This is a genomic window from Sorangium sp. So ce693 (genome assembly GCF_051521375.1).
Classification (GTDB): Bacteria; Myxococcota_A; Polyangia; order Polyangiales; family Polyangiaceae; genus Sorangium; species Sorangium atrum.
In genome coordinates this window covers 12,461,585-12,692,270 of sequence record NZ_CP150347.1, presented here as the reverse complement: position 1 = coordinate 12,692,270, position 230,686 = coordinate 12,461,585, and the positions used below count along the sequence as shown (strand labels likewise).

Here is a 230,686-nt window from a genome sequence, read left to right as displayed (position 1 = left end):
GACGAGCGCGTCCCTCCCGGCGATCATCGCGGCGCGGAGCTCCTCGGGCTCCCCGGCGAGCAGCGCGGAGAGCGTCCTCTGGCCGATGCGCTCGCCCGCGGCGAAGAGGGCGCGCGCGGCGCCGTTGCCGTACACGATCCGGCCCGCCTCGTCGTGGAGCACCATCGCGACGGGCGTGGCGTCGAGCGCCGTCTCGAGCAGGAGCTCCTTCTGGTAGAGGTCGTCGCGCTGCGCCCGCAGGGCGTCTCCGAGGCGGTTGTGGCGCTCGACGAGATCCCCGAGCTCGTCCCGGCGGTGGTGCCGGACGCGCTGCGTGTAGTCGCCTTCGGCGAAGCTCGCGAGGCCGTCCATCACCGCGCGGAGCACGCCGAGCGCGCGCCCGAGCAAGAGGCGGGAGGCGAGCGCGCCGGCGACCAGCGCGAGCCCGAGCCCCGCGAGGGCGCACCCGGGCAACGACACCTGCGCCTGCGCAGCGACCAGGCTCCCGGCGCAGGCGGCGGCGGAGCTCAGGAACACCACCGCGGCGTGGCGTACCCGGAGCGGCGCGCGGATCGGCCTCATGATCGCGACGCCTCGGCGGGGGAGACGGCGCTCGCGCGGAGCGCGGGCAGGAGCGCCGCCGCCATGCCGGCGAGCCACACGGCCACGGCGACCAGGGCGGCCGCGCGTGGATCCAGCGGCAGATCGAGCTCGGGGGCGACCGCGCGCGCCGCGGCCCGGAGCCCGGCGAGGGCGGCGGCGCCCACGGCGAGGCCGGCGGTCGTGAGCAGCGCGTTCTCAACGAGGATGAGGCGCGCCACGTCGGCGCGGGTCGCGCCCAGGGCGCGGCGGATGCCGAGGGCCTGACGGCGCTCTGCCACGAGCAGCGACGCCATCCCGATGCGCCCCAGGAAGACGACGACGAGCATCATCCCGATCAGCGTGAGGGCGAGGGCGCCGGCGCCGCGGTTCGTGTGGGTGTCGAGCTCGGCGCCCTCGTCGAGCGCGCGCACGAGCACGACGCGCCGCGGATCGGCGCGCTCGAGCGCCTCGCGCACCCGTGCGCCGGCGTGGTCGTCGCCGTCGTCACCGTCGTCGCCGTCCGGTTCGATCCGGATCAGGTAGGAGAGCGTGCGGCCGAGCGGCGGCCCCTCGGCCGCGAAGAGCACGCTGTCGGCGTCGGGCCCCAGGGCGGCGCGGAACGGCGGCACGACGCCGACGATGGCGAGCGGCTTCTGCCGGGCGCTCCGGCGCACGATCTGCCCGATGGCGCGGCCGTCCGGGAAGAGGCGCGCCGCGAGCGCCTGCGTGACCACCGCGGGCGTCGACGCCGCGTCCGCGGCGTCCCCGGGGGTGAGCAGGCGCCCTTCGAGCGGGGCCAGGCCGAGGACGGCCGCGACGCCGCCGCGGTCGTCCAGCATCCACGCGAGCGCGCTCGGACCGCCCGGGGAGGTCGCCTCGACGAGCTCCCGGTGGGTGATGTTGAACGGCGCCGAGCTCGCCTCCGCGGCGCCGCGGACGCCGAGGACGCGCGCGAGGGCCTCGGTGTCGCGGCGGACCGCGGCCTCGCGCTCGCCTCGGGACGCGAAGCTCGGGCCGTCGCGCTCCGTCATGGCGAGGAGCAGCGACCGCGTGTCGATGCCGCGCGGCGCGGCGGCCGCGCGGGCGTAGTGGAGGGCGAGCCCCGAGGCGTGGACGGCGACGGCGAAGCCGAAGGCGGTCTCGAGCACCATCAGGAGCGCGGGGATCTTCTGGCGGGCGAGCGCCCTGACGATGGGGCCGATCACGAGCGCCGGAGCCCTTTGGCCGGGGGTTGCCTCGCCGCGCGCCACGCCGGGTACCCGCCGGCGAGGAGGCCGAGGACGAGCGCGGCAGCGACCGTCGCGGCCGAGCTCCGCGCGTCCAGGTGGTAGTCGATCGGCCGGAGGTGGATGACGCGGTTGACGAGGGCGAGCGCGGCCACGGCGACGCCGAGGGCGAGCGCGGCGCTGCCGGCGGCCACGAGCATCGCCTCGAGCAGGAGCTCGAGGAAGACGGCGCGGGAGCTCGCCCCGAACGCGCGGTAGATGGCGATCTCGGCGCGCTTCGCGCGGAATTTCCCCTCGAGGAGCCGCGCGGCGTTGAGGGTGCAGGCCCCGAGGAGCACGTCGGCGAGCAGGGCGAAGAGCGTCGTGCCCGGGTCGTCCACGCGGAGCGCGTGCACGCGCTCGCGCGGCACGAGCTCGGCCCCGAGGACGCGCCTGCCCCGCGCGCGCTCGCGGGCCACGTGGGCGTCGAGCTCGGCCTGGAACGCGGCCCGACGGGCCTCGTCGGGGAGCTCGACCAGGAGCTCCAGCCAGCCGTTGTCGGAGGCCGCGAGCGCGTCGAAGCTGCCGCTCGGGTCCTCGCGCTCGTGGATCAGCGGCGGCCGGACGCCGAGCGCGATGCCCACGGCGCTCGGCGCGAACACGATCGGATGGAGCGAGGCGCGCGTGCCGGGAGGGGCCGGGATGGCGACGACGCCGGCGACCCGGAAAGACGCTCCGAACAGCCGCAGCGTGCGCCCGAGGCCGCTCGCTCCGCCGAACAGCGTGCGCTCGGCCGCCTCGGTGAGCACGACCGGGCGATCCTCCCCGGCGCCCTCCGCCGGCGACCAGAGCGCCCCGCTCCGGACCGGAATCCCGAACATCCCGAACAGATCGTGGGCACAGAAGGCCACCACGACCGGAACGAGCGGACCGCCGTCGGCGCTGCCGGCGGCCATGGCGGCGAAGAGGTCGGTCTTGCGCGAGGGATGGGGGCTCCCGAGGAGGACGCGATCGCGCAGGCTCGGGGGATGGATCGCGCCCGGCGCCACGGGCGCGCCGCCCTCGTGCGGGACGGAGACGAGGTAGACCCCGCGCGCGGACGCCAGCGGGTCGGACGTGCTCTCGTGGAGGACCGCGCGCGCCGCCGTCCACACCGCGAGGCCGAGCGTGAACGCCAGCAGCACGATCGCTGTATGGCCCGGCTGCCGACCGAGGCTCCTCCGGGCCAGCCAGAGCGCGTGGCCGAACATCATCCGCGGCTCGCCGCCGTCGCCGGCGCCTCCGCGCGCGCGCCGGGGTCCGAGGGCGCCCACGGATCGATGAGCTTGCCGTCGAGCACGTGGACCCTGCGGCGCGCCCGCGCCGCGAGCTCGGGGTCGTGCGTGGTCATGACGATCGTCGTGCCGCCGGCGTGGATGCGCTCGAGCAGATCGAGGATCTGCCGCGCCGAGCGGGAGTCGAGGTTGCCGGTGGGCTCGTCGGCCAGGAGGAGCGAGGGCTCGCCGACCAGCGCGCGCGCGATCGCGACGCGCTGCTGCTGGCCGCCCGAGAGCTCGCTCGGCCGGTGGTGGAGCCGCGCGCTCAGGCCGACGTCCTCGAGCGCGCGCAAGGCGCGCTCGCGCCGCGCACGCGCGCCCATGCCGCGGACCCGCAGCGGCACGTCGACGTTGTCGAGCACGTCGAGGTCGGCGATGAGCTGGAAGCTCTGGAACACGAAGCCGATCTTCCGGTTCCGGATCGCGCTCGCGGGCGCGTCCGAGAGCCCCTGCATCGGCTCGCCGTCGAGCAGGTACTCGCCCCCGTCGAACGGATCGAGGAGCCCTGCGACGTTGAGGAACGTCGTCTTTCCGGAGCCGGAGGGGCCCATCACGGCGAGGAACTCGCCGCGCGCGACGTGCAGCGTGAGCCCGGCGAGCGCGTGGGTCTCGAACAGGCCGCGCCGGTAGACCTTGGTGACGTTCGTCATCCGTATCATGTCGGCCTCTTTGGCAGGAAATGCAGGTACTTTATCTTCACGGCCATGGGCCAGATAGCTACCGTCGTCGCGTGAAGCGGCTCCCTGCATCGAAATCCGCTCCCTGGGCCACCCCGCGCGCGCATCGCCATGGACCGACGCGCAGGATCGTGGCCGTGGCCTACGACGGCGCGAGCGCCATCGACGTGGTGGGGCCCACCGACGTATTCGCCTTGGCCTCGGACATCGCCAGCAGGAAGGTGCCCGGCGCTCCACCCGCCTATGCGGTCGAGATCGCCGCCGTGAACGGCGGCGTGATCCGGACGGTGTCGGGGGCGCAGATCGTCGCCCACAAGGCGCTCGCGGATCTGGCGCCCGGCATCGATACGGTGCTGGTCGCCGGGGGTGAGACCCGTGAAGCGACGCGGGATGCCCGGCTGCTCGCCTGGCTCCGCGCGACGACGCCCGAGGTGCGGCGCATGGGCTCCGTCTGCACGGGCGCCTTCCTCCTCGCCGCCGCGGGGCTGCTCACGGGGCGCCGCGCGGCCACCCACTGGCATTCAGCGGCCGCGCTCGCGCGCGAGTTTCCCGGCGTCGAGGTCGACTCCGACGCGATCTTCGTGCGGTCCGGGAAGATCTACACGTCGGCGGGCATGACAGCGGGCATCGACCTCGCGCTCTCGATGGTGGAAGAGGATCTCGGATACGACATGGCGCTCCAGGTGGCGCGGGGGCTCGTGGTGTTCCTCAAGCGCCCGGGTGGACAGTCCCAGTTCAGCCGCCCGCTCCTCGCGCAGACGGTCGCCACGGGCCCGCTGCAGGGCGTGATCGACTGGATCCTCCGGCACCTCGACGCCGATCTGCGCGTCGAGGTGCTGGCGGAGAGGGCCGGGATGAGCCCGCGCAACTTCGCGCGGACGTTCACCCAGGCCATGCGGATGACCCCCGCGAAGTTCGTCGAGGCGGCGCGCCTGGAGCAGGCGCGCTCCTGCCTCGAGGGGGGTCGAGCGTCGATGAAGCAGCTCGCGCGCGACTGCGGCTTCGGCACGGACGAGCGGATGCGGCGCGCGTTCCAGCGCACCCTGCAGGTCACGCCGGAGGACTACCGGAGGCGCTTCGGTCGAACGTGAGCGGACGCCCGGCGCTCGGCCGGGCGCCGTCGACGCTCGCCGGATGGTTCGGACGCGGCCGCGCGCGACGAGGCGCGCCGGGGCCCCGCGCCTGCGTGTCCTGAAAGCAGGGGACGATGTCCTTTCGGCCCCCGCCGGCGTGGCGCACAGTCGGGTCCACGAAGCGCGTTCCGCCGCGCTCGTGAGAGCCAGGCGCGAGGCCGCGTCGAGGCGGAGCTCCGCCATCGAGGCGATCATCGGCAGATGAAGCGATGAAAGGGTTCAGGGACGAAAGATGACGGACGCATACGATATCAAGCTGCCAGATCCTCAGCCGCCGCTCCAGGTCGGCATGGTGCTTTATCCAGGGCTCACGGCGCTGGATCTGATCGGTCCTCAAAGCGTGCTGACCGCTCACGCGACGACCCATCTGCTCTGGAAGACGCGCGACCTCGTCATGTCTGACTCGGGGGTTCCCATCCAGCCGACGGCGACCTTCAGCGACTGTCCGGACGATCTGGACATCCTGTTCGTGCCAGGCGGCATGGGCACGCCCGACGCCATGGTGGATCAGGAGATCCTTCGGTTCTTGAGGGATCGAGGCGCGCGATCCAGGTACGTGACCTCCGTGTGCACGGGATCGCTCGTCCTTGCCGCGGCGGGTTTGATGCAAGGATACAAGGCCACGACGCACTGGTCCACGCGCCACATCCTGGAGGCGTTCGGCGTGGAGTGTGTCCGGGCGCGCGTCGTGGTCGATCGCAACCGGATCTCGGGCGGCGGGGTGACAGCAGGCATCGATTTCGGGCTGACGCTGCTGGCGCTGCTCCGCGGAGACGATGCCGCGAAGCTGACGCAGCTCATGCTGGAATACGACCCCGCCCCGCCCTTCAACGCGGGGGTGCCCGAAGCTGCGGGCCCCGAGCTGACGGAGCGCATCTTGAGCGTCCTCGATCCGTACGATCAGCAGATGCGGAGGATCGTTGCGGAGAGGAGCAGCAGAGCGAGCTGAAGCCGACTGCGCGCGCAGCCGCGACGCCGTGTCGATGCCCCTCAGAGAGCGCATGAATCTGGACAGGCCAGGACTCTCTGAAATTGAGAGGCTGTTGCATTCGGGTTGCCCCGACGCGCTCGCCTGCTCGCGAAGCGGCTCGTCCGCCTCGAGGTCGCGCCGCGCCGACGGCGCCGATCGCTCCGGTGCGCTATAGGGTGTCGTCGCGGATGAAGCAGCAGCAGGAGCAGCTGTGGCTCGACGACTTCATCGGAGGGCTCCCCCTCCCCGTCCTCGTGCTGAGCCCGGCTGGGGTCGCGACCCACGAGAACCCGGCGTATCGAGCGAGGTTCGGCCCGAGCGCCGACGAGCGCAGCGAGATCGCGTCCGCGCTGCGGGGCGGGCACTCCTCGGCGCTTCGCGCGGCGCTCGACGGCGTCTCGCGCGCCGTGCCGCTCGGCTCGATCAGCGGCGCGCCGTTCACCGGGCACTATTTCCCGATCCGCGACGCTTCAGGCGCCGTGGCGTTCGTCGGGATCCTGTTCGTCGAGGAGCGCGCCGCTCCGGTGCCGGCCGCTCCAGCGCTGACCTCCGAGGCCCACGACATCCCGGAGGTCGAGCGGAGCCTTCGCCGCATCCTCGACATGATGCCGCAGCTCGTCTGGTCCACGCGGCCTGACGGCTATCACGACTTCTACAACCGCCGCTGGTACGACTATACCGGCGAGACGCCCGACGCCACGCACGGCGCCGGCTGGAACGACCAGCTGCACCCGGACGATCAGCAGCGCGCCTGGGAGCGGTGGAAGCGCTCCGTCGAGACGGGGGAAGACTACCAGATCGAGTACCGCTTCCGGCGCGCCGACGGCGCATACCGCTGGTTCCTGGGCCGCGCGCTGCCGACGCGCGACGAGGCAGGGCGCATCCTCCGCTGGTTCGGCACCTGCACCGACGTCGACGATCAGAAGCGCCTCGAGCAGCAGCGCGCCGAGGTCCTGGCGCAGGCCGAGGAGACCAGCCGGCTGAAGGACGAGTTCCTCGCGATCGTCTCGCACGAGCTCCGCACGCCCCTGACCGCCATCCTCGGGTGGGCGCGCATGCAGCGCTCGCGGCCGGAGCTCGCGCCCAAGGCGATGGAGGTCATCGAGCGCAACGCCGAGGCGCAGGCCAGGCTCATCGAGGAGATCCTCGAGAGCTCACGCATCGTGACCGGGAAGATCCGCCTCTACCCCAGGAACGCGAGCGTGAACGAGCTCGTCCGCACCGCGGTCGACGCCATCCGGCCGGCCGCCGACGCGAAGGCCATCGGGCTCCAGGTCCGGCTCGATCCCGGTGTCGGGGACATCGTCTGCGATCCCGATCGGCTCCAGCAGGTGGTCACGAATCTGCTGGTCAACGCCGTGAAGTTCACGCCGGGCGGCGGGCACGTCGGACTCCAGACGGCGCTCCGCCCAGGCGCCGTCGAGGTGACGGTGACGGATACCGGAAAAGGCATTTCGGCCACCTTTCTTCCGTACGTGTTCGAGCGGTTCCGTCAGGCAGAGGCGGCCACCACGCGGCAGCACGGCGGACTCGGTCTCGGGCTGGCGATCGTCAAATACCTCGTCGAGATCCACGGCGGCACCGTCCGCGCGCGGAGCGACGGCGAGGGGAAAGGGGCGTCCTTCTGCGTGAGTTTGCCGGTGCGGGCCGTGGCCCTGGCGGCGAGAGAGCGCTCCGAGATCCCGTCCGGGATCGAGCGTCCCTCGGTCGGGACGATCACCCGGCTCGACGGGCTGCGTGTGCTCGTCGTCGACGACGAGCCGGACGCGCGGGAGCTCGTCACCATGGTGCTGCGCGAGGCAGGCGCCCAGGCGGACGAGACGGGCTCGGCCTCGGCCGCGCTGGAGATGATGAGTCGCGCTCGGCCCGACGTGCTCGTCAGCGACATCGCCATGCCGAAGCAGGATGGCTACGCCCTCCTTCGCGAGCTCCGATCCCGCGCTCCGGACCTCGGCGGCTGCGTGCCGGCGCTGGCGCTCACCGCGTTCGCCCGGCCCGAGGACATCGTTCAGGCCCGCGACGCCGGGTTCCAGCTCCACCTCGCCAAGCCGGTCCAGCCGGGTGAGCTCGTGGCGGCTGTCCATCGGCTCGCGCGCAAAGGCGCCTGATACGAACCAGGCGTGAAGGACGAGATACCCGGCTCGTCCCCCGCAAGAAACCGGCGCCGGACCGCGAGCGCACGACACCTGTCCGCCTCCGCCGCGGACACCTGTCCGGACGCGGACACGCGCCCTCGCGCGCCGACCGCCGATTGCGGCCAATCCCTTTCGGGCACGCCCGCTGCTTGGGCGCCCCGCATGCGTCTTCTCATCCACTTCGTTTTGCCCTCCGCCGCGGCGCTCCTCCTCGGCTGTTCCCCCGAGGCGTCGCCGGGCGCGAGCACCCCGACATTCCACAGGGACATCGAGCCGCTGCTCCAGAAGAGCTGCCTCGGCTGCCACGCGCAGGGCGGGACCGCGCCGGTGAGCCTGGCCTCGTACGAGAGCGCGAAGGCGCTCGCGCCGATCATCGCCGACGAGACCGAAGCGCGGCGGATGCCGCCGTGGGGCGCGCTGCCGACCGACGAGTGCGCGCCCCCTCGCCCGTTCCGGGGGGACCTGCACCTCTCCCTCGACGAGATCGCCCTGCTCCGCGCCTGGAGCGACGCCGGCGCGCCCGAGGGGGATCCCGCGGACGCTCCGGCCCCCACCACCCCCGTCGCGGCGGGCCTGTCGCGAACGGACCTCGAGCTCTCGCCCAAAGCCCCCTTCGCCGCTGCGGAGGGCTCCGACAGCTTCCGCTGCTTCGTCCTCGATCCGGGGCTCACGGAGCAGGCGTGGGTCCAGGGCTACGACGTGCTGCCGGGGAACCGCGCCGTCGTGCACCACGCGCTGCTCTTCATCGACGTGAACCGCGAGAGCGAGGCGCTCGGCGGCGAGAGCGGCAGCTACGAGTGCTTCGGCGACGCGCGCCTCTCCGAGCCGTCGCTGCTCGGCGCCTGGGCGCCGGGCACGCAGGCGTTCGAGCTGCCGCCGGACATCGGCATCTCGGTGCCGGCGAACGCGCTGCTCGTGATGCAGGTGCACTACCACCCGAAGCCCGGCGAGAAGCCCTCGCCCGACGCGACCCGGGTCGCGCTCCGCCTCATGGACGAGAAGCCGAGCCGCGCGCTCTCGCACCTGATGCTCGGCAACGCCGAGGCGCCGTTCCGGGACGGCACCGGGCTCCTGCCCGGGCCGGGCGACCGCGGGAGCGTCGAGTTCCGGATCCCGGCCGGCGCCCGGGGGCACGTGGAGCGGATGCGGTACACCATCGACTTCCCGATCCCCGAGATCTCGATCTACGGCGCCGGCGTCCACATGCACCGGGCCGGCGTCGATCTCAAGGTCGACCAGATCCGCGCCGATCCGCGGGGCGAGGAGGCCGACCGCGAGTGCCTCGTCCAGACGCCCGCGTGGGACTACAACTGGCAGCGGCTCTACAGCTACGACGCGCCGATCGACGAGCTGCCCACGCTGCGGTCGGGCGACACGATCGAGCTCCGCTGCACGTACGACAACTCCACGGAGAACCCGGCGCTCGCGGCGCAGCTCATCGAGGAGCGCCTGCCCGCGCCGCAGGACATCGTCCTCGGCGAGTCGACGCTCGACGAGATGTGCGTGGCGTTCCTGCCTGTCGTCCACCCGAACCTCTGAGGAGACGCCGATGCCTTCGAACCATTGTCACGCACTGTTCGGTCTCGGCGCGCTCCTGCTCGCCGCGTGCTCTTCACCGCCGAGCGCCGCCCCGCCCGGGCGCACGGAGCCGCACGAGGACCTCTGCCCGGAAGGCTTCGCCGATTGCGACGGCGACAGCGACAACGGCTGCGAGGTCGCCCTGCTCACGAGCGTCGAGAGCTGCGGCGCGTGCGGCGCGCGCTGCGCGGGCGGCGACGGCGCGACGGCGCTCTGCTCCGCGGGCGCCTGCACCCTCGCGTGCGACGCCGGGCGAGCCGACTGCGACGGCGACGGCAGCAACGGCTGCGAGGTCCTCGTCACGGAGGATCCGCGCCATTGCGGGGCCTGCGGCGTGACCTGCGCCGACGCTTGCTGGAACGGCACCTGCGACGCCGCCGTGCTCGCCGGTGAGCTCCGGCTGCCCACGTTCCTCAGGATGGACGCGACCGGGCTCTACTGGACGAACCAGGGCTCGGGCGACCCGCCGGACGGCAGCGTCATGCGGCTCGATCCGGGCGGCGGGACGCCGGCGGCGCTGGCGGCCGAGCAGGAGCTCCCGGGCCCGCTCGCGCTCGGCGAGGCCACTGTGTACTTCGCGCACGCGCGCGGCCTCGCGGCCGTCCCGAAGGCCGGCGGCGAGGTGACCGAGCTCGCGCCCGACGCCCGCGGCGTCACGGCGCTCGCGGTCGACCAGGGCGCGCTCTACTGGGTCGAGGCGGGGACGCCGCCGGCGTTCGAGGACGGCGGGCTGTTCATGCTGCCGCTCGGCCCCGAGCCAGGCGCGGCGAAGGTGATGCTCGCGGCCATCCCGGGCGTCGCGAGCGGGGTGGCGCTCGACGCCGGCCACGTGTACGTGACCGCGCAGCGCGCCGACGCGGCCGGCGGCGCGATCTTCCGGGTGGCGCGCGACGCGGCGCCGCCGAGCGCGCCGGAGCGGCTGCACGAGGCGCTGGTCGCCCCGCGCGGGCTCGAGGCGCGCGGCGGCGCCCTCTGGCTCATCGAGGGGCGCGGCATCGCCACGTTCTCGCCCGGGGGCCCGCTGCGCACGGTCGTCCAGGATCTGCCGCAGATCCCCGCGCAGCTCGCGTTCGACGACGCGCGCGTCTTCTGGACGACCGCGCGGGAGGCCGACGGCCAGGTGCAGAGCGCGCGGCTCGACGGGAGCGATCTCGCGACGCACGCGCGCAACCTGAGCTACCCGTGGGGCATCGCCGTCGACGGGACGAACGTCTACTTCAGCCTCGCGTGGAACGGCGGGCCCGCGACGGGGGCGCTGGTGCGCAGGCCGAAGGGCCCGTGACCGCGCTCTCCGCCGGGGGAGCCCGGCCTCAACGCCGGCCGACCTTCGCGCTCGCCGCGGCGTGACCGCGCTGGATCGCGCGGGCCCAGAGATCGGAGCGCTCCGGCCCGTGGTCGCCGGCGCGGGCGATCTCGGCGCAGATCGCGGCCGTGAACGCGTCGCCCGCGCCCGCCGCGCGGGCCTGGGCCACGACGGGCGGGGCGAGCGCGATCTCGCCGAAGGGACCGGCGGCGCGGGCTGCGCCTGCGCCCTGGGTGAGCACCAGGGTCGCGCTCGGCCGCATGGCGGCGCGCACCTGGGCGTCGTCGAGCCCCAGCCCGGCGAGGTCCGCCGCGCTGCACCGCACCACGTCGGCCTCGCGCAGCAGGGCGTGGAGCACGCGCGGGTCGCGCCCGGCCCAGAGGCGCCATCGCGCGTTGAGGTCGACGACGACGACGGTACCCGTGCGGCGCGCGGCCCGCGCGGCCCGGCAGAGCGCGGCGATGGGCGCGAGCGCCGGAGAGATCCCCGAGAGCAGCAGCACCGGCGCCGCCCACCCCTCGGGCACCGAGAGGGGCAGATCGTCCTCTGCGCGGTGGGCGACGATGTGCCGCGCCCCGCCGGTGTCCTCCAGCACGATGAGCCCCTGGCGGGCCGGGATCAGCGCCACACCCGCGACGTCAACGCCGACCGCCGCGACCCGCGCCAGGAGCGCCCGGCCCGGGGCGTTGTCGCCGAGCGCCGCCGCGAGCCCGACGCGGAGCCCGCTCCGCGCGAGCGCGACCGCGGCGTTCACCGCCCCGCCGCTTGGCCGGAACCGCAGCGAGGCCCCGCCCGGAGGCGCGAGGTCCCAGAGGGCCTCACCGGCGCAGATGACGTCCAGGGTCACCACCCGCGACGGCGCGACCCGCGCCGCCGTGGACCGCCCAGCGCTCGCAAGATTGGATGCCATGGGGTTCCCCATCTTACACCACGTGGACCGCGGCAGCGCGCGGGCTGCGCCGCTGTCCGTCGGCCCCCTCATGGGAGGGAGGGGCGCCTCGCCTTGCGACTCCTTCCGCACCGTCGATGTGTCGAGCTGCAGGGCTTTCGCCCTCCGGTCCTCCGGACTTCACGGTTCTTCACGCACCGGCGCGGTCGCCCTGACTACGCTGACCCGCATGGCATCCGGAAAAGGTCGCTTGCTCGGGCTCCTCGGCGGGCTGGTGCTGACCGAGGCGAAGGTGCAGGCCGTGGACGCACCCCACCCGCTCTACCGGCACGTGGTGCTCGAGGGCGAGGGGCTGCGCACGGGCAGCTGGCAGCCCGGCGACAAGATCCAGGTGCTCCTCCCCTCGAACGACGTGCGGACCTACACCCCGATCGACTGGTCGGACGGTCGGACCACGCTGCTCCTCCACGCGCACGGGAGCGCGCCGGGCGCGCGGTGGACGGAGGCCGTCCGCCCGGGCGACGTCGTGCGGTTCGTCGGCCCGCAACGCTCCCTCCGTCTGGGAGGCGTGGGCCTCCTGACCGGCGACGAGACCTCGCTCGGGGTGGCGGCCTCGGCGCGCCGCCTCGGCGCCCACGCCGTGCTCCGGGTGGCGAACGTCCCCGCGGCGGAGGCGGCGGCGCGATCGCTCGACGTCTCCGTGGACCTTGCGGGGTCCGACGAGGAGGCCGCCGCATTGCTCCGCGAGCGCGCGGCGGGCGTCGCCACGGCGGTGGCCTGCGGCGGCGGCGCGTGGGTCCAGCGGGCCCGGGAGGTGCTCCGGGCGGCCGGGGTGCGGGAGGTGCGCGCCAAGGCCTACTGGATCGCGGGGAAGACCGGGATCGACTGACCCCATCTGGACGACCCCGAGCGCCGCTTTTGGCGGGAAGCCCGCGGAGACTCCTCACGGATCGGATCGATCGCGCCCCCTCGCGCCCGAGGGCGGCGAGGAGGACAGCGCGTCGACCTCGCCGCGCGTCACGCGCTTGTCGCCATCGCGATCGAGCGCCTTCATCATCTCGCCGACGACCACCTCGGACGGCGTCTCGGAGGTCGTCCTCGAGACGGCGGCCCTCAGCTCCTCGGCCGAGACGCGGCCGTCCCCGTCGGCGTCGATCGTCTCGAAGGCCCCGAGCTGGCGGACGAGGTCCGCGGCGAACGACTCGACGAGGACGAGCTTCGGCTCGCGCCCGCTGTCCGCCGGCGGCACCTTCTCCGGGTGTTCCTGGGCGAAGCGGACCAGCGGCGCGATGTCATCCATGCCGCCGAGGAGCCCCCGCGGGAGGGCGATCCGGTACGCGCGATCGTCGACCAGCGGGAGGCCGTCGATCGCGCTCAGGACGCCGCGGGCGTCCGTCGCCATCCGGTCGTCGATCTGGAGGTAACCGGCGTGCTGGGCGGGGGCGCGCGATCGCGACGCGGCGACGGCCTCGCGGACGACGCGGCCAGGCAGGAGGGTCACCACCACCTCGTTGCTGAAGGGCACCTCGGCCTTGAGATCCCCGTAGGTGAAGCGCTCCCGGTACACGCGACCGCCGCGGATGCCCCCGCCGTTGAAGAGGCACCCCTCCGCCCCGAGGGCGTCCCGGATCCGCGCGCAGAGCAGCGCTCCGAGCGAGGTCTGCTGCACCCGCGTCCCGACGGACGAGAGCTCGCTCCCCGGCGGGAGCCGGAGGAGCGTGGCCGCGTCGAGATCGCGAACGATCTGCATGTGGCGGTCGACGCGCGCGCGCATCGCCGGATCCTCGGGGTAGGCGCCGACCTCCTCGATCCGGACGGTGACCACGGGCAGATCGGGCACCCCGGCAGGCGGCGCCATGGCCGGCCACACGAGGTCGATGATCGCAGCGCTCTCCGCGTCGGTGCCGGCCTTCACGACCCAGCAGCCGTCCACGTCGTCGAGCATCACCTCGTGCTCGTGCCCGCCGAGGATCACGGGAAAGCGCGGATCGCGCTGCGCCCGCGCGAGCGCGAGGTCCTGGTCGCGGCTCTGGTGCGTGATCGGGATCACGCACGCGCACCCCTCGTCGCGGAGGAGCCGACGGGTCCAGCGGAGGGCCGCCTCGTTCGCCGGCTCGATGGTGATCCCCCCGAACGCATCCCGCTGGTAAAGGCCCTGCACGTGCACGAGCAGGCCGAGGAGGCCGATCCGGACAGCGCGCCCGCCGGGGCTCGAGATGTCGAGGATCTCGTGCGTCGGCAGCGCCGGAGAGAACGAGGGCATGTTGGTGTTGAGCCACGTGCCCCGGAACTCCTGCACCCGCGCCCTGAGCTCCGGCAGCTCGACGTCGGCCTCGTGGTTGCCGAAGATGGTGTGGGTGATCGGCAGCGCGTTCATGCAGTCGACCATGCCCCTGCCGTGATCGAGGCTCGACAGCAGGCTCGGCGCGAGGAAATCGCCGGCCATCACGGTGATGAAGCGATCCACGGGCGCGGCGGCGTGGCGCCGCACGAGGGTCGCGAGGCGCGGGAGGTTGTCGAGCAAGTACACGTCGTTCACGCAGACGATCCGCAGAGCGGGGCCTCTGGGCAGGGCGTGTGCGGCGGCGGTCATCGCCATCGAAGATAGCCCAGCCGACGGCCGTGCGACGCCGTCAGCGCCGAGCGCCCCTCGCCTTCGGCGGGCGCCACGCGCGCAGGCTCTCCGCGAGCGGCTCGAGCACCGCGCGCACCCGCGGAATGGCGCGGGCGCTGCGCGGGCAGAGCAGGACGAGCGGGCGTCGCGCGGGCGGCAGGACCACCCGCGCCGCATACTGCTCCGACGAAGGCGCGCAGCTCGCGCCCCTTCCCCACAGGCGCTCATCCGTCGAAGGTGAGCTCCTTCTGGAGGTGCCGCTCTATCCGCTCCAGCACCTGGCGCGCCACGCGCCGGAGCCGCCGGGGGTAGACGACGACGAGGGGCGGGCTCGGCAGCGCGAGCCTGGGCAAGAGGCGGATCAAGCGCCCTTCCTGGACCCGACGCGCGACCAGCCAGCGCGGGAGCACGCTCACGCCGAGCCCTGCTTCCACGGCCCTGAGGTTCGTCTCGATGTCGTCGGTCGTGAGCCTGACGGAGAGCCCCAGCTTCTCGAGATCGCGCACCCCGCCGCTCGCCACGACCCGCACCGCGGCGAGCTCCGACATGGATGTCGGCGCCGGCTTGCCGGCGAACAGGCCGGCGCTCCCGACGAGCCACTGGGGCGAGGTCCCCAGCGTTCGCTCGATGAACGACGGCTCGCTGCGGACACCGACGCGAAGCGCGAAATCGAACGCGCCTGCCACGAGATCGACCCGCTGATCGGTGAGCGCGGCGTCCACGACGAGCCCCGGCGACTCGTGCATGATCCGCACGAGCTCCGGCAAGAGGAGGCGGCGGCCGAGCGCCCCAGGCGCCGAGAGCTTCACGCGGCCCGCGAGGTCCCCGAAGCCGGAGGCGGCGCGGAGCTCCGCGTCCTCCAGCGCGCGCACGTGCTCCTCGATCTGCTCGTAGTACGCGCGCCCCTCCAGGGTGAGCGCGACGCGCCGGGTGGTGCGCTCGAACAGCCGCAGCCCCAGCCGCGACTCGAGATCGGCGATCCCGCGGCTCGCGGCCGATTGCGTCATGGAGAGCTCGCGCGCCGCCCGCGAGAAGCTGCCGCTGTCCGCCACCTTGCAGAACACGCGCAGCGCGAGGAATCGATCCATGGCTCAATTTATTCTGAATTGAAATAACTGTAAGCCGCATTCTATCGCTACCGGCATGAGCGGGCGCTGACCATCCTGCGTGCATGCTCGTACGCCACACGTTCGATGGGCCGAGGCGGGGCCGTCTGCTCCGCCTCCTCGCGTTCTTGAGCGCGCTGCTGCCACCCTTGGGCCTCCACGCGGCCGAGGCCACGGGGGCATCCCCGCCGCAGCAGGTTGCGCCCCGAGGCGCCGATTCCGCAGATCCAGAGTCCGCGGAGGCTCGCCTCGTCCTTGGATCACGCCTCGTGGGGAAGGACACGGGCGGCGGCCTGGAGCTCGACGGCCGCGTGCGCCTCGCGGGTGGGGCGCAGCTCGGCGCCGCTGCCTCCTTCTGGGCCCTCGAGCGAGCGTACATGGGGGGGCAAACGGTGAAAGGCGCGAGCGGCGCCTCGGGCGCTGCAGTCTTCCTGATGCCGCTCGTGACGCACGGCCCGCTCGAGCTCGATCTGCGCCTCAGGACGGGGTTCCTGGCGCTCCGGGATATCGGAGGGCGCGACGGGGGAGGCGGCGACGCGCCCGCGTCGGCGCTCCGGCACATCGACGAGCTGTCGATGATGGCTCACGTCGCGCTCGGCGAGGCGTGGCTGCTCCGCGCCGGGGCCACCGTCGGCTTCGAGCTGGAGCTCGATCCGACGACGGAGCTGGCCGACCTGGCGCAGGTCCTGACGGCGGGCGCCGGCTACGCCGTGTCCGAGCACGTTCTCCTCACCCTCGACGCCGGCGCGGGAGGCAGCTTTGGATTCAACGGCGACAACGGCAAGTTCATGCTCGAGGGCTCCTTCGGAGCGCGCTTCGCTTTCGGACAAGGAGGCTCGCGTGTCGCTCACTGACCGCCGTGGCCACGGCCTTCACCTCATGACGCTCGCGTCGAGCTCGTTCCTCGCGCTCCTGCTCGGGGCCACGCGGGCCGACGCGCAGGCTCCGGACGCCGGGTCCGGGGACGTCGAGCGCGCCTTCGATGCCGGGCCGCCCGGGGCCGCGGACGCGCGCAGCGCGCGCCGGCCCGCGCTGGACGTCCCGGTAGGCGGCTTCGTCGACCTCGAATGGCGCGTGATGGGCCTGGGAGGACACGTGTCGCACGGGCCGGCGTTCGCCGCCGGCGTGACCTTCGCCGACGGCCTGGTGCGCCTCGGCCTGGGTGGGCTCGCGCGGCCGGGGCCCATGAATCCGGCCACCTTCGAGGTCGCTCTGCCCGGAGGGCAGACCTACAAGGGGCAACGCACGCTAGAGCTCAAGTCCGACGGATCCATGCTGGGCGCGCACGTCGGGCTCTCGTTCCGGCTGCCGTTCGCGGAAGCGCTGGCGGTCCAGATCCCGATCACGGTCGGCTACGGCGGGTTCGGCTTCTACTTGCAAGGGGACGATCGCAAGACGCCCGACGGACGCCGCGTGAGCGCGTGGGAGGACGAGCTCTTCGCGGGCAAGGACTCCTTCCTCGGCGTGGTCGTCGATACGGGGCTGCGCGTCGGGTACCAGCCGGCCGACGCGCCGTGGTTCAGGCCCTACGTGGGCGCGAGCTTCACGGCGGTCCCCGGCTTCGACACGGTGGTGCGGGACGACTACCTCGGGTTCAGCGGAGTCCTCGGCGTGGAGCTCGGCCACGGCATCTGAGCGGGCGCCCTCGCCGGTGTCGTCGGCCGGTCCACGCGGCCCCTACGCGCGAGCGCGCTCGTTCAACGCGCTTCTCGGATGTTCCGTTGGAACCGCCCCGACTCCCATCTTCTGTGCGACAGTCCGGCTCGCCATGCTCCCTCGGGAGCTCAGGAGCTCCGTACCGGCTCCGCGAGCCAGCGAATCAGCGCCTCGCTCTCGAGATCGAGCAAGGCATCCTCGACCTCGCCCGGACCGATCGCGCGGGCTCGCTCGAGGATCGAGCGCTCTTCTTCCACCGTCGGCCGTCGGCCGATCCGACGCGCGAAGAGGCGACCGAGCAGCTCGGCGATCGCCTTCTCCTCCCCACGCTGCTCACCCCTTAGCTCGCCTCGCTGCTCTCCTCGCTGCTCCCCGCGTTGCTCCCCTCGCCGCTCGGCCTCGAGGATCAGCTCCCCGATGATCGGTGTGCGCCGGAGCAGCCCCTCTTCCTTGTCCTCCACCATGTCGACGAGCTCCTTCATCAGATTATGCCCCCAGGGATCGATGGCCGCCATCACCAGCAGCGCCGTATACAGCTCGGCCCGCTCCGCGGCCGTCGCCGCCCCCGCGTGGATCTCCGCGACGACGTCCCACAGCGCCGCCGCGGTCGCGTCCCGCGCCAGCGGGGCGAACACCAGCCAGAGCACGCTGCCACGCGCACGGAGCTCGCCGATCGTGTGCTGGTAGACGGCATCGATCCTGAAGTGCGCGCCGCTGAACGGCCGCCCCGGCCAGGCGGTAGAGCGCTGGCCCGTCGCACGCAAGCGCCGCTTCCTGCCCGAGAGGACCACGACGACGCTCTCGATCGGCGGCACAGGCTCACCGGGGGCTTCGAGGCGGAGCGCGGTGAAGAGGAAGCCGAGGTATTCGAAGACGCGATCCGGCACGTCCTCACGGAGCGCGTAGCAGAACTCGATGTGCAGCACCCGCGGCTCGCCGTCGACCCGCAGGCGCAGCGCCTTGTCGACGCGGCGCTCGATGTTCGTGACCTGGCTGTCCACCCAGCCGACGACCTCGGTGCGATGGCCCTCGGGGACGAAGGCGCGCACCAGGTCCCCGGGGCGCCTCCGGGCGAGGTGGCGCAAGGCGATATCGGCGTCTCCCATGCGTGGCGTCCCCGGCAGATCGCATGCCAGGGAGGAGGAGGCCGAAATCACGGGCTCCCAGCATGAGGTATGCGCGCCGGGCGGGTGGCGGCGCCATGGCGGGCTGCGCTCAGGGGTCGAACCTGTAGGTGGTCTCGCCGGCGGACGCCCGCGCCGCGAACTCTCGACAGAAGCCGTTCAGCGCGGGATAGGGATCGGTCGGCAGGACGCGCCGGAACTCCAGATGAGTGACGAGGCAGAAGAGCGCGACCTCCAGGTAGCTCAGATCCCGGTCCGACGGGAGCGCGGCGAGCGCGTGGCTCGCGTTGTCCTCCAGCCATGACATGGTGTTGATCAGGCTATTTCGCTGCTTCGCATGGTGCGCGCTGGCATCACCGGACCCAGCGGCGCCGGCCATGATCAGCGCGACCTCCGTCGCCATCGCATGAACGACGAGCTCCTGGGCGTTCGCGAGAAGGGGCTGGTCGAGGTCCTCCGGCCATACCGTGCGCACCGCGCGCTTCGACTGCCGCGACAGCTCGCGGCAGATATTGAGCGCGCCGAACCACACGCCGCGGGATGTCCGGAGAGCCGGCATCTTGAGCGCGGGGTTGCCCCCGTAGTCCGCCGCGTTGGACGACATGAGGTCCCGCACGACCTCGAGCGAACAGTCGACCCCCATCTCCGAGGCGAAGATCCGCGTCACACGCGTGAAGTGCGAGCTGGAGCGGCCGACGATGACGGGCTTGACGAGCTCTCCTAGAGCATCTGACATGCTTGCTTCTCCGATCCGGGAACCGTTCCGTGTCGATGCGGGTCCGGCGCGTGGAGCGCCTTGAGCTCCAACCCAGCCCCGTCGCGCCGCTCCAACGCATCGTGGACAGGTAGCGTACCCGACGGCGAACCCGCGCTGTCAAGCGTCCGGGCAGCATCCCAGTCGGTCACCCGGGTCCCCGGATCCACGCGCTGCGCGCGCTCACCTGCTCTATCGAACGCGCTTCCTCGCAGCGACCTCGTCGGCCTCCGGCCCATCCGCGCGAGCGGGCCGGCTCCCCCGCTGCCCGTCCGGCGCTCCAACCCAGCCCGACCAGGCCGGGCGAGCGGCGATCCGCGGCGACGCCCCTGTCACACTCTCGCCCGCTGGACCGATGGTCCACGCATGAGAGCCGCCGCTCCGACCGCCCTCGCCCTCCTCGTCCTCGCCTGCACCCCCGCCCCGCGCGACCCTGCGCCGCCGCCAAGCCCCCCTGTCGCGGCCAAGGCGCCGCCGCCGCCCACCTGCGCCCGGCGCGCGGCGGGCCCGGCGCCCGCGCCCCTCGACGCGACCCACGCCGGCTCCGGCGTCGCCCTCGCGGACCTCGGCGGGCGCACCCTCGCCTTCGTCGCCGACGAGGACGACGCCGCCCTCCACACCGTCGACATCGACGCCCGCGCCGCCCTCGCGCGCACCCCGCTCGCTGGTCGGCCCGCCCAGGTGATCGTGCTGGGCGACGGCCGCGTCGTGGCCTCGCTGCGCGACCGCGCCCTGCTCGAGGTGCTGGAGCCGGTGGGCCCTGCCGCCCCGCTCGAGCGAAGGTGCCTGGTGCCCGTGGCGAGCGAGCCGGTGGGCCTCGCGATGACGCCGGACCGCGCCACGCTGCTCGTCGCGAGCCGGTGGGGCCACGCGCTGACCAGCCTCGCGACCGCCGACCTCCGGCGCACCGGCGAGCTCCCGCTCGCCCGGGATCCCAGCGCGGTCGTCGCGTCGAGCGACGGCCGGCGCGCGTTCGTCTCCCACGCGGTCGGCGGCCGCATCAGCGTCGTGACGCTCGACGAAGGCGGCGCGCCGACCGGCGCGCGGGAGCTGTCGACCGACGGGGTGGAGCAGCGCGCCCGGATATCGATGTCGAAGCCCGCGGCGCCGTTCCCCCGCAGCTCGAGCGGGCCCTCGCGGAAAGTGCCCTTCCAGACGCGCCGCCCGACGGTGAACGTGGATCGCCGTGGCTCCCAGGGCTTCGCGCTGGCGCGCGCGGCGAGCGGCGCGGTCTTCGCGCCCATCGCGCTCGTCGATCCGGGGCCCACGACGGGCGCCGGAGGTTATGGCAGCGCACTCGTCCAGACCGCGATCGAGCACATCGCGGTCGTCGACGCGATGGGCGACCACGCGGACGTCCCGCCGATCTCGGCCCACCTCGGGCTCCGCGGCTGCCGGCTTCCGCGCGCGGCAGCGTTCGAGCCCGGGGATGAGGTCCTGCTCGTCACCTGCCTCGGCCACGATCAGGTGATCGCCTACGACGCGCGCGCCGAGATCCCCGGCAAGCCGCCGCGGACCGGATCGGTGCGGGATCGCGAGCTCTTCCGCGCCCGCGTGGGCGCCGGGCCCACCGCCGTCGCCGTCGACGGCGCGCGCCGGCGCGCCGTGGTCTTCTCCCGGTTCGACGGCGCGCTGACGATCCTGCCCGCCGCGCGCGCTCCGGGGCCGACCGCGATCAGCGCCATCGGCAAGGAGCTCACCGGCGAGCTGCCGGTCATCGCCCTGCCCCGCGCGTCGCGCCTCGACGAGCAGCGCGCGGAGGGCCAGCGGCTCTTCCACGCGGCCGGCGGCCGTCGCATCGCGTTCGACGGCCGCGCCTGCGCCAGCTGCCACCCCGACGGCCGCGACGACGCGCTCACCTGGTCGACGCCGGAGGGCCCGCGCCAGACGCCGATGCTCATGGGGCGGCTCGATGGCACAGCGCCGTACGGCTGGGAAGGCGGCAAGAAGGACCTGGAGAGCCACTTCGCCCGGACCATGTCCCGGCTCGCCGGCGCCGGCCTGACCGCGAAGGAGCGCGACGCCATCTTCGCGTACCTCCGCGGCATGGAGCCGCCCGCCGAGGCGGCGGTCCTCACGGCCGAGGAGCGCGCCGCGCTCGTGGCGGCGCCGGCCGGCGCCGCAGAAGCGGCGACCGCAGAGACGGCAACCGCGGCGGCCGGCGCCCGCGTGGCCCTCGCCGCGCGCGGCGAGGAGCTCTTCCACGCCCGCGAGGCCGGCTGCTCGAGCTGCCATGTCGGCGACGAGCTGACCACCGACGGCGCGCGGCACGACGTGCGGAGCGCGACGCGCTTCGAGACGGAGCGCTCCTTCGAGACGCCCTCGCTGCGCTTCGTCGGCCGATCTGCGCCGTACTACCACGACGGCCGCTACCCGACGCTGCTCGCGCTGGTCGAGGGGGTGGACGGATCGATGGGCCACACAGCCCACCTGTCGGCGGGGGATCGGCGCGCCCTGGCCGCTTACCTGGAGTCGCTCTGAGGGCGGCGCGGCCGGCCTGAACCGCGTCGCCCCGAGCTGGGCGCCGCTCGGCGGCCACGCGCCCGGTCTCCGCGCCTCTCGCGGGAGCTCACGAGCGGCGAATCGGCTCCGCGAGCCAGCGGACCAGCGCCTCGCCCTCGAGATCGAGCAAGGCATCCGTGACCTCCCCCGGGCCGTTCGCGCGGGCTCGCTCCAGAATCGAACGCGCTTCGTCAGCCGTCGGCTGTCGCCCGATCCGCCGCGCGAAGAGGCGGCCGAGCAGCTCTGCGATCGCCTCCTGTGCTCGTTCTTCGCCTCGTCGCTCGGCCTCGATGATCATCTCTCCGATGATCGGCGTGCGCCGGAGCAGCCCCTCTTCCTTGTCCTCCACCATGTCGATGAGCTCCTTCCGCAGATCATGCCCCCAGGGATCGATGGCGGCCATCACCAGCAGCGCCGTGTACAGCTCGGCCCGCTCCGCCGCGGCCTTTGCCCCCGCGTGGATCTCTGCGACGACCTCCCGCAGCGCCGCCGCGGTCGCGTCCCGCGCCAGCGGGGCGAACACCAGCCAGAGCACGCTGCCGCGCGCCCGGAGCTCCGCCACCGTGCGCTGGTAGACGGCGTCCACGCGGAAGTGCGTCCCGCTGAACGGCCGACCCGGCCATGCGGTGCAGCGCTGGCCCGTCGCGCGCAAGCGCCGCTTTCTGCCCGAGAGGACCACGACGACGCTCTCGATCGGCGGCACAGGCTCACCGGGGGCTTCGAGGCGGAGCGCGGCGAAGAGGAAGCCGAGGTATTCGAGGACGCGATCCGGCACGTCCTCACGGAGCGCGAAGCAGAACTCGACATGCAGCACCCGCGGCTCGCCGTCGACCTGCAGGCGCAGCGCCTTGTCGAGGCGGCGCTCGATGTTCGTGACCTGGCTGTCCACCCAGCCGACGACCTCGGTGCGATGGCCCTCCGGGACGAAGGCGCGCGCCAGGTCCCCGGGCCGCCTCCGGGCGAGGTGGCGCAAGGTGATGTCCGCGTCTCCCATGCATGGCACTCACGGCAGATCGCGTGCCAGCGAGGAGAAGGCCGATATTACGGGATACCCGCGTGAGTCATGCACATCGAGCGGGTGGCGGCGCCATGGCGGGCCGCGCGGCCTCCCCTCAGGCCGTGAACCCGCCGTCGATGGTGATCGTCGCTCCGGTGATGAAGCGCCCGCCTTCGCCGGCAAGGTGAGCGACCGTGGCGGCGATGTCGTCGGTGCTGCCGTAGTGACCGAGCGCGAGCATGCTCCGCTGCATATCCGCCCCAGCGCCGTTGGCCGGGTTCATGTCCGTGTCGATCGGGCCGGGCTGGATGAGGTTGGCGGTGATGCCGCGCGGCCCGAGATCGCGGGCGAGGCCCTTCGTGAGGCCGATCAGCGCGGACTTGCTCATGGAGTACAGCGCGATTCCCGGCCCCGGCACCCGGTCGGCGAGGCAGCTGCCCATGCTGATGATGCGCCCGCCGGCGCCCATGTGCCGCGCCGCGGCCTGCGAGGCGAGGAAGACGCCCCGAACATGGATTCCCAGCGTCTTGTCCAGGTCCGCGAGCGTCACGGCCTCGATCGGCGCCATGATGGCGACGCCGGCGTTGTTGACGAGGATGTCCAGCCTGCCGAACTCGGCCACCGTCCGCTCGACCGCGCCGACGATCGCCGCCGGATCCGCGGTATCCGCCGCGATCGCCATCCCCCGCCGACCGGCCGCCTCGACGTCGGCGATCACCGAGCGCCCCTTGTCCGCGGCGCTCACGTACGTCAGCGCCACATCCGCCCCGCCCCGCGCCAGCCGCTTGACGATCGCCGCGCCAATCCCGCGGCTGCCCCCGGTCACCAGCGCCACCTTGCCTGCAAATTCCGCCATGTCAGCCTCTTTTCTGTACAGATCGATACAGAATGTATAGTCTGTCCCGTGACCGGTGGTCAATCCTTTTTTTATCGATTGTCACAGAACTACAGAAAGGTCTCGATGATGGTCGGACGAGGTCGCCCTCGCAGCTTCGATCGGAGCGCCGCCTTGCGGCGGGCGATGGAGGTGTTCTGGGAGCGGGGCTACGAGGGCACCTCGCTCAGCGATCTCACGGCCGCGATGGGCATCAACTCGCCGAGCCTCTACGCCGCGTTCGGCTGCAAGGAGGCGCTGTTTCGCGAGGCCGTTGAGCTCTACACCGAGGTCGAGGGCGCGACGACGAACCGGGCCCTGCGCGACGAGCCGACGGCGCGCAGGGCGGTCGAGGCGATGCTGCGCGGCAACGTCGAGGGGTACGTGACGCCGGGCAAGCCGAGCGGCTGCATGGTCGTGCTCGCCGCGACGCTCGGCACGCCGGAGAACGAGCGCGTGCGCGCCTACCTGGCCGCGTGCCGGCGGGCGGCGCTCGACGTGCTCCGGCGCCGGCTGGATCGCGGCGTCGTCGAGGGCGACGTGCCGGTGGGCACCGACACGGCGGCGCTCGCCGCCTTCTACACCGCCGTGCTCCAGGGCCTCTCCCTCCAGGCCCGCGACGGCGCCTCGCGCGAGGCGCTCCAGGCGATCGTCGACTGCGCGATGGCAGCATGGGAGACGCTGGCGAGGCCGCGCGCCGCGGTCTGAGCGCGCCCGGCGGCGCGCGGGGTGAGCCCACGCTCTACGTGGCTTCGTTCATCGGCCGCATGACGATCTGCACGATGCGCGAGCGGTCCCGCGGCAGCGCGGCGAGCACCACGGCCTCGGCCACGTCCTCCGGCGTGGAGAAGCCCTGCATGCGCTCCGAGCCGGCGGTGCGCCCGTCGCCGAGGGCGAAGTGGGTCTCGACGCCGCCCGGACAGACGGCGCTCACCTTGATGTTCTCCTGCCAGAACTCGCGATCGAGCGCCTGGGTCAGGCCCATCTGCGCGAACTTGGAGGCGCAGTAGATGGCCTCGCTCGGATAGCCCTGAAGGCCGGCGACGCTCGCGACGTTGATGATGTGGCCGCCGCCCTGGCGGCGCATGTGGGGGATGACCTCGCGGCAGAACAGCCATGTCCCCTTCACGTTCGTCGCCATGATGCGGTCGTAGTCGTCCTCCGACCAGTCGAGGAAGGGCCGGTATCCGCCGATGCCCGCGTTGTTGACGAGGATGTCGACCCTCCCGAGCTGGCCGACGACCCTCTCCACGCACGCGGCGACGGAGGCGGCGCGGGTGACGTCGGCCTCGATCATCAGCCCGCGGCCGCCCGCCGCGCGGATCTCCCCCTCGAGCGCCGACAGATCGGCCGCGGTGCGCGCCACGCCGACCGCGACGGCCCCCTCCCGGCTCAGCGCGAGCGCGCTGGCCTTCCCGATTCCCCTGCTCGCCCCGGTGATGAGCGCGATCTTGTCCTTCAGCCGCACGGTGTCCCCCTCTCTCTCCGCCGCGCGCAGAGGAACGGAGCGCCGCCCCCCCGCGCCGGCGGGAGGCACGCTATCACGGGCGCGGCGCGCGCGCGCGGAGCCGGTAGCCGGCCTCAGGCGGGGCGCCGGCCTCGAGCCAGGCTGGTCTCGGCGGCGGCGGTCGCGGCCCTCGCGCTCCGCGGCGCGCTGCCGGGAAGCACGGCCGGGCTGGAGGGGTGATATAGGACCTGCCATGACCACGCCTGCGCTCGCATCGAAGCTGCCGTCGACCGGCGTCAGCATCTTCACGGTGATGACGCGGCTCGCGAACGAGCACGGCGCCATCAACCTGTCGCAGGGCTTCCCGGATTTCGACTGCGCGCCGGAGCTGGTGGAGGCCGTCGCCCGCCACATGCGCGCCGGCCACAACCAGTATGCCCCCATGCAGGGCGTGCTGGCCCTGCGCGAGGCGCTGGCGATGAAGATCGAGCGGCTCTATGGCCGCCGCTACGATCCGGCGACCGAGATCACGATCACCTCGGGCGCGACCGAGGGCATCTTCAGCACGATCACCGCGTTCGTCCGGCCCGGGGACGAGGTCATCCTGTTCCAGCCCTGCTATGACTCGTACGCGCCGGCCGTGCAGCTGAACGGCGGAACGCCCGTGTTCGTCACGCTCCGCTTTCCGGACTACCGCGTCGACTGGGACGAGGTGCGGCGCGCGCTCACGCCGCGCACGCGGCTCCTGCTCATCAACTCTCCGCACAACCCGACCGGAACGATGCTGTCGGCCGACGACATGCGCGAGCTCGCCCGCGTCGTGGACGGGCGGGACGTCCTCGTCGTCGGCGACGAGGTCTACGAGCACATCCTCTTCGACGGGCGCCGGCACGAGAGCCTCGCGCGGTATCCGGAGCTCTCGGATCGCTCCGTCGTCATCAGCTCCTTCGGCAAGACGTACCACACGACCGGCTGGAAGGTGGGCTATTGCGCGGCGCCGCAGGCGCTCTCTGCCGAGATCCAGCGGGTCCACCAGTTCGTGACGTTCGCGGTGAACGGCGCCATCCAGCACGCGTATGCCGAGCTCGTGATGCGCGACCCGCTCGCCGCCGATCTCGCGCTCTTCTACCAGGCGAAGCGGGATCTCTTCCTGAGGCTCATCGAGGGCTCGCGGTTCCGCCCGCTGCCGTGCGAGGGCACGTATTTCCAGCTGCTCGACACCTCCGCGATCACGGCCGAGCGAGACGCCGACTTCGCGCGGAGCCTCCTCCGCGAGCATGGCGTCGCCTCGATCCCGATCTCCCCGTTCCTCTCCGGCGTGGAGCCCGGGCCCGTCCTGCGGTTCTGCTTCGCCAAGCGGGACGAGACGCTGGAGCGCGCGGCGGAGAGGCTGCGCCGGGTCTGAGGGTCCGCGGGGGAAAACACCTCCGGGGCGCCACCTCCTGTAACATCCGCGTTCGCCGACGACCAGGCGAGCTCAATGCCTCGCAGCCACAGAGGAACGACCTCATGAATGCAGAGAAGAACGACGCAAGTCAGGCCGACGAGCTCCTCGCCGAGGCCGAACGGATCTCGGCGCTCCTCGCCGAGCACGCGGCCCGGCACGACCGGGATGCCACCTTCCCGATCGAGGGGCTGACCGCCATGATCCGCTCACCGATCAACACAGCGCTGCTCGGCGGGGCCGCCGGCGACGGCGCCGCCCGCGCGCCCTGCTCGTGGCTCACCTTCGGCCGCATCGTGGCCATCCTCGCGCGGGGCGACGCGTCGTTCGCCACGGCGTGGCTCATGCACCAGGGCGCCCTGTCGGTCTACCGCGCCCTTGTCGACCCCGGCGAGCGGTCCCGCTTCGAGCAGGCGATCCGCCGCGGCGCGTGGGTCGGCAACGCGCTCTCCGAGCCCACCAGCGGCAACATGTTCCTCGTGCCACGCCAGGTGGCCCAGAAGGCCGAGGGTGGCTATCGCCTGACCGGCGAGAAGCGCTTCGTCACCGGGTGCGAGCGCGCGGACTGGTTCCTCACGGCCGCTGTCTGCGACGGCCAGCCGGCGTTCTTCCTCATCGAGAGGGACGACTCGATCGCCATCGAGCCCGTCTGGGACACCCTCGGAATGCGAGGCACGCGCAGCCAGATCGTCCGCTTCCAGGGCACGCCCCTGCCCGAGTCGCGGCGGCTCGCGCTCGATCCCCTGGCGCCGAACCCCATTCCCAACGGCCTCGGCTGGCTCTCCGTGGGCATCGCCGAGGCCGCCATGGCCGCGGCCGTGGCCTACGCCAAGGAGCGGGTCCTGCCGCCGGGCGACCGGCCCATCGCCGAGCTGCAATGGGTGCAGTTCGCCGTGGCCGACATGAGCCTGCGCCTCGAGGCCGCGCGCGCCCTCGCCATGCGCACCGCCGTCGCCCTGGACGCGGGCGACCCGAGCTACGGCCTCCTGCAGCTGCAATCCAAGGTGGTGGCCAACGAGGCCGCGGTGGCCATCGCCACCTCGGCCCTGGAGATCGCCGGCGGCGCCGGGTACATGCGCACCCGCCCCATCGAGCGCCACCTGCGCGACGCGATGAGCGGCCCCATCATGGCCCTGTCCGGCCCCGCGATCCGCGACATCGTGGGCAAGGCCCTGCTCGGCATCGCCTGACGCCGCGCGCGCGGCCACCTCGCGCCGCGCGGGCCCGCGCGGCGCCGGCGCGCGCGCCGTCGGAGCGCGTCAGCCGAGCAGCTGCCGGATCCGATCGAGCAGCTCCGGAAAGCCGATCCCCTTCGCGAGCACCGCGTCCGGCGGGGGCGCGTCGCCGAGGCCCTCGTCGCCGCTGCCGCTGATCAGCACCGCCTTCGCGCGCGGCAGGCGCGCCCGCAGCGCCGCCACGAGATCGGTGCCATGACCGTCGCCGAGGTTCTGATCGAGCAGCGCGAGGTCGTACCGCGCGCCCTCCGCCGCGATCTTCTGCCCGGCCTCGGCGAACGAGCCGGCTTCCTCCACCTGGAAGCCCTCGTCCTCCAGGAGCGTCGCGAGCACGAACCGGGACGACGCGTCGTCGTCGACGAGGAGCACGGTCACGCTCACGCCGCCCTCCTCCGCCCCTGCGGCCGGCGCGGTCGCGGCCGGGCATGGAGCAGCGCACGCCGCCGCCCGGCGCCATGTCCAGCGACCCTCAGCACGTCCCCGGGTCGCTCCGGGCGCGCGCGATCGTGTGCATGAGCTCGCGCACCTCGAACGGTTTGTGGAGGCAGGCGTACCCGCCCTGGCTCGTGAACGCGTGGATCATCTCCGGCGTCGCGTGGCCGGTCATCGCGATCACCGTGATCCCGCGGCTCAGCCGCCGGATCTGCTCGTGGGTCCTCACGCCGTCCAGGGAGGGCATCCGGAGGTCGAGCACGCAGACGTCGACCGCCGCGTCCCGCGCGCGCTGGATGGCCGTGTGCCCGTCGTACGCGGCCTCCGCGCGCAGCCCGGCCGCCTTGAGCCCCGCCACGATCGACTCCGCGACCGCGGGGAGGTCGTCCACCACGAGCACGCCGCGCGACGAGAGGGCCCGCGCGATGATCCGCATGAGGTGCTCCATCGAGAAGGGCTTGTAGATGACCGCATAGACCCCCTCGCCGATGCCCTGCTCGATGAGCTGCTCGCGCGCGAAGCCCGTCATCAGCACCACCGTGAGCTCCGGCTGGAGCCGCTTGATCTCCCGGAACGTCGCGACGCCGTCGAGGCCGGGCATCCTCACGTCGGTCAGCACGAGCGCGAAGCGCCGCTGCCTCACGAGCTCGAGGGCGTGCGCCCCGTCGCGCGCCTCGACGACCTCGTACCCCTCGAGCTCGAGGTTCGCGGCGAGCGTGGCGCGCATCCCCTCCTCGTCGTCCACCACGAGCACCGGTCCGGTCCCTTGCATCGACGGACGTCTCCCTCCGCTGTCACGCGACTTGAACGGAGTGTACCTCCGGCGCCGCGGCGCGCGGTAACCGGATGGTGAACGTCGTCCCCGCGCCGGGCGCGCTCTCCACCGCGATCGTGCCGCCGTGCAGGCGGACGATCCCCGCGGTGATGGCGAGCCCGAGGCCCGTCCCCTTCAGCTTCGTGCTGAAGAGCGGCTCGAAGATCTTCGCGAGGTGCTCTTCCTCGATCCCATCCCCGTTGTCGGCCACCTCGAGGCTCACGGCCTCGTCACACACACGCCCAACCACACGCACCCACCCTTCGCGTTCGACAGGGATCGCCTCGGCCGCGTTCTGGATCAGGTTCACGAGCACCTGCCGGAACTGGTCCTTGTCGAGGCTCGGCACCGGCAGCGCCGCCGGCACGAGGTTCTCGAGGCGCACGTGCGCGGGCGGCTCGACGACCGACATCGCGTCGTCCACCAGGGGCGCGAGCGGGCAGGCGGTGCGGCGGAGCCTGCGCTCACGCGCGAAGTCCAGGAGATCGCCGATGATCCGGTTGCACGAGAGGAGCTCCTTCTCCATCAGGGCGAGGAACTGGGCGACGCGCGGCTCCGCGCCGACCTCGGTCCCGGCGAGGCGCTTCTTGAGGTAGTGCGTCGCGTTCCGGATGGCGCCGAGCGGGTTGCGGAGCTCGTGCCCGACGCTCGCCGCGAGCTGCCCTATCGCCGCGAGCCGCTCGACGCGCACGCTCGACGCCTGGGCCTCGCGCAGGCTCTCGGCCATGTGGCGGAGCGCCGCGCCGATGCGCCCGAACTCGTGCCTTCCCAGGTCCGGCACGCGGTGTTCGAGATCGCCTCCGGCGATGCGCCGCGAGCACTCCGCGAGCGCGCCGAACCCGCGCGCCATCGAGCGCAGGAGGCCACCGAGGAGGACGACGAGGATCACGAGCGCCGCCGTCATCAGGGCGATGCTCGCGATCCTGATCCTGGCGCCCGCGCGGCCCGCCTCCTCCGCGTTCCGCGCGACGTCGCGCCGCGCGTCGGCGATGGCCGCGTCGATCTGGGGCACGAACCCCTCCTCGTACTCGGCCTCGGGGCGCTCCACGAACCTCCGGTAGGCCGCCAGATCCCCGGCGCTCGCCATGCGGGACACGTGGTCGACGCCCCCGGCGATCGCCGCGAAGCTCACGCGCATCCGGCGCAGCCGCTCGTCGCCTTCCTGCGCCTCGCGCAGCGCCTCGGGGGCGCGCTCGCCCTCGATCAGCGTCCGCTCGAGCGGCTCCCACGCCCGCTCGAGCGGCTCCCACGCCCGCTCGAGCGGCTCCCGCGCCCGCTCGATCGCCTCCGCCGCGGCCAGGTCCCGCGCGACGAGCCCGGCCAGGTAGTGGAGCTCCTCGGAGTCGCCGCCGCCGAGGGAGATCTCCGCGGCTTCCCGCATGTAGCGGCCGGCGTGGTTGGCGAGCGTGACGTGGCGGGTGAGGTCCTCGTACGACAGCTCGGCGCGCCGCTGGAGCCGCGTCATGCTGGCTGAGGTGACGTAGAGCGCGCCGGTCGCGAGCAGCACGACGGCCGCGGCCACGGCGAAGATCAGCGACAGGGCGGCCCGGATGCTCATCGCGGCGCCTCGGCCGCGCGCGCCGTCACGGCCCCTCCTCGGCGCCCGCGCCGGGCGGCTCGGGCGCTGCTGCGAGGGGCAGCTCGATGCACGCCAGCGTGCCGGAGGGCGCGCCGTGGCCGAGGGTGAGCGTCCCGAAATAGCGGCGCGCCACGCGCCCGGCGATGTTGAGCCCGAGGCCGAGGCGGCCCGGCTTGGTTGTGTAGAACGGGCGCGTGATCGCCTCCCGCTCTGCCTCGGGCACGCCCGTCCCCGTGTCGCCGACCTCGATGCGGTAGCGGGCGCCGACCACGCTCCCGCGGAGCGTGACCACCCCGCCCCCGGGCATCGCCTCCGCCGCGTTCTCCACGAGGCACCGGACCGCCAGGGCGAGCTCCGCCGGATCGAGCTCGACCACGCCCTCCGCCGCGTCGACGTCGACGCGGATCCCGGGCTCGGCGATGCGCGCGCAGGCCGCCGCCGTGAGGGCGCACTCGCGGGCGCTCGCGCTCACCGGACGCCGCCTGAGGCTCGCGTTCGCGTCGATGACGCCGTCGACGAGCGCGCTCGCCGCGATCGCCTCCTCGTCGATGACGTCGAGGAACTGCCCCACCCGCGGGTCGTCCCGAAAGGCCTGCTCCCGGGCGACCTTGCGCCGGATGAAGAACGCCGCATTGCGGATCGTCCCGAAGCAATTGCGCAGATCGTGGCGCAGCGTCGCCACGATCTCCTCGGCCGTCGCGGTCTGCTCCACCGCGCCGAGCGGATCTCGGCTCGTCATCGTCGGGGATCGCCTCCTCGGGTGCCGCGCTCGCCGCTGCGGGCGATCACTTGAGGGTCCGGGCCGGGAGCCCAGCGTCTCCGACCCGCACCGTGTCCAGGTAGCTCGACGCCGCGCGGGAGGACGGGGGCGGGTACGAGCTCACCCGCTCGCGCTGCGAGGACACCGGCGCGTCCTGGCTCTCCCGCGGCCTGAGCGACGGCGCGGCCCTCCTCGTCTTCGAGGCGGGCGCGGCGGCCTCGCCGCGCGCCGAGGAGGCGTCCGCGGACCGCCTCGCGTGGGCGAGGCGCGCGAGCTCCAGGACGATCCGGGTGACCCGGGCGGGCTCGAACGGCTTGAGGATGACGTAGTGGCGGCCCGCCTCGCCGGAGCGGATGTACTCCTCGTCGCCGGTGATCAGCAGGCAGCTCGTGTAGAACGGCAGGCCGGCGACCCGCTTGAGGAGCTCGTCTCCGTTCATCCCGGGCATCTTGTAGTCGGAGCAGACCACATGGAACTGGCCTGTCTGCAGCAGATCGAGCGCCCGGTGGGCGGACGTGCAGGTCTCGACGTCGATGTCGTCGTCGAGGATGGCCGCGATGCTGTCCAGCATCCTCCGCTCGTCGTCGACGACGAGCACGCGCAGCCGCTCCTGGGCATACAGGCTCACGATTCTCCTCTTGTGTGCTCGTGCAGTGTTCTGGACGCAGTCCGGACGAGCGGCGGCAGGACGCCTCGCGTCATGTCGCGCGCGCTCGGCTCGCGCGCTCCAGGCTGTGCGGTGGCGCCGCATCGACACCCATGCTCTCGTGTCGATGCGTTCCAGCCCGGAGCAGCGGCGTAGCAGATTAGGAATCTACACTACTCACCCTACCCCGGCAAAGAGATTCCTGAACGATTCCTGCGCGGTTCTCCCGCTCGCCGTCGCGGGGCGTCATCGAGCTTCCCGCGTGCTTCCCCCGTGCTTCCAAGTCACCGTCTTGAAACATTCGATTCACACGGACGATAAGCGCATCGGCAGTCCGCCGCGCGCGACGCGCATGGATTGCACATCTGCAAGGAGCGGGGAGTTCTCGACGCGAAAAGGAGCCATGAACTGCGACTCTGTGCGAGAGGCATCCATTACAGAGTTGCAATCAGCGCATGTGTGCGCTCGGCGCTGCTCGCCGGCAGGCGCGCGGTCTTCACGGAGGAGCCCGACCGCCTCCCGTCTCCTCGTCCGACAGCGGCGGCGACGGGCGGGCGCCGCGCGGCGCTGAGGACGGCTGCGCCCCTCGGGTCTCGAGCGGCGGCGCCGGACGACCGTGGAGTGACCGCCGCGATCCCGTCTGGTAAGATGTGCGTGTCCATGCCACCGGCCATCGACAAGCGCGCATTGCTCGCGGCCCTGAGGGACCAGCTCGCCCGTGAGCTCGAGCGCTCCACCGAGCGGGCGCGCGACGCCGCCAGCGCCGCGACGCACGAGGAGAACCGCGCCGAGGGCGACAAGGACATGCGCGCCACCGAGGCGTCTTACGTGGCGCGAGGTCACAGCGAGCGCGTGCTCCAGCTCGAGCAGGCGCTCGCCAGGCTGGGCGCCCTCACGGTGCGCGACTTCGGCCCCGGTGCGGGCATCGAGAGCTCGGCGCTCGTGGAGCTGGAGAGCGGAAAGCGGCGCGCGCTCTACTTCCTCCTGCCGGCCGCGGGCGGCGAGCGCATCCAGTTCCAGGGGGTCGAGCTGCAGACCCTCGCCACGACGAGCCCCCTCGGCCAGTCCCTGCTGGGCCTGTCGGAGGGCGACGAGGCCGAGGTCGCCACACCGCAGGGCACGCGCACCCACCTGATCGCCAGCGTGCGGTAAGGCCGAGCCCACGCCGGCCTCTCCCGGCTTCCTGCGGAGCTTGCCTCCAGAAAAAGTCGCTCGTCCTCGTAGGGCTCCCCTCCCCGCCGGCGTCACAGGGATGAACGACCCGCTCGGCACGACGCGGGCGACCCAGGAGAAGAGTCGATGACGCAGTCTCGTTGGTGGAGGCTTGGTTCGGTATTGCCGCTCGTCGGCGCGCTCGTCGGCGCGCTCGTCGGCGTGGCCGGTTGCACGGCGGAGACGGGGCAGGGCAACACGTCCCCGAGCGACGAGGCCGCCGAGGCGGCGCTCGCTCAGGGCCCGCCCGGGGCGGGCGGTCCCCGAGAGGGCTTCGGCGGCCATCGCGGCGGCCCGCGCGGCCCCGAGCACCTCCTGCGCGCGGCGCTCCACGAGCTCGACCTCTCGGACGCGCAGAAAGCGACGATCGAGGGCGCCCTCGAGGGGCTGCGCGACGGCGCGAAGGAGGGCCCGAAGGGCGGGGCCGTCTTCTCGGCGCTCGCCGAGGGCGTGCGCGCGGGCAAGATCGATCGGGCGGCGATCGAGGCGAAGCTCCCCGACGCCGGCCGCGCGGGCGAGGAGCACCGCGCGCGCGTCGCCGGAGCGCTGAGCACCCTGCACGCCACGCTCACGAAGGAGCAGCGCCGGCAGCTCGTCGACGTGATCGCCGCGAAGATGGATGAGCGAGGAGAGCGCGGCCCGCGCGGCGGCAAGCAGGGCGGCGAGCACCACCGCGGCCCGCGCGGCGATCGCGGCGGCATGGGCGGCCCCGGCATGCGCGGCGGTCCGCTGGGCCATCTCCTCGCCGGCCTCGACCTGCGCGACGAGCAGCGCGCGCAGATCGACAAGGCCCTCGAGGGCGCGCGCCCGAGCGACGCCGACCGGGACGCGAGGAAGGAAGATCACGCGGCGAGGCGCGCCGAGATGCGGGCGCGGCTCGAGACGTTCGCCGCGGATCGCTTCGACGCGAACGCGTTCCTGCCGCAGCCGCCGGCGGGCGAGAAGATGGGCCCGCGGGCGCACCTGGACCGCATGGTCGGCGCGCTGGCCGCGATCGTCCCGATCCTCGACGAGGCGCAGCGCAATGCCCTCGCCGAACGCATCGAGAAGGGGCCGTTTGCGGGCAGGCCCGAGCGCGGCCCCGGGCCCGGCATGCGCGGCCCCGAGCACGGCCCCGGGCCCGGCATGCGCGGCCCCGAGCGCCGCTGAGCGCTCGTCCCTGTAGCGCGCGCGGTGCCATGGGCGCAGAATCGCGGGGGAACGTGATCGTCGACCTCAGGCTCGTCGCAGCGCGCGTCGCCAGGGGCGATGATGCGGCCTTCCGGCAGATCGTCGAGCACACGCGCGCGCCGATGTACCGCCTGGCCGCGCGCCTGGTCGGCGACCTCGCGGAGGCCGAGGACGCGCTGCAGGAGGCGTTCGTCGACGCCTACCGCGCCCTGCGCGAGGGGCGCTACGACGGGAGATCGAAGGTGGAGACCTGGCTGTACCGCATCGTGACGAACGCCTGCCTCGACGCCCTCCGGCGCCGCCGCGAGACCCCGCGCGAGGCGCCCGCCGAGCCGCGCTTCGACGGCCTCGTCTCCGCCGAGGCGCGCGTCGCGCTGCGCGAGCTCGACGCCCTGCTCGCCGCGCTCCCGCCCCAGGAGCGCGCCGCGCTCGTCCTCGTCGCCGTCGAGGGCCTGCCCGCAAAGGAGGCCGCGGCGGCGCTCGGCTGCTCCGAGGGCGCCGTCGAACAACGCCTGGTGCGCGCCCGCGCCGCGCTCCGCGCCCGGCAGATCGAGGAGGAGGCGCCGCATGTCTGACCGCGACGACGACCGGACCGGACCCGATCGGGACCTCGCGCGCCTCGCGGCCGCGACCGCTCGCATCGACGCCGACGACCGCTTCACGGCGGCCGTGCTGCGCGCTGCGACGGCCAGCGCGGCCAGCGATCCGCTCGCGCGCATCGCGGCCGCGACCGACGGCCTCGAGCCGGACGCCGGCTTCACCGAGGCCATGGTCCGCGCGGCGACGGCCGCTCCTCCCCTCCTCCCCGCGCGGCCCGCGATCGCCGACGGCATCGTCCGCTCGGGTCGCCCTGCCCTCGTCGTGACCGCCCTCGCTGCGGCCGCGAGCGTCCTCTTCTTTCTGCAGACGCAGCGCGACGTCGACAGCGCGATCGTGGCCTCCGTGGAGGCCGTCGAGGCGAGCGAATGAACCAGCGCCCCGCGTCCCCGCCCGCCCTCGCCCGCTGGAAGCCGCTGGCCGTGCTGGCCGCGGTCTTCCTCTTCGGCGGCGTCGCCGGCGCGGCCATCGGCCGCGTCACGGCGTTGCGCGACCTCGAGGCGACCTTCCGGGGTCCTCCGACCGAGGCGCGCGCCCAGTTCCGCCTCAAGGCGATGCGCCGCCACCTCGACCTCACCGACCGTCAGGTGCGCGAGCTCAGGGCGACCATCGCCGAGGCCGAGGCCGAGCGGGAGCGGCTCCTCTCCGAGTGCCGCCCCGCGCTCGACGCCCTCCGCGATCGCACCGACGCGCGCGTGAAGGGCGTGCTCACGCCCGAGCAGCTCACCCGCTACGAGGAGCTCGAGGCCGAGCGGCGGCGGCACCCGGGCCCGCCGCCGTTCGGGCCGGGGCCTGGCCGCGGGCGCGGGCCGGGCGGTCGGGGCGACTGAGCGCCTGCCCGGGCAGGGCCGACGAGGGCGCGCTGCCCGCTACGCGAGCTCCTCTTCTTGCAGCGCGCAGTTGATCCCGAACGCCGCGGCGGCCCCCTCGGCGGCGGCCACGATGGCGAGCAGCACCTCCTTCGAGGCGTCCCCGGCGACGAAGACCCCCTCGTGGGTCGTCTCCTCGTGCTCGGCGACCGTCTCGACGCCCCGCTCCTCCGTGACCGCGCAGCGGAGCCGCTCGGCCAGATCCGACCCCTGCTCCTGCTTGGCCTTGAGGAAGAGCGAGCGGCGCTCCACCGCGCTGCCGTCCTCGAGCACCACGCGCTCCAGCGTCCCGTCGCTGCCCTCGAGCCGGGCGATCCGCTCCTCGCGCACGCCGATCCGGTGGCGCGCGAGCCGATCCGCGTCCGATCTCGACAGGGAGGCTGGCCCGTCCGTGAACAGGACCACATCATCGCTCCACGTCTTCATGTTCACGGCGAGCGAGACCCCGGTGCTGCCCTGTCCGTAGACGCCGATCGCCTGATCGCGCGCCTCCCATCCATCGCAGTAGGGACAGTGGTGCACGCTCTTGCCGTACATCGCGGGGAGCCCCGGGAGCTCCGGCAGCCGGTCGACGAGCCCGGTGGCGAGCAGCAGCTTGCGGCAGCGCAGGCGCTCGCCTCCTTCCAGCGTCACCTCGAAGCGCCTCGCTGCGCGGCGGACGTCGGTGACGGCCGCCTCGCGGATCTCGACGCCGTAGGGCTCCAGCTGCTCGCGCGCTATCCGCCGGAGCTCGGACGGCGCGATCCCGTCGCGCGACAGGAAGCCGTGCATCTCGCGCGCCGCGTGGTTGCGGTACTGCCCCGAGTCGCACACGAGGACGCGCCTCCGGCAGCGCCCCAGGATGAGCGCCGCGCTGAGGCCGGCCGGCCCTCCGCCGACGATGATCGCGTCGTACCCCGGGATGTCCTCTTCGCGTGTCGACATGATCGGCGCCCGCCTCGCAACGGGCGCGCCGTGCGCGGCGGTGGCACGGCGCGCGCGGCGCGTCCGCGTCCTCGCCCGAGGTGGGCTCGCGGACGCTCGCTCGAACCGCTAAGGTCACCCCATGCGCTCCTGCATGAGGCTGCCTGCCGTGCTGCTCCTGGCCGTGGCGCTGACGAGCGCCTGCGCCAAAGGGGACCATTCCGGATCGGCCCCGCCCGCGCAGGCCGCGGCGCTCGATCAGCGAGAGCGGGGGCAGCGAGCGCAGGGGCCATCCCCCGCGGCGCCGCTCGCCGGGCGGGCGATGCGGATCACCGTCGAGACCGCGATCCTGGTCGACGCCTTCGAGCCGGCGATGCAGCGGCTGCGGACCGCGGTCGAGGAGCACGGCGGCTACGTGAGCGAGGCCCGGGTGCACGGCGGCCCGCACCGGAGCGCGTCGCTCGAGGCGCGGGTCCCCTCGGCGAAGGTCGGCGCGTTCCGCGCCGCGGCGGCGTCGGTCGGCGAGGTGGTCGACGACGCGGAGAAGGCCGAGGACGTGACCGAGCAGCGCGCGGACATCGGCGCGCGACTGCGGAACGCCCGCGCCCAGGAAAAGCGGCTGCTCGACCTGCTCTCCGACAGGACGGGGAGCCTCGCGGACGTGGTCGCCGTCGAGAAGCAGCTCGGGAGCGTGCGTGAGACGATCGAGCAGATCGAGGCGCAGGAGCGATTGCTGGAGGGGCAGATCGCCTATGCGACCGTGAAGATGTCGATCACGGCGCGCGGCGAGGAGCAGACATTGGGCGCCGGCGGCAAGATCGCCCGCGCGGCCAGCGAGGGAATCGAGAACGCAGGGGTCGTCGCCGTGAAAACCGCGGTCCTCGCCGCGTCGATCGGCCCCACGTTGCTGCTCCTGGCGGCGTTCTTCACGGCGCTCTACTACGCCCTTCGCGCGATCGTCCGGCGGCAGCGGCGCACGACAGCCAGCTTCCGTCCGCCCTTCCAGGCGGGCCCGATGCACGCTTACCCGACCGGCGCGCCGCCGGTGCAGGGTGCGCAGCCTTACCCGGTCGCCGCGCCGCCGGCGCAGGGCGCGCAGCCTTCCCCGGAACCGACCTCGCCGCCTCCGGCGCAGGGCCCGCGCGGCGACGGCGAGATCGACCCCGGGTGAGCCGGATCGCAGACCCGAGCAGCTCGATCATCGCCTGCTCGGCCCCCGTGCACGACCTCCTCTGACAACACCCGTCGAAGCGCTCGGCGACGCGCTCGTCAGCGGGGTGCCCCGCGCCATTGCCCCCAGCCCCGCACACGCACCTATCGCCACACTGCACATTGCAACGACACACAGGCCGCTCGCCGCCATTCTGTCGAGCCTTCATGCAATGTGAGATTTCGATCATCACCGCTCTTTACTGGGTCTCAGATGGCGCACGACGAACACGACACACGGCCTCGCGTTCGCCCAGCACGCCGTGGACAGAGCACCCCTGACTCCAACGACTTGAGAATTCTACACAAATCGCCTGTTGAGCACTGGACATGATGGCTAGTCATCGGTACACCCATTCCGCCCTTCGACGAGGCCACGAAGGGACGAACCCGGGGGGGGGACGACGATGTACCGGATCGGCATCGCTGCTTTCGCAGCGCTCTCGCTCGCGTCCTTGGTGGGCTGCATCGCAGTTCAGGAAGAGGAGGAGGGCATCGTAGGAGTTGCCCCTAGCGCGCTCGAGTTCGTCAACGCCCTCAACCCCAACGCCCTCAACCCCAACGCCCTCAACCCCAACGCCCTCAACCCCAACGCCCTCAACCCCAATGCCCTCAACCCCAACGCGCTGAACCCGGCGGCGCTGAGCCCGGCGGCGCTGAGCGCGATCCGGGATCCGGGCGCGGCCGGCGATCTCTCGCGCCAGCTCCTCCGCTATGTGGTCAGCTGTGCGTTCGATGCGTCGCAGTCGTTCAGCTTCTCGTGGACCGACAGCGAGGGCACGGTCCACGCCGAGGTGTACTGGGGGATCATCGGACTCGCGACGCAATGGGAGACCTCTGCGCTCGGCCATCCGAAGCAGCAGTTCATCTCGGCGTGCCTCGCGTCGCGGACGAATTGGTACGGCACCTCCGTGACGATCTCCTCGCGGGGTGATCACGGGGCCATCGACAAGACCGACAACCCCGAGCTCTCGACCTATACGCGCCTGGAAGGCGCCTTCTGGGGCAATCTGTTCGCCCCCTCTCCTTACCTGAACGCCTGCTACGACGAGGCCACTCGTGACCATGCGCGTTCGCTGTCCCGGGACTGCGCCTCCGGTCATCTCGGCGGCAGCGGGGCCGTCCAGCCGTGCGGGATCATCAACATCGTCGGATCGTGCGACAGCGCGTGCGAACCGCTCAAGCAGCGCGGCATGTACTACCCGAGCTGCGCCAGCAACGTCAACGGCACCGTGGACTGGACCACCAAGGTGATCACCGTCTTCCTTCCCTAGAGCGACAAACGGGTTGAAAGGCGCCTAAATTCAATGGGTTGCGAGGCCCGACCGATCTGCCGGGGAGCAAGCTCCCAGGGCCAGGAATACGGGGGAGAGACAAACCGCAAGGGGCGCAAGGGACGCAAGGGACGCAAGGGACGCAAGGGACGCAAGGGACCAGAGACGAGATATTCTCTTGCCTTCCCCTTGCGCCCCTTGCGGTTTCTCTTGCCTTCTGTTGATTTCCTCGGGACTCCAACGTGATCGGTGCCCTAGCCGTCCTCGGGCAGCGCGTTGCAGGCCGCGTCCGTGAGCTCGTCTCGCCGATCAACACGGGTACGCGGCGAGAGGCAGCGGCGATGGCTCTCGTCCTCGCCGCAGTCAGCTGGTCGAAGCTGCGCGCGGCGCTCGCCGATCTGCCTACCTCGACGAACCGCGTCGGGATCGACGCCAGCAATCCGCGCGTCCCTCACGCCGTGGACAGAGCACCGCAAATTCTCGAACTACGAATTTTACACAAATCAACCATTGAGTACTGGACATGATGCCTATTCATCGGTACACCCCATGTGACCTTCGACGAGGGCACGAAGGGACGAACCCGGGGGGGGGAACGACGATGTACCGGATCAGCATCGCTGGTTTCGCGGCGCTTTTACTCGCGTCTTTGGTCGGCTGCGTCGCAGTTCAGGGAGAGGAGGAGGACTCCTTAGGAGTTGCCCCTAGCGCCCTCGAGTTCGTCAACGCCCTCAACCCCAACGCCCTCAACCCCAACGCCCTCAACCCCAACGCCCTCAACCCCAACGCCCTCAATCCCAACGCCCTCAACCCCAACGCATTGAGCCCGGCGGCCCTGAGCGCGATCCGGGATCCGGGCGCGGCCGGAGATCTCTCGCGCCAGTTCCTCAGCTATGTGGTCGGCTGTGCGTTCCTCCCCTCGCAGTCGTTCAGCTTCTCGTGGACCGACGGCTCGGGCGCGGTGCGCAACGAGCAGTACTGGGGAATCATCGGCCTCGTGCCCGACTGGAGCACCAAGCCGCTCGGCCACAACGATCAGCAGTGGATCTCGGCGTGCCTCGCGTCACGGACGAACTGGTACGGCGTCTCCGTGACGATCTCCTCGCGGGGCAACTCCGCGGTCATCGACAAGACCGGTACCCTCGAGCTCACGACCTACACGCATCTGGAAGGCGCCTTCTGGGGCAATCTGTTTGCCCCCTCTCCTTACCTGAACGCCTGCTACGACGAGGCCAATCGCGGCTATGCACGGTCGCTCATGCGGGAGTGCGCCGCCGGTCACCTCGACAGCGGCGGGGCCGTCCAGCAATGCGGGATGCTCAGCATCCGCGGGTCGTGCGCCGCCTACTGCCAGCAGCTCAACACGAACGGCATGTACTACCCGAGCTGCGTCAACAACCTCACCGGCAGCCCGGAGTCGACCACCCGGGTGTTCACCGTCTTTCTTCCCTAGCGAGGGAGACGGCGAGCCCCGGCCGCGGGACCTGCCCCTGGTTGGCAGAACATTCTCCGGGAACAGGAGCCCCACGAAGAGGCGTCCGTCCGGATCGTAGATCTCTTTCGCGGTGTCGATAGCGCCTCCGAGATGCTCCGATGTACGAGGCGGCGAGCACGACGGGCAGGTCCCGGTCGGTGGTGCGCGGGCCTGCGATGAGGGCGAGTCGGTCATGCGTGGGAGTACCGCTGTCGAGGCGCCAGCCCGAGAGGGCGAGCCAGCCCTGGCCAATCCAGGCTTCACGGCGCCTGCCTGATGGTGCACCATTTCAGCGCAGAAGAACTCCCGGACGGCCGCGGGCGGAGAGCGGCGGGCAGGGCTCCGGGGGGCCGAGCGCGCCGGGTGCGAGCAGCCGCGCGCGAGGTTGCAGATCAGGCGGGGCTCAGGGGGAACGATGGAGATCGATCGGCAGAGCGACGAGCGAATCAAGGCAGAGAACGCGCGGCTCCGGGCTCGCGTGGAGGAGCTGGAGCGAAGGCTCAGCGCAGCCGCGGCGCCGCGGGAAGCGCAGCGCGAGCTCGCGGACAGCGTGCCTTACCGCGCGCTCTTCGATGCCGTGACCGTACCGCTGGTGATCCATCGCGCGGACGGGCTCCTCGTGGCGATCAACCGGGCCGACTGCGCGCGGTGGCGCATCAATCCCGAGCAGATCATCGGCAAGTACAACGCTCTGGAGGATCCGCAGGCGGTGAAGACGGGCCACGCCGAGGCCATCCGCCGGGCGCTCGCCGGGGAGGTGGTCACGCTGCCCCCGGTCCCCTACGACATCGAGCCGGGTGAGCTCTACAAGGATCGGCGTCGGCTCTGGACCGAGCCGAGCTACGTTGCGTTCGAGGACGCGAGCCGGAACCGCTTCGTGGCGGTGGTGAGCATCGACGTCACCGCGCGCGTGGAGTCCGAGGCGCAGAGGCGCCGGGGCGCCGCGCTGCTGGAGGCCTTCATTCAGAACGCGCCGATGCTCATGTTCGCGCGGGACAGCGAGGGACGCCACACGCTGCTGAACCCGCCGGTCGAAGAGCTCCTCGGCAAGCCCCGCGAGGAGCTGATGGGGAAGACCCAGCACGACCTGTTCCCCGCAAAGATCGCCGACCGGTCCGCGGCGCAGGACCGGGCGGCGATGGCGTCGTCCGAGCCCATCACCTCCGAGGACGAGATGGATCTGGCCGACGGTAGGCACGTGTTCATGAGCACCAGGTTCGCGCTCCGCGACGAGGAGGGCAGGGTCTCCGGATGCGGGGCGATCGCGGTGGACATCACCGAGCGGGTGCAGGCCGAGGCGAGGACCCGGCAGCTGCAGGAGAAGATGCTGCTCGTGCAGCAGGAGACGATACGGGCCATCTCCACGCCGCTGTTGCCCATCGCGGACGGGGTGCTGGTGGCGCCGCTGGTCGGCGAGCTGACCCGCGAGCGGGGCGCGCAGTTCACCGAGACGCTGCTGGACGGGATCTCCCGCCAGCACGCCCGGATCACCATCCTCGACGTGACGGGGGTGCCGCAGGCGGGGCCGGAGGTGACAGACGCGCTGATCCGGGCGGCGCGGAGCGCGCGGCTGCTCGGGGCCGAGGTGGTGCTCACCGGGATCAGGCCGAGCGTGGCGCAGGCGTTCGTGGCGCTGGGGGCCGATCTGGGGGGGATCGTGACGCGGGGGACGCTGGAGCGCGGGGTGACCTATGCGCTCTCCGCCCACGAGGGTGCGCGGGCGCCGGCGCGAACCCGGAACGGGCGCGGCGCGCACTAGCTCACATCCCCGGGCCGTCGTCGCTCTTCGCGAGCGTCGCGGCGTTGGCCTTCACCTGCTCGGGGGTCAACGGCTTGCCGTACAGCGCGGCATACTGGATCGTGCCGCGAAAAGAGCGCCCGGCCTTCCGCGAGTTTCCGAGCACGAAATACCACGTCGGCTCCGCCCACGTGAAGGCAAAGTCGGCGGGAGGCCGATCCGGGATCGCATTCGTTCGCACATCGCCGTTCACGTAGAGATCGACGACGCCCTCGGCGGCGTTCAGCACGAGGTGCAGGACGCACGGCCGCTCTAGCTCCTCGAGGGGAATGAACCACTGCCCCACGAACAGCGTCTGGGAGTTGGCGTAGATGTGGAACAGCAGCTCTCGGTTCCCCATCCCGTCGGGGTCGCCGACGCTCAGCGAGTACTTCCCGAACTCTCCTGTATCGGTCCCGAGGTACAGAATGCGAGAGGGCACGCCCTCGACCGCCGCGGCCGTCACGCTCACCACGGTCTCGAGCGTGAGCGCCGCCTTCGAGACGAGGAGCTTGCTCGGGGGCGTGGCGGTGGACGGAAACGCCGCCTCCACGCGCGCGTTCCCTCCGAGGTTCATCCAGCGGATGCCCACGCGCCCCGCCTCGCCTTCCAGGTTGAGCCTCTCTCCGTCCGACACCACGTCGAGCGAGAGCCCCGGCTCCGGTCCCGAATCGACGAGCTTGCCATCCGTGCCGAACGCGTCGAGGAAGTACCGCGCGAGCAAGCCATCATCGACGAGGCAAGTCGAGATATGGCTCCCCGGCCCATCGCAGCCCTCCGGGGGCGCCCCGCCGCAGCCGCCGCCCCCCTGCCCGCAAGGCTCCGCGGTGCCACCGGCGCCGCCGCTCGTTGCGCCCGTTCCGCCTGCTCCACCCGCGCTGGCGACGACATCCTCGTAGCTGAAGAAGACGCAGCTACCTCCGCTGAGCGCGACCAGCGGGACGATCGCCGAGAGCGCCCAGCCCATCCACCTCCACGATACGATGCGCATCATCGGGAAGATCCCTCTCTTCGGAAACCTCACCAGCGCTTGCTGATCACGAGCCCGCCCGGCATGGGGCTCACCGACAGGCCGGTCGCCGTCGCGTCACGCGCGTCGGGCCGTCCCGTCAGGAGGACGTACGCCGCCGTGCCGAGCCCCGCCGCGCCCGCGGCCAGGAAGCTCCAGACCGCCGCGTTCGCGAGGTCTGCCTTGGCGTGTCCCAGGTCGTTGTACGCGCGCAGGTCGAGCCCAGGGCAGCGCGCAGGGTCCGTGCAGGAGGCCGGCTCCAGGAGGCGCTGCTGCGAGCTCGCCTTCCCGTTCGAGAGGACCACGAACGCGACGCCGAGCCCCGTCCCCGCGGCGGTCGCGGCGAGCCCCGTGAACACGACCGCGGAGCTGCGTGGGCTCGGGCGTCGATCCGCCGCGTCGCCGCCCTCCTGGGCGCTGCCGTCGGCCGCACCCTGCCCAGGGCCGAGCGGCTCGCCGCCCTCCTGGGCGCCGCCGTCGGCCGCACCCTGCCCGGGGCCGAGCGGCTGCGGCTCGCCGCCCGCGCCGCGCCCGGTCCTGTCGCTCTCGATCCGCACCTTTCCGGCCGCGAGATCGACCTCGACCCTGGCCCTCATGCCCTCCTTGAGGACGATCTCCTTCGTCAGCCCGCGCCGTCCAGGCGCGCCCACAGCCAGCGTGTGGCTGCCCGGATCGCGCGCGACGGGCGTCGCCTGTGGCACGTCCAGCCCGCCGAGCGCCACCTGCGCGACCCCCGAGCCCGCGCCCGTCACGGTGATCTCCACGGTGGGGATGCGCGACGAGAGGGCCTCGAGCTCCGTCCTCGCCTCGGCCTGGGCCTCCCGGAACGCCTGCGACGCGTCGGCCGGGAGCTGCTCGTCGACGATGACCTGGTAGACCGAGCGCGCCTCGGTCAGGCGGCCGAGCTTGTGGCAGGAGCGCGCGACCATGATCAGGAAGGTCGGCGCATGCACCGTGGCCTCGGCTCGGCGGAAGGCCTGGAGCGCTTCCCGGTACCGGCGCGCTCGGTAGGCCGTCCACCCCTGGTTGGCGTACGTGACGGCCGCCTGTCGCGCCTTCGCCGACGGGGGAGGCGCCTGCGCCGACGCCTCCGCGCCGGCGAGCGTGACCAGGAGCAGCACACCCATCACCGCCGCTCGGAAGCGCATTCTTGCCCTCTGGGGACGCGGAGCCACCCGGCTAGAGCCCCCAGTCCGGCCTGCTTCCGCCGGACTTCTTGCGAGGCCCCGTTACTGTCTTGCGCGGCGCCGGTGCCGCCGCGGTCCGAGCGGTGGTCGGGGACGTGGGGCGCGCGGGCGCGGCGCTCCGCGCCGCCGCGCCAGAGGGGCCGGAGGGGACGGGCGATGCCTGTGCCGGCGCCGGGGAGGCGGCGTTCGGCGCGCCCGCGCCCGCGACAGGGTCGAGCGGCAACGGGGCCGGCACCACCGCAGGAGTCGCCACGGCGCGCGCCTCGGGAGCGCTCGCGACGGCGGGGACCGCGGCGAGCCCGGCCGGCGCGCCGAGCGCGGGCGCTGATGCGTCCGCGGCGGCCTGGGTCGCGGCCCGGTCGCCGTCGGTCGATGCGCCCTTGAGCGTGGCGACGAACAGGCCGACCCCCACGACGGCGATCGTCGCCCCGATGGCGACGCGCCCCGCGACCCGCGCGATGGCGGCGCGCGCCGTGTGCGGCGTCGACAGGTTGATCGCGCCGGTCAAGGTGCCCGGCAACGATTGCGGGTTCGGCGTCGAGGCGCGGACATCGTTCGGGTCCGAGCGCCGCTGGATGGGCATCGTCGTCAGCTGCGCCACCGGCGGCGTGCCGGGATCGGCGAGCCCGGGCTCCCCGCCAGAGCCACGCCATGTCCACCCCGCGCCCAGCGAGGTGTCCCCCACGACCGAAAAGAACGGCGGCGCGCCCGCGACGCGCGCGAGCTCGTTGATCATCTCGCGCACGTTCTGGAACCGCTCGTCCCGATCGCGCGCCAGCGCCCGCGCGAAGAACGCGTCGATGCCGCTGGGCAGATCGGGGGCGAGCTCGCGCGCCGACGGCACCGTGCCGAGGATCACCTTCGTGACCACGCGCCCGATCGCGTCGCCCGGGAACGGCAGCTGCCCCGTGAGCATCTTGAACAGGATGACCCCGAGCGACCAGAGATCGCTGCGCGCGTCCACGTCCCGTTCGCCATAGAACTGCTCCGGGCTCATGTAATTCGGCGAGCCCATCACCTCGCCCGTCGCCGAGATGTCGGCCGCGAGCACCGCCGAGACGTCCTTCGCGATCCCGAAGTCGAGCAGCTTCACGATCTCGCCATCCTCGCCGTCGACGCGCGCCAGGAAGAAGTTGGCGGGCTTGAGGTCGCGGTGCACGAACCCCGCTTCATGGACGCTGCGGAGCGCCTTCCCGGCCTGGACGATGATGTGCAGCGTCTCCGGGAGCGAGAGGCGCCCGCACCGCTGGAGGCGCTTGCTGAGATCCTCGCCTTGCAGGAGCTCCATGACGAGGTAGGGCACCTCGTCCTCCTCCTCGAAGCCGAAGTCGTGGACCTGCACGATATGGGGACTCTTGAGCTGCGCGGCGGCGCGCGCCTCCCGCTCGAAGCGCGCCCGGAGCACCGGCAGCCGCGAAAACGAGTCGCGCATGAACTTGACCGCGACGAGCGTGCCGAGCTGGACGTGCTGCGCCGCCCAGATCGAGCCCATCCCGCCGTGCGATAGCTCTCGCTCCAGGCGGAATTTGCCGGCCAGAAGGACGTCTTTCTCGAACTTCATACGCCCGGTCACCTCCCGAGGGGGGAGCCGAGAGGATACCGAATCCCGGGCAGGACGCGAAGCTTCGTGTGGTCGATCCGGCGCGGGGAGCAGCACCTCGTACGACCGTCGCGGGGGGCGGTATGCAAACAGGCGACACCGCACCAGAGCGGGGCAACGAGCCCGGACGACGCGAGCTGCGCCCCGCCAGCCCGGGGGAGGCGCACCGCGCTATCTCGCCGGGCCGCCGGAGGCCGGCACCAGCGCCAGGACCCGGGCCGGCGCGCCGCTGCCGCCCGCGAGCGGCAGCGGCGCGACCACCACGACGGCCCCGGCCTCCGGGAGCTGCTCCAGATTGGCCAGGTTCTCGATGTGATAGCCGCCCGCCCCGAGGAATGCCCTGTGCTGTTCGAATGTCTCGCTCTGCCCGGGGTCGGTCGACAGCGTATCGATACCGATGCAGCGCACGCCGCGCTCGCGCAGGTAGCGGCTCGCCTCCACGGACACCCCGGGAAAGTGCATGACGCCCTGGGCGTCCTGATTCCGGTACTTCGCGGGATCGGACCAGCGAGCCCCCCAGCCCGTCCGGATCAGCACGATATGCCTCGCGCCGAGCGCGCCGTGCCGCGCCTCCCAGCTCCGGAGGTCATCCACCGTGACCCGATGGTCCGGGCTCGCCGCCACAGCCGCCGTCACGTCCACGACCGCCGCCGCCCCCACGAGCTGCTCCGGCGCGATCTGCTCGACGGTCGCCGCCCCGGCCGTGAAGTGCGCCGGCGCGTCCACGTGCGTGCCCGCGTGCTCGGCCATCGAGAACCGATTGGAGCAATACGCGTCCTCCTCGATGGTGCTCAGCGTCTCCGCCGCATAGGGCTCGTCGCCGGGAAACAGCGGCATCTCCGGGGTGATCGGGCGCGTCAGATCGACGACCCGCGCCGTGGCGAGGTCGATCACGAAAGCTCCGCACGCCTCCAGCATGGCGCACAGCTCACCACAAGCCCGCTGCCAGCACAAGGCACGCCGACGGGCGCTCGCGCCGCGCCGAGCCGCGCCCGCCCGACGCGACGACCGAGCGGGCCCGTGCCCGCGCGCGCGGCTCACACCTCGTGCAGCTTCACCCGCAGGTAGTTGATCAGGTCGATGCGGGTAACCAGCCCGACGAACTCGTCACCGTCGGTCACGATCGGCACGAGCCCCGCGTTGAACATCGGGAGGAGATCTCGAATCGGCATCCGCACGTCGACCGTCCGGAGCCGCGTCGTCATCGCGGCCTCGACCGGCTGGCGGAAGCGCGTCACGTCGTCGACGGCTGCTCGCGGCAGTAACGCAGGGCCGCCGCCGCGAGCAGCGTCCCGGACGACGAGCCCGCGAGGATGCCCGTGCTGGCGCGCTGGGCATGAGGGGCGGGTGATCAGCCCTGTCGTGTCCGTGGCGCTGAGATCCGGCGGAGCGCGCCCTCTTCTCCTGTCGTTGCGATCTCCAGCTCGGAAAGGAGCTCGGGTGAGGCGAATACGCCCTCTCCGGCCTGGTCTGGCACCCACGCCGCGACCTCCAGCAGCTTGCCGGCTGCGGGCGAGCCGTTGCCGGTATCCATGAGCTCTCCCGCGTGGAGGCACAGGCGCACATCGACCCTGGGATCGCGCCCGGAGCGGGCCTCGAGCCGCTGGTAGATCGCGAGCGCCGTGCGCACCACCTGGCGGCGCGCCTCCCTGTCCCCGGCCGGGTCATCGGGACGATCCGCCGTGAGAAGCACGCTGCTGCCGGTCTGCGCCATGATCGTGAGACCGGCGCTGACGAGCTCGGCGGCGATGAAGGGGAGGATGACGTCGAGATCCGCGAGCAATCCGTCCTCCGGCTCCTCGAGGGCGCTCGGCTCGACGTGCACCTCGGCGTAGAGCGCGAGCGCCTGCCGCTCGCGCGCGGCAGAAGACAGCGCGCCCGTCCCGCCGCTCGCCTCCACCTTGGCCCTCAGCTCGCCCAGAAAGGCCGTGATCGTCGGGGTGCGCTCCCTGCGATCCTTGCTCATCGCACGGAGGATCACCTCATCCAAGGCGGGATGGACGCGCGCCCGGGTGCTCGGGCGCGGCGGGTCCACGTAGAGGTGCAGCTGGCGCAGCATCGGGTAGGAGCGCTCGACGAAGGGCGGCTCGCCGACGAGCATCCGGTACGTCAGCACCCCGAGCGCGTAGACGTCAGCGCGGGAGTCGATCGACTCGCCGAGGATCTGCTCCGGGCTGATGCACGTCGGGGTCCCGACGATGTGCCGCGACGACGTGAGCGCAGGCCCCGGCGCATCGAGCAGCTTGGCCACGCCGAAGTCGAGCAGCACCACCCTCCGCCGCCCGCCCTGCTCGGCGAGAAAGACATTCGATGCCTTGATATCCCGGTGCACTATCCCACAGCGGTGCGCCGCATCGAGCGCGCTGCAAAGCGGCTCCAGGAGCGCGAGCACGTCGACGGGGGACAGGCGTCCGCGGGCGCGGAGGTGCTCGTCGAGACTACAGCCCTCGAGCAGCTCCATGACATAGTAGGGGTGACCACGGCTGCTGAGCCGCCCGTGCTCGAGGATCTCGACCACGTTCGGATGATCCAGGCGCTGTATCGCGTCGATCTCCCGCTCGAAGCGGACGACAGCATCAAGATCCGAGGCGAGGTCGGCGTGAAGGACCTTGAGCGCCGCAGCGGTGCCGCGCTCGGCGTGCGTGGCGCGATAGACGAAGCTGAAGCCCCCCTGGGCAAGGGGGCGATCGAGGATGTAGTCGCCGACGCGAGCCCCCCGCGGCAGGGTGCGGATCAGCGGATGGGACGACGGCTCCTCCTGCGTGCGCGTGGCCTCGGCCTCCCGTATCCGAAGTGTGCTGTCGTCGTGAGCGCTCGGCTGATGAGCCATGGCCGCCGTCGCCAGCGCGGAAGGGGTATGTGAGCTGGGGAGCGTGTCGTCTTCCGTGGTTCGTGCCATGCGCCGGGCAACAACGATATCATGAGCGCCGCTCACGGCCCCCGTCCGCGCCCGGCGCGAAGGGAGAACCGATTTGCTTCGCTGTCCATCGTGCCACAGGCGGATCGCAGAGGCGGCCTCGTGCCCCCGGCACGGCGGGCCGCCGCTTGGGCCTGCGCCCGCAGAGACCCGCGGCGCAGCGCCGCGCGTCGAGGGCTTCCGTCTGACCGAGCTCCTCGGCCTTGGCGGCTTCGCTGCCGTCTGGGCAGGCTGGCGCGAGCGCGACGAGATGCCGGTCGCCGTCAAGGTCGGCCTGATCGACGCGGAGCAGAGCGAGCGGCGCTTCCGGCGCGAGGCCGGCGCTCTCGAGCGGATCGGCCCCCCGCACGTGCCACGCCTGTACGGGCAGGGGAGGCTCGACGATGGCCGGCCGTGGATCGCCATGGAGCGGCTGAGAGGGCGCACGCTCGCGGCCGACCTCGCGGCGCTGCCAGCGCCGCCGGACCTGGGCTGGGCGCTCGGGCGAGCCGATGCGCTGCTCGTCGCGCTCGAGGCGGCGCATGCCCGGGAGGTGATCCACCGCGACGTGAAGCCGGAGAACGTCTTCCTCGTGCCAGCGAACGGCAGCGGAGCGCGCGCCGGCGCCGCGGGGCGAGGCCTTCCCGGCGCGGAGGAGCGCGTGGTCCTGCTCGATTTCGGCCTCGCCAAGCGGGGCGCCGGCGCCGAGGCGACCAGCGCCGAGCTCACGCGCGCCGGGACCGTCGTTGGGACGCCCGTCTACATGTCGCCCGAGCAAGCGCGCGGGGACCTGGCGATCGACGCGCGCGCCGATATCTACGCGTTCGGCGTGATCCTGTTCGAGCTCCTGACGCTGCGACCGCCGTTCGTCGGCGACGCGGGCGCCATCGAGCACGGCCACCTCGCGCTGCGTCCGCCGCGTCCGACCGAGCTGGTCGCCGTCCCGGCCGCGATCGAGGACGTCGTGCTCGCATGCCTCGCCAAGGATCCAGACCGCCGGCCGGCGAGCGTGTCGCTGCTCCGGCGCACCCTCGCCGGGGCGGGCGCTTGCCGCGCCAGCGGTGCTGTCGTGGGGGCTGGCCGCGAACGCGGCGCTGTCGCCGCGGCGGCGGCCCCGCCCGCGGCCCAGGCCGAGCCGCCCGAGAGCCCGGGGAGCGCCCGGCTCATCGCGGACGGGCGCGAGCCGGTCGTGGTGCTGGTCGCCGACGTCAGCGGCGCCGTGCCGTCGGCCGTCGCCGCGTTGGCGAGCCGCAAGGGGCTCGTCGTCCGCCAGCGCGGACGCCGACTCGTGGCGCTGTTCTCGGGCCTCGACATCGAGCATCCGGCGCAGGCGGCGCTCGCCGCCGCGCGGGAGCTCGTCGGCCGGTGCGACGCGCGCGCGGGGCTCCACCTCGCGGGCGTCACCGTGCGACGGAAGGGCAGGTGCCCGCCGGTCGCCTACGGCACGGCGGTGGATCGCCCGGAAGGCTGGCTGCCGCCCGAGCCCTGGTCCGGGGTCGTGCTCAGCGCGGAGATCGAGCGCGTGCTTGTTGAGACCGAACCCACGCCACCCTCGACAGGCGGCGCGGCCGCGATGGGCGCGTCGACCGCGATGGGCGCGGTCGACGGCGAGGTGCCCCTGCTCGGGCAGCGCGAGGTCGTCGAGGCGCTGCTGGCGAGCGCAGCCGCGGCCTTTGACGGCACGTGTCCCGCCCTGATGACGCTGCTCGGCGACGCCGGCCTCGGCAAGACGCGCCTCGCGAGCGAGGCGGCTGCCGTGGCACGATCGCTCCATCCGGGGGCGCTGGTGCTCTCGATGCGCGCGGCGCAGCCGCTGTCGTGCGAGGTCGCGCGAGAGGTGGAGGAGATCCTGCGCGCCGCGCTGGGCGCGCAGGAGCGGCCGCCGGCCGACGTCGAGGCGTTCTGCGCGGAGCGGCTTGGCCAGGAGATCGGGCGCGCGGCGTGGCCGTCCGTGGCGGCGGCGCTCGGGTGGGGCGCCCCGTCCGGCGGCGCGTCGCACTACCACGAGCTCCGGCGGGCGATCGCGGAAGGGCTCCGCCGGCGCGCGCGCCGCGGGCCGGTGGCCGTGATCCTCGACGACGCGCACTGGGCGGACGACGCGTTGCTCGATGCCCTCGAGGTCGCGACGCTCGACGGCGCCGGCGTGGCGCTCTGGGTCGTGGTCGCCGCGCATCCGCGGTTCGAGCAGCTCCGCCCCGGGTGGGGTACCCGCACGCAACGCTTCGAGAAGAGGGCGCTTTTGCCGCTCGACGAGGGCGCCGGGATGCGGCTCGCGGCGGAGCTTCTCCTGCCGGCGGAGTACCCGCCGGCGGACACGCTGAGGCGGCTCGCCGCATGGGCCGGCGGCAATCCGGCATGCCTCGCGGCGATCGTCCGGGCGCTGAAGCGGGCCGGGATCGTGCGCCAGCGGTCGAACACAGGCAGCTATTACGCGGCGACCGCCGCGCCCGAAGGCCTGGCGCCCTCGCCCGGGTGGCAGTGGCTGGCCATGCGGCGGCTCGAAGCGCTGCCGCCGGAGCTCGCGGCGTGCGCGCGGCTCTGCGCGGTGCTCGGGGCGTCGTTCACCAGGGCGGAGCTGGAGTGGGTCCAGGACGCCGCCGATCGGGCCGGCGGGGCCGGGTCGCCGGTGGACGCGGGCTTCGGCCTGAGCGCGCTGGTCGAGCGGGGCATCCTGGAGCGCGTGCCGCGCGCGTCGCGCGCGCCAGGCGAGCGGTACGCGTTCCAGAGCGGCGTCTTCCGGGACTCGGTGGTCGAGCTGCTTCATCCGGAGCACCGCAGGGACACCCACCGGTACGCGCTGGCCTTCTGGCGAGCGCGGGTCTCCGCCGGGGATGCGACCCCGGAGACCCTCGCCTCGCTGGCGCGGCACGCGAGCGCGTGCGGAGCGAGCGAGGAGGCGGCGGAAGCCTACGTGAAGCTCGGGGACGTCGCGCTCTCGACTCACCGGCACGTCGAGGCCGACCAGCACTACACTGCGGCCCTCGGGAGCATCTCTGCGGCGGACCTGCGCCGGCGCGCGCTCGCGCTCGCGGGCCGGGGCAGGATACGCTACCGAGCGCACCGGACGCGGGAAGCCATCGAGGATCTGACCGCGGCGCGCGAGCTCGGCGAGCGCCTCGCCGACGAGGTGCTCGTCGCGGAGATCCTCCTGGAAGAGGCCACGCTGCTCGACTGGACCGGGGATTACGAGGGGTCGGCGCGGCGCGTGGAGCAGGCGCGCCCCCTCGTCGCGCGGTCGGGCTCACCGCGGCTCGCGGTCCGGCTCGTGGTGGCCGACGGGCGCAGGTGCGTGCGGACGGCGCAGGTGGCGCAGGCGATCGCGCTCCTGGAGAAGGGCGTCGTCGAGGCGGAGGCGCTCGGCGATCACGACAGCCGGATCGTCGCGCTGCTGCTCCTGTCGGTCGAGCTGGCGCACGCGGGCTCGTTCAGCGAGGCAGAGGAGCGCGCGCGCGAGGCGATCGACCTCTGTGAAAGGGTCCACGATCTGCCGCACCTGTGCGTCGCGTACATGAACCGCGTCGTGCTCTGGACGCTGAAGAAGTCGCCGTCCCGGGCCACGGAGGATCTCCGGCGCGTCATCTCGCTTGCGCGCGAGGTCGGCAACCCATGGCTGGAGCGGGTGGCGACCTACAACGTCGCCGAGCTGCTCTACTGGAGCGACCGGCGCGAGGAAGCGCTCGTGCTCGCCCGCAGGGCGCATGTCCTGGAGCGGCGGTTCATCGAGCGCCCGGTGCCCGAGTGCTCGCTGCTGCTCGCGCGGATCCTGGCCACGGCGGGGCAGCACGACGAGGCGCGCGAGCTCATCGCCTGGGTGGCGGGCTCCTGCCCGCCAGAGCCCGGGGCGCACGCTGCGTTTGCGTGCTTCCGGATGCTCCAGGCGCTGCTGATCGAGGAGGTGGAGCGCACCGTCGATCCCCAGGAGGGGATGGCCCATGAGACGGTGGCCCATGAGACGGTGGCCCATGAGACGGTGGCCCATGAGACGGTGGCCCATGAGACGGTGGCCCATGAGACGGTGGCCCATGAGACGGTGGATGGCTCGATGGGCGCTGCTAGCAGCGCGGGGAGCCTGCTGTTCGCCGATGAGCTCCTGGAGATCCTGTACTGGCGTGCTCGCCTCGCCCTGCGGGACCGGCGAGGTGCCGAGGCTTCTGCTGTCGTGCGCAAGGCGCAGGCCATGCTGGAGGAGCATCCGGCGTGGCGGGCTCGCTTCGATGGCCTCGCGCGCGCCCTCGAGAAAGTGCTGGCTGGGCCATGCAGCACCTGAGGGCTTCAACATGCAGGACCGCCGGATCTCGGCCGCATGCGTGTTGTACGACTCGGGTGCTTCGCGCGGCGGCGCGGCCATTTCTCTTGCAGGGCCTGCTCCCGCCGGGGCGAGCCGCTGAAGCAGAGGGCCGGCCTGCACCTTGCACAGCTTGCTCGCCGAGCACATGCGTTCGGCGCCGCGCGCGCCCCGGGGGGATCATGTCCATTTCACGAGCGTTCAGCGCTGTCATAACGGGGTTTTCTCTCTTCATCGCCGGATGTGGTGCGGAGCGGCACAGCGGCATGAGCTCGCGCCCCGAGGAGCAGGACGCGATCATCGTCATGAACGGAGACGATCCCGAGTTCTTCTGGCGATCCGCGACGCAGCAAGCCTTGCGCGCCCTGGCTGAGGTCCCGCTCGAGGGATCGAGCGGCGAGCTCACCGACACCCCGCTGCTCGCGAGCGCAGAGGGGCGGCGGCTCCTCTCCTACGTGATCCTCTGCGCGCTCCCTGGAGGCGAGGCGCTGCGCGGTGAGGCCGCGGGGGACTCTTTCGAGGGCACGGTCGGCCTCGCGCCACGGTGGATATCGTCGCCTCTGGAGGACGTCGAGACACAGCGGTGGATGACGGCGTGCCTGCTTCAGACGCTCAACGGTCTCAGCATGAAAGTGGAGGTCCGGATGACGGGGAGCCACCAGGCGCTCGCCGGACGCGCGGGGGCCGCGCCGTCCGAGTTCACCACCCCGGATGCCACGATGTTCGGCAACCTCTTCCATCCGGACAGCCCGGCTGCGTTCGGCTGCATCGACAACACGGATGTGGCGGCGTGCGGCGTCGACTGGAGCGGACATTCGGTCCAGCGGATCTGCGGCATCTCGCCCACGTGCGGCGTCACCCTCCTTGGCCCGTGCTCCCTCGCCTGCGCTCGCGACGCGGACGGCCACTCCACGTGTGACACGCCGGGAGGCGGCCGCTACGTGGAGACCATCACCACGAGCCTGCATAGCAGCATCTCTCTCGACTCGTTCGCGCCCTGCAGCAGCCTCTGACGCACCGGGCAGGCGCGGCGCTTGCCTGTGTGCGCTTCGGGAGCGCGGGGCGGTCGCTCATGTGGTAGCTTGAGGTCGATGGCCTCGGAGCGACCCCCCTGCCAGGATGTCGGCGCGACAGCGGTGCTGGAGGCGCGCCCCCGCGAGGTGGCGTTCAGCAGGTTCCACGTCCAGGTGCAGCTCGGCCCTGATCAGGGCGCCTCGCAGGTGGCAGATGCGCCGGAGCTCGTGATCGGCTCCGCCCGCGGCAACCAGCTTGTCCTGACCGACCAGGCCGTATCGCGGCACCACTGCGTCATCACCGTCACGCCACAGGGGTTTCTGCTCCGGGACCTCGGCAGCACCAATGGCACGAGGGTCTCAGGGATCCGCGTCGAAGCTGCGTACCTCGATCCGGGGGCGCTGATTGGCGTGGGCCAGTCCACGCTCCGATTCGACGTCCTTCCGGACGAGATCCGCGAGCCGCTCGGGGATGAGGACCTCTCCGGGCGCGTCCTCGGGCAGAGCACCGCGATGCGGCGTATCTTTGCCATGCTGCCGCGGGTCGCGGCGTCCGACTCGACGGTGCTCCTCGAAGGGGAGACCGGCACCGGCAAGGGGCTCCTCGCCGAGCTCATCCATCAGCAGAGCCGCCGCGCCTCGGGGCCATTCGTCGTGATCGACTGCGGCGCCATCCCACCCACGCTCATCGAGTCCGAGCTGTTCGGGCACGCCAAGGGGGCCTTCACGGGCGCGCAGCAGGCGCGGGCGGGCGCCTTCGAGGCGGCGCGCGGGGGGACGGTGCTGCTCGACGAGCTCGGCGAGCTCCGGCTCGACCTGCAGCCCAAGCTGCTTCGCGCCCTGGAGGAGCGGACGATACGGCGCGTCGGCAGCCTAGACCCGATCCGCCTGGACGTGCGGGTGATCGCGGCCACGAACCGCGATCTGCGCCAGGAGGTGAACCGGGGCAACTTCCGCTCCGATCTCTTCTATCGGCTGAACGTGATCCGGATACGCGTCCCGTCGCTGCGGGAGCGCCGCGAGGACATCCCGCTGCTCGTCGCGCACTTCTACCGGCAGTTCGCCGACGGCGCCAAACCGCCCCTGGGGCTCATGGAGGCGATGGCGCGCCACGACTGGCCGGGCAACGTCCGCGAGCTGCGCGGCGCGGTCGAGCGGGCCGTGCTGCTCGCGGATCCCGTCCTCTGGCGGGAGGGTGCGGCGACCGAGGTCGAGGCCGCGCAGGGGGAAGCTCGCGAGAACGTCTTCAGGGAAGACGATCTGTCGCTGTCGTTTCGTGAGGCGAAAGAGCGAATCATCACGCTCTGGGAACGCGCTTATGTCCATGCGTTGATCCGCACCAACGGCAGCAATGTCTCGCGCGCGGCGCGGGCGGCGCGGATGGATCGCAATTACCTGCGGGAGCTGCTTCGCCGGCATGGCGTCCTGGCGACCGACGTCTGAGCGTCCGTGGACCATCCCTGGCACCGACGTGCCGGGCGGCCCCTGAAGTATCCCCTCGAATTTTCCGCCAAAAATGCCAACAAAATGAGGGAATTGTCAGGGGCGGCCCGGCAAGCGATCATGACACTGCATCCGACCAGGCGGAGGGCGGGGAAGGAGTCCTCCCGTTCGCCCTCCCCATGTTCACGGTCGAACCCGGCCGCGGCGACCTCGGATCACATCGGCGTGCGGAACATGATCTGTGCGGAGCAGAGGAGCTGGGTCACCGCCTCCGCCTGCGCGTCGCTGGCGGCCGCCGCGGTGAGCGTCGGCGCGAGCGCCTCGATCCCCGCCGCGAACTTCGTGTAGGCCTCGACGATGCCGTCCAGCTTGGCGTCGAGGCTCGCTGACGCGCTCGCGCCGGCGTGCGCCTCGGCGTCGAGGTAGGCCGAGAGCGCGGCCTTCAGGTCGGCGTCGAGCTGCGCGTTGAGGTCGACCGTGGCATCGAGGACCGCCCGCAGCGCCGCCTTGGCGTCGGCGGTGGTGCCCACCAGGAGGCCGAGCGCACCGTCGGCCTCAGGCTGCGCCTCGCCAGAGAGGCTCGTGACGAAGTCGGTGCGCGCCGTCATGATCGCGTCCATGCTGGCTGCTGCGGCCACGTCCACCTGCAGCTTGGCGCCTGCGTCCGCGATCGCGTCGACGGTGGCCTGCGCCGCGCCGCTCAGCTTGACGATCTCCGTGGTCGCCTGCGCGGTCGCGCGCGCCTCCAGCTGTGCGGCGGCGTGGGCGCAGGCGAAGAGGACCACCTCCACGTCCGCGGACGCGTCGAGCGCAGCGCTGAGCTCGGCGCGGAAGGTCATGCTGGCCGCTGCCTGCGCCTGGGCGCGCACATCGGCGGTGGCTCCTGCGGCGTCCAGCGCGGCGTCGACCTCCGCGAGGAACTGAGCGGTCGCCTCACCGGCGGGGACCTCGCTATCCAGCGCCGCGTTCAGGGTCTGGGCGGCCTCCAGCTCCGCGCTGGCGAGCGCGTCGGCGTCGATGTTCGCGCCCGCGGCTGCGAGCGCGCGCAGCTCCGCGTGGTGCGCTCCCAGGGTCGCCCCGGCGATCGCCTTCACGACCGCCTTGGTCTCAGCGCCGGCCGACGCCGCGGCCGCGACCGCGGCGGCGAGCTCCGCGTCGACGAGCGCGCGCACGTCCGTCGCCACGGTGGCGTCCACCGCGACGCTGGCGGCGAGATCGATGAGCACGAGCGCCTCGACCGAGCTCTCGGTCGAGATCGGCGCCGCGACGGCGATCTCGCCCGCGGCGCTCCCTGCCGCATCGAGGAACGCGGAGCCGATCACCCGGCCCGAGCCGTCGAGGGCCTGCACGATGAGCGGCTTTGCGTCCACCGGGACCTCCGCGGAGAAGGCCCCCTCCGCGTCGATCGTGGTCTCTGCCAGCGACTCGAGTGCTCCGCTCTCGAGCAGATGAGAGACGCGGACCGTCTTCGTGTTCGCGACGGTGCTCTCGCCGGCGAGGCTGTGGTCGTGAGACCCAGAGCCCTCGTCGGTCACGTGTCCGTTGATGATCGCGAGCGCGCCGTCCCCGGTCTGCGGATCGCCGTCCGAGGACGAGCCACCGGAACCGGAAGAACATCCAAAGGCCATCGAGACGCCAATCACCAAGGCCAACACGCTGCACTTCGAAGAGATGGTTCTCATGCTCACTCCTGTGTTTGCGGTGTACGCTCCGCGCCGCTGGACCATGTCGTTCGGACGAGCCGACGACCCTCCCTGCGACGCGATCACGACGTGATCACGAGGCGATTTGCGGAGGTGGTCGCCGGCCGGTGCCGACAGGAATCAGGTTTCGCGCTGCGCGCCTGCTGTCCTGACCTACAAGCAGGCTGCGTGCCGTCGGCGCTCCGCGCCTGGCCGGCGGGGAAGGCACCGCAGGCCCGCGCGTCTTCGGCATGGAATCAACGGTTCTGAAGGTGCGAATCGACCGGGTGTCGCGAGCGCGAAGGGGTGTAGGTTGCTGGGGACAGCCAGCAGCGCTGCAGGCTGTCGCAAGCAGCGGCCGTCAACTTCCGTTCCGGATTCGACGTCCATGTAAGTGCGTTGATGTCGATCTGCGCATGCTCGGACGAACGCGGCCACCTCGGTCCTCGACAAGGCCGGTACCCTCGAGCTCACGACCTACACGCGTCTGGAAGGCGCCTTCTGGGGCAATCTGTTTGCCCCCTCTCCTTACCTGAACGCCTGCTACGACGAGGCCGATCGCAGCTATGTACGGTCGCTCATGCGGGAGTGCGCGGCCGGTCACCTCACCAGCGGCGGGGCCGTCCAGCCATGCGGGATGATCAGCATCCGCGGGTCGTGCGCCTCCTGCTGCCAGACGCTCAACACGAACGGCATGTACTACCCGAGCTGCGTCAACGACCTCACAGGCAGCCAGGAGTGGACCTCCCGTGTGATCACCGTCTTTCTTCCCTAGCGCGCCGCGGCTTCAGCTCGTGCGCCATTCAGTCCCTGGTTCCGCGTCCACGGGGCCGGGCAGCTCGGCACTCCCTAACCTGCGATCAGCGACGAACCAGAGCGACGCGACTCCAGCACCGCGCTACCTCGCCGGCCCGCCGGCGGCCGGCACCAGCGCCAGCACCCGGGCGGGCGCGCCGCTGCCGCGCGCGAGCGGCAGCGGCGCGACCACCACGATCGCCCCCGCCTCGGGGAGCTGCTCCAGGTTGGCCAGGTTCTCGATGTGGTAGCCGCCCGCGCCGAGGAACGCCTTGTGCTGATCGAACGTCTGGCTCGGTCCCGGATCGGTCGACAGCGTGTCGATGCCCACGCACCGCACGCCGCGCTCGCTCAGGTAGCGGCTCGCCTCCACGGAGACCCCGGGAAAGTGCATCACGCCCTTCGCGTCCTGGTTCAGGAACTTCGCCGCCTCGGACCAGCGGGCCCCCCACCCTGTCCGGATCAGCACGATGTGCCTCGCGCCGAGCGCCCCGTGCCGCGCCTCCCAGCCCCGGAGATCGTCCACGGTGACCTGGTGGTCGGGGCTCGCCGCGACCTTCGCCGTCACGTCCACGACCGCCGCCGGCCCCACGAGCTGCTCCGGCGCGATCTGCTCGACCGTCCGCGTCCCGACCTTGAAGTGCGCCGGCGCGTCCACGTGCGTGCCCGCGTGCTCGTCCATCGAGAACCGGTTGAGGTAGTACGAGTCCTTCTCGACGGTCCTGAGCGTCTCCGATGCATACGGCTTGCCGCCAGGATACAGCGGCATCTCCGGCGTGATCGGGTGCGTCAGATCGACCACCCGCGCCGTGGCGATGTCGAGGACCGCGGGCGCGGCCTGCGGCGCGGACGGCGCCGCCCCCTCCGCCTGCGCCGCGGACGGCGGCGCCGCGGCGGGCGGCGACGCCGCAGCGGGCGCGCACGCCGAGAGGGCGAGCGCCGCCGGGCACAGCGCGTACGCCGCGGCCCGCCTGACGCCCGCATGAAGGAAGCTGACCACGCCGGTTCCCTGCGCCTTTTGCATGGCGCACATGTCGCCACAAGCCCGCTGCCGCCGCAAGGTGGATGGCCGGGCCCTCGCGCCGGGCCGGCTCAGACCTCGTGCAGCTTCACCCGGCGTCGCAGGTAGTTGATCAGGTCGATGCGGGTGACCAGCCCGACGAACTCGTCACCATCGGTCACGATCGGCACGAGCCCCGCGTCGAACATCGGGAGGAGATCCCGGATCGGCGTCCGCACGTCGACCGTCCGGAGCCGCGTCGTCATCGCAGACTCGACCGACTGGCGGAAGCGCGTCACGTCGTCGACAGCCGCGAGGAGGAGGTCGGACTCGTCAAGAATGCCGATGATCTTGCCGTCCTCCAGGACGGGCAGCTGCGACACGTCGTAGAGCTTCATCCTCGCATAGGCCACGAGGAGCGCGTCCGATCGCTGCACCGTGACCACCGCCCTGTCGGCGTGGCGGCGGGTGATCACGTCGCGCAGATCCCCTGTCGGCGCGCGATCGGTGAAGCCCTGATCGGCCATCCAGAAATCGTTGTACATCTTCGACAGGTACTTGTTGCCGCTGTCGCAGACGAGGGTGCAGACGCGCTTCGGCGACGACTGCTCGCGGCAGTAGCGCAGGGCCGCCGCGAGCAGCGTCCCGGACGACGAGCCGGCGAGGATGCCCGTCCTGGAGAGGAGCAGCCGCGCCGTCTCCAGGCTCTCCCTGTCGGAGATCGTGTAAGCGTGCTTGACATGGGTGAGGTCGAGGATCGGGGGGAGGAAGTCCTCCCCGATGCCCTCCACGAGCCACGAGCCCGCCTTGCCGAGCTTGCCGGTCTTGACGTAGCCGGCCAGCACCGAGCCCTCCGGATCGGCGAGCACCATCTCACAGCGCGGCTGCGCCCTGGCGAAGTAGCGCGAGAGCCCGGTCATGGTGCCGCCGGAGCCGACGCCGCACACCATCGCGTCGATCCTTCGATCGAGCTGCGCGTCGATCTCGGGGCCGGTCCCTGTCTCGTGGGCGAGCGCGTTCGCCGGGTTCTCGAACTGGTTCACGTAGAACGCGCCCTCCTCGCGCGCGATGCGGGCCGCCAGGTCCTGGTAATAGCTCGGGTGGCCCTTCTCGACGTCGGAGCGCGTCATCACCACCTGCGCGCCGAGCGCCTTCAGGTGGAACACCTTCTCCTGGCTCATCTTGTCCGGGATCACGAGCGTGAGCCGGTAGCCCTTCTGCGCCGCGACGAGCGCCAAGCCGAGCCCTGTGTTGCCCGCCGTGGCCTCGACCACATGGCGCCGCTCGCCCCCGAGCTGGCCAGCGCGCTCGGCCGCCTCGATCATCGACAGGCCGATGCGATCCTTGATGCTGCCGCCCGGGTTCTGGCTCTCCATCTTGAGGAAGAGCTCGCACGGGCCGGCGTCGAGCTGAGTCACATGGATCATCGGGGTATGCCCGATGAGAGCGACGATGTTCTCTGCAGGCGCAGGGGTCGGCATGGGCATTGGCATGACAGCTCAACGGTCACACGACGCGCACCGCCTGTCGAGGTGCTGTCGGCCATGACGCGCGCGTCACGCGCGTCGCGCAGGGTTGCCGCGGACGGCCGACCGCTGAACGGAGGCGGCTTGTGCGGTGTCTGCAGCGTCCGGGCCGCACGCTGCCACGCTCAGGGCGCGCTCAGGTGGGCCGGACCGCCTTCTGGAACGCCGCCAGGCCGCGCGCGTTCAGCACCTCGTCCCGGCGGAGGCCGCCTCGCCGCGCGGTCCCCACGCCGAACCGCAGGTTGTGGAGCGCGGTCGTCGAGTGTGCGTCCGTCGAGATCACGAAGCGGATACCGCGCTTGCGCGCCTCCTTGATCCACCGGGGCTCCATGTCGAGGCGGTACGGGTCCCCGTTCACCTCGATGGCGGCCCTCGACTCGGCCACGGCGTCGAGCACCTCCTCGACGCGGCACGCGAACGGCTCGCGCCGCTGGATGAGCCGGCCGAGCGCGTGTCCCCAGATCTTGAAGACCGGCAGCCGCATGGCGCTGACGAGCCTGCGCGTCATCTGGTCGGCGTCCATCTTCATGCGCGAGTGGATGCTCGCGATGATCACGTCGAGCTGCTCCAGGATCGCGTCCGGATAATCGAGCTTCCCCGATTCGAGGATATCCGACTCGGTGCCTCGGAGGAGCTTGACGCTCACGCGCTCCTGGACGCGGGCGATCTCGTCCCACTGCTTCTTCAGCCGGTCGAGGCCGACGCCGTTCGCGTAATGGGCGGCGGGCGAGTGATCGGTGATGGTGAGGTATTTCATCCCCATCGCCTCGGCCTCCAGGGCCATCTCCTCGACCGTGTTCTTGCCGTCCGAGTACACCGTGTGGCAGTGCACCATCCCCTGGATATCGCCCTCCTCGACGAGCTCCCCCTCGCGGCCCGCCCGCGCGGCGCGCTCCACGGCAGCGATGATGTCCTCCGCGCTCTCGCGGAGCTCGGGCGCGATGTACGGGACGCCGATGTGCTCGTAGAGATCCTCTTCCTTCTTCACGGAGAGGCGTTTCTTGCCCCGCGAGAGCCCTCTCTCGTCGAGCGTGAGCCCCAGCTCGCGCGCGAGCGAGCCGAGCGCCGAGAGGTAGTCGGGCGCCCCCGTCCGGTGGTGAAGCGCAGCGGCGTAGTCCCGGGGCGGCACGCAGAGGAGCTCGCCGCGCAGGCCTCCCGAGAGCCTTACCCTGCAACGCGCGTCGCCGCGCTCCTCGACCTCGGCGACCTGCGGGGACCGGACGAAACAATCGATCACCTGCGCGGGGTCGTCGGCCGCGGCCACGAGGTCGATGGCAGCCACCGTCTCTTCCCAGCGCCGGATCGAGCCCGCGAGATCGGCCCGCTCGGTCGCGTCGCACCCGCGCACGTGGGCGAGCAGCGGCTCGGCCGCCTCGAGCGCGTCGACGAGGAGGACGCGCTCGTCGCGCGCCTCGTAGCGGGCGATGCCCTCGAGCAGGCTCGCCTCGGTCTTCGCCCCGAAGCCCTTCACCGCCCGGACCTTCCCGGCGAGACAGGCCCTCTTCAGCTCCTCCACGCTGCCGATGCCGAGCGCCTCGTGCAGCGCCTTCATCCGCTTGAGGCTCATGCCCGGCACCTTGGCGAGCTCCAGCACGCCGCTGGGCAGCTCGGCGCGGAGCTCCTCGAGCTGCCCGGAGCGCCCCGTCTGGTAGAGCTCGGCGATCTGGGCTGCGAGCGCCGGGCCGATGCCCTTGATGCCGGTGAGCTTCTTGCCCCTGACGAGCGCGCCGAGGTCGTCCGTGAGCTGCTCCAGCGCCTCGGCCCCCGTCTCGTAAGCGCGCGCTCTGAACGGGTTCTCCCCCTTGATCTGGAGGAGCGTGCCCGTCTCGCGGAGGGCGCGGGCGATGTCGAGCTTGTCGAGCATGGGTGACGGCAACTCTAGCACTCGCGGGCCGCCGGAGTTCATGCCGCGAGGCCCCGTGCAGCGGGGCAGTTTGCCACAGCGTCACCGGCGGAGACCTCGGCGGTCGCGCCCGGCCGGGAGCATCGAAGTACACGGATTTGCGATGAAATTTTCAAGCAGCCGTCGCGTCGCCGCCGATCGCCTCGGGGTCGCGGATCCGGCCGAGGTCGGCCACGGCCCCGACGTCTACGACGCGCGCTCGGGGGACCTGGGCTTCGGCGCGCTCGGCGCCCTCGCGTACGAGCCGGCCACGGGCTTCCTGCTCGCGACGCCCGACAACGCGTTTGCGCGCCAGCGCATCTGGTCGTTCTGGCCCGATCACGGCGAGCGGCGGATGCAGCTCGTGCGGGAGCAACGGCTGCCCCTGAGGGCGGATCGCGGCGCCGGCGCTGCTCAGGGCTGTCCCCGCATTTCCTCTCCTATTTATTTCGCTGGTTTCTTGGCGTCATTGCGGCTCGCTCCCCGGCCCGACCTCCCGCAGTCGCGATAGGCTTCGACCCTTGACAGGGAGTATCCCATCGAGTTTGCTCCTCGCTCGCCTCCGAGGCGGCCCGCGGGGGGACACGTCGGGGGGCGAGAACGACGCGAGGAGGGGATCACCATGGTCTACGTGCCGCCCAACCAAGAGGGCTCCAAGGTTTCGTTCAAGTCGCGCTATGGCAACTACATCGGCGGTGAGTGGGTCGCCCCGGTGAAGGGGGAGCATTTCGAGGACATCTCCCCCGTGACCGGCCGGCCCTTCTGCGAGATCCCGCGCTCCTTCGCCGAGGATATCGACAAGGCGCTCGACGCCGCGCACGCCGCGCGCGCCGCCTGGGGTCGAACCTCGCCGGCCGAGCGCGCGAGCATCCTGAACAAGATCGCCGACCGGATGGAGCAGAACCTAGAGAAGCTCGCGGTCGCCGAGACCTGGGAGAACGGCAAACCCGTGCGCGAGACGCTCGCCGCCGACCTGCCGCTCGCCATCGATCATTTCCGCTATTTCGCGAGCTGCATCCGTGGCGCCGAGGGCACGCTCGGCCAGCTCGACGACACCACCGTCGCCTACCATTTCTCCGAGCCGCTCGGCGTTGTCGGGCAGATCATCCCCTGGAACTTCCCGCTGCTCATGGCCGCATGGAAGCTCGCGCCCGCGCTCGCCGCCGGCAACTGTGTGGTGCTCAAGCCCGCCGAGCAGACACCGGCCACGATCCTGCTCTGGGCCGAGCTCGTCGGCGATCTCCTCCCGCCGGGCGTGGTGAACATCGTGAACGGCTTCGGCTTCGAAGCCGGCAAACCCCTCGCGTCGAGCCCGCGCATCGCGAAGGTCGCCTTCACCGGCGAGACCACGACGGGCCGGCTCATCATGCAATATGCCTCCGAGAACCTCATCCCGGTCACGCTGGAGCTCGGCGGCAAGTCGCCGAACGTCTTCTTCGAGGACGTCTTCGCGGAGAACGACGATTTCGCCGACAAGGTGCTCGAAGGGTTCGCCATGTTCGCCCTGAACCAGGGCGAGGTCTGCACCTGCCCCTCGCGCGCGCTCGTGAGCGAGAAGATCTACGGCCAGTTCCTCGAGCGCGCCGTGGAGCGGACGAGGAGGATCAAGCAGGGCGACCCGCTCGATCCGGCGACGATGATCGGCGCGCAGGCCTCGAATGATCAGCTCGAGAAGATCCTTTCCTACATCGACATCGGCAAGAAGGAGGGCGCGAAGTGTCTGATCGGCGGCGAGCGCGTCCGGCTCGGCGGCGATCTCGACCATGGGTATTACGTCGCGCCGACGATCTTCGAGGGCACGAACCGGATGCGCGTCTTCCAGGAGGAGATATTCGGTCCGGTCGTGAGCGTGACGAAGTTCAAGGACGAGGAGGAGGCGCTGTCGATCGCGAACGACACGCTGTACGGCCTCGGGGCGGGCGTGTGGACCCGCGACATCAACCGGGCGTATCGCATGGGCCGCGCGATCCAGGCGGGCCGCGTGTGGACGAACTGCTACCACCTCTATCCGGCCCACGCGGCGTTCGGCGGGTACAAGCAGTCGGGCATCGGGCGCGAGACGCACAAGATGATGCTCTCGCATTACCAGCAGACGAAGAACCTGCTCGTCAGCTACAGCCCGAAGGCGCTGGGGTTCTTCTGATGGAAGCCCCGGCTCCGCCGCGCGTCGTGGCCACGGAGGCGGCCGCCGCCCTCATCCGGCGGCTCGCCGCGCGCCACGGCCCGCTGATGTTCCACCAGTCGGGGGGCTGCTGCGACGGCAGCGCCCCGATGTGTTATCCGCGTGGCGAGTTCAAGGTCGGCGAGCGGGACGTGCTGCTCGGCGAGATCGAGGGTTGCCCCGTGTACATCGGCGGCGCGCAGTTCGAGCTGTGGAAACACACGCAGCTCGTGATCGACGCCGTCCCGGGCCGCGGGACCGGCTTCTCGATCGAGTCGCCGGAGGGGATGCGCTTCCTCACGCGCTCCAACGTCTTCGGCGGAGACGAGCTCTGCGCGCTTGACGCCGTCGGCGTCAAGCGCGGTCCGCAAGGCTGAGCGCGGCATCACGCGCGAACAGCGCACGGAGCCGCCCCGCGAGAGGCGAAGGCACTCTCTCTATCGCCAAGGGCTGTACTGGTACCACTGCATCCCCACGTCAGCGCGCGCTGGCCGCCACCTTTGCCGGCGTCACGCCGAGGACGCGGCGCATGCACCTCGCCATGTGGCTCTGGTGCGCGAACCCGGCCTCGATCGCCACCTGGCTGGCGGGCAGATCTCCGCGCAGGAGCAGCGCCTTCGCGCGCTCCACCCGGCGCTGGATCACGTACTCGTGCACCGGCACGCCGGTCGACCGCTTGAACAGCGTCTTGAGGTGAGACGCGCTGACCCCGGCGACGCCGGCCAGCCGATCGAGCGACAGGTCGTGATCGAGGTGCTCCTCGATGTACGCCGTCACGCGCCGTAGCTGCGGCGCAGACAGCCCTCGCCGCAGGCGGCCCGGCGCCTTGTAACGGCCGAGGAGGTGCGCGGCGAGCGCGACGCCGAGGCTCTCCCTGTAGAGAAGCCCGGTCGGATCGCCGGCCCTGCGCTCGGCGTCGAGCGCCCAGGCGATGTGCTCGATCTGCGGGTCCCTGATCTGGTGGCGCGGCTCCAGGCCGGCTTTGTCGGGATCGAGCCCCATGTCCGCTGCGACCCGGCGCAGCAGCGAAGGGGACAGCGCCAGGATGAGCGAGGTGCCCGCGTCGTCCTCCTGCCAGACGTCCGAGGCTCCGGCGGGGATCAGGTCCACGTCGCCGCGCGTGTAGACGAACCGATCGGCGCGGCAGGCCCCGCGCACCGGCGCGCCCGCATGGATCTTCACCCGATGATCCTGCGAGGCCTCGAGCGCGATCACGCCTGGCTGGGTCGAGTGAACGCCGACATGTACCCCGACGTACGGGCGCGGCGCACCCACGGACGGCTCCAGTCGGATGGGAGCTCGGGTCGGTCCGATGACCTGCATCCCGGCCAGTATCCACCGGCGCCGAGCGGCGCGCCACAGGGCGGCTCCGCGCTCGCCGCCGTCCGAACGTGCTCTCCGGGCGTCCGATCGTGCGCGACGGCCCGGGTCGCAGGCCCCCACCTTGGCGGCCACGAAGGCGCGCCCGTCATCGGCAGACGGGCTGCAAACGAAGGAGCTCACATGCGTGAAGTCACGGTCATCGGTCTGGGTCTCATGGGCACCGCGCTCGCTCGGGAATTGCTCCGCAGCGGCTCTCGCGTCACCGTCTGGAACCGCTCGATCGCGAAGGCCGCGCCGCTCGTCGCGGAGGGAGCGGTGCTGGCCCCGAGCGCGGCCGCAGCGGCGCAGGCGAGCGGGATCGTGATCACCTGCATCACCGACTACCGCGCGACGTACGGCGTGCTGGAGGGGCGCGACGTGATCTCCTCCCTCGCCGGCAAGGCGCTCGTCCAGCTCAGCACGGGCAGCCCCGAGGACGCGCGTACCCTCGAAGCGTGGGCGCAGCAGCGCGGCATCGACTACCTCGACGGCGCCATCCTGGCCACCCCGAGCCAGATGGGGAAGCCGGAGAGCAGCATCCTCGTCTCGGGCTCGGGCTCGGCGTACGAGAAGAGCAAGCCGCTGCTCGAGAGCACGGCCGGGACCGTGAGCTACCTCGGGGAGAAGGTCGGCTGGGCGGCGGCCATGGACCTGGCGTTCCTGTCGCACCTGTTCGCGGGGCTCCTCGGCTTCTACCACGGCGCCCGCATCTGCGAGGCCGAAGGGCTCCGCGTGGCCGACTTCGGGGCCATGGCCGCCGTCGTCGCTCCGGCCATCGGTGGGATGGTCAAGCACGACGCGGACTCCATCCAGTCCGGAGCGTACGAGGCCTCGGAGGCCACGCTGGAGATCTGCGCGCAGGCCGTCGAGCTCATCCAGCGGCACGCGCGGGAAGCGAGGATCAACGCCGAGCTCCCGGCGTTCGCCGCGGCGCTCTTCAGGAAGGGAGTCGCCGCGGGCCACGGGGCGGAGTCGCCAGCCGCGCTCATCAAGGTGTTTCGCGAGAGCGCTTGAGGGCTCACGGCCCTGGCAGGTCGCGCGCGCACATCGCCGATACATAGTAGTGGCGTCCGTTGGTCTCGTACGGGGCGCGGTAGGTCGTCGTCTGCCGGTATCCGGCGGCGACGAAGCTCCCGCCGTGCGTGACGCGCAGGGCAGCGTGGTTGTCCAGGCGGGAGCAATCGGCGCACGGCACGAGCGGGCGGTCGTCGTCGGCGGCGTCGCGCGTGATCTTGTAGGCCTCGCCGGCGAGATCGAGCTGACCCCAGCGCCCCGCTCCCCTGGGAAAGGAGCCGACGGGCGCGAGATCGTCCGTGGTGCAGTGGATGAGGCTCCACGGGGGAAACGCGTCCTCGCAGGGCAGCGACGTCGAGCCTTCGCCCTGGCAGCAGTAGGCTGCGTCTTCGGAGGTGATGGGAGAAGAGCCCCACGGATACAGCCGTTGCTCGTCGCCGCCGGCGGCCGCGTAGTTCATCTCGGCCTGGGTCGGCAGGCGCCCGCCGTCCCACGCGCAGAACGCGAACAGCTCGAGCCACGTCGCGCACACGATGGGTTTGTCCTCGTTCGCGGCCGGAACGTCGGTCCACGTCGGCCAGCCGTAAGGATCGCAGACGAGCGCCCGCTTCATCGCGGCCGTTGTCGCCGGGAGCATCGTGTTCCAGGCCGGATCCCACCCGCTGTCCGGGATCTTCGGGTGCGCTCCTGCGCCGGCCGGCGGCGGGCTCGCCTGCGTCGGGCCGCCGGTCTCTTCCAGGTAGCGGCGAAACCGCCCGACCGTGACCATGTACTTGTCGAGGTGGAAGCTGCTCACGCTCGCCGGATACCGCGGGTCGTTGAGCCGGTTGAACGTCCCGCCGGGCACGAGCAGGCTGGCGCAGCAGTCGTCATCATGGCCGAGGCCGCAGCGGTCGTCGGCGCCGGGCGTGCCGCCCGCGCAGCTCGGCGGAGACGCCGACGCGCGGGCGCGCCCAGCCCCGGTCTGAACGGAAGCCTCCGCGTCCTGCCCCGCTGCGCCGCCGCTGTACGCGTGGCTGGATCCCAGGATCACCGCGAGGGTGCAGAGGCCGAGGAGGACCGAAGTCGGCTGTCGAGGTGGTCGTGTCGCCATTTGAGCGGTTAGGTGCGAGCGCCGCCGCTTCGGTTGTGCGACATGGCGTCGCGGCGCGGGCGGTTCCCTCTCCTCGCTCCGAGGATTGCAGAGCTCGGACAGCACGGAATTTCCGCTCACCCCCTGCCCACGGCCGGCGGCATCCACGTCTCCCCCGTCTCGCAGTCCACGTGCCGGAGCGCCACGCGCTTGCGATCGATCTCGACCACGCCGAAGACGATCGGGAGCATGAATCGGCGCGGCCCGATGGATCCCGGGTTGAACGCCGTCAGGCCACGATCGCGGCCCATGAAGGGAACATGGGAGTGCCCGCACAGGACCAGCGACGCGCCCACCTCGGCTGCCAAGCGGATCACTTCGGCTCGGAGCTTGCCGCCGTAGAGGGCGATGTGGAGGAGCAGGGCGGTGAGCACCGTCTCGTCCCCGTCGCGGATGTCGAGCGCGATGGAGTCGGGGATGTCAGGCGCATGGACATCGATGTTGCCGCGCACCGCGGAGAGCGGCGCGATGCTCCGGAGCCCATCGAGGACCGTGAGCGCGCCGATGTCGCCGGCATGGACGATGTGATCGGGCGTGAGCGCGGCGATCCGCCGGGCGCTGTCGGCGTGCGGGTGGCTGTGGGTGTCGGCCACCGCGACGAGGCGCAGGGACCCATCGCGGAGCTGGATTGCCTCTCGGCGGTGCACGCGCTTGGCCATGCGCGGGTTTGTAGTCGTGAAGGCCGCGCCCGACCATCCCGTCACGCAGCACCGGGGGAGCGCTCCCGTCAGCCCGCGTACTCCGGCAGGGAAATTGCTTGGGCCGCGTCGCGGACCGGCCGCAGCATCTGCCGGATGATGCTCTGCCGCCACGGCACGTGGGGCAGCGCGCGCATGAGCAGGATCTGCAGCCAGATCAAGGCCCGGTGGCCCTGCGTCATGTGCTTGGCGGCGCTGCGGCCGAGCTCCTGGTTCCGCTCCACGTAGCCGCGCATCTGCGCCTCGTAGCGGGCGAAAGCGACGCCGTGATCGCCGCCGCTCGCGGCCAGCTCGCCGGCGAGCACGCAGGCGCCGACCAGCGCCGGGCTCGTGCCCTGCCCCGAGGCCGGCGAGGGGCAGTAGCCGGCGTCGCCGAGGAGCACCACGCGCCCTGCCGACCAGCGGTCCATGTCGATCTGGATCATGCGATCGAAATAGAAAATGGCGGCGATCGTGAGGCGCGCTCGTACCCGCCCATCTCTCGCTGCACGCCCCTCGAGCAAACGACGGGACGCACCCATCTCCCGCTGGCCCCTCTCCAACAAAAAGACGGGTCGCCCCCGTCTCCCGCTGGACATGCCTCCAAAAAAAGATGAGTCGCACTCGTCTCCCGCTGGACGTGCCTCCAAAAAAAGATGAGTCGCACTCGTCTCCCGCTGGACGTGCCTCCAAAAAAAGATGAGTCCACTCGTCTCCCGCTGGACGTGCCTCCAAAAAAAGATGAGTCGCACTCGTCTCCCGCTGGACGTGCCTCCAAAAAAAGATGAGTCGCACTCGTCTCCCGCTGGACGTGCCTCCAAAAAAAGATGAGTCCACTCGTCTCCCGCTGGACGTGCCTCCAAAAAAAGATGAGTCGCACTCGTCTCCCGCTGGACGTGCCTCCAAAAAAAAGATGAGTCCACTCGTCTCCCGCTGGGCGTGTCGGGAAAGACCGAGATCGATCTCTCGGACGCCACCGGCCAGTTCTTGACCGCCGAGTGGCGCGGCGACGTCGACGGCTGGTGCACCGGCGCCACGATCAAGGACGTTCGCGTCGGCAACGCCGACGGGCAGTTCGGCTCGGATATCGTGTGCAACGAAACCAACGGCACGCTGAACGTGGCGAAGGTGCGGATGGAGTGATCGCTCGATCCCCTGTCCGGCCAGTCACGGCGCCTCGCCGCCAGGGTTGAAGTCAGCGCATGACGGGCACTTGGACGCCGCGCAAGCCAGCTCGGGGCACGACGTCGGGCAGCTCGGGTCGTCCGGGTCGCATTTGATGAGCTGCCAAGTCAAGGAGCTCATATCCTTTGGATCTGCTGGGCACACGGCGACGTCGAACGCATGCGACGCCACCATGGTGAGCGTGTGGCAGCCCGCCGTCACGGAGGACGAGCCCAAGAACCAGCGCCTCACGAAGGGGCGCTGCCCTTCAGCCATCGTGCCCGCCTCGATGGCCTCGAACGGGTATTCTCGGTCCCAGTAGGGCCGCCCGGCTGAATTGCGCGTGCCGTAATCGAGGTAGAGCGCGATCTCGACATCCACGCTGTTGTCCTCGGAGAGCACGGCAGCGCCGAAGTCCAGGAAGACGTCTTCCTTATGAATGTAGACGACCTGCAGCTGGCTGGGAGATGCCGCAGACGCGATCAGGTACGGCGCCGTCTGCGGAGGCGTCTCGTGATCGGGCTGCGAGAGGAGGAGGCAGCCCGACGCGAGCAGCGCGAGAGCCGTCAGCGCGGCCGAGGAGAGGGCGCGCGCCACCGACGCCGCAGCGCCCATGGGTGGACCGAAGGACGGGACAGACATGGTAAGATGATCAACAGGTTACCAGGACCATTCTACAAGGGGGGCGGGCCGCCTCGGTACGCGGAACCTTGCGGCATCACCTCCCAGCGTGGCCACGGAGGAACCTGGCCGACGCGGAACCAGCTAGTTGCACCCCAGCCGGCACACCATGGCCGCCGTGTAGGAGCACCCGTGGTCGCCCCACAGCGACGAGCTCGGCCCCGTGCACCGGAACGCGCACCCCCGCCCGTCCGCGGTCGCCTCGGCCGTCAGCCGGTATCCCTCGGCGTTGCAGCTCCCCGTCGAGGACAGGCAGCTCGCCAGCTGCGGCTCGCACTGCTCGACCACGTAGCCGGCCGGGCACGTCCAGTCCGCGCTCGCCCGCGCGTAGTCCGGCGACCGCCCCGTCTCGGTCGCGATCGGCTCATGCTTCGAGAAGGTCGGCATCCCCGTCGTGACCTGGAGCGGCACCACGACGGCCCGCTCGCGCGGCACCACCGGGGCGGACGCGTCCTTCGGCTGCACGACGAACGTGTCCCGCCGCGTCTGCCGCTCGCAGCCGGCCGTCGCGCCCTCCGGCGTCCACGAGAACGTGAGCTCCGCGCTCCCGTGCGCGGGCACCTCGACCGTGCGCTCGCCGTGGGTCACCCGGACATCGACCTGCGCCCTGTTCGTGATGAGCGCCTGCGCCGTCCCCGCGGCGCCGTACGGCACCACGCCCAGGTCGACCGGCAGCGGCGCGATCTCCGGCTCGGCGAGCGAGAAGCGGCACACGTCCGCCACCGGATAGATCGCGTACGCGAGCGGCACCGCCTTCTTGACCTCCATCCGAAGCGCGCCGAACGCCTGCCCGCCTCCCTTCGCGCCCGCGACCGGCGCGCCCTCGACGCCCTCGATGGCCAGCTCCCCGACCGAGGTCATCGTCACCCGGCGGTCCCCCGCCTCGATCCGGGCCTTGAACAGGCCGAGCGCCGTGCCGTGCGCCTCGCCGGCCGTCACGTCCGTCTCGTAGGCGACCATCGCGCCGCGCTTCACGGCCCCGATGAAGTGCGTCGCGCGACCGCAGGCGCAGCCGCCGCCCGCCGCCGGCACCACGCTCTCGGTCGGCTCGAAGAACTGCGGATCCTCGTCCGCGACAAGCGCCATCGCGACCAGCCGCAGCCGGCGCCGGTCGAGCGTCCCTCCGGCGCTGAAGTACGCCGGCAGATCGACGTCGGCGCCGACGAGGACCGAGTCGACGGCGATGCCCACGTAGCGGAAGTCGATCGCGCGCTCGCCCGGCGCGGGTGCGGGTGCCCCCGGCGCCGCCGCGGCCGCGGGCGCCGCCGTGATCGCGGCCACCGTCTGCGCTGCGGGCGCTGCCGTCGCCACGGGCCCTCCCGCCACCGCGGGCGCTGCCGGCTCCGCCTTGGGACGGGCGCAAGCAAGGCCGACCGGCGAGAACGCGCCCGCCGCGCTCCGCGACAGCCCGCGGCCCGGCACCATCGCGCTCGACGTGTCGAGGAGGTAGTCGTGCCGCACGTCGCTGAACGCCCGCGCGGCCGCGAGCAGCGCCCCGGCCTGAGAGCAGCCGCTCTCCTTGCAGGCCGGCAACGCCGCCGCGCCGGCCGGCTTGCGCGGCGGCGGGACCGGCACCTCCGGCGGCCCAGGGCAGCCGAGCGCGGAGGCCAGCGCCCCGAGGAGGAGCCCGCCCGCACGCAGCGGCGCGGCGCGGCGCCGACGAGCGCGATCTGCTCCGCTCACGGCCATGCGATCGTCATCCACCGGACGCGCCCCGAGCCGCTCACCGCGTCGTCCGCAAAGAACAGCGAGGCGCCGGACCGCCCCGCGAACGCCGGCGACACGTCCTGCGACGCGCCGCCGGTCAGCCACGCCAGCGGCTTGAGCGAGGGCGCCGACACGTCGCCGGGCGCCAGCGTGAAGGCGTTCAGCTCCACCGAGTCCCCCGGGGCCGACGCGAGCACGCCGCGGCAGACCTTGTCGCACGCGAGCGCGAGCGACGACACCGCCGCGCCGTCCGGGCCGCTCACCACGACGGGCGGGCCCTGCACCGCTCCGCTGCCGTCGATCCGCACGAACCGCGCGCGCCCGCCGGCCGCCGCGCCCCCGCCGGACTCGTCGGCCGGCTCGTCGATCCAGCCGACGAAGAGCCCGCCTTCGAGCGGCGCGAGCACCGGGCTGCGCGAGTGCTCCGAGGATGCATGGAGGCGCGACTCGTCGCCGATCCGCTGCAGCGTCTTCGTGTCGAGCCGCGCGAGGAAGATGTCGCCGCCGGGCTCGTCGCCCTGGCCAGCCGCGCCGGCCGCAGCCGCGCCGCCGCCCGCAGCCGCGCCGCCACCCGCAGCCGCGCCGGCCCTGCCGCTCGCAGCCGCGCCGGCCCCGCCGCCCTGGCCAGCCGCGCTGCCGCCCGCGGCCGCGCCGCCTCCCGCCGCCGGGGCGCCGCTCGGGGCCGCTCCGCCGGCCGGGCGCGCGTCCGACCACACGAGCCACGCCTCCTGGCCGCGCACCGCGATCTGCACCTCGGCCGCGTCGAGCGGCGCGTTCGTGATGCGCCGGTCCGGCGCCGTCCGGTTCAGCGCGCGGTCCACCCGCGCCGCATACACCTCGGCGTTGCCGTCGCGCGTGTCGATCCACGCGACGATGAAGCCCCCCGCGCCGTCGTAGGCGATCGCCACGTCGGACGCCTCGCTCGCGGCGCCGCCCTGCTTCTTCCGCGGCGCCGTGGTGAGCTTCTTCTGCGCGACCTTCGCGCCCGTCGCGTCGACCTTGGTCAGGTAGACCTGCGTCTCGCCCCGCTCGCGCGCGACCCACGCGATCACGCTCTCGCCCTGCGCCGCGCCCTTGCCCTTCGCGTCGGCCGGGAGCGGCGGCGCCGCCGCGATCGCGACGCCGCCGAGCGACGACGCCTTCTGCGAGAGGACGTTCAGCTTGCCGAGGCCGCCCGGAGACGCGGCGCGCACCGCGAGCGTCGCGGAGACATCCTGCCCGCGGGGCGCGGCGTCCGACGCGCCCTCGACGAAGTACGTGACCCACGCCGAGAGCGCCGCGCCGCCGTCGAGCGGGGCCGCCGCGACCTTGGCGATGGGGTCGCCCTCGGCGAGGGCGCGCACCGCGGTCGCGCGCGGCGGCGGGTCCTTGTCCTCCCGGAACGCGGGCGCGCGCCACGCGCTCTCGCGCGCCGGGAGCGACACCAGCGCGAGCGCCGCCCGCGCGCCCGCCGCGCCGCCAGGCTGCGGGCCGGGCGCGGCGCTCGCCAGCGTCGCGCACGCGCCCGCGTGGCACGTCAGCCCGCGCACGAGGTACGGCACGCCGTCCGTCGCCGCGAACGGCGCGGCGCGCACCGGCTCTGCCGCCCGCACCGAGAGATCCGGGCCGAAGCGCACGAACATCGGCCAGACCGGCGGCGCGGCCGCCCCGTCGCGCGCCATCTTGAGCGTGGCGGGCGCGAGCGTCACCGCGGCGAAGCCGTCGCCGTCGGCCGCGAGGTCGGGCGGCCCGCTCGCGCTGAAGACGAGCGCCGCCCGCTCCGCGCCGAGCGTCCCGTCCGGGCCGACCGACGCGAGGTGGATGAGGCGCCCCGGCCCGCGCGCCCCTGCGCCCCCGACGTCGCCGCCGCGGGCGCGCAGCAGGTCCTCCCACGCGAGCAGCGCCCGTCCGCCTCCGCCCTGGGAGGGAGCGACGAGCGACACCAGCGCCTGCTCGCCGGACGGCGGCGTCGCCTGCCGCGGCGCCACCGCCACCTTGCCGCCCGGCTCGATCGCCGCGAGGTAGACGGCGCTGTCGATGTCCCGCTCGTCGGTCCAGGTGAGCAGGTAACGCCCACCGACGAAGGCGATCTCGACATCGATCTGCGCGGTCGGCTCGGGGCTGACGACCGCCGGCGAAGACACCTTCCCGGCGGCATCGATCTCCACGAGCGCGACGGGTCCGAGCTTCGCGTCCTCTGCGGCGTCCTCCGCCGCCGCCTTGCGCGCGGGCTTGCCCTCGCCCCGGCCGCGCGGCGCGGCCGGCGGGAGCACGAGGGCGACCGCCGCGCCCCGCTCGGTGGCGACCGCGTGCCACCCGAGCACCTCGCGCGCGACCGACGCGGGCGCCGTCGGCTTGATCGCGGCGCCCTTGCCCTGCGCCACGACCGTCATGACCACATCGACGCGGTCGACATCGGAGTGGGCAACGTCGGCGCGGGCCGCGTCGCCCTGGGCCTCGCGCGGCATCTCCCACAGCACGAGCGCGCCCTGCGCGTTCGGGAGCACGTCGAGCCACGAGATCTCCTCGGCCGTCTGCGCGACGAGGCTCGCCGGGGCGCTCGGCTTGCCGGCGGGGTCGAGCGCGAGCACGCGCACCGCGCGGCTCCCGTCGATCTGCTCGATCCACGCGGCGAGGTAGCCCTGCGGCGTGGCGCGCAGCGCGGCGACGGGCACGTCGGCGGCCACCGGCCCCGCGTCGACGGCGTCCCCGCGCGGCGCGCCGTCCACGCCGAGGGCGCGCGTCCTCCAGCGCCCGCCCGCGGCGTAGAGCAGCAGCGCCTCGTCGCCGCGCCGGGCGAAGTAGGACGTCGTGTCCTCGTCGTCGAGCTCCGCGATCACCCGGGCCGGCAGGAGCGGCGGCCCTTCCGGCGCCTTCGGCTGCGCGGGCGGCGTCTTCACGACCCGCGGCGCGCGCGCGACGGGGGCCGGCGCCGCGCCGGAGCACCCGAGCGAGAGGGCGAGGGCGGCGCCGAGCAGCGCCGGCACGCGGCGCCCGAGCGCGGGGCCGGTCGGGCGGCGCGCGTCGCGCCGCGAGCCGCGTTGAACCCAGGGGAGAGCGCTGCGGACGAGCATGGCGGCGACCATGCCAGAAGCGAAGAGCCCCCGCTACAGGGCGCCGCGCAAGCGGAGCGCTCGCCCCGGTCGTCCCTCGCGAGGGCCAGCCTGCCCGGACTCCCGACCCGGACTCCTGGCGGGCGGAACTAGAACGCGAGCAGGCGCCCGAGCAGCGTTCTGTACCTGCGCAGGGCGAGCCGGAGCTCCTCTGTCGACGCCTCCGCTCGCCCAGGCTCGCCGTCGACGAGGCGCTGCAGCGCGGCGCGCTCCTCCCGGAAGCTCTGCGCGACCCGCTGGATCGCCTCGTTCACGAGCGCGTCGGCCTGCTCGACCGAGAGGCGTGGCGCCTCGATGAAGCCCGCCTGGATCGCGCTCCAGCGCTCGGACAGCTCGCGCGCCTCTTCCGGCGTGAGCACGGGCGCGCGCTCCGGCCAGGGCTCTCCTGTGGGTCCGCCGCGCGCCGTGTAGACGGCCGGCTGGCGGCCCGACTCGGGCGGGATGTCTTCTTCGGCGAACCGCGCCTCGGGCTGGCTGCTCTCGCGCGCCGTCACCATCCGTTCTCTGTGCAATGGGCTCACGATGGCCACCTCTCCGCTCGTTGGCGCTGTGCGCCCAGCGGGCATAGCAAGCCGCATGCGCGTCCCGATGTGCATCCGCGCCCGCTGCGGCGCGCGCAGCGCGACAAGGCCAGAGGCCCGGAAGAGCGCGAGAAAATCCAGAGAGCCCTCGGGCACGCCGGGCTGCCCGGCGCTGATCACGCGGAGCGGCGATCCTTCATGAGCCGATGAGGCGGAAGAGTACGGAATACGCCCGGCGCCGGCGGAGCCGCCGCTCGCGCACGCCCGCGCGCCACAGAGCCGCCGAGCGCGCCAGGGCCGCCGCTCGGCCGCGGGCGCGCAGATTCACCTCAGCGACGGGCGCAGCTTCGTCACGACGGCGCGGATCTCCCGCGCCACCTGGAGGAGCGCCTCGTCCGCATCGGACCACTTGGTCACGGGCTTCTTGTCCCGCGGCACCGCCTGGAGCTCGGCGAAGCGCGTCGTCTCCCAGTCGCAGGGCCGGAGCAGGATCGGCACGACCACGGTCTGCCCCGCGGCACGCCTTTCCATCGCGCGTGCCACCTGCGCATCGCCTTGCTCGGACGCGAGGTAGCTCGCGCTCACCAGGAGGAGGACGAGGTCGGCCGCCTCGAGCTGCTCGCCGATCGCGCGCTCCGTGTCCTCGCCCGCGTCGATCTTCCCGCTGTGCCACGGCGCGATCAGCCCCTCCCGCCTGAGCGGGGTCATGTGCGCCTCGAGGCGCGCGAGGAGATCCCCATCGGCCGAGGCGTAGGAGAAGAAGACGCGCGCCGGCCGCGGCGCCGCCGTTGCGCTCGGTGTCGACGTCGGCGGCGCCGCGATCGCCTTCACGAGCGACGACGGCAACGTGGGCGACGACTGCTGCTGGGCCCGCGCACCGGCGGGCGGCGGCGCAGCGGCGGGCGGCGGCGCCGCCGCGCCCGGCTCCAGGCCGAGGAGGACCTGCGCGACCTCCGCATGATCGCCCGCCTGGTTCTCGTAGACGATGAGCCGGACGCCCGACTCCTCGAGCAGCCGGCGGCGGAACGGCGGCACCCCCTTCGGGAGCAGCGCGAAGTGCATGGGCGGCTGCCCGCCAGAGAGCGCGCGCACGCGGGCGAGCGTCTGGTCGATGTTGTCGTCGGCGAGGCCGAAGCCCACGAACAGGATGGAGTGCGTGCGGTAGAGGGCGCCGAACGCGTCCTGAAGCAGGGGCGAGCCGAAGATCGCCCGGTCGTACTGGTCGCGCGAGAACACCCAGGTGTCCCACGCCCGCAGCGTGCCGTGCAGCTTCAGGATGAAGCACCTGTCCATGGCGATGTCGCCCGCCGGCCGATCGACCATGCGCCACTCGCCCTGGAACGCGCGCTCCAGGAAGCGGTCGATGTTCGTGGTCAGCACGGCCTTGAGCTTCGGCTTGAGCGCGGCGATCGCCCGCGCCAGCTCCGGCACGTCGCGGCCGGTGTCGTCGAGCTCCTTGTCGACCGTCCAGTTGAAGTCCTGCGGCCCGAGCGCGAGCCGCGCGGCGGAGAGCGCGTTGATGAGCTGGTTCGAGGAGATGTACTGCTGGATCTCGTCGATGACCGCCGGGTCCGCGCTCCGCCGCCGCGCGCGGTCGCGCAGCTTCTCGGCGAGCTGCTTCCAGGTGGGCATGCCCGCGGCCGCCGAGACGCCGGCGCCTGCGAAGACGATCAGGTTCCCTGACGTGTAGCGCTCACGCAGCTGCTCGAGGATCTCTTCATCCATCAGCGATCACGATACCGCGGATCTGCGCCAGCGGGCGGCGCCCCGCCGCATCCTCACCGCGTCTCACCCTCACCGCAGCGGCGCGGAGCGCCGCACCCTCACCGCAGCGGCGCGGAGCGCCGCTCCGTGGCGAGCGAGAGGCCGATCCCCAGCCAGGCCCCCTCGACGGCGCCCGCCTGGCCACGGGCGTCCTCGTAGGGCGCCGGCCGGAGCACGATCCCCGGGTCCAGCGTGAGCCCGAGCCACACCGGACCGCCCAGCCGGGTCTCCACGCCGAGCCCGAGGCCGGCGCGGGCGGACCACGTATCGCGCCCGCCGGCGATGCCATCGACGGAGACGGCGGCGGGCAGCCTGAGCGACGCGACGGAGGCGGTGGCGCCGATCGAGAGGCGCCACGAGGCGGCCAGCCAGAAGCGGTAGTCGCCCGAGAAGCCCGCCTCGAGCCAGCGCAGCGGCTCGCCGCCGGACGGCGCGGCCAGCAGGCGGGCGAACAGCGACTCCGTGAGCCGCAGGCGCCGCAGGCCGAGCGCGAGGCCCGCCCCGCCGAGCACCCGCGGCCCGCCCGAGACGACCGCCGCGTAGGGACCGGCCGAGACGGACAGGGTGTCGAGATCGCGCGAGGCGAGCTCGACCTCGTCCTGGGTGGGGCGCCGCGGCGAAGGCGGCCGCCGCGGGGCGCGCGCGCGGCGCATCTCGGCGACGATCATCTCGGAGGCGGCGATCGCGACGAGCCGCGCGGCGACGTCCGATGTGAGGCCGGAGACGGCGATCTGCCGGCGCACGACCGCGCGGCCGTCGAGGCGCACCTGGATCTCGAGGCGGGCCGCGGTGGGCCGATCGACCCACACCGTCGCGACGCGGTCGCCGAGCGGGCCGACCGGCTCGGCGGCCAGCGCCGCGCCGTCCGGGAGCTCGATCTCGAGCAGGCGCCGCACGCGGACGCTGGAGACCTCCTCCGCCGCGCCGCGCGACAGGGCGACGCGCACCTCGATGGGCGCCGCCGCGTCGGGCAGCCGCGGCGCGGCCGGCGCAGATGCGCGGCTGGTGCTCGCCACGACGGCGCGCGGCTCGGCAGCCGCGGCCGGGAGGGCGAAGCTCAGCGGGACGACGAGCGCGGAGACCAGGAGGGCGACCGCGGGGACGGCGAGCACAGGCAGCCCGCGGCGCGGGGCGCCCGCCGGGGGCCGGCGGCCAAAGCCCGTCCTCTGCGGCGGCGTCCGCGCCGGAGATGATCCGCTGGGCATCCTCGCACGGGCCATCGGGGTACTTGGCCACATACCCTGTTGCGATCTGAATTGCCTCTTTCTTGTGGTTCGAGACCACCTCACCGAGGCTGCTCTGGCCGGACGAATCCGCCGCGGCGCGCTCTCGAACGAGAGCGGCCGCGCGTTCGCGGATTATTTCGCTGCCAGCGCTCACCACACAGGGGAGCGCGACTGCCTGCCCCGGCTCACGCCTCCTGGCGGAACGCGGCCACGAGCCAGTTGACGTGACGACCTGTGTCGTCGTCGTTCGAATGGCGCTTGAACAGCGGCATCCTCAGGATGCGCACGTGATCCTGGAGGTTCGTCTTGAAGGGCGAGCCCTGGATGGGCGTCCCGTCGGGCCGCACCTGCCGCCCCTCGATCTTCATCTTCTTCAGCACCTCGAGGGACGCGAGCCGCAGGAGCTCATAGGCCCTTTCCGGGTCCTTGCAGCTCACGGAGACGATGAGCTTGCCGAACGTGGGGTCCTTGTTCACGAGGACGTCCCCCGCCTCGAAGCCGCAGTCGAAGCGGACCTTCAGGTCGGTGAGGCCCTTCTCCTCGAGCGCCTCGCGGATCGCGTCGGTGTCGGGGAGCGCGATGCGATCGAAGATACCCGCGTTGGGCAAGAACAGCCCTTTGCCGCCGTCCCGCGAGTCCCTGAGATCGGGATTCCAGCTCTCCGCGTTGATGCGGAACTCGCGGCTACAGTGGGTCTGCACCACGTGGTCCTGCTCGAAATCGATGGGTTGCCCGTCCGCGATGCGCATCTGCCACGCGACGAGGTTCACGGGGACGCGGCTGCGCTTCCGCTTGATGGCGTAAGTCTCCTCGCTGACGGGGTGCTCCACCTGGATCCGCGTGTTCATCTCGAGGAAGTAGAACTTCCCTTCCTTGAACATCAGCTCCACCGTGCCCGCGCCCACGTAGCCCACGCGGTCCGCGATCTGCACAGCGAGCCCGCAGATGCGGTCTTCCAGGCCCGGATACCGCCGGAGCAGGGCCGGCGGCGCCTCTTCCTGGATCTTCTGGCTCGCGCGCTGCTCGCTGCAGTCGCGCATGCCGAAGTGCCGCGTGTTGCCGTAGCGATCCCGCAGCACCTGCACCTCCAGGTGGATCGTCTCCGGGATGTTCTGCTCGAACATCACCCCCGGCTGCCAGTTGTACGCCTTGATCTCGCCAAGGACCTTCTGGATGGCCTGCGGCACCTGCTCCACCGTCGGGATGACGGCCTGCCCGCGGCCGCCGCCGCCGTTGGCGGCCTTCAGGCGCCCCGGGAACGTGAAGCGCCCAGCCGCGTGCGCCTCCAGGACGGTCCGCTGGATCTCGCCCGGATCGTCGCTGTCGATGACGATGCCCGGCGTCACAGCGGTCGGGTCGAAATCCTGAGCCATCAGGCGGAATTTGCGCTTGTCGCCGGCGCTCTCCACCACGTCCTGCATCGGGCCGACGAAGACGATGTTCTTCTGGCGGAAGTGCCGGATGGCCGCGGCGTTCTCCGCGAGCGGGCCGTACCCGGGATAGAGCCCCGCGCGCGACAGCTCGTCCTGCCAGCCGTCGCCGAAGCGCCGCTCGAACTCGGCCCTCACCTTGTCCGCGATCTGGGTGAAGTTCGCGTAGCTCTCGCGGAAGCTCCCCTCGAGCCCCACCCCGAACCCGCCGCCCTCCCGCGCGATCCGCAGCTGCAGCGCGTTCGCGTCGTCCTGCAGGCTGTAGAGGACCACGGGGATCTTGCCGAGCGCGATCGCCTCCCGCGTGGCCCGCACCCCCATCTCCCCCTTGTCCGCCACGAGGATGTACCTGAGCTGGCCCGCGCTCACCGTCGTGGCGGGGTAGCTGTCCAGGCGATGAACGGCGGCGTACAGGAGATCCAGCACCTGCGCGTCCTCCCGCAGGAGATCGCCGGCCCGGGAGCGCAGGTGCTCCGCCGCCTGGTCGCGGAGCGAGGGCTCGTCCTGCTCCAGGATCAGGAACTTGAGGAAGCGCTCGTCGTCGAAATCACGGCGCTTCAGCGCCCGGAGCAGCCCGCCCTCCAGGTAGCGAGCGAACCCGTCCCGGTCCGCGGCCGAGATCGCCGCGCGCGTGTCCCTGATCCGCGCGAGCAAGCCCTCCGCCGCCGCGAGGAGCTCCTGCACCCGCTCCTCGTCGAGCAGCGCCCTGCGCAGCGCCGCTTCCAGGGGGCGCTGCCAGCCGAAGTGCGTCCTCCACACCTCGCCGTTCGCGATGAGGTACCGCAGCCCGAGGAGGCGGTGCGCGTCCTTGCCGCCGGCCAGCGTGCCCAGATCGAGCAGCACGAAGCCAGGGACACCCATCGCCGTGGTGAACGCCTCCATCGAGGACACATAGCCGCCTCGGGGCAACACCAACTTCCACGACGGGAGCGATTGAGCGTCGTTGCGAGCGGGTAGAGAGCTGGTGCGGACGGCGGTGGTCATCCTGGGCGGTTCTCCGGCGCGGCGAGCGACCAAGCAAGCGCAGAACCGCCAGAGGTGTCAAGCATGTCCACCGCGCCCGGCGGAGCGCGATCGACGTGGACGGGCGCCCCCCGCTCTACGGCGTCGGGCTCGCGTCCGGGGCCGGCGGAGGCTGGGGCGGCGGGGCCGCGTGCTCCTCTTCCTCGGCCGCCTCCTCGCCGGACTCGCCGGAGACGATCCGCTGGACGTCCTCGCACCGGCCGTCCGGGTACTTGGCCACATACTCCTTGGCCATCTGAGAGGCCTCTTCCTTGTGGCCGGCGACCACCTCGGAGCGGATGCGCTTGCAGAACGAGTCCTCCGCGAGGTTGCCCTCGGGCGACAGCGAGCGCGCCTGCTCGTAGTACTTCGCCGCCAGCGCCTGCTCGCCCATGCTCGCGTACATGTCGCCGAGCTTGTAGGCCGCGATCGGCGCGTTCGCGTCGCTCGGGAAGCCCTCGACCACGCGCGCGAACGCGCGCATCGCCGCGGCGCGATCGCCGCCCTTCCCGCGCAGCAGATCGCTGAGGTCCATCAGCTCCCTCGCCGTCTTCGCGGAGGCGATGGCGCCGTCGATGCCGCCGCTCTGCTGCTGCAGGCTCTGCAGCGCCTCGGCGACGTTGCCCGCGTTGTACCGCGCGCGCCAGTCCGGCGCGGCGGCGACCTGCGCGGCGGCAGGCGGCGGCTCGATCGGCGCCACCTCCGCGCTCGAGCGCGGGAGCGACGAGGCGCGGGCGCGCCGGGGCTCCGGCGGCGCCACGACCGCGATCCGCTGCCGGATCGGCACGCCCTCCTCGGCGTCGCCGCGCCCGAGCTCCCGCGAGCCGGCCGGCGACGTGAGCTTGACCGAGCCATCCGCGACATTGACGTCGATCGCGTCGACGTTGTGCTTCACGCGCAGCACGCTGCCCGCCGCCGCCGCGAGGCGGGCCTCGCCGGCGACGATCGCGAGCGCCGCCGTGCGCGTCCCGCTCACGGTGTCGAGCCACGCCTCGCCCTGCACGAGCCGCAGCGTCAGCGCGCCGCCGTCCGCCTGCTCGACCTCGACGGTCGTGCCCGCCGTCAGCGAGATCGTTCCGCCGCCCGGCAGCTGGAAGGTGCGCCCCTGCGAGCCCGCGGCGAACACGTCGACGAGCGACGGCGCGTCGTTGGCCGGCGCCACGGCGGTGGGCGCGGGCGCGGCGCGCTCGTCGCTCCAGATCGCCTTGCCGAGCCACAGGCCGCCGCCGAACGCCGCGAACGTCGCCGCCGCGAGCATCGCGGCCATGCCCGCGCGCCGCGGCGACGAGCGCTCGCGCGCCCCGAGGTCGTGCTCGATGCGGTCCCAGACGCGCGCGATCCGCTCCTCGGTCGCGTGGTCGCGGAGATCTGCCGGGGCGATCCGGGGTAGCCCTCGCCGGCTCATGATGAGGCCTCGCTGCTGGTTGAATCTACAAAGTGACCGTCGAGGAAGTGTTGCGCCCGCGAAATGCGCCGCTTGACGGTCGCGAGCGAGCAGTCCGTCATCTGCGCGACCGTCTCGAGATCGTGCCCCTCCACCGAGCGGAGGATCCACGCGATCCGGTCGTCGGCCGGCAGCGTCTGGAGCAGGGCGTAGATCTGCGCGATCTGCGCGCGCGCGTGGGGCGACGCGGCCGGGCTCGCCAGCGCGTCGAGATCGACCGGCTCGCTCGACTTGCCCATCCCGAGCACGCCGAGCAGCCGCGCGCGCCGCATCCGCGAGCGGACCTTGTGGACGATGATCGACCCGAGCCACGCGCGGAACGCGGCGGGATCGACGAGATCGTCGAGGCGCTCGTAGGCGCGGAGGAACGCGTCGTGAACGATGTCCTCCACGTCGCGCGCCGAGCCCTCGATGCGCGTCGCGAGGTGGATGGCGAAGGCGACGTGCCGCCGGTAGAGCTGCTCGAGCGCGCTCACGTCCCCGCGGGCGCCGAGCACCACGAGCTGCGCGTCCGGGAGCTCCGCGAGGCCTGCGCCGCGCTCGGCCGGCGCTGTCGCGGCGGAGGACCGTCTGTCCTGAGCGCGCGCTCCCCCGAACCGGCCATCGCCGCGGCCCCGCTCCTCCGGAGCGAACGCGGGCCCGGCGTCGCCCATGTCCTGCTGGGCCTCCGCGGCCGGGGCGGCCGGGACGACCGGTTCGACAAGGCGCAAGCGCCCTCGCTGAGGTCTCAGAGCCATGCGTTCGTACCAGGGGACATGACTGGAAATGTACAGCAGAAGGTGATCGCGATGCCCTCGTGGGAGGCGGGTCGCCGGCCCGGGCGGAGCGCCGAGCCCTCGGCTCCTGTCCAGAGCGGCATCAGGAGCAGCCCGAACTTCCCACACTTTTCTAGACGCCTGGTCGGGCCCGGGCGGCTCATCGAAAAAACTGTGAGCCGTTCTGGCTCCCCGCGGCGTCTGGGTGGTGGCCGCCGGATTTGCGTGCGGTTCACACGCCTGTTGGTTGTGAGGGTGGCCTGACCGCCCTCTTTTTCGGAGGATTCCATGAAGAAGCTCGTTCTTGCGCTCGTCGCCGTGTCGTCCCTCGTCGTCGCCTGCGGCGGCAGCGCCCCGGCCCCGACCGACCCGGGCGCGGCTCCGGCGGCTGACCCGGCGGCGGCCCCCGCGGCTGACCCGGCGGCGGCCCCCGCGGCTGACCCGGCGGCGGCCCCGGCCGACCCGGCGGCGGCCCCCGCGGCGCCCGCCGAGGCCCCCAAGCAGTGAGCTCTCTGCGCGGCACGTCGCTTCTTCGGTGAAGCGCGCACCGCGGAGCGCTTTGGGCGACGCCTCTCCGGAGGCGCCGCCCTCTTTCATTTTGTGCCGCTTGTGCCGCGCGCTCCCGCCACCCCACCCGCCGCGGCTCCAGCGCCGGCGCGCCTGTGCTTTGGCGCCATCCGCGGGCCGTCTCCATGTATGTTCCGTCCGCGCGCCTTCCCGTGGACGGCTCGGCGCGGCGCCGCTGCAGCCCGCGAGCCGGTCCCGCTCCCTCCGACAACCAGACCTCTCGTGTCCCCGGGGCTGATCGTATGGGTACCACAAGCCGGCTGAGCTCCCTGCTGCGGTCCGGGCGGCATCGCCCTGGCTTCCTCTCCTCGCGCGCCTTCGCCTGGTCCGCGCTCGTCGCCCTCGCGGGGGCCTCGCTCGGGGCGGGCTGCGGCCGCACCGAGACGTGGGAGTACGACAGCTCGTCCGGCGCCGAGCCCCCGGCGGCGTGCGGCGACGGCGCCTGCAACGGCGCGGAGGACTGCCAGAGCTGCGCCGCCGACTGCGGCCCCTGCCAGGGGTGCGGCGACGGCGCCTGCAACGGCGCAGAGGACTGCCAGAGCTGCGCCGCCGACTGCGGCCCCTGCCAGGGGTGCGGCGACGGCGCCTGCAACGGCGCAGAGGACTGCCAGAGCTGCGCCGCCGACTGCGGCCCGTGTCCGCGCTGCGGCGACGCCGCCTGCGATCCGGCGAGCGAGACGTGCTCGACGTGCCCGGACGACTGCGGCGTGTGTCCGAACTGCGGCGACGGCGTGTGCAGCGGCGCCGAGACGTGCGCGACGTGCGCGGGCGACTGCGGCGTCTGCCAGGGCTGCGGCGACGGCGTCTGCTCGCCGCGGGAGGACTGCCGCTCGTGCGCCCCCGACTGCGGCGTCTGCGAGGCCTGCGGCAACGGCGTGTGCAACACCGGGCTGGAGAGCTGCTTCTCTTGCCCGGACGACTGCGGCGCCTGCGCCACGTGCGGCGACGGCATCTGCTCGGGGACGGAGACGTGCGCGTCCTGCCGGCGCGACTGCGGCGTGTGCGCGGTGTGCTCGAACGGCGTCTGCGAGAGCTTCGAGAGCTGCGGCCTCTGTCCCCAGGACTGCGGCGCGTGCGAGCCCATGGACTGCCAGGAGGTGGTCACCTGCGCCGCCCGGTGCATCGACAGGGAGCGGATGCCGCCGGAGTTCAGCGTCGCGTGCGTCTCCAGCTGCGTCTCGCGGGGCTGCCCCAACGCTCAGTTTTTCGCCGATCAGGTCCTCGGGTGCGCCTTCAGGTCGCTCGCCGTCTGCAACGGCGACTTCGGCTGCATCCAGAGGCAGTGCGGCGTCGAGCTCTCGGCCTGCGTCAGATCCACCTGCTGATCTCTCCCCCGGGGCCGGCGCGGGCGTCCGCCCCTTTCGCCCTCGGACGCCCTCGCCTCACGCGTCGTCGAGCAGCTCCCTGGCCGTCAGCTCGCTGGCCGCCCGCCCGTGCTCGTACTCGAGCAGGCCGAGCGAGGCGTAGCGCGGCCGCATCCGCGCGGACAAGAGGCCGATCCGCTTCAGGTTCGGCACGATCCGCCGGAACATCGTCCGGCGGAAGAACCCCATCAGGTCGCTCTGGAGCATGAGCTCGTCCCACGCGCAGCGCGTCATGCGGTGGGCGTAGAACTCGTCGTAGAACTCGTGCGCCAGGAAGCGGTTGCGCAGGAGCACCGACAGCTCGAACGCCCAGTCCTCACGCTCCCTCCGCGCCCGCTCGTCGATGCCCTCGCGGTAGAACCTGCTCAGCGCGAGCACCCCGTAGTGGACGTGGCGCGCCTCGTCGGTGATCACCGACCGGAGGACGTCCTTGAGGAGCGGCTCGCTCGTCACCTGTCGAATCGAGCCGAACGCGCCGAGCGCCAGGCCCTCGATCATGATCTGCATGCCGAGGAACTTCATGTCCCACCGGCCGTCGCTCATGATCGCGTCGATGACGACATAGAGGTTGTCGTTGATCTCGTAGAGCTTCTCCAGCTTCTGCGTCAGGTACGCGTGGAACACCTCGACGTGGCGCCCCTCGTCGGCGACCTGCGTGCTCCCATAGAGCTTCGCGTCGAGCGACGGCACGCACTCCGTGATCTGCGACGCCGCGAACAAGGCGCCCTGCTCGCCGTGCAGGAACTGGCTCAGCATCCAGGAGAGCAGCCCGTGGCGCTGCGTCGCCCGCTCCCGCTCGGAGAGCCTGCCCCAGGCGGGCAGCTTGGACGGCGGCATCCAGCTGTCGGGCAAGAGCGGCATTGCCGGGTCGAGCCAGTCGACGCTCCGCGACCAGTCGAGGTCTGTCGCAGCGTTCCACTGGGACGTCTTGGCGAGGTGGTAGAGCCGCGCCATGTCGGGGTCGTCCCGCCCGTAACTCCAGTTAAAGCTGGCCTCGTATCCAACCGAGATATCGGTCGAGACCACGCCCTTGCCCCGCCGCTGGACGAAGCCGCGAAAGGCGGGCCCGAGCAGCGAGGCGAGCACACGGACGTTACCGCTGCTCGACGCGTCACGAAGGAGAGGGGCGGAATCGAGGAGGGTCTGGAGTGCTTGCTGGAGGCGCATGGACATGAGAGCTTTCCGGAGCGGCGAGGCGCGGACGCGAGGTCGAGCGACCCGCGGGCGGCCCTTATAATGGCACCTATCTTCGAGCGGCAATCGCCTCTCGCTCGTTTTTGCGTCGTCATATCGGCTCCGGGAGCTCCCGAGTCGGCCAGGGGGTCCACGCCGAGCGCGCGCCCGTCGCCCGCCTGACATCGCACGTCGCAGGGGCGCGGCCCGCGCGTCGCGCGCGTCGCTGAAGGCCCGACGCTGGCCGCGCGCCCTCCGCGTCAGAGCGCGCGGCACCGCAGCGTGGGCGCCGGCGAGGAGCAGTGCCCGGAGAGCTCGCCGATCAGCAGGAGCCCGGGCGGCCCCGCGGAGAGATCGAGTCCGCCGATCCCGCGGACCGCCGCCTCCGTCGCGCAGAGCCCTTGCACCGAGTCGACGGGCGCCCACGCCCCGACCCGGGCCAGGTCGCCGCCGATGATCTCCGGGAGGTTCGCCGAGCGCACGACGACCTGCCCGGCGTGCAGGCACAGGTTCGTGTGCACGCGCGTGTCCGGGCCGCTCCTCAGCGCGATCTCCTCGTGGAGCGAGGCGGCGATCTCGATCACGGCCGCGCGCTCGAGCAGCGACTCCCGCAGCTCGCTGGAGAGGAGGCGCACGGCGAGGATCTCGCTGCCGGTCACGGAGACGAGCGTGAGCCCGGCGTCCCGGAGGCGCTCCTCCGCGAGGTCGAGCACGAGGCCGAGCTCCTCGGCGAGCGCGTCGTCGAGATCGTCGGCGTCGGTGCGCACCCGGAGATCGAGGTAGATCGCGATCGCGTCGGTCTGGAGCTCCGGCACGCTGCTCCGCCCCGACGTCGGCTCGCCGACCGCCTCGCGGAGCGTGTAGAGGAAGCTCTTCACCGAAGGGTAGCGGTGCTCCGGCTGCTTCTCCATGCAGCGCAGCACCACCGCGTCGAGCGCGGGCGGCAGCGGGGTCCGCCGGCTCGGGCGCGGCGCGGGCTCCTCCAGGTGCTGCCGGAGCAGCTCGGTCGCGTCCGGCGAGTAGAACGGGAGCTTGCCCGTGAGGAGCCTGTGCAGAAGGACGCCGAGCGCATACACGTCCACGCGCGCGTCGAGGACGCCGCCGAGGATCTGCTCGGGCGCCATGATCGTGAGGGTGCCGGGCGCCCTCCCCGCCGTGGTGAAGCCGCTCGCCCCCTCGTCCGGCTCCATCAGCTTGGCGATCCCGAAATCGAGGAGCTTGACCGCCCGCGGGGCGCCCCGCGAGACGAAGATGTTGCTGCCCTTCACGTCGCGATGGATGATCCCGGCCGCGTGCGCCGCGTCGAGCGCCGAGCAGACCGGCTCGAGCAGCTCGAGCGCCTGCTCCGGCGACAGCCGCCCCTCCTGCCGGAGGAGCACGTCGAGCGTCACCCCGTCGAGGTGCTCCATCACATAAAAGGGCCGGCCGTCCGCGAGCTCGCCGGCGTCATGAATCTCGACGATCCCGGGGTGGTTGAGCAGCCGCACCACCTCGACCTCGCGCAGGAAGCGCTTCACCATCTTCGGCGACGCGGCGAGCGTCCCGTGGAGCACCTTCATCGCCACCCGCGCGCCGGTCCGGAGGTGAATCGCCTCGTACACGGCCCCACATCCGCCCCGGGCGATGGGCGACACAATGCCGTACTCACCCGCCCGCGAGCCGCACGGCAGCTCGCCTCGGGAAAAGGACCTCTCCTCCAGTGAAAATGCCCGCGTCTCGTTATCTCGTGTCGCCAAAGCATCCATCGTCATAACCCCCCCGATGCGACTAAGGGCTCACCCGAGCGATGATTTTCTCCGCGCCAGACGGCCGGGTTGGCGCTACACGTCGCTTCGCCAAGTGGTACAGTAAATCCATCGTTATCCTTACGGTAGCCTATTCCATCTGCTAGCAGAACGGGCGGGGAGGGGGACAGATGAAGAGGCGAATCCGAGCGCTGTGCGCACACACATTTCTGTTGGCTTCAGTGCCGTGCTGCGGTGGCAGCGACGGATTTCCCGCGGAGTGGGGGTCGGTCGACGAGGTCTCAAGTGCGCTCCTGAATCACAACGCGCTGAATCCGAACGCCCTCAACCCGAACGCGCTGAACCCGAACGCCCTCAACCCGAACGCCCTCAACCCGATTGCGCTCGCCCCGAACAGACTCGCCTTGAGCGCCCTCTCGGCGGCGGTCCGCGCCGCCATCACCCGCCCAGGAGAGCTCGGCGCGATGTCCCGGCAGCTCCTTCAATACATCGTCGGCTGCGCGCTGACCCCGTCGCAATCGTTCAGGTTCTCGTGGCGCGACGAGCTCGGCGAGCTGCGCGAGGAGGTCTACCCGGGGTACCTCGGGCTCGCTGCGAGCTGGGCCATCGCGCCGCTGAGCGAGTCCCGGGAGCAGTGGGTCTCGGCCTGCGTGGCGTCGCGCGCCAACCGGACCGGCGTCTCCGTGATGATCTCGTCGCGCGCCGCGCACCTCGCCCTCAGGCACCCGGACGCGAGCGAGGTCGAGTCGTATCCGATGGAGGAAGGCGCGTTCTGGGGCAATCTGTTCGCGACCCCCCCCCGCCTCTATGCCTGCTACAACGAATCGAACGCGGAGAGCTCTCGGGCCCTCAGCAGGGACTGCGCCGCGGGGCTCCCCGAGCCCGAAGGGGGCGTCCGGGAATGCCCGAACATTCACATCGTGGGCTCATGCGATCTCGCGTGTGACGCGCTCAGCGCAGCCGACGGCTATCGCCCGAGCTGCACCGACGATCGAGGCGAGTCGTGGCCCGCGGTGATTACGACGTTCCTGCCATGAGGCCCCCATGTTGCCCGATGCTCATCGAGGCGGAAGCGCGGCTCGCTCCGGGGCGCCCACCGCGCGGTGCAAGGAGTGCGGCAGGCGCGTCGCGCACGCGGATCCGGGGTGTCCGGAGCACGGCCCCGTGGCGCGGCAGGGCAGCCAAGAGCCCGTAGCGCCCGGCGGCGCGGACGAGCCCAGCAGCAGCTGGCTCAGCGCGACCGCTCTGCCCAGCATCGAAGGCTACCGGGGCGTCCGGCTCGCCGGCGCAGGCGGCTTCGGGGCCGTGTTCGCGGCCGAGCCCGAGGAGGGCGGCCCGACCGTGGCGATCAAGGTCGCGCGCGCCGACCGGGCGGACGCGAGCGCCCGCCTCGTCAAGGAGATGCGGGCCCTCTACGACGTCGGGCCGCCCCACGTGCCCGCCGTCTACGGGTGTGGCCAGCTCGCCTCGGGCGCGCCGTACTTCGTCATGGAGTACCTCGACGGCCCCACGCTCGCCGACCGCCTCGTGGCGCGCGGGGTCGCCGGGCCGATGCCGGCGCGCGAGGCGTGCGCCCTCGCGCGCGCCGCGCTCCGGGCCCTCGAGGCGATCCACGCGCGCGGCTACGTGCACCGCGACGTCAAGCCGGAGAACATCTTCGTCTCCGGCGCGCCGCTCGTCGCGCGCGCCGGGGACAGCGGGCACCGCGCCACCATCATCGATCTCGGCCTCGCCGCGGGGCACCACGAGCCGTCGCACCGCATCACCGCCGAGAGCGACGCGCCCGGCACCGCCGAGTACATGGCCCCCGAGCAGTGCGACGGCCGCGGCGACGTCGACGCGCGCGCGGACGTGTACGCCCTCGGCGTCGTGCTGTTCGAGCTGCTCACCGGCAAGCCGCCGTTCTGGGGACCTCCCGCCCTGGTGCGGCAGGACCACATGAGCCGCCGCCCCCCGCGGCCCTCCCAGATCGCGCCGATCTCGCGCTCGCTCGAGGAGATCGTGCTCCGGTGCCTCGCGAAGGACAGAGGCCAGCGCTTCGCGAGCGCCGCGGCGCTCGGCGCCGCCCTGGAGAGCTTCGAGCGCGGCCAGGAACGCCGCCCCTCGCGCCTCCGGCGTCCCACCACGGAGCCGCCGCCGCCGAGCGCCCGCAGCGTCGAGCGGCGCGCCGTCGCGCTCCTCTTCTTCGAGGCCGAGCTCGACGTCGTGGCCCTCCAGCGCAGGCTCAGCGCCCTGGGCGGGGAGCTCGCCCACGCCGCGGGCGGCCGCTTCGTCGCCGTCTTCGATCACGCGGACGGCGCGAGCCCGCTGCGCCGCGCGGCGCACGCCGGCCGCGAGCTCGAGCAGCAGCGCGTCCTCTCCCGCGGGCTGCTCGACCTCGCGACCGTGTCCGTCCAGCCGCGGCCCGACGGCACGCGGCGGTTCCTGAGCCCGCTCTTCCACCGGGAGGACCGGTTCGCGGCGGGCGGCCCCGCAGGCCTCACCCTGTCGCCGGCGGCCGCGGCGGCGCTCGGCGACGACGCCTCGCAGGCCCCGGGCGACGGCCTCCCCCCGCAAGGACCGGCCTCCGTCCGGCCCGGGCTGGCGGCCGCCCAGCCCGACGCCGACACCGCGTTCGACTCGAGCTCCCAGCCGCTCTTCGGCCGGAGCGATGTCCTCGACGCGCTGGTCGCGGGCGCGCGCGACGCCGTGGCGACCGCGACGCCCACCATCGCCAGCGTCATCGGCGTGGCCGGCCACGGCAAGAGCCGCCTCGCCGGCGCGCTCGCGCAGCGGCTGCGCGCGATCGAGGGGCGCGCCGAGGTGATCGAGCTCCGGACCGGCGAGCCGGTCGCCGGCGGGGCCGATCGCGTCGTCCGGGAGATCCTTCAGCGGGCGCTCGCGCTGCCGTCGTCCCCTCCGGCGGACGGCGGCAGCGCGCTCCTGCGGCGCCGCCTCGCGGGCGCGCAGCAGGGGCAGCTCGGGGCCGCGGTGGCGCTCGCGCTCGGCTGGATCAGCGACGACGCGCTCGCCGAGGAGCGCTACCCGGAGCTCCGCGCGCTCTCCGCGGCGCCCGGCGCGCTCCGCGCCGCGCTCTCCGTGGCCGCCGGCGAGGCCCTCCGCCGGCGATCGCGCCGGACGCCGCTCTTCGTGGTGCTCGACGACGCGCACGTGGCCGACGACGCGGCGCTCGCCGCGCTCGAGTACGCGGCGCTCGCCGAGGCGCAGGCGCCGCTCTTCATCTGCGCGTTCGGGCGGCCGAGCTTCGAGAGCGCGCGCCCCTCCTTCGGCGAGCGCGCCGCGCGCCGCGAGACCTACCGCCTCGAGGCGCTCGATCGCGAGAGCGCGATCGCCCTGTGCCGGCGGCTGCTCCTGCCCGCGGAGGACGTGCCTGAGCCCGCGGTCGCGCACCTCGTCGAGCGCGCGCAGGGCGTCCCGCTCCTGCTCATCGAGCTCGTGCGCGGCCTCAAGCGCGGGGGCATCGTGCGCCGGCACCCGCGCGGCGACGCGTGGTACCTCGCCACCGACGAGCTCGATCGGCTCCCCGACATGCCGCTCCTCGACTGGCTGGCCCTCGGCGAGATCGACGCGCTCCCGCCCGCGCTCCAGGCGCACGCGCGGCTCATCGCGCTGCTCGGCCCCGACGTCGCGGTCGCGGAGGTGGCCGGCGTGCTCCACCGGCTCGACGAGCACGGCGAGGCCGACGATCTCCCGCTCGACGCCGCGGTCGCCGTGAAGCGGCTGATCGCCGCGGGCCTCCTCGTCCAGGACCGGCGCGGCCGCATCGGCTTCCGACACGCGCTGGTCCGCGAGGCGGTGGCCCGCGGCGCGCCCGAGCCGCTCCGCCGGCGCGTCCACCTCGCGGCGTTCAAGCTGCACCGCGACGCCGCGGGCGACGAGGCCGGCGAGCGCGACGCGCCGCACCTCAAGAACGAGCGCCTCATCCCGTTCGCGTACCACGCCGCCCAGGCGGGCCTCGGCGAGATCGCCGAGATCGCCTACCTCACCCTGGCGGAGCGCGCGCGCGCCCGGCACGCCTACCTCGACGCGGAGACGCTCTACAGCCGCGCCCTGGAGCAGCCGATCGAGCCGACGGCCCCGGGCGGAGGCCCGCCCAGCCGCCGCGCGCCGGGCGAGGTGCGCCCCGATCGCGCGGCCGCGCACCGGGGCCGCGGCCTCATGCGCTACCGCCTCGGCCGCTACCACGACGCGCTCGCCGACTTCGCCAGCGCGCGGGCCATCGCGCGGGCGCGCGGCGACGTCCCGGCGCAGATCGACATCCTGCTCGACGAGGCCACGGCGCTCGACTGGATGGACGAGTTCAAGAGCTCCGAGGAGCGCGTCGAGGAGGCGGGCGTGCTCGCCGAAGAGATCACGCTGTCGCCGGCGCTCACCGCGCGCCTCGCGCTCGGCGCCGGGCGCACGCTCCACCGCTTCAGCCAGGAGGAAGAGGCGGCCGCCGCGCTCGAGCGCGCGGCGGCGTCGGCCGCCTCGCTCGGCGACGAAGGGTACGAGACGCTCGTCATCTCGCTGCTCATGCTCGGCTTCGTCCTCCAGGGGCTCGGCCGGCTCGACGACGCCGAGGACGCGCTCGGCCGGGCGATCGCGCTCTGCGAGGCGCACCACGACACGCTCCACCTCTGCTCCGTGACGAACAACCGCGCGCTCCTCTGGGCGTGCCGCGGCGACAAGGCCCGGATGATCGCCGACCTCGAGCGGGTGCTCGCGCTCGCGCGCGACCTCGGCCAGAGCGGGCTGGAGCGGATCGGCGAGTACAACCTCGGCGAGTACCTCTACCTGATGGACGACCTCGCGGCGGCGAGGCCGCACATCGATCGCGCGCTCGACATCGAGCGGCACCGGTTCTGCGGGACGTGCCGGCCGGTCGCGCTGCTCCTCAAGACCCGGTTCCTCTTCTATTGCGGCGAGCAGGCCGAGGCGCGCGCGCTGTTCCAGCAGATGCGCGAGATGCAGGAGCGAGCCCGCGAGGACGGCCAGGCCGACGCGCTGATGGTCCCCTCGGAGGAGGTGCTCTGCGCCATGATCGATCTGGCCACGCAGGACAGGGGCGCCGCGGACGACGCCGCGTGGGACGCCCTCGTGGACCGCTCGGCGCAGAGCTCCGTGGGCCAGGAGCACATCGAGGTCCTCGAGATCCGCGCGGTGACCGCGCTGCGGCGCGGCCGGCTCGCCGCCGCGCGCGGCGCGCTCTCGGCCGCGCTCGAGGCCGCGGAGCGCATCCCGAACGTGATGGGCGACCGGCTGCGCCGCCACGCCGCCGCCCTCGCCGAGCGCGAAGCGGCGGAGGCCGCCCTGGATCAGCCGACGCAGCTGGCGTAGGCAAGCCGCCCCGGCGCCGCCGCCCCGTGACGTGTCACCCGGCGGCAGCGAGCGCGAGGGTCCTCGCGTTGTCGGGCACGCACGTCAAGAACCGCTCCCGAAAGGCCGCGTCGCTGATCTTCGCCGCGCGCTCGAGCAGGTGCTGGCGCGCGACGGCGAGCGCCTCGGCCGCCTCGCTCGCGGCGCCCGCGGCCGCGAGCGCCTCGGCGTAGGCGAGCCGCACCAGCGACTCGCCCTCCTCGAGCGAGCCCGCCTCCTCGAGCTGCACGAACGCCTCGCGCGCTGCCGGCAGCGCCTCCTCCGGGCGGCCCTGCGCGAGCAGCGCGCGCGAGAGCACCGCCACGGCGGCGGCGCGGAGCGGCGGCGCCACCGCCAGCGCCTCGACCGCGGCGCGCGCCTCGCGCTCGGCGGCCACGGGATCGCCCGACAGGAGCATGATCTTCGCCATGTACGTCAGCGTCACGCCCTCCATGCGCCGGTCGCCCTGCTGCTGGAACGCCGCGGCGGCGCGCTGCTCGAGGAGCTTCGCCTCCTCGAGCTGCCCCAGGTGGGCGATGACGTAGCCGAGGTTCTGGCTCGCGGCCGTCTCCAGATCGTCGAGGCCCATGCGCTGCGCCGCGGCGAGCGCCGTCCGGAGCGCCGACTCGGCCACCTCGAAATCGCCGAGCTCGCCGTACAAGAAACCCAGGTTCGAGCGTATCGTGCAGGCGTTCCGGCGGTCGCCGGCCTGCTCGAACGCCGCGAGCGCCGCCGTGAACCCGCTCAGCGCGGCCCCGATGTCGCCCCTCGTGTTCGCCCGGACCGCGCGCGCCTGCTGGTAGAGCCCCGCCGCCTGCGGCTCGAGCCCGGCGGGCTCGCTCGCGACCACCTCGAGCATCTGGATCAGCGCGTCGGCCGCCGCGTAGCGGCCGCCGAAGCTCAGGAACGTCGCGGCGTCGCACAGGCACATGATCCGCGCGCTGATCGCGCCCGCCGCCTCGGCCGCCCGCGTCGCCCACGCCTCGACGCGATCGAAGTGACCGAGCTTCCCCTCGGCGATGATCACCTGCCCGATGGCGCGGAACCACGGCGAGCTGCCGGTCCGGACGAGGCTCGCCGCCTCGGTGCCGCGCTGCACGGCGAGCACGGCCTCTCCCTGCCACAGCCCGATCTCGGCCTCCACGAGCCGCAGCCGCCCGAGCTCCTCGTCGGCCGCCCCGCACTGGACGCCCATCTCGGCGCGCGCGAGCGCGCTCGCCAGATCGTTCGCCTCGAGCGCCTGCTCCGCGGCCCTCCGGTACCACCGCACCGCGCGCCCCGGCTCGCCGCCGCGCCGGAAGTGCTCCGCGAGCGCCATCGCGTCGGTGTGCCCGCTGCGCTCGAGCCACTCGCCGGCCAGCTTGTGGCCGAGGGCGCGGTCCGGCTCCGTGAGCATCGCGTACGCGGCCTCGCGCACGATCGCGTGGCGGAACACGTAGTCCGTCGGGATGAGCCACCCCGGCGTCGAGACCGGGGCGATGAGCTCCCGCGCCGCGAGCGCGTCGAGCCACGTCTCGGTCTCCTTCACCCGCGTCGCGCCGCCGAGCAGCGCCGCCACCGCGAGCTTCGAGAAGCGGTCGCCGAAGATGCTCGCCGCCCGCAGCACGCGCTTCGCCTCGTGGCCCTCGGCGTCGAGCCGCGCCTCGACCGTGCCCAGCACCGAGTCGGGCAGCACGTCCCCCTTGCCCGTCGCGACCGCGCGGATGAGCTCCTCCAGGTAGAACGGGTTGCCGTCGGCCCGGTCCACGACCCGGGCCACCGTCTCGGCGGGCGTCTCCTCGCCGAGCGCGCTCCGCACCATGCGCTCGCTCGCCTTGGCGGGCAGCGGCCCGAGCTTGATCGTCTGCACCTCCCGGTCGGTCCACAGCCCGGGGAACTGCTTGCTCACCTCGGGCCGGGCCAGCGCGAGCAGCATGAGCGGCAGGTCCCGGAGGTTCCGGAGCGTCTGATCGATGAGGCGCACGGTCGCCGGATCGCCGAAGTGCAGATCCTCGAGCACGACAAGCACCGGCTGCGCCGCGCACTCGGCCGCGAGCCAGTCCTCCCACGCCGCGCGCGTCGCGTCGGCCATGAGCATCGCGTTGTCGCGCGCCGCGCGCAGCCCGCTCGTCTCGCCGTCGGGGAACGGCGTCCGCGAGAGCTCGCCAAGGAAGGCCGAGATCCGGCTCAGCGCCTCGCCGCTCAGGTGGCGCCCCAGCCGTCGCGTCAGCTTGCGCCGCCGGGCCTCCACCGGCTCGCCCTCGCGCATCCCCGCCGCCTTCTGGATCGCGTCGGCGATGAGGCCGAACGGAGACCCCGCGGCCATCGACTCGGCCCGCCCGGAGAGGATCTCCACCGACCCGAACTGGCGCCGCACCCGGGTGAGGAACTCCAGGCGGAGCCGCGACTTCCCGGACCCCGCCGCGCCGATGACGAGCACCGCGCTCGCCAGCGACTCGCTCACGCACCCGGAGAACACGCCCTCCAGCATGGACAGCTCGCGGATGCGGCCGACCCAGACGCTCGGCTTGCCGAGCAGGACGGGGACGCTCTCGTCGGCCGCCGTCTCGGTCGCGAGGAACGGCCCGTTCTCGTCGCTCTCCACCTTGAGGCGGCCGCCGACGACGCTGGCGGTCACGTCGTCGAGCCGGACCGCCCCGGCGTGCGCGGCCCGCAGGGCGCGCACCCCCCGGTCGATGACGTCGCCCTCGATGAGCTTCGCCGACGACACCCCGCGCCCCGTGGCGACGGCGAGCGGGATGCCGGGGAACCGCGCGCGCAGCGCGAGCGCGCACCGCGCCGCCCGCTCGGCCCGGTCCACGGCGCTCCCGGCGCCGGCGAGGATCGCGATGAGCGAACCTCGCGAGATCTCCGTGATGTGCGCGCCGTAGGGCTCCACCGCGGCCCGCACCTCGGAGCGCGGCACCGCGGAGCCCGGCCCCTCGCTCGAGAGCTCCTGCAGCACGCTCGAGACGTCCAAGGCGCTCGGCACGCCGCCGGCCGCCGCGACGCTCATCTGCACGTCGTCCGGCTCGCCGGCGAGCACGAGGGACACGAGCCGCTGCTCGCTGCGCGTGAGGAACCCGTCGACCCGCGCCGAGCGCATGGTCGCGTCGCGCGGCGAGGCGAGCGTGGCGGGCCGCGGCGTCGCCCAGGCGTCGAGCGCCTCCGCGATCTGCGCGAGCTCGACCCCGACGTCGCCGCAGTCGCGCGGCCGGTCCTCGGGGTTCTTCGCCATCATCCGGTCCATGAGGCGCTCCAGCGGCTCCGGGACGTCCGCGCGGACGTCGCGCAGCCGGGGCGTCTGCTGGAACAGGAGCTTGGCGAGCGCCGCCATGACGTGCGCCCCCTCGAAGGCCGGGCGTCCCGCGACGCACTCGTAGAAGACGCACGCGAGCGAGAACACGTCCGCCCGCGCGTCGAGGGCGCCCCCGCCCTCGATCTGCTCGGGCGCGATGTACCCCGGGGTTCCGAGGATCCCGCCCGTGTAGGTGAGCCGCCGCGACTCCCCGTCGGGGCGCGCGATCCCGAAGTCGACGAGCCTGAGCTGGCCGACATCGCCGGCGACGAGGAAGATGTTGCTCGGCTTGACGTCGCGGTGGATGATCCCGCGCGAGTGCGCGAAGGCGAGCGCGTCCGCCGTCCTGCGCAGCACCGCGAGGCTCTCTCCGAGCGCGAGCTGCCGGCGCGCGAGGCACGCCGCCAGGTCCTCCCCCTCCAGCCACTCCATGGCGAGGTAGTGGTCCCCGGCGGTGGTTCGCCCGTGCGCGACGTACCGCACGATCCCGGGGTGGCTCAGCTCGGCGAGGATCTGCGCCTCGCGCTCGAACCGCTCGACGTCGAACGCCTCGCGGCTGTGGAGGACCTTGAGGGCGACCGGGCGGGCGTCGAGGCGGTCGTGCGCGCGATAGACCGTCCCCATCCCCCCGGCCGCGACCTGCTGCTCGACGACGAAGCGGCTCGCGAGGACTGCGCCGGAATCCACGCGGCTCGATGCTACTCGAGGAAGACGGACACTGAAGCCTTGTAGCGGTCGGTGCCGCGCGGAAAGACGTGGGCGCCGCACGGCAGCTTGAGCGGCTCGCGGTCGTGGCAGTCCGAGAAGCTGCCGTCCTGCTTCGGCCCATCGCACACGTCCTCACATTCGCCCACGACATCGATCGGGCAGTTGTCGAGCGAGGGCCCGCAGACGCGCGGGATCGACCTCTTGCCCGGCGCGAGGCAGGCGAAGAGGCTCTGCGGCTTGTGGAAGACGTTGCCGAAGTAGGTCGCCTCCGGGGTGTCGTACCTCGCCCGCTCCCACTTCGTGGACGAGAGCGCCGGGTTCTTTCCGCGGAGCGAGATCATGACGTGCTCGCCCCGGTAGTTCACGCGCGCCAGCAGGCACGCGGAGACCCACTCCTGGCAGTTTTCATCACACGAGCCGCGCTTCTTGCCCCACTCGGGCGCGAGCCCGAGATCCCCGTCAAAGCTGTAGGACACCCCATCGACCTTGACCTCGATGCTGTCCTCCTCGGGGAGAGCGCAGCTCACAATGAAGCTGAGGAGCTCCCTCGACACGGGATCACGGAGCGCGCCTCTCGTCAGCGAGTTGGCGGTCAGCGCGTTGGCCGTCAGCGCGTTGGCCGTCAGCGCGTTGGCCGTCAGCGCGTTGGCCGTCAACGCGTTGGCCGTCAGCGCGTTGTGAATCGTGACCTCCTGCTCGGCCTCCGCCACCGCCTCGTCATCCCCTTCGAGCTCGGCAGACGCCACGCAGGCAGCCTGCGAGAACGACACAGCCACGCAAGCGAGGAGAGCGAACTGGCGTGCAGATTCCATAGTACCAATCAGATCTACACCACTCCATCTATCAAGTTCAAATATTTTATGGAGATTTTGCTGGACATCTTTCTGCACACCGCCTCCACACCACCACGACACGCGTCACGTAGTCAGGTGCCGGGAGTGGGATAACGCAGAGCGCAGCACTCGGGCGCACCCCGCGTCGGGGAGGAAGGGAAACAGCGCGTGGGTGGGAGATTTACGCCAGCTTCCTGGCCAGCAGCGTATTGACCAGGTCCGGGTTCGCCTTGCCGCCGGAGGCCTTCATGACCTGACCGACGAAGAACCCGATCAGCTTCGAATTCCCCGCGCGGAAGCGGGAAACCTCGCCTGGATGACCGGCGATGATCTGGTCGACGATCCGCTCCAGGGCGCCTTCGTCGGCGACCTGCCGGAGCCCTCTCTGCGCGACGATCGCCCTCGGGCTACCGCCTTGCTGCATTATCTCAGCGAGGACATCTTTCGCGATCTTCCCGGAAATCGTCCCGTCATCGATCAGCGCCAGGAGCTCGCCGAGCTGCGCCCCCGAGACGGGGAGGTCGCCTGTCTTCCTGTCCTTCAGCTCACGGGCCAGCGAGTGGATGACCCAGTTGGCGGCGCCCCGGGGGTTGTCGTGCGCGGCGACCGTCTCCTCGAAGAGCCGGAGGAGGCCGTCGTCGTCGGCCAGGACCACCGCGTCGTCGCCCGGTATCCCACGTGTTTCGATGAGGTGTCTGGCCTTCTCGGCCCGCGCCGGGTCGAGCCGCGCGAGGCGCTCCTCGAAGGGCGCGCGCTCGCGCCGAGGCTCCGGCGGCGGCGCCTTGGCGGCCGGGCCCGCGGGCGCGGGCTCGGCGGCCCGAGCGGGCCTCTCGGCCGAGAGCCTCGACCATGAGTCCTTGAGCGCCACCGTGCGGTTGAAGACGGGCGCGCCGGGCGCGGAATCGACGGGATCCACGAAGAAGAACCCCTGGCGCTCGAACTGGACATGGCTCCCCTTCTCGACCGTGGACAGGCTCGGTTCCACCTGACACCCGCTCAGGACAACCAGCGAACCAGGATTCAAGTTCTCCATAAAATCCTTTCCCTCCTCGACCGCGTCGGGCCGCTCGACCGTGAAGAGCCGGTCGTAGAGCCGGACCTCGGCGGGGAGCGCGTGGGCGGCCGAGACCCAGTGCAAGGTTCCCTTCGGCTTGCGCCCGTCGGGCGCCTCACCGCTCTTCGTGGGGCGATCGTACGTGCACCGGAGCTCGACGACCTCTCCTGTAGCCTCGTCTCTCACCACCTCGCGGCAGGTGATGAACCCGGCGTAGCGGAGCCGCACCTGCTGCCCGGGCGCGAGCCGGAACCACTTCTTGGGGGGGTCCTCGAGGAAGTCGTCGCGCTCGATGTAGAGCACCCGGGACAGGGGGACCTTGCGGGAGCCTTCCCTCGGCACGTCCTCGGGCCAGTAGGGCGCGTCGATCTCCTCGACCTGCCCCTCGGGGTAGTTCTCGAGGACGACCCGGAGGGGGCGCAGCACCGCCATGACGCGCGGGGCGCGGAGGTTCAGGTCGTCTCGGACGCACGACTCGAACTTGGCGATGTCCACCATGCTGTTCGTCTTGGCGACGCCGATCTCCTCGCAGAACGAGCGGATGGCCTCGGGCGTCACCCCGCGGCGCCGGAGGCCGGCGATGGTGGGCATGCGCGGGTCGTCCCAGCCCGTCACGAGCCCGCCCTTCACGAGCGCGAGCAGCTTTCGCTTGCTCATCACCGTGTAGCTCAGGTTGAGCCGAGCGAACTCGTACTGGCGAGGGCGGGACGGGACGTCGAGGTGCTCGACGATCCAGTCGTACAGCTCCCGGTTGTTCTCGAACTCCAGCGTGCAGATCGAGTGGGTGATCCCCTCGATCGCGTCGGAGAGGCTGTGAGCGAAGTCGTAGAGCGGGTAGACGCACCACGCGTCGCCCGTCCGGTAGTGGCGCGCGCGCTTGATGCGGTAGATCGGCGGATCGCGCATCTTCATGTTGGGAGCGGCCATGTCGATCTTGGCCCTGAGCACGTGCGCGCCCTCCGGGAACTCCCCTGCTCTCATCCGGGCGAAGAGATCCAGGCTCTCCGCGACGGACCTGTTCCTGTAGGGGCTCTCCCGACCGGGCTCCGTGACGGTGCCGCGGAGCTCGCGGGTCTCTGCCTCGCTCAGGCTGCACACGTAGGCTCTGCCCTTCTGGATGAGCTCCACCGCGAAGGCGTAAAGCCGCTCGAAGTAGTCCGACGCGAAGAAGAGCTTGTCGCCCCAGTCGCCGCCGAGCCAGCGCACGTCCCGCAGGATCGACTCCACGTACTCCATGTCCTCGGCGGCCGGGTTCGTGTCGTCGAAGCGCATGTGGCATGCGCCCCCGAAGTCTGCCGCCAGCCCGAAATTCAGCAGGATCGACTTCGCATGTCCGATGTGCAGGTAGCCGTTCGGCTCGGGCGGGAACCGGGTCACGACCCGCGTGTGCCTGCCGGCGGCGAGGTCCTCGGCGATGATGTTTCGGATGAAGTTGGACGCGGCGACGCTGCTGTCAGCGTCGCTCGCTCTGGGGCTCTGCGTTGTCACAGCTCTTTTCACCTCGGCTCGGGCGGCGCCGCCCGCGCCGAGCCTACTCAAACGGCACCCGCCGGGCCACCGCGGAGACGGCGCCCGCCCGGCGCGCCGGCGCCGCGCTCCCGCGAGGACGGGCGCCTCGCGAAGCGCGGGGGAAGACGCGGCGGAGGGGGACGGCGGAGGCCTCCCCTTGAATTCTTCGGAAAATTCACAGGGAAACGGGGAGATACGCCGCGCGGGCGAGGGCGGCGGGGGGCGCCGCGGCGGACAGACGCGGGCGTGCGCGACGGACGGCGCACGCCCGCGCGGGCGCTCAGAACTGGGCGGCCTCGGTGGACTCGTGGAGGGCCAGCGTGGACGCAGCGCCGCCCGAGATCACCTGGGCGACCTCGTCGAAGTAGCCCGTCCCGACCTCGCGCTGGTGGCGGGTCGCGCTGTAGCCGAACTGCTCGCCGGCGAACTCGGCCTGCTGCAGCTCGGAGTACGCCGCCATCCCGCGGCGCTGGTACTGGCGGGCGAGCTCGAACATGCTGTGATTCAGCGAGTGGAACCCGGCGAGGGTCACGAACTGGAACTTGTACCCCATCGCGCCGAGCTCGCGCTGGAACCGCGCGATCGTCGCGTCGTCGAGGTGCTTCTTCCAGTTGAACGAAGGCGAGCAGTTGTAGGCGAGCAGCTTGCCCGGGAACTGCTTGTGGATCCCCTCCGCGAAGCGCTTCGCCTGATCGAGGTCCGGCGTCGAGGTCTCGCACCAGACGAGGTCCGCGTAGGGCGCGTACGCGAGCCCGCGCGCGATGGCCGCCTCGAGGCCGCCCTTCAGCACGAAGAAGCCCTCCGGCGTGCGCTCCCCCGTGACGAACGGCTTGTCGCGCGGGTCGACGTCGGACGTGATCAGCTTGGCGCTGTCGGCGTCCGTGCGGGCCACGAGGACGGTCGGCACGCCCATGACGTCGCTGGCGAGCCGGGCCGCGATCAGGGTGCGGATGAACTGGCTGGTCGGGACGAGGACCTTGCCGCCCATGTGCCCGCACTTCTTCTCGGAGGCGAGCTGGTCCTCGAAGTGAACGCCCGAGGCGCCCGCCTCGATCATCGCCTTCATCAGCTCGAACGCGTTGAGCGGCCCGCCGAAGCCCGCCTCCGCGTCGGCCATGATGGGCGCGAGCCAGTAGCGCCCCGCCTTGCCCTCGGCGTTCTCGATCTGGTCGGCGCGGAGGAGCGCCTGGTTGATGCGGCGCACGAGCGTCGGGACGCTGTTCGCCGGGTACAGGCTCTGGTCGGGGTACATCGTCCCGGCCTCGTTGTTGTCGGCCGCCACCTGCCACCCGCTCAGGTAGATGGCCTTGAGCCCGGCCCGGACCTGCTGCATCGCCTGGTTGCCGGTGAGGGCGCCGAGCGCCGCAACGTAGGGCTCGGAGTGCATCAGGTTCCAGAGCCGCTTGGCGCCGAGGGTCGCGAGCGTGTAGTCGATACGGACGGTGCCGCGGAGGCGCGCGACGTCCGCCTCGGAGTACGGGCGGACGATGCCGCTCCACCTGCCCGGGACGGTGTCGCTCGGCGGCGCGTGCAGCGAGTCGGCGGAGATCGGCGTGTTCAGCGGGAAAGCAGCGGACATGACTGGGCTCCTAATGCGTTGGGGTTGGGGGCGGCAGCGGCCGCTGTGTCGACGTCAAACGAAGCGCGCCGGGCGTCACGAGCGCTGCTCTCCGGCGCTGGAGATCAAGAGCTCGTAAGCAGGCAGCGTCAGGAACTCCTCGAAGGTCTCTCCGATCGACAGCCGCTCGAAGAGCGCGCGCGCCTCGGCGAAGCGGCCGCCGTCGAAGCGCGCCGGGCCGAGCGCGCCGCGGAGGGCGGCCATCTCGCTGTCCACCGCCGCGCGGAAGCGCTCCACGGTGAGCGGCTGGCCATCGTCGAGCGTCGCCCTGTGGCGGATCCATTGCCAGACCTGGGTGCGGGAGATCTCCGCGGTGGCCGCGTCCTCCATCAGGTTGTAGAGCGGGACGCAGCCGAGGCCGCTGATCCACGCCTCGAGGTACTGGACGCCGACCCGGATGTTATGGCGCAGGCCCGCCTCGGTGCGCGCGCCCGCCGGGACGCGCAGCAGGTCGGCCGCCGAGACGCGGACGTCCTCGCGCTTCCGCTCGATCTGGTTCGCAGCGGGCATGTGCGCGTCGAACACCTCGCGCGCGAGCGGCACGAGCCCCGGGTGCGCGACCCAGGTGCCGTCGTGTCCGTCCTTCACCTCGCGCAGCTTGTCCGCGCGCACCTTGTCGAGCGCCGCGCGGTTCGCCTCCGGGTCGCTCTTGATCGGGATCTGCGCCGCCATGCCGCCCATCGCGTGCACGCCCCGGCGGTGGCAGGTCTTCACGAGCAGCTGCGTGTACGAGCGCAGGAAGTGCTGCTCCATCGTCACCTGCGAGCGATCCGGCATCACGCAGGCCGGGTCGTTCCGGAGCTTCTTGATGAAGCTGAAGATGTAATCCCAGCGACCGCAGTTGAGGCCGGCCGAGTGCTGCCGGAGCTCGTGGAGGATCTCGTCCATCTCGAACGCCGCGGGCAGCGTCTCGATGAGGACCGTGGCCTTGATCGTGCCGACGGGCAGGCCCAGCGCCTCTTGCGCGAACACGAAGACGTCGTTCCAGAGGCGCGCCTCCAGGTGACTCTCCATCTTCGGCAGATAGAAGTAAGGCCCGGTCCCGCGGCGGACGAGCTCACGCGCATTGTGGAAGAAATAGAGTCCGAAATCGAAGAGCCCGCCTGGCAGCGGCTTGCCGTCGAGCTCGACGTGCTTCTCGGGGAGGTGCCAGCCGCGCGGGCGCACGAGCAGGGTCGCCAGCCTGTCTCCGAGGGCGTAACGCTTCCCGGTCGCCGGGTCCTCGTGGCGGAGCTCGCGCCGCACCGCGAGCCTCAACGCCGCTTGCCCCTCGATGAGGTTCTTCCACGTGGGCGACGTGGCGTCCTCGAAATCGGCCATGAACACGCTCGCGCCCGAGTTCAGCGCGTTGATGATCATCTTGGGATCGACCGGACCCGTGATCTCCACGCGCCGGTCGAGGAGGTCCTCGGGCAGCGGCGCAACGGTCCAGTCGCCGTCGCGCACATCCCGCGTCTCGGGGAGAAAATCGAACCGCTCGCCCGCGTCCAGCCGCTTTTGCACGGCGCGCCGCCGGGCGAGCAGGGCCGGTACCCGGTCAGCGAACTTGCGCCCAAGACCGGAAAGGAAACGGAGGGCCTCTGGCGTGAGGACGGACTCGTCGCCCCCGACCCGAGGAGCGAGCAAGCGGACGCTTGCGGTCTCATGATTCTGGCTCATCCATATCTCCTGCAACGCTGCGCGTCGTTACAAGCAACCTATGTTTGTCGACGAGGTTTCAGCGTCAACTTCGCTCTGAAATGCAGGCGGATAACGATGTAGACGAAAGGGCTTTACAGCGTGTTAACGTGTAAACTATTGTAAATTTCCACCAGGGCGAGCTGCGCCTACATCTCATCCAGGTTGTCCCAGTTACGTCGGGAGGGTCCCCATGGCCGATGCACCTCTTCTCGGAGCCAAGGTCCGCGCGCTCCGGCGTCGCGAGCACATGACGCAGGTCGATCTGGCGGAGCGCCTCGGTGTCTCGGCGAGCTATCTGAACTTGATAGAGAACAACCGGCGTCCGCTGACTGCGCCGCTGCTCATCCGGCTTGCCCAGATATTCCAGCTCGACCTCCAGAACTTCGCGTCGGAAGAGGACGTCCGGCTCACGGCCGATCTCCACGAGGTGTTCGGCGATCCCATCTTCGAGAGCCACGGGCTGACGAACGCGGATCTGCGCGAGCTCGTCGCGGCGTCGCCGAACGTCGCGCGCGCGGTGCTCACGCTCTACCGGACCTACGCGACGACGCGTGAATCGCTGGATACGCTGGGAGAGCGGCTGGCGGGGGACGGGTTCGTCGGGGTCGACAACTCGCGGCTACCATCCGAGGAGGTCAGCGATCTCATCCAGCGCCGGATGAACCATTTCGCGGAGCTCGAGGAGGGCGCCGAGGCGCTCTGGCGCGAGGCGGAGCTCGACGCGGACGACGTCTACCGCGGCCTCGTCCGGTACCTCCGCGCGACGCGCGGCATCGAGGTGCGCATCGTCCGGGTCGCGGACGAGCGCCAGGCGATGCGGCGATACGACCCCGACAGGCGCGTGCTAAGCATCTCCGAGGTGCTGCCGCCCCGCAGCCGCAGGTTCCAGCTTGCGCACCAGCTCGGCCTCTTGACGCAGTCGACGGCCATCGACCGCATCCTGCGCGACGAGAACCTCACGACCCCGGAGTCCCGCGCGCTCGCCCGCGTCGCGCTGGCGAACTACTTCGCGGCCGCGATCCTCATGCCGTACCAGCCGTTCCTGGAGGCGGCGCGCGCCGAGCGCTACGACATCGAGCTCCTCGCGCACCGGTTCGGCACGAGCTTCGAGCAGGTGTGCCATCGGCTGACGACGCTCCGCCGCCCGGGCTCCGAGGGGGTGCCCATGCACATGGTCCGCATCGACATCGCGGGCAACATCTCGAAGCGCTTCAGCGGCTCCGGCATCCGGTTCGCGCGGTTCAGCGGCGCGTGTCCCCGCTGGAACGTCCACGCCGCCCTGATGACGCCCGGCATGATCCGGATCCAGCTCTCGCAGATGCCCGACGGCGCGGTCTACTTCTGCATCGCGCGCACCGTGCGCAGCGACCGCGGCGGCTACCACGTCCCCCACACGGTGCAGTCGATCGGCATGGGCTGCGACGTCCGCTACGCCCGCGAGCTCGTCTATGCCGACGGGATCGACCTGGACAACATCGGCGCGGCCGTGCCCGTCGGCGTCACGTGCCGGACCTGCGAGCGCCTCGACTGCGCCCAGCGCGCGCTGCCGGCATTGCAGCACCCGCTCCGCCTCGACGAGAACCGGCGGGGCGTCTCGTTCTACGCGTCGGTCGACAAGTGAGGCGAGCCAGCGACAGGCGCGCCCGGGCGGCCAGCGCGCGGCGCGGGCTCGCGGGCGGCCCGCTCAGCTGGGTCGCCCGAGCAGCTCGTTGAGCGTGGCCACGAGCCGGGCCACGTCGATGGGCTTGACCATGTGCGCATGAGCGCCGGCCGTCCGGCTCTTCTCGCGATCGTCATCCCCGCCGAATCCGCTCACCACGATCACCCCCCGCGGCCTGTCCGCGAGCGACGCGACCAGCTCGACGCCGCTGCCATCGGGGAGCGACACGTCCGTCACCAGGGCATCGACCGCGCTCGCGGCGAGCAGCGAGCGCCCTTCCTCGCACGAGCGCGCCACGAGCACGCGGAAGCCGCGGCGGCGGAGCGCCATGCCGAGCAGCGCCGCCGTGTCGTCGTCGTCGTCGATCACCAGCACCTGCGGAAGCTCCGCGCTCATCAGGCCCCCGCCTTGCGATCGGCCGCGTTCAGCGGCCACTCCAGGGTGATCCTCGTCTCCGCGCCCACGCGGTCGGCCCGCGCCTCGCCGCCGTGCGCCTTGAGCACGCCGTCGATCACCCGGACGGGCAGCGCGCCGTCGGCGAGGGGATCCGCGTCCGGCGAGAGCGCGGCCTCGAAGAGCTTCTCCACCGAGGCCGCGCTCGAGTCGGTCGTCACCACCACCCGCGCGCGATCGGCGTGGGCCGCGAGCGCCACGACGACCCGCGCGCGGGCGACGTTCAGGGCGAGCATGAGCGCGTCCGAGAGCGCCGCGGTCAGCGAGACGGCGTGCGCGAAGCCGCGCACGGGGGCGAGGTCGAGCGCCACGGTGACGTCGCGCCGCCCGTAGACGAACGACGCCTCCGCGACGGCCTTCTGGACGAGCGCCTCGAGGTCGAGCGGCTGCGTCGGGGCGTCGAGCTGCCGCGGCAGCTCGGACGCGGCGGTGTAGCGGTCGGCGAGGCGCAGCAGGCGGCGCACGCCCCGCCGCGCCATGGTGAAGTACGCCGCGTTCTGGGCGGTGGCCTCCCCGCCGAGGGCGCTCTCCAGCTCGTTGAGCGCCGTGGCCACCACCCCGGCGGGCCCGCGGACGTCGTGCCCCGCGCGCGCGAACAGCTTGTAAATCGACTCGGACAGCGCCTTTTCGCTCATGATTCGTTACGCCTCGCCTCGCGCTCCGTCTCAGCTCAACGAGGAGCTCGCCGAGCCCGGCGAAGAGGCCGCCTTGTCCTTGTCTGGGCCCTCGTCCCCGCCCGAGCCGTCCTGCTCCCCGTAGCGCTCCAGCTTGCGGTAGAGCGTCCGCCGGTCGAACCCGAGCATCTGGGCGGCGCGCGACTTGTTGCCGCCGACGAGCGCGAGCACGCGCTTGATGTAGCGCTTCTCGAGCTCGTCCATCGTCATGATCTCCGCCGGCTCGTCGACGGCGACGACGAAGCGGTCGGGCCGGTAGGCCTGGACCTTCTCCGGCAGGTCCTCGACCGTGATCTGCTCGAAGCGAGCCAGCGCCACCGCGCGCTCGATGCTGTTCTCGAGCTCGCGCACGTTGCCCGGCCAGTTGTACGCCGTGAGCTTCTCCGCGGCCGCGGTCGAGAGCGAGAGCACGCCCTTGCTGCTGCGGGACGAGAACTTCTCGAGGAAGTGCATCGCGAGGTGGAGCACGTCGGTGCCGCGCTCGCGCAGGGGCGGCAGGTCGATCTTCACGACGTTGACCCGGTAGTAGAGGTCCTCGCGGAACCGCTTCTCGTACACCTCGGTCTCGAGGTCGCGGTTCGTCGCCGTCACGATGCGCGCGTCGAAGGGGATCTCGGCGTTCGAGCCCACCGGCCGCACCTTGCGCTCCTGCAGCGCGCGGAGCAGCTTCGGCTGGACCTCGAGCGGCATCTCGCCGATCTCGTCGAGGAAGATGGTGCCGCCGCTGGCCTCGAGGAACAGGCCGGTGCGCTGGGTCTTGGCGTCGGTGAAGGCGCCGCGCGCGTGGCCGAAGAGCTCGCTCTCGAGGAGCGCCTGGGGCACCGCGGCGCAGTTGACCGCCACGAAGGGGCCGGACCGGCCGCTCGCCTCGTGGATCGCCCGCGCGATGAGCTCCTTGCCGGTGCCCGTCTCGCCGTGCACGAGGACCGAGGCGTCGCTCCGCGCGACGCGCCCGATCAGATCGTAGACGCGCTTCATCGCAGGGCTGCGCCCGACGAGGCCCTTGGTCTGCTGGACGTCGTGGGCCGCCTCGCGCAGGCGCTTCACCTCCGAGCGGAGGCGCCGATGCTGGACGGCGCGCGAGACCGTCAGGCCGAGGAGGTTCGCGTCGAGCGGCTTCGTGACGAAGTCGAACGCCCCGGCGCGCATGGAGGAGATGGCGGTCTCCATGCTCCCGAGCGCCGTCATGACGATGACGAGCATGTCGGGCCTCGCGCCGAGGATGCGCTCGCAGAGCTCCAGGCCGCTCATCTCGCTCATGCCGACGTCGGTCAACACGACGTCGAAATCGTCGTCGCTCACCAGCTCGAGCGCGCTCTTGGCCGAGGTACGCGCCGCGACGGAGAACTCCTGCCTCTTAAGGAGGGCTTCGACCAGATCACACGTCGCTTCGTCGTCGTCGACGACGAGTATCCTGCCGCTCATCGCGTGTCCTTCCCCGGCAGCTCTTCTAAAGGTCGACCGCTGCCTGCAGTTGCAGGGAACGTGCCACGGAGAGTCCGCGCCATCAAGCCCAGTCCGCTCCTCGCCGACATCCTTCCGACGTGACGTTTCGCCACAGGTGCGCGTTCTTGCCTCATCCTGGATGGCACCGGCCGCGCGCGGCGGCCGAGTGCTCCGCCGCCGACGGGGCCAGCGACCGCCGCTGCGCCCGAGGCGCCGTCGCCCGTAGGGGACTTACCGACCCCGCCGTTCCTCCACGGATCGGCGCGGGCCGGCAGCGCGCCGCTTCGCGGTGCATGTGGCGCCCCTCCGGCGGGCCACACGCGCCAGGCGCCGCCATGGAGGCGCCGTCGCGGTCTCACGCGGGCGCCGTGCGCCTCTCTCGATGAGACGGCTGCGCCTCCCGGGAACAGCCGAGTCCGCCCGAGCCCCGGGGGTCATGGCAAGAGGCGAAATTCCACATCGATATTCCCTGTCCAGCATCCAGCGTCTCTTCGCATCCGGAATAAACCTAATCGGCACGGTGATTGCTTGAGTGCGCCTCATGCAGAGGAGGGGGGTGGGGGCTCGCGCGCTCGCGGGCCTTGCCGCCGATGCTGTGCGCGCTGCGCGACGGCGCGATGTCACATCGCTGAAGGCTCGGCGCGCCGCCTCGAGCCCTCGGCCGAGGCCGTTGCGTGAGCTGGTCGCGAGCGAGCGAGGGCGACTAGCACTCTTTTCACCTCGATGAACGACGACCCATCCACCTCGATGAACAACGACCTGACGTCCGGTCCTTGAGAGGAGAATGCATGAAGGCGACACAGCTCTTGAAGGGGCAACACCGCGAAGCCGAGAGGCTCTTCGATCTGGCCCTCTCGACCACAGGCGATGTCCGGCGAGCGACGGACGAGCTGACCAAGCACCTCCTCGCCCACATGCTCGCCGAGCAGGTGGTGCTCTTTCCGGAGCTGCTCGCCGTCGAGCCGGACCTCATCAGCGGGGCCTGCGAGGAGCACACGGTCACGCGGTTCGAGATCCGGCGCGTCGTCGGCACGGCGCCGGAGGACCCGAGCTTCAAGACCAGGCTCGCCACCCTGAGGGACCTCGTCGCGCACCACGCCGAGGAGGAGGAGCGGGACCTCTTGCCGAGGATCGAAGCGGAGCTGACCGAGGACACGAACGAGCGCCTCGGCCGGCAGATGCTGGAGCTCTTCGAGGCGCTCATCGCCCACTCCCGCCGCCCCCACGTCTCGAGCCACGCCCCGCTCCGCACAGCGAGGGCGGCCTGACGGCCGGCGCCCTGCCTCCGGCGGGCCGTGCCAACTTTGCCCGGAAAAGATCACAGAGAGGCGGGGAGACAGGGAGATTACTGAGTTTTTTCTCCCTGCCTCCCCGCCTCCCTGTTCCAATTTGACCAGCACCCTCCGGCGTCCCGTCGTTCGCCCGCCCTCTCCCGCGGCCACCACAGGCGCTCTGCGAGAGCCCCCGCGGCGCCCTGCGCGAAGCGCGGGGCGAGCTCGGTGGATCAGGGGCCGGTCGCGGGCGCGTCGCCGGGGCCGGTCGGGCCGCCGTGCGCGGGTCCGTATCCGTGGGACTCGCCGTAGCCGAGATCCTCGGGGACCATGGTGTCCGCCGGGCTCGACGGAGCGGGCGAGGCGGCGCTCCGCGCGTCGTTCGCGACGAGCTCGTAAACGCCGCGCTCGAGCTCCACCTCGTCGAGGGCCGAGCCGCAGGCCCGGCAGGGCGTGGCCGCCGTCGACACGAAGACGTACCGGCGGCCACAGGCTTTGCATCGGAGCTCGCGGATCATCGCTGCTCACCCCGTTCAGTTGGGTTGACCTCGCCGGGCCGCCTCCTCGGCTTCGCGCAGCTCGTCGCCCTCGGGGCCGTCGAGCGCGCGGGCCGCCTCCTCGGCGTTCTCCTTGATCTTGCCGGCCTTCACCGACTGCTCCACCCCCTCTCGGTAACGCCGATCGGCCGTGTGGTTGCCCTCTCCCTCGATGTCCGCCGACGGGGTGTGCTGGGTCGCCTTCTGATTCGCCATCCTATCCTCCTCGTGTCGAGCTTTGCTGGGCCCGGGCCAACGGGCTTGCATCAGACGCGCCGCTTCGCCGCCTGGATCGCGCGATCCAGCTCGTCCACCCGCTGGTAGACGCCTTGTTTCACCTGGTCGAGGGTCTCGCTGGTCGCCGCGTCGAGGTCGCGCAGGCTCCTGCGGACCGCCTCCGACTTGTCCTCCACATCCTTCATCAACCTGCCGACCTCGTCCTTGGGCAGCTTCTTCTCGGCCTTTTCTCGGAGCTCGACGGCATCCTTCTCGAGGTCCTCGATCCTGCGCGACGTGGACGCGCGCACGTCCTCGCGCGCCTTCGCCAGCTCCGCCTGGGCCTTTGCCGTCTTCTCCTGGGCCTCGACGGCGGCGTTGTTGAGCTTCTCCGCGGCCTCCCGGAGCGCGTCGTCGGTCGCCCGCTCGGCCCGCCGGTCGATGTCGGCGACCTTCTTGTCGAGCTCGGTGGCGACCTCCGCCGCCTTCTGCTGCGCCTCGCGCTGCGCGCGCTCGGCCTTGGTTTGCGCGTCCGCCGTGGGAGACTCGCAGCCCACGACGGCGCTCATGACGATGGCGATAGGCAGGAATGTTCGGACGGTCAACATGATGATCTCCTCTGGTCTTCGGTCGACGCGCGACCTTGCGTCCGGGCGAGAGCCCAGCGCGACACGGACGCCCCATCGACGCCGCCCGGGATGGGCCTCATGGCGCGATAGATGGGTCGACCCGCGGTATTGCGTGTTGCGACAGACGTGCCATGCGGAATCATGGATACCGCCCGGCCTGGCGAGGCATGTCGCCCCGATCGTGGCCTCCGGGCACGTGCGGTGCGCATGGCGTCAGGTCGGGGCGCGTCGGCCGAGCGCGAGGGAGACGACCGCCAGGACGAGGAAGATGACGAAGAGCAGCTTCGCCACCGAGGCGGCGCTCGCCGCGAGGCCGCCGAAGCCGAGGATCGCAGCGAGGATCGCCACGATGAAGAACGCGACACTCCAACTGAGCATGATAACCTCCTCATTGGGTGAATCACTGGGTGAATCGGTGTTCCAGCGCTTCGATGCTGCGTTGTTGCAGCGATTGCAGCGGTTACGCCGTTACGTCGTTACGTCGTTGCAGCCGACGTGCCGCGACATCGCGAGTTCGCCGGAGCCGCGGAGCGTCCGGGCGCCCCGGCGGCTCGCTGTAGTGCCGCCGCACGACACGGGCGGGCGGGGTAGCTGCGGCAAATTGCCTCACTCGTGACGTCGCGCACCGAGCATCACGTTGTTCATCGGCTGGCCTGTCTCGGCACAACGCTTGCTCGCGCCTGGGCTTGTGCGAGTGAGGTGGAAATCAGGCGCAGCTCAAGGCCGGTGTCGAGATCGATGTCGACGGAGAGCCGGCCGCGGCTATCTGAGGAGAGCGGCGGTCGGCCGTCCGAGGCCGCGCTGTCAGCGCGCCTTGTGGCGGCCGGTCAGCTCTCCGAAGATACCGTGCTCGCCGATGCCACCCGCGCCGCTGATCGCCCACCGCCGCTCGCCGCTCGCCGCGCAGGCGCCCTGACGGCGACGTCTGCCGAGGTCGGGCTCCCGCCGCGAACGATCCGATCATGACGATCCCGCTCCCCACGCTCATCAGGACCCGCCGCGAGGCCATCATCGAACGGTTCGTGGGCGAGCTGCGCAAGCGAAGCGCGGTCGTACGCAACATGCCGAAGCCGCTCATCATCAACTCGCTGCCGACCTTCCTCGACGAGGTGGCCGCCAGCCTGGAGCAGCGCGCATCGACGGCCGGCAGCAACGAAGCCGCGCGCGAGCACGGCGAGATGCGCTGGGAGCACGGGCTCGACCTGAACGTGATGGTCCGCGAGTACGGCGTCCTCCGGCAATCCATCCTTCGCGAGCTGGAAGAGGCCGGGATCATGCCGGATGTGCGGCAGATCGAGGCGCTCTCCGAGCGCGTGGACGCGGGCATCGCCCAGGCGGTAAGCGAGCACACACGACTCCAGCTGGAGGCGATCGAGACCGAGCGCCGGCGCACGGAGATGGAGCGGAGCAGGAGCGGCTCGCTGCTCGCTCAGGCGCCCGCGCCGATCTGCTTCCTCAAGGGCGCAGCGCTCGTGTTCGAGCTCGCGAACCCGCTCTTCTGCCGCATGGTCGGCCGCGACGATCTCCTGGGCAAGCCGCTCGTCGAGGCGGTCCCGGAGCTCCGCGGGCAGCCGCTGCACGCGCAGCTCGAGGCCGTCCTGGCGAGCGGCGAGCCGAGCGTGGCGAGCGAGATCCCGGTGCGGATCACGCGCTGGACCGGCGAGACGGTCGAGCGGCTGTACAACGTCCTGTGCAAGCCGGTGCACGACGTGAGCGGCGCCGTGGAGGGCGTCATGGCGACGGCGTTCGACGTGACCGAGCAGATCGGCGCGCGCCGGAAGGCGGAGCGGCTCGCGCTCGAGCTCCAGCAGAGCGTGGCCCAGCGCCTGCGCGCGGAGCAGGCGCTCCGCGTGAACGAGGAGCGCTTCCGCAAGGCGCTCCGGGGATCGCCGGTCATGGTGTTCACCCAGGACCGGGACCTGCGCTACACGTGGATGCACAACTCGTTCGGCAAGTCCGAGCGCGAGGTGCTCGGGAAGACCGACGGGGAGGTGCTGGAGGACCCGGAGGCCGCGAGGTCGCTCGATCGGACGAAGCGCGACGTGCTCGCCAGCGGCGTCGGCCAGCGGCGCGAGATCGCGGTGCGCGCCGGCGGCCGCACCCAGCACATCGACGTCTCGATCGAGCCGCTGAGCGATGACACGGGCGAGATCATCGGCATCACCTGCACCGCGACCGACATCACGGAGCGGAAGTCGATCGAGCAGGCGCTGCGGGCGAGCGAGGCGAGGTTCCGCACCGTGCAGGAGGCGTCGCCCGACGGGTTCATGATGCTGCGCAGCGTGCGCGACGCGTCCGGGGCGATCTCCGACTTCGAGTGGGTCTACGTGAACCCGGCCACGGGGCCGATCGTCGGGGGTCGCGGCAAGGATCTGGAGGGCAAGCGGCTCTCGGTCGAGGTCCCTGGCAGCGCGCTCGCGAGCGCGTTCGACGCGTACGCGCGCGTCGTGGAGACCGGGGAGCCCGCGAGGGTCGAGCTCTTCTGCGCGCACGAGGGCGCTCCGCGGACGTTCCGCGCCATCGCGGTGGCGCTGGGCGACGGCGTCGGCATCTCGTTCCACGACATCACGGAGCAGAAGCGCACCGACGCCGAGCGCGCCCAGCTCCTCGATCAGGAGCAGCGCGCGCGCCAGCACGCCGAGCAGCTGAACCGGCTCAAGGACGAGTTCCTCGCGACGGTGTCGCACGAGCTCAGGACGCCGCTCCAGTCGATCCTGGGCTGGGCGCGGATCCTCCGCACGGGCGAGGTGGACGCCGAGTCGCTCGAGCGGGGGCTCGCCACGATCGAGCGCAACGCGAAGGCGCAGTCGCAGCTCATCGAGGACGTCCTCGACGCCTCGACGATCATCGCGGGGAAGCTGCAGCTCCGGACCGATCCGGTCGACGTGGGGCAGGTGCTCGCCGCGGCGCTCGACCTCGTGCGCCCGGCGGCGCTGGCGAAGGGCGTGGCGGTCGACATCTCCGTCGCCGACGACGTGGGCGTCTTCCTCGGCGACGCGGAGAGGCTCCAGCAGGTCGTGTGGAACCTGCTCACGAACGCGGTGAAGTTCACGCCGTCCGGGGGCCACGTGCGGGCCCTCGCCCGGCGCGTCGAGGCGACGCTCGAGGTCGAGGTGGAGGACAACGGCGAGGGCATCCCGAAGAGCTTCCTCCCGTTCCTTTTCGAGCGGTTCCGGCAGGCGGACGGGGGGATGACCCGGGCCCACGGCGGGCTCGGGCTCGGCCTTGCCATCGTGCGGCACCTGGCGGAGGCGCAGGGCGGCAGCGTGCACGCCGAGAGCGACGGAGAGGGCAAGGGCGCGCGCTTCCGGGTGCGGCTGCCGATCCGCGCGGAGGCGCTCGCGGCGACGCCGTCCCCGCAGCGCCGGGGCGGCGAGGCGCCGGGGGGCGCGGCGCGGCGCGTCCTCGAGGGCATCCGGGTCCTCGTGGTCGACGACGAGACCGACGCCCGCGAGCTGCTCGGCATCATCTTCGTGCGCGCCGGGGCGACCGTGAGCGAAGCGGCCTCAGCAGGCGCGGCGCTCGAGGCCCTCCACATGGGCGAGTTCGACGTGCTCGTGAGCGACATCGGCATGCCGGGTGAGGACGGTTACGCGATGATGCGGCGGCTGCGCGCGCTGGGGGCCGACGTCCCCGCGAGCGGCATACCGGCGCTGGCGCTCACCGCCTACACGCGCATGGAGGACCGCCGCCAGGCGATCGCCGCCGGCTTCCAGATGCACCTGGCCAAGCCCATCGAGCCGAACAGCCTGGTGACCGCGGTCGCGCACCTCGTCGGCCGCGCGGGCAAGCCTGGTAGCTGGCCGTAGCGCCGTAGCCCCTGCGCGCGGCCTGCGGTTGATGCTATCAACGAGCCTTCGCTTTGCCCCTCCACGAGGACGAGGATGGACGGTAAATTCCTGAATATTATCCTGGTCGAGGACGACACCGTCGACGTGATGAACGTCCGGAGGGCGTTCGAGAGGGGCAAGATCACGAACCCGCTCTGGGTGGCGGGCGACGGCGTGGAGGGGCTCGATCTGCTGCGCGGCAACCAGGTGCCCAGGGATCGGCGCCTCGTCCTGCTCGACCTGAACATGCCCAGGATGAACGGCATCGAGTTCCTCCGCGAGCTCCGGGCCGACGTCTCGCTGCGGGCGACGCCCGTCGTCGTGCTGACGACCTCGAACGACGATCGGGACAAGGTGGACGCGTACGATCTGAACGTCGCGGGCTACCTGCTCAAGCCGGTGACGTTCCTGAGCTTCGTCGAGCTCATGACGGCGCTGAACCGGTACTGGACGCTCGTGGAGATGCCTTGAGCCCGAGGTCGGTTCGCCTCCTCGTCGTCGACGACGACACGGTCGATCGGATCGCGATCTTGCGCGCGCTGCGGAGCGGCCGCGTCGACGCCGAGATCAGGGAGGCCGATTCCGTCGATTCGGCGCTCGCGGTGCTGTACGAGCAGCAGATCGACTGCGTGCTGCTCGACTATTACCTCCCCGGGGGCGACGGGCTCGCGGTGATCGAGGCGGCGCGCAACGCGAAGCTCACGGCGCCGTTCATCATGCTGACCGGGCAGGGCGACGAGTCGCTCGCGGTCGATCTGATGAAGCGGGGCGCGGCGGACTACGTGCCGAAGAACCTGCTGACGCCCGAGCGGCTGGTGCAGAGCCTGCGCCACGTCCTGCGGCTGAGCGAGGCGGAGCGCCGCGAGGAGGAGGCGCGCAGGGCGCTCGCCCGCCACGCGAACCAGCTCGCGCAGCTCACCGAGGCGACGCTGCGCATCCACCGGTCGCTCTCGCTGAACGAGCTGATCCAGCGCACCACCGACGAGGCGCGCGCGCTGCTCGACGCCGGCGTCGCGGCCTCGCGGCTGGCGGCGCGGGGCGTGGAGCAGCGGCCCTTGACGGGTATCTCGCTGTCGGAGGAGTACGCCGCGCGGGAGGACCGCGACGGCGTCCGCGAGGTCGCGTTCGGCCTGATCGAGCGGAGGAGCACCAGCGTCCGGCTGACGGGCGACGAGATCGCGAGCGATCCGACGTGCGCCGACGTGCTCTCGCGCTCGCCGGCGGAGCTCCACCCGCGCTCGCTCCTCGCGGCGCCGCTGCGCGGCCGGGACGGCCAGTGCATCGGGAGCATCCAGCTGCTCGATCGGCGCGACGGCCCCTTCGTGGAGAGCGACGAGGTGCTGCTCACCCAGCTCGCGCAGTCGGCCTCCGTCGCCCTGGAGAACGCGCGGCTCTACAACGAGGCGCAGGCCGCGACGCGCGCCCGGGACGACCTCCTGGCGATCGTGTCGCACGATCTCCGGAACCCGCTCAACACGATCGCGATCACGGCGTCGCTGCTGCGGAGCGATCTGCTCCAGCGGAAGGACGGCGACGACGACGACGCCGTCCAGCTCGTCGACCGCATGGACCGCGGCATCCAGAGCATGACGCGGCTCATCGAGGACCTGCTCGACGCGTCGCGCATCGAGGCGGGGCGGCTCGTGGTGTCGCCGAGGGTGGAGCGGGGCGGGACGCTCGTCCGCGAGGCGCTCGACGCCGCCGCGTCGCTCGCGGAGGCGAAGGGCTGCCGGGTGACGCAGGGGCCGCTCGACGCGGGCCTGGAGGTCCTCGCCGACCGGGATCGCGTGCTCCAGGTCTTCTCGAACCTGCTCGGCAACGCGCTGAAGTTCACGCCGAGGGGCGGCGTCGTGAGCGTGTCGCTCTGCCGGGTCGCCGACAGCGCGCGCTTCTCGGTGGCCGATACGGGCCCGGGCATCCCGCCCGAGCACCAGCCGCACCTCTTCGATCGCTACTGGAAGGCCTCGCAGGAGTCGCGCACGGGGGCGGGGCTCGGCCTCTACATCGCGCGCGGCATCGTCGAGGCGCACCACGGGACCATGGCGGTCGAGAGCGCCCCGGGCCAGGGGACGACGATCCACTTCTCGCTGCCCCTGGCGAGCTGAGGGGCGTCAGGGCGACGGCGGCGAGCCCCCTCGGCCGATCCCGGGCAGGAAGCGGCCGACCTTCGCGCAGTAGGCCGTGTACGCGCCGCCGTGGGCGCGCAGGAGGTACGGCTCCTCGACCAGGCGGACCTGCAGCTCGATCGCGATGACCAGCGCGACGAGCGAGGCGAGCGCGGCCGCGTTCGGGAGGATCAGCAGCAGCCCGAGCGCGGCCAGCATCATGAAGCTGAAGACAGGGTTCCGCACCACCGCGAACGGGCCTCCGGTCACGAGGCCCGTGCGCTCCGCCTCGCTGACGCCGATGCGCCAGGACGCGCCCATCACGCCCTGTGACCAGAGCGTGCCGAGCGTCCCCGAGATCGTCATGGCCGCGCCGAGGCCGACCAGGGGCAGGCCAGGATCGGCGAGGGGAGCGATCCAGGCCGCGAGCTCCGCGACGGGGGCCAGCGCTCCCAGGACGAGCGCGATCACGAAGAGCACGCCGCCGAGCCACGGCAGCGACCCGGGTGGCCCCGAGATGCCGCGGAAGCCCGCCGATCCTGTCGCGCTGCGCTGCCTGAGCGAGCGCCATCCGAACGCGAGCGCAAGGTAGATCCCGTAGAGAACGAGGGCGAGCCAGGGTCGATTCATGCCGAGCTTTCCTGTCGATGGGTCAGCCGGTGGAGGACCGGCAGGACGACGCACTCTGGAACATGCGGAGTGGACCCTCCAAGAACGGCATGGATCCTCGTTCGAAGCCCTTGCCGCGGGCACCTGGCGCGCACAACCGATGGATCGATTGGCGTCGACTCCAGTGCGATAGGGACATGGCCCATCGTCCGTATCGAGCGAGTCTGCGAGGATCGCCTGGGCCGGACAGCCAGCGAGAAGCCTCGGGGCAGCCGCCGAAACGACGCGTCGGCCCAACCGATCGGAGGAGCCCTGAGGCCTCTCCAGCGCGCTCTCATGTGCATCCCCCGCGCGAACTCGCGTGACATCCGCCCCGAACAGGCGGTCTGTCGCGCGCCTCCCCCGGAGCGCCACGCTCCACGCGGCATGTGCTGCCCGCATGCATCGCCCTGCGTCCAGCTGGCGCAGACGAGCGCTCAGCGGTGCCAGGGCGAGCCGTCGAGGTTCAGACGCGAGCTCCGAAACCGGGCGGCCCCGTCAAGACACAGGGGCGGCGCCACCGGTACCGCACACGCGCTGAGGGAAAACACTCAGCCAGGTGTGCACAAGGATTGGAGAACGATGCGCCGAGAGAGAGAGAGACAGGGAGTGCGAAGGGGGGGACTTGAACCCCCACGGTGTTACCCGCTAGCACCTCAAGCTAGTGCGTCTGCCAATTCCGCCACCTTCGCGAGTGCGGTTGCGGGACGGAACCTACCCAGCTGGCCGGGGAAGTCAAGCTAATCCTCACAACGTCGTCACACGGCGCAGCGCCCGCGCTGCTCAGCCGTGGCGGCCTCGCGGCCTTGGCCGATCGCCCGCTGCCCAGGCTGCGGCCGCGCGACCGGGGCGCGCACCAGAGGGGCACACCCGCACGCACCGCACCGAGCGCTGCGCGCACCGTCCCGCGGGCCCTTCAGCGGACGAGCGCCTCGACGATCTCGCGGATCTCGAACGGCTTGCGCACCCAGGACACGCCGGAGTTCGCGGGGAGAGGATCGGCGCCGGCGCTGCCGGACATGACCACGAGCCGCACGTCCGGGTTGGCCCTGCGCACGGCGGAGACGGTGCCGAGGACGTCCTGCTGGATCGGCGAGATGTCGAGCAGCGCAGCCTGGAACGGCCCGGAGGCGAGGGCCCCCGGGAGCTCGAGCGCGCTCTGCACGCTGACGATGCTCGCGCCACGCGCGGTGAGCGCCGTGTCGAGCAGATCCACCACCGCGTCGTCGTCCTCGACCACCAGGATCCTGACGCCATCCAGGACCGTCCCCGGCTGCGACGGCGACGCCATGCTCCGCGGCACGGGCGGCCCTTCCTCGGCGCCTGCTTCGCGGGGCGGGGCGTCGGCAGGCGGAGTGTCCTCGACGGGCCAGCGCAGCTCGAAGCGAGCGCCTTCCTCCGAAGGCACGAGCGCGAGCCCGCCGCCGGCAGCGCTCGCCAGCGCTGCGGAGTGGCGGAGACCGATGCCCGCTCCGCCAGGCCGCGTCGAGACGCCCGAGCTCAGCAGCGTCGCGCGGCGCGACGGCGGGACGCCGGGCCCCTGGTCCGCGACGCCGATGACGACCGCGGCGCCCTCGAGCCTGGCATCGACACGGACGGACGAGCCGCGGGGCGACAGCGCCACCGCGTTGAGCAGCAGGTTCGTCAAGATCTGCACGACCGCAGCGCCGTTGCTCACGCCGGTCCGCGCGATCGCGGGCTCGATCACCGCGCGGAGCGCGATCGCGGAGCGCCGCGCCTCGGGCTCGAGCCCCGTCACGGCGTCGTCGATGACGTCGGCGATCAGGCGCGCCGGCTCCCCCAGCGGCCTCGACGCGACCTCGCCGTCGCCCGCCGGACGCCCCTCGCCCTCGGCGCCGATGGCTCGCCGGATCAGGCGGCGAGCGTCGCGCGCGCGGGAGGCAGCGACGCCGAGCGAACGGCCCAGCTCGGGGCCTTGCTCGCCCTGCGCGCGCTCGATGCAACCCACGATGACGGTGAGCGCGTTGGAGACCTCGTGCAGCGCGATCGCGAGCTCCTGCGCAGACGGAAGCGAGGTCCCGGTCGCGCGCTCCTCGTCGGCGCGCTGGCCCAGGTCGCCGCGTAGAGGAGGCGCGAGGGTCAGGCCATCCTCGGTTGAAGGCTCCGATGTCCCACCGCGCGTCGGCTGCGCCACGGGCGTTAGCCTATCTCGCTCCGCGCTGAGCTGGTACCGCCCTTTTTCGCTCCGACTTCACCGGGACATCGATGGGGGGAGCGGCAGCACATAGGAGCCATCGGCCGCCGACCGGGTCTCGCCGATCTGGATGCCCCTCGCGGCCGTATCCCGCGCGGTCGTGCTCTGGACGGGCAGCCAGGCGACGACCGCGGCGTCGCCGAGACGGGCGCCCGACGCGTCGCGGACGACGCCCTGGAGCACGGCCGGGTACGACATGGCGAGCTCGAGGTCGGTGACCGCGGCATCCATCGCGGAGACCGCAAGGCGCGGCCGGACGAGCCAGGGGTAGGCGGAGCCGGGCATCGGGCGGACCGAGAAGTCGAACTCCCCTGGGTCGACGTCGATCGAGAACGCGCCGTCACGGAGGACCCCGGACGTCTGCCGGGGCAGCAGCGGCTCGGGCGTCAGCACCTGGCCGATGTACGCCGTGACCTGGCCACGGGAAGGGACCGCGAACACGCTGGCGCCATCCATCAGCTCGCCCATGGGCCCCTGGACGCGGCCGGTCAGCGTCCCGGCCTCGGGGATGATGACCGACTGACCGCAGTAGCAGTCGTCGCTGGCGGCGAACTTGAGCGTCTGCTTGGCGGCCGCCTTGGTGGTGTCGTTGATCGGCTGCGCGAAGAGGACGTATTCGCCTGGCGGGAGGTCGGCACGGAAGAGGCCGTTCGCGTCCGTCTCGGTGTCCAGCTTGTAGGCGGCGGTGGGCGCCCTGTCGATGACCGCGCTCTGGATGCGGACGGCCGAGAGCACCGGGTTGCCCGCCGCATCGAGCGTCTGACCTTCCACGCGGCGCGCCGCCGCGTCGAGCTGGAGGAGCGACAGGTTCAGGTTCCCCGTGGAGCCCTGGAGCGCGAGCGCAGCGAGGTCCCAGTAGACCGTGGGCCTCGGCTCCCCGTCCTTCGGACGCAGCCGGATGAGCGGGCTCCTGTCCTTGTCGGCGTCGGCCCAGTAGAACTTCACGCTGAACTTGACCTGCGTCGCGGTCGCCTGCGGGTCGGGCTCGGCGTGTTCGAGGAGGCCTACCTGGGAGAGGACGCTGCCGGTCACCGGGTCGACGAGATCGAGCTTCCACCCGTCGACGCGCACGCCCTCGGGCACCTGCAAGCTGCCCTGGAGCACGGCGGGCGCCTCGGCGTTGATGCCGAGCGTCCACTGCTCGGGGACCACCTGGTTCGGCAGGAAGATCGGCGGGGGGATGTCGTCGCGGCAATCGGAGCGCGCCTGCGGCGTCAGCGAGATGTGGTAGTCGCCTGCGGGGATCTCGAGCTGGAACCTCTGGCCGTCGTCGCCGTTCGGCTCCGAGAGCGTCGAGTAGGTCTGGGTGGGCAGGCCCAGGATGGGCGCGATGCGCCGGAACTCGACCTTCAAAGGGAACTTCCCGCCGGTCGCGGGGAGCTGCCCGCCGGCGAGGCCCTCGCAGTAGGAGCCGCCGAGGCGCACCGTGGCCTCCACGCGCGCGGGCATGGGGATCGTGAGATCGACGGAATGCACCTGCCCGCCAGGGTCGTGAGGAGGGAAGCCGCTCGCTGCATCGATGGCGAGGAGATGGGAGACCTCCGCGCCCAGCTCGGGCGTGGCGCGCGGCCGGATCTCGAGGATGAGCCCGTCGAGGTTCGCGCTGGTCGAGACGCACGCGCGTTGCCCGCTGACATCGGCGCAGGTCGCCCCCGGGCCGCACTCGACCGACCTGTCGCAGGCGTTCACGGGGGCGGAGTCCGCCATCTCGAGGGGAATGCCGCAGGCCACCGAGGTCGGTAGGCAAGCGAGCAGCGCGGCGCACACGACGGATCGCGAGCTCACCGTGCCCTCCTCGCCGAGGACGCGGCGCGCGCAGCGCGGAGCAGGAGCCGCCCCAGGCGCGATGCGGCGGGACAGCACCGCGGGTCCGCAGAGACGCTGGTGACCGATGGCCGCCGAGCTGATGAGAGTGACGCGCGGAGCCCGAACGGGTCCGCACCCGAGCAGGCGTAGGGGAAAATCACACCCGCGCGAGAAGGCGATGTTCGTGCCAACCGACAGACGGCGTTCCGGGCAGCGTGGGGCGTGCATCCGCTCGACAGGGCGCCGCGCAACCAGCGGCGGCGCTGTGACAGCGCTGTCGCGTCGAGACGGATGCGCCGATGCGGCCACCCCGCAATCATCGCACCCGGGCGAAGTACGGACATGCACACGGGGAAGCTCGGTTGGGACGGGATAAGACCGGGCTCCGGTCGGCTCTGCGGGGGCGCGAGGTCTGCAAGGAACATGACGCCACCGACGTCCGCGCGGTGGGTGCCGCGACGCCTACGTACCTGCACGGAAGCGCGAGCTTCCCGTGTCGACCCGCCGGAGTGAAGGCACCGTACCTGGCTGCCATCGCGCTTCGGCGTACTCCATCCGCGTCGCGAGGCGAACGAGATCGGCGATCTCGGGGACCGACGCGCAGGCCGCGGCGAGCCCTTCGGGGTCGGAGAGCGGGACCGCCAGCTCCAGGCCGCGCTCCTTGATGGTCGCGCGCACGGCCGTGGCGACGTTGCCCGCGGCGAAGAGGCCAGCGCGGCGCATCGCGGTGCGGGTCGTCTTGACGGCCCCCTCGTAGGTGATCTTGTCGGCGCTGTCGCAGATCTCGCGGAGTCGACGCTCTGCGCGCGGGGGGATGAGCTGCCAGAGGTTCTGCTCGAGCCGCACCACCGCCGGGTTGCCGCGGGCGCTGTGCGCGGTGGCCTCCAGAGGACCGAACGCGGCGACGATGGCAGAGAGCAGCGTGCGGAGCTCATCCTCCGAGCTGGTGTTCACCAGGACATGGTCGGGCATGGCGCCAGCGAGCTGAGCGCCGAGCAGGTAACGCAGCTCGGGGGTGTCCTCGCGGACCTCGCCCCGCAGCAGCACGGCCGGCGGGTTGACCCGGATGACCTGCCCCTCCGGCGACGACGGAGCAGGCAAGGGAGCGCGCTGGTGGAAGAGCGCGGTGCGCAAGAGGCCGAGGTGAGCGGCCATGACGCCGTAGATCTCCCCGAGGAGGGTGGGCGATGTCGGCTGGATCCGCTCGGAGGGGACGAGCCCGGACTGGCCTGCGTCGCGGCGATAGAGGCCCGTCTCCCAGACGATCGCGAGCGCTTCGTTGACCGGCGACTCCAGATCGCGGAAGAGCAGCGCGCTCACGAGCTCCGGCGCGTCGCGCTGCGCGGCGAGGGGCGGCGGCGTGACGACGCCCTCGCCGGGCCGATCGGACGGCTCGTCACCGTCGAAGGCGCGCAGCACGTGCTCGATGGCGCGGGCGTAGGTCATGTTCTTGTCGGCGATCGCGGCCGCCTGGAGGCGCTCCAGGGTGCTCCGGTCGCCGAGGCGCAGGTGGGCCTGCATCCGTCGGACCGCCAGCGCCTCCCGAGAGCGATCGTCGCGCGGAGCGAAGCTCTTGATGAGCCGCTCGCCAGCGTCGAACGAGCCCGCGGCGAGCTCGCGGAAGAGCGCGGCTTCCTCGAAGCTCTCGGCGGCGGACGGCGACCACGCGGCCACGAGCCGCGTCGCGGAGGAGGGCGGCTGGATCGACGCCGGGGCGGAGACCGGGGGCCCGGCCTGCGGCGCGCCGACGCTGGAGCGGCCCGACGCGGCGCCGCCGCGCGCGGCGTTGCTCTCCGCGGGACCTGGCGCAGCGCTCGGTGACGGCGCCGGCGAGGCCGCGGTGCTCGCCGTCCCATCGAGCAGATCGTCGTCCGAAAGCTCGGCAGAGGTGGATTGAGACGGGTCGTCGGCGATCAACCCCTCGTCGAGCGGGTCGTTGAGCTCGACGAGATCGATGTGCGGGTTGCTCGAGGCCGGCGCGCCGCTCGACGGCGCGCGGCTGCTCGCAGGCCCGACGCCGCTCGACGGCGCCCGGCTGCTCGCGGGCCCAGCGCCGCTCGACGGCGCCCGGCTGCTCGCGGGCCCGACGCCGCCCGACGGCGCGCGGCTGCTCGCAGGCCCGACGCCGCTCGAGGGCGCCCGGCTGCTCGCGGGCCCAGCGCCGCTCGACGGCGCCCGGCTGCTCGCGGGCCCGACGCCGCTCGCTGCCGACGCAACGCTGGGCGGCGCCTCTGGTGCCGCCTGGGTCGGCTCCGCGGCGCCTGCGCGGAGCGTCGCGGCCTGGGGCACTTCCTCGGGAGGCAGGGTCGCCCGCTCGCTGGCCAGCTCGGCGTTCAGCTCGGCGATCTTCAGCCCCAGCGAGCGATCCGTGCCCGCGAGCACCGTGGCCTGCGAGAGGATCTTCGCCGCGCGATCCGGGTCGCTCGACGCGTGCAGACGCGCGAGCTGCATCAGCGCGCGCGCGCGATCGATCCCCGAGCTCTGCGCGGCGAGCTCCTCGAGCGCCTTCCGGGCGGCCTCGGGCTCGCCTCGCGCAGCCGTGAGCTCCAGCTGGCGGCGCAGCGCGAGCGTGCGCGTCTCCGGCTCCGCCGCGGCCTCCTCGAGCAGGCGCGCGGCCGCCTCGAGATCGCCGGCGTTCTGAGCGTTCTCGGCGGCGGCGAGCGCGACCCGACCGCGCGCGCGCATGCCCTGGAGATCGCCGCCGAGCGCGCGATCGAACAGCGGGAGGGCGGCAGAGAAGTTCCGCTTCAGGGCCAGGCGCTCCGCCATGCCGAGCGCCACCAGCGTGCTCGGGCCGACCTCGGCGTGGCGCCGGGTCAGCTCCCGCATGCCGGCGCCGTGGCCCTGGATGACGTCGAGCGTCTCGGCGAGCAGGAACGCGTGCAGGTCGACGTGCGCCGGGCGCAGGCGCGGCGCGATGCGGCCGAGCTCCTCCACCGCGGCCTGCGCGTCGCGCGGCGTCCCGGTCCCGCGCAGGCGATACTCGATGCGGCGCGCCTCGAGGACGGCGTCGGGCGACTCCGGGGCGAGCTTCACGGCGCGGCGAGCGCGCTCGAGCGCCGTCGCGTCGTCCCCGAGCGTCGAGGTGGCGCGCGCCGCCTCGACCAGCAGCTGCGCGCGCCGCTCCGGCGCGTCGCGCGACGCGCTGGCGAGCTGATCGAGCGCCGCGGCGAGCGCGTGGCCGTCCCCCTCCCGGCGGGCGATCTCGACGCGGAGCTCGATCACGGCCTCGCGCGGCGCGATGCGAGCGACGCTCTCCAGCGTGTCCTTCGCCGACTCGACATCCCCGCCGCCGAGGTAGCTGCTGCACGCGCGGAGGCTGTACTCGGCCCGCTCGTCGGTGGTCGTCGCGAGATCGCCCAGCCTGCACCAGAGCGGGGCGGCGCGGAGCGGCGTCCCGAGCCGCTCGTGGATGTCCGCGAGGAACCTCAGCGCGCTCACGTCGTCGGGCGACGCCGCGAGCAGGGCCTCCAGCTCGGCGCACGCCTCGTCGAGCAGGCCGAGGCGCTGCTCGAGCAGGGCGGCCCGCCGGAGCCGCAGCGCGCGCCGCGTGTCCGGCAGCGGAGCCACCTCGATGCGCCGCGCGAGGAGGGCGGCGACCGCGGCGTGATCGCCGCGGTCGCTCGCGTCCTGCTCGACGATCTCGACGGCGTGCATGTCGGTGAGATCCAGCCGCGCGATCGCCTCGTAGAGCGCCACCGCGGCGCCGCGATCGCCGAGCTCCTGGGCCAGCGGCGCGAGCTCGCGGAGCACGAGCAGCCGCTCCTCGTCGCCGGTCAGGACGCCCTGGAGGCGCGTGAGCACGTCGAAGAGCCGCTGGCGATCGTCGGTGCTCCGCGCGAGCTGGATGAGCTCGTCGATGTGCGCCTCGTCGAACGGCGTCTTCTGCGCGGCTTCGAGGAGGAGCTCCACCGCGCCATGGAGATCGCCGCCGTCGGCGAGGATGCCGGCGAGCTCGCGCGTCAACCCGAGGCGGACGTCATCCGGCAGGTCGATGCGCGCGAGCTCGGACTGGACGAGCGCCTCGAGATCGGCGCCGCGACGTTCGGCCGCGTACAGCCGGCGCAGCCGGGTGACGACCTCGGTGCGCACCTCGCCCAGGAGCTGGCCGCCGGCGAGCGCCCGCTCCAGGGCGACGGTGGCCTCGGCGCGCTGGCCCTCGCGCTCGTGCTTGTCGGCGAGGTGCAGCAGCGCCTCGAGGCGCCGCGCGACCGGCAAGGCATCGTCCAGCGAGCGCTTCAGCGCCTCGTCCCCGCTGGCCTCGACGGCCGCCTCCGCCTCGTACGCGAGCGCGTCGTCCTCCGGCGCGCGCCGGGCCGCCTCCACGAGCAGCGCCGCCGCGACCGGCGGCACGTTCAAGGCGCCCGCGAGCTTGCTCGCCCACCTGAGCAGGCTGGGACCGACGCTCGAGTGCGGCCTCATCGCTGCGGCGTACACCGCCGCGACCAGGTGCGACGCCGGCTCGGTCTGCTGCGCGAGCTCGCCGACGATGTCGAGGAGCGTCTGGAACTCGTCGACGTCGCCGTCGGCGAGCATCGCGCGCTCGATCGCGGCGAGCGCGAGCGCGGGCGAGTCGAGGACGGCGACGGCGATGCGCGCCATGGCGAGCCCCGCGCGGGCCCCTTCGGGGCCGTCGAGCTTCGCGATGCTCGCCTTGACCGCGCGGTCGAAGCGGATGGTCTCGACCTCCGGCTGCCCCGTGCACGCGACGAGATCGCGGATGGCCGCGCCGACGTCCTCGACGAGCGCCGGATCCGGGCGCACGACCATCGCGCGGAGCAGGATGTCGAGGCGCAGCCGGAGGCCCTCCTCCGTGCGGCCGGTGAGGGCCGCGGCGCGCTTCAACCAGGCATTGCGCGACGCCGGATCGGCCGTCGCCGCCACCCGCTCGAGCGCGCGCACGGCGTCCGACGGCTCGCCGACGTGCTCGGCGAGCCGAGCGAGCAGCACGTACGAGGTGCCCTCGGTGGGGACCGCCTCGAAGCTGGCCACGGCGTGCGCGAGCGCGAGCTCGAACGCGCCGCGCCGCTCCAGCTGCCGCGCCGCGCGGTAATGGGCGGCGCGGCGCCCATAGCAGCCGAGGGCCGCGTCGGCGAGCAGCCGGTAGGTCTTGTCGAGGACGACGATGCCGCCGTCGGCGTCCGCCGATTTCTCGACCAGCGCGACGGCGTCGGCGCGGAGGGGATCGAGCTCGATCGCGCTCGCCGCCGTGGAGAGCGCGCGCTCGGGCAGGCCGTGCTCGTGCGCGAGGTTGGCGGCCTCGATCAGCAGGTTGGCGCGCCTGCGTCGCTCGGGCCCGACGTCGCCCGACCACCCGTCCCCGTCCGCGGCGGGCTGCGCTCCCCTTTCGCCCCGGGCCTCCGCGGCGCGCGCCACGAGCGCGTCGATCGCCGCCTCGACGCCCGCGAACTCGCACATGTCCCGCGCGTAACGCTCGGTCCCGCCGCTCGGCGCGAGCTCGCTCGCGCGGAAGAACGCCTCCTCGGCGCCCCGGTGATCCTCCGCCAGGTCCCAGCGCAGGCTGCCGAGCTCACGCCACGCTGCCGCGGCCTCTCCCGCCGTGTCGGCGCCCCGCGCGGTGAACGCCCGGGCCTTCGCCTCGACCAGCGCGATGGCGCCGTCGGAGCTGAGCCCCTTCGCGTCGAGCAGCGACGACTCGAGGCGCTGGACCCGCGTGAGGACCTCGTGAGGATCCGCCTGCACGGCCGCTGCGCGCGCGAGCTCCTGCGCCGCTCCGTCCGGATCGCCGCCGTCGAGCCGGCAATCGGCGAGCATGAACATCAGCTCGGGGGCGTGCGACGCCGTCATCTCGACGGCCAGCCACCGCTCGAGCACGGTCACGGCGAGGTGAGGGTCGCCCGCCCGGCGCGCGAGCTCCAGCAGCCGCTCGCGCAAGAGCGGGTTCTGCGGTCCGAAGACGTCGAGCGAGCGCCTCGCGAGCGCCGTGCCGCGCTCGGGATCGAGGTCGTAGAGGGCGTGCAGCGCGCTCGCCAGCGCGGCCGCCATCTCGCCGAGCGGCTTGGGCTGCGCCAGGATCCACGCGAGCGCGTCCGAGAGCCGCGCCGCGTCGCCGGCGGCCGCGGCGCGGCGGATGAGCTCCGCGGTCGCCTGGGGGCACCCTGGCCGCAGCGCGAGCCAGCGCTGGGTCCACGCGAGCGCGAGCGGCAGCTCGCCCAGCGCCTCCAGCGCCCTCGCGAGGCCGTCGCAGAGCGCGCCGCGCGGGAACACCGTGGTGATGGAGCGCTCGATCGCGGCCGCCACCGCCCGGTCGACCTCGAACGGAGGCGCCTCGCCGGCCCCCGCGGCGGCGGCGAGATCTGCCGTGAGGATGGAGGCGAGCGTGGCCACGGCGCGCGCGGACGACGGATCGGCCTCGCAGGCGAGCAGCGCGACCTCGCGCGAGAGCGCCCGCTGCGTCCGCTGGTAGAGCGCCGCCGCGCTCGAGAGCAGCACCGCGCGCAGCGCCGGCCAGACCGGCGCGGCGAGCTGCACGAGCGCGTCGGCGCGCTCCCGCAGGCGCCCGGTCCGCGTGGCCAGCACGAGCGCAGCGCTCGCCGCGCCGCGGTGCCCCGGGGCCTCGCCGAGCAGCGGCAACACCTCGTCGAGGGCGCGGGCGTCCTGGCCTTGCCGCCGCGCGATCGCCGACAGGAGGAGCCTGGCACGCACCAGCTCGACCCGCGTCAGCAAGGACGCGCGGATCGCCTCGGACCTCGCGGAGCGCGCGCCCTCGGCCTCGGAGGGCGCCCGCATCGCCTCGGCCAGCCGCGCGCGGAGCAGGGCGTCGAGCGCGGCGCCGCCCCCGGTCCGCCGGCTCAGCCGATCGAGCGCCAGCAGGCAGCCGCGGTCGGCCGGCAGCGCCCGCGAGAGCCCCACGAGCGCCTCCTCGTAGGCCGCGCGCTCCTTCGGGCGGCCGCGGTAGATGACGACGAGCCGGCGGAGCGCGTCGATCCGCCCCTCGGCGGTGTCCGCGCCGCGGAGCGCGCGCTGCGCCGCCGAGAGCGCCTCGTCCTGCCCCTTGAGCCGATCGGCGATCCGCTGGAGCCCTGCCTCGGCGTGCTTCGGGTCGCCGCCGACGTCTCTCAGCGTCTCGAGCGCCCAGCGCGCGAGGCCGGGGTCGCCGATCTTCTCTTCCGCGAGTCGCGCGAGCTCCGAGAGCGCGTCGATCCGCCCCGCCGCGTCCTCCGTCGCCCTCGCGTCCGAGCCCTCGCCGATGCGGATGAGCGCCTCGACGAGGGGCGCCATGTCGTGCAGGGTCGCCGCGTGGTCGCGCAGCGCGGAGCGCGCGGCGGTGCTGCCGGAGTCGCTCGCCGCGGCCTCGATCCAGGCCTCCACGGCGCGATCGGGGCTCGCGAGCGGGCCAGCGTGGAGCCGCGCGAGCGCCACGTACGCCTCGGACCTCGACGCCCCGACCCGCTGCTCCGCCCTGAGCTCGATCCGCGCGGCCACGAGCTCGTAGAGCCCCGCCTGCTCGAGCACCTCGTCGATCGCGCGGGCGGCGTCGCCGTCGATCGCCCCGTCGAGGCCCGCGTCGAGCACGCACCCGACCGCGCGCGCCCAGTCGCCCTCGTTCGTCGCGCCCTGGAGCCGGTGGCCGTGCACCTCCATCGCGCGTCGCAGGGCGGCGGGGCCAGAGGCCTCGCCGCGAGCCGCCCGCGCCGCGAGCGCGTCGGCGTGCGTCCGGAGCACCTCGTCGGCCGCGCCCTGCCGGCTGCGCAAGAACAGCGCGGCCGCCATGGCTTTGGCCGCCATGTCATCGTGAGGCGCGATCTCGAAGGCGCGCAGGCGATCCTCGAACGCCGCCTCCCGCTCCCGCGCGGCTTCGCGCCGCTTGGCCGCCTCCAGGTACGCCTTCGCCGCGGCCGCGGGGAACACCTCGTCCGACGCCCAGGCCGCGATCGTGCCGAGCAGCTCGCTCGCCATCGCGTCGTCCGGGGCGAGCTCGCTCGCCTCTTCGAGCGCGTCGACAGCGCCCGCGACGTCGCTGGCGCGCGCGAGGAGCACGGCGATCTTCACCAGCATCCGCGCCGTCGCGCCGGGCGGCTGTGCGTCGTCGCGGAGGCCGCGCAGCGCCGCCGCGGCGAGGGCTGGCTCGCCCAGCCCGGCCAGCCAGCCGGCGAGCTCGCTCCGCATCGCCGGATCGTCGCCCAGCGAGAGCGCCCGGCGGGCGAGCACCGCCGCCTGGTCCAGCTCGACGCCGCGCGCGGCGAGGGTCCTCGCGAGGGCGAGGGCTGCCTCGCGCTCCCCTTGCACGTCGCCGGCCGCGCGGCGCTCGTCCACCCGCGCGCGCCAGTAGGCCTCTTCAGCCCGCGGGCCGCGGTGGCGCGACACCGGCGCGATCGCGCGGGCCCCTGCGAGGACCAGCTGCCCCGCAGAGGCGGGCCCGGCAGGCTCCATCAGCTCCGGCGAATGCAGCGACCTCCTCGCGCCCGACGCTGATGCTGCCCGATCCGGAGGTGAAGAGCTCATTTCGGCGACCCGCTTCGGGTGTGCTGAACCCGCTCAGCCTACCAGAACGACCGAGGTACAAGGCCAATCTTCAGGTGCAATCTCGCGCTTTACCGGAGCGTCACCGCGAACGGTAACACCGTGAGCGCCCTCTCTCCGGCCAGGAGAGGCGCCATGGAGGCGGCGAATGTCCCCACCTCCGGCGCGACGCCGAGCCACTCCGGCAGGAGGACGGAAGCCATCGCCTCCCGCGCGCGCTCCCTGAGCGCTGCGCGGTCGGGAGCCCGCGCGCTGCCCTCGCTGGCTTCGTCGCCGGTCGCCAGGAGCTCCAGCAGCCCGCCCTCGTCCTGCTCGATCTCGACCGGCGCATCCGCCGGCAGCTCCGCCAGCTCGCGCGCGAGCGCGATCGCGCGCTCCAGGCCGCCGAGCTCATCGACGAGCGAGCGCCCTGCGGCCTCGACCCCGCCGAAGATGCGCCCCTCCGCCGACGGCGCGATCGTCTCCAGCGGGAGGTTCCGTCCGGCCGTGATGCGCTTCAGGAACAGATCGTAAACCGCCTCCATGGAGGCGAGCACGCGGGCGCGTGTGGGCTCGTCCCAGGGTGTGAGCGCCGACATGTACGCGGCGCGCGCTGCCCGCTGAGGATCCGGGTTGGCCGCGACCGTCTCTGCGTTGATCCCGATGTCCGCAAGCGCCTTCCCGACGGCGAACTTGCCGCCCACGACGCCTATCGAGCCGATGATGCTCGTCCGCTCGGCGACGATCTTGGTGCCAGCGCAGGCGAGGTAGTAGCCGCCGCTCGCGGCCATCCCGCCGATCGAGACGACCAGCGGCTTCTTCTGCCGCAGCCGCATCAGCTTCTGCCAGAGCAGATCCGAGGCCAGCGCCGATCCGCCGGGCGAGTCGATCCGGAGCACGACCGCCTTCGCGCTCGGATCCTCGGTGAGGCGCGTGATCGTTTGCCCGAGCTCGCGCTCGCCGATCCCGTCCGACGAGCCGATGGGCATCCCCTTGGCGCTCATGGTGATGCCGCCGATCGCCGGGACGACCGTCACGTGCGGCGTCCCCAGCGAGCTCGCCCCGGAGACCGAGCGGAACACGTCCACGAGGCTCCGGGAGAGGCTCGCATCGCGCGGGGCGCCGCCGAACCGCGGCACGGAGCGCTCGGTGCCGGCGAGCTTCTTCGCGTCCTCGGTCGCGGACTCGAAATCGCCGATCTCGTCCACGAGCGCCCTCGCCTTCGCCTCCTCAGGGGCGAACGGGCCGTCCTCGAGGGCCTCCCGGAGCTCCTCCTTGCCGCGCCCCTCCACGATGGCCGAGAGCCACGCCTCACGGACCCCGCCGAGCGCGGACTCGAGCGATCGGCGCGCCTCGGGGCTCGCCCCTTCCCGCGTGAACGGCTCGCTCGCGCCCTTGAACTTCCCCACCTGGAGGAAGTCGACGTCCACGTTGAGCTTGTCGAGGAGCCCCTTCGCGAACACCAGCTGCGCCGCGATCCCCACCGTGTCGACCTGCCCCGCAGGGCTGAGCCAGAGCTTGCTGCACGCGATGGACGCCAGCAGCATGGTCGCGTTGTTGTACTCGTCCGCGTGGCACACGACCGGTCGCCCCGACGCGCGGACATCGCCGAGGATCCGGCCGATCTCGTGGGCCCGCGCGAACGCGAGGCGCGCGCTCCCGAGCCGCACGAGGAACCCCTTCGCGCTCGGGGACCCGGAGAGCGCTCGCAACGACTGCACGAGCTGCACGTGGGTCCTGCCGCTCGGCGGGCCGAACAGCGACGCTGACGCGCTCTCGGGGAGCCCGCGCGAGAGATCGATCTCGATGACCGCCGGCTCGTCGAGGCCCGCCGCGGGCGGCGCCGGCAGCGCCGCTCGCTCTCTCCCGCTGCACCCTGCCATCGACGCCGCCACGGCGAGGGCGCCGACGCCGGTCCATCGCACCCCTCGAGCTCGGCGCTTACTCATGCTTCATTCCAGGCAGATCCGAGGTGTCGACCGGCGGCGTCGTCGCCCCGGGCGTGGCGGTCGGCGGCGGATGCACGCCGGGGAGATCGCTCGTATCGATGGCGCCGCCCGGGGCGACGTAGTCGTCGGGCACGCGGCCGTCGTCCGGCTCCGGCTCCGGCTCGCGCCGAGCGCGCCCCGGCGGGCTCGCGGGAGGAGCGCTCGCCGCGGTCGATGGGCTCGGCGGAGGAGAGCCCGCGCGCGGGCTCTCCACGCGCGCGCTCGACGCCGGCTCGGCGACGCTGCCTGGCTCCCCCTGCGCCTTCTCGAGCCGGTCGATGAAGGCCCGGAGCGGGCGCGCGAGCAGGTGCGGCCGGCTCGTCGCCAGCAGGCGCTCGTTCTCGGCGCGCGCGGCCGCGAGATCGCCTGACCTCGCGAGCGCATAGACGAGCAGCGCCCGCGCTCGCCCTGGGCTCTGCTCGATGCTCGCCGCCGTCCGGAGCCGCTCGACGACGGCGGCCCAGCTCGGATGAGCCTCCGCGAGATCGAGCGCGGCCAGCGTCAGCGCGCTCTCCGGCTGCGCGCTCTCGGCCGAGATCGCGCCGACGAGCTTCCGTGCGGAGGCGAGATCGCCCTGCATGCGGAGCAGATCGATCGCCGCGCGGGTCACCTCGGCGTTCGCCGGCGCGACGCGCCGCGCGTGCTCGACCTCCTTGCGGGCGCGCTCGATCGCGATGTCGAGATCGTGCCGCACCGTGTCCAGATCCGCGTCCCCTGCGGCGAGCAGCTGCAGCCGCAGCCACCGCACGTCCGCGTTCACCGTCTCGACCCGGGCCAGCGCCGCCGCGACGCGCGGGTCGTCCTCGGCGAGCGCGCTCGCCTTGACGAGCTTGTCCCTCGCCGTCTCCGGATCCCCCTCGGCCAGGCTCCGCTCGCCCTCGGCGAGCAGCGCCGAGACGCGATCGTCGCTCGGCGCAGGCCGGGTCTGGACGGCCGGCTTGAGGTACTTCGGCCCGAGGGTCGCCGCGCTCACCACCATGAGGCCGACGACGATGAGGCCGACGACCCACCGCGCGATCCCCGTCCTCCTCGAGGGCAGCGACGTGATCCCGGCATCGCCGTCCCCCTCGTCGACGTAGGAGGGACGCCCCTCGGGCTCCACGGCTGCGGTCGGCGACCCCGACGTCGCTGCCCTCCGCGCCGCGTGGTCCTCGCTCGCCGCGCGCGGCGACCCGCGCCTCGCCACGGGGGCTTCTTCTCCCGGGCTGTCGGCGGACGCGACGGCGCGCTCGAGGCGTGCCGGGGAAACGCTGTTCGGGATCCGCAGCGGCACGGCCCCGGCGGCGCGCACCTGCCCTTCGCCGCCGGCGTCCGCGGGCCCGGGCCTGATGCTGCCGTGGCGCACCTCGGCGACCCCCGCGCCGCGGAGGGTCCGCGGCTCCTGCCGGCGCGCAGGGTGCCCGTCCGGCAGCGGCGGCGCCTCTTCCGGCGGCACCACGACCCCGGGCAGCGCGCTCGGCTTCGTCATCACCCGCGCGGGGGCGCTGGCCTCGGAATCGTAGGCCGCGGTCTGCGCCCCGCGGCGCGGCGACGGGCGCTCCTTGCCCGACTGGACCTCCCGCACGTCCCGAACGATCGTCTCTGCGTCGTGGATGGACTCGGGGGCGGCGTCCGCGTCGCTCTCCGCCCGCGGGAGCGGGATCGCGACCGAGCCCTCGGTCTGCGCCGGCGCCGGACCGCCGAGCCCTGGAGGCGTCAGCGACCTCGAGCGGCCAGGGAACGGCGAGGGCCCGCCGATGCCCAGCGCGGTCCCGGCCATCACGATGCCGCCCGGCCCCTTGAAGAACGGCTCCAGCTCCGCGATCGACCCGAGCCGCCGCGGCCTCGCGTTGCCGCGCGAGATCACATCGTCGCGGGTGATCTGGCCCTGGGTGATCGCCGCCTGGAGCTCCCGGAGCATCTTGAACTCGAGCTCCCGGCCGCCGAGCGTGCGCACCACCCACGTCTCGGGGAGCCCGCCGTCGGTGCGGCGGACCTTGAACTGGAAGCCGCAGTTCGTGCACTTGACCGTCGTGCCGCGCTCCGACACGAGCGCGTCGTCGAACTCGTACTCGGTGCTGCAACGCTCGCAGGTGACATCCATCTGCTCGACCGGTCCCCGTGTCCTCGCGAACGGCTGGCCCCCCAGGCGCGAGCCTGCCGGGGTTCCTCGTTCGGAGGTAGCCGCCCGGAACTCGGCGGAACGGTAGCACGGGTTCCCCTGTGCGCCCCAAAGGGTCGCGCTGCGCCGCGCCATCCTCCGCTTTCCCCCGCGGTTCAGGGCTCACGGTCGTCTGCGGCCCCCCTGTCCCCCCGACGCAGCGGCCGCCGCGGCGTGCCCCTCCGCGAGGCGTGGCACCTCCGGGCCAGGCCGCGCCCGCCTCGCCTCGCCTCGCCTCGCCGCGCGCGGAGGCCACATGCCGACGTGAACGCGGCTTCACGGCGAGCGCGCGATCGGCCGAAATACGCCGCGACTCGCCAGGCTTGTGTGGGGCATGTCGCTTGCTACGCTCGTCCGGTCGCGACCGTCACGCGCGAGGGCGCGGCTCCTCGACGCCGGGCGGCCGAATGCTTTCGGGAGACGGTGAATGAAGCGACTTACTCTGCTGGGTCTCGCGAGCGTGCTGGCGCCCCTCCTCGCGGGTTGCCCCATCTACGACGACAACGCCGACAGCCACTTCTGTGATGCAGAGGACTGCGGGCCCAGCATCCCGAGCGGCTGTAACGAGCCAGCCGACTGCGGGATCAACGAGACCTGTGGCGAGGACAACGAATGCCACATCGGCGACTGCACGACCTGGGGGTGTAGCCGGGGCTTCGAGTGCGTCATCGCCGACGACCACACCGCCGCCTGCGTCGCGAGCGGCACCTCCGGGGAGGGGGGCAGCGGCGGGGCCCCCGGCGACGTCGTGTACTGCGGCAACCCGGACGACTGCGCCGATGGCGAGACCTGCGCGCCGGATGGCACGTGTCAGCCCGGCAGCTGCGATCAGGTCCTTCCGAGCGGCGAGCCGCTCGGGTGCATCCACGGCTATGTCTGCGAGGGCGACGACGCCGATGCGACCTGCGTGCCGGCGACCCCGGCCGCGTGCGGCGCCGACGCCGACTGCGCCCGCCTCGGCCCTGACTACCTCTGCGTCAGCGGCATCTGCACCGCGCCCCAGGACCAGTGCTTCGATCAGACGCAGTGTCCGGTCAACGACAAGTGCGTCGAGGGCAAATGCACGCCGGCCTGCAGCGAGGATGCGGACTGCCCCAGCAGCTACCGTTGCGACGCGACGCTCGGCATCTGCTCCCACCCTGCGCAGCCCTGCGTCATCACGGACGACTGCGGCGGCCCCTCTGCCGTCTGCATCGACGGCGCCTGTGTTCCGAGGAGCGACGGAGCCAGCTGCCCCGAGGGCGACGTCTGGGTCGAGAACGGCTGCATCCCGAATCAGTCGAGCAACTTCGTGTGCGGCGAGGATGGAGCGCAGGACGTCTGCGCGGCGGGATCGATCTGTCTGCACCACAGCTGCTACATCTCGTGCGACCAGCCGAACCCGAACGCCTGCGACAACCAGTCGCCCTCGCTGAGCGAGTGCAGGACCGTGGCGACGTTCTCCGGCGAGCACCAGGTCTGCGGGTCGAGCGACAACCTCGGCGGCGACTGCGATCCCGAGACGCCCTGCAGCGAAGGCAAGATCTGCATCGACGGCTTCTGCCGGTAACGCTGCGGCGCTCCTCCGCCGCGATCGCACCTCGGGCAGGGCAGCCCCCCTGCCCTGCCCCCTCCGTGCGCAATATGCCCTTGGCATGCGCGCTGCCTCACGTCCCGCCGGTCACTGTTCCAGCCACGTGAATCCACGCTGAGGGCTACGCGTTACGCGCCCCCACGCGATGCGAACCGACGGAGCCACAATGAAGGCAGACGATCTCGTCAATTACATGGCCGATATGTTCCCCTACAGGAGAAGGAGCTCACTCGACTGGATCGTTCCGGTGTCGGTCGGGCTCGGCCTCGGCGTCGCCCTCGGCGTCGGGGTCGGCGTCCTGGTCGCGCCGACGTCGGGTGACGAGGCTCGCCGCCGGCTGCGCGACAGCACGAGCCGGCTGCGCGAGCGCGCGGAGAGGGCCAAGGATCGCGCCCTGGGCGCTGCGCAGCGGACCCAGCACGAGATCCAGGAGAAGGTCCAGGAGAGCGCCGGCTCGTACTCCAACGAGCTCGGCGCCCGCTGAGCGAGCTCCAGGGGGGGCGCGAAGGCGCCGCACCGCCCACGCGCGGAGCGGCGCCTTCCATCATTTCCCGGGATGTGCCCCAGCAGCCGAGCGACATCTGCGCAGCCGGAGCGGCACAAGCGATGCTTTTCCGAGAGCAGATGGATTGAACGAGACACCTCGCGAACCGCGGCACAGGGGCACTCGTCGAATGATGTATTACCGGACGCTCACTGCATTCTTCCCAGGTCGCACGGAAGCCGCGAGCGCACTTGGCCGCCTCCTCGCCCTGGGCGTCGCGGCCGAAGACATCAGCATGGTGCCAAGGCAGCACTCCCGTCTGGACGAGATCGAGCTCACGATCCACAGCAAGGCGTCCGAAGGAGCCGCCCTGGGCGCTGTGATTGGAGGGCTCGTCGGGGGTACGCTCGCCGCGATCACGGCTGGAGGCGCGCTGATCATTCCGCGGCTCGACGCGTTCCTGGCGGGGCCCATCGTCGCGTGCCTCGCAGGCGCGGGCGCCGCTGGCGCGGCCGGCACCCTGCTCGGCGCCGTCCTCGGTGCGCGCCTGCCCGAGTACGAGGCGCGCCGCCTCGACGACGGCAGCGGCGCCGGCGGCGGCGCGTTGCTCTCCGTGCGGTGCTTGCCCGACGTTTCCCGCTGCGTCGAAGAGGTGCTGAGCGAGAGCGGCGGTCGCCGCATCCGCAAGACCTACAGCCGCAGGACCTGAAGGACGCGCGCCCGGCGTGGCGTGGCCGGCGACCTCGCGAACTCGCAACAGGCGAGCCGCGCCCCATGGAGAGCGCGCGCGCCACGTGCGAGCGCGGCCGGGACGCGCCCGTGATGGAACCGCCAAGCCGCCGAGGACACCAAGAGAACCTCAAAAATCTTGGCGTGTTTGGCGTCCTTGGCGGTTCAAACGACCCACCTTCAGCCAGAGTCCCGCGCTGCAGGTGGCTGCTGGATCAGGGCGACGAGCCGAGATGGCTCTGGGATCGCGTCTGCTCATCGAAGACGAGCTCGACCGCCTGAGCCAAGGCGCTCTTGGCGTAGCTGCGCGTCGCGAGCGACCCGAGCCTGCTGAGCATGCGCGGCGTCAGGCCCCCGCCGAGCAGGAACCCCAGCCCAGCCGCCGCCGCGAGCGCCACGTGCGGGTTGTCGCGCGCGAACGCCGAGACCGCCCGCGTGACCTCCGCCGCGTCGAGTCGGCTGAGCGCGTCGTTCACCACCTCCCGAGCGTCGCGCTCCCGTTCGGCCTCGACATCGCGTGCTGTCATGATGACCTCCTCAACTCAGCCGTGTAACGACCCGTCCGATCAGGTAGCCCACGGCCGCCACCGCGAGGAGCGTGGCCACAGGGCGCTCTTGCACGAGCGAGACGAGCCGCTCGTCCGCGCGGCGGACCTCGCCGAAGAGGCGAGGGACGGCGGCGGGAACGTTCGCGCGCCGCTCCCGGCGTCCGGACTCTTGTTCGATGTCTGCATCGTTGGCGATCATCGTGAACCGGTCTCCAGCAATGCCCGAACCACCGCGCAACGTGCATCGGCTGCACGATCCGGAGACCGACCCAGCGGCGCGGGGCAGCAGGGCGAGGAGAGCCAGGAGAGAAGCGCGCTCGACGAGCGCGGGGCGGAGCGCCTTCCGGGACGTTCGTGCTCACGGACGGAAGGGTGAGTGGGCGACGCGCGTGTGAACCTCGCGACCTCGCGACCTCGCGCGCCAGGGCCGCGCTTGCGGGCCGCGCTCGCCAGGGTGACGGCCGGTGGAGATCGCGCTGGCCGCACGACGGCGCGCGGCGCGGCGCGGCGCAGCGCACACGCTAGAAGCGGACGCCGAACGCCCGGAGCGCGCCGCGCAGCGCCTCCGCGCCGTCGCACACCGCCACGCGCTCGGCCTGGGACACCTCCGCAGCCCTCGCCGGCTCCCCCTTGAACCAGACGGCCCGCATCCCTGCCGCGAGAGCGCCGCCGACGTCGGCGGCGAAGGAATCGCCGACGTGGACCACCGCAGCGAGCGGCACGCCGAGGCGCTCGGCCGTCCACGCGAAGATCTCCCTGCCCGGCTTCTCGAACCCGAGCCGCCCCGAGTCCGCCACCGCCACGAAGTGCGACGACCAGCCGAGCTCTTCGATCAGCTCCTCGAGCCGGCCCTCCGAGTTCGACAGCACCGCGACCGGCACGCCGGCCCGCCGGAGCTCGATCACGACGTCGATCATCCCCGCGATCGGCCGGCGCCAGAGGTTCTTCCGGGGCTGCTCCGTCCAGAGCCAGTCGACCGCCGCGTCGAGCGCGCTGGCCTCGACGCCGCCCGCCTCGAGCAGGCGGCGCATCATGATCTTCCACGGGTGACCGCCGAGCCCGCGCTGGATCGCCTCGTTGTAGGCGCGCCAGCCCTCGTCCACCGCCCCGTCCAGCCGCTCCCGAGGCGCGCCGATGCCCCGCTCGGCGAGGCGGGCGGAGAGCAGCCCGGTGTCGAGCTCCACCAGGGTCTGGCCGAAGTCGAAAGAGACGGCTGTAGCAGGCTCGTTGCGCATGATTACTCGGCGTACATCGCCTCGATCTCGCGCGCAAAATTCTGGCTCACATTGCGCCGCTTGATCTTGAGCGTCGGCGTCAGCTCGCCGTCCTCGATGGTGAAGCCGCGCGGCAGGATCGAGAACTTCTTGATCGTCTCGACCTGCCCGAGCTCGCCGTTCACCTCGTCGACGGCCCGCTGCACGGCTTCCCTGATCTCGGGCGACGCGCGCGAGAGATCGGGGCCGAGCCCGCGCTCCGCCGAGAAGCGCTTCACCGCGTCGGGGGCCAGCACGAGCAGGGCCGTGAGGAACTTGCGCCCATCGCCGACGACCACCGCCTCGGCGATGAGGTCGTGGCGCTTGAGCGCCTCCTCGATGTTCTTGGGCGAGATGTTCTTCCCGCCGGCCGTGATGAGGATCTCCTTCTTCCGCCCGGTGATGTGGAGGAACCCCTCCTCGTCGAATCGGCCGAGATCCCCCGAGTGGAGCCAGCCGTCGACCAGGGCCTGCGCGGTCGCCTCTGGCTCCTTGTAGTAGCCGAGGAACACGGTCGGCCCCTTCACGAGGATCTCGCCGTCGTCCGCGATCTTCACGTCCATGCCTGGCACCGACGGCCCCACGGAGCCGAGCTTCGTCCTGCCCGGCACGTTGTAGCTCGTCGCGCCGGTCACCTCGGACTGGCCGTAGACCTCGGTGATCAGGATGTCGAGCGACGCGAAGAACTCGAGGACCTCCTTCGCGATGGGGGCCGCGCCGCTGCTGAACGCGTGCGTCCGGCCGAGCCCCACGGCCTCCTTCACCTTCGCGTAGACCAGCTTGTCGAAGGCGCGGTGCTGGAGCGCGAGCAGCGGCCCCGGCTGCTCGCCTCGGGCGCGGAGCTCGCTGTGCTGGAGCCCGACGCGCCTCGCCTGCTCGAGCGTGATCTTCTGCAACCCCTTCGCGCCGGAGAGCTTCGCGTCGATCCCGGCCCTCAGCTTCTCCCAGACGCGCGGGACCCCGAAGAAGGCGGTAGGCCGCACCTCCTTGAGGTTGTCGGCGAGCGCCGCCATCGACTCGGCGAAGTACACGGCCGCGCCGATCGAGGCCGGGATGTGGATCGTGAACATCTGCTCGGCGACGTGCGAAAGAGGCAGGTAGGACAGCCCGATGTCCCGGGACGAGAACGGGACGATGCGCGCCGCCATGTCCGCCGAGCGCGTGAGGTTCTCATGGCTCAGCATGACCCCCTTCGGCGGCCCCACCGTCCCGGAGGTATAGAGCAGCGTCGCGAGGCCCCTCGGCTCCAGCGCGTCGAGCCGCTGCTCGAGCAGCTCGTCCGGGACGCGGTCGCCCCGCGCGAGGAGCTCCTCCCAGGCCAGGATCCGCGGATCACCCGCGGGCTCCGCGCCCCGCATCAGCACCACCCACGAGAGCCGCGGCAGCCGATCCCACTGGCTCAGCACCTTCTCCAGCTGGGCCCTGTCCTCGACCAGCACCACCTGCGACCCCGCATGGTGCACGACGTGGCGCACCTCCTCGGGCGAGCACGTCGTGTAGATGCCCGCGGGAGCGCCCCCGATCGCCATGCAGGCCACGTGGAGCACCACCCACTCGGGCCGGTTGAAGCCGAGGAGGCCGACCGTGGCGCCGGGCTCGAGGCCGAGCGCGAGCAGCGCCTTGCTGGCGCGCCGCACCTCGCCCGCGTACTCCCGGAAGCTGGTCATCCTCCAGAAGCCCCCCTCCTTGACGTAGTGGGCAGGAGCCTCGGGGCGCACCTTCGCCTGGCCTAGCAGGCGCCGCGGAATCGAGTCACAGGGCATCGAGCTACCTCGTTCACGGGCAAGAATGCGCAATCACAGGCGAATTTTCCTGCACCCTCCCGAGGTCCGGGACCGCCTGGGGGAGTCGCCCCGCACAGTAGCAGCAGACGCCGCGGCGTTCTGAGCGTGAAACGTTCCCGCCGGGCGCTTCTGTCCGGCGGCGCTCCGAGCGCACGCTCGGCGGATCGCGCGCTGGTGCAGGCCGAGCGCGCGGCGGTCCTCGCTGCGGTTACGGGCGGGACGCCGGTTCGCCGTCATGGGCGAGCCGCTCGTCATCCGCCCGCTGCCGCGCAAACGCTGGCCTGCGCTGTCGTCAGCTTGACTGCACGTCTTCGGATCAGGACCATTCGGCGGTGGGCGAGCGCAAAGGGACGATCGAGGAGGCTGACTGGGCGGCGGACTCCGCCCGCAGCAACGAGCTCGCCGCCTCGGGCCCGCCGGAGCGCGTGCGGGCAGCGCTCGACGGCGGGACCCTGGTCTCCAGGCAGGGGCTCGTCCCCGCGCCCGAGCCCCCGCCCACCGTCCAGGTGCGGCGCCCGGACCGCGACGCGCCGACCACGGTCGGCCGGGATGCGCCGCCGGACGCGCCGCCGTCGCCCTCGGATCGGCACGCGCGGAGCTTCGGAAAATACAGGTTCATCGCGACGCTCGGTCACGGGGGCATGGCGGACGTGCACCTGGCGGTCGCGGTGGGGCCGGCGGGCTTCAGCAAGCTGCAGGTCATCAAGCGCCTCCGGCCCAACATCGCCGACGAGCCCGAGTTCCGGGACATGCTGCTCGACGAGGCCCGCCTCGCCGCTCGCCTGAACCACCGCAACGTGGTGCAGACCAACGAGGTCGGCCTCGCGGACGGCGAGTACTTCATCGCGATGGAGTACCTCGACGGGCAGCCGCTGAGCCGGGTGATCTCCCGCGCGCGAGAGCAAGCGCGGACGATCCCGTTCGCCGTCCAGTTCTGGATCCTCAGCGAGGTGCTGGCCGGCCTCCACTACGCCCACGAGCTCGTCGACTACGACGGGACGCCGCTCAACGTCGTTCACCGCGACATCAGCCCCCACAACATCTTCGTCACCTACGACGGGCAGGTGAAGATCGTCGATTTCGGGATCGCGCTCGCCGCGCACCGCCTCGTCGAGACGCAGACCGGCACGATGAAGGGCAAGGTCGCGTACATGGCGCCGGAGCAAGCGTTCTCGCACTCTTCCCAGATCGATCGGCGCGCGGATGTCTTCTCGGCCGGCGTCATCCTCTGGGAGATGCTCGCCGGCCGCCGCCTCTGGCGCGGGCTGTCGGATCCGCAGATCATCTCGCGCCTGATGCGGGACATCCCGGACCTGCGGTCCGCGCGCCCCGAGGTGCCCGTCGAGCTCGCGCGCATCTGCGCCAAGGCGCTCGCGCATTCACCCGGCGAGCGCTATTCGACGGCCGCAGCCTTCCGCGCGGAGCTCGATCGCTACGCGGAACGCCTGGAAGGGCAGGTGACGGCCGAGCAGCTCGGCGCGCTCATGCGCGAGCTGTTCGCCAGCGAGCGGTCCGAGATCCGGGCGATCATCGATCGCCAGCTCAAGCAGCTGCAGGAGCACGGCGCGGACGCGGGGAGCGCGGGGCTCGCCGGCCGCGCGCCGAGGCTGCCGTCGCTGCCAGGGCGCGATCCGCTCGACTCGGATCCTCCTGCGCAGGAGGAGGGGGCGACCACGGGCTCTTCGCCGTCGGCGCCCACACGTCCCCTCCACCGCTCGAGCGCTCCGCAGGCGACGCTCCACGCCGTCGTGCGGACCGAGCCGGCCACGGCGGTTCAGCCCGCGCCGGCGCCGCGGCGCTCCCGGTTGCCGCTCGTCGCGTTCGCAGCGGTCATCGCGCTGGTCGGCGCCGCGACGCTGTACCTGAAGCTGCGCGATCCCGTCCAGCAGAGCCTCCACGCGACCGCGCCGCCGGTCCAGAGCGCGCCGCCCGCGCCGGAGCCCTCCCCGCCCCGCGCCGAGCCGCCGTCCGCCGCGAGCAGCGCTCCACGCGAGGAGACCGACGCGTCGCTCCTCCGCGCCTCGATCAAGGCGAGCCCTGCCAGCGCGAAGATCTTCGTCGACGGGGTGGAGCTCCCCTCGAACCCGTTCGACGGCAAGCTCATCAAGGACGGCGCGGCGCACCGGATCGAGGTCTCCGCGCCGGGCCACGCCGCGCAGCGACGGATGCTCGTGTTCGATCGGGACATCGAGCTCGAGGTGACGCTCTCCCACGCGCAGAGAGGACCGGCCCCCGCGGCCACGGCGACCTCGAAGGTCGTCAAGCCCCCCGTCGAGGCAGATCCGACCGTCCCGCCGCCGAAGCCCGATCCCTACTGACGCGTCGGGCCCGCGGGCGAACGTTACAGGTCTCGGTAACCAATCGGCGGCTCAACGAGCTTCGCCGCCTTGGCGACGCCGCGGAACACGTAGTCGGAGTAGCTGTAAGGCCCGTCCGACCACACGAGGAAGTCGTCCGCGAGCACCCCGCTGGGCGCTCCCTCGCAGAGCTCCGGCGCCGCCATGACGGGACCTTCGTTGTAGATCGGGGCCGACGCGTTGACCGCCTCCTCGGCCTCTTCCATGGCCGCCAGCGCGCCGGCGTGCCGGTCGGCGTCGAGCTCGTCGACGGGGTACAGCTCCCAGTCGAGCAGCACGAGCTCCGGGTGCGGGGGCTCGTTCGGGGCCGACGCGAAGGGGGCGTGCGCGGCCTCGGGGAGGCCCGTCCGCGCGAGCGCCTCGAGCAGGCGGCTGCGGTAGCGCAGCGCCGCGTCATCCGGGGTCCAGAACGCCGTGATGGCGGCGATCACGTCCTCGGTCTTCGCCTCTCGCCATAGCGAAGGGTCGCGCGAGCCGAGCTCGAGCGCGCGCTCCTTCTGGAGGCGCGCCTGGAAGGCCGCCGCGTGCGGCGCGAACTCCGGCAGCTCGGCCAGGGCGTGATCGACGGACCAGTGGAGCCGATGATCGACCTCGCGCACGTACCGGTGCTTGCCGAGGGCGCGGAGGAGTCGGGCGATTTCGTCGGGTGTGCGCGCTGCGAACGACCAGGCAAGCATCATGGGGCAAGGCTCATCGATCCGTGCAGGGGACGGCACGCCGAGCTGGCTCGCCGATGCCGATCGGGCGGCAGGCACCTCGGCACGGGGTGAATTCCCATCGCTCGGCCGCGGTGTCGATCACTTCTTGCCGGGGAGGTGCCACACGCCGGCGAACCACACCAGGGATCCGTCTGAGCGGCGCACGGTGGTGGCAGGCGCGAAGTACGCGCCCGGCGGGACGGCCTCCCATCGTCCCTGCTGCCACGCCCATCGGCGGCTCCGCCACTGCCACTCGCCGTCGATCCACACATCGCCCGGCCGCTCGGACGGCGAGATGATCTCGACCCGCGCAGGCGGCGGAGGGTACGGCACGACCACCGTCGTCTCGCTCGGCAGGTGGGGGCCGGTCGGAGGCAGCGGGAGCGAGCTGCCGCAGCCCGCGAGCACCAGGAGCGACGCGAGCGGGATCCGGAGCGCGCGGCGCAGAGCGGCGTTCATCCTGCGTCGATCCAGGAGAGGTACGCGTCCAGGACGTCGCGGCCGACGAGCAGGCACTCCAGCGTCGCGAGCGCGAGGAACGGGCCGAACGCGATGCGGGCCTGGCCGAACCCTTCGCGAGGCTCCTCCGCGAGCGGATCTTGCGCCAGCTCTTCCTCGGCGGCGGCCCGCTCCTCGGGGGACATGGCCGCGAGCTCCGCGCGGATCTGCTCCCGCTCGAGGCGCACCGCCTCGGGCTCCTCGATGCTCCCGCGCAGGAGCAGCATGGCGATGGCCATGATCGAGCCCTGGACGGCGCCGGCGCCGAGCACGAACAGGGCGCCCCCCCAGCCGAACCACGCGCCCGCCAGCATGAGGAGCTTGGCGTCGCCGAGGCCCATGCCGACGCGGCCGCCGCGGATCCGCGGGTAGAGCACGACGAACGGCAGCCAGACGATGCCGAAGCCGACCGCCGCGCCGACGAGGGCGTCGACGAAGCCCATCGACCGCAGCGACGCGGTCGCGACGCCGAGCACCGCGCCGCCGAGGGTGATCGAGTCGGGGATGAACATGTGCTCGAGGTCGATGAACGTCGCCGCGAGCAGCCCGAGCGCGAGCGCCAGGTCGGCGGTGTACGTGGCGAGCGCGTGGAGGGCCGGCGTCGTCCCGGGGAGCCGGAGGATGATGACCTCGATGATCGCGAGCGAGAGCAAACCGCCCGCCGCCTCCACCAGGGGATACCGCGGCGACACGGGCGCACCGCAGCAGCGCGCGCGGCCGCGCAGCAGCAGGTAGCTGAGGACGGGGATGTTGTCGTAGGCGCGGATCGGCGCGCCGCACGCCGGGCAGCACGAGCCCGGACGGACGACGCTGAGCTCGCGCGGGACGCGGTGGATGACGACGTTGAGGAAGCTCCCCCACAGCAGGCCGAAGCAGAGCCCGAAGGCGCGCAGGAACCACGGAGGGAAATCGGCGAGCATCACCTGGGGCTCACGTCCTCGGGCTCGACGCGGCCAGCCGGAGCATCATCGTGAGCGCCTGCTCCAGCTCCGCGATCGTGGGTTGCACGGGGTTCTCGGCGAGCGCCGCCTTGAGGTCGACGAGGCGGCCGCCGAGCTCCTGGTAGTGACGGCGCACGCCCTCGGTCGGCGCCTCGGCGACCCACCGCCTCACGATCTCGCGCAGCTCGTCGAGATCGCTGCCAGCGAGGAGCTGCGCCATCTGCGAGGCCATCGGATCCGGTGCGCCGCTCACGCCCTGCCCCATCCAGGCCAGCATAGCGCGGGCACTTTGACGGGCGAGGGGTCCTGCGACATAAGGCGAGGCGCTTTCGAGGAACCGTGCCGACGAGGACGCCTGCCGTTGCCCTGATCCTGCTCGCCGCCGGCATCGCCGGAGGGGCCGGCTGCAGCCGCGCCGAGCAGCGAGAGCCCGGGGAGAATCGCGCGGACGGAGGCGCCCCGCAGGCGCCCGCGCCGCAAGGGAAGGTGCTCGAGGCGGCCGAGAACGAGTCGCCCGCTGCGAGCGCGACACCGCGGGCCGGCGCCGCGGCGGCCGGGCCCGCGCGGATCGAGATCCCCGCCGGAAAGCTCGTCGCGGGCAGCACGCCCGGCGACAAGGGGCGCGATCCGACGCTCGAGCCGGCGTTGCTCGACGTCGAGCTGGGCGGCTTCACCGTCGATCGCACCCCGTACCCGAACGATCCTGCGCAGGCTCCGCTCACCGGGGTGACGCGGGCGCGCGCCTCGGAGCTCTGCCAGCAGGCCGGCGGGAGGCTGTGCACCGAGCTCGAGTGGGAGCGCGCGTGCAAGGGCCCCGAGGGGACGCCCTACGCGGGCGGCGCGGCGTGGGACCCGGCGTGCGCCAAGGCGCCCGGGTCGTGCGCATCCGGGTTCGGCGTCGTCGGCATGGGCGCCGCGCTGCGCGAGTGGACCGCGAGCGACATCGCGCCGATCGAGAACCTCCAGCCCAAAGCCGCCGCCGTGCGCGGGGCCACGGCGAGCGCGAGCGCCGTGGATCACCGGTGCGCGCGCCGCGCGGCGGTCGATCCGGCGGTGTCGGGCGACGACATCGGCTTCCGGTGCTGCCACGGCGCGCCGAACGCGGCGTCGATCCCGTCGCCGCAGTGGCAGCAGACGTTCCGGCGCGCGGAGATCGGGCCGCAGCAGGTCGCAGAGCTGCTCGCGTCGGTGCCGCAGCTGCGCGACCTCGGCGGGAAGATCTCCTTCTTCAAGGAGCCCGACGACGCGAACGCCGTGCTCAGCCGAGGCCGGACGCGGCTCTCGCCGAGCGGCGCTCCGGCGAGCCAGCCCGAGGCGGGCCTGCCCCCGAACACAACGCTCACGACGTCTCCGCTGCTCTGGAACCCGGTCCCGGGCGAGGAGGTGCTCGTCGTGACGGGAAAGGCCGACGACGACGCGTTCATCGTCGCGTTCCTGAAGCTCCCGGGAGACCGCTACCGCATCGCGTCGTCGCTGCTGCTCAAGGACGACCCGGGGCCGCTCGCGCTCGGGTTCAACGGCTACGTGCGGCGACGGCTCACGTGGGCGACCTGCTGGGACTGCCGCGGCGAGTCGGGCAACATCACCTACCGGGACGACAACCGCGTGGTGATCACGCAGAAGTGACCCCGCGGCGGCGCGGACCGGACACCGACACGCCCCGGCGCCTCAGGTGTCGGCGCCGAGCAGCGTGTGCCGGTAGGTCGTACCGTATTCGATGATCCGCTCGACCGCGTCGACGAACTCCGAGCGATCGAGCGACTCGGTGGGCAGCTCGGCGCACAGCAGGATCTCGTTCCGATCATCGAGGGCGAACTTGGCGACGCGCATGTCGCGGTTGGCCTCGAGCAGGTGACGGAGCAACCCGAGCACCTGGCCGGTGTCCTCGGCCAGGGTGGGCACCACAGCGCCGTCGTGCTGCGTGTCGAGCAGATCGAGCACGCCGAACATCGAGAGCACGACCCAGTTCTCGGTGCACTGGACGTAGAACGGAGGGAGCTCGAGGACCCCTTCCTCGTGCGGACGGATGCGCAGGGTCGACGGCTTCGTCAGCTCGGCGCTGTAGCCGATCTCCTCCGTCCAGCGCTGCAGGGTCGCGACGTCGATCACGGGGTGATGTAATCGCCCTGCCGCCGCCGGAGATCAAGATGCGGCGCGCGGGAAGCCCTCTCGCAGGGACGAGCGCTGGAGGCGGGGAGCGCTAGAGGCTGAGCACGGCGTCCTCTCCCCGGTCGGCGAGCTTCGCCGCGATCAGGCTGAGCAGCGCTTGCCTCCGCTCCTCGAGCTCGACGAGCGCGCGCGGCGGCACCAGCTCCTCCTCGATGCCGCCGGGGCGCAGCGCCGCGGCGGCCTCCTCGGGGCCGAAGCGCGCGAGCGCATCGCGAAGGGCCCGGGGGAACCGCACCGCCTCCACGAGGCGCTCGAGCTGCCGGTCTAGCTCGTGCGCCTTCACGTGCAGCGGGAAGGCGCTCGCGTTGGCCTCCAGGCTGAGCGCTCCCGCGTGCACGTCGATGACGATCTCCTTTCGAAGCCCGTTGCCCGCCAGGTAATCGAGCACCAGCACCTCCAGGTAGTCGCGGAGGATGGCCGCGCGCTCGCCGCGCACGGGCGACGGCGACCGAGCCCAGCGCGCCCACACATCGAGCTCGGGCGCGTCGTCGAAGCGCACGGACCGCCGGCGAGACGAGACCCAGCGCGGGCCGGGCGGACCGGGAGCGGGCGCGAGGACCAGCGCGTCGACCGTCCCGTCGTTCATGACGGCGAAGCGACGCAGCAGCTTGCGAGCGTTCGGCTCCCGGCCGAGGAGGGCCGCGAGCTCACCGATGCCGATGCGCCGCGCCGCTGCCGCGGGCACGACATGCGCGCCGAGCGCCTTCGCCATGCGGTAGAACGCGAGCGGGCGCCGGAACGCGAGCGGGGCCTTCTTCTGCGCCGGCGCGAGCTTCACCTTCACCTCGCGCGGGGCCGCTCCCTCCACGGGTGCGCTTAGCGCGAGCGTCGCCTCGAACCGGCCGTCCGCCACCTTGCCCGTGAGCCGCAGCGCGCGCAGGGGCGAACGCTGGAGGGCGCGCGCGACGCGCACGTCCCCCGCGGCCCAGGCGCTCGACGCGGGAGGCGAGCGCGGCTCGACCGGCGCGCGCGGCTCGACCGGTGGCCGCGGCTCGACCGGCGGCCGCGGCTCGACCGGCGGCCGCGGCTCGGCTGGCTGGCGTGTCGGAGGCGCGCCGATCGCGGGCGCGCTCTCCTCGTCGACGAGCGGAGCGATCGCGCCGACGGACCCGTCGCTTCGCTCGGACGATGGTCGCGCGCACGAGACCGCGAGCAGCGCCGCCGCGACGAGCATGCGCTGCGCCCCCACGCCGCCGAGGCGACGCAGAAGTCCGCGCGCCGATCCGGGGGCGCGCAGGTCGCGCGCGCACCGGCTCATCCGTCCTTCGAGAGCCCGCGCGGAGGGTCCGGCGAGGACCCCCCCTCGGCGAGGCGCTGCGACGACGCCTCCTCGGCCAGCGACCGCGAGCGCCCGTCTTCGGTCGGAGCCTGAAAGCCTGACGCCCGCGCGCTCGCCCCGAGCGATGCGCCGCCGATGACGCGCTCGAGGAGGAACTGCTCCACGCGCTCGATGACCATCTTCTTGCGCTCCAGCGGGACGACGTGCGTTCCGCCGCTCACCATCATCAGCTCTCCGCGCGGCAGCGCCGCCGCCATCTCCTCTGCGAGCCGAGGCGGGGTGAACGTGTCGCGATCGCCCGCGATCACGAGCGCGGGCACGTCGATCTGCGGGAGCAGATCGAGCGTCGAGTGCTCGCCGGCGCTGCGCAGCATGTGGAGGAACATCGAAAAATCGATGTCGACCATGTGCCGCATGTACGGCAGCAGATCCGCCGGGGTGACCGCGCTCGCGTCGACCTCCCGCGTGAGCAGCGCGATCCGCAGCGCCATCGGCGCCGGCACGCGGCTCCAGATCGCGCGAGCGATGTGCGGGTACGCGTCGACCTGCTCGATCAGGCGCGGCAAGAGCTGCGCGAGCACGTCCGTGCCCTTGAAGTGGTGCGTGATCCTGCCGGACGAGCCGCAGATCAGCACGAGCCCGCGCACCCCTTCGCGGTGGGTCCGCAGGTGCTCCAGGACGACCTGGCAACCCATCGAGTGCCCGAAGAGCACCACGGGGCCGTCGCCGATCGACGCGCGCACTGCAGCGAGATCGCTCGCGTGATCGCTCAGCTCGACCGCCTGCGGATCACCAGGCAAGCTGCTCCGACCATGGCCGCGATAGTTCCAGTGAGCGACGTTGACCGTACGGGCCAGGTCGTCCCACAGGTACTTCCAGATGAAGCCGTCGCACGCGATGCCGTCGCAGAGCACCGCGGTGAGGCGTCCCGAGCCCGCCCCGACCCCGCTGGCAAAGCTTCCGCTGCCGCCGGGACCTTCCCGGTAACGGACGTAGATCCGCGTACCGTCCTTCCCGGCGGCGAAAAGCTCTCGGCCCATCGATCCCCGAGCGACGCGGCTTTACGCGAGGCTCGCGGCGATGTTAGTCGCCGCTGTCCTCGTCGTCAGCCACGTCATTGACACTCGGAAGCTTTTTGATGTCTATCCGCGCCAGCTTCCACGCGCGCTGCACAACCCAAGAAAGCGAGCGATCGAGCCGCGCCGCTTCCTCCTTGATTTCCTGCAGCATCGACTCCGGAAAGTAGAGGCTCTGCTTCCGCTTGTCCGTCTTCGAGGCTTCGTTGTTTTTCGCCAGCGTGTCCTTGTCGGTCATACGCTCTAGGGGCTCCTCCCGATCCGCCACAGAAGAGCACCTTAGCGTACGGTGCACTTCCGTGGAAAGCATTCGTTTTTCCATGATGCCGATTGCGGCCACTATGTGTGTATTGCCGCGATAGGCGCTCTGCGTCATGATTCCGGGAATGCGATCTTCCCCGCAATCGCGCTCGCCGCGACGATGAGAGGACTGGCCAGGTAGACCTGGCCGGGTCCGCTTCGTCCCGGGAAGTTCCGGTTGATGGCCGAGACCGTGACCTGTTCCTTGCGGTCGGATACACCGGGGCCGGCCTTGATGCACGCGCCGCAGGAGGGGTCGACGAGCTCGGCGCCGGCTTTCTCGAAGATCTCGAGGTAGCCCTTGGCCTCGGCGTAGCGGCGGATGTCCTGCGAGCCGAACTGGATGTAGAGGTGCACGCCGTCAGCGACGCGCTTGCCCCGCTCGACCGCCTGGCGCAGCACGGACGCGTACATGTCCATGTCGGCCTTCTTGCCGCCCGTGCACGATCCTCCGTACGCGATGTCGATCTTCACCGGACCGCCGGCGATCTCGTCGAGCGACCGCAGCGGCACGCCGTTCCGCGGATCGCCCGGCGTCGCGACCATCGGCTCGACCGACGCGAGATCGACGTCGAACGTCGCCATGTACTCCGCGCCTGGATCGGCGCGCACGACGCGCGCGCGCACGTCCTCCGCGGCGAGCCCGCGCTGCGCTACGAGGTAGCGCACGATCTCCTCGTCGGCCTCGATGATCCCCGTGAAGCCGCCCGCCTCGACCGCCATGTTGGTGAGCGTCGCCCGCTCGTCGAGGCCCATCGCGCGGACGCCATCGCCGGCGAACTCGAGCACCTTGCCGATGCCCTGGCCCGTCTTCCAGAACGGCTGCGAGAGCAGGAACAGCATCACGTCCTTCGCCGTGACCCCCGGCCCGAGCCGCCCGGTCAGGTTGAAGCGCACCGACTGCGGCACCGCGACGCGGACGTCGCGCGTGAGCCACGCGTTCGCCATGTCCGTCGAGCCGACGCCGAACGCGAAGCACCCGAGCGCCCCCGCCATGCAGGTGTGCGAGTCGGTCCCGGCGACGATCTGCCCTGGCAGCGCGAGCTCCTCGATCACCTTGTTGTGGCAGATGGCCTCCGAGCCCACGGTCCTGCCGTCGCGCTCGACCTCGCCGTACAGCTTGATCCCGTGCCGCTCGGTGAACGCCTGCTGCACTGTCGCGAGCGAGGCCGCCTGCTCCCGCAGGCCGAGCCTGAGGTGAGCCTCCGGCATCACGCGTTCGAGGAACGTCAGGTGATCCCGGAAGGCGAAGACGCTCTCCGGCTCGGTCACGACCGCGTCCGGCCCGACGCCCGCCCGGAAGAGCGACTCGGCCATCGGCGTGACGTACTCGTGCGAGAAGCGCACGTCGATGCGGGCGAAGAGCGCGTCTCCAGGCTTCACCGCGGGGACGCCGATCTTCCCTGCCCGGGCGTCCACGATCGCGTGCGCCGCGATGATCTTCTCGCACAGCGTCATCGGCCGCGGCGGCGTGGCCAGGGTGGGCGGCGAGACCTCGCCGGCCATCCGGGCCTTGTTGTAGGTGAAGAGGCCACCGTACTCGACGACGTCGGCGCTGATCGGGTCGAGCCCGCGGGTGAACTCGCCGATCGGGATCTCGTCGCCCCGCGCGATCCGGTCGAGGAGCGAGAAATCGGTCGTCGTGAGCAGCCCGATGTTCTGGCAGTTCTGGCCGTAGATCTTCTCGATGCTGCGCGCGACAACGATCTGGATCCCCGCCTCACGCTCCGAGTACGGCGCCGTCTCGCGCGAGCTGCCGCACCCCTTCGAGCGCCCGCTGACGATGACGCCGAAGCCGCCGTTCTTGATGGCGTCGCGCTCGATGTGCCCGCCGCGCAGCCCGACCAGGCAGTAACGGGCGAGCGTCTCGTCGTAGTAGTAACAGACCCAGCCCGGCGTGAGCTCGTCGGTCGAGATGTTGTCGATCAGCGCGTGCTGCTCGGGATCGAAGCGAAGCTCGCCGCCCGCCAGCTGCTGTTTCAGGAGCGCCGGGTCCTCGGTCAGGTAGAGGGTCCTCCCGGTGACTTGAACGGACTTCCGGCGGGGGATCGGCATCTGCACCTCGGACGCCCTGGGACGCGCGGCGCGCGCTGGGACCTCTCCACACCTAGTCGCTCTGGGCGGAGGCGCCAACGGCGGTCTTTGCGCGGCATGCGTGGAGCTCCGCGCGCCTTACGTCGAAGGCGGGAAATCCAGCATGCGCCGAGGAGCGCCGGGACGGCAGCGTGCCTTGACGACGCACCGGGGAGATGGTGTCTTCGCGGCCGCGGCCGGGCCGCGAGCGATGACCCGACCCACGATCTCCAGCGTTCCCGTCGCGATCCTCGGCGCCGGCCTGACGGGCATGGCAGCGGCGTACCACCTGGGGCGGGCCGGCGTGCCGCACCGGGTGTTCGAGCGCCTGCCGCGCCCGGGCGGCCACGCGATCACGCTCGAGGACGCCGGCTTCCGCTTCGATCGGACAGGGCATCTCCTCCACCTGCGCGACCCCGCGACCCGTGAGCTCGCGCTGGGGTGGCTGGGCCCCGACCCGCTCGAGATCGAGCGGCGTTCGATGATCTGGTCGAACGGCACGTACACCCGCTATCCGTTCCAGGCGAACACCTTCGGCCTGCCGCCCGCGGTGGCCTACGACTGCCTCCGCGGCTTCGTCGAGGCGCACTTCGCCAAGGACAGACCTCAGCCAAGGAACTTCGAGGAGTTCTGTCTGGCGCACTTCGGCGAGGGGATCAGCCGCCATTTCATGATCCCCTACAACAGCCGCCTCTGGGGGGTGCACCCGAGCGAGATCACCGCCGACTGGTGCTCCCGCTTCGTCCCGATACCCAAGCTGGAGGACGTGCTCGCCGGATCGGTCGGGCTGAACGACCGGGAGCTCGGCTACAACGCGAGGTTCCTCTACCCGCGGCTCGGCATCGGACAGCTGACGCACGGGCTCGCGCGGGCGCTCGCCGAGCAGCGGCCGCGGGACGCGGGAACGCCGGCGATCGAGCTCAGCCGCGCTCCCAGGTCGATCGACTGGCGCGCGCGCGAGCTCGTGTTCGACGACGAGGTCGTCCGGTACGACGTGCTCGTCTCGTCCGCGCCGCTGCCCGCGCTCGTCAGGCTCCTCTCGGACGCGCCTCGCGCCGTCGGCGAGGCGGCTTCCCGGCTGCGCTGCACGCACCTCTACTACCTCGATGTGGCGCTCGACACACCGTGCGGGCAGCCGCTGCACTGGGTGTACGTCCCGGAGGCGAAGTACCCGTTCTACCGCGTGGGCTGCTACTCCCACTTCTCCGCCGCCATGGCCCCGCCGGGCAAGGCCGGCCTCTACGTCGAGCTCGCCGATCGCGCCGAGCCCGATCTCGCGGCGCTGCTCCCCCGCGTCGCCGAAGGCCTCGTCGAGATGGGCCTCATCCCCGCCCCGAGCGCCATCCGCTTCGCCCGCCTGCGCCGCATCGACCACGCGTACGTCGTGTTCGATCACAGCTACTTCGGCTCGCTGGAGGCGGTGCGGCCGTTCCTCGAGGGCCAGCGCATCCTCTCGTGCGGGCGCTACGGGGGCTGGAACTACTCCTCGATGGAGGACGCGCTCCACTTCGGGCGCGACGCGGCGCACCGCGCGCAGGCGCTCCTCGGAGGCGCGCCGTGAGCACAGCCGAGCCTGACCGCGTGGATGCGGGCGGATCGCCGGAGATCTCCATCGTCATCCCCGTTTACAACGAGGAGGCGATCCTCCACGCCGCCGTCGTTGATTTGCGCGAGCGGCTCTCGCCGCTCGGCTGGCGCTGGGAGCTCGTGCTCGCCGAGAACGGCTCGTACGACGGGACCCTCGGCATCGCCGGCGAGCTCGAGCGCAAGTACCCGGAGGTGAGGCACTTCTCGATCGGCGAGCCGAACTACGGGGCCGCGCTCCGCGCGGGCATCGAGCGGGCGCGCGGGCGCTTCGTGCTCTGCGACGAGATCGACCTCTGCGACGTCGATTTCCACCGCCGCGCCATCGCGATGCTGCGGGCAGGCGGCGTCGACATGGTGATCGGGTCCAAGCTCATCCAGGGGGCGCGCGACGATCGCCCGTGGGCGCGGCACGCGGCGAGCCAGATGTACAACGGGCTCCTCCGCGCCACGCTCGGCTTCCGTGGGACGGACACGCACGGGCTCAAGGCGTTCCTGCGCGAGCCGCTCCTCGCAGTCGCGCGCGACTGCGTCGTGGACAAGGACGTCTTCGCCAGCGAGCTCGTCATCCGCGCCTACCGCGCTGGCCTGCGGATCGAGGAGATCCCGGTCCGCGTGCTGGAGAAGCGGCGCCCCTCGATCAACCTGACCCGCCGCGTCCCGAACGTGCTGCGCAGCCTCGCGAAGCTGACCTGGGCCATCCGGGTCCGCGGCTGACGGCCGGCTCCTCCAGCATTCGCAGCGCCGCGCGCGAGGCCGGGCCCGCTCGTGGAAAAATTCTGGCATGCTATACGCCGCAGGTGACGATCCTCCTTTCGAGCGCCGCAAGACCGGCTCGCCGAGCGGACACCGACGTGGACGTCGTGGTCATCGGCGGCGGCGTGAACGGCGTGGGGGTCGCGCGTGACGCTTCGCAGCGGGGCCTGAGGGTCGCCCTGTTCGAGCGCAACGATCTCGCGTTCGGCGCGAGCGGCAACTCGAGCGGCATGATCCACGGCGGGCTCAGGTACCTGACCAGCGATCCGCAGGTGACCGAGAAATCGTGCCGCGACTCGGGCCACATCCAGGCGATCGCGCCGCACCTGCTCTTCCGGATCCCCTTCCTCGTCCCGTTCGAGAACGCGCGGCACGGGCGCCTCCTCTACCCGCTCGCGGACGCCTTCTTCGAGGCGTACGACAACTACCAGCCGCTCAAGCGCGGCAAGCCGCACGCGCGCCTGTCGCCCGACGAGCTCCGCCGGCTCGAGCCGGGGCTGCACGGCGACCTGGTGGGCGGCTTCAGCTTCGACGAGTGGGGGATCGACGGCGCGCGGCTCTGCGTCGCCAACGCGGTCGACGCGATCGAGCGCGGGGCCAAGGTGTACGTGGGGCACACGGTCGAGCGGATCGAGCGCCGCGAGGACACCGGCGAGGTCGTCGCGGTCCGCTACCGGGACCGCACGACGGGCGAAGGCGGGCGGCTCCGCACGAGCACGGTCGTGAACGCGACGGGCGCGTGGTCGCCGATCACCGCGTCCCTCGCCGGCCTCCCCGCCGCGAGCTCGCGCGTGCGGCCCGGCAAGGGCGTGCACGTCGTGTTCGACCGGCGCCTCACCAATTATGCGATCATGGCGAGGACGATCGACGGCCGTCAGATCTTCCTCGAGCCGTGGGAGAACATGAGCGTCATCGGCACGACCGACGACGACTTCTACGGCGATCTCGATCAGGTCCGCGCGACGAGCGAGGAGGTCAGGTACCTGGTCCAGGGCATCGCCCGCGTGTTCCCGCAGATCCACGAGGCGCGCGCGATCGGCACGTTCGCGGGCGTGCGGCCCACGCTCTACGCGTTCGGGCCCACCGAGGACGCCCTCTCGCGCGAGCACCAGATCGTCGATCACGCGGCGCACGGCGCGCCGGGCATCTACTCGATGATCGGCGGCAAGCTGGCCAGCTTCCGGCTCTTCGCCGAGGAGATGACCGACGTCCTCTCGCGGCGCTTCGACCTCGGCGCCCGCTGCGTCACGCACACGACCGCGCTCCCGGGCGGCGATCGAACGGTGGACGCGCTCGCGCTCTCGCGGCGGATGGAGATCGACGCGGTGGCCGCCCGGCGCCTCGTGTACCGGCACGGCTCGCGCGCGCTCCGGATCGAGGAGCGCGTGCGAGAGCGGCCGCGCGAGGCCGCGACGGTGTGCCCCTGCGAGCCCGTGATCGAGGCCGAGGTGCGCTATGTCCTCCGGCACGAGCTCGCCCGGAGCGTCGCCGACGTCGCGCGCCGGACGCGCCTCGGCCTGGGCGCGTGCGGGGGCATGCGCTGCGCGGCGCGGTGCGGGCAGATCGTGGCGCAGGAGCTCTCGCTCCCGCCGCGCGACGGGATGCGGCAGGCGGTGGCGTTCCTCTCGCGGCAGGCGGTGACCCGCGCCGTCGCGCTCGGCCCGGAGCAGGCGCGGCAGGAGGCCCTCGCGATCGCCAGCGTCCGGTCGGAGCTCGGCGCGCCCGCGGACGACGAGGCGACGGCGGCGTGCGAGGACGCCGATCGTCGCGCGCAGCGCGCCGCGCGGGAGCCGGAGGAGAGGGCGTGGCGCGATCGATCCTCGTGATCGGCGCCGGCGTCGCCGGGCTCGCCGCCGCGTGGAGCGCGCGGCGGCGCGGGGCCCGGGTCGCGGTGATCTCCGCGGGCGTCGGCGAGACGGCGCTCGCGGGCGGCGCGGTGGACGACGTGCCGTGGGAGCAGATCGAGCGGGCGTCACGGTTGCTCGGCGGCGACCTGCCCGCGAGCGATCTCGCGCCGGCGGTGAGGCAGTTCGCGGCGGAGCTCGGCCTGTGGGAGCTGCCGCAGGCGGCGGGCGTGCGCCTCGCGACCGTCGCGGGGCGGATCCGACCCGCCCGCGGCAGGGATCGCGCGCTGCTCGATCTCAGCCCGCTCCGCCGCACGCGCGTCCTCGTCCCGCGCGCGGCGCGCGCCGGGTGGGACGCGGACGCGCTCGCGGAGGCGCTCACGGACGAGCCGTTCGCCCGGGCGCGGGGGCTCCGCTTCCTGCCGGTCGACGCGCCGGTCCTTCGCTTCGATGACGAGCGGCACATCGCCGACGGCGATCTCGCGGCCCGGCACGACGACCCGGCGCGGCTCTCCTGGCTCCTCGATCGGCTCCGCCAGGCGCTCGCGGGCGTGGGCGGCGCGGGGGCGATCCTGCTCGGCCCGTGGCTCGGCGCGAGCGCTCCGCGGGCCGAGGCGCTCGCGGCCCGCCTCGGCGTCCCGGTGGGCGAGGCGCTGATGGGCGCCGGCTCGCCGGCGGGGCTCCGCTTCGAGGCGGCGCGCGACGCGCTGCTCGCCGCGATCGCGGCGCCTCAGCGCCACGGCCGCGTGCGCGCGGTGGGCAGCGGGCCCCCGGAGCCAGGGGCGCCGGACGAAGGCGTGACGATCCACGTCGAGGGGGACGACGCGCCGCTCGCGGCGGACGGGGTGGTCCTGGCGATCGGCGGCCTCGCCGGCGGCGGGATCGCGTACACGCCGCCCGAGAGCGGCGCCGGCGCCGATTTCCCGGCGCGCGGCGCCGCGCCGTTCGCGCTCTCGATCGCCGCGCCCGTCACGATGGGCGACGATCGCGGCGCGTTCGGCGTGGTGAGCTCCATGCAGGGCCCGGAGCTCGACGTCGTCGCGTGGCCCCGCGGCGAGCGCCTGGGCGCGCTGGAGGCGGTGGGGGTGCGGTGCGAGGGCGTCCGCGCCGCACCCGGGATCCTGGCGGCCGGGGCGACCATCGCAGGGAGGGCGCGCACCGTGCTCGACGCGGTGACGACCGGGCTCCGCGCCGGCGCCGAGGCCTGACGCGCGTCGCGCGGCGTCCGGCGCTGGTCGCTCGACGCGCGATCCTCAGCGCTGGCGGACCGCCGGGATGGCGCGGAGGAGCTGCTGGTACCCGACGGCGAGCGCGAAGTCGCTCCCGCGGGTGGGATCGGAGGGCATGTCGCCCTCGGGGCCGATCGCCGCGGCCGCCTCGGCGCGCTTCTCCACGAGCACGGCCCTCGGCGAGCGGTCGCCGATCGCCCCTTCGGCGGGGAGGTGTCCCTCGAGATCCTGCTCGCGGAGGATGGCGGCCGGGGCCTGCTGCGCCGCGCTCTCGATGACGACGTCCGGCCGGATGCCCTGGGCCTGGATCGAGCGCCCGTTCGGCGTGTAGTAGCGCATCGTCGTGAGCCTCACCCCGGCGCCACCGGGCAGCTCGTAGATGGTCTGCACCGACCCCTTGCCGAAGGTCGTCGCGCCGACGAGCACGGCGCGCCCGCTGTCCTGCAGGGCGCCCGCGACGAGCTCGGCGGCGCTCGCGGAGTACTCGTTCACGAGCGCGACGACGGGCAGCGAGGCGAACGCGCCGCCGTCGTGCGCCTTCGCCTCGTCGACGACCTTGTTGCGCTGTCGCGTCGAGTAGATCGTCCCCGAGGAGAGGAACTCGTCGGCCACGGCCTCGGCCTCGTTGACGAGGCCTCCGGGGTTGTTGCGCAGGTCCAGGATCACGCCGGCCAGCGGCGCCTTCGATGCGGCGCGCAGCTTCGCCGCGGCGCGGAGCATCTCTTCGTGGGTGCCGTCCTGGAACTGCTTCACGCGGACGTACGCGACGTCCCGGTCGAGGCGCTTCGCCGCGATGCTCGTGACATGGATCTGCTCCCGGGTGAGGTCGAACGAGAGGGGCTCGGGCACGCCCTGCCGGCGGATCGTGAGCTTCACCCGGGAGCCGGGCGCCCCGCGCATGATCTTCACGAGCTTGTCGAGGCGCTCGCCGCGCACGGGGCGTCCGTCGATCGCGATGATCTGATCGCCGGAGCGGATGCCGGCCCGCGCCGCCGGCGAGCCCTCGATCGGCGCGATGACGGTGATGTTGTCGTCCTTGGCGTCGACCTCGATCCCGACGCCGCCGAACGTCCCCCCCGTCTCTTCCTGGAACTGGGCGAACTCCGAGGAGTTCATGTACGCCGAGTGCGGGTCGAGCTCCGCGACCATCCCCTTGATCGCGCCGTCGAGGATCTTGCTGCGCTGCGCCGGCTCGACGTAGTTGTTCTCCACGAGCACGAGCACGCGCGCGAGCTGCTCGAGCGGAGCGTAGGGGCTCTGCGCCTGTGTGCTCGCGCCCGCGAGGTGGGAAGTCGCCGCCCCTCCCGCGAAGGCCGCAGCGATGAGCCCCAGGGTGCGCATCCAGCTCGAGTAGCGTTGCATCCGCCGACCATAGCAGCGGCGCGGGCGGCGGCGCTGTTCGCCGGCGACGGCCGCGCTCGTTCACACGCCTGCGCGGCGCGCGGTGAGCCGGGCGCCGCGGCGGCTGTCGGTGTGCCAGCGCGGGCGTATCGCCCGCCGGTCGACGAGGGCACCATGGCGCCCAAGCTCCGGGCGCATGGTTTGTCCTAAGAGGAGTGTTCGGCTATCTTCGCGCGCCTGAACGTGAAACTTGCCTCCTCATCGCCCGGCTTCGCCTTCGCGAAGCGGGGCTCGCCGCGAGGAGCTTCTCTCGCCGAGACGGTCGGGGGCCGTCGCGAGGAGGTGTCCGCGGCTGCGCTGTCGTCCGTGCGCGGGAGACAACTCGCACCCCGAGGCGGCTAGGATGGCCAAACCCACCGATCGTGAGCTCGTCGATCAAGCCCGGAGCGGAGATGCCCAGGCGTTCGGGGTGCTGGTTCGTCGATATCAGAAGCGCATCTTCCGGCTGGCGTTCCACCTTGTTCGCTCGGGCGCGGAGGCAGAGGACGTGACGCAAGAGACCTTCGTCCGGGCCTACCAGGCGCTCGACCGGTTCGATGGCCGGAGCGAGCCCTTCACCTGGCTCTACCGGATCGCCGTGAACCTCTCGCTCAACATGATCCGGGCCCGCAAGCCGAGCAAGAACTCGACCCCCGCGGACGATCCGCGGATCGAGGCGCTGCTGCTCGAGACGCGCCCGAGCCACGGCGTCGATCCGGCCGCGTCGACCCAGCGACGCGAGCTCGCGGCCGCGCTCTGCGACGGCATCGATACGCTCTCGGACACGCTTCGAACGACGCTCATCCTCGTGTGCATCGACGGCGTGCCCCACGAGGACGCCTCCAGGATCCTGGGTTGTCCGGAAGGAACAGTCGCCTGGCGCGTCCACGAGGCGCGTCGCAAGCTCCGTGCTTACCTCGCGGAGCGCGGTTTCGGAGGGGACGCCGAATGAACGTCACCGACAAGCTCGACCTCGACGGGATGCTCAACGATTGGCCTGCCCCCGCGCCCTCGACGAACGACGAGGAGGCGTGGGAGACGCGGGCAGCCCACATCGTCGAGGTCGCGATCTCCAGGCGATCGGAGGACACCGCGGCGGCAGCCGACCTCCTCGCCCCCCCCGACCTCACCGCGGCGCCCGGCGAGGAGCAGACGGAGGACCCTTCGCGCGAAGCTCGCGCATCAGGAGAACGCAGCACCATGGGGGACGGATCACAAGCAGCCAGGGCCTCGAGGCCTGAAGCAAGCCTGCCGGGCGGCACCTTGTCGCGGCCGCCCGAGAAGAGGCGCCAGTCGCTGAAGGAGATCGCCGAGCGGGTCAGCCAGGCGCCGGGTCGCGCGAGCGGTATGCCCGCGATGAGCGGCTCTGCGCTCTCGACGCCGCTGCCGGCTTCGGGACGCAGCTCGGCGCCGCCAGGGCGTGTGTCCCCGCTGCCGGGGCGCGGCTCGCTCTCCGGCGGCGCCCGCGCGTCGTCGCCGTCCATGCGGCCGGTGGAGGGGGTGCCCGAGGACTCCGGTGTCATCGATCTGAACCGGCTCAACGCGTCGGCGCCCTCGGAGGTGGAGGCCTCCGAGAAGGCGCAGCCCGGCGCGGCGGCTCGGTTCGAGGACGCGAAGGCGGCAGCGGTGGTGCCCGTGGCGGCGCGCCGCGCCCCGTCGGCGCCCGTGGCCGCGGCTCCAGCGAGGAAGCGATCCGGCGGGATGATCGCCGGCGCCGCCGTCGCGGCCCTGGGGCTCGCCGCGGCGGTCACGGTCCTGGTGAAGACGACGGCTCCGCCGCAGCAGGAGATCGCGGCCACCGCGTCGCCCGCGACAACCACCGTCGCGGCGCCGGCCGAGCCGCGCGGCGACACGCGGGTGGAGCCGGCTGCTCCGGTCGCCAAGGCGCCGGAGGAGCGCGCCGTTGTCGAGCAGCCCGTGCAAGCGGAGGAGAAGCTCGTTGCGGCGCCCAAGGCGCAAGCCGCCCCCGTCGGCGGCGGCGCTCCTGCGCCGGCGGCCGTCGAGGCGCCGGCCACGCCTGTCGTGTCGCCGAAGCCCGAGCAGGGAAAGACGGCGGCTGCGCCGGCGGCGGCTGGCAAGCCGGGGGACCTCCCCTCGGCCATGCAGGCGGCCGTGGGCGACAACGGGGAGCGACAGCCGTCGGTCGTCTCGGAGGCGCCGGTGCCGGCGTCGGGTCCGCTCCGGCAGCAGGACATCCCCGAGCAGCCGTCGCAGGGCTCGGTCCAGGCCGCGCTCGGCTCGGTCATGGGCAGCGCCAAGGCGTGCGTCGCGGGCGCGGACGACGTGTCCCGCGCGCAGATCACGTTCTCGTCGACAGGCCAGGTGAGCAAGGTCAGCGTCAGCGGGTGGGCGGCGTCGAACGGCCAGTCGAGCTGCGTGCAGTCCGCGCTCAAGGGCGCCAACGTGGGCCCTTTCTCCAAGCCGTCCTTCTCGGTCAGCGCGACGATCCGACCCTAGCCCTGAGCACGCGCCCTCGCGCCCTCGCGGAGGGCAGCAAACCTCCCGGTTGACACAGGGGCCCCCGTAGGTAGAATGCGCGCCCCCATGGTTTCCGCGACTCAGCAAACCCAGCGCATCCGCCGGCGCAAGGCGCGCACGGCGGGCACCCGCCGCAAGCGCTTCGAGCGCGCACACGGCACCCCCGCGTTCCCGATCCATCCGGCGGGTTACGACCAGAACGCGCCGGACGCCCTGCGCGCTGCCACGCCCGCCGAGGCGCAGGCGAAGAAGTAGGAGAGCTTTTCTCATGGCCAATCACGCATCTGCCGACAAGCGCAACCGCCAGCGCATCACGAGGACCGCGCGCAATCGCGCCATCAAGTCGGAGCTCCGCACGACCGTCAAGAAGGCGCGCACCGCGCTGAAGGGCGTTCCGCAAGAGTCCGCTGCGCCGGTGACCGCCGCGGTGAGCGCGCTCGATCGCGCCGCGTCGAAGGGGACGATCCCCGCCAAGCGCGCGTCGCGCGTGAAGAGCCGCCTCGCCCTCGCCCTTCACAAGGCGAGCGTCGCCGCCAAGACCGCCGCGAGCTGAGAACACCCTTTCCGCACGTACGCCCCGCTCACCGCAAGGTGCAGCGGGCGTCGTCGTTTTGTCCCCCCGCAACACCCCAGGCCCCCGTGTCGTTCCGCCGCCGCCGTCACAGCCACGGAGAGCGTGGCTCTTCCGCTCCGCCCCTCTCCAACCCATGACGCCAGCGGCGGGCACCCGCACAGGAGACGGGTCCAGATCGGCGTTTTCGGCGCGGAAGCGTACTCCGGTACGCTGAGCACCGAAAACGCCGAGCTGGGCCCGTATCCGAAGCGGGTGCCCGCCCCTTCAATGGGCGTCGGCCCAGGTGGGTCCGTGACCGACGTCGACGACGAGCGGGACGTCGAGCGGGAAGACCGACTCCATGGCCTCCCGCACCTTCGCCTTGGCCTCGTCCACGGCCTCGGCCGGCACCTCGAACGCGAGCTCGTCGTGCACCGTGAGCACCATGCGCGCGCCGGGGACGACGGGGCGCGGGATGCGCACCATCGCGAGCTTCAGGAGATCCGCCGCCGTCCCCTGGATGGGGGTGTTCTGCGCGATGCGCTCGGCCTGAGCGCGGCGCATGCGGTCGCTGCTGCGCAGATCCGGGAGCAAGCGGCGCCGGCCGAGCAGCGTGCGCACCGACTCGGAGCGCTTCGCCTCGGCCATCGTCCCCTCCATGAACTCGTGCACGCCCTTGTAGCGCGCGAAGTAGGCGTCGATGAAGCGCGCCGCCTCCGCCCGCGAGATGTCGAGGCGCTTGGCGAGCGCCGACTCGCCCATGCCGTAGATCACGCCGAAGTTGATCGTCTTGCTCCGGCGGCGCATCTCGGCGGTGACCCCTGCCTGGTCCACGCCGAAGATCTCCATCGCCGTGCGCACGTGCACGTCCTGCCCGGTGCGGAAGGCGTCGACGAGTACCGGGTCCTTCGAGAGGTGCGCGAGGACGCGCAGCTCGATCTGGGAGTAGTCGGCGCTCACGATCACGCTCCCGGGCGGCGCGACGAACGCGCGCCGGATCATCCGGCCGAGCTCCGTGCGGATCGGGATGTTCTGCAGGTTCGGGTCCTGCGACGAGAGCCGCCCCGTCGCGGCCACGGCCTGGCCCCAGCGCGTGTGGAGCCGGCCCGTGCCCGGGTGCACGAGGCGCGGGAGCGCGTCGACGTACGTGCCCTTGAGCTTGGCGATGGCGCGGTGCTCGAGGACCACCCCGGGGAACGGGTGCTCCTCCGAGAGCGCCTCGAGCACGTCGGCGTCGGTCGAGCGGCCGGTCTTCGTCTTGCGCTGGGAGCGCAGCTTGAGCTCGTCGAACAGGACCGCCTCGAGCTGCTTCGGCGACGCCAGGTTGATGTCGTGCCCCACGAGCTCGCGCGCCTTCTGCTCCAGCGCGGCGAGCTCGGTCGTCATCTGCGCGCCGAGCTGCGCGAGCGCCTTCGGGTCGACGAGGACGCCCGTGAGCTCCATCTCCGCGAGCACGGCGGAGAGGGGGAGCTCGATCTGCACGAGCAGGTCCTCGAGCTTCTCGGCGCGGAGCCGCGGGCGCAGCCGATCGGTGAGCGTGAGCGCGACGTCGGCGAACGCGGCCCCATAGCTCGACGCCTCGCCGAGCTCGATCTCGTCGAGGCCGCGCTGCGCCTGCCCGCGGCGCTTCGGGGCCACCTCGTCGAGGGTCTGCATCTTGGCGCCGAGCTCGCGCTCGGCGAGCTCGTGGAGCTGGTTCTTCCCCTCGGGATCGAGCAGGTAGCTCGCCAGCATCGTGTCGAAGGCGACGCCCACGAGCCCGATGCGGTGCCGCAGGAGGATCACCTCGCAGAACTTCACGTCGTGGCCGACCTTCGGGAGCTCGGGGTCGGCGAACAGCGGGCCCATCACCGCGTCGATGTCGCTCATCGAGAGCTGGGCCGGCGCGCCGAGGTAGCGGTGGCCCAGCGGGACGTACACGGCTTGCCCCGGCTCGCAGGAGAGCGCGACGCCGCAGACGTGGGCGCTCATCGGCTCGCGGCTCGTCGCGAGCACGTCGAGGGCGAGGCGGCCGGCCGCGCGCGCCGATCTGGCGAAGCCCTCGAGCTCCTCGCGCGTCGTCAGGACCCTGTAGGTCGCCGCGCGCGCGGTCGGCTCGGGCGCGCGGACCGCCTTGAGGAAGCGCGAGAAGCCGAGCTCCGTGAAGAGCTCGCGGAGCCTGCCGGTGTCCGCGCCGCCGTAGCGCAGCGTCTCGAGGTCGAGCGATACGGGCGCGCCGCCGTCGAGCGTCACGAGCTTCTGCGAGAGGCGCGCGTCGGCCTCGTTCTGCTGGAGCGACTCCCGGATGCGAGGCTTCTTGACCTCGCCGATGCGCTCGTAGATGGCCGAGAGCGAGCCGAACTGCGCGAGCAGCTCGGCGGCCGTCTTCAGGCCCACGCCGGGGACGCCAGGGACGTTGTCCGAGGTGTCGCCGACGAGCGCGAGCAGGTCGCGCACCTGCTCCGGGGGCACCCCGAACTTCGCGACGACCTCGGGGTGCCCGTAGACCTTGTCGCGCATCGCGTCCCAGAGCATCACCTGCTCGCCGTCGACGAGCTGCATCAGATCCTTGTCGCTCGACGCGATGACCACGCGCAGCCCCCGCTCCTTGGCCCGCGCGACGGCGACGGCGACGAGATCGTCCGCCTCGAGCCCCTCCTGGATGAAGATCGGGATGCGGTACGCCTCGACGATCTCACGGCACCGGCTCATCTGCACCCCGAGATCGGGCGGCGGCGGGGGCCGATGCGCCTTGTAGCGGGGGTCGAGCTCGTCGCGGAACGTCTTGCCCGGCGAGTCCATCGCCACGCCCAGGTACGCGGGCTTCCGCTCCTCCACGAGCTTCGTGAGCATCGCGACGGTGCCGTACGTCGCGTGGGTCGGCTCGCCGCTCGGGCTCGAGAGCGGGCTGATCGCGTGGTAGGCGCGGAAGACGTAGCCCGACAGGTCGACGAGGTAGAGGACGTCCGGAGCTCCGGCCGGGGGAAGCGCGGTAGGGCGCGTGGACATGGACCGACCCTTAGCACCTCGGCGCGCGGCCGTTCACCGAACCACGACGTCGCGCCGTATCGTCACGTCGAGGGTGCGCCCTTCCCTCTCCACGCCGACGGTGACGACCGTCCCCGCAGGGCCGCGGAGGCGCTGGATGCAGTCGGCGAGCTCTAGCTCCGTCGTGGGCCGGCCGTCGATGCGGGCGATGACGTCGCCAGCCATGAGCCCGGCGGACGCCGCGGGCCCCCCGTCGACGACGCCAGCGATGATCACGCGGCCCGAGGAGAGCGAGAGCATCGCGCCGATGCCCGTGAGCTCCTCGCGCGCCCCGCCGTCGTCCAGCTGGCGGAGCTCGACGTCGACCCGCGTCGACTGCGCGCCGCGCGCGTCGAGGCCGGACACGATCTTGGCCATGTACTGCTGGTGGCGCACGCGCACCGAGAACGGGCCGCTGGCCGGCACCCCTTCGAGCTCGTAGTCGCCGTTCCCGTCGGTGAGCGCGAGCGAGATCGCGTTCGCGCCCGACGACGTCGCGGAGTCGAGCTCGACCTGGGCCTCGACGACCGGCGCGCGCGACGCGGCGTCGACGACCCTGCCCCTCAGCGTCGCGCCCTGCGCCAGCACGATCCGCACGCGTTGGGCAGCGCGGCCTGCCTCGACGTCGACAGGCCGGCTACGCGCAGGCGGGCGTCCGGCCGAGCTCGCCGTCAGCACGTAGCGGCCCGGGGCGAGCGCGTCCCACCGGAACGCGCCGCCCGGATCCGACACCTTGCGCGCGCGGCCGTTCACGTTCGAGTTCGCGCCGGACCCGGCCGGCGTGAACGACTCGATCGCCAGGAGGTACGCCTCGACGGGCCTGCCCGATGGATCCACGACCTCGCCCACGATCGAGCCCGCAGCGAGCAGGCGAAGGACGTTGTCGCGGCCCGCGGCGACGCGCGTGGGCTCGGCGTCGCCGTACGGAGGCTGCGCGGCGGTGGCGGTGCAGCCGTCGGCCTCGGCCGGCAGCTCGAAGCGCCCCTCGCCGTCGGCGCTGGCCGATGCGCCCGGCGGTTCGCGGCAGCTGACCATGGCGCCGGCGCTGGGGTGGCCCTCCGGATCCAGCACCACGCCGCGGACCGGCCCCACGCTCGCGGCCGTGACCTCGCGCGGCGGCGCTGGGGGTGGTGGCGGCGCCGGTGGCGCCTCGACCTCGCGCGGCGCCGTGAGCTCCGGCTGCGGTGGAGGGAGCAGCGCAGCGGCCGGCTCGCGCCGGGCCGGCATCACGGGGCCAGGCCGCGGCAGGAGCAGCCAGACGAGGACCGGCATGACCAGCAGGGCGACGGAGAGCAGCGCAGCGGAGAGCCAGGCCCTCCGCTGCGCGCCTGCCGTCCCGCTGTCCGCCATGCCATCCTCCGCCGCCGGTTTACCGGCCGGCGTCGGCCTCGTCCGCCGAGCCTTCGCGCGCCCCTTGAGGGGCCGCGTTCGAGTCGGCCGGCCCTTCCGGCGATGCCTCGTCCGTGGGGCCGAGCGCGGGGCCCCGTGGCTCGGCGGGCCACGGCGTCTCGCTGGAGGAGCCGCCGCACGCCCCGAGGAGCAGGATGAAAGGTACGAGCAAGGTGCCGGACCGCATCGCCGGCATCCTAGCTCGTTTTTGCAGGGTGGTCATGACGGCCGGGCACACCGCTCGGCGGTCATGAGGGCCGGGCGGCACCGCCCGTGGTCATGACGGCCGGGCGCACCGCCCGTGGTCATGATGGCCGGGCGCACCGCCCGGCCATGGAGCGAGCGCGGCAGGAGCCGGCTCAGCGCGTGGACAGGTTCGTCCGGGCGATCCAGAGGCAGGCGGCGGCGTTGACCGCGCACCACACGACGAGGGCCATCCGGCCGAGGGGACCGGCGACCTCGCCGAGCAGGACGACCGATGTGAGGTAGGCTGCCGTGCCGACGGCGAAGCCCGCGATCACCGGCCGGAGCCTCTTCACGCCGAAGAAGAGCGCCGTGAGGCCGAGCGGGACGAGCGCGTTGGCGAGCGGCAGCCAGCGGTGGACCGACGCGCCGAGCAGCATGTCGAGGTCGGCGATCGGCCGGGCCAGCACGTCGACGGCGAGATCCACGCGCGGCAGGAGCCACGGCGCGAAGAAGAACAGCCCCGGCCCTGCCGCGAGCGCCGGGATGAGGAAGCTCGCGCGCCACGGGCTCGTGGCGGTCGCGTCCTTCTTGCGGGCCCGGCGCGCGACCCACGTCGCGAGCGCCAGCAGCGCGAGCAGCCGCACGATGATGTGGCTCTGCGTCACGCGCACGACGGAGCTCGCGGCGTCGAGGATGCCGGCCCCGTAGAGGAGCTTGCCGCCGTCGGAGTCGTCGACGACGCGCGCGCCTGCGCGGAGCGCGTCCTCGACCGCGCGCGGGTCCGTCACGCCGAGGCTCACGACCAGCGCCGCCGCGCCGGCCACGTGGGGCGCGGCCATCGAGGTGCCGCTGTACGCGTAGTAGTTCTGGCACTTGTCGCGCCCGCGGTTGCAGATGGTCTGCTGGGTGACGTTCACCCCGGGCGCGGCGACGTCGACGCCCTGGCCGCGCGAGGAGAACCTCGCGATCTTGTCGTTCGCGTCGGTGGCGCTCACGCCGATGACGCCATCGGAGGCGCCGGGGAACTGCACGCGCCCGCCGGTGTTGCCGGCCGCCGCGACGACGACCGCGCCATGCGCGATCGCGTCGTCGATCGCGCTCTGGAGCACCTTGGAGTTGCGCGGGCCGCCGAGGCTCAGGTTGATGACCTGCGCGCCGTGCTCGGCTGCCCACCGGATCCCGTCGGCCACGTCGGCGGTCGTGCCCCAGCCGCTCTCGTTCAGCACCTTGACCGGCATGAGCCGCGCGTGGAACGCGAGCCCCGCGGCGCCGAGGCCGTTGTTGGTCGACTGCGCGATCGTTCCGGCGACGTGCGTGCCGTGCCCCTGGTCGTCGTTCGCGTGGATCGTCTTGGTGACGAAGTTCCATCCCTCCACGCACTCGGTCGAGGCCAGGTCGGTCCCCTTGGTGAAGGGCCCGTGGTCCTCGCACGCGATGCCGGTGTCGACCACGGCGACGGTGACGCCGCGACCGGTGGCGAAGTCCCACGCGCGCTCGGCGCCCACGCGCGCCATGTGCCACTGGTCCTTCAGCAGCGGGTCGTTCGCGACGAACGAGGCGCGCACCCACGCGAGCGGCTCCGCCGCCTCCACGCGCGGATCGCGCGCGAGCCGCTCCAGCGTCGCGCCGACCGGCCCGTCCACCGTGGCGATCTGGATCCTGGTCTGTGACGTGAGCGCCGTCGGCATCACGCGCAGCGAGAAGTCGCGCACGAGGTCCGCGAGCGACGCGTCGTCGAGGTCGTCGCGCGCGTCGACGACGATCTGCCCGGGGATGTCGTAGCTGGTCTCGTCGAGCTCCGAGGCCATGCCGTGCAGCGGCTCGCCCGCTGTCGCGACCGGTTCGATCAGCAGGTCCTGGCCGCGCAGCGACGGGCCGACATCGACCGGCAGCGCAGTGTTGACGTACCCAGGGAGGTGAGGCTCGAGCATCCCCGGCGAGCGCGCCGCGAGGACGGCGCCGGCGCCTCGGCCGTCCGTCCCATCCTCGGCCCTGGCCGCGCCCGCCGCTGCGACCACCGCTGCCGCGGCGAGCAGCGACGTCGCGAGCGCGCGTCCGGTTCGGAGATTTGCGGTCCCTGGCCAACGCAGAAGGCGAGACGTGTGCATGCGGGTCTCCTCATCGGCAGGGTAGCGCCACCGCCCGCGAGCAGCCATCGCTCCAGCATCCTCGCGCCCGCCGTTGCGTCCGTGCGCCAGCCCCCCTCAAGCCCCTCGCCGTGTCCCGACGGCATCAACCGCCCTCCACAACCACGGACTTCCTGGAACCACCAGACACCACCCCACCGCCCCTCAAGCCCAAGCTCCCAACCACCGCCCTCCATGGCAGAGCCGCCGGCGGAGGGTGGAGCCGCGCGGGAGGGCGGCGGGGGTGGGCCCCACAAACCCGAGCGCCGGCCCGCACCGAAGCGAGTCGCCCCCAGCCCCACCCCACCCTCATGTACGGCAACAGCCCCCCAAAAGGCGCGAGTTTGTGGGGGGACCCCCGCCGCCCTCCCGCGCGGCTCCACCCTCCGCCGGCGGCCCCCGCGTCTAGGTGCGCCCTCCAACTCGCTCGCGTGAGCCGTTCCGTTCCCCGCCCGCCGTTCAGTTCACTTCGGCGCGGCCCAGAGTCCCACCATCCACGCTTCCACGTCGCTCACCGACCTCGGGATATCGCTCGACAGGTTCCGATACCCCGTCTCCGTGACGAGGATGTCGTCCTCGATGCGCACCCCGATGCCGCGGTACCTGACCGGCACGGTCTCGTCATCGAGCTGGAAATACAGCCCTGGCTCGACCGTGAGCACCATGCCCGGCTTGAGCTTGCCGAATTTGTAGACCTGCTGCCGCGCCTGCGCGCAGTCGTGCACGTCGAGGCCCAGCATGTGGCTGACGTTGTGGAGCGAATACCGCCGGTAGAGCTGCCTGTCGTCCTTGAGCGCCTCCTCGGCGGAGACGTGGAGGATACCGAGCCGCTCGAGCCCTCGGGCGAGCACCCGCATCGCCGCCCGGTTCGGCTCCATGAAGTCGTTGCCCGGCTTCACCTCGCGGATCGCCGCCTCCTGCGCCTCGAGCACGAGCTCGTAGATCTCGCGCTGCTCCCTCGAGAACTTCCCGTTGATCGGCAGGGTCCGGGTGATGTCGGCCGTGTAGAGCGCGTTGCCCTCGACGCCGGCGTCGACCAGGAGGAGCTTGCCCGGCTCCAGCGCGCCGTCGTTCCTCGTCCAGTGCAGGATGCACGCGTGGTGGCCCGACGCGGCGATGGTCCCGTAGCCGACGTCGTTGCCCTCGACCCGGGCGCGCAGGTTGAACGTGCCCTCGACCTCTCGCTCGCTCCGCGCGCGGGGGAGCGCGCGGATGACGTCCTCGAAGCCCCGCTTCGTCGACGCGACGACCGCCTCGAGCTCCTGCACCTCGAGGGCGTCCTTGAGGAGGCGCATCTCCGAGAGCGCCTCGCCGAGCTGCTTGTCGCGATCGTGCCGGGCGAGGAGCTTGTCGACGCGCTCGGACATCCCGCGGAGCACGCGGTGGGGGCGCGTCACCGTGCCGACGAGGCCGCTCAGGTACGCGTCCAGCTCGGGCAGCCCGCGGCACTCGTCGACGCCGAAGTGCGCGCGGCTCTGCTCGACGCCGAGGCGGGGGCCGACCCAGAGCTCGCCCTTGGCGCGATCGGTGAAGAACGTCTTGTCGCTGCGCCCGGGGTTCGGCTCGACGAAGAGGATGTCCCGGTGCCCGCCGCCCTCCTGCGGCTGCAGCACGAGCACGCAGTCAGGCTCGAGGTTGCCCGTCAGGTAGAAGAAGTCCGAGCCCGGGCGGAAGCGGTAGTGCGTGTCGTTGGAGCGCACCTTCTCGTGCCCGGTCGGGATGATGAGCGTCTCCGCCGGGAAGAGCTTCGACAGGGCGCGGCGGCGGGCAGCGAACACCTCTGCGTGCGCGATCGCCTGCGGGAGCTCGCCGGACGCCGGCGCCCAGCGCTCGAGCATGAACGCGATCAGCGCCTCGGGCAGCGTCGAGTCGTGGCTCGCCGGCTTCGCCTCGGCGCCGGGAGCCGCAGCCGCGGGCGCCTCGGCCGGGCCGCCGTCGGCGGGCGCGCTGTGGGCAGGATCTGCCTGGAGGGGGGCGGCGCTGGTCTCGGGCGGTTGGCTCATCAGGCTCGAACTATGGGTCGATCAGGTGAGGTCGTTCAAGCCAAAGCGCGCGCCCGTTCACGCTGGGGCGGATCCACCCGTGCGCCGAGGCGGCACGTCACCCGACCGAGGCGCCGCCGTCGACCGCGAGGATCTGGCCGGTGATGAAGTCGTTTTCAGCAAGGAACACCACGGCGCGGGCGACGTCTTCCGCCTCGCCGATGCGCTGGAGCGGGATGCGCTCGCGGAGGCGAGCGAGCGTGGCCTCGTCGTAGGAGGACGGCGGCAGCACCGTCCCGGGTGCCACGCCGTTCACGCGCACCTCCGGCGCCAGCCCCACGGCGAGGCCGCGGACCAGGTGCGCGAGCGCGGCCTTCGACACCGAATACGGAATGTAGTTCTTCCAGGGCCGCTCGGCGCTGATACAGACCATCGCGACGACGCTGCCGCGGCAGGCGCGGAGCGCGGGGGCGAGCTCGAGCGTGAGCAGGTACGGCGCGGTCGCGTTGAGCGCCATGGCGCGATCCCACGCGTCGGCGGAGAGCTCGGCCGGCGGGACCCGATCGAAGTTCGCCGCGTTGTGGACAAGGAGGTCGAGCCGGCCAGACGACCAGTCGAGCACCGCGCGGGCGAGCGCGGCGAGCGCCCCCCGGTCGTGGAGGTCCGCCTGGAATGCTGCAGCGCGGCGGCCGAGGGAGCGCGCCTCGTCGACGATGACGTCCGCGCCGGCGGCGCTCGTGGCGTAGTGGACGGCCAGGTCGGCGCCGGCGGCCGCGAGCGCGCGGGCCGTCGCTGCGCCGAGGCGGGTGCCGGCGCCGGTCACGAGGGCGATACGGCCGGTCAGGGGGGCATGGGGCATGGGAGCTGTGTAGTCGATGCGGGGCCCCGCGCGTCGAGAGGGCCGACGTCACGCGCCGCCGTTTTTTTCGTCCGCGCCGCGCGCCATGGCACGCTGCTCCGGCTTTGCCGACGCCTCCGACACGCCGAGCAGCCGCACAGGAACGGTCCCTGGAGCCGCCGCGCCGCCTGCGCGCCCTCGCCGCGGCGCTGCTGTGCGCGACCGGATGTACGGAGCGGCTCGAGTCCATCGATCTGCCGAGCATCGGCCTGCCGGGCCTCGATCCGCCCGCCACGAGCGCCCACGCGGCGCCGGCGAGCGCGGCGCCGCGGGCCCCGAGCGCGCCGCGCGCCGCCGGGACAGCGAGCGCCGCGCCGCGCGCCGCCGCGCCGGCGAACCGACCCGAGTGCGACGAGCTGCCGACGGAAGAAGAGGAGCGGCGCGCGCAGCTGCCGCCCCTGACGGCGCTCGGGAAGGCCGTGCCCACGGAGCCGTGGTCCCCGCCGCCGTACGAGGTGCTCCCGGGCGTGACGCTCCCGGCGAAGATCGCCGCCAAGGTCGAGCAGATCGACCAGGGCTACGCGCGACGCACGCGCGAGCACCTCGTGATCACGAGCGGCACACGCGACGCGAACCGCCAGGCCAGGGCGATGTTCACGAAGCTCAGGCTCGGCGAGGACCTCCTCCAGCTCTACCGCAACAAGGCGGCGGTCCAGGAGATCAAGAAGGCTTATCAGGCGAACTCCCGCAAGCCGCCGGAGCAGGTGGTGGCCGCCATGGAGGCCGTCATCCAGGACCAGATCGACCGGGGGATCTACGTCTCCGCGCACCTGCGGAGAGGCGCCGTCGACGTGCGCAACAGGACCATGTCGCCCAAGGAAAAACGCGCGTTCCTCGAGAGCGCCGCGGAGGTCGGGGGTGTCCTGGTGCTCGAGGAGACGACGCCCGCGCACTACCACCTGCAGATCGATTGACGGGCTCGCTCCGCTCCGTGGCGCGCCGTCTACATGGCGCGCCGCCGGGCGTCACGGCATGCGCATCGCCGCGACCACGTTCGCCACGCGGCGCAGGCGCAGCGAGTGCCCGAGGAGCATCGCTCCCTCGACGATCGCGAACGCTCCGATGAACCAGACGAGCGCCAGCACGCCGGCCGCCGGGAGCGCCACCATGAGGACGCCGAAGATCACGAAGACGGCGCCGCTCAGCCCGAGCCAGACCTCGTTGGTGATCACGTGCCGGAGCTTCACCGCGCTGACGATCTTGAAGATGCCCAGCACGATGGCCCACGCAGCGATCACGCCGTAGAGCGTGAGCGCGGTGATCATGGGCCGCCAGAACGTCAGGACCGCGATCCCGACGCCGAAGATGCCCTCGACCACGGAATACACGCCGCCGCGGCCGCTGAGCGCGGACGCGAACGCGGCGCATCCGTCGAAGAACGCCCACACGCCGAACAGCAGCACGAGCGTGGCGAGCGATGGAAGCGGCCACAGGAAGAACAAGAACCCGAAGAGGATCCCGACCACGCCCCTCAGGGCCAGCAGCCACCAATACCGTCCCAGCGATTCCATGCCTCACCCCTCCTCTGGCATCCACGTCGCTCACATCCGGCGGACGCGCGCGGCCTGAGCGCACGGCGCGTCCGCCGCTCACGCGCGGAGAGCTGTGCCGCTCATGCCCGCACGGCGTCACATGGCCCGGGCTGGATGCACGTCCCCTGCCCGACCATGGCGGGCGAGCTGCTCAGCAGCCTCGGGCAGGCGAGCCCATCGAAGGTCGATCGCTGGTAGGTGTCACGCGCAGGCCTGGCGGCGCGCGAGGCTCACAGGCCGGGGATAGGCCCGCTCGCCGGGTCGCCGTACTCCGACAGCTCGACGCCGAAGTAGTTGATGATGGAGCAATGGAGCGCGCCGGTCGGCGGCTTGCTGGCCTTGACGGCGCGGCCTGTCTGGAACCCCCCCACGTGCCCGGCGAGCATGATGGGCATGTTGGTCCGACCGTGGGAGTCCCCGTCGCCGTTCTCCGACGTGTAGAGCACGAGCGACTCGTCGAGCAGGTTGCCCGTCGCCGTCTGGGCGGCCTTCATCGCGTTGAGCAGGTACGCGAAGCGGCGCACCTTGAACCGCGAGGTCTGGACGACGCGGGCGTTCGCGATGCGCATCGCCTCCGCCTGCGGCAGCCCGTCGAGATCGGTCGCGCGGTCGCGATCGCCGAGCTTGTGCGAGATGAAGTGATCGCTCCAGTCCCCCACGCCGTCGGGCAGATCGTACCCGGCGAAGTCGAGGCCCCAGCTGTTCGAGTACTGCAGGACGAGCACCCGCGTCAGGTCGCAGGTGAGGGCGAGGAGCCCGAGATCGATCATCTGCTTGAACTTGCCGTGCAAGTTCTGCCCCTTCGTGGGCGCGCCGGGGACGGTGCAGCCCGCCTGCGCCGTGGACTGGATCTGCTTCTCCAGCTCGAACACCGACTCGAGGTGCTGCTCCACGCGCGCCCGATCCGCCGCGCCGAGGCGCAGGTTCAGGCGCCTCGCGTCCTCTCGCACCCAGTCGAGGACGCTGGCGCGGCGCCGCCGGATGTCGTCCATCTCCTCGCTGGGGTTGCCCATGTTGCTGAAGAGCGTGTCGAACACCTTCGCCGGATCGCGGAACGCATCCTCGACCTGACCGCCGTCCCTGAACGAGATGAAGCCCTGCGTGACCGCCGTGTCGCCCGTGGGGGACAGGTTGAGGTTGCGGAACGGGGTCTCGGCCGCGATGTGGTTGGCGAGGTACTGGTCGAGCGTGGCCTTGCGCGGGACGGCCGTCCCGCCGCCGTCGGTGTGGGCGCACAGCGCCATGGCCGGGCTGTGGATGTCGGAGCAGATCCCCTGGTGGTCGACGCCGGACACCATCGTGACGTCGCGCCAGATCGCGTCTCCCGCCGGCCACTCGCGCTCGGCGTCAAAGCCGTTCATGTCCACGAGACAGGGCGGCAGCCCCTCCGCCGAGAGCGGCCCCTCCGTCTTCGGGTGCCACGCCCCGGGATCCGTGCCGTTCGGGACGAAGAACGCCACGAAGCGCTTCGGATCCGCCGGCGCGGCGCTGGCGCGCTGGGGCCGCATCACGTCGAGGAACGGCAGGGCGACCGCGACACCCGCCCCGCGGAGCAGAGCTCTTCTCGAGATCTTCACTGGCGACACTCCTCTTCCGTCGGTCGAACCGTGTGCGAGCACATCACTCTGGCGCCCTCCGCAGCCGGAACTCCGGCGAGCGCACGATGGCGGTCAGGAAGGAGCGGAACCTGTTGCCGTCCTGCGTGAAGCTCCCCGCGGAGGCGTCGATCGCGCAGCGGTCCTCGGCCGCCGGCTCGCGCCCCTGGGTGTAGATGAACAGCTTCTCCGCGACGCAGGCGGCCAGATCGGGGCTCCGCCGCAGCTCCGCCGCCAGGGCAGCGAGCGAGTCGAACGACTCGTTGGCAGCGCCCTCCAGGCGCGGCGCCAGCCCGAACTCGTCGATACCGATGCTCCCATCGTACTTCCCCAGCTTGTCGTACTGGGCGAAGCCGACGCCGATGGGATCAATGAGCGAATGGCAGCCAGCGCACCCTTCCTGGGTGTTGCGCTTCTGGAGGACCTCGAGATAGGTCAGGCCGGAGAGCTCGCTCTCCAGCTGCTCGAGGAGCCCCGCGGGGATCGAGATCTTCTCGCAGAGGAAGGCCGCCCGGAGCCACTGGCCGCGCACGGCGATGAGATCGCCGTCGTTCTTGGCGCTGATGAGGCTCGCGTGCGTGAGGAGCCCCGTGTTCGCCCGGTGGTGGCCGGCCGGGAACTCCACGCGGCTCACGCCGTCTCCCGATACCTCGAGGCCGTAGAACTTGCCGAGCGCCGGGGTGACATACGTGTGGTTCGCGGTGAGCGCGTCGAAGAAGTCGACGTCAGGCGTGAACGCGTGCTCGCCGAGGACGAGCTCGCTCTCGGCGATCATGTCCTCGAGCAGCGCGGGCGTGAACGACGCGTCCGGGTTGACCGGCGCGCGGAGCTGCTCGAAGGTCAGCCACTGCTTGAAGAAGGCGTTGAAGAAGACCTGAGTCCGCTCGTCCTCGACCATCTCCTCCGCGACCGCGCGGAGGCCCGCTTCGCTGTCGAGCTCGCCGGATTCGGCCCGCTCGAGCAGCGCTGCGCTCGGGGACCGGCCCCACAGCGTGAACGACAGCCGGGACGCGAGCTCGAGCGACGTCAAGGTCGACGTCTGCGAGCCGGCCGAGCCGACCTCGATCCTGAACAGGAAGCTGGGCGAGGTCAGCAGCGCCTCGACGACGAAGCGGAACGCGTCCTCCCTGTCCCGCGCGACCTCGCTCGCCCGCGCGACCAGATCGCTCGCCTCCTCGGCCGAGAGCGGCCTTCGATATGCCAGCTTGCCGAAGCGCTGTACGAAGCGCTCGAGGCAATCGTCGGCCTCCGGCTCGCAGCCGAGCACCGATGTCCGGCGCGCCTCGTCCGCCATGAGCTCCTGCCCGAGCGTCTCCGCGATGGCCAGGTAGGCGCGCAGGTGCTGATCCGACACGTTCTGGAGGGCGGCGATCGTCCGGAAGCCCCCCTGACCTGTGTCTTCCGGGATGCTGTCCACGGCGGGCGGCTCGTCGAGCTGGAACAGATCCTGAAGGGTCAGCTGGACCTCGACCTTGGACAGACGGCGCAGCACGCTGGGGCTCGTCCGGGCCTCGCTGCAGTCGTAGGCGGCCGGCTTGCCGGTGGTCGGGTCGATGGGCCTGTCGTCGTCGGTAGAGCTGCCCGGGCTCCCATCGCCGAGCTGCCCGGTGCAGGCAGCCGCCGTCAGGCCGACGAGCCCCATCGCGAACATGCCCGCCGCGATGGAACGGCGGAGGAGCGGTACCGATCGATCGGTGTCGGGCGGCGCTGTCTTGCTCATGGAGTGACCAGCCGTTCGGGTGGAGTTCAGCTGGCGCATCCCGAGACGTGTCCCGGTGATGAGCCGCATCGTGGCTAAGGAGAATATTTGAAGCAGAGCGGTACGTGCGCCCCGGCGTCACCTCGGGGTTCGGTCTACATTCCCGACGATCGCTCTTCTGATCAACGCTTACCCTACTTCCGCTCGCCGACCAATCCCTTCGTCGATCGCCGGGAGGCGCTCCTGCAGACGGATTCAGGGCGGCAGAAGCATCCCCTCGAATTTTCCAAATCGGGTGCGGTGATCGCCTCTGACGACCGCGTCACGGACTGCCTGCGCGAGCCGGGTGACGGCGCGGACTGCCGCGCTCGATCGCGCGATGAGGCGAACCAGCTCTTGCGAGTCCCGGAAATCCCGTTCTTCGAGCCTGTCCGCGCTTGATTTCCACCGGAGCGGCGCTGTACCTCGGGGTTCTCGTGTAGGCTCCGGCGCGGGCGCAGACGCGGGAGCAGAGGAGCAGGGCGGTGAAGATCACATGCGTGGGCGGCGGGCCGTCGGGCCTCTATTTCGCCCTCCTGGCAAAGCAGGCAGACCCCCGGCGAGAGGTCGTCGTGGTGGAGCGGAATCGGCCCGATGACACCTTCGGCTTCGGGGTCGTGTTCTCGGACGCGACGCTCGACGGCCTCGCCGACGCGGATCGCCCGAGCTACGACGCGATCCGGAGCAGCCTGGCCCACTGGGACGAGCTCCACGCGCACTTCGGCGGGCGTGTCCTCGTCTCGAGGGGGCACGGCTTCAGCGGCCTCTCGCGCCGGAAGCTGCTCGCGATCCTGGGGGACCGGGCGCGGGAGCTCGGCGTCGTCCTGCGCTTCGAGGAGGAGGTGACGGACCCGGCGGAGGCCGTCGCCGAGAGCGACCTCGTTGTCGCGGCCGACGGGGTGAACAGCCAGATCCGGGAGCGATTCGCCGACCGGTTCGGGCCGCGCATCGACGTCCGCCCGAACCGGTTCGTGTGGCTCGGCACGACGTTCCCGTTCGACGCGTTCACCTTCTACTTCGAGGAGAACCGCCACGGCCTCTTCCGGGTCCACGCGTACCGCTACGAGCCGGAGCGCTCGACCTTCATCGTCGAGTGCCGAGAGGAGACCTTCCGGCGGGCTGGCCTCGATCGCGCCAGCGAGGACGAGACGATCGCGTACTTCGAGGAGCTCTTCGCCGAGAAGCTCCAGGGACACCGGCTGCTGAAGAACCGGAGCGTCTGGCGGAGCTTCCCCACGGTGCACAACGAGCGCTGGAGCGCGGGCAACGTGGTGCTGCTCGGGGACTCCGCGCACACGGCGCACTTCTCGATCGGCTCGGGGACGAAGCTCGCGCTCGAGGACGCGATCGCGCTCGTCGACAGCCTCCAGCGGCACCGGGGCGTGCCCGAGGCGCTCGCCGCCTACGAGGCGGAGCGCAAGCCCAAGGTGCTCGCGCTCCAGCGGGCCGCGCAGGTGAGCCTCCTGTGGTTCGAGAACACCGAGCGCTACATGGCGCTCGACCCGGTGGAGTTCATGTTCAGCCTGCTGACGCGGAGCCTGCGGGTGACGCACGAGGGCCTGAAGGCGCGCGACCCGGCGTTCGTGCGCGAGATCGACGCGCACGTGGCGCGCAAGGCGGAAGCGCAGGTGGGGGCGCGCCTCCTCGACGGAAATGGGGCGCCGCCGCCGCCGATGTTCACGCCGTTCCGGCTGCGATCGCTCGTGCTGGAGAATCGGGTCGTCGTGTCGCCCATGTGCCAGTACTCGGCCGCGGACGGGCGGATCGACGACTGGCACCTCGTCCACCTCGGCAGCCGGGCGCTCGGAGGGGCAGGGCTCGTCATCACGGAGATGACCGATGTCAGCGCCGAAGCGCGCATCACGCCCGGCTGCGCGGGGCTCTATCGCCCCGACCACGTCGAGGGGTGGCGGCGCGTCATCGATTTCGTCCACGCGCGCTCCCGGGCCAAGATCGGCGTCCAGCTGGCCCACGCCGGGCGCAAGGGCGCGACGAAGCTGCTCTGGGAGGGCATGGATGTGCCGCTCGAGAGCGGCGCCTGGCCGCTGCTCAGCGCCTCCGCCATCCCCTACCTGGCGGAGAGCCAGGTCCCGAAGTCGATGGATCGCGGGGACATGGACCAGGTGACCTCGGACTTCGTGCAGGCGGCGAGGCGGGCGGACGAGGCCGGGTTCGACCTTATCGAGCTGCACTGCGCGCACGGCTACCTGCTCGCGAGCTTCATCTCGCCGCTCACGAACAGGCGCGACGACGCCTACGGCGGTCCCATCGAGAACCGGATGCGCTACCCGCTGGAGGTGTTCGACGCGGTGCGGGCCGCGTGGCCGGCGGAGAAGCCCATGAGCGTGCGCATCTCCGCCACCGACTGGGCGCCGGGCGGGCTCACGACGGACGATCTGCTCGCGCTCTCGACGATGCTGCGAGAGCACGGCGCCGACATCATCCACGTCTCGGCGGGACAGACGGACCCGTGCAGCAAACCGGAGCACGGCAGGCTGTTCCAGACGCCGCTCTCGGAGCTCGTGCGGCTTTCGGCCGACGTGCCGACGATCGCGGTGGGCAACATCCAGAGCTACGCGGACGTGAACAGCATCATCGCGGCCGGGAGAGCCGACCTGTGCGCGCTCGCGCGGGCGCACCTCTACGACCCGTACTGGACCCGGCACGCCGCCGCGGAGCAGGGCTTCGACATCGACTGGCCACCTCAGTACAGGTCGGTCGAGAGATACACGCTCCGCATGCGGTGACCTGGCCAGGGCGGCGGCAGCGATGCCGCGCCGACCGGTCGGAGCGCAGCCCCCCGCGCCGGCGGCCCTCCGGACCCGCCGCAGCGCTTGCGCTCCACGTCTCCGTCTCGCAAAGTCACGAGACCCGGATGACGTCAGCGGACGTCCGCTACCGCGAGCATGCGCCACACCCGCTTTTGCGCGGTGCAGTGCAGAGTTATTCCTCTTACGAGGAGCTACATACGGTGAGCACGGAGGAGCACTGCCTCCTGCCGGACGCCAACATCGACCTCGTCTTCAACTGCGGCGATGCGCGCCTCGAGGGGCGCGATGGACGCCTGCGTCCCTTGCCGCCCGTCTTCGTCATCGGCGCGCGGGACGAATCCACCCGGATGGTGTCCCGGGGCCTGTCGCGCGTGCTCGGCGTCCGGTTTCACCCGTGGCACGCCCTCTCCTTGCTCGAGCACGAGGCCGACGTGCGCGGATGCTGCACGATCGTGGGATCGGGTCTGCACGCGCTCTCCCAGCGTGTCGGCCCGCTCCTCGAGAGCGGCGACCACGACGCCGCGCTCCGGCTGGTCGAGGGGTGGCTGCTCGCGCGGCGCCGCGTGGCCCGCCGGGCCGAGGCCACGGTGGAGGCGGCGGGCCTCGAGCTGTACGCGAGCAACGGCGGCGCGCGCGTCGGCGCGCTCGCCGAGCGGCTCGGGCTGTCGGTCCGACAGCTCGAGCGGCAGTTCAAGCGCGCCGCTGGGCTGTCCCCCAAGGTGCTCGCGCGGCTCATCCGTTTCTCCCGGGCCACCGAGCGCCTCGAGCTCGACCCGGGCGTGAGCCTCACGGCGCTCGCCTTCGAGCTCGGCTATGCGGATCAGGCGCACTTCATCCGGGAGTTCCGCGCCTTCACGAGCATGAGCCCCGGCGCATACGCCGGCGAGGTGCGGCGCCGCTGGCCGCGCGACGGCGGCGGGCGAGGCGCCCCTCGAGGGGAAGACACGCGCGCTTGACCTGACCTGCGCGCCACCAGCGCGCAGCGCGCCATGTCGCGTTTGTTCAATCGGAGGCGGCGCGGGGTCGTCACGGTGGCCGCATGACGAGCACCGTCCACCGCCATCCCGGCGCGGGTCTGCGCCCCGGGGCGCTCTTCTTCCTTCAAGCCACGGCTTTCCTGAGCGCGGTCGGCACCGGGCTGGTCGCCCCGGTGATCCCCTTCCTTGCTGCGCGGTTCGACGGCGAACCTGCCCATGTGGCTTCGGCGGTCGGCCTGCTGAGCGCGTCCTATTCGCTCTGCGCCTTCTTCTCCGCGCCGGCGCTCGGGGCGCTGAGCGACGCGATCGGCCGCCGCCCGGTGCTCCTGCTCAGCCTCGTGGGCTCCGCGGCCGGCCATGCGTTGTTCGGCTTCGCCGACGCCCTTCCGCTCCTGTTCCTCGGGCGTGCGATCGACGGCATCACGGCGGGCAACGTGGCCACGCTGTTCGCGTACCTGGGCGACGCGGCGCCGGCCGAGCAGCGCGCGCGGTACTTCGGGCGGGTGGGCGCGATGTTCGGCGCGGGGTTGATCGCCGGCCCGGCGCTCGGCGGTCTGGCCCTGAAGCTCGGCCTGAGAGCGCCGTTCTTCCTTGCGGCCATTCTCACCGCCTTGAACGCCGCAGGGAGCTACGTGTTCCTCACGGAGAGCCTCGACCCCGAGCGCCGGGCCCGCGCGGTGCCGTGGCGAAGGCTCAACCCCTTCTCTCAGCTCGCCGGTCTGCTCCGCCTGGAGCACCTCCGTCCGCTCCTGGCCGTGGGCGTGCTCTGCACAGCGGCCTTCGTCGCCCTCCAGGCGACGTTCGCGCTCCTGGCCAAGGACCGGCTCGGATGGGGCGCCGACGCGGTGAGCTTCACCGTCATCGCGGTCGGCGTCACGGACGTGTGCGTCCAGGGGATCTTGCTGGAGCGCCTCGCAAAGCGCCTCGGGGATTCACGCGTGCTGGCGCTGGGCCTCGCCCTCGTCGGCCTTGCCCTCGTGACCATGGCGCTCGTCGCGACCCTGCCCGCGGAGCCGGCGTTCATCGCGGCCATCGTGGCCTTCGCGGGCGGCGAGGGCCTGATCACCACGTCCTTCTCCGCTCTCCTGTCGCGCCTCGCCGGGCCTGCCGCGCAGGGGCAGGCGCAGGGTGGCAACCAGGCGCTCCAGGAGCTTGCCTACGTGATCGTTCCGCTCGTCGCCACCCAGCTTTATGCGCGGGCCGGCGCGGGCGCGCCGTTCTGGGCAGCGGCCGTCGCCGCGGCGCTCGCTGGCGTGCTCCTCCGGACGCGCGTCGTCGAGGCCCCCACCGCCGGCGGCGAGGAGTGACCTGTTCGGGGCGCGCGAGGGCAACGGAAAAAGTTGAGGCCAGGCCTTGATCCTCACGCTACGTGAGGACCTAGCCTCCGGGGCATGGACGTCCTCACCCGCCCTGGAAACAGGGGTAGCGCCATGCGTTCAGCACCGTTGAAAGTCGGCGATCTCGCCCGGCAGACCGGCCTCTCCGTCCGCACGCTCCACTATTACGAGGAGATCGGCCTGCTCGTCCCGTCGCATCGCACCGCGTCGGGGCACCGGATGTACTCGGCGGGCGACGTCGCCCGGCTCCAGCAGATCAAGTCGTTGCGCGAGCTCGGCTTCAGCCTGGAGCAGATCGCCGCGTGCCTGGACCAGCCGGGGTTCTCTCCGCTCCAGACCGTCGAGCTCCACCTGTCGCGGCTGCGCGAGCAGATCGCGCTGGAGCAGCGGCTCTGCGCGCGGCTCGAGGGCCTGGCCCACGTCCTGCGGTCGGGAGAGGACGTCTCTGTGGAGCAGCTCCTTCAAACCATCGAGGTGATGACCATGATCGAGAAATACTACACCCCAGAGCAGCTCGCGGAGCTCAAGCAGCGCGCGGACGCGATGGGCCCCGAGAAGATGCGTGAGGCCGAGTCGGCGTGGAAGCAGATCTACGACGACATGCGGGCGGAGATGCAGAAGGGCTCCGACCCGAAGAGCGAGCCGGTGCAGCAGATCGTGAAGCGCATGCGGGAGCTCATCGACGCGTTCACCGGGAAGAACCCCGGAATCGAGCGATCGCTCAACACGATGTACCGACAGGAGCCCTCGGTGAAGACGCAGCACGGGAATGATCCCGAGCTGCACGAGTTCATCGGCAAGGCGATGAGCTAGCTCACGGCGCAGGCCGCCGGCGGAGCGCACGGCCGCACGGGGCGGAGCGCCCGCGCCGCCGGCGCCGGAGGCCCCGCGCGGGCGCCCGGCCAGGTGGCCTCGGGCGCTCGCGCCGTGGCCGTTCTGCCGTGTGGGGCAATTCGCGCCATGCGCAGCGGTGGAGCCGCCGCTGCGCTCGGCCGGGGCCCGGCGCGGGAGATCGCCGACCCCTCCGGCCAGCTGCAACCGCAACTGGCCTGGCACTCGCGTTGCTTTTATTTCATGGACAGCGGACGGCGCCTCCAGCGCGAGCCGCCCCAGGCCAATCCAGCAGCGCTCCATGCACCCCAGCGAGGGCCCATCATGCACCTGCCCGGAAGAGAGATCCCCTGGAAGGCTTTCCTGCACGAGATCGGGCAGGAATTCGTCAAGGACAAGATCGACACCGTCGCTGCTGGACTGGCGTTCTTCGGTGTCCTCTCGATGTTCCCGTTCCTGCTCTTCGCGGTCGCCCTCGCCGGCCTGGTCATCGATCCCGCCGATTCCGCGCGGCTGATGAGCGAGCTGTACCAGGTGGCCCCGCCTGCCGTGGCCACCATCCTGGGCGAGCGCCTTCAGGCGCTCACTGGAGGCCAGAGCCCGGCGCTCCTGACCGTCGGCGCCCTCGGCGCGGTCTGGGCCGCCTCGGGAGGCGTCACCGCGCTGATGGACGCGCTCAACTCCGCCTACGGCGTCGAGGACAGCCGCTCGTACCTCAAGCGCCGCGGCATCGCCCTGCTTGTCACCATCGGCGGCGCCGTCCTGCTGACGGTCGCCTCGGCGATCGCGGTCGCCACACCAGCGCTCGCCGCGCACCTCGGCCCCTTCGCGACGCTCGTCCTCTGGCTGCGCATGCCGGTGTCGGCGCTCATCGTGATGGCGGTCCTGGCGACCCTCTATTACTTGCTCCCCGACGTCGAGCAGAAGTTCAAGTTCATCACCCCGGGGTCGGTCGTGGCGGTCGTCATCTGGGTCATCGCTTCGCTCGGCTTCTCCTTCTATGTCAGCCGCTTCGGCAGCTACGAGGTGAGCTACGGCGCGCTGGGCGGCGTCATCATCCTCCTCCTCTGGATGTGGATCTCGTCGATGGCGGTGCTCCTCGGGGCCGAGATCAACGCCATCATCGAGCACCGCTCGCCCGAGGGGAAGCGCACGGGCGCCAAGGACGCCAGCGATACGGGGGCGGATCTGCCCAAGACCGCGAAGGAAGAGGCGCAGAACGCCGCGGTCACGACGGGCGCCGCGCACGCCCCGCGCGACGAGCGCTCGGGCGGCGACGCGGCGCTCCCCCACCCCGTCGGCACGCGCCGCTCGGAGCTCCATCGAGGGCGGGCCTAGGCGACGCCCCTTCACCGCCGGGCCCCGCGCAGCGGGCCTGTCTCTGCCACCGGAGCCACCTTCATGCCGACTCGACACCTCGCCTCCTCGTCATCGCTGCTCGTGCTGCTCGGCTCGCTCGCCACGGGTTGCCACGGCGCCCCGAGCGGCGCGCCCGCGGCAGCTCCGCCGGCCGACAGCCCGAGGGGCGCGGAGACGGGGAGCGTGCGGGGCCTGGAGGGCGAGCCGACCGGCGCCGGCGGCGCGCCGGGCGCGAGCAGCCCGCAAGGCTGCGGGACCGACAGCCCGATGCTCAAGTACGTCGGGCAGAGCCACGACGAGTGCGCCCGGATCCGCTTCGTGTGCGACCCCGGCTGGAGCTACTTCAGCGACGACTGCGGCTGCGGCTGCACGAAGCAGTGACCGCCGCCGAGCGCGCCGAGGCGTCGGCCCGCGGGGCTCGCGACAAAAACACCTCGCCCTGGGCGGCCTGCGGCATCTAGCATCGGTGCTCGCATGCGCCCCCTCCTCATCGTGAATCCCCGGTCCAGCGGCGGAAAGACGGGCAGGCTCTTCGACGAGATGCTGACGCCCATCCGCCGTATCCTCGGCGACGTCGACATCGTGCGCACGGATCGCCCGCGCCACGCCGCCGATCTCTCGCGCGAAGCCGCGCTCGGCGGGCGCGAGACCGTCGTCGCGGTCGGCGGGGACGGCAGCATCAGCGAGGTGGTGAACGGCCTCATGCAGGCGAGGGACCGGGGCGCCACCGGCACGCGGCTCGGGATCATCGGCGCGGGCACCGGCAGCGATCTCTGCAAGACGCTGAAGCTCACCCGCCGGCTCGACAGCTTTTGCACCGCGATCGCGAGCGGCCACACGCGCCGGCTCGACGTGGGCCGCCTCTCGTACGAGACGCGCGACGGCCGGCGGGCCGATGCGTTCTTCGTCAACGTCCTCTCCGCGGGCATGAGCGGCGTCGTGGTCTCGCTGGTCAACGAGTCGTCGCGGGTGCTCGGCAACACGCTCGCCTACTCGCTCGCCTCGCTCCGGGGCCTCGTCCGCAGCCGCGTCGGCCGGGTGCGCTGCGTGACGACGCTGCGCGGGGAGCGCCGCGAAGAGGAGATCTCGACGCGCATGGTGGGCATCTGCAACGGCCGCTTCTTCGGCGCGGGCATGCAGCTCGCGCCGATGGCGAAGCCCGACGACGGCGTGTTCGACGTCATCGACCTGGGCGCCGCGCCCCACCTCCGCTTCGCGGCCGTGTCGACCGGCATGTACACGGGCTCGCACATCCGCCACCGGGACGTGCGCCACTTCCAGTGCGATAGCATCGAGCTCACCCTTTTGAATCGCGACGTCGAGCAGTCGTTCTTCCTGGACGTGGACGGCGAGCCGCTCGGGAAGCTGCCGATCACGGTCACGCTGGAGCCGAAGGCGATCGAGGTGCTGGCGCCGGGCGATTGAGGGGGATCGCGAGGGGAGGCGCTGCGGTCGAGCCGGCAGGGCTAGCCGGAATGGGGGAGGCGCGTAGACTGGCCGCCGTATGAGGATCCTGACCTTCGAGTTTCAGAGCGCTGGGCGTGGCTGGACGCTCGAGCCGATGGCGCTCGATGCGTTCAACCTGCTGGTCGGCGTGTCCGGGGCGGGCAAGACGCGGATTGTACGGGCGATCGAGCAGGTCCGCGCCGTCGCGCTCGGAGAGAAGGAAGAAGATGAGCTGATCGACGCGATCCGCGGGGCCAGCTTCGCGATCGGCTTCGAGCACGAAGGGCTCACGTACCGCTGGGAAGCCGAGTTGGAGCCGCGCGTCGGGCGAGGGGCAGAAGAGCACGGTGCGCTGCACGCTGAGGAGCCGCCCCTCATCCGGACCGAGCGCATCCTCCAGGGGGACCAGGCCATCGTGGAACGCTCGCCTGAGCGCTTCCTTCTGAATGGCCATGCACTCCCGAAGCTGGACCGGGCGCAGAGTGCGATTGGCGTCCTCAAGGAAGACCCGCAGATGGCTCCGCTTTACAAGGCTTTTTCGCGCTGCATTCCTCGTTCAGCGCTCGAAACATTGCCAAGCCACGGATTCACGACGGAGACTCACTTCGAGAAGCGGCGGGGCAACTACCAATCCGCGGCAGATATTGGTGCGGACTTCACACTGCCGCTGCACCACAAGGCCGAGCTTCTCCAGGAGGTGTTTCCGGAGGCGTTCGTCGAGATAGAGGAGGCGTTCCGGGAAGCGTTTCCCACCGTCGAGAAGCTGAAGGTCCAGCGCTATTACCCTTTGGGCCCTACGGCGAGCAAGGAGTCAGGGGGTAGCTACAACCTCGCGCTCACGGCAGCCGAGTCGGGCGTCGCCAGCTGGATCTTCTTTTACGACATGTCCTCTGGCATGCAGCGTTACCTCTCCTTCCTTATCCACCTCTCGTTCGCTCCGCCCGGCACGGTGGTGCTCATCGACGAGCTGGAATCGAGCCTTGGCGTCAACTGCCTGCCCGCAGTAACGCGCTTCCTCCTGAGCCGGGCGCCGTACCTCCAGTTCGTCCTGACCAGCCACCACCCCTACATCATCGAGCAAATCCCGCCGAGCCACTGGAAGATCGTCACCCGGAAGGGCAGTCGGGTGCGGGTCCTCGACGCTGAGAAAATCCCGGCGATGGCAGACGAGCGCTCGCACCTCGACCGCTTCACGCGCCTCATCAACCTCCCGGAGTACGAGCACGGGGTCCAGGGATGAACCTTGTCCTCCTCGTGGAGGGCGCCGAGACCGAGCCGAGGGTCTACGAGGCATGGCTCCGGCACCGGCTCCCCGCGCTGCATCGCGTGCCCAACGTGGCCGACCTGATCGCTGACGGCTACGTCCTTGTGAGCGGCAAGGGCTATCCCTCGTGTTATCGCAGGATCGCCGGCCTCCTGCAGGACATCGAAGCCAACCCCGGTCGCGTTCAGGAATTCTGGATCTGCATCGACTCGGACGAGGATACGTACGAGGCTCGCTACGCCGAGGTCCACCGCGCCGTGCAGGCCGAGCTCCAGGGCACCCGCATGGCGAGGACCAATCCCTCCCTCGAGATCCGCATCATCATCCAGCATTGCTGCATCGAGACCTGGTTTCTGGGGCACGACGGCTTCCTCCGCGCCGGCCCGCAGTCACCCCAGCTGGTCGATTTCAAGCGCTTCTACGACGTGAGCGCGGACGATCCCGAGCGGATGGGGACCTATCCCGGCTACGCCACGCGCGCCAGCTTCCACCTGGCGTATCTCAAGGCCATGCTCATCGAGCGCAGCCATCGGTACACGAAGCAGCGCCCGGGCGTGGTGATCGACCCGTCGTACTTCGAGGCGCTGCGGGCGCGGTGCGCGCGCACGGGGCACCTCCAGAGCTTCCGGCAACTGCTATCCGCCTTCGAGGCAGCGGGGGACGTGGCGCTGTAACGCCCGCGCGGGCCCCCCGCGAGCCACGGCCGCATCGCCGGCTGCTCACGCATGACGCGCTGCGGAAGCCACCGTGGTTTCCGATACCCCTGTCCCCTTGTGCCGCTCCCCCTCGAGCCCGTCGAGCCCGCGCCGCAGCGGTGGTAATGGATCTCTCATGAGCTTCATCGATTCACCTGCCGAGCTTGCCCCGGGCACCTCCGTGGCCCCCGCTTCCTCCGCCCCCCGGCTGCTCGTCGTCGGTTGCGGCGGGATCGGCGGCATCATCGCCGCGTACCTGTTCGAGCAGGGCCACGACGTCACCGCCTTCACGACGAACCCGCTCATCGCGGACGCCATCAACGCCGGCGGCTTCCGGGTGCGCGGCGAGGCGAGCCCTGGCACCGTCGGCGGCCGCGCGGTGCGGGAGCTCGGCCCGGATACCCGCCCGTTCGACTACATCCTCCTGGCGACGCAGCCGCCGCAGGTCGAGGAGGCCGCGCGGAACGCGGTCGCGCACCTCGCCCCGACGGGCGCCATGATCTGCCTCCAGAACGGCCTCTGCGAGGAGCGCATCGCCCGCATCGCCGGCCCGGAGCGCACCTTCGGGGCGATCGTCGCGTGGGGCGCCTCGATGGTGGAGCCCGGCGTGTACGACCGCACCTCGAGCGGCGGCTTCGTCCTCGGCCGGCTCGACGGCGCGAGCGACCCGCGCCTCGACGAGCTCGCGCGCATCCTCGAGGCGATCGGACCGACGACCGTGACGGACAACCTCGCCGGTGCGCGCTGGTCGAAGCTCGCCATCAACTGCGCCATCTCGTCGCTCGGCACCGTGGGCGGCGATCGCCTCGGCGCGCTGCTCAGGCACCGCTTCGTCCGCCGCCTCGCGCTGGAGATCATGACCGAGACCGTGCAGGTCTCGCGCGCGATCGGCGTGCGCCTCGAGAAGGTCGCAGGGACGCTCGACCTCGACTGGATCGCGCTCACGGACGCCGAGCGCTCCGCCGTGGGCTCGCCGGGGCTGTTCGCGAAGCACGCGCTGCTCCTCGCGGTGGGCGCGCGCTTCCGCCGCATGCGCTCCTCGATGCTCGCCGCCATCGAGCGAGGCCGCCCGCCGGCGGTCGACTTCCTGAACGGCGAGGTCATCGAGCGCGGCGCGGCGCTCGGCATCGCGACGCCGATCAACGCCGCGATCCGCGAGGAGGTGCTCGCGATCGCGGCGGGCAAGCGCAAGCCGAGCCTCACGCAGCTGCGCGCGTTCTTCGACCGGACGCGCGAGCTCGTGGGCGCGCCGTCGTCCATGCGGCCCCCGCCGCCCGCGATGCCGGTCGAGCCACCCGCGGCCGCGCCGCTCGCAGCCCCGCCGGTTGAGCCGCTCATGGCTCCAGCGCATGAGCCGCCCGCGACCGCAACGAGCGCCCAGGCGGACGCGTCGGGCGAGCCGTCCATGCCAGCAGCGAACGTCCAGAGCGATCTCGGAAGCGCATAGACCGCGCGCGCCGGGCAGCTCGGCGACAGAAGACCGACAAGCAACCGATAAGCAGGCCGATCGGCCAAAGGATACCGACAGGTGTCCTGGCCTTCCTGGCGTCGTCGCGGATCGAGCTCGCCGCGCCGTCGCGGCACGAACTCTTTGTCGCGCCGTCGCGTCGAAGTTCGGTAGCATCGGGCGTCTCTTCCTGCGGATCCTGAGAGATCCCTCGACGAGGAACCCTCGCATGACGCACTTCTCGCTCGCCCTCTCCTCCCGGCGCGGCGCCGCGCTCCGCGGCGCTTCCCTCGTGCTGCTCGCCGCGCTCGCCGCGTGCGGCGACGACGGAGGCGGCGGCAGCGGGGCCGCGGGCGGCGGAGGGGGCGGCGGCGAGGGCGGCGGGGGCGGCGGCGCGGTCATCAAGGAGCCGAACCGGTTCCGCCTGCGCATCGACGACGCCGAGGTCCCGTCGGTCGTGCTGGAGCTCGACAAGCAGAAGGCGCTCCAGGTCTTCGGCGAGGACGGCGCCAAGCAGATCACGATCCTCGATGTGGACACCACCGGGCTGCTCCGGAACGCGCTCGAGCAGATCCAGAACGCGTGTGGGACCTCGTGGCGGAACGACAGCGCGAACCCCGGCCACAACTGCTCGCTCACCGAGCTCGGCCGGAGCTTCGGGGCCGAGTGGCAGACCTCCCCGGAGTTCGCGCTCGTCCGGCTGCTCAGCATGACGCCCGCCAACGCCAACGTGACGGGGACGTCGCTCGAGGGGCTGCAGGCGATCTTCGAGGAGAACCCGGGCACCTTCGCGTTCGACTTCGCCGACGTCCTCGCCGACAGCATCACACTCGATCTGGCGGTCCAGCCGGATCCGACGGCCGTGCGCAGCAACCGGACGGCCCCCTTCGTGCCGATACCCAAGCTCATCCTCGCCCTCCAGCAGCAGCTGCTCGGCACGCACCCGGCCATCGCCAGTCCAGATGGCTTGAGGATGCCTGTCAGCCTCTACGAGGCTCTGTTCGATCTCCAGCCGCTGTCCGAGAAGCTCGGACCCAGCGGGGATCATCCAGGCGTGCTCGTACGGGACGATGAGACGTTCACGACGAAGAGCGATGTCCTCCTGCCCGACTTCCAGATGCGCGTCGTCGCCGAGTCGGGGCTGCGCAGGGTCTCGGGGGTCGATCTCTCGAAGGGCGGCGGCGACATGTTTCTCCGGGACGGCGACGCGCCGCTCCGGTTCGACTTCACCGACCCGGAGAAGCTCCAGATCAGCGGCATCGCCCCGACACCGACGATCGATATGCGCATCTCGCTGCGCGAGCTGCCCACCAAGGTGAAGGCGTGCATCGAGGCCGATGCGCCAGCCTGCAAGGAGAACCGTCCAGGCATGCCGGTCGGCTCCAACACGGTATGGTCCACCCCTCCATTCATGATGGAGCACATCGTGGGCAAGGCGGCTTACCTCACGTATGGCGAGCGCGTGCCCTTCACAGGGTGCTACTTCCGCCTGAGCGGGACGTGCCGGGTGGGCGTGACCATTGGCCAGAACGGCGACCCGCGCGGCTGGACGGCCTTCACCGACCTGGTTTCCGACCAACCGCCCCCGATACCGCCGTCGCAGTTCTTCTGGGAGCTGCTCACCGAGGTCGGCCAGGTCGCCATCCACGACCCCACCGGCGACGGCAGCCCCGAGATCCCGGAAGGCGCCGCCCAGCCGGTCTTCGCGCTCCACAACGTCGGCATCGGCCTGACCGCCGATGAGATCGTGGCCGAGCTCCGCCCGACCCTGCAGAGCCAGGCCAGCGAGATCGCCGAGATCATCCTGGGCCGTTACTGGATCAACAACGACGGGCTCGACTTCTTCTACGGCCGCGGCGCGCCCGACGGCGCGCCCACCTTGTTCTTCGTCGCCGAGGACGACCTCCGGCCTTCGGATCAAAGCTCGGAGGCCCCTCGCGCCTACACCTACGAAAGTCCCGGCTTCTTCACGAGCCCGGAGCTCAGCGAGGCGAGCAAGGTCTCCAGCAAGGAGATCGACGGCATCGACGACACGACGCACGAGAAATACAGGCTGCCGCCGGGCGAGACCACGCTGTACATGAAGGACGACGAGGGCGCCGTCTACGAGGTCCGCTTCTACGTGCCCGAGAGCGACGATCCGGTGGAGATCACCGCCGACGTGGAGAAGCTCTGATCATGGAAGCGCGAGACCGCACCCGCCCCGCCGCACCCGCCGCTCGCCGGCTCTCCCGGCTCGGCCCCCTGCTCGCCGCCGCGCTCTCCTCTGCGCTGCCCGGCTGCGTCGAGGCCGTCACGGTGGAGCAGCCGCCGCCCCCGCCGGCGCTCGGCGTGCGCGAGAGCCGCACGCTCACGCTCGAGTTCCTGCGGTTCGACGCGAGGCGCTTCGCCAAGACGCTCTCGCTCGACGAGCTCAAGGCCATCCCGCGGCCCACCCTCGAAGGGATATGGCTGCTCGATCTCGACATCTCGACGCTCATCGAGAACGCGCTGCTCAAGGTCATGTACATGCCCCCCGCGGAGATTGCGGCGCTCTCGCCCGCGTCGCGGAACCTCGTCGGGCTCCTGAACATGACGCCGGAGAACGCCGACCTCAGCGGCACGAGCCTCGAGGGCCTGCTCGGGGTCGGCAACGCCGTCGGGCTCTCGACGTCGAAGATCCTCTCGGACCTCACGGGCGCGGCCGGCAACGAGCGGCTCATCCCCGTCCAGATCACCTCGCAGGCCGTCCTGGAGAACCTCGTCAGCACCCACCCGAACACCCAGCACCGGAGAGGGCCGACGAACGACGAGCACCCAGACGGCGTCTACCCCGTCGCGCCGCACTCCATCCCCGTCACGCTGTACGACGTCGTCACCGATTTCGCGGGCCTCGCCGCGCAGTTCGGCCCGACGCCGCTCGATCCGGACGACCCGGACGGCGCCAAGCACCCCGGCTTCATCAAGGCCGCGTCGGGGGTGAAGGCGGCCCTCGACGACTTCACGATGACGGTCCGCGTCGACGTCAACGCCCTGCCGTACAAGGGGGTCGACGCCACGATGGCCGATGTCGCGAGCGTCAACAGCACGCCCGGCCAGATCGACACCCTGTTCGATTTCAGCCAGGAGGACTGGCTCGTTCTGGACAACCTCGCCAGGAACCTGAGCATCGGCGAGCTGACGCTGGCCATCCCCGAGAGCGCGATGCTCCTGCCGGGCGGCACGAGCCGGGAGCCCGCGCCGCGCGGCAACTCGCCTGTGTGGGAACAGCCGCTCTGGGAGTTCGAGCACATCCTCGCCCGCGCGGGTGAGCTCAGGGCAGCCAAGATCAAGGATCACTGCTCGAGCTACGGGCCCGCGGGCACCTCGATGAGCGACTTCGAGGCCGTGAAGGTCTGCATCGACGAGAGCGGATGGACCGAGATCAGCGTCGACCAGAGCGTCGTCCTGGAAGACCCGCCTCCGGCGCCGTCCTACTTCTGGGACATCCTCCTCGACGTGGCCCAGGCGCGGCTCCATGACGGCGGCCTCGCCGAAGGGGAGGCCGACCTCGAGGTGACCCTGCGCGACGTGCCGGTCGGCGTGAAGACCGAGGATCTCGTCGCGAGCATCAAGAAGAACCTCGCGAGTGATCCAGCGGTCCTCAAGGACATGGCGCTCGAGCTCAACGACAACGCCGCCGGCGACGCGGACTTTTATCTCTATCAGCCGAGCACCGAGAGCGGCGTCGCCGGCCAGCGGGATTACCTCTACTTCGTCGCGCCCGACGACATCCGCAAGGACGCGGACGGCGTGCGCGTGCGCGACTATGCCTACGAGAGCCCTGGCTTCTTCTCCGACCCCGCGCTCGAGAAGAAGGTGTCGACGACCGAGGAGATCGACGGCGACGCGCTCCACGAGAAGGTGGAGGTCAAGGCAGGAGATACGCTGTACTTCGTCGACGACGAGGGGCACCGCTACGAGATCGAGGTCGGCGACAAGCCGAGCCCCCATCGCCTCTCGCTCACCCTCACCCGGATCCAGTGATCGGCCCCCCCACCGTGAGGACCCGTCTCATGCAAGGAGCTCTGCCGCCCTCGCGGCCCCGCGCCCGTGCGCGTCAACGAACACGACGTGAACTCGCCGCGCTCTCGCTCGCGACAGGCCTCGTCTGCCTGACGGCGCGGGACGCGCACGCCTCGGGCATCGACGCGCCCTGGGTGACGAGCGGCCTCTCGGGCCCCACGACGTCCGACGCCGCGGCCGTCTACTGGAACCCGGCCGAGCTCGCGGGGGTCCAGCGGCCGGAGCTCGTCCTTGGCGCGGGCCTCATCGTCGGCCATGCCACCTACCAGCGCGAGCGGCGCGGCACGTACCAGACGCCGGACACCCTCCAGTTCAAGCTCCCGCTCGATCCGGCGAACGTCGACGCCAGCAAGCGCGGCCCCGCCGAGGAGGTGTCGACGACGCCGATCGCGCCGACGGGCAACGCCTTCCTGGCGATCCCGGTCCTGCCGAACCGCCTCACGGTGGGCGTCGGCCTGTATGTCCCCTATGCCGCTGCGCTCAGCTTCCCGGACGGCGCGCAGCGCTGGCAGCTGCGGCAGGCGTTCATCGTGTCGACGTCGCTCACGGCGGCCGCCGGACTCAAGCTGACCGACCAGGTCTCGCTCGGCGCCGGCCTGTCCTACGTCAGCGGCATCGCGGAGCTCTCGAAGGTGCAGGACTTCGGGAGCCTCAAGGAGTTCCACGACGGACTCGACTACCTCAAGCAGGACAACGACTTCGGCCCGAGCACGCCGTCCGAGCTGCGCGAGCTCGACGTCCTCGCGCGCTCCATCTCGATCAAGGAGGCCCTGTCGCACGGCGCCTCGTTCCACCTCGGGCTCGCCTTCAATCCCAACAAGGATCTCCGCTTCGGCCTCACGTACCAGCACAGCGCCGCGATGCGGTACAAGGGCAAGTTCGCCATCGACATGAACCACCCGTTCTTCACGCAGGACCTCGCCGAGCAGGGCCTGCGTTACAAGCCGCTTGTCGAGGGCGACGCGGAGCTCTCGTTCACGCTCCCCAAGCGGCTCACCGTCGGCGTCGGCTACCGGGTGAACGACAAGCTCAGCCTCGATGGGCTCCTCTCGTACGTGCTCTATTCGGACATCGAGGCGTTCGTCGTCGAGGCCTCGTCTCCGGACCTCGCCCAGCCGAAGCTCGGGATCACCGATCGCGTCACCGTGACGCTGCCACGCAGGTGGAACGACACGGTGTGGGCGGAGATCGGCGCCAAGTACAAGCTGAGCGAGGCGTTTCTGGCGACGGCGTCGGTCGGGTATCAGTCGGCAGCCTCGCCGGACAGCACGATCGACGTGGCCTCGCCCGACAACCACCGGCTGATCGGGGACGTCGGGGGTGTCTTGAAGCTCAGCGATCGCGTGTCGCTCTCGGGCGACGTCCGCGTGCAGGGCATCTTGCCGCGCACGGTGACCGGGTCGGATTACGACCTCGGCAACGGGAAGTACTCGCTGGTGCTCGCGACCGTGGGGGGGCACCTCAAGTTCGTGTTCTGACGGCGATCCGCTGACCACCGGCGGCTACTGGACCCCGGTCGCGAGCCAGCGCGCTGTTCTCCGCGAGGAACAGGTGTCTCCTTCAGAGAGGCAGGGGGCTCGGCAGCCTCGTGCTCGGCGCCGGAGATCCGGGCAGCGATAAGCCTCGTTTTCGGTGCAAACGCGGGAGCTCGCCTACGGACGCCCGGCGTGCTCGTCGTGGCATGGCATCTGCAAAACCTGTCGCCGGACGCTTCGTTTCTCGCCGACAACGCCGCTTCAACCACCGCGCCATGCACGTTGCGCGCGGGTCGATGCGCAGAGGGCGGCTCGCCGGCGTCGAGACGACCCACAACCCGAAGGAGTTGACCATGAAGCACCTGTTCTTCGCCGCGTTCTTGCTGCCCTTCGCGCACGTCGGTGATGCCGGCCCCGCCATGCCCGGCTCGAGCGAAGGCGCGGTGGTCGAGGCCGCCAACGAGAGCCACGCCGAGCCGATGCCGCTGGCCGCGCCCATCTGCCTGCCCGGTGAGAAGCTCGTGTGCACCCTGGGGCCGCCGCCTCGCTGCCGTTGCGAATGACCACGAAGGGCCGTCGCGCGGCCTGCGCCGACCCTCTGGCGAGCATGTAGCTCGCGGAGAGCAAGGGCCGCTCGCCGTGGGCACCTGCCGAGTTCAACGACATCGCTGTTCCACCTGTCCGGTCACCATCGAGGAGAGTCGAATGTTCACTCGCGTCACCCAACGATCCATGCCCGTCCTTCTCGCGTCGCTGCTGGCGAGCTTCGCCCTGTTCGGCTGTCAGGTCGAGGTCGCCGAGGAGCCGTCCCCCGACGGCGAGGTGGTCGAGGCGAGCCAGGAGTTGCTCAACTGCAAGGGCCGGTGCGCCAAGTTCTTCATGCTCTGTGTCCAGTGGGGCGAAGACTACGAGTCGTGCGCCGCCGAGCGGGATGCCTGCATGGCGGAGTGCGACGAGCAGACCTGCGAGCCCGGGGAGCCCGGTTGCTGCCAGGGTCAGCCGACCTGCTGGTAGCCGCCTCTCTCCCACCCTGCCGGGATGATGGAACCGCCAAGGCGCCATACGACGCCAAGATTATTGAGATTTTCTTGGCGTCCTTGGCGCCTTGGCGGTTCAGAAGACCGCGCCTTCAGTCAAAGTACCCCACCACCCTGGAGAGGGTGACGCAGGCGACCACAGGCCGCGACGCGGCATGCTACACAGCGTCCTGTGAGCCTGGGCGAGAGCGTGATCATCTGCCCGGGGTGCAGCGCGGAGAACTCTCCGTTCAACCCGCGTTGCACCCGCTGCGACGCGCTGCTGTCGGAGGAGCCGCGGTCGCGCTCCGCGACCGCCGAGGAACACCCGTCGAGGCAGTCGACCTCCCGCGACGAGCACGTGTCCTCGAGCGTCACCATCGATGCGCTCGCAAGCACCATTGTCGTCCCGGACGGGGGAGCGTCCGAGCCTCCGGTGCCGCCCGGGGCCGAGGCATCGCTCGAGCTGCGCCCGGGGACGAAGCTCGGCCGGTTCGAGGTGCTCGATCGCCTCGGCCAGGGCGGCATGGGTGTCGTGGTGCGGGCGCGCGATCACGTGCTCGGCCGCGACGTGGCGATCAAGGTGCTGCGGCCCGAGGTGCTGGGGCGCTCGGGCGCGGCGACGGCGCTCGCGCGGCTCGTCCGCGAGGCGCAGGCCATGGCGAGGATCAAGCACCCCAACGTCGTCACGGTGCACGAGGTCGACGCCTCGGGCGGTCAGGTGCGCGTGGTGATGGAGCACGTCGACGGCCGGACGCTGCGCGCGTTCTGCGTGGAGAAGCGGCGGCCCGCGTCAGCGGTCGTGGCGGCCTTCCTCCAGGCGGGCAAAGGGCTGTCGCAGGTGCACCACGCGGGCCTCGTGCACCGCGATTTCAAGCCCGACAACGTCCTTGTCGGCGCCGACGGCCGCGTGCGCGTCACCGATTTCGGGCTCGCGGGGCTCGCGGAGGGCGAGGCCGTCAGCGGCCCCGCGGAGGCGGGGATAGAGGCCGCGCTCACGCGTTCGGGCTCGTTCCTGGGGACGCCGGTCTACATGGCGCCGGAGCAGCACCGGCGCGAGGCCGCGGATGCGCGGGCCGATCAGTACGCGTTCTGCGTGTCGCTCTGGGAGGCGCTCGCGGGCGAGCGCCCGTTCGCCGGCACGACCTACGACGAGCTGCGCGAGAACGTGACGCTCGGGCGGCTGCGAGAGCCGCCGCGAGGGGCCGAGATGCCGGCGCGGATCCGCCGCTGTCTCGAGCGCGGGCTCGCCGTCGACCGGGACGCTCGATATCCCGACATGGACGCGCTGCTCGCCGATCTCGCGAAGGATCCGGCGGCGGCGTGGAGGCGCGGGCTCGTCGCGGCGTCGGGGCTCGCGCTCGCGGGCCTCCTCGTGTTCGCGTTCGCGCGGCAGCCTGCGGACAGGCTCTGCAAGGGCGGCGAGGCGAGGCTCGCGGGCGTCTGGGACGAGGCGACGATGGCGAAGGTGCGGGCGGCGTTCGCCGGCACCGGGCGGCCGTACGCGGAGGACACGTACCGGCGCGTGGAGAAGGCGCTGGGCGAGCGGGCGCGCGCGTGGGTCGCGATGTACGCCGACTCGTGCGAGGCCACGCACGTGAGGGGCGATCAGTCGGCCGGGCTCCTCGATCTCCGGACGCTGTGCCTGGAGCGCCGCCGCCAGGAGATGGGGGCGCTCACGGCGCTCTTCGCGCACGGCGCGGACGCCGAGGTGCTCGATCGATCGATCGAGGCATCGCTCGCGCTCCCCGGCCTCGAGCGCTGCGCGGACGCGGGCGCGCTGACCGCGGCGGTCCCGCCGCCCGCGGACGCCGCGGCGCGGGCCCGCATCGACGCGCTGCGGGGCCGCCTTGCCGAGGTCAGGGCCCTCGACGAGGCCGGCAAGTTCGGCGAGGCGCTCGCGCTCGCGCGGCCGCTCGCCGACGAGGCCCGCGCGGCGGACCATGCCCCGATCGAGGCGGAGGCGCTCCTGATGCTCGGGCGCGCGGCGCGGGACGCGCACGACGCCCCGGCCGCGGAGGCGGCGCTCCGCGAGGCGCTGCGCGCGGCAGCGCGGGCCAGGGACGACACCCTCGCGGCGGAGGCATGGCCCCAGCTCATCTACGTGGTCGGCTACCTCGAGGGCCGGCACGCCGACGCGCTCGCGCTGCAGCTGGCCGCCGAGGGCGCGGTCGAGCGAACCGGGGGCGACACGCTGGCGAGCGCGCGGCTGCTCAGCACGCTGGGCAGCGTCCTCGACGAGCAGGGGAAGTACGGCGAGGCAGCGCAGCATGTGGAGCGCGCCCTGGCCGGGATCGAGAAGGCCCTTGGCCCGAACCATCCCGAGGTCGCGGCGACCTGGAGCCGCCTCGGCACCGTCCTCCTCCACCTCGAGAGGTTCGACGACGCGGAGCGCGCAACCATGCGAGCGCTCGCCATCCGAGAGGAGGCGCTGGGCGCCTCTCATCCGAGCGTCGCGCTCACGCTCAACAGCCTGGGTCGCCTCTTCAACACCCAGGGCAAATACCGAGAGGCCTTGCCCCGGATCGAGCGCGCCATCTCCATCCAGGAGAAGGCGCTCGGCCCCGATCACCCGTTCCTTGCGGCCTCCGTCAACAACCTCGGCAATGCGCTCGTGATGCTCGGAGAGACCGACGCGGCCAGGCGTGCTCACGAGCGGGTGCTCGCCATCCGGGAGAAGGCGCTCGGCCCCGATCACCCCGACGTGGCATCATCCCTCAACAACATCGGGGCTGTCCTGGAGATGCAGCAGAAGTTCGCTAAGGCGACGCCCTATTACGAACGGTCACTCGCGATCCGGGAGAAGGCGCTCGGCCCTGATCACGCAAGCGTGGCGTCCTCGCTCGCCAACCTGGGGAGCGCGCTCGTCGCGCAGAAGAGGTACGCAGAGGGTCTGGTGCGCCTCGAGCGCGCCGCGGCGATCCAGGAGAAGGCCGTGGGCCCGAGCTCGCAAGCGGTCGCATCGATGCTCACCGGGATCGCCGGCGCCTACAACGACATGGGCGAGCCGGGAAAGGCGCGCCCGTTCGCCGAGCGGGCGCTCGCCATCTATGCGGCGAAGGGCGAGGGCGTCTCTCCGATCGAGCTCGCTGACACGCGCTTCCACGCGGCCCGGGCGCTCTGGGGCTCGGCCCGCGACCGGGCGCGGGCGGTCGAGCTAGCGACCCAGGCGCGCGACGCCTATGCGGCCGAAGAGGGGGAGTACGCGAAGGGCGCGCTCACGGCGGCGAAGGAGTGGCTCGTGGCGCACGGCGGCGCGCGGTGAAGCGGGGGCCGCGCTCGGGGAGGAGCTCCCGAGCGGGTGGCAGGGAACTCCCCCACCCTGCCGGAACGAGGGAACCGCCAAGGCGCCATGAGACGCCAAGATGATGAAGATTTCTTGGCGTCCTTGGCGGCTTGGCGGTTCAAAAGCCGGCGGCGTCCGTCAGCCATCGAAGGCAGGGCGCCGGCCACCGGCGCCGGCGACCCGGTGCTTCGCCAGGAGCTTCTGCAGGTAGGTCCGGTTGAACCCGGACTCCCGCGCCGCCTGCGACACGTTCCCCCCGTGCCGATCCATCAGCGCCACGAGGAACGCACGCTCCAGCTCGGCGACGCCCGCCTCGCGCGCCGCCTCGAGCTCGTCGGCGGAGAGCCGCGAGAAACGCGGCGCCAGGGGCCCGGGGCCTGCTGGCTGCGCCACATCGGGCGGCAGCAGATCCACGTCGAGCTCCGGCCCCGTCGCCAGGATGCACGCGCGCTCCACCACGTGGGCGAGCTCGCGCACGTTGCCCGGATACGCGTGCTCGCGGAGGGCCCGCGCGGCGCGCTCCGTGAAGCGGGGCCGCTCGCCGGCGCGTTTCCAGCACGTGCGGAGGAAATGCTCGACGAGGAGCGGGACATCGCCCGCGCGCTCGCGCAGCGGCGGAATCCCGATCTCGATCACCTTGAGCCGGAAGTACAGATCTCGCCGGAACTTCCCTGCCTCGACGAGCGCCGGCAGATCCTGGTGCGTCGCCGCGATCACGCGGACATCGACCTTGTCGGTCCGGTCGGAGCCCACGCGCTGGATCTCTCCGAACTGCAGGAAGCGCAGGAGCTTCGCCTGCACGTCGGGCGCGATCTCCGCGACCTCGTCGAGGAAGAGCGTGCCTCCCTGCGCCGACGCGACCCGCCCGACGCGATCCCGGTCGGCCCCGGTGAACGCGCCTTTGACGTGCCCGAAGAGCTCCGACTCGAGGATGGTGCCCGGCAGCGCCGAGGTGTGCAGCGTGACGCAGGCCTTGCTGCGCCGCGGGCTGTTCACGTGGAGCGCGCGGGCGATGAGCTCCTTGCCGGTGCCCGTCTCCCCGCGGACGAGCACGGTCGCGTCCGAGTCGGCCACCTGCGCGACCGTCTTGAGGAGCGCGAGCATTTTGGCGTCCTGCGTGACGATGCCCTCGAAATCGTAGCGGGCGAAGAGATCGCGCTCGAGGCGCTGGCTCCGGCGGCGCAGCGCCTCGCGCTCGCTGGCCCGCTTGAGGAAGAGCCCTGCGAGCTCGGCGAACTCGGCGACGAAGCGGAGCGCCTCGTCGCTGGCGGCCCGCGACTTGTACTCCACGTAGACCGCGCCGTAGACATCGGCGCCGTGGGCGAGGGGCGCCACGAGCGCGGCGGACGCGCCCGACTCCTCGAGGCTCTTGAGGAGCGAGGAGCGCGGCTCGTCGGCGTCCCTGGAGAGGTGGACGATCTGCCGAGTCTCGATGGCCTGCCGCACGAGGCCGCGGCTGAACTTGCGCTCCTTGTCGGAGATCTTCGCCTTGTCGAAGTGGACCGCGAACTTCTGCTCGTAGGAGCCGTCCTCACGGACGACGATGAAGCCGCGGTCGGCGCCCGTCGCCTCGAGGACGCGGCGGAGCACGAGCTCGGGGGCCTTCGCGTCGTCGTCCTCAGAGAGGAGGATCCTTACGATCTGAAGGAGCGAGGGGTAGAGATCCATGGCCGCGGCGGCCAGGGTACGATGAGGGGGGAAGGAAACACAGAGCGATTGCCCGTGGCGTCGGCGGGTCCGGCGTGGTGTCGCCGGGTGTGAGCGCGGCGAACGGGTGGTCGCCCGCGCGCCCTGGCCTGGCGCGGTTGGTCACCGGGGCGTGGTCCGGGCTGCACCGGCTCGAAGAGGGGTCGCCTGCACTGCCTCCTACGTGGGCGCCGAAGGCGCCGCCAGAAGCATCGCGGAATCGCCCGGCCGACCGGAGATCGCGGGATTAGCGCCCGACACCGGCAGGTTGACGTCGGCCTCGACCCCCTCGCTGCAGCCAATGAGATTCGCGAATGAGCATGTTCTGGCCACGAGCTCACGTTCGGATCACGATCGGCGTCTGGATTGGCTGCTGGAGCACGCTGAGGCGCAGCATGTCCATGGCCACTGGAAGAGCCTGGATGGCTGCCTGCGGGCTTGTTGCGTTTTCCCCCGCGTCGAACAGCTCAATCACGACACCCACGCGTTGCTGGGCGGACACGGTCATAGCCGGCGGATACGCGCCGATCTCTTCGTATTCGACCTCGATGATCCAGGGCGCGTCGGCGGCGACGATGCCTTTTTCTTCCAGCACCTTGGGAGAAATGTCCATGAGTCGATCGATCAGCGGGTAGGCGCCGCTTGCGTTGCCGCCTCCGCGCAACGCCGCTTCCCCACCGAAAGGGCGCACCCTGAGCGATACCTTCCTGCAAGCCCACGAATCCACCAAGGCACTATTGACCGGAGTGCTCCAGGCACACACTATCCGAAGCGTCGGCGTCGATGCCTTTCTCAGCCACTCGGCTGGCACCGGCAATTGAGCCCGGTTAACACTTTTTGCAGCTTGCAACATGGTCTGCCATATGAACACCGCGGAATGCTCGATCGGGGCTCGAAGCCGCTCTGCGGTCGGGAATCCCTTTCCCAGCGTCCTTTGTGCCAGTCGCTCGAACGCACCCGGCAGCCGAGGTCTCTGAGCCACCAGATTCAGCCAAGCCTTAACGGTCGAGCTGAACGGTGCAACCGTCGGCGCACAATGCTGCGCCAGATCCTTGATTACCCAGGCCGCCTCGCGTGCGACGAGCGGTGCGGCCAAGGATGTGCCGTTGGAATCCTCCCAGTTTCCCTCGGCATCGCACACCCATGGCCCAGTGCCCGGAGCCCAAGCATAGCCCTCTGAGCAATCTCCCCCGGGAGCGCTGAAGCCCGGCACGGGGGAACCGCAGAGCCCGGGGCCGATTCTTGTGAAAGGGCTCGGCGCACCGACAATCCCAGCAACGGAATCGGGTACCAGGACATCGACATATGCCCCACTGACGATGCCGTTGAACGTGCGGGCCTCGAATCCGAGTCCCCAACGGGGATCATCTACATGATTTGGATAGGCTTCTTTGGGACTTAACCCAGGCGTAGAGTTCCCGGCGGCGATCACGAGGAGGACGTCTCTAGCAAACGCAAAGTTGTCCAGATCCTGGAGCTTCATTAAATGCTCGCGCCGAGTCACAGGATCGAGGGTATCGAGCGGAGCGCTACCGACGCTTAGATTGAACACACGCACGTCGGGCGCCGTGCCAACGATGGCATCCATCGCCGGAACAACGAGATCGCTGTTGATGAAGCCGGCATCATGGGCCACCATCACGTCGATGACGCGACACCTTCCAGGCGGCGGAGGTTGTATACCTCCGTTCATGTTCAGCCTTCCGAAGACGGCGCACGACGCCACGTGTGAGCCGTGGCTACCCAGATATGGGTATACCGGATCAATATCCGGGTTCCGGAATCCGGATCGACGATAGGGAGCAAGATGGACGTGCTTTTCTGGAATCCCGCAATCCACGATGGCGACGGTTGGAAGCTCACTAGGCGGGAGTGTTGGGAGATTTGATGTCGCCATGGATGCGCCGGGTGCGAGGGGACGTCGGCCCTTCCTGGCCATCGCCACCGGGCTGCGAATCGGCGGATGAATCGATTGCACTGAGCTGAATTCTCGGGCGACTGCGAGGATGAACTCCCGCGTCAGAAAGCCTGCGCACCAGTATCGCCCGGAGAACTCCCGGCCCGCCTTCGTCAGCCGAGAATGCTTGTCATCGAGCACCCGTGCCATCGATTGGAGAACGTCGTTGACCTCGAGACGAGTAAGCGCCGGCTGGAATCGGATCACGACCTCCACGACAGCGCCGGGGTGCAGGGTCTCGACCCACCCCATCGAGACACGCGCAGTCCAATCGAGAGGCTCGAAAGTCTCGAAATTTATCCAACGAGCCTTTTCCCTACTGCTCGCGCCAGGCAGTGATGCGATCGTGGAAAGAAGCTGTTCGGTTCGCGTCGACAGAACGTGGACCGCCGCCTTTCCACCAGGGAGCGTCTCGATCAGATCCATCCCAAGCTTACGGAAGAGGTGGGACTGCTCGCCTCCGAAAGCGGGCGCTTCGTGCTTGATGCCTCCCGGAACCGTCTTTGCCTGGGAGCGCTTCTGGACGGCGTGGACGGGCACCGCGACGACGAAGAAATGCCGTCCAACGGAAGGATCCGCTGAACGGGCCGGCGGCGTGGTTGCCCGGCGGAACGACGCCGAGAGACCGGCGGAACGAGCGGACCAGTCAATGGGAACATAGTCGACCTGGCCCCCACCCCCGTCGCGATCGAAGCTTGCCAGCTCTTGCTTCTCGTTCAGGAAGAAGGTGCGTGGTTGAACCTTGGCTCCACTCCCCGGCGGCACCTTCACACCCCCTGCAGAAGAATTCGACGATGCTCGACCTGGAGGATCTGCTCGGCGTCCGCGAACGTTTTCGCGGACGCGAGTTCGTGCCGGACGCCGTTGATCAGTCGTATCCCACGTTTGCTCGCCTCTCGCCCGGCAAAGGCCAGGATCTCCGCAGAGCTGGGGGCGGGGAATTCTAGAGTGAGATCGAATCGCCGCAGCAGAGCGACGTCGAGCTCGTCCGGGATGTTCGACGTGGCCACGAGCAGTCCGGCCGGGTGTGACAGGTCGAGCTGCTGCATTAAGGAGATCACCACGCGGTCGAGCTCTCCAACGTCCGTCGTCTTGCCACGCCGCCGTCCGACCGCGTCGATCTCGTCGATGAGCACCACACAGGCGCGGACCTCGGCGAAGCGGAATACCTCCCGGATCCTCAGGGAGGTCTGTCCAAGGTACGAACCAACCAGGGCGTCGAAGCGCACGACGAAGACCGGCAGGCCCAGCTCCGTCCCGAGGGCACGCGCTGTAAGTGTCTTGCCGCAGCCCGGAGGACCGTGGAAGAACAGGCGGGAACGCGGGCTCAACGCGTGCGCGAGCAGGCGGCTCTTGTTCCGGTGCTCTCGAAGCACTTCATCCAGCTGCACTCGCGCCTTCTGGGGCAGCGTCACATCGCTGAGTGGGCCCGACGGCGGCAGTACCGTCAGGAGGTCGGGCTGGACGGCGAGGAGACTCTGCAAGGGCTGCCCGCTTCCCGTCTCGTCGGCACGCGGACCGGTCTGGACCAAGGCGCCGCGGAGCCTGGCGGCAGCGCCGTGGTGCCCCGCCTTTTCCTCAGCCTCCACTATTTCCTCGGCGAGCAGACGCGACGTAATCCAGTCTCTGGCGGAAACGGCGTGGAACAGTTTGGCTAGATTGTTGATTCGGGCCATGGCCAACGAGATCCCGTGCGGGGGAGAGTGGGCTCTGTATACTTGGAGCCGGCCTCGATTTCTACGGCCGGCCGCGGTCGGTGCCCTCCAGGTCACTGACGCGAGCCAGCGGACCGGGGGACGGCGGTGTCGTGCCGGCTGTGGGCGGTCTCATGGTACTTTCGCGGCCCGACGGCGGCGCCGATCGGTCGCCGCAGCCAGCACCCGCGGTACAGATCCGTGCAAGTGTGCCGGGACTTCAGCATAGTCAGCGGGCGCCGCCGAAGAGCAAGCCTCTCGTGGACGTCCCAAACGCCCGGCAGACTCGACTAGCGGCGCGAGCTTGCTCCCTCCTCCGGTGCAGACGGCAGGCCGAGCAGCGGTCCGCCTCGTGAACGACGGGGCCCCCTCGTCCCGAGGGCGGCGCCGTTCGGGGCGGCCGGCGAGCGAGGCGATCACAGCGGCCCGAGGCGACAGGTCGGCCGGTGCCAGCTCCATGGGCATGCGTCGGCGGTTAGGCCGGCGTTGGAGCCATGCCTTCCGAGGGGGGCGAGCGGTGGTCACGTGCCCCACAAATGGCGGCAAAGGCGACGGATCGCCACGGCAAATTCGTCGCGCAAGGACAAACTGTCCGTGGTGATCGATTATTTTCGCTGGGGTTTTGGCGGCTTGGCGATGGCTCGCGATCCCTCGGAAGGCACGGAGCGAGCACTCTCCTTGATGGCCAGCCTCTTTGGTCGGAACCCCTCACCATCAAGCACCATGCTCGATGCGATGGGCTGCGGCATCGATGAAAGCGCGCGGTAATAGCCCGCCGGGTGGAAATCGGCGATCGTCTGCGTGAGATTCGCGACGAGCACCTGGCGCGGGCTGCTCGCCGGAGCCGTGGGCGAGGTTGCTTCGGGTCGGAGGACTCGCCAGCGCAGCCTGCTCCACACTCGCCAGGAGCACCGCCGCAAGCGTCACCGAATCGTCCGGCCGACCTGAGATCAATGGGTTAGCGCCCACATTCGCCAGGTAGACGTCGGCCTCGACTCCCTCGAAACCCACTGAAACTTGCCCGATGTCGTTTTCCCGCTCCCTGGAGAAGCGACGCCACCAACACCTTATCCCTGCATCGAAGGATCCGCCTTCACGGCCGGGCTCCCCTCCCCGCGAGTTTCACCCCCTGATGGTAGCGCCGTGGATATATGCCGCGAGATCGGCGTACTTCATCCGAAACCGCCCGCCCCCCTCTGGCAGCGGCGCGCGCGGCGGGACGCCCTGGCAGCTGTCCGCCCCCGCAGGGTTGCGCAGGATCACCGACGCAAGCGCACCATCCGCCCCCCTCTCGATCTTCTCGCCCGCGACCCAGTGGTAGCCCCCTTCCCATTTCAGGAGAATCGGCACCTTCTCCCCGCGCCCCAAAGCCCCAGCGACATCATCAGCGACGGACGCCCCGCTGCGCAGCAGCGCCGAGACGCTCGTGTAGCTGCCGCCCATGATGTCCTGGAAGAGGCTCGTGAAATTGCCGAGCGGGACGCGCGAGTCGCCCCCCAGTGCAGCCCAGAACGAGTCGTTGTCCTCGGGGTTGTCGTAATCGAAGATCCAGCTCATCAGGGTCGCGTGGTTCATCAGCGCCGACTGGAACATCCGGTCGATGTCGATTCGGCCCGATGCGTCGCGCGAGATCGCGTTGCGCGGCATCCTGAGCACGCGCCCGGAGCGGAGCGTCACCTCGCCCGCCTCCCGCGTGATCCCGTCGAGGATCCGCGTGAACTCGGCCGGATCGGCGCGCAGCAGGACGTACTCCATCGTCCCCGCGCCGCAGGTGCCGTGGCGCGCCCCCTGCTTGACGCGCAGCGGGTTGTCCACGTGCCGGATCGCCTGCGCGAGCACGAGGTGCGGATCGATGCCGCCCTCGAGCACGAGCCTGCCATCCCGCCGGACGCCCGCCATGGTCGCGAGGTTCGGCAGCAGCGCCCCCGCGTGCAGCCGGCCCGCGGCGAGCAGCCTGCCGAGCGCGGCCAGCGCGCGCGCGTCGCCCCCGAGCGCGCGCCGGACCTCGTCGAGGCGCGCGCTCCGATCGGCGGCCAGCGCGCCTGCAGCGGTGGTCGCGGGCCTGTCGTCGACCGAGTCCACGGCGGGCGGCGGCGTGTCCGGGTCCGGCTCGGCCCCGGGTACGACCCGCGGGAGCCTGCTCGCGTCCGTGAAATAGCCCTGATCGTGGCGCGAGGCCGCGGCGACCGCCTGGACCGCGGACGGCTTGCGGCCGAGCGCCGCCACCTCCTCCGGGCTGAGCCCGGCGGCCCTGGCCAGGGCCTCCTCGAGCGGCTGCGCACGCCGGGCCCCGAGGCGCCTGTCGAGGGCAGCGATCGTCGCCGCATCGACGATGCCCGTCTGCGGCAGGCCCTCCGCGGCTTGCAGCGCGACGATGGCGGCCTGCGTCTTCGGCCCGAACGAGCCGTCGGCCTTCATCGGGTCGCCAAGCGCGATCGCGCCGAGCGCCTCTTGCAAGGCGCGGACGCCGTCGCCGTGCGCCCCCTGCGCCAGCGTCGCAGCGCCCGCCGCGACCGATCGCAACACCTCGTTCGACGCGAGCTCGGGGGCGCCGAGCCCTGTGTTCCCGCTGTCCCCCATGGGTCCCCTCCTGCGATCACCAGACGCGCTGGATCCGTCCCAGGATACCACGCCGCGCCCATCGGTGCGTGCGTCAGGCGGCGCTGCGGTGCGCGGCCGGTTCGGCACCGCGAATTCGCCCTTCAGATCGTGGGACTGCTTTCCATTTTATCATCGGGTCGCGGCGATTGCCTCGGTGCGAAAATCCCTCAGCTCTTGCCGAGCGTCTGCTGGAGCTGATCCACAAGCGCGACAGCCTCCCTCTGTTCGACGGGCGAGGCGTCCAGCACCCGCAGAGCGTCCACGATCTGGCCTCTCGTAAGAACCTGATGTTGACCGCTGAACGGATTCAGCGCCGCGGATCCATACCAGAGTGAATACCTTCCGTCCCAGCAGGAGCGTGCGCCGGAGCATGCAGAGAGCGCCGACATACCGGTCGCCCAACGTGGGTCAGGTCAGCAAGGTGCTCGCGCGAGCTGCACCCCCCTCTGCTGCGTGTGCCCTCTTTCGCTCGCCGTGCACGGCGTGACACCATGGGGGTCGGAGGAGCAGCCATGAAACCGATCGCAGGAGCAGCGGGGGACGGCGGACATCTGGAGCTCGGGATGTTCGGCTCAAACGGTACGGGCCACTCGATGTCGAAGGTCCCCGAGCGATGGTATCCCACCTGGGAGAACAACCGCGACCTGGCGCTCGCAGCCGAGGCGGCTGGCATGGAGTTCCACATCCCGTTCGCGCGCTGGAAAGGCCACGGCGGCGAATCCGACCCCCAGGGCGCCATGCTCGATCCCATCGTCTGGGCGGCGGCCATCCTCGCGATCACGAAGCGGATCAAGGTCTTCACGACCGTGCACACGCCCTTCGTGCACCCCATCGTCATGGCAAAGCACCTGGCCACGATGGATCACATCGGCCCCGGGCGCGTCGGCGTGAACATCGTCAGCGGCTGGGACAGGGAAGAGTTCGAGATGTTCGGCATCCCCCTGCGCGAGCACGATGAGCGATACGAGTACACGAAGGACTGGCTGGACGTGATGCGCACGCTGTGGACGGCGGACGAGCCCGGCGACCATCGGGGCAAATTCTTCGACCTGCCTGGGCTCATCGGCGCACCGAAGCCGCGGGGCAAGATCACCCTGATGAACGCGGGCACGTCCAGCGCTGGCCGGGGATTCGCCGTCGAGCACTGCGATCTGCTGTTCAATATCCTCGTCTCCCCCGAAGCGTGCCGGGAGGAGGTCGCGAAGGTCAAGGAGGCGGCGCGCCGCGTGGGTCGCACCATCGACGTGTACACGACGGCCTGCATCGTCTGTCGTCCCACCCGGAAAGAGGCCGAGGAATACCACGATTACTACTCCCGCGAGATGGCCGACTGGCCCGCGACCGACCACCTCATGCAGCTGCTCGGGATGGACTGTCAGTCCTTCTCCCCGGAATTTTATGCCATGTTCCGGCAGCGATTCGCCGCGGCGCACGGGCACTACTCGATCGCCGGCGATCCGGGCCATGTGGCCGAGGAGATCCGGCGCATCCGTGATACGGGCGTCCGGGGCCTCACCCTCGGATTTATCGACTTCGCCAGCGAGTTCTCCTACTTCAAGGATGAAGTGATGCCACGCCTCGTCGACCTGGGCGTCCGCCGGTCGCCTGGCTGATTCCGCGGTCATGACTCCTCGCCCGCTGGGCCCCGATGGAGACGAGCAGAACGCCTCACGCCCAGCCTTGGGCCGGCCGCGCGTCCGCTGGCAGCCGCATCGTGAACGTCGTGCCGCGACCGGGAGCGCTGTCCACATGGACGCTGCCGCCGTGGGCTTCGGCGCAGGCGCGCACCAGCATCAGACCGAGGCCCCATCCGTGGGCGCGGTGCTCGCCTGCGGCGCGCATGAACGGATCGAACAGCGTCGCTTGCGCCTCCGGCGGGATCGGCGCGCCCTCGTTGTGCACGCTCATCTCGACGCCGTCCCGCTGCTTCGTGATGGCGACGGTGATCGGCGCGTCCTTCGCGCCGTACTTCAGCGCGTTCGAAATCAGGTTCCAGAGCGCGCGTCGCAGCTCCGAGGCACCCCAGATCCCTCGGACGCCCTCGTCCGCATGCAGCACGATGCGGCCAGGGTGATCGGCCGCGATTTCATCGACGAGCTCGCGGCCGATCTCGCTCAGGTTGCACTCCTCGAGCGTGACCGAGAGACGCCGGCCGGCGTGAATCCGATCGGCGTCGAGCAGATCGGTCACCATGCGGTCCGCCCGATCCAGGTTGCGGACGACGACCTCGACCCGCTTCGCGATGCCCGGCCCGGTCGCGTCCGGCTGCGCGGCGAGCAGCGTCGCAGCCATCCTCGCGGCCGACAGCGGACCGCGGAGATCGTGCGCCAGGACCGAGACGAACTGGTTTCGTACCTCGCGCGCGACGCGCAGGGCACCGAGCCGATCGAGCAGCTCCGTGTAGAGTCTGGCGTTATCGAGGTGGAGCGCGAGCCGCTCGCCGACCGCCGCGATACGCCGCGTCTCACGGGCGGTGAACGTCCGCTTCTCACGGAGGCCGATGTACAGGACACCCATGAGAGAACGCTGCGGCGGGAGACGGATGCCGAGCAGCGAGTGGATGCCGCTGTGCCGGAGTCTATCCGGCACGTCGAGCAACGTGGTCTCCACGTCGCGCATCGACATCGCATAGTCCTGCAAGGCGACGGCGCCTGCGAAGGACGATGCGTCGACGGCTCGCACGTACTCGACGAACGGCTCATCGGCCAGGCCCACCGAGGCGACCATCTCCAGCTTCCCGGTCCCGATGTCGTGCAACAGCAGCGCAGCCGTATCGGCGTCCATCGACTCCATGACGACCTCGAGGACCTTCCTCAAACGCCCCGACGACAGGGGCGCCTCTCCGCCGAAAGGCTGCAAGAACGGGTCGTGGAGAAGCCGCAGGTAGCGCTTCTCGGTTTGCTCGTCCTCCAGGAGGTGTTGCCGGAACGCTTGCGCTATGAACACGGAGCGGGCGTGGATCTCGGCGAAGAGGCGCTCGCTCTCCTCCAGGCTCGGCTGCTCTTCGGCGCCTGCGATCGCCCAGGTGCGCACGATCGCACGCCCGAGGATGGCGAACTCTTCCAGCGCGTCCTCGAGGCTGAAGCCGGCGCGCAAGCGTGAGGACACGTGGCTCTCGATGAGCTCGTTTCGCTCGCGGTGCACTTCCTCCCCGTCCCATCCACGCGCAAGCGACCGCACGTACTTGGGCATCATGTTCGTCAGCTCGGGGCCCGCCAGCCCCCGCGCCGCCGCCGCCCTGTTCGCTTCTCTGGCCCAGGATTCGACGATCTCTGGTGCGTGCGCCGCGATGATCTGCTTGATCGTCCGCATCGATACCCTCATGTTCTTGTCGAGGTTATTCTTAGGCGGCTCGACGCGGCTCGTCCCGGTGCGCGTCACCCACGCTCGCTGGCGAGGCTCAAAAGCAACCGACCCCCCACGCGCTCGGGCTCGCCTTGGTGATCGCGGTCGTAGCCCTGCGCCGGTCTCACCGCCCAGGCCGGCGCGCCGGCCTTGCCCTGTTTCTCACCGCCTTGCCTCACCGCCCGTCCCCGGGCAGGCTTCGCCCATGGGCCAGCCCGCCGAGAAGCAGCGCCGCGCCACGTACGCCGATCTCGGCGCCGTCCCGCCGAACAAGGTGGCGGAGCTCGTCCGCGGCACCCTGCACGTGTTCCCCCGACCGGCACCGCGACACGCGAGCGCCGAGAGCGCGCTGCAGGGGGAGCTCTTCGGTCCCTTCCAGCGGGGGCGGGGTGGCCCAGGAGGCTGGCGCATCCTTGTCGAACCCGAGCTCCACTTCCCCGATCCGGACGCGCCGGGGGAGGTCGACGTGCTCGTTCCCGACCTCGCCGGCTGGCGCGCCGAGCGCATGCCCGAGCTGCCCAAGACGGCCTATTTCGCGCTCGCTCCCGACTGGATCTGTGAGGTGCTGAGCGCATCCACGGAGAACGTCGACCGTGACGAGAAGATGCCTATCTACGCGCGCGAGGGCGTGCGGTATGCGTGGCTGGTCGACCCGATCGCGCGGACCCTCGAGGCCTACGTGCTCGACGCGGATCGTCGCTGGGGACCCGCGGCCGTCCACCGCGACACCGCGCGTGTTCGCGTCGTGCCGTTCGAGGCCATCGAGCTCGACCTGTCCGTGCTCTGGGCGGAGTAGCAGGCTGCTACGCTGTGAGCGCCCGGCCATCGCCGTGGGCAAGGCCAATTCTGGTATCCTGCGCGCCCCTCGCCCGGTCCGGGTCAGACCGTCAATGCCGCCCTGACGATCACCGAGGAAGGGCAAGCGCCGCGAGACCTCTCGCTCGCCACCATCGTTGCAGCCGACGGGCGCTGGATCGAGCTCGCGGGCAACTTCGGCCTCGGCTTCACCGCGACGCCTGCCGCCATCGAGCTCAAGCTCTACGGGCCATCGGCGGACGTGGAGCTTTGCGCGGCCGACGTGAAGATCCAGCCCTTGTCCGCCCGCTGATTTACGCGCCGGTGAACGAGCGCTGAACCGACGGCCCCGCCGGCGCATTGCCCCACGCGATCTCCTCGCCCGCCACGGCGACCGCGATCTCCGCGCACTCTCCCTCGGTGACCCGGAGCGCGAGGCGCGCCTGATCCTCGCCGTCCTTTATAAAATGTTGTCTCCGTGAGCGGAGAGACACGCATCGTCGAACCCCCTGACGGTATCATCCACGCGGCAATTTCGACGAGCCCGGCACCGCGCACGCCCATGAGCACCCCCTCGACCCCCGCCTCCGACGAGGCCGTCCTCCGCGTCCGCAACCTGCACAAGTCCCACGCGCTCGGCGCGACGCCCATCGAGGTGCTCCGCGGCGTCGACCTCGACATCCACGCCGGAGAGATGTGCGCGATCATGGGCCCCTCCGGCGTCGGCAAGAGCACGCTGCTCTCGTGCGTCGCGGGCCTCGAGTCGCCCGACAGCGGCGAGATCCGCGTGCTCGGCGAGGACATGGCCGCCCTCGACGAGCACGGGCGGACCCTCCTGCGCCGCCGCCGCGTCGGGATCGTCTACCAGTTCTTCAACCTCGTCCCGACCCTCACCGGCTACGAGAACATCGTCCTCCCCTACCTCATCGACGGCGCCGCGCCCGACCACGACGCCGCCTCGCGCATGCTCGATCGCGTCGGCATGCGCGCCCGCGCCGAGCACCTGCCCTCGCAGATGTCCGGCGGCGAGATGCAGCTCATCTCCATCGCCCGCGCCCTCGTCCGCCGCCCCGCGCTCGTGCTCGCCGACGAGCCGACAGGCAACGTCAACGTCGCGACCGGCCGCCGCATCATGGCGCTGCTCGCGGACGCCCTCCGCGACGCCGGCAGCGCCATGCTCCTCGTCACGCACAACGCCGAGGACGCCGCCCGCGCCCACCGCGTCGTCTTCATGCGCGACGGCCTGCTCCTGCACGACGCGGCCCTCGCGGGCCCCGCCGTCACCTCGGCCGCCGTCCACGATCGGCTGAAAGAGCTCGGCATCTGAATGCTGCTCCTCCTCCGCGCCCTCTTCCAGCCGCTCGTCCGGATCCTCGCCCTGCGCAACCTGCGCGCCGACCGCTTCGGCGCCATGGCCGCCGTGCTCGGCGTCGCCCTCGGCACGGCCACCGTCAACGTCGTCCTCATCCTCGACGTCGGGACGCGCGCCGTCGAGGCGAGGAGCGCCGTCACCAACCCCGATCTCCCCGTCTTCACCGATCAGACCATCACCCTGCGCGGCTTCCGCCCGGACGGGCAGCCCATCGACGCCGAGGACGCCCAGGAGGAGACCCACGAGGACTACGAGATCATGCGGTCCGCGATCCGCCTCGGCTCGCTCTCCGCGTTCCTCGTCGGCGCCCTCATCGTCTTCTTCACCTTCAACGTCGCCGTCGAGCGCCGCCGCCGCGAGATCGCCCTCCTGCGCAGCGCCGGCGCGCTGCCGCCGCAGGTCGCGGCGGTCTTCGTCCTCGAGGCCCTGCTGCTCGGGGTCGGCGGCGCGGCGCTCGGCCTGCTCGGGTCGATCCCGCTCGCGTACCTCGCCGCGAAGGCGGGCATCACGACGACGGGCCGCGCGCGCATCCCGCTCGACGCCATCGTCCTGCCCTGGGGCGCGATGCTGCTCGTCTCCGGCACCGGCGCCCTGACCGCGCTGCTCGGCGTGCTGCGCCCGGTGCGCGACGCGCTCCGCCTCGACATCGCGCGCGCCCTGCGCCCGCGCTTCGTCGAGGGCGGGGCCGAGCAGCGGCGGCGCATGCGCGGCGTCACGCTGCTCGCGCTGCCGTTCATGGTGCTCGTCTACGGCCTGCTGCGCCCGTTCTTCCGGGAGTCCGTCCCGCTGTTCGCCTTCTTCGTGCTCGAGGCGGGCCTCGCGTGCGCGGCGTTCCTCGCCGCCATCGTCTTCGTCCCGGACCTCGTCGCGCGCCTCGGCGCGCTCGCCGTGCGCCTCGCGCCGCGCCGCTGGGCCGCCGAGCGGCTGCTCTTGCGGCGCCGGGTCGAGCACAGCGGCCACGAGCTCGCCTGGAGCGTCGGCGGCGTGATGATGGTGTTCGCCCTCCTGCTCGCGCTGCACATCGCCACCTCGGCGCTCAAGCAGGAGGTCTCGGCCTGGGCCGGCCGCGCCCTCGCGCCCTACGCGTTCCTCTACCCGGACGAGCCGCTCGGCCACGCCGAGCGCCTGCTCCCACGCCTGCCGAAGCGCCTCGTCGCGGCGCGCTTCTCGAGCCGCACCCCGTGGCCCAACGTCGCCTACGCCGTCCCCGCCGACGAGCTCCTCGCGCTCGCCGAGGCCACGGGCCGCGCCGAGTCGATCGCGCTCGCCCGCCGCTTCGGCCCGGGCAAGGCGCTCGTCTCCACGATGATGGCCCGCCGCTTCGGCGTCGGCCCCGGCGACCTGCTCGAGGTGGGCGGCCGCGCCGGCGCGCGCCGCCTCGAGGTCGTCGGCATCACGGACGAGCTCGGCTACGTCCACGCGGCCGGCGCGTACCGCAACCTGCGCACGTACGCGGTCATCGACGCGTCCGACTTCCCGGTCATCTCCCCGTACGCGACCGCGATCGGCCACACGGCGGCGATCGCCGATCCGGTGACGGGCGCCGCGGCGGCGCGGGGCGGGCCTGCGACGCCGCCCTGGGCCGAGCTCCTCGCCGACGTGCCGCGCGCGCGCGACGTCCGGATGCAGACAGGGGCCGAGATCGAGGCCGTCCGCCGGAAGGCGACGGGCCGCGACTTCGTGATCTTCGACATGATCCTCGGCTTCACGACCGTGCTCGCGGCGATCGGCGTGGCGAACCAGATGGTCCTGGCGCTGCACGCGCGGCGCCGGGAGCTCGCGCTGCACCGCGTGCTCGGCATGACGGCGGGGCAGGTCCGCCGGATGGTCCTGATGGAGGGCGCGCTGGTGGGCGCGCTCGGCGGCGCGCTGGCCGTGCTGCTCGGGATCCCTCTCGGCTCCGCGGCGCTCGGCGCGCTGCGCACGGTGTCGACCTTCGAGGTCGAGCTCAGCATCCCGCCGGAGTACGGCCTGTTCACGGCGCTCGGCGCGACGGCGGTGGCGCTCTTCGCGTCGCTCTATCCCGCGCGGAGCGCGGGGCGGAACAACGCGGCGGAGTCGGTCCACTACGAGTGACCACGAGCAGGGGCGCGCGCCCGTCCTTCACGAAACTCGCCCGGCCGTCGCGGGCTCTTCTCCCCCGATCGCCCTCGGCGGGACGCCGCGAAGCGCTCGGACACGGCGCTTGCGCAGAGGCGTTCAGCATGACAAGTCACGTGGCATATCGTGAGCGCGGCCACATCCCCGCGGGCATGTGCGACGGTGCATTCGGCGTTCGGCGCGACGGGCGACTCGCTCTCGAAAGTAACTGTCACGGACAGCCTCGCTAGAACACGGATCACGTCGATCGAGCGAGAAGTGAGCCGCCAAGGCGCCAAGGACGCCAAGAACAGAACACTCTCCTGGCGTCCCTGGCGCCTTGGCGGTTTGAAATCCTGCTCTTTGCTGGCGATTTCAACCCGTTTGTCGCGCTAGCCGTCGACCGCGAGCCGGCGCGCCCCGGCCCCCAGCGTCCCTGGCGTTGACGTGCCCTCTCCGCGCCCGCCAGGGCGGGCCGCTGCGCCGCGCGCGGCGCGCCCGCTCATCAAAATCGCTCAGGCCGGACGCGGAGGAACGTCTGTGTGCTCGCGTCGCGGCGACCCCGGAGAGGTGAGCCTCTCCCTGGCACAGCGGTGCTCCGCTCGACTTCTGCGCTCGCTCCTTGCTCCTGGTGGTGACTGACATCGACGGATCGACCCTCGTCCGAGAGGAGGTATGTGTGGTATTGGATCAGCGGTTTGTGCAGATCTGGATCGGAGTCCTGCTCGCGCTCGCCTCCGCTCCAGCCGGAGCGGCGCCGCCCGCGGAGAGCACCGCCCGCTCCGAGGCGGGCTGGGGATATCACCCCCCTCCGGAGGAGCGCGCCGTGTCCTCCCAGGGGTTCTGCAGCCTCGATCAGCCCTACACCGAGCCGCCCTTCCTGGCAGACCAGACGACCGGCATCGCTTGCCCCGGTTACGCGACGCAATCGCCGCTCTGCACGGGGCCTTTCTGCCCGGCCAACCGCGTTTGCCCGGGGACGAGGACGCTGCACGAGGACCTGAATGCTTGCGACGGGGCAGGCTGCTGCCTGCCAGGCTCCGTCGACCCGGACGGCGTGGTCGACGTCCTGCCCTACCTGGCGAGGCCGGCGGAATGGCCCTTCTCCGCCGACGCGTCCGTCGACCGCAGCACGAACGTCGACGACAGCCCGGGCATCGCGACGGCCATCGAGTGCGCGGCGTCGCTGAGCGCCAGCAGGCGCACCGTGGCTTTCGCTGCCGGGCGTTACGTGCTGCGCACCCCGCTGCGGCCTCACCATGACGCGCTCACCCTGGAGGGACCGGAGCTGTCTCCCGAGGCCCCCCCGGGCGATCCCAGCACCGCGACCCTCGTGGCGATCCCCTGCAATCCGGAGCAGTACCCCGGGGCCATCCAGGTCACCAGGGTCGTCAAGCCGGACGGGACCATCATCAGCGCGGTCCAGGGGCTCTGGATCCGCAATCTGCAGATCGCGATCACGGAGGGGCCACGCACGAAGGCGAACAGCGGCATCCAGCTGAACACCTGCTCGGACTGCAAGGTGGAGAACGTCATCCTGCGGTACTCGCCCCTCGTTCCCCAGCTACCTTCCTGCAAGCCGAGCAACCTGGAGGGCATCGGCTTCACCTGGGGCTCCGGGGGCGTCATCCGCAACGTGCTCGTGGATGGCTTCTCGAAGAGCGGCATCTACCTGTCCTCCATCGCCGGGTACCACGACACGCCGCCCATCCTCGTGGAGAACTGCGAGATCAGGAACATCGACGGCCCGGTCAGCGCCAGCGGGATCAAGATCGTCACCGCCAACGTGACCGTGCGAAATTGCCACGTGCACCACAACATGATCCATCCCGGCGACGGCTCCACCACGGTCAGCGGCGGGCATGGCATCTGGATCTCCACCCAGATCTCCCCTGGGCCCGGGATTCCGAGCCCGGTGCCGTACAACGTCGTGGTCAAGGACAGCTACTTTCATCACAACGGCGGCTCCGGCGTCGTGCTCGCGAGCCCCCTCGAGAACGAGCGTCCGAAGGGGATCCTGATCAAGAGGGTCAAGTTCGCTTACAACGGGGGCCATGGCGTCCACGTGCAGGCTGGCGCCGGCGTGGAGTTCTTGGACGTCTGGTCCTGGGGCAACGCGCTCTACGGCGTGCTCGTGAGCTCGCGGACGACGCTGCCCGCGACCTCGACCCGGGTAGAGGATGTGACCCTGGAGAACCTGCTCGTCTTCGACAATGCCCTGCGCTTCACGTCGGGCTCCTATCCCGGTATCAGGATAGAGGCCAGCGACGTCACGATCCACGGCGGTGCGGTGGCCCGCTGCGAGCCCTGGCGCGGGATGCAGTCGCGATCCATCCAGCAGCAATGCTGGCTGTCGGGTCCGGCCGGCGCCCAGGTGCTCTCCCATCCGGAAGAGAACGTCATCTCGGACGTGCGCACCGATGGCCTGAGCGCGCCGGAGGTGCTGGCGTGCCCCTATTGACGAGCGGCCAGGGCGCGCTGCGCCGGCTCAGGTCCCCCGCCTGCGCCGCCGGGGGGCCGGCCGGCGGCGCGTCGTCGCCTCGGCGGCGAACGGCCTGTCGCCGAGGCGCAGCGCGTTCCGCTGCTCCGGGTCGAGCCGCTTCACCGCCGCCCGGAAGTCCTCCCGGGCCAGCCGTAGCCGGTTCTGCCCTGTATTCTCGTTGATCTGGAGCTCCCGGGCGATGTCCACGACCGGGATCTCCAGCATGTCGTGCATCACCAGCATGACCCGCCGCTGCGGGTCGAGGCTGGCGAGCAGCGCGTCGATCACCTCGGCCCGCTCCATCGCCTCCAGCCGCTGCTCCAGAGGGGACCGGCGGTCGACGCCGGCAGAGAGGGCGATGAGCCGCAGGCCGTCCGGGATCTCGCGGCGCCGATACGCCCGGTCGCGGTAGTGGCTGACCTGCCGCCACGCGATCCCGTAGAGCCACCGGTAGAGCGAGTCCCACACCCGCCGCGGCTGCGGCTGCCCCTCCCCGATCCACGGGAGCACCTCGCTGAGCGGCACCGGCTCGTGGTCCTCGTCCTCGAAGTCGTCCTCGAAGAAGTCGTCCTCGTCGCGCCGCCCCTGCAACGCGCGCAGCAGGCGGCTCGCGTCGAAGGTCTCCAGATTGCGGTAAGCGGCGAGGAGGACGTCGTAAACCACGTCCTCGCGATCGTTCGCCCCCACGCCGAAGCCCCGGAGCAGCCCGCGAAGGAAGGGAACGCCCACCTCGTGCACCACAGCGAAGCTGAGATGTTTGGCGCGGAGGGCATCATCTGATCGTGATTCCACATATTATTTTTACGAACCCTCTTTCCGGGTCGTTTTGGAACCCTCCCCCGCGCGCCAAAACCCCTTGTTTTGAAGCGTTTTTTGACGACCTCGCCAGCGGCTGACGCCGTGTGGAACGCGCGGCTCCCCGCGGCGGTGCGCGCAGCCCTCATGTCGCGTCCGGAGATCCGATGCGCCGGTGAGCAGAAGCCGTGACCTGCTGGCCGGGTATCGTGCAATTTGTGCGTTTCTCCCGGGAAAACGCGGGCTGCGCCCTCCCGCCGGCCCCCCGCGCGCCGGCCTCGGCCGCGGCCCCGCGGGGCTCCCCGGCGCCGTCACGCCGTCACGCCGTCCCCTCGCCCCCGCCGGGGCCGCCCCCTTGCCGCCCGCTCTTCCGGCCCGTAGGGTGACGGCGCCGTGCCCCTCACCCAGCTCCGCCGAAGCGCCGGCGCCGCCCCCCGGGACCTGACCGCCTTCCTGCCGACGACCCGGGAGGAGATGCGCGCCCGGGGCTGGGACGCGCTCGACATCCTGCTCGTCAACGGCGACGCCTACGTCGACCACCCGGCGTTCGGCGCCGCGATCATCGGCCGCTTCCTCGAGGGGCGCGGCTTCCGGGTCGGCATCGTCTCGCAGCCCGGCTACCAGGACACGAGCGACCTCCTGCGGATGGGGGTGCCCCGGCTCATGGTCGGGGTCACCGCCGGCAACCTCGACTCGATGCTGAACAAGCTCACCGCGCAGAAGAAAGTGCGCAGCGAGGACCAGTACTCGCCGGGCGGGCAGGTGGGCCTCCGCCCCAACCGGGCCTCGATCGTCTACGCGAACCTCTGCCGCCAGGCGTTCCCCGGCGTCCCCATCGTCCTCGGCGGCATCGAGGCGTCGCTCCGGCGCATCGCCCACTACGACTACTGGTCCGACCAGGTCCGCCGCTCGGTCCTGCTCGACGCCAAGGCCGACATGCTCATCTTCGGCATGGGCGAGAAGGCCGTCTGGGAGGTCGCCGATCGCCTCCGGCGCGGCGAGCCCGTCCGGTCGATCCGCGACGTCAGGGGCACCGCCGTCCCCCTGCGCAAGGGCGAGTGGGAGCAGATCGAGGGCTCCCGCTACGTCGCCGACGGCAAGGCGGTGATCCTCCTGAGCTACGAGGAGGTCGCCGCGGACAAGGGCGCCTTCGCGGAGATGTCGCGCGCCTTCCAGTTCGAGACGAACCCCGGCAACGCCCGCCCGCTGCTCCAGGCGCACGGCGCCGAGGCGGTGTACTTCAACCCGCCCGCGTTCCCGCTGGAGACGGGCCAGATGGACGCGCTCTACGACCTGCCGTTCACGCGGGTGCCGCACTGGTCGTACGACGCGCCCATCCCCGCGTACGAGACGGTGAAGCACTCGGTCGTCACGATGCGCGGCTGCTTCGGCGGCTGCACGTTCTGCTCGATCACCGAGCACGAGGGCCGGGTGATCCAGTCGCGCTCGGCCGACAGCATCCTGCGCGAGGTGCGGGCGCTGCGGCGCATGGACGGCTTCCGCGGCGTGCTCAGCGACCTCGGCGGGCCGACGGCGAACATGTACCAGATGCGGTGCAAGGACGAGGCGATCGAGAACGCCTGCCGGCGGCTCTCGTGCGTCTTCCCCGAGGTCTGCGAGAACCTGAACACCGACCACGGCCCGCTGCTCAAGCTGATGAAGGCGGTGCGCGAGGAGCAGGGGATCAAGAAGGTCTTCATCGCCTCGGGCGTGCGCTACGACCTCGCGGAGCGGTCGCCCGAGTTCATCGAGGAGCTCGCCGCGCACCACACGGGCGGCCAGCTCTCGGTCGCCCCGGAGCACAACAAGAAGGACGTGCTCGACAAGATGAAGAAGCCGGGCATCGAGAGCTACGAGCGCTTCGCCGAGCAGTTCCGGTGCGCGAGCGAGGAGGCCGGCAAGAACCAGTTCCTCGTGCCCTACTTCATCTCGGGGCACCCCGGCTCGACGCTGCGGGACATGGTCGACCTCGCGATCTACCTGAAGAAGAGCGGGATGAGGCCGCGCCAGGTGCAGGACTTCATCCCGACGCCGATGTCGATGGCGGCCTGCATGTACCACACGGGGATCGACCCGCTCACGCGGGAGCCTGTGTACACGGCGAAGGACCTGCGCGAGAAGAAGCTCCAGAAGGCGCTGCTCCTCTACTGGGACCCGGCGCACCACGACGAGGCGCGGGAGGCCCTGATCAAGGCGGGCCGCGGGGATCTCATCGGCACGAAGCCGCACTGCCTCGTGCCGCCGGCGGCCGGGAAGGGGGCGCCGCCGCGCTACCTCGCCAAGGTCCGCGGGGAGCGCCGGGGGAAGCCTGCCGATGCGACACACCGCCGAAATCGATAGGGATCGGGCGTTCACCGCGAAGCTCGGCGATCGCGGGCTGTTCCCTCACCTCGCGCCGCTCGTCTACGTGAACCACGCGGGGATCTCGCCGCCGTCGCGGCCGGTGCGCCTCGCGATGACGGCGCTGCTCGACGACTACGCCGCGCAGGGGGCGGCCGCGTACCCGGCGTGGCACGCGCAGCGGCTCCGCCTGCGGGAGAAGCTCGGCCGGCTCATCGGCGCCGCGACGGCAGGTGACGACATCGCGCTGGTCCAGAGCACGACGCGCGGGCTCACGGACATCGCGCTGTGCTTCCCCTGGCGGCCGCGCGACCGGGTGATCCTCTTCGAGGGGGAGTTCCCGGCCAACGTGACCCCGTGGCAGCGCGCGGCCGCGATCTTCGGCCTGGAGGTCGTCTTCCTGCCGCTCGGCGGCTTCGCGGACGGCAGCGGCTCGGGCCTCGCCCGGCTGGAGGGCGAGCTCGAGCGCGGGGCGCGGCTCGTCGCGGTGAGCGCCGTGCAGTTCCAGACGGGGCTCAGGATGCCGCTCGCGGAGATCGGCGCGCTCTGCCGCGCGCACGGCGCCGAGCTCTGCGTGGACGCCGTGCAGGCGATCGGCGCGACGCCGGTGGACGTCGAGGTGGCCGGGGTCGATTACCTCGCGTGCGGCGGCCACAAGTGGCTGATGGGGCTGGAGGGCACGGGCTTCCTGTACATCCGCCGCGAGCGCCTGCCGTCGCTGCGGCCCGCGGTGGCGGGCTGGCTGAGCCACGAGGACGCCGTGAGCTTCCTGCTCCAGGGCCCGGGCAAGCTCCGGTACGACCGGCCGATCCGGCAGCGCGCCGACTTCGTCGAGGGCGGCAACCTCAACGCCGCGGGCTTCGCGGGGCTGGAGGCGGCGGTGGACCTCATCCTGCAGATCGGGGTCGAGCGGATCCACGAGCACGCGAACCGGTTCCTCGACCCGCTCGAGGAGGCGCTCCGGGAGCGCGGTTGGGAGAGCCTCCGGCCGGCAGATCCGGCGCTGCGGGGCTGCTCGCTCGGGGTGAGGCCGCCGGGCGGCGCCTCGGTGGTCGAGCTGTACCGCGAGCTCACCCGCCTCGGGATCGCCTGCGCGATCCCGGACGGCGTGCTGCGCTTCTCGCCGCACTGGCCCAACGCGCTGGACGAGTGGGAGCAGGTGCTGCTGTCGGCCGACGAGGCGCTCGGGCGGATCGCGACCGGGTGAGCCGGCGTCGCGCGCGGCGCGTCGCCCAATGCCGTCGCGATAGCTGTCTGACATCCACGCATTGAAGGACCCACCTTCACACCACAACCTATCGATACAGCGCCCCGACTCAACGTCATCGAGGCTCGCCCTCCTTGACACGCGCGAAACCGAAGAGGACGATGACAACGGCGAATAAGGACGAGACCGTCCTTCGCGTGACCTAACCATCCGCGTGTGCTCGTGCGCTGGCGCGCTCCGCAAGGCGCTCGACGGCAGCGAGCCGCTGTGGACCGCCTTCCAATCCAAATTCGGGTCATTGGCTCCGGCGCCGCACACGCCGCCGGTCCGTCAGGGTCTATCACCGACAGGGAGAGCCACATGCCGCGTCATCGAACATCCATTCATGCACTCTTGTTTTGCATCACCGCCGTCACGTCGTGCAGCGCGGAGGTCGATCCAGCGAGCACGGACAGCGCCGAGGAAGCAGGGCCTCACGAGCAGCAGGGACCCGACGCCGCGTCCGCAGAGCACCGCGCGGCGTTCATCGCGAGCGTTCAGAGACAGGCGCCTTCTGACTACAATGTAAACCTCGACGCGTCGGCCGTGCGCGCTGGGGTGAGCGCTCTCAATCCGGCGCACGGCTTCATCTCCGAGTTCACCTCGGCCGGCGTCGCCGTGACCCGGGAGAGCTCGGAGAGGGCGGGTCGACTCACGATGAAGCTCGCGCGTTATGGCTGCGAGGGGGCGCTCGTCCCCCTGGACGCCGCGGCCGAACCACGCGGGACGAACAACCGCGTCGAGCTACGGCATCGAGCCCCGTCCGCGGGCCTGAGCGTCACGGAGTGGTACCTGAACGGCCCCCTCGGGCTGGAGCAGGGCTTCTCCCTGGACTCGGCGCCTCCATGCCGCCGCGAGGGCGAAGGCAAGGTGGAGCTCGAGATCGCGCTCGGGGGCGATCTCTCGCCGGAACTATCCGAGGACGGCCAGTCGGTGGCGCTGGTGGACGAGTCCGGCGCGGCCGTGCTGCGGTACGCCGATCTCGTCGTCCAGGACGCGCGCGGGAGCGTGCTTCCGGCAGAGATCAAGCTGAGCGACGCGAAGCTCTCGATCGTGGTGGACGACACCGGCGCGACCTATCCGCTGGAGGTCGACCCGCTCATCGCCACGGAGCAACAAGCGCTCTACGCCAGCGATGCCTCGAGCGACGACTATTTCGGGTCGTCCGTGGCCATCTCGGGGAACACAGCGGTGGTCGGCGCCATGGGCGCGGAAGCAGCTTACGTGTTCGTGCGCGACGGCGCGTCGTGGTCCCAGGCGGCCGTGCTCACGCCCAGCGACGGCCAGCTGGGAGATTTCTTCGGCGTTTCTGTGGCCATCGACGGAGATACGATCGTCGTCGGAAACAGCACTCGTTCAATGGATCGCCGCGCCGTGTACGTGTTCGCGCGCAGCGGCGGCGCCTGGCACGAGCAGCAAAAGCTCGCCTCACAGGGCGACGGGGGCGGCGACGTTCGGTTCGGATATGCCGTCGCCATATCGGGCAATACGATCATGGTCGGGGCCCCCGACCGTTATGGTCCAGGCGGTGCGTCGATCTTCGTCCGGAGCGGCGCCGCGTGGGCGCAGCAGGCCAAGCTCGCGCCCAGCCACGACACCCGGAACCAAGGCTACGCCGTCGCCCTGCACGGCGACACAGCGGTCATGGGCAGCGACTGCGACGACGGTCCAGCGAAACCATCGTGTCGAGTCTACGTGTTTACCCGCGCCGGCAACGCCTGGTCCGAACAGGCCGTCCTCTACCCGCCGGCCGGAGCGACACCGCACTACAGGTTCGGCGGCTCGCTCTCGTTGAGCTCGGAGACGCTGGCGGTGGGCACCATCGTCTACAATGAGTATGGCCCTGACAGGCTGGCCGCCGTGGTCTTCGCGCGCAGCGAGGGCGCGTGGGCCCAGCAAGCCATGCTGTACTCCAGCGATGTCGATGCTCCTGGCTGGGGGGGCTGGTTTCGCAACACCAGCGTCGCCATGTCCGGGGACAGGTTGATCCTCGGAAGTGACGACGGCGAACAGGGACCGAGGGTCTTCGCCAGGATCGGCGGCGTATGGACGCCGCAGGCCACGGTCGATAGTTCCACATGGAGCAGGTGGGAGGTTCGTGTGGCGCTCTCGGGAGACACGCTGATTGCCGGCACGTGGGCCGACGGCGTTCGCGGCAACAGCGCCGGCGCTGCTCATGTCATCAAGCTGCAAGAGGGTCCGCCTGCTCACCTCGTGGGAGCCCGCGCTTTCGTCGAGCATGCCGCCGACCTGCCGTTCGTGCTCGACAGCGCCGACACCAACAGGTTCGGGACGCCGAGCAGCATCGATTGGGCGAGCTTCACCGGGACCACGCAGGGCGCGTCGCTGTTCACCCTGTCCCTCTTGCATGAGGATCCCACGCTGACGACCTCGATCCTCCGCGGCTGGTGGGGCTCCACGAGCCCGACCTCCACGAACCTGTACGGTCAGGTCGTGGCCGGGAACCACTTCAAGCGGATCTCGAAGATCAGCGACATCCTGCCTGGCGATCTGCTGGTCATCAACACCACGGACGGCGGCTCGGGACACACGGCGATCGTCGACGCGCCCCCGACCGCCATCGCGGCCGTCGAGCCCGTCGTCCCCGGCACGACCCAGTATTCGCTCCGGGTCATCGACTCGACGAGCACCGCCCACGGGTGCACAACGGACCCGAGCACGGGGGACACGCGATGGGTGCCGGCCGATCCGACCAGGCCATGCCGCGGCGGGAGCACGGACGGCGGGGCGGGCAGGGGCACCATGCGTCTTTACGCCGTCTCCCCGGGCCGGGCGAACGCCGGGGACCTCACCGGGTACAGCTGGAGCCTCACGTCGGGCTCCGCGTACTTCCCGCAATCCGGCGCGCGGCCCCACGCGATCGGCCGGCTCGTCCGCTGACCCCCCTCACCGCCCCCGCTCGTAATCGAGCGCTGCCTTCTCCACGACGTCCCAGTCCCGCGCGGCCCGCTCGGCCTCGGCCACGAGGTCCGCGGTGAACAGCGTGAGCCCCCAGATGCCGTTGTCGCGCCGCCGGAACGGGTACCGCGTGCCGCGCGCCGTCTCGACCGTGGCCCGCTCGCCCGTCACCTCCACCTTCCCGATGCCGGACAGGTCGCGGCGGAGGCGCGCGATGAAGCCCTGCTTCGTGGCCATGTCGACCCACACGTCCGCCCCGTCCTCGGCCATCGCGTGCGCGCGGTACTGCTCCAGCAGGCGCGCGCGCTCCGGCTCCGGGTAGCTCGCCTCGATCCGCTCGCTCGCCTTCCGCCGGTAGTCGCGGATGGTGTACGCCGCGTGCTGCGCCCGGTCCTCGAGGTACGGGAAGCACGCGCGCGCATCGCTGACGCCGATGTTGTACGCGATGCGGAGGTAGGCGCCCTCGGGCGTCGTGTCCGGCGGGAACTGGTTGAGCTTGCGCCAGACGAGCACGAGGGCCAGCAGGGCGACGACGGCGGCGCCCCAGGCGATGGCGCGGCGACGGGTCATGTCCGGCTCATCTCTCGCTCTCTCCAGCCGCCCGGCGCACTAGTCGATGTGCCCGCCGAACTGCAGATAGAGGGACGCGACCCGGTCCCTGTCGAACGCGGGCCCGAGCGGCTCGTCCAGCGCGAGGAGCAGGCCGGCCCGCATGAAGAAGGTCTTCTGGCTGTCGTACACGAAGTACGGCAGCAGCGAGACCTGCCCCCGGTCGTCGTAGACCGACGACGGCACCCACACCGTCTGGAGCGCCACGCCGCCGCCGAAGCCGGAGCGGCTCTGGAGCTCGGGCTCGACCTTCGCCTGGAACACCGCCTCGAGATCGTCGGAGTCGTCGATGAAGCCGCGCCGGACGCCGTCCCCCACCGGGACGAAGAACGTGAGATCCCCGCCCGCCCGGAGCACGAACGACCTTCCGAAGCGGTACTCGATGCCGCCCAGGCCGCCGATCGGGAGCGAGTTCGCCGACCAGAGGTGCAGATCGTACCAGGCCATCGCCATCGCGCTGTAGCCCCTGGCCACGTGCCAGTCGAGGCCGTCGATCGCGCCGAGCGGCAGCCCGGCGCGGCCGCCCGCGTACCAGGTGAGCTTGCGGCCCGCGTCCGAGTAGTAGAGCGTGAACGTCGGGTTGCCGAGCGCGGCGCGCGACTGCCGGTCGAGATCTTCGGCGTCTCCCGGGCCGTCGAACGAGAGCGCCAGCGGGAACTTCAGGTTGATGAACAGGTTCGGCGTCGGCTCGAACTGCACGAAGGGGACGGCGGCGAGCGACGTGCCGTAGAAGCGGGCGCTCCACATATAGAGATCCACGCCTGCGTCCGAGCGGTGCACCGGCGGATGCCAGGCGTGCGCCTCGGAAGGGGCGGCGAGGAGCGGAGCAGCGGCGGAGACCGCCAGGGCGAATGCTTGAAGCCATCGGGGCGTGCTCATCTCGAGAACTGCCCTACCGAGATCCTCGCCGCGCCGTCAACCGCGTCGCGCCCCCCCTTCCTGAGAAGCCGGAGCGCCCCTACGATGCGCCCCATGTCCCGCACGAGACCAGAGGCCCCGTTCCTCGACGCTCTCCGGCGTTCGACCCTCGTGTTCGACGGCGCGATGGGCTCGCTGCTCTACGAGCGCGGGGTGTTCGTCACCCAGAACTTCGAGCAGCTCAACGTCGCGCGCCCCGATCTCGTGAAGAAGATCCACGCCGAGTACGTCGCGGCGGGCGCGAACGTCATCGAGACGAACACCTTCGGAGCGAACAGGTTCCGGCTCGAGCGGTACGGGCTCGTCAACGAGGTGCGCAACTTCAACCTCGCGGGCGCGCGCCTCGCGCGCGAGATCGCGGGCGGCGACGCGTACGTCGCCGGCTCGATCGGCCCGACGGGGCTCGTGCCCGGCGTCGCCACGCGCGACGACCTCGCCGCCGCGGCCGCCACGTTCTCCGAGCAGGCCGGCGCGCTCGCCGAGGGCGGCGCGGACCTCCTGATCCTTGAAACATTTCGCCATCTCGACGAGATCAAGCTCGCCATCGACGCGGCGCGGGCGGCCGCGCCGGGGCTCCCGGTCCTCGCGTCGATGACGTTCGACACGAGCGGCGTCGCGGCGGACGGCAGCGAGCCGGAGCGCGTCGCGCGGACGCTGCGGGACTGGGGGGTCGACCTGCTCGGCGTCAACTGCGGCGACGGCCCGCAGCTGTCGCTCGCGATGGCGGAGCGGATGGCGACCGCGGGGCTCCCGCTCTGCGTGCAGCCGAACGCGGGCCTGCCGCGCACGGTCGACGGCCGCCAGCTCTACATGGCGACGCCCGAGTACTTCGACGTCTTCGCCCGCCGCATGATCCAGGCCGGCGCGGCGATGATCGGCGGCTGCTGCGGGACCACGCCGGAGCACGTCCGGTGGATGGCCAAGTCGGCCCGCATGCTCCGGGGCGGCGCCGCGCCCGAGGCCGCCGCGCGCCCGCAGATCACGATGGACGCGCCCACGGGGCTCGAGCCCACGCCGCTCGGCGAGCGCAGCCCCCTCGCGGCCAAGATCGCCGCGGGCAAGTTCGTGGTCTCCGTCGAGGTGAACCCGGCGCCTGGCCTGAACCCCGAGAGCGCGCTGAGCGCCGCCAAGATGCTCATCGACAGCGGCGTCGATGTCGTGAACGTCGCCGACGGCCCGCGCGCCACGGCGCGGATGACGAACCTCGCCTTCTGCTCGCTCCTGGTCCAGCGCTACGGCATCGAGCCGATCCTGCACGTCTGCGGCCGCGACCGGAACCTCATCGGCCAGATGGCGCACCTGCTCGGCGCCCACGCGATCGGCATCAAGAACCTCGTCATCATCACGGGCGATCCGCCGAAGGTCGGCGACTACCCGGAGGCGACCGCCGTCTACGACCTCGACTCCATCGGGCTGCTCCACATGGCGAGCACGATGAACCGCGGCCTCGACCCGGCCGGCAAGCCGATCCCGGGCGGCAAGACGTCGTTCCTGCTCGCCACGGGGCTCGAGCCCGGCGCCCAGGATCTCGACAAGGAGATCGCGCGTCTGGAACGGAAGCGCGCGGCGGGGGCCGACATCATCATGACCCAGCCGATCTTCCACCAGGATCTGCTCGAGAAGGTGCTGCGGCGCATCGAGCACCTGGGGATGCCGGTGCTCGTCGGCGTGCTGCCGCTGGTCAGCCACAAGAACGCCGAGTTCCTCCACAACGAGGTGCCCGGCATGCAGATCCCCGAGGAGATCCGCGAGCGCATGCGCAAGGTGCCGGCCGGCCCCGAGGCGCGCAAGGAGGGGGTGAAGATCGCCCGCGAGATGCTCTTCTCGGTGCGCGACCGGGTGCAGGGGGCCTACCTGATGCCGCCCCTCGGCAAGTACGAGCTGGCGCTCGAGGTGCTCGACGGCCTCAAGACGGGCTGATCCGGCCGGCGGCCCGCCCCCGGGCACGAGTTCTTGCTTGCAGCGCCGGGCGCCGCGCGGGGAAACTCCGCGGAGATGTCCCTAGAGTACCGGCTCCACTCGCGCTGCGCCTGCGGCTCCGTGCTGTCGTCGTCGGAGTTCGCGGCCGCGTCCCGCCCCTTCACGCTGGCCGGGACGAGGCGCGTCTACGAGCGCTCGCGCCCCTTCACGATCCGGCACATCGCCCTCGATCTCACGATCGACGTCGAGGCGCGCTCGATCCGCGGCACGGCGCGGCTCGACGCGGTCCGCGTCGACCCCGGCGCGCGCGAGATCGCGCTCGACGCCATCGGCTTCGACCTCGAGGCGGTCGAGATCAGCGCCGGGGCCGGGCGCGCCGCGAAGCCCAGGCGCGGCGCGGGCAAGGCGGCGAGCGGCACGTTCCACCCGGCCGAGCACACGTACGACGGCGAGACGCTCCGCGTCGCCGTGCCGCTCGACGAGGCCGAGGCGTCGATCCTGGTCCGGTACCGGGCGACGCCGCGGCGGGGGATCTACTTCCTCCAGCCGGACGAGCACGTCCCCGATCGCCCGCGCCAGGTCTGGACGCAGTGTCAGGACGAGGACGCGCGCCACATCTTCCCGTGCATCGACAAGCCCCACATCAAGCAGACGACCGAGCTCCGCGCGCAGGTTCCGCCGGGCTGGTACTGCCTGTCGAACGGCGAGCTCGAGAGCGACGCGAGATCGCAGAAGGAGGGCGTCTATCACTACCGGCTGGACGAGCCTCACCCGAGCTACCTGTTCACGCTCGTGGCGGGCGAGTTTGCCCGCATCGACGGCGCGGCGCTCGACGTCCCGCTCGCGTACTTCGTGCCGAAGGGGCGCGAGGAGGACGGCCGCCGCACGTTCGCGCGCACGCCGGACATGATCCGCCACTTCAGCGAGAAGCTCGGCGTCAAATATCCTTTCCGCCGCTACGCGCAGGTGGTGGTGAGCGACTTCATCTTCGGAGGGATGGAGAACACGACCGCCACCACGATGTACGAGCACATCCTGCTCGACGAGCGGGCGGCGCTCGACATCTCGTCGGACGATCTCATCGCCCACGAGCTCGCGCACCAGTGGTTCGGTGATCTCGTGACCTGCCGCGACTGGTCGCACGGCTGGCTCAACGAGGGATTCGCGACGTTCATGGAGCACGTCTATCGGGAGCACCACCTCGGCGCCGACGAGTACGATCACGGCCTGAAGGCCGATCTCGACTCGTACCTTGGCGAGGCGCGCGGGCGTTACCGGCGGCCCATCGTCTGTCAGGACTACGACGCGCCGCTCGACGTCTTCGATCGACACCTCTACGAGAAGGGCGGGCTCGTGCTCCACCTGCTCCGCCGGGAGCTCGGGGACGAGCTCTTCTGGCGCGGGGTGAGCACCTACCTGACGCGCCACGCGCGGGGGGTCGTGGAGACACGGGATCTCGCCCGCGCGCTCGAGGACGTGAGCGGCAAATCGCTGGAGCGCTTCTTCGAGCAGTGGGTCTTCCGCGCCGGGCACCCCGAGCTCGACGTGAAGATCGAGATCGAGGGCGACCAGTGCACCGTGACGGTGAAGCAGGCGCAGGCGGCCGGGCAGCCCAGCCGGGAGCACGCGCTCCAGCCGGACGCCTCGACGCCGCCCGCCTTCGCGTTCGACCTGGTGCTCGATTTCGGCTTCACGGAGGGCAAGGGCTCCATCACGCGGCGCGAGGTGCGGCGCGTGGATCAGGCGGCGCACACGTTCGTCATCCCGCTCCCGCGGCGGCCTCGCTTCGTGGTGGTGGATCCGGACCTCAGGATCCTGGGCGAGGTCAGGGTCGACGCGCCCGGCGATCTCCTGCGGGCGCAGCTCGCCCACGCGCCCACGGCGCGCGGCCGCCTGCTCGCCGCGAAGCCGCTCTCGCGGCGCGACGACCCGCCGACGGCGCGGGCGCTCGGGCAGTCGCTCTCCGACGCGAACGAGTTCTGGGGGGTGCGCGCCGCCGCCGCGGCAGCGCTCGGCGCGCTCCAGTCGAACGCGGCGTTCGCGCTGCTCGAGGGCAGCGCGGGCGTGGAGCACCCGAAGGTGCGCCGGGCTGTCGCGGGCGCGCTCGGCAACTTCAGGTCGGCCAAGGCGGCCGAAGTCCTCGGCAAGCTCGCCCTGCGCGACGCGAGCTACCTGGTGCAGGCCGAGGCGGCGCGGGCGCTCGGGGCCACGCGGCAGAGCTCGGGGTTCGAGACGCTCGTCGATCTCCTGGATCGCCCCTCGTGGGGCGAGGTCATCCGATGCGGCGTGATCGACGGGCTGGCCAACCTGCGGGACGAGCGCGCCGTGCCGCACCTGACGGCTCGCACGCGCTACGGCGTCCCGACGCGGGGGCGGCGGGCGGCGATCATGGCGTTGCCGAAGCTCTCCAGCGATCGGCGGACGCGCGAGCTCCTCGAGGAGCTCCTCGATCAGCCGGATCCGTACCTCCGGGTCGACGTCGCGCGCGCGCTGGGCGATCTCGGCGACGGCCGGTCGCGGGGCGCGCTGCAGCGGCAGCTCGACCGCGATCTCGACGGCCGGGTGCGGCGCCGGATCCGCGAAGTCCTGCGCGATCTCGGCGGGGCGGGCAAGCGCGAGCTGGATCGGCTGCGGGACGAGCTCGAGACGCTGCGGCGCGACAACGCGGAGATCAGAGCGCGGCTGGGCAAGCTCGAGGCGGCGAGCACCAAGGCCAAGAAGGCGGCCGACGCCAAGTGAGCGAGCCTCTTTGCCGCGCCGCCGCGGTCGATTAGGCAGGATCCATGTCGGAAGCCCCTCCCGTGAAGCTCGACCGGCGCGGCGCGGTCGCGGTGCTCACCATCGATCGGGCAGATCGCCGCAACGCGCTCTCCCGGGACGCGCTGCTCACCTTCGGCCGCCTCGGGCGCGAGCTCGTGGACGACCCGGAGGTGCGCGCGATCGTGATCACGGGCGCCGGGGACAAGGCCTTCTGCGCCGGCGCCGACCTCAAGGAGCGGCAGGGCATGAGCCCCGACGACGTCCGGCGCCAGGTGGGCCTGTACCGGACGGAGCTCGGGGTGCTCGCGCGGAGCCCCAAGCCGGTGATCGCGGCGATCAACGGCGTCGCCTTCGGCGGGGGGCTGGAGCTCGCGCTGATCTGCGATCTCCGGGTGGCGGCGCCGCACGCCGAGCTCGCGCTGCCGGAGACGTCGCTCGGCATCATCCCAGGCGCGGGCGGCACGCAGCGGCTGCCGCGGGTCGTCGGCGAGGCGCGGGCGAAGGAGATGATCCTGCTCGGCAGGAAGCTCACCGCGCCCGAGGCGCTCGCC

Annotated in this window: 175 protein-coding genes and 1 tRNA gene (2 of these 176 cut by a window edge); 83 read left to right on the top strand and 93 right to left on the bottom strand. The window is 71.9% G+C overall.

Going from position 1 to position 230,686, the window contains the following annotated elements; genetic code table 11:
- The 4 genes in view from WMF14_RS47415 to WMF14_RS47400 are tightly spaced (each overlapping or abutting the next) and all read right to left on the bottom strand, a layout consistent with a single transcriptional unit that may run on beyond the window.
- Nucleotides 1-561, bottom strand: the beginning of a protein-coding gene (locus WMF14_RS47415; RefSeq protein ID WP_437797414.1) for a sensor histidine kinase. 774 nt of this gene lie to the left of the window's left edge; 561 of the gene's 1,335 nt are visible here — the first part of the coding sequence; its start codon is at nucleotides 559-561; its stop codon lies beyond the left edge, outside the window.
- Nucleotides 558-1,766: an FtsX-like permease family protein gene (locus tag WMF14_RS47410; RefSeq protein WP_437797412.1), complete on the bottom strand. Its 1,209-nt coding sequence runs from the start codon at nucleotides 1,764-1,766 to the stop codon at nucleotides 558-560. The genes WMF14_RS47415 and WMF14_RS47410 overlap by 4 nt, the downstream gene beginning before the upstream one ends.
- Nucleotides 1,763-3,079 (bottom strand): FtsX-like permease family protein, encoded by a 1,317-nt coding sequence (locus tag WMF14_RS47405; RefSeq protein ID WP_437797410.1) that lies wholly within the window; start codon nucleotides 3,077-3,079, stop codon nucleotides 1,763-1,765. The genes WMF14_RS47410 and WMF14_RS47405 overlap by 4 nt, the downstream gene beginning before the upstream one ends.
- Nucleotides 3,016-3,741, bottom strand: a complete 726-nt coding sequence (locus WMF14_RS47400; RefSeq protein WP_437797408.1) for an ABC transporter ATP-binding protein — start codon at nucleotides 3,739-3,741, stop codon at nucleotides 3,016-3,018. Before WMF14_RS47400 ends, WMF14_RS47405 begins: the two co-directional genes overlap by 64 nt.
- Before the next feature lie 155 nt (nucleotides 3,742-3,896).
- On the opposite strand from WMF14_RS47400, the gene WMF14_RS47395 reads away from it, so the two are divergent.
- The 5 genes from WMF14_RS47395 to WMF14_RS47375 all read left to right on the top strand — a co-directional run bounded on the left by WMF14_RS47395 (nucleotide 3,897) and on the right by WMF14_RS47375 (nucleotide 10,857).
- The gene (locus WMF14_RS47395; protein ID WP_373372228.1) at nucleotides 3,897-4,850 is read left to right on the top strand and encodes a GlxA family transcriptional regulator; all 954 of its coding nucleotides are present in this window, start codon (nucleotides 3,897-3,899) and stop codon (nucleotides 4,848-4,850) included.
- 274 nt (nucleotides 4,851-5,124) lie between these two features.
- Nucleotides 5,125-5,841, top strand: a complete 717-nt coding sequence (locus WMF14_RS47390) for a DJ-1/PfpI family protein (RefSeq protein ID WP_437797405.1) — start codon at nucleotides 5,125-5,127, stop codon at nucleotides 5,839-5,841.
- Nucleotides 5,842-6,050: 209 nt separating this feature from the next.
- Entirely contained in the window at nucleotides 6,051-7,970 is a 1,920-nt protein-coding gene (locus WMF14_RS47385; protein ID WP_437797403.1) for an ATP-binding protein, read from the top strand.
- Between the two features lie 189 nt (nucleotides 7,971-8,159).
- Entirely contained in the window at nucleotides 8,160-9,536 is a 1,377-nt protein-coding gene (locus WMF14_RS47380; protein ID WP_437797401.1) for a hypothetical protein, read from the top strand.
- Nucleotides 9,537-9,546: 10 nt separating this feature from the next.
- Nucleotides 9,547-10,857 (top strand): hypothetical protein, encoded by a 1,311-nt coding sequence (locus WMF14_RS47375; RefSeq protein WP_437797399.1) that lies wholly within the window; start codon nucleotides 9,547-9,549, stop codon nucleotides 10,855-10,857.
- A 28-nt stretch (nucleotides 10,858-10,885) separates the two neighbouring features.
- On the opposite strand, the gene WMF14_RS47370 is transcribed toward WMF14_RS47375, so the two are convergent.
- Nucleotides 10,886-11,788: a PfkB family carbohydrate kinase gene (locus tag WMF14_RS47370; RefSeq protein WP_437797397.1), complete on the bottom strand. Its 903-nt coding sequence runs from the start codon at nucleotides 11,786-11,788 to the stop codon at nucleotides 10,886-10,888.
- A 208-nt stretch (nucleotides 11,789-11,996) separates the two neighbouring features.
- Here WMF14_RS47370 and WMF14_RS47365 point away from each other — a divergent pair, with 208 nt between their 5' ends.
- Complete coding sequence (locus WMF14_RS47365) at nucleotides 11,997-12,656, top strand: siderophore-interacting protein (RefSeq protein ID WP_272096525.1); 660 nt, start codon at nucleotides 11,997-11,999, stop codon at nucleotides 12,654-12,656.
- A 54-nt stretch (nucleotides 12,657-12,710) separates the two neighbouring features.
- On the opposite strand, the gene WMF14_RS47360 is transcribed toward WMF14_RS47365, so the two are convergent.
- Together WMF14_RS47360 and WMF14_RS47355 are read right to left on the bottom strand one after the other, a co-directional pair.
- Nucleotides 12,711-14,360 (bottom strand): 5'-nucleotidase C-terminal domain-containing protein, encoded by a 1,650-nt coding sequence (locus tag WMF14_RS47360; protein ID WP_437797395.1) that lies wholly within the window; start codon nucleotides 14,358-14,360, stop codon nucleotides 12,711-12,713.
- Between the two features lie 245 nt (nucleotides 14,361-14,605).
- Entirely contained in the window at nucleotides 14,606-15,469 is an 864-nt protein-coding gene (locus WMF14_RS47355; protein WP_272096521.1) for a LysR family transcriptional regulator, read from the bottom strand.
- A gap of 287 nt (nucleotides 15,470-15,756) precedes the next feature.
- Between WMF14_RS47355 and WMF14_RS47350 the strand changes: the two genes are divergently transcribed.
- Nucleotides 15,757-16,341, top strand: coding sequence for a hypothetical protein (locus WMF14_RS47350; RefSeq protein WP_437797393.1), 585 nt, complete (start codon nucleotides 15,757-15,759; stop codon nucleotides 16,339-16,341).
- Nucleotides 16,328-17,122, top strand: coding sequence for a hypothetical protein (locus WMF14_RS47345; protein ID WP_437797391.1), 795 nt, complete (start codon nucleotides 16,328-16,330; stop codon nucleotides 17,120-17,122). Before WMF14_RS47350 ends, WMF14_RS47345 begins: the two co-directional genes overlap by 14 nt.
- Before the next feature lie 149 nt (nucleotides 17,123-17,271).
- On the opposite strand, the gene WMF14_RS47340 is transcribed toward WMF14_RS47345, so the two are convergent.
- Nucleotides 17,272-18,249 (bottom strand): hypothetical protein, encoded by a 978-nt coding sequence (locus WMF14_RS47340; protein ID WP_272096518.1) that lies wholly within the window; start codon nucleotides 18,247-18,249, stop codon nucleotides 17,272-17,274.
- A gap of 109 nt (nucleotides 18,250-18,358) precedes the next feature.
- Entirely contained in the window at nucleotides 18,359-19,003 is a 645-nt protein-coding gene (locus tag WMF14_RS47335) for a glutathione S-transferase N-terminal domain-containing protein (protein ID WP_437797389.1), read from the bottom strand.
- Between the two features lie 384 nt (nucleotides 19,004-19,387).
- On the opposite strand from WMF14_RS47335, the gene WMF14_RS47330 reads away from it, so the two are divergent.
- Nucleotides 19,388-21,502 carry a cytochrome C peroxidase gene (locus tag WMF14_RS47330; RefSeq protein WP_437797388.1) on the top strand — a complete coding sequence of 705 codons (2,115 nt, stop codon included), beginning with the start codon at nucleotides 19,388-19,390 and terminating at the stop codon, nucleotides 21,500-21,502.
- 88 nt (nucleotides 21,503-21,590) lie between these two features.
- Here WMF14_RS47330 and WMF14_RS47325 read toward each other — a convergent pair whose 3' ends face one another.
- The gene (locus WMF14_RS47325) at nucleotides 21,591-22,517 is read right to left on the bottom strand and encodes a hypothetical protein (protein WP_437797386.1); all 927 of its coding nucleotides are present in this window, start codon (nucleotides 22,515-22,517) and stop codon (nucleotides 21,591-21,593) included.
- A 118-nt stretch (nucleotides 22,518-22,635) separates the two neighbouring features.
- Complete coding sequence (locus WMF14_RS47320) at nucleotides 22,636-23,376, bottom strand: SDR family NAD(P)-dependent oxidoreductase (protein WP_272096513.1); 741 nt, start codon at nucleotides 23,374-23,376, stop codon at nucleotides 22,636-22,638.
- A gap of 108 nt (nucleotides 23,377-23,484) precedes the next feature.
- Between WMF14_RS47320 and WMF14_RS47315 the strand changes: the two genes are divergently transcribed.
- Entirely contained in the window at nucleotides 23,485-24,102 is a 618-nt protein-coding gene (locus tag WMF14_RS47315) for a TetR/AcrR family transcriptional regulator (protein ID WP_437804421.1), read from the top strand.
- Between the two features lie 34 nt (nucleotides 24,103-24,136).
- Here WMF14_RS47315 and WMF14_RS47310 read toward each other — a convergent pair whose 3' ends face one another.
- Nucleotides 24,137-24,862 (bottom strand): SDR family oxidoreductase, encoded by a 726-nt coding sequence (locus tag WMF14_RS47310; RefSeq protein WP_437797384.1) that lies wholly within the window; start codon nucleotides 24,860-24,862, stop codon nucleotides 24,137-24,139.
- A gap of 232 nt (nucleotides 24,863-25,094) precedes the next feature.
- On the opposite strand from WMF14_RS47310, the gene WMF14_RS47305 reads away from it, so the two are divergent.
- Together WMF14_RS47305 and WMF14_RS47300 are read left to right on the top strand one after the other, a co-directional pair.
- Nucleotides 25,095-26,246, top strand: a complete 1,152-nt coding sequence (locus WMF14_RS47305; RefSeq protein ID WP_437797382.1) for a methionine aminotransferase — start codon at nucleotides 25,095-25,097, stop codon at nucleotides 26,244-26,246.
- 104 nt (nucleotides 26,247-26,350) lie between these two features.
- Complete coding sequence (locus WMF14_RS47300; protein WP_437797380.1) at nucleotides 26,351-27,475, top strand: acyl-CoA dehydrogenase family protein; 1,125 nt, start codon at nucleotides 26,351-26,353, stop codon at nucleotides 27,473-27,475.
- A 69-nt stretch (nucleotides 27,476-27,544) separates the two neighbouring features.
- Here WMF14_RS47300 and WMF14_RS47295 read toward each other — a convergent pair whose 3' ends face one another.
- The 5 genes from WMF14_RS47295 to WMF14_RS47275 all read right to left on the bottom strand — a co-directional run bounded on the left by WMF14_RS47295 (nucleotide 27,545) and on the right by WMF14_RS47275 (nucleotide 31,733).
- On the bottom strand, nucleotides 27,545-27,901 hold the full coding sequence (locus WMF14_RS47295) for a response regulator (protein WP_437797378.1): 357 nt from the start codon (nucleotides 27,899-27,901) through the stop codon (nucleotides 27,545-27,547).
- Between the two features lie 88 nt (nucleotides 27,902-27,989).
- Nucleotides 27,990-28,724, bottom strand: coding sequence for a response regulator (locus WMF14_RS47290; protein ID WP_437326439.1), 735 nt, complete (start codon nucleotides 28,722-28,724; stop codon nucleotides 27,990-27,992).
- 22 nt (nucleotides 28,725-28,746) lie between these two features.
- Complete coding sequence (locus WMF14_RS47285; RefSeq protein ID WP_437797376.1) at nucleotides 28,747-30,324, bottom strand: sensor histidine kinase; 1,578 nt, start codon at nucleotides 30,322-30,324, stop codon at nucleotides 28,747-28,749.
- 25 nt (nucleotides 30,325-30,349) lie between these two features.
- Nucleotides 30,350-31,084, bottom strand: coding sequence for a sensor histidine kinase (locus WMF14_RS47280; RefSeq protein WP_437797374.1), 735 nt, complete (start codon nucleotides 31,082-31,084; stop codon nucleotides 30,350-30,352).
- Between the two features lie 46 nt (nucleotides 31,085-31,130).
- Nucleotides 31,131-31,733 (bottom strand): response regulator transcription factor, encoded by a 603-nt coding sequence (locus WMF14_RS47275; RefSeq protein WP_272096503.1) that lies wholly within the window; start codon nucleotides 31,731-31,733, stop codon nucleotides 31,131-31,133.
- Nucleotides 31,734-32,411: 678 nt separating this feature from the next.
- Between WMF14_RS47275 and WMF14_RS47270 the strand changes: the two genes are divergently transcribed.
- The 5 genes from WMF14_RS47270 to WMF14_RS47250 all read left to right on the top strand — a co-directional run bounded on the left by WMF14_RS47270 (nucleotide 32,412) and on the right by WMF14_RS47250 (nucleotide 35,560).
- On the top strand, nucleotides 32,412-32,903 hold the full coding sequence (locus tag WMF14_RS47270) for a GreA/GreB family elongation factor (RefSeq protein WP_272096501.1): 492 nt from the start codon (nucleotides 32,412-32,414) through the stop codon (nucleotides 32,901-32,903).
- A gap of 147 nt (nucleotides 32,904-33,050) precedes the next feature.
- Nucleotides 33,051-34,112 carry a Spy/CpxP family protein refolding chaperone gene (locus WMF14_RS47265; protein WP_437797371.1) on the top strand — a complete coding sequence of 354 codons (1,062 nt, stop codon included), beginning with the start codon at nucleotides 33,051-33,053 and terminating at the stop codon, nucleotides 34,110-34,112.
- Between the two features lie 29 nt (nucleotides 34,113-34,141).
- Nucleotides 34,142-34,708 (top strand): RNA polymerase sigma factor, encoded by a 567-nt coding sequence (locus WMF14_RS47260; RefSeq protein ID WP_437797369.1) that lies wholly within the window; start codon nucleotides 34,142-34,144, stop codon nucleotides 34,706-34,708.
- The gene (locus tag WMF14_RS47255) at nucleotides 34,701-35,102 is read left to right on the top strand and encodes a hypothetical protein (protein WP_272096497.1); all 402 of its coding nucleotides are present in this window, start codon (nucleotides 34,701-34,703) and stop codon (nucleotides 35,100-35,102) included. Before WMF14_RS47260 ends, WMF14_RS47255 begins: the two co-directional genes overlap by 8 nt.
- The gene (locus tag WMF14_RS47250; protein ID WP_437797367.1) at nucleotides 35,099-35,560 is read left to right on the top strand and encodes a hypothetical protein; all 462 of its coding nucleotides are present in this window, start codon (nucleotides 35,099-35,101) and stop codon (nucleotides 35,558-35,560) included. Before WMF14_RS47255 ends, WMF14_RS47250 begins: the two co-directional genes overlap by 4 nt.
- A 39-nt stretch (nucleotides 35,561-35,599) precedes the next feature.
- On the opposite strand, the gene WMF14_RS47245 is transcribed toward WMF14_RS47250, so the two are convergent.
- Nucleotides 35,600-36,523 (bottom strand): NAD(P)/FAD-dependent oxidoreductase, encoded by a 924-nt coding sequence (locus WMF14_RS47245; protein ID WP_437797365.1) that lies wholly within the window; start codon nucleotides 36,521-36,523, stop codon nucleotides 35,600-35,602.
- A gap of 133 nt (nucleotides 36,524-36,656) precedes the next feature.
- On the opposite strand from WMF14_RS47245, the gene WMF14_RS47240 reads away from it, so the two are divergent.
- From WMF14_RS47240 to WMF14_RS47220, 5 genes are all read left to right on the top strand, one after another.
- Entirely contained in the window at nucleotides 36,657-37,673 is a 1,017-nt protein-coding gene (locus WMF14_RS47240) for a DUF4349 domain-containing protein (RefSeq protein ID WP_437797363.1), read from the top strand.
- A 445-nt stretch (nucleotides 37,674-38,118) separates the two neighbouring features.
- A complete protein-coding gene (locus WMF14_RS47235; protein ID WP_437797361.1) occupies nucleotides 38,119-38,985 on the top strand; it encodes a hypothetical protein in 867 nt (288 codons plus the stop codon).
- A gap of 341 nt (nucleotides 38,986-39,326) precedes the next feature.
- A complete protein-coding gene (locus WMF14_RS47230; protein WP_437797359.1) occupies nucleotides 39,327-39,512 on the top strand; it encodes a hypothetical protein in 186 nt (61 codons plus the stop codon).
- A gap of 122 nt (nucleotides 39,513-39,634) precedes the next feature.
- Nucleotides 39,635-40,438, top strand: coding sequence for a hypothetical protein (locus WMF14_RS47225; RefSeq protein WP_437797357.1), 804 nt, complete (start codon nucleotides 39,635-39,637; stop codon nucleotides 40,436-40,438).
- A gap of 436 nt (nucleotides 40,439-40,874) precedes the next feature.
- A complete protein-coding gene (locus WMF14_RS47220) occupies nucleotides 40,875-42,218 on the top strand; it encodes a PAS domain-containing protein (RefSeq protein WP_437797355.1) in 1,344 nt (447 codons plus the stop codon).
- A gap of 1 nt (nucleotide 42,219) precedes the next feature.
- Here WMF14_RS47220 and WMF14_RS47215 read toward each other — a convergent pair whose 3' ends face one another.
- The 6 genes from WMF14_RS47215 to WMF14_RS47190 form a co-directional block, all read right to left on the bottom strand.
- Nucleotides 42,220-43,230 (bottom strand): hypothetical protein, encoded by a 1,011-nt coding sequence (locus WMF14_RS47215; RefSeq protein ID WP_437797353.1) that lies wholly within the window; start codon nucleotides 43,228-43,230, stop codon nucleotides 42,220-42,222.
- Nucleotides 43,231-43,256: 26 nt separating this feature from the next.
- On the bottom strand, nucleotides 43,257-44,372 hold the full coding sequence (locus WMF14_RS47210; protein ID WP_437797351.1) for a tetratricopeptide repeat protein: 1,116 nt from the start codon (nucleotides 44,370-44,372) through the stop codon (nucleotides 43,257-43,259).
- Between the two features lie 52 nt (nucleotides 44,373-44,424).
- On the bottom strand, nucleotides 44,425-45,993 hold the full coding sequence (locus WMF14_RS47205; RefSeq protein WP_437797349.1) for a serine/threonine-protein kinase: 1,569 nt from the start codon (nucleotides 45,991-45,993) through the stop codon (nucleotides 44,425-44,427).
- Nucleotides 45,994-46,203: 210 nt separating this feature from the next.
- Entirely contained in the window at nucleotides 46,204-46,926 is a 723-nt protein-coding gene (locus WMF14_RS47200) for a cyclase family protein (RefSeq protein WP_437797347.1), read from the bottom strand.
- 143 nt (nucleotides 46,927-47,069) lie between these two features.
- Entirely contained in the window at nucleotides 47,070-47,270 is a 201-nt protein-coding gene (locus tag WMF14_RS47195) for a CBS domain-containing protein (protein WP_437797345.1), read from the bottom strand.
- Nucleotides 47,271-47,383: 113 nt separating this feature from the next.
- Nucleotides 47,384-48,931, bottom strand: a complete 1,548-nt coding sequence (locus WMF14_RS47190) for a serine/threonine-protein kinase (RefSeq protein ID WP_437797343.1) — start codon at nucleotides 48,929-48,931, stop codon at nucleotides 47,384-47,386.
- Nucleotides 48,932-49,004: 73 nt separating this feature from the next.
- On the opposite strand from WMF14_RS47190, the gene WMF14_RS47185 reads away from it, so the two are divergent.
- The 3 genes from WMF14_RS47185 to WMF14_RS47175 all read left to right on the top strand — a co-directional run bounded on the left by WMF14_RS47185 (nucleotide 49,005) and on the right by WMF14_RS47175 (nucleotide 55,669).
- Nucleotides 49,005-53,195, top strand: a complete 4,191-nt coding sequence (locus WMF14_RS47185; protein ID WP_437797341.1) for a serine/threonine-protein kinase — start codon at nucleotides 49,005-49,007, stop codon at nucleotides 53,193-53,195.
- A gap of 284 nt (nucleotides 53,196-53,479) precedes the next feature.
- Nucleotides 53,480-54,226, top strand: a complete 747-nt coding sequence (locus WMF14_RS47180; RefSeq protein ID WP_437797339.1) for a hypothetical protein — start codon at nucleotides 53,480-53,482, stop codon at nucleotides 54,224-54,226.
- A 78-nt stretch (nucleotides 54,227-54,304) separates the two neighbouring features.
- Nucleotides 54,305-55,669, top strand: coding sequence for a sigma 54-interacting transcriptional regulator (locus WMF14_RS47175; RefSeq protein ID WP_437797337.1), 1,365 nt, complete (start codon nucleotides 54,305-54,307; stop codon nucleotides 55,667-55,669).
- A 215-nt stretch (nucleotides 55,670-55,884) separates the two neighbouring features.
- On the opposite strand, the gene WMF14_RS47170 is transcribed toward WMF14_RS47175, so the two are convergent.
- Nucleotides 55,885-57,351 (bottom strand): hypothetical protein, encoded by a 1,467-nt coding sequence (locus WMF14_RS47170; protein WP_437797336.1) that lies wholly within the window; start codon nucleotides 57,349-57,351, stop codon nucleotides 55,885-55,887.
- A 580-nt stretch (nucleotides 57,352-57,931) separates the two neighbouring features.
- Here WMF14_RS47170 and WMF14_RS47165 point away from each other — a divergent pair.
- Nucleotides 57,932-58,126 carry a hypothetical protein gene (locus WMF14_RS47165; protein WP_437797334.1) on the top strand — a complete coding sequence of 65 codons (195 nt, stop codon included), beginning with the start codon at nucleotides 57,932-57,934 and terminating at the stop codon, nucleotides 58,124-58,126.
- A 123-nt stretch (nucleotides 58,127-58,249) separates the two neighbouring features.
- On the opposite strand, the gene WMF14_RS47160 is transcribed toward WMF14_RS47165, so the two are convergent.
- From WMF14_RS47160 to polX, 3 genes are all read right to left on the bottom strand, one after another.
- Nucleotides 58,250-59,170 (bottom strand): cyclase family protein, encoded by a 921-nt coding sequence (locus WMF14_RS47160; protein WP_437797332.1) that lies wholly within the window; start codon nucleotides 59,168-59,170, stop codon nucleotides 58,250-58,252.
- Between the two features lie 68 nt (nucleotides 59,171-59,238).
- The gene (locus WMF14_RS47155; protein WP_373372210.1) at nucleotides 59,239-60,633 is read right to left on the bottom strand and encodes a pyridoxal-phosphate dependent enzyme; all 1,395 of its coding nucleotides are present in this window, start codon (nucleotides 60,631-60,633) and stop codon (nucleotides 59,239-59,241) included.
- A gap of 175 nt (nucleotides 60,634-60,808) precedes the next feature.
- Complete coding sequence (gene polX / locus WMF14_RS47150; RefSeq protein ID WP_437797330.1) at nucleotides 60,809-62,536, bottom strand: DNA polymerase/3'-5' exonuclease PolX; 1,728 nt, start codon at nucleotides 62,534-62,536, stop codon at nucleotides 60,809-60,811.
- Between the two features lie 142 nt (nucleotides 62,537-62,678).
- On the opposite strand from polX, the gene WMF14_RS47145 reads away from it, so the two are divergent.
- The 3 genes from WMF14_RS47145 (at nucleotide 62,679) to WMF14_RS47135 (ending at nucleotide 65,092) form a co-directional block, all read left to right on the top strand.
- Nucleotides 62,679-63,065, top strand: coding sequence for a hypothetical protein (locus WMF14_RS47145; protein ID WP_437797328.1), 387 nt, complete (start codon nucleotides 62,679-62,681; stop codon nucleotides 63,063-63,065).
- A gap of 111 nt (nucleotides 63,066-63,176) precedes the next feature.
- Nucleotides 63,177-64,697: an aldehyde dehydrogenase gene (gene adh / locus WMF14_RS47140; RefSeq protein ID WP_437797326.1), complete on the top strand. Its 1,521-nt coding sequence runs from the start codon at nucleotides 63,177-63,179 to the stop codon at nucleotides 64,695-64,697.
- On the top strand, nucleotides 64,697-65,092 hold the full coding sequence (locus tag WMF14_RS47135) for a DUF779 domain-containing protein (protein WP_437797324.1): 396 nt from the start codon (nucleotides 64,697-64,699) through the stop codon (nucleotides 65,090-65,092). Before adh ends, WMF14_RS47135 begins: the two co-directional genes overlap by 1 nt.
- A 100-nt stretch (nucleotides 65,093-65,192) precedes the next feature.
- On the opposite strand, the gene WMF14_RS47130 is transcribed toward WMF14_RS47135, so the two are convergent.
- Nucleotides 65,193-65,897, bottom strand: a complete 705-nt coding sequence (locus tag WMF14_RS47130) for a helix-turn-helix domain-containing protein (RefSeq protein WP_437797323.1) — start codon at nucleotides 65,895-65,897, stop codon at nucleotides 65,193-65,195.
- A gap of 321 nt (nucleotides 65,898-66,218) precedes the next feature.
- On the opposite strand from WMF14_RS47130, the gene WMF14_RS47125 reads away from it, so the two are divergent.
- Nucleotides 66,219-67,091: an NAD(P)-dependent oxidoreductase gene (locus WMF14_RS47125; protein WP_437797321.1), complete on the top strand. Its 873-nt coding sequence runs from the start codon at nucleotides 66,219-66,221 to the stop codon at nucleotides 67,089-67,091.
- A gap of 4 nt (nucleotides 67,092-67,095) precedes the next feature.
- Here WMF14_RS47125 and WMF14_RS47120 read toward each other — a convergent pair whose 3' ends face one another.
- The 3 genes from WMF14_RS47120 to WMF14_RS47110 form a co-directional block, all read right to left on the bottom strand.
- Nucleotides 67,096-68,184 carry a formylglycine-generating enzyme family protein gene (locus WMF14_RS47120; RefSeq protein WP_437797319.1) on the bottom strand — a complete coding sequence of 363 codons (1,089 nt, stop codon included), beginning with the start codon at nucleotides 68,182-68,184 and terminating at the stop codon, nucleotides 67,096-67,098.
- 116 nt (nucleotides 68,185-68,300) lie between these two features.
- Nucleotides 68,301-68,882 carry a metallophosphoesterase family protein gene (locus tag WMF14_RS47115; RefSeq protein ID WP_272096473.1) on the bottom strand — a complete coding sequence of 194 codons (582 nt, stop codon included), beginning with the start codon at nucleotides 68,880-68,882 and terminating at the stop codon, nucleotides 68,301-68,303.
- A 68-nt stretch (nucleotides 68,883-68,950) separates the two neighbouring features.
- Nucleotides 68,951-69,346 carry a hypothetical protein gene (locus tag WMF14_RS47110; RefSeq protein WP_437797316.1) on the bottom strand — a complete coding sequence of 132 codons (396 nt, stop codon included), beginning with the start codon at nucleotides 69,344-69,346 and terminating at the stop codon, nucleotides 68,951-68,953.
- Between the two features lie 493 nt (nucleotides 69,347-69,839).
- Here WMF14_RS47110 and WMF14_RS47105 point away from each other — a divergent pair, with 493 nt between their 5' ends.
- Nucleotides 69,840-70,043 carry a hypothetical protein gene (locus WMF14_RS47105; protein ID WP_437797315.1) on the top strand — a complete coding sequence of 68 codons (204 nt, stop codon included), beginning with the start codon at nucleotides 69,840-69,842 and terminating at the stop codon, nucleotides 70,041-70,043.
- Nucleotides 70,044-70,067: 24 nt separating this feature from the next.
- On the opposite strand, the gene WMF14_RS47100 is transcribed toward WMF14_RS47105, so the two are convergent.
- The 9 genes from WMF14_RS47100 to WMF14_RS47060 form a co-directional block, all read right to left on the bottom strand.
- A complete protein-coding gene (locus WMF14_RS47100; RefSeq protein ID WP_437797313.1) occupies nucleotides 70,068-70,706 on the bottom strand; it encodes a hypothetical protein in 639 nt (212 codons plus the stop codon).
- A 123-nt stretch (nucleotides 70,707-70,829) separates the two neighbouring features.
- Nucleotides 70,830-72,428, bottom strand: a complete 1,599-nt coding sequence (locus WMF14_RS47095; protein WP_437797311.1) for a hypothetical protein — start codon at nucleotides 72,426-72,428, stop codon at nucleotides 70,830-70,832.
- Nucleotides 72,425-75,517, bottom strand: coding sequence for a hypothetical protein (locus tag WMF14_RS47090; protein ID WP_437797309.1), 3,093 nt, complete (start codon nucleotides 75,515-75,517; stop codon nucleotides 72,425-72,427). The genes WMF14_RS47095 and WMF14_RS47090 overlap by 4 nt, the downstream gene beginning before the upstream one ends.
- A gap of 116 nt (nucleotides 75,518-75,633) precedes the next feature.
- Nucleotides 75,634-76,065, bottom strand: a complete 432-nt coding sequence (locus WMF14_RS47085) for a hypothetical protein (RefSeq protein WP_272096464.1) — start codon at nucleotides 76,063-76,065, stop codon at nucleotides 75,634-75,636.
- A gap of 324 nt (nucleotides 76,066-76,389) precedes the next feature.
- The gene (locus WMF14_RS47080) at nucleotides 76,390-77,790 is read right to left on the bottom strand and encodes an SIR2 family protein (RefSeq protein ID WP_437797307.1); all 1,401 of its coding nucleotides are present in this window, start codon (nucleotides 77,788-77,790) and stop codon (nucleotides 76,390-76,392) included.
- Nucleotides 77,791-77,888: 98 nt separating this feature from the next.
- Nucleotides 77,889-79,034 carry a hypothetical protein gene (locus WMF14_RS47075; RefSeq protein WP_437797305.1) on the bottom strand — a complete coding sequence of 382 codons (1,146 nt, stop codon included), beginning with the start codon at nucleotides 79,032-79,034 and terminating at the stop codon, nucleotides 77,889-77,891.
- Between the two features lie 206 nt (nucleotides 79,035-79,240).
- Nucleotides 79,241-81,367, bottom strand: coding sequence for a biotin carboxylase N-terminal domain-containing protein (locus tag WMF14_RS47070; RefSeq protein WP_437797303.1), 2,127 nt, complete (start codon nucleotides 81,365-81,367; stop codon nucleotides 79,241-79,243).
- A gap of 217 nt (nucleotides 81,368-81,584) precedes the next feature.
- A complete protein-coding gene (locus tag WMF14_RS47065) occupies nucleotides 81,585-82,892 on the bottom strand; it encodes a FecR domain-containing protein (RefSeq protein WP_437797301.1) in 1,308 nt (435 codons plus the stop codon).
- Nucleotides 82,889-83,641: an RNA polymerase sigma factor gene (locus WMF14_RS47060; RefSeq protein WP_272096459.1), complete on the bottom strand. Its 753-nt coding sequence runs from the start codon at nucleotides 83,639-83,641 to the stop codon at nucleotides 82,889-82,891. Before WMF14_RS47060 ends, WMF14_RS47065 begins: the two co-directional genes overlap by 4 nt.
- Before the next feature lie 333 nt (nucleotides 83,642-83,974).
- On the opposite strand from WMF14_RS47060, the gene WMF14_RS47055 reads away from it, so the two are divergent.
- Entirely contained in the window at nucleotides 83,975-84,193 is a 219-nt protein-coding gene (locus WMF14_RS47055; protein ID WP_437797299.1) for a hypothetical protein, read from the top strand.
- Nucleotides 84,194-84,495: 302 nt separating this feature from the next.
- Nucleotides 84,496-85,578, top strand: coding sequence for a hypothetical protein (locus WMF14_RS47050; protein WP_437797297.1), 1,083 nt, complete (start codon nucleotides 84,496-84,498; stop codon nucleotides 85,576-85,578).
- 57 nt (nucleotides 85,579-85,635) lie between these two features.
- Here WMF14_RS47050 and WMF14_RS47045 read toward each other — a convergent pair whose 3' ends face one another.
- Nucleotides 85,636-86,790: a ferritin-like domain-containing protein gene (locus WMF14_RS47045; protein ID WP_437797295.1), complete on the bottom strand. Its 1,155-nt coding sequence runs from the start codon at nucleotides 86,788-86,790 to the stop codon at nucleotides 85,636-85,638.
- Between the two features lie 260 nt (nucleotides 86,791-87,050).
- A complete protein-coding gene (locus WMF14_RS47040; protein ID WP_272096454.1) occupies nucleotides 87,051-88,535 on the bottom strand; it encodes a serine/threonine-protein kinase in 1,485 nt (494 codons plus the stop codon).
- Between the two features lie 212 nt (nucleotides 88,536-88,747).
- On the opposite strand from WMF14_RS47040, the gene WMF14_RS47035 reads away from it, so the two are divergent.
- Together WMF14_RS47035 and WMF14_RS47030 are read left to right on the top strand one after the other, a co-directional pair.
- Nucleotides 88,748-89,572 (top strand): hypothetical protein, encoded by an 825-nt coding sequence (locus WMF14_RS47035; RefSeq protein ID WP_437797293.1) that lies wholly within the window; start codon nucleotides 88,748-88,750, stop codon nucleotides 89,570-89,572.
- Nucleotides 89,573-89,579: 7 nt separating this feature from the next.
- Nucleotides 89,580-93,854, top strand: coding sequence for a serine/threonine-protein kinase (locus WMF14_RS47030; RefSeq protein WP_437797291.1), 4,275 nt, complete (start codon nucleotides 89,580-89,582; stop codon nucleotides 93,852-93,854).
- A gap of 34 nt (nucleotides 93,855-93,888) precedes the next feature.
- On the opposite strand, the gene WMF14_RS47025 is transcribed toward WMF14_RS47030, so the two are convergent.
- The 5 genes from WMF14_RS47025 to aceB form a co-directional block, all read right to left on the bottom strand.
- Nucleotides 93,889-97,836 carry a serine/threonine-protein kinase gene (locus WMF14_RS47025; RefSeq protein WP_437797289.1) on the bottom strand — a complete coding sequence of 1,316 codons (3,948 nt, stop codon included), beginning with the start codon at nucleotides 97,834-97,836 and terminating at the stop codon, nucleotides 93,889-93,891.
- An 11-nt stretch (nucleotides 97,837-97,847) separates the two neighbouring features.
- The gene (locus WMF14_RS47020) at nucleotides 97,848-98,603 is read right to left on the bottom strand and encodes a hypothetical protein (protein ID WP_437797287.1); all 756 of its coding nucleotides are present in this window, start codon (nucleotides 98,601-98,603) and stop codon (nucleotides 97,848-97,850) included.
- A 268-nt stretch (nucleotides 98,604-98,871) separates the two neighbouring features.
- Nucleotides 98,872-101,232 (bottom strand): glutamine--tRNA ligase/YqeY domain fusion protein, encoded by a 2,361-nt coding sequence (locus WMF14_RS47015; protein WP_437797285.1) that lies wholly within the window; start codon nucleotides 101,230-101,232, stop codon nucleotides 98,872-98,874.
- Between the two features lie 301 nt (nucleotides 101,233-101,533).
- Nucleotides 101,534-102,832 (bottom strand): isocitrate lyase, encoded by a 1,299-nt coding sequence (gene aceA / locus WMF14_RS47010; RefSeq protein WP_272096448.1) that lies wholly within the window; start codon nucleotides 102,830-102,832, stop codon nucleotides 101,534-101,536.
- Nucleotides 102,833-102,907: 75 nt separating this feature from the next.
- Nucleotides 102,908-104,530, bottom strand: coding sequence for a malate synthase A (gene aceB, locus WMF14_RS47005; RefSeq protein WP_437797283.1), 1,623 nt, complete (start codon nucleotides 104,528-104,530; stop codon nucleotides 102,908-102,910).
- Nucleotides 104,531-104,741: 211 nt separating this feature from the next.
- Here aceB and WMF14_RS47000 point away from each other — a divergent pair, with 211 nt between their 5' ends.
- A complete protein-coding gene (locus WMF14_RS47000) occupies nucleotides 104,742-106,172 on the top strand; it encodes a helix-turn-helix domain-containing protein (RefSeq protein WP_272096445.1) in 1,431 nt (476 codons plus the stop codon).
- 63 nt (nucleotides 106,173-106,235) lie between these two features.
- Here the strand turns inward: WMF14_RS47000 and WMF14_RS46995 are convergent, their stop codons facing one another.
- The 3 genes from WMF14_RS46995 to WMF14_RS46985 are packed head-to-tail and all read right to left on the bottom strand — an operon-like array spanning nucleotide 106,236 to nucleotide 108,763.
- The gene (locus WMF14_RS46995) at nucleotides 106,236-106,607 is read right to left on the bottom strand and encodes a response regulator (RefSeq protein WP_437797281.1); all 372 of its coding nucleotides are present in this window, start codon (nucleotides 106,605-106,607) and stop codon (nucleotides 106,236-106,238) included.
- The gene (locus WMF14_RS46990; RefSeq protein ID WP_437797279.1) at nucleotides 106,607-107,299 is read right to left on the bottom strand and encodes a histidine kinase; all 693 of its coding nucleotides are present in this window, start codon (nucleotides 107,297-107,299) and stop codon (nucleotides 106,607-106,609) included. Before WMF14_RS46990 ends, WMF14_RS46995 begins: the two co-directional genes overlap by 1 nt.
- Before the next feature lie 30 nt (nucleotides 107,300-107,329).
- The gene (locus tag WMF14_RS46985) at nucleotides 107,330-108,763 is read right to left on the bottom strand and encodes a sigma-54-dependent transcriptional regulator (RefSeq protein WP_437797277.1); all 1,434 of its coding nucleotides are present in this window, start codon (nucleotides 108,761-108,763) and stop codon (nucleotides 107,330-107,332) included.
- An 809-nt stretch (nucleotides 108,764-109,572) separates the two neighbouring features.
- Here WMF14_RS46985 and WMF14_RS46980 point away from each other — a divergent pair.
- The gene (locus WMF14_RS46980) at nucleotides 109,573-110,052 is read left to right on the top strand and encodes a hemerythrin domain-containing protein (RefSeq protein WP_437797275.1); all 480 of its coding nucleotides are present in this window, start codon (nucleotides 109,573-109,575) and stop codon (nucleotides 110,050-110,052) included.
- A gap of 236 nt (nucleotides 110,053-110,288) precedes the next feature.
- On the opposite strand, the gene WMF14_RS46975 is transcribed toward WMF14_RS46980, so the two are convergent.
- From WMF14_RS46975 to WMF14_RS46960, 4 genes are all read right to left on the bottom strand, one after another.
- On the bottom strand, nucleotides 110,289-110,573 hold the full coding sequence (locus WMF14_RS46975) for a hypothetical protein (protein WP_272096439.1): 285 nt from the start codon (nucleotides 110,571-110,573) through the stop codon (nucleotides 110,289-110,291).
- 15 nt (nucleotides 110,574-110,588) lie between these two features.
- Nucleotides 110,589-110,807 (bottom strand): hypothetical protein, encoded by a 219-nt coding sequence (locus tag WMF14_RS46970; RefSeq protein ID WP_272096438.1) that lies wholly within the window; start codon nucleotides 110,805-110,807, stop codon nucleotides 110,589-110,591.
- 50 nt (nucleotides 110,808-110,857) lie between these two features.
- Nucleotides 110,858-111,415, bottom strand: a complete 558-nt coding sequence (locus WMF14_RS46965; RefSeq protein ID WP_437797272.1) for a hypothetical protein — start codon at nucleotides 111,413-111,415, stop codon at nucleotides 110,858-110,860.
- A 234-nt stretch (nucleotides 111,416-111,649) separates the two neighbouring features.
- Entirely contained in the window at nucleotides 111,650-111,814 is a 165-nt protein-coding gene (locus tag WMF14_RS46960; RefSeq protein ID WP_272096436.1) for a DUF1328 domain-containing protein, read from the bottom strand.
- Nucleotides 111,815-112,398: 584 nt separating this feature from the next.
- On the opposite strand from WMF14_RS46960, the gene WMF14_RS46955 reads away from it, so the two are divergent.
- The 3 genes from WMF14_RS46955 to WMF14_RS46945 all read left to right on the top strand — a co-directional run bounded on the left by WMF14_RS46955 (nucleotide 112,399) and on the right by WMF14_RS46945 (nucleotide 117,371).
- Nucleotides 112,399-115,245 (top strand): PAS domain-containing hybrid sensor histidine kinase/response regulator, encoded by a 2,847-nt coding sequence (locus tag WMF14_RS46955; RefSeq protein WP_437797269.1) that lies wholly within the window; start codon nucleotides 112,399-112,401, stop codon nucleotides 115,243-115,245.
- A gap of 75 nt (nucleotides 115,246-115,320) precedes the next feature.
- Nucleotides 115,321-115,737 carry a response regulator gene (locus tag WMF14_RS46950; RefSeq protein WP_437547580.1) on the top strand — a complete coding sequence of 139 codons (417 nt, stop codon included), beginning with the start codon at nucleotides 115,321-115,323 and terminating at the stop codon, nucleotides 115,735-115,737.
- Nucleotides 115,734-117,371: an ATP-binding protein gene (locus WMF14_RS46945; protein ID WP_437797267.1), complete on the top strand. Its 1,638-nt coding sequence runs from the start codon at nucleotides 115,734-115,736 to the stop codon at nucleotides 117,369-117,371. The genes WMF14_RS46950 and WMF14_RS46945 overlap by 4 nt, the downstream gene beginning before the upstream one ends.
- 6 nt (nucleotides 117,372-117,377) lie before the next feature.
- On the opposite strand, the gene WMF14_RS46940 is transcribed toward WMF14_RS46945, so the two are convergent.
- The 7 genes from WMF14_RS46940 to WMF14_RS46910 all read right to left on the bottom strand — a co-directional run bounded on the left by WMF14_RS46940 (nucleotide 117,378) and on the right by WMF14_RS46910 (nucleotide 134,574).
- Entirely contained in the window at nucleotides 117,378-118,001 is a 624-nt protein-coding gene (locus tag WMF14_RS46940) for a methyltransferase family protein (protein WP_437797265.1), read from the bottom strand.
- 628 nt (nucleotides 118,002-118,629) lie between these two features.
- Nucleotides 118,630-118,711, bottom strand: a tRNA-Leu gene (locus tag WMF14_RS46935).
- A 224-nt stretch (nucleotides 118,712-118,935) separates the two neighbouring features.
- A complete protein-coding gene (locus WMF14_RS46930; protein WP_437797263.1) occupies nucleotides 118,936-120,174 on the bottom strand; it encodes an ATP-binding protein in 1,239 nt (412 codons plus the stop codon).
- Nucleotides 120,175-120,231: 57 nt separating this feature from the next.
- Nucleotides 120,232-122,019 carry a carboxypeptidase regulatory-like domain-containing protein gene (locus WMF14_RS46925; RefSeq protein ID WP_272096428.1) on the bottom strand — a complete coding sequence of 596 codons (1,788 nt, stop codon included), beginning with the start codon at nucleotides 122,017-122,019 and terminating at the stop codon, nucleotides 120,232-120,234.
- A gap of 483 nt (nucleotides 122,020-122,502) precedes the next feature.
- Entirely contained in the window at nucleotides 122,503-130,434 is a 7,932-nt protein-coding gene (locus WMF14_RS46920) for a hypothetical protein (RefSeq protein WP_437797261.1), read from the bottom strand.
- 161 nt (nucleotides 130,435-130,595) lie between these two features.
- Nucleotides 130,596-132,452: a S49 family peptidase gene (locus WMF14_RS46915; RefSeq protein ID WP_437797259.1), complete on the bottom strand. Its 1,857-nt coding sequence runs from the start codon at nucleotides 132,450-132,452 to the stop codon at nucleotides 130,596-130,598.
- A complete protein-coding gene (locus tag WMF14_RS46910; protein WP_437797257.1) occupies nucleotides 132,445-134,574 on the bottom strand; it encodes a zinc-ribbon domain-containing protein in 2,130 nt (709 codons plus the stop codon). Before WMF14_RS46910 ends, WMF14_RS46915 begins: the two co-directional genes overlap by 8 nt.
- Before the next feature lie 484 nt (nucleotides 134,575-135,058).
- Between WMF14_RS46910 and WMF14_RS46905 the strand changes: the two genes are divergently transcribed.
- From WMF14_RS46905 to WMF14_RS46895, 3 genes are all read left to right on the top strand, one after another.
- Nucleotides 135,059-136,180 (top strand): hypothetical protein, encoded by a 1,122-nt coding sequence (locus tag WMF14_RS46905; protein WP_437797255.1) that lies wholly within the window; start codon nucleotides 135,059-135,061, stop codon nucleotides 136,178-136,180.
- A gap of 190 nt (nucleotides 136,181-136,370) precedes the next feature.
- On the top strand, nucleotides 136,371-136,688 hold the full coding sequence (locus WMF14_RS46900; protein WP_272096423.1) for a YtxH domain-containing protein: 318 nt from the start codon (nucleotides 136,371-136,373) through the stop codon (nucleotides 136,686-136,688).
- A gap of 295 nt (nucleotides 136,689-136,983) precedes the next feature.
- Nucleotides 136,984-137,397, top strand: coding sequence for a hypothetical protein (locus WMF14_RS46895; RefSeq protein WP_272096422.1), 414 nt, complete (start codon nucleotides 136,984-136,986; stop codon nucleotides 137,395-137,397).
- Between the two features lie 235 nt (nucleotides 137,398-137,632).
- On the opposite strand, the gene WMF14_RS46890 is transcribed toward WMF14_RS46895, so the two are convergent.
- From WMF14_RS46890 to WMF14_RS46875, 4 genes are all read right to left on the bottom strand, one after another.
- The gene (locus WMF14_RS46890) at nucleotides 137,633-137,944 is read right to left on the bottom strand and encodes a hypothetical protein (protein WP_272096421.1); all 312 of its coding nucleotides are present in this window, start codon (nucleotides 137,942-137,944) and stop codon (nucleotides 137,633-137,635) included.
- 10 nt (nucleotides 137,945-137,954) lie between these two features.
- Nucleotides 137,955-138,164, bottom strand: a complete 210-nt coding sequence (locus tag WMF14_RS46885; RefSeq protein WP_012241308.1) for a hypothetical protein — start codon at nucleotides 138,162-138,164, stop codon at nucleotides 137,955-137,957.
- Between the two features lie 322 nt (nucleotides 138,165-138,486).
- The gene (locus WMF14_RS46880) at nucleotides 138,487-139,200 is read right to left on the bottom strand and encodes an HAD family hydrolase (protein ID WP_437797252.1); all 714 of its coding nucleotides are present in this window, start codon (nucleotides 139,198-139,200) and stop codon (nucleotides 138,487-138,489) included.
- Between the two features lie 2 nt (nucleotides 139,201-139,202).
- Nucleotides 139,203-140,981 (bottom strand): AMP-dependent synthetase/ligase, encoded by a 1,779-nt coding sequence (locus tag WMF14_RS46875; RefSeq protein WP_437797250.1) that lies wholly within the window; start codon nucleotides 140,979-140,981, stop codon nucleotides 139,203-139,205.
- Nucleotides 140,982-141,334: 353 nt separating this feature from the next.
- Between WMF14_RS46875 and WMF14_RS46870 the strand changes: the two genes are divergently transcribed.
- The gene (locus WMF14_RS46870) at nucleotides 141,335-143,320 is read left to right on the top strand and encodes a serine/threonine protein kinase (RefSeq protein WP_437797248.1); all 1,986 of its coding nucleotides are present in this window, start codon (nucleotides 141,335-141,337) and stop codon (nucleotides 143,318-143,320) included.
- Nucleotides 143,321-143,343: 23 nt separating this feature from the next.
- Here WMF14_RS46870 and WMF14_RS46865 read toward each other — a convergent pair whose 3' ends face one another.
- The 4 genes from WMF14_RS46865 to WMF14_RS46850 all read right to left on the bottom strand — a co-directional run bounded on the left by WMF14_RS46865 (nucleotide 143,344) and on the right by WMF14_RS46850 (nucleotide 145,773).
- Nucleotides 143,344-144,039 carry a hypothetical protein gene (locus tag WMF14_RS46865; RefSeq protein WP_272096417.1) on the bottom strand — a complete coding sequence of 232 codons (696 nt, stop codon included), beginning with the start codon at nucleotides 144,037-144,039 and terminating at the stop codon, nucleotides 143,344-143,346.
- Nucleotides 144,040-144,156: 117 nt separating this feature from the next.
- Nucleotides 144,157-144,516, bottom strand: a complete 360-nt coding sequence (locus WMF14_RS46860; RefSeq protein ID WP_272096415.1) for a YXWGXW repeat-containing protein — start codon at nucleotides 144,514-144,516, stop codon at nucleotides 144,157-144,159.
- Nucleotides 144,513-145,475: a prepilin peptidase gene (locus tag WMF14_RS46855; protein ID WP_437804419.1), complete on the bottom strand. Its 963-nt coding sequence runs from the start codon at nucleotides 145,473-145,475 to the stop codon at nucleotides 144,513-144,515. The genes WMF14_RS46860 and WMF14_RS46855 overlap by 4 nt, the downstream gene beginning before the upstream one ends.
- Before the next feature lie 10 nt (nucleotides 145,476-145,485).
- On the bottom strand, nucleotides 145,486-145,773 hold the full coding sequence (locus WMF14_RS46850) for a hypothetical protein (protein ID WP_437797246.1): 288 nt from the start codon (nucleotides 145,771-145,773) through the stop codon (nucleotides 145,486-145,488).
- A gap of 62 nt (nucleotides 145,774-145,835) precedes the next feature.
- Here WMF14_RS46850 and WMF14_RS46845 point away from each other — a divergent pair, with 62 nt between their 5' ends.
- Nucleotides 145,836-147,122: a formylglycine-generating enzyme family protein gene (locus tag WMF14_RS46845; protein WP_437797244.1), complete on the top strand. Its 1,287-nt coding sequence runs from the start codon at nucleotides 145,836-145,838 to the stop codon at nucleotides 147,120-147,122.
- A 42-nt stretch (nucleotides 147,123-147,164) separates the two neighbouring features.
- Here WMF14_RS46845 and WMF14_RS46840 read toward each other — a convergent pair whose 3' ends face one another.
- From WMF14_RS46840 to WMF14_RS46820, 5 genes are all read right to left on the bottom strand, one after another.
- Nucleotides 147,165-147,605 (bottom strand): YbjN domain-containing protein, encoded by a 441-nt coding sequence (locus WMF14_RS46840; RefSeq protein WP_437797242.1) that lies wholly within the window; start codon nucleotides 147,603-147,605, stop codon nucleotides 147,165-147,167.
- Between the two features lie 91 nt (nucleotides 147,606-147,696).
- Complete coding sequence (locus tag WMF14_RS46835) at nucleotides 147,697-148,923, bottom strand: hypothetical protein (protein ID WP_437797240.1); 1,227 nt, start codon at nucleotides 148,921-148,923, stop codon at nucleotides 147,697-147,699.
- Nucleotides 148,920-149,984, bottom strand: a complete 1,065-nt coding sequence (locus WMF14_RS46830) for an alpha/beta fold hydrolase (RefSeq protein ID WP_437797238.1) — start codon at nucleotides 149,982-149,984, stop codon at nucleotides 148,920-148,922. The genes WMF14_RS46835 and WMF14_RS46830 overlap by 4 nt, the downstream gene beginning before the upstream one ends.
- Nucleotides 149,985-150,027: 43 nt before the next feature.
- Entirely contained in the window at nucleotides 150,028-150,258 is a 231-nt protein-coding gene (locus WMF14_RS46825) for a TIGR04563 family protein (RefSeq protein ID WP_012241296.1), read from the bottom strand.
- 134 nt (nucleotides 150,259-150,392) lie between these two features.
- The gene (locus WMF14_RS46820) at nucleotides 150,393-152,375 is read right to left on the bottom strand and encodes an aconitase family protein (RefSeq protein ID WP_437797236.1); all 1,983 of its coding nucleotides are present in this window, start codon (nucleotides 152,373-152,375) and stop codon (nucleotides 150,393-150,395) included.
- 229 nt (nucleotides 152,376-152,604) lie between these two features.
- Here WMF14_RS46820 and WMF14_RS46815 point away from each other — a divergent pair, with 229 nt between their 5' ends.
- The 4 genes from WMF14_RS46815 to WMF14_RS46800 all read left to right on the top strand — a co-directional run bounded on the left by WMF14_RS46815 (nucleotide 152,605) and on the right by WMF14_RS46800 (nucleotide 157,785).
- The gene (locus tag WMF14_RS46815; RefSeq protein WP_272096409.1) at nucleotides 152,605-153,954 is read left to right on the top strand and encodes a protoporphyrinogen/coproporphyrinogen oxidase; all 1,350 of its coding nucleotides are present in this window, start codon (nucleotides 152,605-152,607) and stop codon (nucleotides 153,952-153,954) included.
- Nucleotides 153,951-154,694 carry a glycosyltransferase gene (locus WMF14_RS46810; protein ID WP_437797234.1) on the top strand — a complete coding sequence of 248 codons (744 nt, stop codon included), beginning with the start codon at nucleotides 153,951-153,953 and terminating at the stop codon, nucleotides 154,692-154,694. Before WMF14_RS46815 ends, WMF14_RS46810 begins: the two co-directional genes overlap by 4 nt.
- Nucleotides 154,695-154,777: 83 nt before the next feature.
- On the top strand, nucleotides 154,778-156,559 hold the full coding sequence (locus WMF14_RS46805; RefSeq protein ID WP_437797233.1) for a glycerol-3-phosphate dehydrogenase/oxidase: 1,782 nt from the start codon (nucleotides 154,778-154,780) through the stop codon (nucleotides 156,557-156,559).
- Nucleotides 156,538-157,785 carry an FAD-binding protein gene (locus WMF14_RS46800; protein WP_437797231.1) on the top strand — a complete coding sequence of 416 codons (1,248 nt, stop codon included), beginning with the start codon at nucleotides 156,538-156,540 and terminating at the stop codon, nucleotides 157,783-157,785. The genes WMF14_RS46805 and WMF14_RS46800 overlap by 22 nt, the downstream gene beginning before the upstream one ends.
- Nucleotides 157,786-157,830: 45 nt before the next feature.
- Here WMF14_RS46800 and WMF14_RS46795 read toward each other — a convergent pair whose 3' ends face one another.
- Nucleotides 157,831-159,168, bottom strand: a complete 1,338-nt coding sequence (locus WMF14_RS46795; protein ID WP_437797229.1) for a S41 family peptidase — start codon at nucleotides 159,166-159,168, stop codon at nucleotides 157,831-157,833.
- A 382-nt stretch (nucleotides 159,169-159,550) separates the two neighbouring features.
- Here WMF14_RS46795 and WMF14_RS46790 point away from each other — a divergent pair, with 382 nt between their 5' ends.
- The 4 genes from WMF14_RS46790 to rpsT all read left to right on the top strand — a co-directional run bounded on the left by WMF14_RS46790 (nucleotide 159,551) and on the right by rpsT (nucleotide 162,217).
- Entirely contained in the window at nucleotides 159,551-160,138 is a 588-nt protein-coding gene (locus WMF14_RS46790; RefSeq protein ID WP_272096404.1) for an RNA polymerase sigma factor, read from the top strand.
- Nucleotides 160,135-161,643 (top strand): hypothetical protein, encoded by a 1,509-nt coding sequence (locus tag WMF14_RS46785; protein WP_437797227.1) that lies wholly within the window; start codon nucleotides 160,135-160,137, stop codon nucleotides 161,641-161,643. Before WMF14_RS46790 ends, WMF14_RS46785 begins: the two co-directional genes overlap by 4 nt.
- 87 nt (nucleotides 161,644-161,730) lie before the next feature.
- Nucleotides 161,731-161,919, top strand: coding sequence for a hypothetical protein (locus WMF14_RS46780; RefSeq protein WP_044967265.1), 189 nt, complete (start codon nucleotides 161,731-161,733; stop codon nucleotides 161,917-161,919).
- 13 nt (nucleotides 161,920-161,932) lie between these two features.
- Nucleotides 161,933-162,217 (top strand): 30S ribosomal protein S20, encoded by a 285-nt coding sequence (gene rpsT / locus WMF14_RS46775; RefSeq protein WP_012241287.1) that lies wholly within the window; start codon nucleotides 161,933-161,935, stop codon nucleotides 162,215-162,217.
- 285 nt (nucleotides 162,218-162,502) lie between these two features.
- On the opposite strand, the gene polA is transcribed toward rpsT, so the two are convergent.
- From polA to WMF14_RS46745, 6 genes are all read right to left on the bottom strand, one after another.
- Nucleotides 162,503-165,205 carry a DNA polymerase I gene (gene polA / locus WMF14_RS46770; RefSeq protein WP_437797225.1) on the bottom strand — a complete coding sequence of 901 codons (2,703 nt, stop codon included), beginning with the start codon at nucleotides 165,203-165,205 and terminating at the stop codon, nucleotides 162,503-162,505.
- Between the two features lie 33 nt (nucleotides 165,206-165,238).
- Nucleotides 165,239-166,573: a carboxypeptidase regulatory-like domain-containing protein gene (locus WMF14_RS46765; RefSeq protein WP_437797223.1), complete on the bottom strand. Its 1,335-nt coding sequence runs from the start codon at nucleotides 166,571-166,573 to the stop codon at nucleotides 165,239-165,241.
- A 19-nt stretch (nucleotides 166,574-166,592) separates the two neighbouring features.
- Entirely contained in the window at nucleotides 166,593-166,799 is a 207-nt protein-coding gene (locus tag WMF14_RS46760) for a hypothetical protein (RefSeq protein WP_272096398.1), read from the bottom strand.
- Between the two features lie 172 nt (nucleotides 166,800-166,971).
- Nucleotides 166,972-168,906, bottom strand: coding sequence for a S8 family serine peptidase (locus WMF14_RS46755; protein ID WP_437797221.1), 1,935 nt, complete (start codon nucleotides 168,904-168,906; stop codon nucleotides 166,972-166,974).
- Between the two features lie 482 nt (nucleotides 168,907-169,388).
- The gene (locus tag WMF14_RS46750) at nucleotides 169,389-170,927 is read right to left on the bottom strand and encodes an aminopeptidase P family protein (RefSeq protein ID WP_437797219.1); all 1,539 of its coding nucleotides are present in this window, start codon (nucleotides 170,925-170,927) and stop codon (nucleotides 169,389-169,391) included.
- Nucleotides 170,928-171,024: 97 nt separating this feature from the next.
- Entirely contained in the window at nucleotides 171,025-171,765 is a 741-nt protein-coding gene (locus tag WMF14_RS46745) for an SDR family oxidoreductase (protein WP_437797217.1), read from the bottom strand.
- 104 nt (nucleotides 171,766-171,869) lie between these two features.
- Between WMF14_RS46745 and WMF14_RS46740 the strand changes: the two genes are divergently transcribed.
- Nucleotides 171,870-172,718 carry a hypothetical protein gene (locus WMF14_RS46740; protein WP_437797215.1) on the top strand — a complete coding sequence of 283 codons (849 nt, stop codon included), beginning with the start codon at nucleotides 171,870-171,872 and terminating at the stop codon, nucleotides 172,716-172,718.
- Nucleotides 172,719-172,769: 51 nt separating this feature from the next.
- Here the strand turns inward: WMF14_RS46740 and WMF14_RS46735 are convergent, their stop codons facing one another.
- The 3 genes from WMF14_RS46735 to WMF14_RS46725 form a co-directional block, all read right to left on the bottom strand.
- A complete protein-coding gene (locus WMF14_RS46735; RefSeq protein ID WP_437797213.1) occupies nucleotides 172,770-173,315 on the bottom strand; it encodes an HdeD family acid-resistance protein in 546 nt (181 codons plus the stop codon).
- A 251-nt stretch (nucleotides 173,316-173,566) separates the two neighbouring features.
- Entirely contained in the window at nucleotides 173,567-174,913 is a 1,347-nt protein-coding gene (locus tag WMF14_RS46730) for a DUF1552 domain-containing protein (protein WP_437797211.1), read from the bottom strand.
- A 43-nt stretch (nucleotides 174,914-174,956) separates the two neighbouring features.
- Nucleotides 174,957-176,651 (bottom strand): DUF1592 domain-containing protein, encoded by a 1,695-nt coding sequence (locus tag WMF14_RS46725; RefSeq protein ID WP_437797210.1) that lies wholly within the window; start codon nucleotides 176,649-176,651, stop codon nucleotides 174,957-174,959.
- Between the two features lie 87 nt (nucleotides 176,652-176,738).
- On the opposite strand from WMF14_RS46725, the gene WMF14_RS46720 reads away from it, so the two are divergent.
- The 17 genes from WMF14_RS46720 (at nucleotide 176,739) to WMF14_RS46640 (ending at nucleotide 198,596) form a co-directional block, all read left to right on the top strand.
- On the top strand, nucleotides 176,739-177,071 hold the full coding sequence (locus WMF14_RS46720; RefSeq protein ID WP_437797208.1) for a hypothetical protein: 333 nt from the start codon (nucleotides 176,739-176,741) through the stop codon (nucleotides 177,069-177,071).
- Between the two features lie 83 nt (nucleotides 177,072-177,154).
- A complete protein-coding gene (locus WMF14_RS46715) occupies nucleotides 177,155-179,416 on the top strand; it encodes a bifunctional salicylyl-CoA 5-hydroxylase/oxidoreductase (RefSeq protein ID WP_437797206.1) in 2,262 nt (753 codons plus the stop codon).
- Nucleotides 179,417-179,544: 128 nt separating this feature from the next.
- Nucleotides 179,545-180,396 carry a helix-turn-helix domain-containing protein gene (locus WMF14_RS46710; protein ID WP_437797204.1) on the top strand — a complete coding sequence of 284 codons (852 nt, stop codon included), beginning with the start codon at nucleotides 179,545-179,547 and terminating at the stop codon, nucleotides 180,394-180,396.
- Between the two features lie 83 nt (nucleotides 180,397-180,479).
- Entirely contained in the window at nucleotides 180,480-181,724 is a 1,245-nt protein-coding gene (locus WMF14_RS46705) for an MFS transporter (RefSeq protein WP_437797202.1), read from the top strand.
- A gap of 123 nt (nucleotides 181,725-181,847) precedes the next feature.
- Nucleotides 181,848-182,567: a MerR family transcriptional regulator gene (locus tag WMF14_RS46700; protein ID WP_437797200.1), complete on the top strand. Its 720-nt coding sequence runs from the start codon at nucleotides 181,848-181,850 to the stop codon at nucleotides 182,565-182,567.
- Between the two features lie 261 nt (nucleotides 182,568-182,828).
- Complete coding sequence (locus tag WMF14_RS46695; RefSeq protein WP_437797199.1) at nucleotides 182,829-183,923, top strand: YihY/virulence factor BrkB family protein; 1,095 nt, start codon at nucleotides 182,829-182,831, stop codon at nucleotides 183,921-183,923.
- Nucleotides 183,924-183,986: 63 nt separating this feature from the next.
- Entirely contained in the window at nucleotides 183,987-184,325 is a 339-nt protein-coding gene (locus WMF14_RS46690; protein ID WP_437797197.1) for a hypothetical protein, read from the top strand.
- A gap of 93 nt (nucleotides 184,326-184,418) precedes the next feature.
- Nucleotides 184,419-185,369, top strand: coding sequence for a diacylglycerol/lipid kinase family protein (locus tag WMF14_RS46685; RefSeq protein ID WP_437797195.1), 951 nt, complete (start codon nucleotides 184,419-184,421; stop codon nucleotides 185,367-185,369).
- A 79-nt stretch (nucleotides 185,370-185,448) separates the two neighbouring features.
- A complete protein-coding gene (locus tag WMF14_RS46680; RefSeq protein WP_437797193.1) occupies nucleotides 185,449-186,630 on the top strand; it encodes an AAA family ATPase in 1,182 nt (393 codons plus the stop codon).
- Nucleotides 186,627-187,328, top strand: coding sequence for a hypothetical protein (locus WMF14_RS46675; RefSeq protein ID WP_437797191.1), 702 nt, complete (start codon nucleotides 186,627-186,629; stop codon nucleotides 187,326-187,328). Before WMF14_RS46680 ends, WMF14_RS46675 begins: the two co-directional genes overlap by 4 nt.
- A gap of 157 nt (nucleotides 187,329-187,485) precedes the next feature.
- Nucleotides 187,486-188,796 carry a ketopantoate reductase family protein gene (locus WMF14_RS46670; RefSeq protein ID WP_437797189.1) on the top strand — a complete coding sequence of 437 codons (1,311 nt, stop codon included), beginning with the start codon at nucleotides 187,486-187,488 and terminating at the stop codon, nucleotides 188,794-188,796.
- A 229-nt stretch (nucleotides 188,797-189,025) separates the two neighbouring features.
- The gene (locus WMF14_RS46665; RefSeq protein WP_437797187.1) at nucleotides 189,026-190,972 is read left to right on the top strand and encodes a hypothetical protein; all 1,947 of its coding nucleotides are present in this window, start codon (nucleotides 189,026-189,028) and stop codon (nucleotides 190,970-190,972) included.
- Between the two features lie 2 nt (nucleotides 190,973-190,974).
- On the top strand, nucleotides 190,975-192,801 hold the full coding sequence (locus tag WMF14_RS46660) for an acetyltransferase (protein WP_437797185.1): 1,827 nt from the start codon (nucleotides 190,975-190,977) through the stop codon (nucleotides 192,799-192,801).
- Nucleotides 192,802-192,830: 29 nt separating this feature from the next.
- The gene (locus tag WMF14_RS46655) at nucleotides 192,831-194,318 is read left to right on the top strand and encodes an OmpP1/FadL family transporter (RefSeq protein WP_437797183.1); all 1,488 of its coding nucleotides are present in this window, start codon (nucleotides 192,831-192,833) and stop codon (nucleotides 194,316-194,318) included.
- A gap of 272 nt (nucleotides 194,319-194,590) precedes the next feature.
- Nucleotides 194,591-194,878, top strand: a complete 288-nt coding sequence (locus WMF14_RS46650; protein WP_437797181.1) for a hypothetical protein — start codon at nucleotides 194,591-194,593, stop codon at nucleotides 194,876-194,878.
- 169 nt (nucleotides 194,879-195,047) lie between these two features.
- On the top strand, nucleotides 195,048-195,329 hold the full coding sequence (locus tag WMF14_RS46645) for a hypothetical protein (RefSeq protein ID WP_437797179.1): 282 nt from the start codon (nucleotides 195,048-195,050) through the stop codon (nucleotides 195,327-195,329).
- Nucleotides 195,330-195,524: 195 nt separating this feature from the next.
- A complete protein-coding gene (locus tag WMF14_RS46640; protein ID WP_437797177.1) occupies nucleotides 195,525-198,596 on the top strand; it encodes a tetratricopeptide repeat protein in 3,072 nt (1,023 codons plus the stop codon).
- Nucleotides 198,597-198,755: 159 nt separating this feature from the next.
- Here the strand turns inward: WMF14_RS46640 and WMF14_RS46635 are convergent, their stop codons facing one another.
- The 3 genes from WMF14_RS46635 to WMF14_RS46625 all read right to left on the bottom strand — a co-directional run bounded on the left by WMF14_RS46635 (nucleotide 198,756) and on the right by WMF14_RS46625 (nucleotide 203,936).
- Nucleotides 198,756-200,285: a sigma-54-dependent Fis family transcriptional regulator gene (locus tag WMF14_RS46635; RefSeq protein WP_437797175.1), complete on the bottom strand. Its 1,530-nt coding sequence runs from the start codon at nucleotides 200,283-200,285 to the stop codon at nucleotides 198,756-198,758.
- Between the two features lie 355 nt (nucleotides 200,286-200,640).
- On the bottom strand, nucleotides 200,641-203,031 hold the full coding sequence (locus tag WMF14_RS46630) for a S8 family serine peptidase (RefSeq protein WP_437797173.1): 2,391 nt from the start codon (nucleotides 203,029-203,031) through the stop codon (nucleotides 200,641-200,643).
- Nucleotides 203,028-203,936: an AAA family ATPase gene (locus WMF14_RS46625; RefSeq protein WP_437797171.1), complete on the bottom strand. Its 909-nt coding sequence runs from the start codon at nucleotides 203,934-203,936 to the stop codon at nucleotides 203,028-203,030. Before WMF14_RS46625 ends, WMF14_RS46630 begins: the two co-directional genes overlap by 4 nt.
- 612 nt (nucleotides 203,937-204,548) lie before the next feature.
- On the opposite strand from WMF14_RS46625, the gene WMF14_RS46620 reads away from it, so the two are divergent.
- Nucleotides 204,549-204,722, top strand: a complete 174-nt coding sequence (locus WMF14_RS46620) for a hypothetical protein (protein WP_437797169.1) — start codon at nucleotides 204,549-204,551, stop codon at nucleotides 204,720-204,722.
- A gap of 354 nt (nucleotides 204,723-205,076) precedes the next feature.
- On the opposite strand, the gene WMF14_RS46615 is transcribed toward WMF14_RS46620, so the two are convergent.
- On the bottom strand, nucleotides 205,077-206,534 hold the full coding sequence (locus tag WMF14_RS46615) for a peptidoglycan-binding domain-containing protein (protein ID WP_437797167.1): 1,458 nt from the start codon (nucleotides 206,532-206,534) through the stop codon (nucleotides 205,077-205,079).
- A 533-nt stretch (nucleotides 206,535-207,067) separates the two neighbouring features.
- On the opposite strand from WMF14_RS46615, the gene WMF14_RS46610 reads away from it, so the two are divergent.
- Nucleotides 207,068-208,168, top strand: a complete 1,101-nt coding sequence (locus tag WMF14_RS46610; protein WP_437797166.1) for an LLM class flavin-dependent oxidoreductase — start codon at nucleotides 207,068-207,070, stop codon at nucleotides 208,166-208,168.
- Nucleotides 208,169-208,223: 55 nt separating this feature from the next.
- On the opposite strand, the gene WMF14_RS46605 is transcribed toward WMF14_RS46610, so the two are convergent.
- Nucleotides 208,224-209,867, bottom strand: a complete 1,644-nt coding sequence (locus WMF14_RS46605) for an ATP-binding protein (protein WP_437797164.1) — start codon at nucleotides 209,865-209,867, stop codon at nucleotides 208,224-208,226.
- 238 nt (nucleotides 209,868-210,105) lie between these two features.
- On the opposite strand from WMF14_RS46605, the gene WMF14_RS46600 reads away from it, so the two are divergent.
- The 4 genes from WMF14_RS46600 (at nucleotide 210,106) to WMF14_RS46585 (ending at nucleotide 216,607) form a co-directional block, all read left to right on the top strand.
- A complete protein-coding gene (locus tag WMF14_RS46600; RefSeq protein ID WP_437797162.1) occupies nucleotides 210,106-210,696 on the top strand; it encodes a Uma2 family endonuclease in 591 nt (196 codons plus the stop codon).
- Nucleotides 210,697-211,257: 561 nt separating this feature from the next.
- Nucleotides 211,258-212,022 carry an ABC transporter ATP-binding protein gene (locus WMF14_RS46595; RefSeq protein WP_437326292.1) on the top strand — a complete coding sequence of 255 codons (765 nt, stop codon included), beginning with the start codon at nucleotides 211,258-211,260 and terminating at the stop codon, nucleotides 212,020-212,022.
- Entirely contained in the window at nucleotides 212,023-214,143 is a 2,121-nt protein-coding gene (locus WMF14_RS46590; protein ID WP_437797159.1) for an FtsX-like permease family protein, read from the top strand.
- Nucleotides 214,144-214,846: 703 nt separating this feature from the next.
- Nucleotides 214,847-216,607: a right-handed parallel beta-helix repeat-containing protein gene (locus tag WMF14_RS46585; RefSeq protein ID WP_437797157.1), complete on the top strand. Its 1,761-nt coding sequence runs from the start codon at nucleotides 214,847-214,849 to the stop codon at nucleotides 216,605-216,607.
- Nucleotides 216,608-216,634: 27 nt separating this feature from the next.
- Here WMF14_RS46585 and WMF14_RS46580 read toward each other — a convergent pair whose 3' ends face one another.
- Nucleotides 216,635-217,357: an RNA polymerase sigma factor gene (locus WMF14_RS46580; RefSeq protein WP_437797155.1), complete on the bottom strand. Its 723-nt coding sequence runs from the start codon at nucleotides 217,355-217,357 to the stop codon at nucleotides 216,635-216,637.
- Nucleotides 217,358-217,816: 459 nt separating this feature from the next.
- On the opposite strand from WMF14_RS46580, the gene WMF14_RS46575 reads away from it, so the two are divergent.
- From WMF14_RS46575 to WMF14_RS46565, 3 genes are all read left to right on the top strand, one after another.
- A complete protein-coding gene (locus WMF14_RS46575; protein ID WP_437797153.1) occupies nucleotides 217,817-219,763 on the top strand; it encodes a YgiQ family radical SAM protein in 1,947 nt (648 codons plus the stop codon).
- Nucleotides 219,738-220,970 (top strand): aminotransferase class V-fold PLP-dependent enzyme, encoded by a 1,233-nt coding sequence (locus WMF14_RS46570; protein WP_437797151.1) that lies wholly within the window; start codon nucleotides 219,738-219,740, stop codon nucleotides 220,968-220,970. Before WMF14_RS46575 ends, WMF14_RS46570 begins: the two co-directional genes overlap by 26 nt.
- A gap of 393 nt (nucleotides 220,971-221,363) precedes the next feature.
- On the top strand, nucleotides 221,364-223,910 hold the full coding sequence (locus tag WMF14_RS46565; protein ID WP_437797149.1) for a hypothetical protein: 2,547 nt from the start codon (nucleotides 221,364-221,366) through the stop codon (nucleotides 223,908-223,910).
- Between the two features lie 6 nt (nucleotides 223,911-223,916).
- Here WMF14_RS46565 and WMF14_RS46560 read toward each other — a convergent pair whose 3' ends face one another.
- Together WMF14_RS46560 and WMF14_RS46555 are read right to left on the bottom strand one after the other, a co-directional pair.
- The gene (locus WMF14_RS46560; protein ID WP_272096345.1) at nucleotides 223,917-224,498 is read right to left on the bottom strand and encodes a hypothetical protein; all 582 of its coding nucleotides are present in this window, start codon (nucleotides 224,496-224,498) and stop codon (nucleotides 223,917-223,919) included.
- A gap of 39 nt (nucleotides 224,499-224,537) precedes the next feature.
- Nucleotides 224,538-225,416: a hypothetical protein gene (locus WMF14_RS46555; protein WP_437797147.1), complete on the bottom strand. Its 879-nt coding sequence runs from the start codon at nucleotides 225,414-225,416 to the stop codon at nucleotides 224,538-224,540.
- A gap of 93 nt (nucleotides 225,417-225,509) precedes the next feature.
- Here WMF14_RS46555 and WMF14_RS46550 point away from each other — a divergent pair, with 93 nt between their 5' ends.
- The 3 genes from WMF14_RS46550 to WMF14_RS46540 all read left to right on the top strand — a co-directional run.
- Nucleotides 225,510-227,375, top strand: coding sequence for a bifunctional homocysteine S-methyltransferase/methylenetetrahydrofolate reductase (locus tag WMF14_RS46550; protein WP_437797145.1), 1,866 nt, complete (start codon nucleotides 225,510-225,512; stop codon nucleotides 227,373-227,375).
- 75 nt (nucleotides 227,376-227,450) lie between these two features.
- Entirely contained in the window at nucleotides 227,451-230,114 is a 2,664-nt protein-coding gene (locus WMF14_RS46545) for a M1 family aminopeptidase (RefSeq protein ID WP_437797143.1), read from the top strand.
- Nucleotides 230,115-230,158: 44 nt separating this feature from the next.
- On the top strand, nucleotides 230,159-230,686 hold the 5' portion of the coding sequence (locus tag WMF14_RS46540) for an enoyl-CoA hydratase-related protein (RefSeq protein WP_437326283.1). It continues 261 nt past the right edge of the window; only the first 528 of its 789 coding nucleotides appear in the window; it begins with the start codon at nucleotides 230,159-230,161; its stop codon lies off the right edge, out of view.

Excerpts from the sequence above, each read along its gene's own strand:
- WMF14_RS47390 (WP_437797405.1), top strand. The coding sequence starts at position 5,125 with ATGACGGACGCATACGATATCAAGCTGCCAGATCCTCAGCCGCCGCTC.
- WMF14_RS47260 (WP_437797369.1), top strand. The coding sequence starts at position 34,142 with ATGGGCGCAGAATCGCGGGGGAACGTGATCGTCGACCTCAGGCTCGTC.
- WMF14_RS46650 (WP_437797181.1), top strand. The coding sequence starts at position 194,591 with ATGCACGTTGCGCGCGGGTCGATGCGCAGAGGGCGGCTCGCCGGCGTC.
- WMF14_RS46900 (WP_272096423.1), top strand. The coding sequence starts at position 136,371 with ATGAAGGCAGACGATCTCGTCAATTACATGGCCGATATGTTCCCCTAC.
- WMF14_RS46760 (WP_272096398.1), bottom strand. The coding sequence starts at position 166,799 with ATGCGGTCCGGCACCTTGCTCGTACCTTTCATCCTGCTCCTCGGGGCG.
- WMF14_RS46975 (WP_272096439.1), bottom strand. The coding sequence starts at position 110,573 with ATGATCCGCGAGCTCCGATGCAAAGCCTGTGGCCGCCGGTACGTCTTC.
- WMF14_RS47220 (WP_437797355.1), top strand. The coding sequence starts at position 40,875 with ATGGAGATCGATCGGCAGAGCGACGAGCGAATCAAGGCAGAGAACGCG.
- WMF14_RS46645 (WP_437797179.1), top strand. The coding sequence starts at position 195,048 with ATGCCCGTCCTTCTCGCGTCGCTGCTGGCGAGCTTCGCCCTGTTCGGC.
- WMF14_RS46855 (WP_437804419.1), bottom strand. The coding sequence starts at position 145,475 with ATGCTCGCCGATTTCCCTCCGTGGTTCCTGCGCGCCTTCGGGCTCTGC.
- aceA (WP_272096448.1), bottom strand. The coding sequence starts at position 102,832 with ATGTCCGCTGCTTTCCCGCTGAACACGCCGATCTCCGCCGACTCGCTG.
- adh (WP_437797326.1), top strand. The coding sequence starts at position 63,177 with ATGGTCTACGTGCCGCCCAACCAAGAGGGCTCCAAGGTTTCGTTCAAG.
- WMF14_RS46680 (WP_437797193.1), top strand. The coding sequence starts at position 185,449 with ATGAGGATCCTGACCTTCGAGTTTCAGAGCGCTGGGCGTGGCTGGACG.
- WMF14_RS46560 (WP_272096345.1), bottom strand. The coding sequence starts at position 224,498 with ATGACCCGTCGCCGCGCCATCGCCTGGGGCGCCGCCGTCGTCGCCCTG.
- WMF14_RS46995 (WP_437797281.1), bottom strand. The coding sequence starts at position 106,607 with ATGAGCGCGGAGCTTCCGCAGGTGCTGGTGATCGACGACGACGACGAC.
- WMF14_RS47040 (WP_272096454.1), bottom strand. The coding sequence starts at position 88,535 with ATGGATGCTTTGGCGACACGAGATAACGAGACGCGGGCATTTTCACTG.
- WMF14_RS46860 (WP_272096415.1), bottom strand. The coding sequence starts at position 144,516 with ATGAACGCCGCTCTGCGCCGCGCGCTCCGGATCCCGCTCGCGTCGCTC.
- WMF14_RS47115 (WP_272096473.1), bottom strand. The coding sequence starts at position 68,882 with ATGGCCAAGCGCGTGCACCGCCGAGAGGCAATCCAGCTCCGCGATGGG.
- WMF14_RS47100 (WP_437797313.1), bottom strand. The coding sequence starts at position 70,706 with ATGTCTGTCCCGTCCTTCGGTCCACCCATGGGCGCTGCGGCGTCGGTG.
- WMF14_RS46710 (WP_437797204.1), top strand. The coding sequence starts at position 179,545 with ATGACGTCAGCGGACGTCCGCTACCGCGAGCATGCGCCACACCCGCTT.
- WMF14_RS46890 (WP_272096421.1), bottom strand. The coding sequence starts at position 137,944 with ATGACAGCACGCGATGTCGAGGCCGAACGGGAGCGCGACGCTCGGGAG.
- WMF14_RS47365 (WP_272096525.1), top strand. The coding sequence starts at position 11,997 with ATGGCATCCGGAAAAGGTCGCTTGCTCGGGCTCCTCGGCGGGCTGGTG.
- WMF14_RS46590 (WP_437797159.1), top strand. The coding sequence starts at position 212,023 with ATGCTGCTCCTCCTCCGCGCCCTCTTCCAGCCGCTCGTCCGGATCCTC.
- WMF14_RS46745 (WP_437797217.1), bottom strand. The coding sequence starts at position 171,765 with ATGCCCCATGCCCCCCTGACCGGCCGTATCGCCCTCGTGACCGGCGCC.
- WMF14_RS46665 (WP_437797187.1), top strand. The coding sequence starts at position 189,026 with ATGACGCACTTCTCGCTCGCCCTCTCCTCCCGGCGCGGCGCCGCGCTC.
- WMF14_RS47270 (WP_272096501.1), top strand. The coding sequence starts at position 32,412 with ATGCCACCGGCCATCGACAAGCGCGCATTGCTCGCGGCCCTGAGGGAC.
- WMF14_RS46790 (WP_272096404.1), top strand. The coding sequence starts at position 159,551 with ATGGCCAAACCCACCGATCGTGAGCTCGTCGATCAAGCCCGGAGCGGA.
- WMF14_RS47340 (WP_272096518.1), bottom strand. The coding sequence starts at position 18,249 with ATGGGAGACGCCGATATCGCCTTGCGCCACCTCGCCCGGAGGCGCCCC.
- WMF14_RS46830 (WP_437797238.1), bottom strand. The coding sequence starts at position 149,984 with ATGGGCCGAGAGCTTTTCGCCGCCGGGAAGGACGGTACGCGGATCTAC.
- WMF14_RS47160 (WP_437797332.1), bottom strand. The coding sequence starts at position 59,170 with ATGCAAAAGGCGCAGGGAACCGGCGTGGTCAGCTTCCTTCATGCGGGC.
- WMF14_RS47120 (WP_437797319.1), bottom strand. The coding sequence starts at position 68,184 with ATGGCGACACGACCACCTCGACAGCCGACTTCGGTCCTCCTCGGCCTC.
- WMF14_RS46990 (WP_437797279.1), bottom strand. The coding sequence starts at position 107,299 with ATGAGCGAAAAGGCGCTGTCCGAGTCGATTTACAAGCTGTTCGCGCGC.
- WMF14_RS47125 (WP_437797321.1), top strand. The coding sequence starts at position 66,219 with ATGCGTGAAGTCACGGTCATCGGTCTGGGTCTCATGGGCACCGCGCTC.
- WMF14_RS46985 (WP_437797277.1), bottom strand. The coding sequence starts at position 108,763 with ATGAGCGGCAGGATACTCGTCGTCGACGACGACGAAGCGACGTGTGAT.
- WMF14_RS46940 (WP_437797265.1), bottom strand. The coding sequence starts at position 118,001 with ATGAATCGACCCTGGCTCGCCCTCGTTCTCTACGGGATCTACCTTGCG.
- WMF14_RS46835 (WP_437797240.1), bottom strand. The coding sequence starts at position 148,923 with ATGAGCCGGTGCGCGCGCGACCTGCGCGCCCCCGGATCGGCGCGCGGA.
- WMF14_RS46555 (WP_437797147.1), bottom strand. The coding sequence starts at position 225,416 with ATGAGCACGCCCCGATGGCTTCAAGCATTCGCCCTGGCGGTCTCCGCC.
- WMF14_RS46875 (WP_437797250.1), bottom strand. The coding sequence starts at position 140,981 with ATGCCCTGTGACTCGATTCCGCGGCGCCTGCTAGGCCAGGCGAAGGTG.
- WMF14_RS46705 (WP_437797202.1), top strand. The coding sequence starts at position 180,480 with ATGACGAGCACCGTCCACCGCCATCCCGGCGCGGGTCTGCGCCCCGGG.
- polX (WP_437797330.1), bottom strand. The coding sequence starts at position 62,536 with ATGCTCGACAAGCTCGACATCGCCCGCGCCCTCCGCGAGACGGGCACG.
- WMF14_RS46625 (WP_437797171.1), bottom strand. The coding sequence starts at position 203,936 with ATGGCCCGAATCAACAATCTAGCCAAACTGTTCCACGCCGTTTCCGCC.
- WMF14_RS46825 (WP_012241296.1), bottom strand. The coding sequence starts at position 150,258 with ATGACCGACAAGGACACGCTGGCGAAAAACAACGAAGCCTCGAAGACG.
- WMF14_RS46545 (WP_437797143.1), top strand. The coding sequence starts at position 227,451 with ATGTCCCTAGAGTACCGGCTCCACTCGCGCTGCGCCTGCGGCTCCGTG.
- WMF14_RS47290 (WP_437326439.1), bottom strand. The coding sequence starts at position 28,724 with ATGCAAGGGACCGGACCGGTGCTCGTGGTGGACGACGAGGAGGGGATG.
- WMF14_RS47235 (WP_437797361.1), top strand. The coding sequence starts at position 38,119 with ATGTACCGGATCGGCATCGCTGCTTTCGCAGCGCTCTCGCTCGCGTCC.
- WMF14_RS47070 (WP_437797303.1), bottom strand. The coding sequence starts at position 81,367 with ATGGAGGCGTTCACCACGGCGATGGGTGTCCCTGGCTTCGTGCTGCTC.
- WMF14_RS47210 (WP_437797351.1), bottom strand. The coding sequence starts at position 44,372 with ATGGGTGTGCTGCTCCTGGTCACGCTCGCCGGCGCGGAGGCGTCGGCG.
- WMF14_RS46725 (WP_437797210.1), bottom strand. The coding sequence starts at position 176,651 with ATGAGCAAGACAGCGCCGCCCGACACCGATCGATCGGTACCGCTCCTC.
- WMF14_RS46615 (WP_437797167.1), bottom strand. The coding sequence starts at position 206,534 with ATGGGGGACAGCGGGAACACAGGGCTCGGCGCCCCCGAGCTCGCGTCG.
- WMF14_RS47165 (WP_437797334.1), top strand. The coding sequence starts at position 57,932 with ATGCGGGAGTGCGCGGCCGGTCACCTCACCAGCGGCGGGGCCGTCCAG.
- WMF14_RS46880 (WP_437797252.1), bottom strand. The coding sequence starts at position 139,200 with ATGCGCAACGAGCCTGCTACAGCCGTCTCTTTCGACTTCGGCCAGACC.
- WMF14_RS46785 (WP_437797227.1), top strand. The coding sequence starts at position 160,135 with ATGAACGTCACCGACAAGCTCGACCTCGACGGGATGCTCAACGATTGG.
- WMF14_RS47370 (WP_437797397.1), bottom strand. The coding sequence starts at position 11,788 with ATGGCATCCAATCTTGCGAGCGCTGGGCGGTCCACGGCGGCGCGGGTC.
- WMF14_RS46550 (WP_437797145.1), top strand. The coding sequence starts at position 225,510 with ATGTCCCGCACGAGACCAGAGGCCCCGTTCCTCGACGCTCTCCGGCGT.
- WMF14_RS47155 (WP_373372210.1), bottom strand. The coding sequence starts at position 60,633 with ATGCCCATGCCGACCCCTGCGCCTGCAGAGAACATCGTCGCTCTCATC.
- WMF14_RS46635 (WP_437797175.1), bottom strand. The coding sequence starts at position 200,285 with ATGGATCTCTACCCCTCGCTCCTTCAGATCGTAAGGATCCTCCTCTCT.
- WMF14_RS47215 (WP_437797353.1), bottom strand. The coding sequence starts at position 43,230 with ATGATGCGCATCGTATCGTGGAGGTGGATGGGCTGGGCGCTCTCGGCG.
- WMF14_RS46605 (WP_437797164.1), bottom strand. The coding sequence starts at position 209,867 with ATGCGGACGATCAAGCAGATCATCGCGGCGCACGCACCAGAGATCGTC.
- WMF14_RS47375 (WP_437797399.1), top strand. The coding sequence starts at position 9,547 with ATGCCTTCGAACCATTGTCACGCACTGTTCGGTCTCGGCGCGCTCCTG.
- WMF14_RS47285 (WP_437797376.1), bottom strand. The coding sequence starts at position 30,324 with ATGAGCATCCGGGCCGCCCTGTCGCTGATCTTCGCCGTGGCCGCGGCC.
- WMF14_RS46970 (WP_272096438.1), bottom strand. The coding sequence starts at position 110,807 with ATGGCGAATCAGAAGGCGACCCAGCACACCCCGTCGGCGGACATCGAG.
- WMF14_RS46655 (WP_437797183.1), top strand. The coding sequence starts at position 192,831 with ATGCAAGGAGCTCTGCCGCCCTCGCGGCCCCGCGCCCGTGCGCGTCAA.
- WMF14_RS46670 (WP_437797189.1), top strand. The coding sequence starts at position 187,486 with ATGAGCTTCATCGATTCACCTGCCGAGCTTGCCCCGGGCACCTCCGTG.
- WMF14_RS46700 (WP_437797200.1), top strand. The coding sequence starts at position 181,848 with ATGCGTTCAGCACCGTTGAAAGTCGGCGATCTCGCCCGGCAGACCGGC.
- WMF14_RS47075 (WP_437797305.1), bottom strand. The coding sequence starts at position 79,034 with ATGCCCAGCGGATCATCTCCGGCGCGGACGCCGCCGCAGAGGACGGGC.
- WMF14_RS47385 (WP_437797403.1), top strand. The coding sequence starts at position 6,051 with ATGAAGCAGCAGCAGGAGCAGCTGTGGCTCGACGACTTCATCGGAGGG.
- WMF14_RS47255 (WP_272096497.1), top strand. The coding sequence starts at position 34,701 with ATGTCTGACCGCGACGACGACCGGACCGGACCCGATCGGGACCTCGCG.
- WMF14_RS46750 (WP_437797219.1), bottom strand. The coding sequence starts at position 170,927 with ATGAGCCAACCGCCCGAGACCAGCGCCGCCCCCCTCCAGGCAGATCCT.
- WMF14_RS47055 (WP_437797299.1), top strand. The coding sequence starts at position 83,975 with ATGAAGAAGCTCGTTCTTGCGCTCGTCGCCGTGTCGTCCCTCGTCGTC.
- WMF14_RS46915 (WP_437797259.1), bottom strand. The coding sequence starts at position 132,452 with ATGAGTAAGCGCCGAGCTCGAGGGGTGCGATGGACCGGCGTCGGCGCC.
- WMF14_RS47300 (WP_437797380.1), top strand. The coding sequence starts at position 26,351 with ATGAATGCAGAGAAGAACGACGCAAGTCAGGCCGACGAGCTCCTCGCC.
- WMF14_RS46755 (WP_437797221.1), bottom strand. The coding sequence starts at position 168,906 with ATGCACACGTCTCGCCTTCTGCGTTGGCCAGGGACCGCAAATCTCCGA.
- WMF14_RS46780 (WP_044967265.1), top strand. The coding sequence starts at position 161,731 with ATGGTTTCCGCGACTCAGCAAACCCAGCGCATCCGCCGGCGCAAGGCG.
- WMF14_RS47170 (WP_437797336.1), bottom strand. The coding sequence starts at position 57,351 with ATGAGAACCATCTCTTCGAAGTGCAGCGTGTTGGCCTTGGTGATTGGC.
- WMF14_RS46695 (WP_437797199.1), top strand. The coding sequence starts at position 182,829 with ATGGACAGCGGACGGCGCCTCCAGCGCGAGCCGCCCCAGGCCAATCCA.
- WMF14_RS47110 (WP_437797316.1), bottom strand. The coding sequence starts at position 69,346 with ATGATCCAGATCGACATGGACCGCTGGTCGGCAGGGCGCGTGGTGCTC.
- WMF14_RS46735 (WP_437797213.1), bottom strand. The coding sequence starts at position 173,315 with ATGGAATCGCTGGGACGGTATTGGTGGCTGCTGGCCCTGAGGGGCGTG.
- WMF14_RS47045 (WP_437797295.1), bottom strand. The coding sequence starts at position 86,790 with ATGTCCATGCGCCTCCAGCAAGCACTCCAGACCCTCCTCGATTCCGCC.
- WMF14_RS47280 (WP_437797374.1), bottom strand. The coding sequence starts at position 31,084 with ATGACGAGCCGAGATCCGCTCGGCGCGGTGGAGCAGACCGCGACGGCC.
- WMF14_RS47000 (WP_272096445.1), top strand. The coding sequence starts at position 104,742 with ATGGCCGATGCACCTCTTCTCGGAGCCAAGGTCCGCGCGCTCCGGCGT.
- WMF14_RS47230 (WP_437797359.1), top strand. The coding sequence starts at position 39,327 with ATGGCTCTCGTCCTCGCCGCAGTCAGCTGGTCGAAGCTGCGCGCGGCG.
- WMF14_RS46950 (WP_437547580.1), top strand. The coding sequence starts at position 115,321 with ATGGACGGTAAATTCCTGAATATTATCCTGGTCGAGGACGACACCGTC.
- WMF14_RS47265 (WP_437797371.1), top strand. The coding sequence starts at position 33,051 with ATGACGCAGTCTCGTTGGTGGAGGCTTGGTTCGGTATTGCCGCTCGTC.
- WMF14_RS47135 (WP_437797324.1), top strand. The coding sequence starts at position 64,697 with ATGGAAGCCCCGGCTCCGCCGCGCGTCGTGGCCACGGAGGCGGCCGCC.
- WMF14_RS46920 (WP_437797261.1), bottom strand. The coding sequence starts at position 130,434 with ATGGAGCCTGCCGGGCCCGCCTCTGCGGGGCAGCTGGTCCTCGCAGGG.
- WMF14_RS46955 (WP_437797269.1), top strand. The coding sequence starts at position 112,399 with ATGACGATCCCGCTCCCCACGCTCATCAGGACCCGCCGCGAGGCCATC.
- WMF14_RS47325 (WP_437797386.1), bottom strand. The coding sequence starts at position 22,517 with ATGGGAGACGCGGACATCACCTTGCGCCACCTCGCCCGGAGGCGGCCC.
- polA (WP_437797225.1), bottom strand. The coding sequence starts at position 165,205 with ATGTCCACGCGCCCTACCGCGCTTCCCCCGGCCGGAGCTCCGGACGTC.
- WMF14_RS46610 (WP_437797166.1), top strand. The coding sequence starts at position 207,068 with ATGAAACCGATCGCAGGAGCAGCGGGGGACGGCGGACATCTGGAGCTC.
- WMF14_RS47355 (WP_272096521.1), bottom strand. The coding sequence starts at position 15,469 with ATGGATCGATTCCTCGCGCTGCGCGTGTTCTGCAAGGTGGCGGACAGC.
- WMF14_RS47320 (WP_272096513.1), bottom strand. The coding sequence starts at position 23,376 with ATGGCGGAATTTGCAGGCAAGGTGGCGCTGGTGACCGGGGGCAGCCGC.
- WMF14_RS47175 (WP_437797337.1), top strand. The coding sequence starts at position 54,305 with ATGGCCTCGGAGCGACCCCCCTGCCAGGATGTCGGCGCGACAGCGGTG.
- WMF14_RS47050 (WP_437797297.1), top strand. The coding sequence starts at position 84,496 with ATGGGTACCACAAGCCGGCTGAGCTCCCTGCTGCGGTCCGGGCGGCAT.
- WMF14_RS47250 (WP_437797367.1), top strand. The coding sequence starts at position 35,099 with ATGAACCAGCGCCCCGCGTCCCCGCCCGCCCTCGCCCGCTGGAAGCCG.
- WMF14_RS46980 (WP_437797275.1), top strand. The coding sequence starts at position 109,573 with ATGAAGGCGACACAGCTCTTGAAGGGGCAACACCGCGAAGCCGAGAGG.
- WMF14_RS46570 (WP_437797151.1), top strand. The coding sequence starts at position 219,738 with ATGCGACACACCGCCGAAATCGATAGGGATCGGGCGTTCACCGCGAAG.
- WMF14_RS47245 (WP_437797365.1), bottom strand. The coding sequence starts at position 36,523 with ATGTCGACACGCGAAGAGGACATCCCGGGGTACGACGCGATCATCGTC.
- WMF14_RS46965 (WP_437797272.1), bottom strand. The coding sequence starts at position 111,415 with ATGTTGACCGTCCGAACATTCCTGCCTATCGCCATCGTCATGAGCGCC.
- WMF14_RS46795 (WP_437797229.1), bottom strand. The coding sequence starts at position 159,168 with ATGCAACGCTACTCGAGCTGGATGCGCACCCTGGGGCTCATCGCTGCG.
- WMF14_RS47360 (WP_437797395.1), bottom strand. The coding sequence starts at position 14,360 with ATGACCGCCGCCGCACACGCCCTGCCCAGAGGCCCCGCTCTGCGGATC.
- WMF14_RS47080 (WP_437797307.1), bottom strand. The coding sequence starts at position 77,790 with ATGGATGAAGAGATCCTCGAGCAGCTGCGTGAGCGCTACACGTCAGGG.
- WMF14_RS46850 (WP_437797246.1), bottom strand. The coding sequence starts at position 145,773 with ATGCTGGCCTGGATGGGGCAGGGCGTGAGCGGCGCACCGGATCCGATG.
- WMF14_RS47240 (WP_437797363.1), top strand. The coding sequence starts at position 36,657 with ATGAGGCTGCCTGCCGTGCTGCTCCTGGCCGTGGCGCTGACGAGCGCC.
- WMF14_RS47305 (WP_437797382.1), top strand. The coding sequence starts at position 25,095 with ATGACCACGCCTGCGCTCGCATCGAAGCTGCCGTCGACCGGCGTCAGC.
- WMF14_RS47190 (WP_437797343.1), bottom strand. The coding sequence starts at position 48,931 with ATGGCACGAACCACGGAAGACGACACGCTCCCCAGCTCACATACCCCT.
- WMF14_RS46815 (WP_272096409.1), top strand. The coding sequence starts at position 152,605 with ATGACCCGACCCACGATCTCCAGCGTTCCCGTCGCGATCCTCGGCGCC.
- WMF14_RS46905 (WP_437797255.1), top strand. The coding sequence starts at position 135,059 with ATGAAGCGACTTACTCTGCTGGGTCTCGCGAGCGTGCTGGCGCCCCTC.
- WMF14_RS47030 (WP_437797291.1), top strand. The coding sequence starts at position 89,580 with ATGTTGCCCGATGCTCATCGAGGCGGAAGCGCGGCTCGCTCCGGGGCG.
- WMF14_RS46675 (WP_437797191.1), top strand. The coding sequence starts at position 186,627 with ATGAACCTTGTCCTCCTCGTGGAGGGCGCCGAGACCGAGCCGAGGGTC.
- WMF14_RS47380 (WP_437797401.1), top strand. The coding sequence starts at position 8,160 with ATGCGTCTTCTCATCCACTTCGTTTTGCCCTCCGCCGCGGCGCTCCTC.
- WMF14_RS46685 (WP_437797195.1), top strand. The coding sequence starts at position 184,419 with ATGCGCCCCCTCCTCATCGTGAATCCCCGGTCCAGCGGCGGAAAGACG.
- aceB (WP_437797283.1), bottom strand. The coding sequence starts at position 104,530 with ATGAGCCAGAATCATGAGACCGCAAGCGTCCGCTTGCTCGCTCCTCGG.
- WMF14_RS47090 (WP_437797309.1), bottom strand. The coding sequence starts at position 75,517 with ATGGTCGCCGCCATGCTCGTCCGCAGCGCTCTCCCCTGGGTTCAACGC.
- WMF14_RS47145 (WP_437797328.1), top strand. The coding sequence starts at position 62,679 with ATGAAATTTTCAAGCAGCCGTCGCGTCGCCGCCGATCGCCTCGGGGTC.
- WMF14_RS46600 (WP_437797162.1), top strand. The coding sequence starts at position 210,106 with ATGGGCCAGCCCGCCGAGAAGCAGCGCCGCGCCACGTACGCCGATCTC.
- rpsT (WP_012241287.1), top strand. The coding sequence starts at position 161,933 with ATGGCCAATCACGCATCTGCCGACAAGCGCAACCGCCAGCGCATCACG.
- WMF14_RS46960 (WP_272096436.1), bottom strand. The coding sequence starts at position 111,814 with ATGCTCAGTTGGAGTGTCGCGTTCTTCATCGTGGCGATCCTCGCTGCG.
- WMF14_RS47400 (WP_437797408.1), bottom strand. The coding sequence starts at position 3,741 with ATGATACGGATGACGAACGTCACCAAGGTCTACCGGCGCGGCCTGTTC.
- WMF14_RS46765 (WP_437797223.1), bottom strand. The coding sequence starts at position 166,573 with ATGGCGGACAGCGGGACGGCAGGCGCGCAGCGGAGGGCCTGGCTCTCC.
- WMF14_RS46690 (WP_437797197.1), top strand. The coding sequence starts at position 183,987 with ATGCCGACTCGACACCTCGCCTCCTCGTCATCGCTGCTCGTGCTGCTC.
- WMF14_RS46895 (WP_272096422.1), top strand. The coding sequence starts at position 136,984 with ATGGTGCCAAGGCAGCACTCCCGTCTGGACGAGATCGAGCTCACGATC.
- WMF14_RS47205 (WP_437797349.1), bottom strand. The coding sequence starts at position 45,993 with ATGAAGTTCGAGAAAGACGTCCTTCTGGCCGGCAAATTCCGCCTGGAG.
- WMF14_RS47180 (WP_437797339.1), top strand. The coding sequence starts at position 53,480 with ATGAGCTCGCGCCCCGAGGAGCAGGACGCGATCATCGTCATGAACGGA.
- WMF14_RS47330 (WP_437797388.1), top strand. The coding sequence starts at position 19,388 with ATGAGAGCCGCCGCTCCGACCGCCCTCGCCCTCCTCGTCCTCGCCTGC.
- WMF14_RS46910 (WP_437797257.1), bottom strand. The coding sequence starts at position 134,574 with ATGGATGTCACCTGCGAGCGTTGCAGCACCGAGTACGAGTTCGACGAC.
- WMF14_RS47335 (WP_437797389.1), bottom strand. The coding sequence starts at position 19,003 with ATGTCAGATGCTCTAGGAGAGCTCGTCAAGCCCGTCATCGTCGGCCGC.
- WMF14_RS46595 (WP_437326292.1), top strand. The coding sequence starts at position 211,258 with ATGAGCACCCCCTCGACCCCCGCCTCCGACGAGGCCGTCCTCCGCGTC.
- WMF14_RS46865 (WP_272096417.1), bottom strand. The coding sequence starts at position 144,039 with ATGATGCTTGCCTGGTCGTTCGCAGCGCGCACACCCGACGAAATCGCC.
- WMF14_RS46660 (WP_437797185.1), top strand. The coding sequence starts at position 190,975 with ATGGAAGCGCGAGACCGCACCCGCCCCGCCGCACCCGCCGCTCGCCGG.
- WMF14_RS47315 (WP_437804421.1), top strand. The coding sequence starts at position 23,485 with ATGGTCGGACGAGGTCGCCCTCGCAGCTTCGATCGGAGCGCCGCCTTG.
- WMF14_RS46820 (WP_437797236.1), bottom strand. The coding sequence starts at position 152,375 with ATGCCGATCCCCCGCCGGAAGTCCGTTCAAGTCACCGGGAGGACCCTC.
- WMF14_RS47065 (WP_437797301.1), bottom strand. The coding sequence starts at position 82,892 with ATGAGCCGGCGAGGGCTACCCCGGATCGCCCCGGCAGATCTCCGCGAC.
- WMF14_RS46885 (WP_012241308.1), bottom strand. The coding sequence starts at position 138,164 with ATGATCGCCAACGATGCAGACATCGAACAAGAGTCCGGACGCCGGGAG.